Origin of the sequence: Arcanobacterium pinnipediorum (assembly GCF_023973165.1) — a bacterium.
Lineage (GTDB): Bacteria > Actinomycetota > Actinomycetes > Actinomycetales > Actinomycetaceae > Arcanobacterium > Arcanobacterium pinnipediorum.
The window spans coordinates 1268773-1499458 of record NZ_CP099547.1 but is presented as its reverse complement, the minus strand read 5'-3'; the positions used below and the strand labels follow the sequence as shown (position 1 = coordinate 1499458).

Annotated in this window: 200 protein-coding genes and 1 other RNA gene (2 of these 201 running past the window's edge); 140 read left to right on the top strand and 61 right to left on the bottom strand. The window is 50.1% G+C overall.

Annotated features, from left to right (window positions below; translation table 11 throughout):
- Positions 1-367, bottom strand: the 5' portion of a protein-coding gene (locus NG665_RS06650) for an ROK family protein (protein WP_252672942.1). 437 nt of this gene lie to the left of the window's left edge; the window shows 367 of its 804 coding nt (coding positions 1-367); it begins with the start codon at positions 365-367; its stop codon lies off the left edge, out of view.
- Between NG665_RS06650 and truA the strand changes: the two genes are divergently transcribed.
- The 4 genes from truA (at position 366) to glmM (ending at position 4116) form a co-directional block, all read left to right on the top strand.
- On the top strand, positions 366-1247 hold the full coding sequence (gene truA / locus NG665_RS06645) for a tRNA pseudouridine(38-40) synthase TruA (RefSeq protein ID WP_252672941.1): 882 nt from the start codon (positions 366-368) through the stop codon (positions 1245-1247). The genes NG665_RS06650 and truA overlap by 2 nt on opposite strands.
- Positions 1248-1622: 375 nt before the next feature.
- The gene (gene rplM / locus NG665_RS06640; protein ID WP_252672939.1) at positions 1623-2066 is read left to right on the top strand and encodes a 50S ribosomal protein L13; all 444 of its coding nucleotides are present in this window, start codon (positions 1623-1625) and stop codon (positions 2064-2066) included.
- Between the two features lie 32 nt (positions 2067-2098).
- On the top strand, positions 2099-2584 hold the full coding sequence (gene rpsI, locus NG665_RS06635) for a 30S ribosomal protein S9 (RefSeq protein ID WP_252672937.1): 486 nt from the start codon (positions 2099-2101) through the stop codon (positions 2582-2584).
- Between the two features lie 200 nt (positions 2585-2784).
- A complete protein-coding gene (glmM, locus tag NG665_RS06630) occupies positions 2785-4116 on the top strand; it encodes a phosphoglucosamine mutase (protein WP_252672935.1) in 1332 nt (443 codons plus the stop codon).
- 51 nt (positions 4117-4167) lie between these two features.
- Here the strand turns inward: glmM and coaA are convergent, their stop codons facing one another.
- Positions 4168-5109: a type I pantothenate kinase gene (gene coaA, locus NG665_RS06625; protein WP_252672934.1), complete on the bottom strand. Its 942-nt coding sequence runs from the start codon at positions 5107-5109 to the stop codon at positions 4168-4170.
- A 167-nt stretch (positions 5110-5276) separates the two neighbouring features.
- On the opposite strand from coaA, the gene NG665_RS06620 reads away from it, so the two are divergent.
- From NG665_RS06620 to tsaD, 10 genes are all read left to right on the top strand, one after another.
- Positions 5277-6116 carry an ADP-dependent NAD(P)H-hydrate dehydratase gene (locus NG665_RS06620; RefSeq protein WP_252672933.1) on the top strand — a complete coding sequence of 280 codons (840 nt, stop codon included), beginning with the start codon at positions 5277-5279 and terminating at the stop codon, positions 6114-6116.
- A gap of 4 nt (positions 6117-6120) precedes the next feature.
- Complete coding sequence (gene alr, locus NG665_RS06615) at positions 6121-7245, top strand: alanine racemase (protein ID WP_252672932.1); 1125 nt, start codon at positions 6121-6123, stop codon at positions 7243-7245.
- A 40-nt stretch (positions 7246-7285) separates the two neighbouring features.
- On the top strand, positions 7286-7819 hold the full coding sequence (gene tsaE / locus NG665_RS06610; RefSeq protein WP_252672930.1) for a tRNA (adenosine(37)-N6)-threonylcarbamoyltransferase complex ATPase subunit type 1 TsaE: 534 nt from the start codon (positions 7286-7288) through the stop codon (positions 7817-7819).
- A 44-nt stretch (positions 7820-7863) separates the two neighbouring features.
- Positions 7864-8733: a hypothetical protein gene (locus NG665_RS06605; RefSeq protein ID WP_252672929.1), complete on the top strand. Its 870-nt coding sequence runs from the start codon at positions 7864-7866 to the stop codon at positions 8731-8733.
- Complete coding sequence (gene tsaB / locus NG665_RS06600) at positions 8730-9440, top strand: tRNA (adenosine(37)-N6)-threonylcarbamoyltransferase complex dimerization subunit type 1 TsaB (protein ID WP_252672928.1); 711 nt, start codon at positions 8730-8732, stop codon at positions 9438-9440. The genes NG665_RS06605 and tsaB overlap by 4 nt, the downstream gene beginning before the upstream one ends.
- A 9-nt stretch (positions 9441-9449) precedes the next feature.
- Positions 9450-9950, top strand: a complete 501-nt coding sequence (gene rimI / locus NG665_RS06595; RefSeq protein WP_252672926.1) for a ribosomal protein S18-alanine N-acetyltransferase — start codon at positions 9450-9452, stop codon at positions 9948-9950.
- Positions 9951-10137: 187 nt separating this feature from the next.
- Positions 10138-10854 carry a succinate dehydrogenase cytochrome b subunit gene (locus NG665_RS06590; RefSeq protein ID WP_252672924.1) on the top strand — a complete coding sequence of 239 codons (717 nt, stop codon included), beginning with the start codon at positions 10138-10140 and terminating at the stop codon, positions 10852-10854.
- 13 nt (positions 10855-10867) lie between these two features.
- A complete protein-coding gene (locus NG665_RS06585) occupies positions 10868-12838 on the top strand; it encodes a fumarate reductase/succinate dehydrogenase flavoprotein subunit (RefSeq protein ID WP_252672923.1) in 1971 nt (656 codons plus the stop codon).
- Positions 12835-13578 (top strand): succinate dehydrogenase/fumarate reductase iron-sulfur subunit, encoded by a 744-nt coding sequence (locus tag NG665_RS06580; RefSeq protein WP_252672922.1) that lies wholly within the window; start codon positions 12835-12837, stop codon positions 13576-13578. Before NG665_RS06585 ends, NG665_RS06580 begins: the two co-directional genes overlap by 4 nt.
- Before the next feature lie 144 nt (positions 13579-13722).
- The gene (gene tsaD, locus NG665_RS06575) at positions 13723-14766 is read left to right on the top strand and encodes a tRNA (adenosine(37)-N6)-threonylcarbamoyltransferase complex transferase subunit TsaD (protein ID WP_252672921.1); all 1044 of its coding nucleotides are present in this window, start codon (positions 13723-13725) and stop codon (positions 14764-14766) included.
- Positions 14767-14791: 25 nt separating this feature from the next.
- Here the strand turns inward: tsaD and NG665_RS06570 are convergent, their stop codons facing one another.
- Positions 14792-15985: a class I SAM-dependent methyltransferase gene (locus tag NG665_RS06570; protein ID WP_252672920.1), complete on the bottom strand. Its 1194-nt coding sequence runs from the start codon at positions 15983-15985 to the stop codon at positions 14792-14794.
- On the opposite strand from NG665_RS06570, the gene NG665_RS06565 reads away from it, so the two are divergent.
- A complete protein-coding gene (locus NG665_RS06565; protein WP_252672919.1) occupies positions 15984-16202 on the top strand; it encodes a hypothetical protein in 219 nt (72 codons plus the stop codon). The two genes, NG665_RS06570 and NG665_RS06565, sit on opposite strands and share 2 nt — an antisense overlap.
- Positions 16177-16473, top strand: a complete 297-nt coding sequence (gene groES / locus NG665_RS06560; protein ID WP_252672918.1) for a co-chaperone GroES — start codon at positions 16177-16179, stop codon at positions 16471-16473. Before NG665_RS06565 ends, groES begins: the two co-directional genes overlap by 26 nt.
- Positions 16474-16579: 106 nt before the next feature.
- Here the strand turns inward: groES and NG665_RS06555 are convergent, their stop codons facing one another.
- Positions 16580-16876, bottom strand: a complete 297-nt coding sequence (locus NG665_RS06555; RefSeq protein ID WP_435366697.1) for a WhiB family transcriptional regulator — start codon at positions 16874-16876, stop codon at positions 16580-16582.
- Between the two features lie 238 nt (positions 16877-17114).
- Here NG665_RS06555 and guaB point away from each other — a divergent pair, with 238 nt between their 5' ends.
- The gene (gene guaB / locus NG665_RS06550; RefSeq protein ID WP_252672917.1) at positions 17115-18281 is read left to right on the top strand and encodes an IMP dehydrogenase; all 1167 of its coding nucleotides are present in this window, start codon (positions 17115-17117) and stop codon (positions 18279-18281) included.
- A 207-nt stretch (positions 18282-18488) separates the two neighbouring features.
- Here the strand turns inward: guaB and NG665_RS06545 are convergent, their stop codons facing one another.
- The gene (locus NG665_RS06545; RefSeq protein ID WP_252672916.1) at positions 18489-19175 is read right to left on the bottom strand and encodes an exonuclease domain-containing protein; all 687 of its coding nucleotides are present in this window, start codon (positions 19173-19175) and stop codon (positions 18489-18491) included.
- 125 nt (positions 19176-19300) lie between these two features.
- Between NG665_RS06545 and NG665_RS06540 the strand changes: the two genes are divergently transcribed.
- The 3 genes from NG665_RS06540 (at position 19301) to NG665_RS06530 (ending at position 25099) form a co-directional block, all read left to right on the top strand.
- Positions 19301-20410, top strand: coding sequence for a GuaB3 family IMP dehydrogenase-related protein (locus NG665_RS06540; protein WP_252672914.1), 1110 nt, complete (start codon positions 19301-19303; stop codon positions 20408-20410).
- Between the two features lie 118 nt (positions 20411-20528).
- Positions 20529-21920: a class II fumarate hydratase gene (locus NG665_RS06535; protein ID WP_252672913.1), complete on the top strand. Its 1392-nt coding sequence runs from the start codon at positions 20529-20531 to the stop codon at positions 21918-21920.
- Positions 21921-22288: 368 nt separating this feature from the next.
- Positions 22289-25099: a discoidin domain-containing protein gene (locus tag NG665_RS06530; protein WP_252672912.1), complete on the top strand. Its 2811-nt coding sequence runs from the start codon at positions 22289-22291 to the stop codon at positions 25097-25099.
- A 73-nt stretch (positions 25100-25172) separates the two neighbouring features.
- On the opposite strand, the gene NG665_RS06525 is transcribed toward NG665_RS06530, so the two are convergent.
- From NG665_RS06525 to pta, 3 genes are read right to left on the bottom strand one after another with little or no spacing between them, the layout of a single operon-like run.
- Entirely contained in the window at positions 25173-25622 is a 450-nt protein-coding gene (locus NG665_RS06525) for a GNAT family N-acetyltransferase (RefSeq protein WP_252672911.1), read from the bottom strand.
- Positions 25623-25624: 2 nt separating this feature from the next.
- A complete protein-coding gene (locus NG665_RS06520; protein ID WP_252672910.1) occupies positions 25625-26797 on the bottom strand; it encodes an acetate/propionate family kinase in 1173 nt (390 codons plus the stop codon).
- 59 nt (positions 26798-26856) lie between these two features.
- Positions 26857-28476, bottom strand: coding sequence for a phosphate acetyltransferase (pta, locus tag NG665_RS06515; RefSeq protein ID WP_252672909.1), 1620 nt, complete (start codon positions 28474-28476; stop codon positions 26857-26859).
- Between the two features lie 77 nt (positions 28477-28553).
- On the opposite strand from pta, the gene NG665_RS06510 reads away from it, so the two are divergent.
- Positions 28554-29486, top strand: coding sequence for a pseudouridine synthase (locus NG665_RS06510; protein WP_252672908.1), 933 nt, complete (start codon positions 28554-28556; stop codon positions 29484-29486).
- A 64-nt stretch (positions 29487-29550) separates the two neighbouring features.
- On the opposite strand, the gene NG665_RS06505 is transcribed toward NG665_RS06510, so the two are convergent.
- The gene (locus tag NG665_RS06505; protein WP_252672907.1) at positions 29551-29814 is read right to left on the bottom strand and encodes a hypothetical protein; all 264 of its coding nucleotides are present in this window, start codon (positions 29812-29814) and stop codon (positions 29551-29553) included.
- 193 nt (positions 29815-30007) lie between these two features.
- Between NG665_RS06505 and guaA the strand changes: the two genes are divergently transcribed.
- The 4 genes from guaA (at position 30008) to NG665_RS06485 (ending at position 37657) form a co-directional block, all read left to right on the top strand.
- On the top strand, positions 30008-31573 hold the full coding sequence (gene guaA / locus NG665_RS06500; protein ID WP_252672905.1) for a glutamine-hydrolyzing GMP synthase: 1566 nt from the start codon (positions 30008-30010) through the stop codon (positions 31571-31573).
- A 284-nt stretch (positions 31574-31857) separates the two neighbouring features.
- Complete coding sequence (locus tag NG665_RS06495; RefSeq protein WP_252672904.1) at positions 31858-33417, top strand: type I restriction-modification system subunit M; 1560 nt, start codon at positions 31858-31860, stop codon at positions 33415-33417.
- Positions 33418-33422: 5 nt separating this feature from the next.
- Positions 33423-34523: a restriction endonuclease subunit S gene (locus NG665_RS06490; RefSeq protein WP_252672903.1), complete on the top strand. Its 1101-nt coding sequence runs from the start codon at positions 33423-33425 to the stop codon at positions 34521-34523.
- Positions 34523-37657, top strand: a complete 3135-nt coding sequence (locus NG665_RS06485) for a type I restriction endonuclease subunit R (protein WP_252672902.1) — start codon at positions 34523-34525, stop codon at positions 37655-37657. The genes NG665_RS06490 and NG665_RS06485 overlap by 1 nt, the downstream gene beginning before the upstream one ends.
- A gap of 67 nt (positions 37658-37724) precedes the next feature.
- Here NG665_RS06485 and NG665_RS06480 read toward each other — a convergent pair whose 3' ends face one another.
- Genes NG665_RS06480 through NG665_RS06475 form a run of 3 tightly spaced genes read right to left on the bottom strand, consistent with a single transcriptional unit; the run spans position 37725 to position 38694 of the window.
- Positions 37725-38126 carry a DDE-type integrase/transposase/recombinase gene (locus tag NG665_RS06480; RefSeq protein ID WP_252672901.1) on the bottom strand — a complete coding sequence of 134 codons (402 nt, stop codon included), beginning with the start codon at positions 38124-38126 and terminating at the stop codon, positions 37725-37727.
- A gap of 15 nt (positions 38127-38141) precedes the next feature.
- Positions 38142-38411, bottom strand: coding sequence for an integrase core domain-containing protein (locus NG665_RS08805; RefSeq protein ID WP_435366670.1), 270 nt, complete (start codon positions 38409-38411; stop codon positions 38142-38144).
- Entirely contained in the window at positions 38359-38694 is a 336-nt protein-coding gene (locus NG665_RS06475) for a DDE-type integrase/transposase/recombinase (RefSeq protein ID WP_435366669.1), read from the bottom strand. The genes NG665_RS08805 and NG665_RS06475 overlap by 53 nt, the downstream gene beginning before the upstream one ends.
- Positions 38695-39017: 323 nt before the next feature.
- On the opposite strand from NG665_RS06475, the gene NG665_RS06470 reads away from it, so the two are divergent.
- Entirely contained in the window at positions 39018-40184 is a 1167-nt protein-coding gene (locus NG665_RS06470) for a DUF262 domain-containing protein (RefSeq protein WP_252672900.1), read from the top strand.
- Between the two features lies 1 nt (position 40185).
- Positions 40186-40821: a hypothetical protein gene (locus tag NG665_RS06465; protein WP_252672899.1), complete on the top strand. Its 636-nt coding sequence runs from the start codon at positions 40186-40188 to the stop codon at positions 40819-40821.
- Between the two features lie 142 nt (positions 40822-40963).
- Here NG665_RS06465 and NG665_RS06460 read toward each other — a convergent pair whose 3' ends face one another.
- The 4 genes from NG665_RS06460 to NG665_RS06450 all read right to left on the bottom strand — a co-directional run bounded on the left by NG665_RS06460 (position 40964) and on the right by NG665_RS06450 (position 44073).
- Positions 40964-41338: an integrase core domain-containing protein gene (locus NG665_RS06460; RefSeq protein ID WP_252672898.1), complete on the bottom strand. Its 375-nt coding sequence runs from the start codon at positions 41336-41338 to the stop codon at positions 40964-40966.
- On the bottom strand, positions 41328-41741 hold the full coding sequence (locus NG665_RS06455) for a hypothetical protein (protein ID WP_252672897.1): 414 nt from the start codon (positions 41739-41741) through the stop codon (positions 41328-41330). Before NG665_RS06455 ends, NG665_RS06460 begins: the two co-directional genes overlap by 11 nt.
- An 87-nt stretch (positions 41742-41828) precedes the next feature.
- Positions 41829-42053, bottom strand: a complete 225-nt coding sequence (locus NG665_RS08760) for a transposase (RefSeq protein ID WP_353888254.1) — start codon at positions 42051-42053, stop codon at positions 41829-41831.
- Positions 42054-42312: 259 nt separating this feature from the next.
- Positions 42313-44073 (bottom strand): RNA-directed DNA polymerase, encoded by a 1761-nt coding sequence (locus tag NG665_RS06450; RefSeq protein ID WP_252672896.1) that lies wholly within the window; start codon positions 44071-44073, stop codon positions 42313-42315.
- A gap of 537 nt (positions 44074-44610) precedes the next feature.
- Here NG665_RS06450 and NG665_RS06445 point away from each other — a divergent pair.
- Both NG665_RS06445 and NG665_RS06440 read left to right on the top strand, forming a co-directional pair.
- Positions 44611-44871 carry an IS3 family transposase gene (locus NG665_RS06445; protein WP_252672895.1) on the top strand — a complete coding sequence of 87 codons (261 nt, stop codon included), beginning with the start codon at positions 44611-44613 and terminating at the stop codon, positions 44869-44871.
- 449 nt (positions 44872-45320) lie between these two features.
- Entirely contained in the window at positions 45321-45899 is a 579-nt protein-coding gene (locus tag NG665_RS06440; protein ID WP_252672894.1) for a hypothetical protein, read from the top strand.
- 209 nt (positions 45900-46108) lie between these two features.
- Here the strand turns inward: NG665_RS06440 and NG665_RS06435 are convergent, their stop codons facing one another.
- From NG665_RS06435 to NG665_RS06425, 3 genes are all read right to left on the bottom strand, one after another.
- Positions 46109-47245 (bottom strand): IS1249 family transposase, encoded by a 1137-nt coding sequence (locus NG665_RS06435; RefSeq protein ID WP_289812913.1) that lies wholly within the window; start codon positions 47243-47245, stop codon positions 46109-46111.
- 174 nt (positions 47246-47419) lie between these two features.
- Complete coding sequence (locus tag NG665_RS06430) at positions 47420-47596, bottom strand: hypothetical protein (protein ID WP_252672893.1); 177 nt, start codon at positions 47594-47596, stop codon at positions 47420-47422.
- 35 nt (positions 47597-47631) lie between these two features.
- On the bottom strand, positions 47632-48741 hold the full coding sequence (locus tag NG665_RS06425) for an IS1249 family transposase (RefSeq protein WP_252672892.1): 1110 nt from the start codon (positions 48739-48741) through the stop codon (positions 47632-47634).
- Between the two features lie 395 nt (positions 48742-49136).
- Between NG665_RS06425 and NG665_RS06420 the strand changes: the two genes are divergently transcribed.
- Entirely contained in the window at positions 49137-52361 is a 3225-nt protein-coding gene (locus NG665_RS06420; RefSeq protein WP_252672891.1) for a DEAD/DEAH box helicase, read from the top strand.
- 208 nt (positions 52362-52569) lie between these two features.
- Positions 52570-53334 (top strand): class I SAM-dependent methyltransferase, encoded by a 765-nt coding sequence (locus NG665_RS06415; protein ID WP_252672890.1) that lies wholly within the window; start codon positions 52570-52572, stop codon positions 53332-53334.
- Between the two features lie 64 nt (positions 53335-53398).
- Here the strand turns inward: NG665_RS06415 and NG665_RS06410 are convergent, their stop codons facing one another.
- On the bottom strand, positions 53399-54442 hold the full coding sequence (locus NG665_RS06410) for an ROK family protein (protein WP_252672889.1): 1044 nt from the start codon (positions 54440-54442) through the stop codon (positions 53399-53401).
- A 327-nt stretch (positions 54443-54769) separates the two neighbouring features.
- Between NG665_RS06410 and xylB the strand changes: the two genes are divergently transcribed.
- The 6 genes from xylB to NG665_RS06380 all read left to right on the top strand — a co-directional run bounded on the left by xylB (position 54770) and on the right by NG665_RS06380 (position 62824).
- Positions 54770-56092: a xylulokinase gene (gene xylB / locus NG665_RS06405; protein ID WP_252672888.1), complete on the top strand. Its 1323-nt coding sequence runs from the start codon at positions 54770-54772 to the stop codon at positions 56090-56092.
- 85 nt (positions 56093-56177) lie between these two features.
- On the top strand, positions 56178-57344 hold the full coding sequence (xylA, locus tag NG665_RS06400; protein WP_252672887.1) for a xylose isomerase: 1167 nt from the start codon (positions 56178-56180) through the stop codon (positions 57342-57344).
- Between the two features lie 23 nt (positions 57345-57367).
- Positions 57368-59719: an alpha-xylosidase gene (yicI, locus tag NG665_RS06395; RefSeq protein WP_252672886.1), complete on the top strand. Its 2352-nt coding sequence runs from the start codon at positions 57368-57370 to the stop codon at positions 59717-59719.
- 34 nt (positions 59720-59753) lie between these two features.
- Positions 59754-61004, top strand: a complete 1251-nt coding sequence (locus NG665_RS06390; protein WP_091280409.1) for a sugar ABC transporter substrate-binding protein — start codon at positions 59754-59756, stop codon at positions 61002-61004.
- A gap of 24 nt (positions 61005-61028) precedes the next feature.
- Complete coding sequence (locus NG665_RS06385) at positions 61029-61949, top strand: carbohydrate ABC transporter permease (RefSeq protein WP_252672885.1); 921 nt, start codon at positions 61029-61031, stop codon at positions 61947-61949.
- A gap of 11 nt (positions 61950-61960) precedes the next feature.
- On the top strand, positions 61961-62824 hold the full coding sequence (locus NG665_RS06380) for a carbohydrate ABC transporter permease (RefSeq protein ID WP_252672884.1): 864 nt from the start codon (positions 61961-61963) through the stop codon (positions 62822-62824).
- A gap of 202 nt (positions 62825-63026) precedes the next feature.
- Here the strand turns inward: NG665_RS06380 and NG665_RS06375 are convergent, their stop codons facing one another.
- Entirely contained in the window at positions 63027-64079 is a 1053-nt protein-coding gene (locus NG665_RS06375; RefSeq protein WP_252672883.1) for an EcsC family protein, read from the bottom strand.
- Between the two features lie 205 nt (positions 64080-64284).
- On the opposite strand from NG665_RS06375, the gene NG665_RS06370 reads away from it, so the two are divergent.
- The 8 genes from NG665_RS06370 (at position 64285) to NG665_RS06340 (ending at position 71251) form a co-directional block, all read left to right on the top strand.
- On the top strand, positions 64285-65232 hold the full coding sequence (locus tag NG665_RS06370; protein WP_252672882.1) for a type IV toxin-antitoxin system AbiEi family antitoxin domain-containing protein: 948 nt from the start codon (positions 64285-64287) through the stop codon (positions 65230-65232).
- Entirely contained in the window at positions 65225-66148 is a 924-nt protein-coding gene (locus tag NG665_RS06365) for a nucleotidyl transferase AbiEii/AbiGii toxin family protein (protein WP_252672881.1), read from the top strand. Before NG665_RS06370 ends, NG665_RS06365 begins: the two co-directional genes overlap by 8 nt.
- Positions 66145-66915, top strand: coding sequence for a DpnI domain-containing protein (locus NG665_RS06360; RefSeq protein WP_252672880.1), 771 nt, complete (start codon positions 66145-66147; stop codon positions 66913-66915). Before NG665_RS06365 ends, NG665_RS06360 begins: the two co-directional genes overlap by 4 nt.
- Before the next feature lie 223 nt (positions 66916-67138).
- Positions 67139-67267, top strand: coding sequence for a hypothetical protein (locus NG665_RS08675; protein ID WP_289812912.1), 129 nt, complete (start codon positions 67139-67141; stop codon positions 67265-67267).
- 79 nt (positions 67268-67346) lie between these two features.
- On the top strand, positions 67347-68642 hold the full coding sequence (locus NG665_RS06355) for an ATP-binding protein (protein ID WP_252672879.1): 1296 nt from the start codon (positions 67347-67349) through the stop codon (positions 68640-68642).
- A gap of 18 nt (positions 68643-68660) precedes the next feature.
- Positions 68661-69368, top strand: a complete 708-nt coding sequence (locus NG665_RS06350; protein ID WP_252672878.1) for a hypothetical protein — start codon at positions 68661-68663, stop codon at positions 69366-69368.
- Between the two features lie 29 nt (positions 69369-69397).
- Positions 69398-69964, top strand: coding sequence for a type IV toxin-antitoxin system AbiEi family antitoxin domain-containing protein (locus tag NG665_RS06345; protein ID WP_252672877.1), 567 nt, complete (start codon positions 69398-69400; stop codon positions 69962-69964).
- A 1116-nt stretch (positions 69965-71080) separates the two neighbouring features.
- Positions 71081-71251 (top strand): hypothetical protein, encoded by a 171-nt coding sequence (locus NG665_RS06340; protein WP_252672876.1) that lies wholly within the window; start codon positions 71081-71083, stop codon positions 71249-71251.
- A 62-nt stretch (positions 71252-71313) separates the two neighbouring features.
- Here the strand turns inward: NG665_RS06340 and NG665_RS06335 are convergent, their stop codons facing one another.
- The gene (locus NG665_RS06335; RefSeq protein WP_252674096.1) at positions 71314-71934 is read right to left on the bottom strand and encodes a type IV toxin-antitoxin system AbiEi family antitoxin domain-containing protein; all 621 of its coding nucleotides are present in this window, start codon (positions 71932-71934) and stop codon (positions 71314-71316) included.
- Positions 71935-72294: 360 nt separating this feature from the next.
- Positions 72295-73767, bottom strand: a complete 1473-nt coding sequence (locus NG665_RS06330; protein ID WP_289812911.1) for a catalase — start codon at positions 73765-73767, stop codon at positions 72295-72297.
- 172 nt (positions 73768-73939) lie between these two features.
- Between NG665_RS06330 and NG665_RS06325 the strand changes: the two genes are divergently transcribed.
- The gene (locus NG665_RS06325; protein WP_252672875.1) at positions 73940-75304 is read left to right on the top strand and encodes an MFS transporter; all 1365 of its coding nucleotides are present in this window, start codon (positions 73940-73942) and stop codon (positions 75302-75304) included.
- A gap of 142 nt (positions 75305-75446) precedes the next feature.
- Here NG665_RS06325 and NG665_RS06320 read toward each other — a convergent pair whose 3' ends face one another.
- Positions 75447-76193, bottom strand: coding sequence for a MerR family transcriptional regulator (locus NG665_RS06320; RefSeq protein WP_252672874.1), 747 nt, complete (start codon positions 76191-76193; stop codon positions 75447-75449).
- Positions 76190-77467, bottom strand: coding sequence for an MFS transporter (locus tag NG665_RS06315; protein ID WP_252672873.1), 1278 nt, complete (start codon positions 77465-77467; stop codon positions 76190-76192). The genes NG665_RS06320 and NG665_RS06315 overlap by 4 nt, the downstream gene beginning before the upstream one ends.
- A 128-nt stretch (positions 77468-77595) precedes the next feature.
- Here NG665_RS06315 and pcrA point away from each other — a divergent pair, with 128 nt between their 5' ends.
- From pcrA to NG665_RS06280, 7 genes are all read left to right on the top strand, one after another.
- Positions 77596-80118: a DNA helicase PcrA gene (gene pcrA, locus NG665_RS06310; protein WP_252672872.1), complete on the top strand. Its 2523-nt coding sequence runs from the start codon at positions 77596-77598 to the stop codon at positions 80116-80118.
- A gap of 4 nt (positions 80119-80122) precedes the next feature.
- Positions 80123-82318 (top strand): acyltransferase family protein, encoded by a 2196-nt coding sequence (locus NG665_RS06305; protein WP_252672871.1) that lies wholly within the window; start codon positions 80123-80125, stop codon positions 82316-82318.
- A 154-nt stretch (positions 82319-82472) separates the two neighbouring features.
- A complete protein-coding gene (gene sucC / locus NG665_RS06300; protein WP_252672870.1) occupies positions 82473-83645 on the top strand; it encodes an ADP-forming succinate--CoA ligase subunit beta in 1173 nt (390 codons plus the stop codon).
- Positions 83646-83654: 9 nt separating this feature from the next.
- Positions 83655-84581 (top strand): succinate--CoA ligase subunit alpha, encoded by a 927-nt coding sequence (gene sucD, locus NG665_RS06295; protein ID WP_252672869.1) that lies wholly within the window; start codon positions 83655-83657, stop codon positions 84579-84581.
- Positions 84582-84681: 100 nt separating this feature from the next.
- Complete coding sequence (locus tag NG665_RS06290) at positions 84682-86103, top strand: MFS transporter (protein ID WP_252672868.1); 1422 nt, start codon at positions 84682-84684, stop codon at positions 86101-86103.
- 58 nt (positions 86104-86161) lie between these two features.
- On the top strand, positions 86162-87523 hold the full coding sequence (locus NG665_RS06285; protein WP_252672867.1) for a cell division protein PerM: 1362 nt from the start codon (positions 86162-86164) through the stop codon (positions 87521-87523).
- A complete protein-coding gene (locus tag NG665_RS06280; protein ID WP_252672866.1) occupies positions 87516-87788 on the top strand; it encodes a DUF3017 domain-containing protein in 273 nt (90 codons plus the stop codon). Before NG665_RS06285 ends, NG665_RS06280 begins: the two co-directional genes overlap by 8 nt.
- An 87-nt stretch (positions 87789-87875) precedes the next feature.
- On the opposite strand, the gene NG665_RS06275 is transcribed toward NG665_RS06280, so the two are convergent.
- Positions 87876-90167, bottom strand: coding sequence for a 6-phosphofructokinase (locus NG665_RS06275; RefSeq protein ID WP_252672864.1), 2292 nt, complete (start codon positions 90165-90167; stop codon positions 87876-87878).
- A gap of 146 nt (positions 90168-90313) precedes the next feature.
- Between NG665_RS06275 and NG665_RS06270 the strand changes: the two genes are divergently transcribed.
- The 4 genes from NG665_RS06270 to NG665_RS06255 all read left to right on the top strand — a co-directional run bounded on the left by NG665_RS06270 (position 90314) and on the right by NG665_RS06255 (position 95991).
- The gene (locus NG665_RS06270) at positions 90314-92557 is read left to right on the top strand and encodes an alpha-amylase family glycosyl hydrolase (RefSeq protein ID WP_252672862.1); all 2244 of its coding nucleotides are present in this window, start codon (positions 90314-90316) and stop codon (positions 92555-92557) included.
- Positions 92558-92675: 118 nt separating this feature from the next.
- The gene (pgi, locus tag NG665_RS06265) at positions 92676-94334 is read left to right on the top strand and encodes a glucose-6-phosphate isomerase (RefSeq protein ID WP_252672860.1); all 1659 of its coding nucleotides are present in this window, start codon (positions 92676-92678) and stop codon (positions 94332-94334) included.
- Positions 94335-94538: 204 nt separating this feature from the next.
- Positions 94539-95534, top strand: coding sequence for a malate dehydrogenase (locus NG665_RS06260; protein WP_252672858.1), 996 nt, complete (start codon positions 94539-94541; stop codon positions 95532-95534).
- A 91-nt stretch (positions 95535-95625) separates the two neighbouring features.
- Complete coding sequence (locus NG665_RS06255; protein ID WP_252672857.1) at positions 95626-95991, top strand: YchJ family protein; 366 nt, start codon at positions 95626-95628, stop codon at positions 95989-95991.
- Positions 95992-96204: 213 nt separating this feature from the next.
- Here NG665_RS06255 and NG665_RS06250 read toward each other — a convergent pair whose 3' ends face one another.
- On the bottom strand, positions 96205-97635 hold the full coding sequence (locus tag NG665_RS06250; RefSeq protein ID WP_252672855.1) for a PspC domain-containing protein: 1431 nt from the start codon (positions 97633-97635) through the stop codon (positions 96205-96207).
- 114 nt (positions 97636-97749) lie between these two features.
- Between NG665_RS06250 and NG665_RS06245 the strand changes: the two genes are divergently transcribed.
- The 17 genes from NG665_RS06245 to deoC all read left to right on the top strand — a co-directional run bounded on the left by NG665_RS06245 (position 97750) and on the right by deoC (position 116688).
- Positions 97750-98961 (top strand): ATP-binding protein, encoded by a 1212-nt coding sequence (locus NG665_RS06245; protein ID WP_252672854.1) that lies wholly within the window; start codon positions 97750-97752, stop codon positions 98959-98961.
- Positions 98958-99623 carry a response regulator gene (locus tag NG665_RS06240; protein ID WP_252672853.1) on the top strand — a complete coding sequence of 222 codons (666 nt, stop codon included), beginning with the start codon at positions 98958-98960 and terminating at the stop codon, positions 99621-99623. The genes NG665_RS06245 and NG665_RS06240 overlap by 4 nt, the downstream gene beginning before the upstream one ends.
- 144 nt (positions 99624-99767) lie before the next feature.
- Positions 99768-101348: a hypothetical protein gene (locus tag NG665_RS06235; RefSeq protein WP_252672852.1), complete on the top strand. Its 1581-nt coding sequence runs from the start codon at positions 99768-99770 to the stop codon at positions 101346-101348.
- 9 nt (positions 101349-101357) lie between these two features.
- Positions 101358-101969 carry a sugar O-acetyltransferase gene (locus NG665_RS06230; protein ID WP_252672851.1) on the top strand — a complete coding sequence of 204 codons (612 nt, stop codon included), beginning with the start codon at positions 101358-101360 and terminating at the stop codon, positions 101967-101969.
- 145 nt (positions 101970-102114) lie between these two features.
- A complete protein-coding gene (gene glyA, locus NG665_RS06225; RefSeq protein ID WP_435366668.1) occupies positions 102115-103398 on the top strand; it encodes a serine hydroxymethyltransferase in 1284 nt (427 codons plus the stop codon).
- A gap of 45 nt (positions 103399-103443) precedes the next feature.
- Positions 103444-104286, top strand: a complete 843-nt coding sequence (locus tag NG665_RS06220) for a bifunctional methylenetetrahydrofolate dehydrogenase/methenyltetrahydrofolate cyclohydrolase (protein WP_252674094.1) — start codon at positions 103444-103446, stop codon at positions 104284-104286.
- 43 nt (positions 104287-104329) lie between these two features.
- Positions 104330-105199 carry an exodeoxyribonuclease III gene (locus NG665_RS06215; RefSeq protein WP_252672849.1) on the top strand — a complete coding sequence of 290 codons (870 nt, stop codon included), beginning with the start codon at positions 104330-104332 and terminating at the stop codon, positions 105197-105199.
- A complete protein-coding gene (locus NG665_RS06210) occupies positions 105199-106494 on the top strand; it encodes a YihY/virulence factor BrkB family protein (protein WP_252672847.1) in 1296 nt (431 codons plus the stop codon). The genes NG665_RS06215 and NG665_RS06210 overlap by 1 nt, the downstream gene beginning before the upstream one ends.
- Before the next feature lie 109 nt (positions 106495-106603).
- Positions 106604-107731, top strand: a complete 1128-nt coding sequence (locus tag NG665_RS06205; protein WP_252672846.1) for a mannose-1-phosphate guanylyltransferase — start codon at positions 106604-106606, stop codon at positions 107729-107731.
- A gap of 260 nt (positions 107732-107991) precedes the next feature.
- Complete coding sequence (locus NG665_RS06200; RefSeq protein ID WP_435366696.1) at positions 107992-109083, top strand: BMP family lipoprotein; 1092 nt, start codon at positions 107992-107994, stop codon at positions 109081-109083.
- Positions 109084-109271: 188 nt separating this feature from the next.
- Positions 109272-110822, top strand: coding sequence for an ABC transporter ATP-binding protein (locus NG665_RS06195; RefSeq protein WP_252672844.1), 1551 nt, complete (start codon positions 109272-109274; stop codon positions 110820-110822).
- Positions 110822-112093: an ABC transporter permease gene (locus tag NG665_RS06190; protein WP_252672842.1), complete on the top strand. Its 1272-nt coding sequence runs from the start codon at positions 110822-110824 to the stop codon at positions 112091-112093. The genes NG665_RS06195 and NG665_RS06190 overlap by 1 nt, the downstream gene beginning before the upstream one ends.
- 17 nt (positions 112094-112110) lie before the next feature.
- A complete protein-coding gene (locus tag NG665_RS06185) occupies positions 112111-113409 on the top strand; it encodes an ABC transporter permease (RefSeq protein ID WP_435366695.1) in 1299 nt (432 codons plus the stop codon).
- A gap of 68 nt (positions 113410-113477) precedes the next feature.
- Positions 113478-113957 carry a cytidine deaminase gene (locus NG665_RS06180; protein WP_252672839.1) on the top strand — a complete coding sequence of 160 codons (480 nt, stop codon included), beginning with the start codon at positions 113478-113480 and terminating at the stop codon, positions 113955-113957.
- Positions 113957-115246: a thymidine phosphorylase gene (locus NG665_RS06175; RefSeq protein WP_252672837.1), complete on the top strand. Its 1290-nt coding sequence runs from the start codon at positions 113957-113959 to the stop codon at positions 115244-115246. Before NG665_RS06180 ends, NG665_RS06175 begins: the two co-directional genes overlap by 1 nt.
- Positions 115246-115959: a hypothetical protein gene (locus tag NG665_RS06170; RefSeq protein WP_252672836.1), complete on the top strand. Its 714-nt coding sequence runs from the start codon at positions 115246-115248 to the stop codon at positions 115957-115959. Before NG665_RS06175 ends, NG665_RS06170 begins: the two co-directional genes overlap by 1 nt.
- Positions 115960-116025: 66 nt before the next feature.
- Positions 116026-116688, top strand: a complete 663-nt coding sequence (gene deoC / locus NG665_RS06165; RefSeq protein ID WP_252672835.1) for a deoxyribose-phosphate aldolase — start codon at positions 116026-116028, stop codon at positions 116686-116688.
- Positions 116689-116809: 121 nt separating this feature from the next.
- Here the strand turns inward: deoC and NG665_RS06160 are convergent, their stop codons facing one another.
- Positions 116810-118498 (bottom strand): phospho-sugar mutase, encoded by a 1689-nt coding sequence (locus NG665_RS06160; RefSeq protein ID WP_252672834.1) that lies wholly within the window; start codon positions 118496-118498, stop codon positions 116810-116812.
- 37 nt (positions 118499-118535) lie between these two features.
- Positions 118536-119360 (bottom strand): purine-nucleoside phosphorylase, encoded by an 825-nt coding sequence (locus tag NG665_RS06155; RefSeq protein WP_252672833.1) that lies wholly within the window; start codon positions 119358-119360, stop codon positions 118536-118538.
- 187 nt (positions 119361-119547) lie between these two features.
- Here NG665_RS06155 and NG665_RS06150 point away from each other — a divergent pair, with 187 nt between their 5' ends.
- The gene (locus NG665_RS06150) at positions 119548-119724 is read left to right on the top strand and encodes a DUF3117 domain-containing protein (RefSeq protein WP_252672832.1); all 177 of its coding nucleotides are present in this window, start codon (positions 119548-119550) and stop codon (positions 119722-119724) included.
- Positions 119725-119777: 53 nt separating this feature from the next.
- Here NG665_RS06150 and NG665_RS06145 read toward each other — a convergent pair whose 3' ends face one another.
- The 5 genes from NG665_RS06145 to NG665_RS06125 all read right to left on the bottom strand — a co-directional run bounded on the left by NG665_RS06145 (position 119778) and on the right by NG665_RS06125 (position 125012).
- Entirely contained in the window at positions 119778-120410 is a 633-nt protein-coding gene (locus tag NG665_RS06145) for an O-methyltransferase (RefSeq protein WP_252672831.1), read from the bottom strand.
- Positions 120411-120430: 20 nt separating this feature from the next.
- Positions 120431-121555, bottom strand: a complete 1125-nt coding sequence (locus NG665_RS06140; RefSeq protein WP_252672830.1) for an Mrp/NBP35 family ATP-binding protein — start codon at positions 121553-121555, stop codon at positions 120431-120433.
- A 5-nt stretch (positions 121556-121560) separates the two neighbouring features.
- Positions 121561-122142 (bottom strand): DUF1003 domain-containing protein, encoded by a 582-nt coding sequence (locus NG665_RS06135; protein WP_252672829.1) that lies wholly within the window; start codon positions 122140-122142, stop codon positions 121561-121563.
- Positions 122142-123428: a magnesium transporter MgtE N-terminal domain-containing protein gene (locus NG665_RS06130; RefSeq protein WP_252672827.1), complete on the bottom strand. Its 1287-nt coding sequence runs from the start codon at positions 123426-123428 to the stop codon at positions 122142-122144. Before NG665_RS06130 ends, NG665_RS06135 begins: the two co-directional genes overlap by 1 nt.
- Before the next feature lie 75 nt (positions 123429-123503).
- Positions 123504-125012, bottom strand: coding sequence for an aminopeptidase P family protein (locus tag NG665_RS06125; protein ID WP_252672826.1), 1509 nt, complete (start codon positions 125010-125012; stop codon positions 123504-123506).
- A gap of 90 nt (positions 125013-125102) precedes the next feature.
- Between NG665_RS06125 and NG665_RS06120 the strand changes: the two genes are divergently transcribed.
- Positions 125103-125939, top strand: coding sequence for a PHP domain-containing protein (locus NG665_RS06120; RefSeq protein ID WP_252672825.1), 837 nt, complete (start codon positions 125103-125105; stop codon positions 125937-125939).
- Positions 125939-126565: a MarC family protein gene (locus tag NG665_RS06115; protein ID WP_252672824.1), complete on the top strand. Its 627-nt coding sequence runs from the start codon at positions 125939-125941 to the stop codon at positions 126563-126565. The genes NG665_RS06120 and NG665_RS06115 overlap by 1 nt, the downstream gene beginning before the upstream one ends.
- A 118-nt stretch (positions 126566-126683) precedes the next feature.
- Here the strand turns inward: NG665_RS06115 and NG665_RS06110 are convergent, their stop codons facing one another.
- From NG665_RS06110 to NG665_RS06100, 3 genes are read right to left on the bottom strand one after another with little or no spacing between them, the layout of a single operon-like run.
- Positions 126684-128225, bottom strand: coding sequence for a DEAD/DEAH box helicase (locus NG665_RS06110; RefSeq protein WP_252672823.1), 1542 nt, complete (start codon positions 128223-128225; stop codon positions 126684-126686).
- A 33-nt stretch (positions 128226-128258) separates the two neighbouring features.
- Positions 128259-128483: a DUF3107 domain-containing protein gene (locus tag NG665_RS06105; protein ID WP_252672822.1), complete on the bottom strand. Its 225-nt coding sequence runs from the start codon at positions 128481-128483 to the stop codon at positions 128259-128261.
- A gap of 49 nt (positions 128484-128532) precedes the next feature.
- Positions 128533-129468 carry a DUF808 domain-containing protein gene (locus NG665_RS06100; protein WP_252672821.1) on the bottom strand — a complete coding sequence of 312 codons (936 nt, stop codon included), beginning with the start codon at positions 129466-129468 and terminating at the stop codon, positions 128533-128535.
- Positions 129469-129592: 124 nt separating this feature from the next.
- On the opposite strand from NG665_RS06100, the gene NG665_RS06095 reads away from it, so the two are divergent.
- Positions 129593-132736 carry a UrvD/REP family ATP-dependent DNA helicase gene (locus tag NG665_RS06095; protein WP_252672819.1) on the top strand — a complete coding sequence of 1048 codons (3144 nt, stop codon included), beginning with the start codon at positions 129593-129595 and terminating at the stop codon, positions 132734-132736.
- Positions 132733-136275, top strand: coding sequence for an ATP-dependent helicase (locus tag NG665_RS06090; RefSeq protein ID WP_252672818.1), 3543 nt, complete (start codon positions 132733-132735; stop codon positions 136273-136275). Before NG665_RS06095 ends, NG665_RS06090 begins: the two co-directional genes overlap by 4 nt.
- A 167-nt stretch (positions 136276-136442) precedes the next feature.
- On the opposite strand, the gene NG665_RS06085 is transcribed toward NG665_RS06090, so the two are convergent.
- Positions 136443-137456 carry a phosphotransferase gene (locus NG665_RS06085; RefSeq protein ID WP_252672817.1) on the bottom strand — a complete coding sequence of 338 codons (1014 nt, stop codon included), beginning with the start codon at positions 137454-137456 and terminating at the stop codon, positions 136443-136445.
- 204 nt (positions 137457-137660) lie between these two features.
- Between NG665_RS06085 and NG665_RS06080 the strand changes: the two genes are divergently transcribed.
- The 17 genes from NG665_RS06080 to NG665_RS06000 all read left to right on the top strand — a co-directional run bounded on the left by NG665_RS06080 (position 137661) and on the right by NG665_RS06000 (position 152123).
- A complete protein-coding gene (locus NG665_RS06080; protein ID WP_252672816.1) occupies positions 137661-138905 on the top strand; it encodes a TadA family conjugal transfer-associated ATPase in 1245 nt (414 codons plus the stop codon).
- Positions 138893-139741, top strand: coding sequence for a type II secretion system F family protein (locus NG665_RS06075; protein ID WP_252672815.1), 849 nt, complete (start codon positions 138893-138895; stop codon positions 139739-139741). The genes NG665_RS06080 and NG665_RS06075 overlap by 13 nt, the downstream gene beginning before the upstream one ends.
- A complete protein-coding gene (locus NG665_RS06070) occupies positions 139738-140613 on the top strand; it encodes a type II secretion system F family protein (RefSeq protein WP_252672814.1) in 876 nt (291 codons plus the stop codon). Before NG665_RS06075 ends, NG665_RS06070 begins: the two co-directional genes overlap by 4 nt.
- Before the next feature lie 76 nt (positions 140614-140689).
- Positions 140690-140869 (top strand): hypothetical protein, encoded by a 180-nt coding sequence (locus tag NG665_RS06065; protein WP_435366694.1) that lies wholly within the window; start codon positions 140690-140692, stop codon positions 140867-140869.
- On the top strand, positions 140866-141228 hold the full coding sequence (locus tag NG665_RS06060; protein WP_252672811.1) for a hypothetical protein: 363 nt from the start codon (positions 140866-140868) through the stop codon (positions 141226-141228). Before NG665_RS06065 ends, NG665_RS06060 begins: the two co-directional genes overlap by 4 nt.
- A complete protein-coding gene (locus NG665_RS06055; protein WP_252672809.1) occupies positions 141212-141700 on the top strand; it encodes a hypothetical protein in 489 nt (162 codons plus the stop codon). Before NG665_RS06060 ends, NG665_RS06055 begins: the two co-directional genes overlap by 17 nt.
- The gene (locus tag NG665_RS06050) at positions 141697-142128 is read left to right on the top strand and encodes a hypothetical protein (protein ID WP_252672808.1); all 432 of its coding nucleotides are present in this window, start codon (positions 141697-141699) and stop codon (positions 142126-142128) included. The genes NG665_RS06055 and NG665_RS06050 overlap by 4 nt, the downstream gene beginning before the upstream one ends.
- Before the next feature lie 18 nt (positions 142129-142146).
- On the top strand, positions 142147-143280 hold the full coding sequence (gene prfB, locus NG665_RS06045; RefSeq protein WP_252672806.1) for a peptide chain release factor 2: 1134 nt from the start codon (positions 142147-142149) through the stop codon (positions 143278-143280).
- Between the two features lie 178 nt (positions 143281-143458).
- Positions 143459-144148 carry a cell division ATP-binding protein FtsE gene (ftsE, locus tag NG665_RS06040; RefSeq protein WP_252672805.1) on the top strand — a complete coding sequence of 230 codons (690 nt, stop codon included), beginning with the start codon at positions 143459-143461 and terminating at the stop codon, positions 144146-144148.
- Positions 144148-145062: a permease-like cell division protein FtsX gene (ftsX, locus tag NG665_RS06035; RefSeq protein ID WP_252672804.1), complete on the top strand. Its 915-nt coding sequence runs from the start codon at positions 144148-144150 to the stop codon at positions 145060-145062. Before ftsE ends, ftsX begins: the two co-directional genes overlap by 1 nt.
- A gap of 2 nt (positions 145063-145064) precedes the next feature.
- Positions 145065-146369 carry a M23 family metallopeptidase gene (locus NG665_RS06030; protein WP_252672802.1) on the top strand — a complete coding sequence of 435 codons (1305 nt, stop codon included), beginning with the start codon at positions 145065-145067 and terminating at the stop codon, positions 146367-146369.
- Positions 146370-146386: 17 nt separating this feature from the next.
- Positions 146387-146929 carry an SsrA-binding protein SmpB gene (smpB, locus tag NG665_RS06025; protein WP_252672801.1) on the top strand — a complete coding sequence of 181 codons (543 nt, stop codon included), beginning with the start codon at positions 146387-146389 and terminating at the stop codon, positions 146927-146929.
- 57 nt (positions 146930-146986) lie between these two features.
- Complete coding sequence (locus tag NG665_RS06020; protein ID WP_252672800.1) at positions 146987-147748, top strand: HAD-IIA family hydrolase; 762 nt, start codon at positions 146987-146989, stop codon at positions 147746-147748.
- Positions 147749-147870: 122 nt separating this feature from the next.
- Positions 147871-148250, top strand: a transfer-messenger RNA (tmRNA) gene (ssrA, locus tag NG665_RS06015).
- Positions 148251-148673: 423 nt separating this feature from the next.
- Positions 148674-149843 carry a DUF6688 domain-containing protein gene (locus tag NG665_RS06010; RefSeq protein WP_252672799.1) on the top strand — a complete coding sequence of 390 codons (1170 nt, stop codon included), beginning with the start codon at positions 148674-148676 and terminating at the stop codon, positions 149841-149843.
- A gap of 236 nt (positions 149844-150079) precedes the next feature.
- Positions 150080-151021 (top strand): DUF5996 family protein, encoded by a 942-nt coding sequence (locus tag NG665_RS06005; RefSeq protein ID WP_252672798.1) that lies wholly within the window; start codon positions 150080-150082, stop codon positions 151019-151021.
- 115 nt (positions 151022-151136) lie between these two features.
- The gene (locus NG665_RS06000) at positions 151137-152123 is read left to right on the top strand and encodes an ADP-ribosylglycohydrolase family protein (protein WP_252672797.1); all 987 of its coding nucleotides are present in this window, start codon (positions 151137-151139) and stop codon (positions 152121-152123) included.
- A 117-nt stretch (positions 152124-152240) separates the two neighbouring features.
- Here NG665_RS06000 and NG665_RS05995 read toward each other — a convergent pair whose 3' ends face one another.
- The 3 genes from NG665_RS05995 to NG665_RS05985 form a co-directional block, all read right to left on the bottom strand.
- The gene (locus NG665_RS05995; protein ID WP_252672796.1) at positions 152241-155204 is read right to left on the bottom strand and encodes an isopeptide-forming domain-containing fimbrial protein; all 2964 of its coding nucleotides are present in this window, start codon (positions 155202-155204) and stop codon (positions 152241-152243) included.
- A 175-nt stretch (positions 155205-155379) separates the two neighbouring features.
- Positions 155380-156312: a PfkB family carbohydrate kinase gene (locus NG665_RS05990; RefSeq protein WP_252672795.1), complete on the bottom strand. Its 933-nt coding sequence runs from the start codon at positions 156310-156312 to the stop codon at positions 155380-155382.
- Positions 156313-156366: 54 nt separating this feature from the next.
- Positions 156367-157392 (bottom strand): ADP-ribosylglycohydrolase family protein, encoded by a 1026-nt coding sequence (locus NG665_RS05985; protein ID WP_252672794.1) that lies wholly within the window; start codon positions 157390-157392, stop codon positions 156367-156369.
- 113 nt (positions 157393-157505) lie between these two features.
- Between NG665_RS05985 and NG665_RS05980 the strand changes: the two genes are divergently transcribed.
- The gene (locus NG665_RS05980) at positions 157506-157838 is read left to right on the top strand and encodes a VOC family protein (protein ID WP_252672793.1); all 333 of its coding nucleotides are present in this window, start codon (positions 157506-157508) and stop codon (positions 157836-157838) included.
- Positions 157839-157876: 38 nt separating this feature from the next.
- A complete protein-coding gene (locus tag NG665_RS05975; protein WP_252672791.1) occupies positions 157877-158281 on the top strand; it encodes an arsenate-mycothiol transferase ArsC in 405 nt (134 codons plus the stop codon).
- A 26-nt stretch (positions 158282-158307) separates the two neighbouring features.
- Here NG665_RS05975 and phoU read toward each other — a convergent pair whose 3' ends face one another.
- Positions 158308-158988, bottom strand: coding sequence for a phosphate signaling complex protein PhoU (gene phoU, locus NG665_RS05970; RefSeq protein ID WP_252672789.1), 681 nt, complete (start codon positions 158986-158988; stop codon positions 158308-158310).
- A gap of 147 nt (positions 158989-159135) precedes the next feature.
- On the opposite strand from phoU, the gene NG665_RS05965 reads away from it, so the two are divergent.
- The 13 genes from NG665_RS05965 (at position 159136) to NG665_RS05905 (ending at position 173847) form a co-directional block, all read left to right on the top strand.
- Positions 159136-160305, top strand: a complete 1170-nt coding sequence (locus NG665_RS05965) for a sensor histidine kinase (protein WP_252672788.1) — start codon at positions 159136-159138, stop codon at positions 160303-160305.
- Positions 160302-160994 carry a response regulator gene (locus NG665_RS05960; protein ID WP_252672787.1) on the top strand — a complete coding sequence of 231 codons (693 nt, stop codon included), beginning with the start codon at positions 160302-160304 and terminating at the stop codon, positions 160992-160994. Before NG665_RS05965 ends, NG665_RS05960 begins: the two co-directional genes overlap by 4 nt.
- A gap of 120 nt (positions 160995-161114) precedes the next feature.
- The gene (pstS, locus tag NG665_RS05955) at positions 161115-162200 is read left to right on the top strand and encodes a phosphate ABC transporter substrate-binding protein PstS (protein ID WP_252672786.1); all 1086 of its coding nucleotides are present in this window, start codon (positions 161115-161117) and stop codon (positions 162198-162200) included.
- A 78-nt stretch (positions 162201-162278) separates the two neighbouring features.
- Positions 162279-163415 carry a phosphate ABC transporter permease subunit PstC gene (pstC, locus tag NG665_RS05950; RefSeq protein ID WP_252672785.1) on the top strand — a complete coding sequence of 379 codons (1137 nt, stop codon included), beginning with the start codon at positions 162279-162281 and terminating at the stop codon, positions 163413-163415.
- Positions 163412-164494 (top strand): phosphate ABC transporter permease PstA, encoded by a 1083-nt coding sequence (gene pstA, locus NG665_RS05945; RefSeq protein ID WP_252672784.1) that lies wholly within the window; start codon positions 163412-163414, stop codon positions 164492-164494. Before pstC ends, pstA begins: the two co-directional genes overlap by 4 nt.
- 47 nt (positions 164495-164541) lie before the next feature.
- Positions 164542-165321 carry a phosphate ABC transporter ATP-binding protein PstB gene (gene pstB, locus NG665_RS05940; protein ID WP_252672783.1) on the top strand — a complete coding sequence of 260 codons (780 nt, stop codon included), beginning with the start codon at positions 164542-164544 and terminating at the stop codon, positions 165319-165321.
- A 172-nt stretch (positions 165322-165493) separates the two neighbouring features.
- Entirely contained in the window at positions 165494-166114 is a 621-nt protein-coding gene (locus NG665_RS05935; protein WP_252672782.1) for an MptD family putative ECF transporter S component, read from the top strand.
- 14 nt (positions 166115-166128) lie between these two features.
- Positions 166129-166938, top strand: a complete 810-nt coding sequence (locus NG665_RS05930; RefSeq protein WP_252672781.1) for an energy-coupling factor transporter transmembrane component T family protein — start codon at positions 166129-166131, stop codon at positions 166936-166938.
- Positions 166935-168404: an ABC transporter ATP-binding protein gene (locus NG665_RS05925; protein WP_252672780.1), complete on the top strand. Its 1470-nt coding sequence runs from the start codon at positions 166935-166937 to the stop codon at positions 168402-168404. Before NG665_RS05930 ends, NG665_RS05925 begins: the two co-directional genes overlap by 4 nt.
- An 11-nt stretch (positions 168405-168415) precedes the next feature.
- Positions 168416-170206 carry an ABC transporter ATP-binding protein gene (locus NG665_RS05920; protein WP_252672779.1) on the top strand — a complete coding sequence of 597 codons (1791 nt, stop codon included), beginning with the start codon at positions 168416-168418 and terminating at the stop codon, positions 170204-170206.
- A complete protein-coding gene (locus NG665_RS05915; RefSeq protein WP_252672777.1) occupies positions 170203-171957 on the top strand; it encodes an ABC transporter ATP-binding protein in 1755 nt (584 codons plus the stop codon). The genes NG665_RS05920 and NG665_RS05915 overlap by 4 nt, the downstream gene beginning before the upstream one ends.
- The gene (locus tag NG665_RS05910) at positions 171954-172637 is read left to right on the top strand and encodes a TetR/AcrR family transcriptional regulator (protein ID WP_252672776.1); all 684 of its coding nucleotides are present in this window, start codon (positions 171954-171956) and stop codon (positions 172635-172637) included. Before NG665_RS05915 ends, NG665_RS05910 begins: the two co-directional genes overlap by 4 nt.
- Before the next feature lie 73 nt (positions 172638-172710).
- The gene (locus NG665_RS05905; protein ID WP_252672774.1) at positions 172711-173847 is read left to right on the top strand and encodes an MFS transporter; all 1137 of its coding nucleotides are present in this window, start codon (positions 172711-172713) and stop codon (positions 173845-173847) included.
- Positions 173848-173892: 45 nt separating this feature from the next.
- On the opposite strand, the gene NG665_RS05900 is transcribed toward NG665_RS05905, so the two are convergent.
- Positions 173893-174684 carry a MerR family transcriptional regulator gene (locus NG665_RS05900; protein WP_252672772.1) on the bottom strand — a complete coding sequence of 264 codons (792 nt, stop codon included), beginning with the start codon at positions 174682-174684 and terminating at the stop codon, positions 173893-173895.
- Between the two features lie 59 nt (positions 174685-174743).
- The gene (locus NG665_RS05895) at positions 174744-175490 is read right to left on the bottom strand and encodes a DUF5067 domain-containing protein (RefSeq protein ID WP_252672771.1); all 747 of its coding nucleotides are present in this window, start codon (positions 175488-175490) and stop codon (positions 174744-174746) included.
- A gap of 165 nt (positions 175491-175655) precedes the next feature.
- Here NG665_RS05895 and NG665_RS05890 point away from each other — a divergent pair, with 165 nt between their 5' ends.
- The 9 genes from NG665_RS05890 to NG665_RS05850 all read left to right on the top strand — a co-directional run bounded on the left by NG665_RS05890 (position 175656) and on the right by NG665_RS05850 (position 188360).
- Positions 175656-176573: a cation diffusion facilitator family transporter gene (locus NG665_RS05890; RefSeq protein WP_252672770.1), complete on the top strand. Its 918-nt coding sequence runs from the start codon at positions 175656-175658 to the stop codon at positions 176571-176573.
- Positions 176574-176763: 190 nt separating this feature from the next.
- Positions 176764-177567: a methyltransferase domain-containing protein gene (locus tag NG665_RS05885; protein WP_252672768.1), complete on the top strand. Its 804-nt coding sequence runs from the start codon at positions 176764-176766 to the stop codon at positions 177565-177567.
- 102 nt (positions 177568-177669) lie between these two features.
- Positions 177670-178029: a cupin domain-containing protein gene (locus NG665_RS05880; RefSeq protein ID WP_252672767.1), complete on the top strand. Its 360-nt coding sequence runs from the start codon at positions 177670-177672 to the stop codon at positions 178027-178029.
- Between the two features lie 1032 nt (positions 178030-179061).
- Entirely contained in the window at positions 179062-180507 is a 1446-nt protein-coding gene (locus tag NG665_RS05875) for a GuaB1 family IMP dehydrogenase-related protein (RefSeq protein ID WP_252672766.1), read from the top strand.
- A gap of 22 nt (positions 180508-180529) precedes the next feature.
- Positions 180530-181822 (top strand): adenylosuccinate synthase, encoded by a 1293-nt coding sequence (locus NG665_RS05870; RefSeq protein ID WP_252672765.1) that lies wholly within the window; start codon positions 180530-180532, stop codon positions 181820-181822.
- 94 nt (positions 181823-181916) lie between these two features.
- On the top strand, positions 181917-183344 hold the full coding sequence (gene purB, locus NG665_RS05865) for an adenylosuccinate lyase (RefSeq protein WP_252672764.1): 1428 nt from the start codon (positions 181917-181919) through the stop codon (positions 183342-183344).
- A gap of 142 nt (positions 183345-183486) precedes the next feature.
- Complete coding sequence (locus NG665_RS05860) at positions 183487-185820, top strand: bifunctional metallophosphatase/5'-nucleotidase (RefSeq protein ID WP_252672763.1); 2334 nt, start codon at positions 183487-183489, stop codon at positions 185818-185820.
- 226 nt (positions 185821-186046) lie between these two features.
- Positions 186047-186808, top strand: coding sequence for a sulfite exporter TauE/SafE family protein (locus tag NG665_RS05855; RefSeq protein WP_252672762.1), 762 nt, complete (start codon positions 186047-186049; stop codon positions 186806-186808).
- A gap of 115 nt (positions 186809-186923) precedes the next feature.
- A complete protein-coding gene (locus tag NG665_RS05850) occupies positions 186924-188360 on the top strand; it encodes an NAD(P)/FAD-dependent oxidoreductase (protein ID WP_252672761.1) in 1437 nt (478 codons plus the stop codon).
- 150 nt (positions 188361-188510) lie between these two features.
- On the opposite strand, the gene galK is transcribed toward NG665_RS05850, so the two are convergent.
- A complete protein-coding gene (gene galK, locus NG665_RS05845) occupies positions 188511-189665 on the bottom strand; it encodes a galactokinase (protein ID WP_252672760.1) in 1155 nt (384 codons plus the stop codon).
- Positions 189666-189839: 174 nt separating this feature from the next.
- On the opposite strand from galK, the gene NG665_RS05840 reads away from it, so the two are divergent.
- The 7 genes from NG665_RS05840 (at position 189840) to NG665_RS05810 (ending at position 195813) form a co-directional block, all read left to right on the top strand.
- The gene (locus NG665_RS05840; RefSeq protein WP_252672759.1) at positions 189840-190718 is read left to right on the top strand and encodes an ABC transporter ATP-binding protein; all 879 of its coding nucleotides are present in this window, start codon (positions 189840-189842) and stop codon (positions 190716-190718) included.
- The gene (locus NG665_RS05835; RefSeq protein WP_252672758.1) at positions 190718-191494 is read left to right on the top strand and encodes an ABC-2 transporter permease; all 777 of its coding nucleotides are present in this window, start codon (positions 190718-190720) and stop codon (positions 191492-191494) included. Before NG665_RS05840 ends, NG665_RS05835 begins: the two co-directional genes overlap by 1 nt.
- 165 nt (positions 191495-191659) lie before the next feature.
- Entirely contained in the window at positions 191660-191845 is a 186-nt protein-coding gene (locus NG665_RS05830) for a hypothetical protein (protein ID WP_252672757.1), read from the top strand.
- An 81-nt stretch (positions 191846-191926) separates the two neighbouring features.
- A complete protein-coding gene (gene brnQ, locus NG665_RS05825; protein WP_252672756.1) occupies positions 191927-193237 on the top strand; it encodes a branched-chain amino acid transport system II carrier protein in 1311 nt (436 codons plus the stop codon).
- A gap of 337 nt (positions 193238-193574) precedes the next feature.
- Positions 193575-194402 (top strand): transporter substrate-binding domain-containing protein, encoded by an 828-nt coding sequence (locus NG665_RS05820; RefSeq protein WP_252672754.1) that lies wholly within the window; start codon positions 193575-193577, stop codon positions 194400-194402.
- Positions 194399-195067: an amino acid ABC transporter permease gene (locus tag NG665_RS05815; protein WP_252672752.1), complete on the top strand. Its 669-nt coding sequence runs from the start codon at positions 194399-194401 to the stop codon at positions 195065-195067. The genes NG665_RS05820 and NG665_RS05815 overlap by 4 nt, the downstream gene beginning before the upstream one ends.
- Complete coding sequence (locus NG665_RS05810; protein WP_252672750.1) at positions 195067-195813, top strand: amino acid ABC transporter ATP-binding protein; 747 nt, start codon at positions 195067-195069, stop codon at positions 195811-195813. Before NG665_RS05815 ends, NG665_RS05810 begins: the two co-directional genes overlap by 1 nt.
- A 107-nt stretch (positions 195814-195920) precedes the next feature.
- Here NG665_RS05810 and NG665_RS05805 read toward each other — a convergent pair whose 3' ends face one another.
- The 4 genes from NG665_RS05805 to NG665_RS05790 all read right to left on the bottom strand — a co-directional run bounded on the left by NG665_RS05805 (position 195921) and on the right by NG665_RS05790 (position 199220).
- Positions 195921-196733: a hypothetical protein gene (locus NG665_RS05805; RefSeq protein ID WP_252672748.1), complete on the bottom strand. Its 813-nt coding sequence runs from the start codon at positions 196731-196733 to the stop codon at positions 195921-195923.
- A complete protein-coding gene (locus NG665_RS05800) occupies positions 196733-197437 on the bottom strand; it encodes an ABC transporter ATP-binding protein (RefSeq protein WP_252672747.1) in 705 nt (234 codons plus the stop codon). The genes NG665_RS05805 and NG665_RS05800 overlap by 1 nt, the downstream gene beginning before the upstream one ends.
- A complete protein-coding gene (locus NG665_RS05795) occupies positions 197437-197814 on the bottom strand; it encodes a GntR family transcriptional regulator (RefSeq protein ID WP_252672746.1) in 378 nt (125 codons plus the stop codon). Before NG665_RS05795 ends, NG665_RS05800 begins: the two co-directional genes overlap by 1 nt.
- Before the next feature lie 95 nt (positions 197815-197909).
- Positions 197910-199220: an LssY C-terminal domain-containing protein gene (locus tag NG665_RS05790; protein ID WP_252672745.1), complete on the bottom strand. Its 1311-nt coding sequence runs from the start codon at positions 199218-199220 to the stop codon at positions 197910-197912.
- Between the two features lie 203 nt (positions 199221-199423).
- On the opposite strand from NG665_RS05790, the gene NG665_RS05785 reads away from it, so the two are divergent.
- The 3 genes from NG665_RS05785 (at position 199424) to NG665_RS05775 (ending at position 202250) form a co-directional block, all read left to right on the top strand.
- Positions 199424-200377, top strand: coding sequence for a metal ABC transporter substrate-binding protein (locus NG665_RS05785; protein ID WP_252672744.1), 954 nt, complete (start codon positions 199424-199426; stop codon positions 200375-200377).
- A 227-nt stretch (positions 200378-200604) separates the two neighbouring features.
- Entirely contained in the window at positions 200605-201357 is a 753-nt protein-coding gene (locus NG665_RS05780) for a metal ABC transporter ATP-binding protein (RefSeq protein WP_252672743.1), read from the top strand.
- Positions 201354-202250 carry a metal ABC transporter permease gene (locus tag NG665_RS05775; protein ID WP_252672742.1) on the top strand — a complete coding sequence of 299 codons (897 nt, stop codon included), beginning with the start codon at positions 201354-201356 and terminating at the stop codon, positions 202248-202250. Before NG665_RS05780 ends, NG665_RS05775 begins: the two co-directional genes overlap by 4 nt.
- Here NG665_RS05775 and NG665_RS05770 read toward each other — a convergent pair.
- Entirely contained in the window at positions 202225-202881 is a 657-nt protein-coding gene (locus NG665_RS05770; protein WP_252672741.1) for an HD domain-containing protein, read from the bottom strand. The genes NG665_RS05775 and NG665_RS05770 overlap by 26 nt on opposite strands.
- Before the next feature lie 335 nt (positions 202882-203216).
- Here NG665_RS05770 and pdxS point away from each other — a divergent pair, with 335 nt between their 5' ends.
- Complete coding sequence (gene pdxS / locus NG665_RS05765) at positions 203217-204095, top strand: pyridoxal 5'-phosphate synthase lyase subunit PdxS (RefSeq protein WP_252672739.1); 879 nt, start codon at positions 203217-203219, stop codon at positions 204093-204095.
- A 127-nt stretch (positions 204096-204222) separates the two neighbouring features.
- Positions 204223-204864, top strand: a complete 642-nt coding sequence (gene pdxT, locus NG665_RS05760) for a pyridoxal 5'-phosphate synthase glutaminase subunit PdxT (RefSeq protein WP_252672738.1) — start codon at positions 204223-204225, stop codon at positions 204862-204864.
- A gap of 72 nt (positions 204865-204936) precedes the next feature.
- Here the strand turns inward: pdxT and NG665_RS05755 are convergent, their stop codons facing one another.
- Together NG665_RS05755 and NG665_RS05750 are read right to left on the bottom strand one after the other, a co-directional pair.
- The gene (locus tag NG665_RS05755) at positions 204937-205131 is read right to left on the bottom strand and encodes a helix-turn-helix transcriptional regulator (RefSeq protein ID WP_252672737.1); all 195 of its coding nucleotides are present in this window, start codon (positions 205129-205131) and stop codon (positions 204937-204939) included.
- Complete coding sequence (locus NG665_RS05750) at positions 205128-205583, bottom strand: hypothetical protein (protein WP_252672736.1); 456 nt, start codon at positions 205581-205583, stop codon at positions 205128-205130. The genes NG665_RS05755 and NG665_RS05750 overlap by 4 nt, the downstream gene beginning before the upstream one ends.
- Before the next feature lie 973 nt (positions 205584-206556).
- Here NG665_RS05750 and NG665_RS05745 point away from each other — a divergent pair.
- Complete coding sequence (locus NG665_RS05745; RefSeq protein ID WP_252672734.1) at positions 206557-210846, top strand: family 20 glycosylhydrolase; 4290 nt, start codon at positions 206557-206559, stop codon at positions 210844-210846.
- 205 nt (positions 210847-211051) lie between these two features.
- Here the strand turns inward: NG665_RS05745 and NG665_RS05740 are convergent, their stop codons facing one another.
- Genes NG665_RS05740 through NG665_RS05730 form a run of 3 tightly spaced genes read right to left on the bottom strand, consistent with a single transcriptional unit; the run spans position 211052 to position 214103 of the window.
- Positions 211052-211768 carry an anti-sigma factor gene (locus NG665_RS05740; RefSeq protein WP_252672732.1) on the bottom strand — a complete coding sequence of 239 codons (717 nt, stop codon included), beginning with the start codon at positions 211766-211768 and terminating at the stop codon, positions 211052-211054.
- Complete coding sequence (locus NG665_RS05735; protein ID WP_252672731.1) at positions 211765-212319, bottom strand: sigma-70 family RNA polymerase sigma factor; 555 nt, start codon at positions 212317-212319, stop codon at positions 211765-211767. The genes NG665_RS05740 and NG665_RS05735 overlap by 4 nt, the downstream gene beginning before the upstream one ends.
- A gap of 41 nt (positions 212320-212360) precedes the next feature.
- Positions 212361-214103 (bottom strand): cytochrome c biogenesis protein CcdA, encoded by a 1743-nt coding sequence (locus tag NG665_RS05730; protein WP_252672730.1) that lies wholly within the window; start codon positions 214101-214103, stop codon positions 212361-212363.
- 183 nt (positions 214104-214286) lie between these two features.
- Between NG665_RS05730 and NG665_RS05725 the strand changes: the two genes are divergently transcribed.
- Positions 214287-214604 carry a DNA polymerase V family protein gene (locus NG665_RS05725; protein ID WP_252672728.1) on the top strand — a complete coding sequence of 106 codons (318 nt, stop codon included), beginning with the start codon at positions 214287-214289 and terminating at the stop codon, positions 214602-214604.
- Positions 214605-214733: 129 nt separating this feature from the next.
- Here the strand turns inward: NG665_RS05725 and NG665_RS05720 are convergent, their stop codons facing one another.
- Both NG665_RS05720 and NG665_RS05715 read right to left on the bottom strand, forming a co-directional pair.
- Positions 214734-215306, bottom strand: a complete 573-nt coding sequence (locus tag NG665_RS05720; protein WP_252672727.1) for a flavodoxin domain-containing protein — start codon at positions 215304-215306, stop codon at positions 214734-214736.
- A gap of 194 nt (positions 215307-215500) precedes the next feature.
- Positions 215501-216553 carry a S66 family peptidase gene (locus NG665_RS05715; protein ID WP_252672726.1) on the bottom strand — a complete coding sequence of 351 codons (1053 nt, stop codon included), beginning with the start codon at positions 216551-216553 and terminating at the stop codon, positions 215501-215503.
- 46 nt (positions 216554-216599) lie between these two features.
- Between NG665_RS05715 and NG665_RS05710 the strand changes: the two genes are divergently transcribed.
- Entirely contained in the window at positions 216600-217304 is a 705-nt protein-coding gene (locus tag NG665_RS05710) for a nitroreductase family protein (RefSeq protein ID WP_252672725.1), read from the top strand.
- Here the strand turns inward: NG665_RS05710 and NG665_RS05705 are convergent.
- The gene (locus tag NG665_RS05705) at positions 217267-217938 is read right to left on the bottom strand and encodes a queuosine precursor transporter (RefSeq protein ID WP_252672724.1); all 672 of its coding nucleotides are present in this window, start codon (positions 217936-217938) and stop codon (positions 217267-217269) included. The genes NG665_RS05710 and NG665_RS05705 overlap by 38 nt on opposite strands.
- Before the next feature lie 236 nt (positions 217939-218174).
- Complete coding sequence (spxB, locus tag NG665_RS05700; RefSeq protein ID WP_252672723.1) at positions 218175-219929, bottom strand: pyruvate oxidase; 1755 nt, start codon at positions 219927-219929, stop codon at positions 218175-218177.
- Positions 219930-220123: 194 nt separating this feature from the next.
- On the opposite strand from spxB, the gene hemH reads away from it, so the two are divergent.
- The 3 genes from hemH (at position 220124) to NG665_RS05685 (ending at position 222643) form a co-directional block, all read left to right on the top strand.
- Complete coding sequence (hemH, locus tag NG665_RS05695; RefSeq protein ID WP_252672722.1) at positions 220124-221080, top strand: ferrochelatase; 957 nt, start codon at positions 220124-220126, stop codon at positions 221078-221080.
- Positions 221081-221259: 179 nt separating this feature from the next.
- A complete protein-coding gene (locus NG665_RS05690; protein WP_252672721.1) occupies positions 221260-222267 on the top strand; it encodes a pirin family protein in 1008 nt (335 codons plus the stop codon).
- A 31-nt stretch (positions 222268-222298) separates the two neighbouring features.
- Positions 222299-222643: a GNAT family N-acetyltransferase gene (locus tag NG665_RS05685; RefSeq protein WP_252672720.1), complete on the top strand. Its 345-nt coding sequence runs from the start codon at positions 222299-222301 to the stop codon at positions 222641-222643.
- Between the two features lie 132 nt (positions 222644-222775).
- Here NG665_RS05685 and NG665_RS05680 read toward each other — a convergent pair whose 3' ends face one another.
- Positions 222776-227374 carry a TIGR03773 family transporter-associated surface protein gene (locus tag NG665_RS05680; RefSeq protein ID WP_252672718.1) on the bottom strand — a complete coding sequence of 1533 codons (4599 nt, stop codon included), beginning with the start codon at positions 227372-227374 and terminating at the stop codon, positions 222776-222778.
- Between the two features lie 157 nt (positions 227375-227531).
- Here NG665_RS05680 and nadE point away from each other — a divergent pair, with 157 nt between their 5' ends.
- Positions 227532-228374, top strand: coding sequence for an NAD(+) synthase (nadE, locus tag NG665_RS05675; protein ID WP_252672717.1), 843 nt, complete (start codon positions 227532-227534; stop codon positions 228372-228374).
- Here the strand turns inward: nadE and NG665_RS05670 are convergent.
- A complete protein-coding gene (locus NG665_RS05670; protein ID WP_252672716.1) occupies positions 228371-229540 on the bottom strand; it encodes an AI-2E family transporter in 1170 nt (389 codons plus the stop codon). The genes nadE and NG665_RS05670 overlap by 4 nt on opposite strands.
- Positions 229541-229698: 158 nt before the next feature.
- Between NG665_RS05670 and dhaK the strand changes: the two genes are divergently transcribed.
- On the top strand, positions 229699-230686 hold the 5' portion of the coding sequence (gene dhaK / locus NG665_RS05665; protein ID WP_252672715.1) for a dihydroxyacetone kinase subunit DhaK. The gene runs 740 nt beyond the window's last position; only the first 988 of its 1728 coding nucleotides appear in the window; it begins with the start codon at positions 229699-229701; the stop codon falls past the right edge of the window.

The following is a 230686-nucleotide window of genomic DNA, read 5'->3' as shown; positions in this document are numbered from 1 at the left end:
TTTCGATAGCGTCTTGTAACTGACAGTGATCCCATAATGCTTCGAGTTCGACGTCGACCTGTCCGCCAGGACCGGCAGGGCGAATATAGTGCGGGGTGTGGATCACGACGCCGTCGCGCACAATACCGGGGATACCTACCGTAATGCGCTCAATATCAACAATGTGATTACGTGCGTGGTTGCTGATAGTGGCAAGCATGTCGCTAGGAGCAAACGGGTAGGGGATTTCTTCAACAATAAATGGCGAAAGTGTGGTTCCTTGCGGGCAAAGAACCACTGATTTCACGCGCGAGCCACCAAAATCGAGACTGAGTATATTGCCACTCGAGTTGGGGTTTTGCGCTTGTATGTGGGATCCTGCAGTCATGACTTCGACGGTAGCGCAAAATCAACGTCTACGCCTAGATTTAGGCTACGACGGTAATCACTTTCACGGTTGGGCGGCACAACCCGGCTTACGAACAGTACAAGGTATGGTAGAAAACGTACTTTCTACCATATTCCGCCAAGATGTGGTTTTGAGTGTTGCCGGACGAACAGACGCCGGAGTCCATGCACGTCACCAAGTTGCCCATTGTGATGTGGCGGAAGAATTGTGGCGCAACCTCCCTGGACGCTCCCAGCGCACACCAGCGCAAGCATTGATACGGCGGGCAAATTCGTTGCTGGCGCGTGGGGCCGGTTCAGATATTTTGGGTGCTCCCAAAGGCTATTCCGACGTCGTTATCCACGCCGTTGCCCCAGTGCCAGATTCTTTTGATGCGCGCTTTTCGGCTTTGTGGCGCTCATACACGTATCGGATTGCCGACGCCGTCTCAGCATGGGATCCCCAACGTAAAGACGTGTTGTGGATAGCTGACCAATTGGATATCGAAGCAATGAATCGTGCTGGGCTAAGACTGCTAGGCGAACATGACTTTTTGTCATTTTGTAAACCACGCGAAGGCGCTTCGACTGTGCGTACGCTGTATGAACTAATCTTTACGCGCAGCGCGGGGATTATTTTGGGTAAGGCGCGTGCAGATGCGTTTTGTCATTCGCAAGTGCGTACCCTGATGGGTACCTTGATTGAGGTTGGGCGTGGGGTGCGCGATGAAGATTGGCCCTATCAGCGGCTGATCGAGCGCACGCGAGATGGGAACGTCGTTGTGGCAGCTCCGCATCCACTGACGTTGGAAGAAATCGGGTATCCGCCGCCGGAATTGTATGCCCACCAAGCGAACCAGGCGCGCCGGTTTCGGGGATAGATCAACGCCAAATAACCCGAAATACTACACGGTTTAACATGGCGTTGAACGGAACATTAACATGGCCTTGAACGGAACATTAAGATGGCGTTGAACGGAACATTAAGATGGCGTTGAACGGAATACGATAGCATAAAATCCGATGCGCGAGATGAACCGTACCACAACATATAGTTATCCTTTGACCATTGTCGTTAATCACAGTAGAGTTGTTTAATGCTGTGCAGGTTGTATGAAGATGCAATCCCACTCGTCCCATCACACTGCCAGCAACGTTAACTTGACCATTGGATAGGTCGATTGTTTCCCGGCAGTAAGCCATTGCCATAACAATTGATAACGCTATCCGCGATTAAAGAAACGAAGGCTACGCAAGTGCGCACGTATTCACCGAAGCCCGGAGACGTCGAAAAGAAGTGGTACGTCATTGACGCCACCGACGTCGTCCTTGGCCGTCTGGCATCTCAAGTTGCCATCCTGCTCCGTGGGAAGCACAAGCCCAATTTCGCTCCGCATGCTGATACCGGCGATTTCGTCATTATCATTAACGCTGAAAAGGTCGCATTGACCGGTTCAAAGCGCGAGCAGAAGTTTGCTTACCGTCATTCAGGTCAGCCAGGAGGCTTGACCGCTACGTCCTACACCGAACTCTTAGAAGAGAATCCGGAAAAGGCAGTTATGAAGGCTATTGCCGGCATGCTACCTAAGAACACATTAGGACGTCAGCAGCTTTCCAAGCTGAAGGTCTACCGTGGGGCTGAGCACCCACATGCTGCTCAGCATCCTGAAGCTCTTGAGCTTACCCAGGTTGCACAGTAAACCCCCTGTCCGGAAAAGATTTAAGGAGAACCGTGGCTGAGACCACCGAAACCGTTGAGCTTGAGGAAACCCCAAGCTCATACACCTCTGAGACCGAGGCTCCCAAGACCGGCCAGGGCGCATCCCTGACCGCACCAGGCGCAGGCCTGGGTCGTCGTAAGGAAGCAGTTGCTCGTGTCCGTCTCGTCCCAGGTACCGGCACGTGGAAGATCAACGGCCGTACTCTTGAGGACTACTTCCCAAACAAGTTGCATCAGCAACTCGTTAATTCCCCATTCGTTCTACTCGATATCGAAGGTCGCTTCGATGTTATCGCACGCATTAACGGCGGCGGCACCTCCGGTCAGGCTGGTGCGCTTCGTCTAGGCGTTTCTCGTGCATTGAATGAAATCGATCGTGATGCTAACCGTCCAGCTTTGAAGAAGGCTGGCTTCCTAGCCCGTGACGCTCGCGCTGTTGAGCGTAAGAAGGCTGGTTTGAAGAAGGCACGTAAGGCTTCGCAGTTCTCCAAGCGCTGATTTTCAGCATTTGGAAACATATACGTGTGTGGCTCTACCCTCGGGTGGAGCCACACACGTATTTTAGGTTGCGGATCTTTCACCTTCGCCTCGCGTGCAGGAGTTTTTACAAAAAATAAAAACTCCTGCCGATGTTCTCTGTAAAGCCTCGGGTATGTACTACGCTTTAATAATCATCAGTGCAATACGAGGAGACATCAATGGCACGTCTATTTGGTACCGACGGCGTTCGGGGTTTAGCTAATCGGGAGATCACTGCGCCGTTCGCACTACAGCTTGGTGAGGCAGCGGCTCGAGTTCTGGCGCGCAACGTCAAAGGCCATCGCCCCAAAGCTATCGTTGGGCGCGATACTCGGCAATCGTCAGGTATGTTGAGTCACGCTGTTGCTGCCGGACTATCATCGGCAGGTGTTGATGTCGAACACGTCCGCGAAATTCCCACTCCGGGCATTGCCTACCTCACCTCGGCGCGTGATTATGATTTGGGCGTGATGATCTCTGCTTCGCATAACGCCATGCCCGATAATGGAATTAAGTTTATTTCTGGAGATGGCTTCAAACTTGACGATGCGATCGAAGATGAAATTGAGGCAGTTCTCGGCCAGGAATGGGATCGTCCCATTGGCGCTGGTGTGGGGTATATGCGCGAAAACGCCATCGTGTCTGACCAAGTATATATCGACCACTTGATCCGATGCGGTGCAGATTTATCTGGGTTACGTATCATCCTTGACTGTGCGAACGGCGCAGCATCGAATGTGGCACCGGCGGCACTCCAAGAATTAGGCGCTGACGTTTCAGTTATTAATGCTTCTCCAGATGGAAAAAACATCAACCGCAATGCCGGGTCTACTCATCCCGAACAACTTCAAGCAATGGTTGTTGCATCGCAGGCAGATTTTGGGTTTGCATTCGACGGCGATGCAGATCGTTGTTTGGCTGTTAATGCTGCCGGCAAAATTGTTGACGGCGATCAGATTATGGGGCTATTAGCAGTTTCCCTCAAAGATCAGGGGCTCTTGGCTGGAAATACGCTGGTGGCTACCGTGATGTCTAACCTCGGTTTAACGTTGGCGATGCGCGAAGCGGGAATCGACGTCGTTGCAACAAAAGTGGGCGATCGCTACGTTCTTGAAGAAATGTTGGCTCACGGCTATATGCTCGGTGGTGAGCAGTCTGGCCACGTGATCAACCTCCACCATGCAACAACTGGTGACGGCACGCTCACTGCAATCATGGTGGCTTCTGAGATGGCGCACCGCGGGGGTACCCTTGAAGATGCTGTCTCGTTTATTTCACGCTTACCGCAAACGTTGATTAATGTGCCGAATGTAGATAAGGCGCGCACCGATCTTATTGCTGATGAGGTGGCGGTAGCTGAAGCTGAGTTGGGTGATACTGGCCGGGTATTGTTGCGTGCATCTGGTACTGAACCCTTGGTGCGAGTGATGGTTGAAGCCGCTAGCCAAGAACAAGCCGATGGAATAGCTGGGCGGTTGGCTGATATTGTTGCTCAACGCTTAGCGCTTTAGGCCTACTAGCTTAGCTGGGCCCTCAAGCCGGTCCAGCTCAGTTACGATGGTTTAGAGTTTGCGCACTTTGACTTGTTCGATATTGTGCTCTTCGCCTTTGGTTAGGACGACGGTGGCGCGGTTGCGAGTTGGCGCAATATTGTGCCTGAGGTTGGGCAAGTTGATCGCTCCCCAGATTTGACGTGCTGTTTCGCGTGCTTGATCATCAGTCAAGTTTGCATAGTTACGGAAATAGGAGGCGTCGTTTGTAAAAGCGGTGGAACGTAACTTTAAAAATCGTTCGATGTACCAGCGTTCGAGGGCGTCTTCGGGTGCGTCGACGTAGATGGTGAAGTCGAAGAAGTCTGATACGGCAGAAAATTCGTGGGCGGCGATTCCAGGCGCTGGTTGTAAGACGTTGAGTCCTTCGACGATTAAAATATCTGGACGATCGACGACGATGTATTCGTTGGGGACAATATCGTAGGTTACGTGGTCATAAACTGGGGCGGTGACGTGGCGGCGTCCTGATTTTACTGCGGCTAAGAAAGCTAGAATTGCTCGTCGGTCATAGGATTCGGGGAATCCTTTTCGGGTTAGTAGCCGACGCTGATCGAGGACTTTGTTGGGGAGTAGAAATCCGTCGGTGGTCACCAGATCAACTCGTGGTGTTTGCGGTGATCGGCTCAATAATTCGCGCAGGAGCCGGGCCACGGTTGATTTTCCGGCAGATACAGATCCAGCTATTCCTACGATCCAGGGAACGCGCAGCTCGTTAAATCCCAGAAAGTTCTTCGATTCGGAAAATAATCGTTCGGTATTGCGCGCGTACATGTGCATCAGCGCAGTTAGTGGCCGATAGATCGCATCGACTTCAGCCAGCGTGATGGGGTCTCCTAGGGCTGCTAAATGTTGGATATCTGCTGCCGTGAGGGGCAGTTCTGCGCTTTGGGCAAGATTTGCCCATTCTTCCCGGGAAAATGTGACGAAGGCCGAAAGATCAGAGCTATACATGTTTCGATTGTGGCAATAATTCGGCTCTAATGCCAGTTTCAGCAAAAATCGTTGTGTTTTTGATGTAGCGCGCTACCTGATCGCACGCAGTGCTGTAGTAGCCGGTAGGGTAGTGATAGTGGCGTGTTCGAACGTGTTCGTAGTTGTGATGTTGGTGAGGGGGAGCTGTGGCAGTATCGTCGGTAACAGATGATGATATTCGACGCTGGTGGCCGATACCGGGTGCTGATGACCATAAGTACACGCGCGGGGTATTGGGGGTTGTTACTGGTTCAGCGCAATATCCGGGTGCTGGCGTATTAAGTGTGGGGGCGGCTTTGAGTTGTGGGCCAGGCATGGTGCGCTACTTGGGGACAAGCCCGCTGGTGATTTCTCGGTATCCTGAGGTTGTGCCCATCTTCGGCCAAGTTCAAGCTTGGCTTATCGGATCGGGGATCAGCGCCGAAGAAGATATGACGGTTCCGATTGATACTGTAGTGGATTCGGGGCTACCGGCAGTATTTGATGCTGGTGGCCTTAACATGATCGGCCAGCGCCGCCTTAGTCCACACCACGTCTTAACCCCTCATCCGGGAGAATTGGCTGAATTATTGCGCGCTCGCGGGGAAGACGTTTCGCGGGCGCAGGTTGAAAACGATATGGTTTCCTATACGCGATTGGCTGCGAAGCTAACCGGTGCGGTTGTGGCGACGACGGCGAACAATGACGTTATTGCAGATCCGGTTGGGAAAGTGTTTATCCAGTCGGGTGCTACCTCGTGGCGGGCAACAGCAGGTGCTGGTGATGTTTATGCCGGGATTGTAGGGGCGTTACTGACGTTGTGGCAAGCACAACAACGTAGCGCTGTTGATGCGGCCTGGCTGGCGGCAGCAGGGGCTTATCTGCATGGGCGTGCCGCAAATCTCGCTGCTGGTGCTAACGCTGGAGTTGGATACCCGATTAAGGCGAGTAACATTAGTGATGCACTAGGTCCGATAATCTGCCAGATACTTAATCCATTAAGGTGAGACTATGATGAATCAAGCTCCGGCACGTGCGCTGATTTCGCGGCGTGCGTTTGAGCAAAACATCGACGTCCTACGTCAGCATACCGATGCTAAACTCATGGCCATTGTTAAGGCTAATGGCTATGGCCACGGCGTAGAACTCATTGCCCAATGGGCCTGGGAAGCTGGTATTGACTGGCTGGGGTTGGCTCAGTTAAATGAGGCGTTAGCGTTACGTCAAACTCATACTCATGGCCATATCCTTGCCTGGATTTATGCCCCGGGAGCTAATTTCCAACGAGCCATCGAACAAAACATTGATTTATCGGTGGGCTCACAGTGGGCGATTGATGAAATTTCGGCTGCGGCGCGCGCAAGTGGGCGTGCTGCTCGCATACATATCAAAGTCGATACGGGGATGACGCGTGGCGGTTTTGATCTTGGCGATCTTCCTGATGTGTTTGAACAGGTTAAGGCTTTGGCTCGCGATGGGATAGTCGAGGTTGTTGGGCTATGGTCGCATCTTTCGTGTGCCGATGATCGAAATGGGGACGCGGTAACAGATCAACAAGTGGCTCGTTTTGAGCAGGCTCGAGCTTATGCTCGCCAAGCTGGGGTTGATATTGAGTTGTGCCATTTGGCGGCCTCTGCGGGTATTTTGTGGCATCGAAAAACCCACTATGACATGGTTCGTCCAGGAATTGTGTTGTATGGTCTTAGCCCTAACCCGGCACGCGCTAGTGGGCACGATCTTGGACTTGAGGCGTTAATGACTTTAGAAGCCGATGTTATTCTCACCCGAGATGTCCCGCCAGGAGTGGGGGTGTCTTATGGGCATACGTTTGTCACTGATCATCACACCCGGTTAGCGGTGGTTCCGGTGGGCTACGCTGATGGTATTTTGCGGCACGCTTCGGATAAGTTATCAGTTACTGCTAATGATCAGCAAGCACCTATTCGTGGGGTGGTGTGTATGGATCAGTTTGTTATTGAAGCCCCGCAAGCTCAAGCCGGTGATACGATTGTGCTTTTCGGTCCGGCAAACAATGGTTATTTAACTGCCGATGATTGGGCGCAAAAGACCGATACAATCAATTATGAAATATTTTGTCATCTCGGACCGCGTATTGCGCGCATCCCGGTAGAGTAAAATACGCAACGTTATCGTAATTAGTGTGAAGGAAACGGTTATGATCTTGTCACTTGAAGCTCCCACAGTTGCTGATATTCAAAATATTGGTGCTGTGATTGCTCGCAACGCGCAACCGGGTGACCTTGTGATGCTTACTGGACCGTTAGGTGCGGGAAAGACGACGATGACTCAGGGGATTGCGCGAGGTTTGGGAGTCAAGGGCGCAGTTTCTTCTCCTACATTTGTTATCGCCCAGATTCACCACGGCACCCAGTTAGATTTGGTCCATGTTGATGCATATAGATTGACCTCCATTGAAGAGCTAGATGCGTTAGATCTTGATGCTTCGCTCGAAGAATCATTAACTGTAGTTGAATGGGGGGCAGGAAAAGTTGAGGTTCTTTCTGAAGATCGCTTAGAACTTTTTATCGAACGTCCCCAAGGTGCAGATCTCGGTTTGGAACCAGAAGATTTATTTGTTGATGCTCCGCGAGTGATTAAAGTTCATGCACACGGGCATCGTGGCCAAGAGTTACAACAGATCCTAGCAGCTGAGATTGCGGACGCTTCGTGGGAAAGCACAACGGAGTGATGATGGGCTTTAGTGTTTTGCCCAGGAGATGGCAGGCTCGGGCTGTGTTGGCGATGTTAATGTCATGTATGGTGATGTCATTCCCTGCGGTAGCCTATGGGCACACCTCCGAAGAAAATGACCCCGAAGCTAACCTAGCCTGGTTCGAAACCACAGGTTTGGAGATTGTTTTAGCTCAAGGCGAGGATGTTTTTGGTGAAGAGGTCGATCAAGATCTTAAACTTCTTAGTCTGGGTACCCCGATACGTGCGTTTACCTTTGTCAGTGACGAAAGTGAGTTGCTTAATCCGCAAACAGCTTTCGTAGAGTCTTCAATATGGATTGCGCCGGTGTTAAAAGATGGGCAGGCGATTGGGGTGTTGCACACCGAAGGGCAATTGGCTTCTCGGCGTACCAATACAGAACTTTTTGCCGATGTGCGGTTAGGAACTGAAGTTGGAGGTATTCGTCAGGGGGCAACTACCCTCATCTATGATCGTCAACTCCAGGCGTGGTTTGCCTACAGTGAAGGTTTAATCGAACCAGGTGATGCTAAAGGCGAGGAGTATGTGTTGGGTAATGTTCCCTTCGATATTTTTATGTCTCATCGCGCCGATCTGATTGCTAATGACGCTACCGTTAAACCCCGAACGGTAGATACGCAAAGTACCGCTACGCCAGAAACATATTTAACTGCGACGAGGTTTGCGGTGGTTATCGCCATTCTTGCCACGATAGCTCTGTTTTCTCTCGCATGGCTCAAATGGGCTGATGATAAACGTTTCAATCGCGACGAACAAGAGGAATCGGCGTCGACGGCGATTACTGATCAACATCCTCGTAACCGCTGGGATCCTTTCGCTAAAGCGCGGCTTTTGATTCACCCACATATCTCCCAACCACCACGTTTGGACGAAGAAAAGGACACACTATGACCATCTATCTCACTATCGATACCAGTGCGGCAATTACTGTTGGTCTTGCCCAATGGGACCTCGGCGTAGTACGAGAGTTGGCGGTAGAATCCTCACCCCATAAACGCCATCATGCGGAATTGTTGGCTCCGATGGTGCGCAGTGTTTTAGACATCGCCGGTATCTCAGCTCCTGATGCCGTTATTGTTGGAACTGGTCCGGGTGCTTTTACTGGTTTGCGCGCCGGGCTAGTAACTGCCCGCACGTTGGCGCGGGCCTGGAATGTTGAGCTGTATGGATTATCCTCACTAGATATTATGGCGCTAGGCGCACTTGACCAAGGGGCGCAAATTATCGTGCCGATGATTGATGCTCGGCGTAAGGAAGTCTTTGCTGCTCGGATGCATGCGCTGGGAGCAGACGACGTCGAGATCGTCCAAGGTCCAAGTATTTACAAGCCCGATGAGGTTGCCCAAATGATTGCCGCGCAACCTGGTGTGGTAGCCGTCAGTGAAGCCGATCTTTACCCGAGCGTTGGCGTCCACCGCGTTGAGGTTGGGTTTGCACCAGCGGTCATGGCCCGGTTGGTCCAGTCTCGAATTGCGCGAATTCAGGCCGGGGAAAACCTCACGTTAGATACCGAGCCGCAGTACCTACGTCGTCCTGACGTCCATGAAGCCGGGCATTCTCAACCAGCTGCCGAAGGTAACCCCTACGCAGCTAACTAACCTGATCCCATGAGCTCTTGCTTTATTCCGGATAGTTTCTTCCCCGCCGAGATCGCCGGGTTTGCCGCGCGCCGTGTGCCAGCTTCATGGGCGGGCCGCCTAGCCGACTTCGATCGCCGTGTTTTTGGTCCGGACGCCTGGCCGGAGGCGGTCTGGGCTCAAGAGCTGGCAGCCCAGTCGCGTACCTACATCGTGTTAGAGGCAGAGCCGGAACCGATGCGTTCTTTTGGTGAGATCGTTGGTGTGGGTGGCGTTTCCTATTTCGACGACGCCGAGATCTTAACCTTGGCGGTTGCGCCACAGTTCCAGCGCCAAGGCATAGGGCAACGGTTACTGGCAGCGCTCCTAGATATTGCCGAGACTCGCGGCGTGAACCGGGTTTTTCTTGAGGTGCGCTCCAAAGCAACACACGTGCAGAACATGTACCGAGCTGCGGGTTTTTCTCCAATAGCGGTGCGCAAACGATATTATTCGGACGACGACGCAGTCGTGATGCTTCGCGAAACCTAATTTCGCACCTAAATACTTACATAATTAGTTTCCGGTATCTCACCTAGCTCTACAGGCACGCAAACCATTGATATAGAGCCATAAACTCATATTCGATTCCGGCGATATTTTCTTCGATATTTACTTTTGAAGCGTCCATATTACTAAAGACCCGGATTTTCGCTATCTCATTTGCTATCTTCGACTCGTGGCTAATTCAACATCTGTAGAAATTCGCGGTCGCAAGACCACCGTAGCACTCAAAGTGCTCATGGCTGTGACCGGCTTGTTTATTGTTCTCTTCCTACTCTTCCATGCATTCGGAAACTTTAAGATGTTCCTGGGTGCAGATGAGTACAACCATTATGCAGACTGGCTCAAGCACGGTCTGCTCTACCCGATCCTGCCAAAGCTGTGGGCATTGTGGATCTTCCGTATTGTCTTGCTTTTATGTATCACTGGGCACATGTACGCAGCCATTAAGCTGTGGAAGCGTGGAAACCAAGCACGTGGCCGGGAAAAGTACAAGGTCAACTCCGGTTCTAAAGTTGGCGTGAAGTACTCCTACACTGCTGCAACCATGCGCTATGGTGGCATCATCATTGCACTGTTCGTGGTCTTCCACATCTTGCAGTACACGGTGTTAGCTCTCCAGCTCGGTGGCCCATACGATGTACACGATCCATACCACAATATGATCTACGGCTTCTCGCTGTGGTGGGTATGGCTAATCTACTTCATTTCCCTTGGTTCAATCGCTTTGCACGTCTCACACGGTGTATGGTCTGCGTTGGCAACGCTGGGCTTAAACACTCGCCGTCGGGAACGCGGATTTAAGATTGTCGCCGGGATTATAGGTTTGGCTGTGTTCTTGGGCTTCATGATCCCACCAACAGCTATCCTATTCGGATTGATCGTCGCGTAAGGAGGAGAAGATCATGACTGAAACTTTGATTGATGGCCTGTACCGCACAGGCGAACCAATTGCTGATACTAAAGCTCCTAGCGGCGATATCGCCCAAAAATGGGAACAGCGCAAGTTCAGCGCCCGTCTAGTTAACCCCGCAAACCGCCGTAAGCTCAACGTTATTGTTGTCGGTACCGGTCTTGCTGGTGGCGCCGGTGCGGCTTCACTGGGCGAGATGGGTTACAACGTCAAGGCGTTCTTCTACCAGGATTCGGCTCGTCGAGCACACTCTATTGCTGCTCAGGGCGGTATCAACGCTGCGAAGAATTACAAGAACGATAACGATTCAACCTACCGGTTGTTCTATGACACCATCAAGGGTGGGGACTACCGTTCCCGTGAAACCAATGTTTACCGCCTAGCAGAGGTATCTGCAAACATCATTGACCAGTGTGTGGCGCAAGGTGTTCCATTCGCTCGTGAATACGGTGGTTTGCTTGATAACCGTTCCTTTGGTGGTGTCCAGGTTTCGCGTACGTTCTATGCTCGCGGCCAAACCGGCCAGCAGCTTTTGATCGGCGCTTACCAAGCCTTGATGCGTCAAGTTAAAGCCGGTACCGTAACTGCTTACCCACGTCACGAAATGGTTGAACTCATCGTCGTTGATGGCCGCGCTCGCGGAATCATTGCCCGCGATATGGTCACTGGTGAAGTTGAAACTCACCTGGCTGATGCTGTTGTTTTGGGTACTGGTGGATACGGAAACGTCTTCTTCTTGTCCACTAACGCTATGGGCTGTAACGGCACTGCGATTTGGCGTGCACACCGCAAGGGTGCCTACTTCGGTAACCCGTGCTACACCCAGATCCACCCAACGTGTATTCCTCAACATGGATCTTCGCAATCGAAGCTGACCTTGATGTCAGAATCCTTGCGTAACGATGGTCGCATTTGGGTTCCGAAGAAAGCAGAAGATTGCAAGAAGGATCCACGCGATATCCCAGAACAAGATCGCGACTACTACCTAGAGCGTATCTATCCTGCATTCGGTAACTTGGTGCCACGCGATATTGCTTCACGTCAAGCAAAGAATATGTGTGATGATGGCCGTGGCGTTGGCCCGGAAATCGACGGTGTTGCACGCGGTGTCTACCTCGACTTCTCCGATGCTATTGCGCGTATGGGCAAAGACGTTGTCTCGGCCAAGTACGGCAACTTGTTCGATATGTACAAGCAAATCACCGGCGATGATCCATACGAAGTACCGATGCGTATCTACCCAGCAGTTCACTACACGATGGGTGGCTTGTGGGTTGATTACGATTTGCAGTCTTCAATCCCAGGTTTGTTTGTTACCGGTGAGGCAAACTTCTCCGATCATGGTGCAAACCGGCTTGGTGCTTCGGCACTGATGCAAGGACTTGCAGATGGTTACTTCGTTTTGCCTAACACCATTAACGACTACCTCGCTGATGGGCCATTTGACAAGATCACTGAAGATCATCCTGCTGTTGTTGAAGCTCGCGAAGGGATTGAAAAGCGCATCGAGTTCTTTGTTAACAACAAGGGCAACCGATCCGTTGATTCGTTCCATAAAGAACTTGGAAACATCATGTGGGAGTATTGCGGCATGGAACGTACCGAAGAAGGCTTGAAGAAGGCCATCGGTATGATTCGCGAATTGCGTAAGGACTTCTGGCAAAATGTTCGCGTTCCAGGCGATCCAGATGAGCTCAACCAATCCTTGGAGAAGGCTGGCCGTGTGGCTGACTTCTTAGAGCTTGGTGAGTTGATGTGTATCGATGCCCTCCACCGCCGTGAATCTTGTGGTGGACACTTCCGTGCTGAATCCCAAACTGAAGAAGGTGAAGCACTTCGTGATGACGAAAACTTCGCTTACGTAGCAGCTTGGGAATGGGGCGGCGATAATGACGCACCAATTCTCCACAAGGAAGACCTCAAGTACGAATTCGTCGAGATGAAGCAGCGGAGCTACAAGTGAAAATTAATCTTGAATTTTGGCGGCAAAATGGCCGCGGCGATAAGGGTCATTTCGATACCCACACGATCGCTGACGTTGATGAGACGGCATCCTTCTTGGAGATGCTTGACCAGCTAAACGAAGAACTCTTTGCCAAGGGTGAAGAGCCAGTCGCATTTGATTCTGACTGCCGTGAAGGTATTTGTGGTCAGTGTGGTATCGTCATCAACGGCGATCCGCATGGTCCGTTGGTTACCACCACCTGTCAGCTCCATATGCGTTCGTTTAAAGATGGTGACACCATTACGATTGAGCCATGGCGTTCAACCGCTTTCCCGGTCTTGAAGGACTTGGTTGTGGATCGTTCCGCTTTGGATCGTATCGTCCAAGCAGGTGGATACATTTCGGTAAACACCGGTGCGGCTCCAGACGCACACGCTGTGCCAGTTCCCAAAGATCATGCAGATCGCGCTTTCGAAGCAGCTGCATGTATTGGCTGTGGCGCGTGTGTTGCTGCCTGCCCGAACGGTTCAGCTATGTTGTTCACCTCCGCTAAGGTCATGCACCTAGGTTTGCTTCCGCAAGGTCAGCCAGAGCGTCTAGATCGCGTGGTTAGCATGCTTTCTCAACACGATTCCGAAGGCTTTGGTGGTTGCACCAATGTTGGTGCATGTGCAGCTGCGTGCCCGAAGGAAGTTCCGTTGGAGCTTATCTCAATGCTCAACCGTGACTTGATGAAGTCAATGGCACACGGACGGTAAAACAATTAGCCACATATCGAGGGCCACAACCATTCATGGTTGTGGCCCTCGTGTATCTGGGGGATGAGGTATAGATGCGCGATGTCCGGCATTTAACAACATGTGCGAGATACATAGAGGTAGGAATCTATTAAACTGGGGAGCGTGAATGAACTGATTTTAGGTGTTGAGACATCATGTGATGAGACCGGTATCGCTTTGGTGCGAGACGGAGAGTTGTTAGCCGATGTTACGGCAACCTCGATGGATGAATATGCCCGATATGGGGGCATCATTCCGGAGATTGCTTCACGTGCACATTTAGAACAGTTTCTTCCCACCCTTGATGCGGCTCTAGAAAAAGCTGGCGTTAGCCTTGATGAGGTTGATGCGATTGCAGCAACAGCTGGCCCTGGTCTGGTTGGCCCGCTAACTGTTGGTGTTTCGGCAGCGAAGTCCTTGGCTCTGGCACTCAATAAACCGTTTTATGGCGTAAACCATATCATCGGCCATATTGCAGTTGACCAACTCGTCCACGGAGAATTCCCCGAACACTTCATTGGTCTTGTTGTTTCTGGTGGTCACTCTCACTTACTTCACGTGCGCAACATTGCCACCGACGTCGTCGAACTTGGTGGAACACTTGACGATGCTGCCGGTGAAGCCTTTGATAAAGTGGGCCGGCTCTTAGGTTTGCCCTACCCGGGTGGTCCGCATATCGATCGCCTAGCCCAAGAAGGGGATCGCAACGCTATCCGTTTCCCGCGCGGACTAAGCCGGGTAAAAGATAAAGACGTGCACGCTTATGATTATTCCTTCTCGGGGCTAAAAACCGCGGTTGCTCGTCACATCGAAGGACTGCAGGCACGCGGTGCGGAAATCCCTAAAGCAGATATCGCTGCTGGTTTTTCAGAAGCGGTAACTGACGTTCTTTCTCGTAAAGCCTTTGAAGCATGTAAGCGCAATAACTGTGACACTCTCGTTATTGGTGGCGGCTTTTCAGCTAATTCTCGCTTGCGTGAACTTGCCCAGGAGCGCGGCGAAGAATACGGTGTGACGGTACGTATTCCACCGATTCGTTACTGTACCGATAATGGCGCCATGATCGCGGCTTTGGGTTGGGAGATGGTGCGCAACGGGGTAGAACCATCACCATTGAATATTACGGTTGATTCTGGCTTAGCGCGCGAAACAACCATCATCTACTAAGCCCGGCGCGCCCATCGAGGTCTGCTTAGGCGCGTTGGGCTACAACCACACGATGTTGGCCAGCTAGCGGGGTAACAATGAGCGTGGCTTGTGCGCTGTGCTTGGGGTTCAGCTTTAATTTTTTACGCCACGAGACTGGATCTAGCGTCGTTGCGCGTTTTTTAATTTCGACGACGCCGATCTGGTTCGCGACCAGATATGATCGCACCTTCTTCGTATCGAAGGCTAAGACGTCACGGACGGCAAAGCGAGTCAGCAACGGCGTATCGTGAGCCTGAGTGCCGGTGAGATAGGCGATATTGTGTGAGACCGGACTGAGCTGGAAATCCTGACATATCCGCCCAATTCCGCCGGCTCGAATAATGGCCGGATCTGGTTCGTAAAGATAAGCTCCCAGGGGTGCTGGCTCAACAAGTTCTGCATCGACGTTGGGTGCGCCGGTGTGGGCGGTGTAGTTTATGGTGTGCTCGGAGGTAATAACCAGTGCGCTTCGCCCCGGGTTTGGTGCGCAAGCTCCGAGCCAGATAACTGCTTCGAGGAGGTCTCCGGCGACGCTGATCCATTGCACATGGGCATCTTGTGGCAGATAAGCATAGTCAATACCGGGTGCAACTTTTATGCCAGCTGCCGGGAATTTGCGCGCTAAGTCGAGGGCTGTAGATAACGCTGGAGACCAGTTTTCGGGATCCTTAATCCGGTGCCCGTTGTGCCGGCGAGCAGGATCAAGCCACAGTGCATCAGCATCGAATTGGGCAAGATCGATATCGCGCCCATCTGCGTGTATGAGCTCAGCTTCTGGGAACGAGGCGAGATTAGCTTTGGCAGCTAGTGCGGTCTCTTCATCACGTTCTATCGCACTGACGCGCAATCCTAGGCCAGCAAAGGCCATTGAGTCAGCTCCGATTCCGCATCCCAGATCGATAATGTGCTGGGCGGATGCGAGGCGAAAACGTTGGGCGTGATGGACGCCAACCGATAATCGAGTGGCTTGTTCAACGCCGTCGGCGGTAAAGAACATTTCGGAGGCGAAAGGGCCAAACTTTGGTTCGGCTTTGGAGCGCAGGCGAGACTGGGTCAGAGCTGCAGAAATGAGTTCGGGGTCATATCCGGCTTGCCGTAGGCGTGCTGTGAGCGTGAAAACATCGTCAGGATTATAGAGCGGTAGCTGAGAAAGGAGCTGTTTGCCAGCTGGGGTGAGAAGGTCGCGGATTTTGGTCATGTCTCTATCGTCTCATGGTCTCGACATTCGCGCTCAGCGATTTACTGGCACTCCTTTTGACCGAGTGCTAGATTTCGCCTTACTCTTATACATGGACGCGGAAGATTTCCGCGGGGTGCTCGGTTTCGTACACCGCGACGGCGAAACCAGGCAGATAGCTAGTAATTTCGAGCAAAAGAAGGGGGAGTCGGATGTCCGTCTCCATCAAGCCGCTTGACGATCGTATCGTCATTAAGCAGGTTGAAGCTGAAGAAACCACCGCTTCTGGTCTGGTCCTGGTAGATTCTGCCAAGGAAAAGCCACAAGAGGGTGAAGTTGTAGCAGTAGGTCCAGGTCGAGTAGATGACAATGGCAACCGGGTTGCTATGGACGTCAAGGTTGGCGATCTGGTTATTTACTCCAAGTATGGTGGTACTGAGGTGAAGTATGGTGCTGAAGAGTACTTGATTCTTTCTCAGCGTGACGTACTTGCCATCGTTACTCACTAAGTGATGATGTCATAGCTACTGGCCCCGCAAACCTAGGTTTGCGGGGCCAGTACGTTATGTTATGTAGTTTGTGTTGTGTTTCGTATCCGAGAAGGTCGGCTACGTTCTAGGCGGTGCGGTTGTGGCGTTTTGCTGAGATGAGCCGGTTGCGTTCTTCTTCAGATAGGCCACCCCACACTCCGTAGGGCTCATGGTTTACCAGAGCATACTCGCGACATTCTTCGATTACCGGGCAGGTTTGGCAGATACGCTTGGCGCGTTCGATTCGCCGACGACGTGGGCCACCGCGTTCACCTTCGGGATGGAAGAAGAACTCGGGGTCCATTTCGTTACAGCTACCAAGAGCTTGCCAGTCCCAGAAATCTACGAGAGCTCCGGAAACATCCTTAATTCTGGCGACCACTAATGTCACGTCCTGTTCATTGGTGCAATTTCAACTCCGTCTACGTTACCAATGTGGTTAGCAGGAAAACAAGGGGGTTAGTGATATTGAACAGCAGTTTTACTGTGGTGTTGCTTGCATTGACAGATCGTGTTAAGCGTGATTGGGTTCGCAGGTGAAAATAGACAGGTGAAAATAGTGACGCGTTGCAAGCTCTGCGAATCTGTTGCTAATGGGAACAAGCACGTAAACTTAGAGAATGGTTGACAATCCTTTCGCCCTGACCGGGCTAACGTATGATGATGTGCTCTTGCTTCCTGAGGAAACGAATGTTGTCCCCTCTGAGGTGGATACTTCGACGTTCCTCACCCGGAAAATCAAGCTTCAGATGCCGATTATTTCTGCAGCAATGGATACTGTCACCGAGGCTCGGATGGCAATTGCTATGGCTCGGCTAGGCGGTATTGGTATTTTGCATCGCAATTCTTCGATCGAGGATCAAGCCGCGCAGGTTGCCGAGGTTAAGGCTGCACCGGTTGCTGGCGAATCGGATGGCGATTCGGCTAAAGCAACTGTCGATGAGTCTGGTCGGTTGCGTGTTGGTGCTGCGATCGGCTATTGGGGAGATGCTTGGGAGCGGGCTGTAGCCTTGGCTCAAGCTGGGGTAGACGTCCTCGTCGTCGATACTGCTAACGGTGGTGCGCAACTCGCACTTGAGCAGATTCGGCGGATCAAGGCTGATCCTCAGTTCGATCACGTTGAAATCATTGGTGGCAATATTGCCACCACCGAAGGAGCTCAAGCTTTAATTGATGCCGGAGTTGATGCAGTCAAGGTTGGCGTGGGTCCGGGGTCAATTTGTACCACGCGCGTGGTTGCCGGTGTGGGTGTTCCACAGCTTACTGCTATCCATTTGGCGGCTCAGGCGTGTGGTCCAGCAGGTATCCCGCTGATTGCCGATGGTGGTCTGCACTATTCGGGCGATATCGGTAAGGCAATTGTGGCCGGAGCATCCTCGGTTATGTTGGGTTCTTTACTTGCGGGATCAAATGAATCACCGGGCGAAGTTGTTGAGATCAGTGGCCAACGCATGAAGGCCTATCGTGGCATGGGCTCTTTGGGAGCAATGAGTTCTCGTGGTCGCGTATCGTATTCAAAAGATCGCTACTTCCAAGCAGATGTGAACTCTGATGAGAAGATCGTCCCAGAAGGAATTGAAGCTTCAGTTTCGGCTACCGGGCCTGTGGAATCAACTATCTACCAGCTTGTTGGTGGTTTACATCAAACCATGTTCTATATTGGAGCCCATTCAATTCCAGATATGAAACGTGGTCGCTTTATTCAAATCACCTCTGCTGGTTTGCGTGAGTCGCATCCACACGATGTGCAAAACGTGGTCGCGGCACCCAATTATCACACGAACTAAACAGCTAACTTATACTGGGCGAGGCAAACTACATTATTGCCTCGCCCAGTATGGGTTAAGGCTCGTTGAGCGAAGTTACCCAGAGAAAGCCGACGTTACCCAGAGAAAGCCGAAGTTACCCAGAGAAAGTCGAAGTTACTGAAGGGGAACTAGCATTAATAGTGCGGCGATCTAGCTAAGGTTGGCAGCGGGCTAGATGAATGGAATTTAGGCGGTGACTGGCCAGGGCAGTGGCCCGTGAAGCTGGCGTCCATTTCGACCTGCAATAAACTGCTGAAACTCGGTATAGGCTTGTTGTTGAATCTCCATCAAATGCGCTAAAGAATCATGAGCTAATTCAGGGTAGCGGCGTAGCATCGCACCTAAAACACGCAGGGTTGCCAATACATCTGCTTCGGCATTATGGAACGAATCATCATCAGCGACTCCATAATGTTCGGCAAGATTTTCTAACCGGCGCTTACCTTTACGATAACGATCAACGCTGCGATCAAGCATATATGGGTCAATCACTGGCCCAACCTCGTGGCCTAATCGTTCTTTAAGAGTTGGCAAACCATGACGTTCAAGTTCGCATTCGATCAGGGTGAGATCATAGGCGGCGTTGAATGCCACCACCGGATGGCCAGCAGCCATGTGCTGTGATAATAATTCAGCAACTTCGCTGAGTACTTTCCCGATAGGTTCACCTTCCCGGCGAGCTTGTTCGGTAGAAATACCGTGAACATTTTGTGCCTGCAACGGGATATCTACTTCAGGATCGGCTAACCAGTAATGCCGGGTAGCACCCTCATGATCAACAACAATAACTGAGGCAGTCACTAACCGTTCTTGGGTAGGATCAACGCCAGTAGTTTCAGTATCAAACCCTACAACGGGATGATTGGTCCACATATTTCTCTCCGCATCTATGGCTTATTGGTCATACCCATCATCATAGGCATAGCCTCCGACATAATTTTATGACAGTTATGAGCCAGTGACCTACTATAGCTAAAGATACTGGTAGTCTTAGGAATGTGGCAGAGATTGAGATTGGCCGCGGAAAACGCGCCCGTATAGGTTATTCGTTCGACGACATCACCATCGTTCCATCGCGGCGTACTCGTGATGCAACAGATGTGTCAGTATCGTGGCAGTTGGATGCGCATTTGCTCGATATTCCCGTTATGAGTGCGCCAATGGACTCAGTAACCTCCCCGCAAACCGCGATTGCGTTAGGCAAACACGGCGGCGTGGGAGTTCTTGACTTAGAGGGGCTATGGACGCGCTACGAAGATCCGCAGCCACACTTTGACGCTATCGCAAATGCGGAACCAGAATACGTAACACAACTTATGCAACGTATCTACCGCGAACCCATTAAACCTGAATTAATCGCAGCCCGGCTTGACGAAATTCGTAGTGCCGGCGTCGTCGTTGCTGGAGCGCTTTCTCCGCAACGAACCCAAGAACATTGGCGAACCGTCGTCGATGCTGGAGTTGATCTATTTATTATTCGGGGCACCGTCGTTTCGGCCGAACATGTATCGTCAAACCGCGAACCATTAAATCTCAAACGTTTCATCTATGAACTCGATGTTCCAGTTATCGTTGGCGGAGTCGCGTCCTACACGGCGGCGTTGCATTTAATGCGTACCGGCGCGGCTGGAGTTTTGGCTGGTTTTGGCGGCGGGGCAACGAGTGCAAACATACGAACCGCCGGGGCAACAGTTCCAATGGCGACGACGGTGGCCGACGTTGCGGCAGCGCGTCGCGAATATATGGACGAAAGTGGCGGGCGGTATGTACACGTGATCGCTGATGGGCAGATCTCCCACTCTGGTGATTTAGTTAAAGCGATCGCATGTGGTGCCGATGGAGTTATGCTTGGAACCGCATTGGCGCGTGCGCAAGAGGCTCCCGGCCAAGGATTCCATTGGGGCGGAGAGGCCTATCACGCTCGGTTGCCACGCGGAAAGCGAATGCATGTGGGCACCGCAGGACCGCTCGAAAAACTCTTGTTTGGGCCAGCAACAGATGCTCGTGGCACGACGAATATGATCGGTGCATTACGTCATTCGATGGCGATGACCGGATATTCAGATGTGAAAGAATTTCAGCGAGTGGAGATCACTGCCCGCGCCTAAGCGGGTGTGTGCTAAATACCGGCTCAATCATGGACGTATGCCCTACAACGGGGTGAATTTATCGAGATAATATGAAAAGTATCTGCGCCAACACCGGCGCTAATCAAGGAGGAATCATATGACCGAATACCGCATCGAACACGACACTATGGGTGAAGTGCGCGTGCCGGTTGACGCTCTATACCGAGCACAAACCCAGCGTGCAGTTGAGAACTTCCCAATTTCGGGAAAGACTCTCACTCCAGCGCACGTGCATGCGTTAGCCGAAATTAAGCGCGCTGCTGCTTTAGCAAATCTAGAACTTGGCACGCTCGACGAAGAGCGTTCGGCAGCCATTGTTGCTGCAGCCGACGAAGTCATTGCCGGCAAGCACGATGATCAGTATCCAATCGACGTCTTCCAGACCGGTTCGGGCACCTCGTCGAATATGAACACCAATGAAGTTCTTTCCACCATCGCCACCAAGGCATCGGGTATTGAGATTCATCCAAACGATCACGTGAACTGCTCGCAGTCCTCTAATGACGTGTTCCCATCCTCGATTCATATTGCTGCAGTCCAGGCTATCAACACCAATTTGTTGCCTAAGCTCGATATTTTGGCATCATCGCTGGAGGCTAAGGCAGTTGAATTTAAGAATATTGTCAAGTCTGGCCGTACCCATCTTATGGATGCTACCCCGATTACGCTAGGGCAAGAATTTTCTGGCTATGCTGCTCAGGTACGTTTGGGCATTGAGCGCGTGAAGGCTACCTTGCCACACTTGGCAGAACTGCCATTGGGCGGTACTGCAGTAGGTACCGGTATCAACACACCAGCTGGTTTCTCGGCACGCGTGATTGAGCTTATTGCCGAACACACCGGTCAGCCTTTCGTTGAAGCAGCAAACCACTTTGAAGCCCAAGCTGCCCAAGATTCCTTGGTCGAAACATCGGGCGCACTGCGCACCATCGCCGTATCCTTCGTCAAGATCGCCAACGATTTACGCTGGATGAGCTCTGGTCCACGCACTGGTTTAGGCGAAATTCATCTGCCAGATCTTCAGCCAGGTTCTTCGATCATGCCAGGTAAGGTAAACCCGGTTGTTCCAGAAGCTACCGTTCAGGTTGCAGCGCAAGTTATCGGTAACGATGCAGCTATTGCATTTGCTGGTGCGCAGGGCAACTTCGATTTGCTAGTGATGCTTCCAGTTATGGCACAAAACTTGCTTGAGTCTATCGAGATTTTGGGCAATGTTGCGCAAACTCTTGCTACTCGCACTGTCGATGGCATTGTCGCGAACGAAGATCGATGCTTGCAGTTGGCTGAGTCTTCGCCGTCGATCGTCACCCCATTAAACCGTCACATCGGATACGAAAATGCTGCCAAGATTGCTAAGCATTCTGTCAAGCACAATATGACCATCAAGGAAGCCGTTATCGATCTCGGCTTTGTTGAGCGTGGCGAGATTGACGAAGATACCTTAAACAAGGCACTCGATGTCACCACCATGGTCGGCGACTTTTCATAAGAGGTAACTTCCCATAAGAGGTAACTTCTCATAAGTTACGAGCGCTAAATACACCACCAATTGTGGGGTCTGAGGATAATCCTCGGACCCCACGTTTGGTTGCCCAGCCACAACATGCTCAGAACGTGAGTTTGGCGGGAAAATGGCCATTTTTGCTAGGTGATTCAATAGATAGTTCACTATCTTTCAACAGGTTGAAATTTAGTAGTGACGAAAAGCTGACGAATCTTTACCTAAAGTGCCATAATAAAAGACGTGATGTTATCCGTAGTGCCAATGGCGGCATGAAGTATCAGCACAACACGTCTCACTTTTTGAGGCACCCTTTATTTTACGTACAAACTCGACACGCAAGGGAGCGTAAGAGCATGAAACACCGCGCACGATGGGGAACAGCTTGCGCAATGTTCACAGCAACCCTAGTTTCAGTAGCTGGAATAACTCCAGCTTTTGCTGGGGATGTTTACTATGAATATACGCCGATGGATCAGTCGCAAATGCGAGCTGTCAAAGCCGATTCGGTAGCGAATAATGAAGGAAGTAACGGCCCTATCGGCCTAGTCCTTGATAACAATCGCGATACCTACTGGCACACCGCATACAGTGATACTGGAAAGGATCCATTGCCACATTATTTCGTGATCGATTTAGGCAAAAAGGTTGATAACCTGGGTCAAATCACATTAACGCCGCGCCAGTCCTCAAATGGTTCGGGCCGTATTGGGCAATACGTGGTTCAAACATCGGTCGATGATAGGTGTATGGTTTCAGATTCTTTAGATCAAGTTGAATTCACCGAAGCTGCAAGCGGTGAACGAGAATCTGGGGATGCATACGATTCGGCAAACCTCGTTGATTTCGCTATCAATTTCGCACCGCGCGAGGCTCGTTGTGTCAAAGTCATTTACAACTCTGCATGGGGCGGCAATGCAGGCGAGGAAGAAGTCGCAACACTTGCTGAGTTCAATGCGGCTACCGCTGTGGAAACTGATACACCACCAGCTCCCCAGCCACCAACACCAGATGATAAAAATAATGGCACTGGCATAATTACTGTTGAGTCTTATGATGGCAAGACGTGGAAGAACCCATCTGATACTCCAGCGTGGCCGTTCATCGATAAAGATGGACAGTTCCGCTACCTCCACGCGGCAGCGCTTTATGGACCTAACGATCCGCGCCACTGGCAGTTCTTCAAGGGCCCAGATATGGATCGCATGGTACCTGATCAAGAGCTCAATAATTCAGGAACGAACCCTAACACAACAGTTTTTTGTAATAACAGCCCAACCGGCGTGGAATCTTCTTATGCACCGGCGCTGAATTACCATGCACATAAGAACTATTGCGATCTGATTAATATCTGGGTAGATCCAGATACTGGTGACTGGTATGGCTTAGTCCACAACGAATTCACGCCACAGCCATTTGGTGATGGCCTGCACTATGATTCCATCGACTACGCCGTTTCCCATGATCAAGGTAAGAATTGGGAAATTCCTGGCCACGTTATCACCTCCCCATACTCCACACTTCGCGGCGATAACGAAGCTTTCCCTGGACGTACGTATTACTACGGCGACGGCGATCCACGCTTGTATGTTGATTACAGCTCCGGTTACTTCTACGCACTTTACGGTTCGCGTATCGTTAACAAGGGCGGTTCATGGGTTGCCTTCCATGAGCATGCTGCTCGCGCACCAATTTCAGGGAAGATGAAGACTGGAACGTGGCAAAAGTGGTACAACGGTAAGTGGGAAGAGCCTGGCATTGGTGGCAAGGAATCGAATATGGTTCCAGTAACTGAAGAAAATCCAACCGGTTACACGCCAATTGATAAGGAATACAATCCGAAGAATCTTGGAACTGCACAAGAGCAAATCCGAGATGGTTTGATGCCAGATACTTCGCCGTTGTTCGTTATGGACATCACCTACAATGCCTATTTAGGCTTGTACATCGGGCAACCACAGCACAAGGATCAGTCAGGTAACGCATCGCAAGAATACTATGCGACAGATAATCTGGCTACCCAAAAGTGGGTCAAGATTGGTGATACAGGTGATGCCTACCAGAGCGCATCATGGTATCGCTGGTTCCTTGACACCGCAAATAAGACCAACACCGCTATTGTAGGAAAGAACTTCCGGGCATACTGTTCATTTGGGTGCAAGGGCGGAAAGTATTCGGACTTGATTAACCTTTCGGTTACCACTGACGAACCGTACGAACCAATTGATGCTTCCAAGGTTTACACTATCGCTAACGGTAGCGATGCGAAGCTCATGATTGGCCCTGATGGTTCAACAGTTCAGGGCGGTAGCGAGGTAACGAGAGCTAATGGTGCTTGGACTTTCACTTTCCGCGACGATGGTTCCTATCTGATCCTTTCCCAAGATGGTAAGGCATTGGGTGTAGATTCTACGACTCAAGCGGGACGTGCATGGGATGCACCGTTGATGGTTAGCGACCTCGATGAAACAAATATCGGCCAGCAATGGTTCATTGTGCCTACTACTGATCCAGTTACTGGCGAAGTGGCAGATTCATTGCGTTTGATTAACCGTTACAGTGGCTTGACCCTGGCAATCAATGGGGAAGGCGCTGCTACGGCGCCGCAACGTTCCTGGGATGGGGAAGATGTTTCGGTGACGAATTATGCCGCTGTTGCCCACCAGGAGCTTGTGCTCACCGAGTTTGTCGATCCTAAGCCGGATCAGCCGGGAACCGAAATGACCCCAGCTGTGGCCCTATCTAAGGAAATTCTTACTCAAGGTGAAGATCAGATTATTACTGTCACTGGATTGAAGCCAGGAACAGAAGTAAACATCGTCGTCCACTCCGATCCATTGAAGATCGGAACCTTCACTGCAAATGAGAAGGGAATGATTGAGATAACCTGGACGCTTCCGCGCGACTTTGCCCTAGGTGATCACACTGTGGAGATTTCCGGAGCGACATTCACCACGATCAAGGCGAACTTCACAGTTACTGCTGCAACCATTGCCAAGCCAACCCAGCCACAGCCAGTGCCACAAGATTCTGGCCAGAATTCTGGCCATACATCTGGAAAGAACCTGGCAAAGACTGGTATTGCAGTGCCGGGATTGTTCCTGATAAGCACGTTGCTCGTCGGTTGTGGAATTGTGCTACAACGTCGAACCAACTCTCGGGCATAACAAGTAGTAAGCTCACCATGAAATAGTGAGGCCCGCGGATGATCCGCGGGCCTCACGTTTGTTTACTAATACCCTAGTTAGTCACTCGGTACACATTGGTTTCACGCAATTCGAATCCAGCTCGTTGATAGAGTCGATTTGCAGCTTCGCGCGATGGGCGAGAGGTAAGATCAACAGTTTTTGCACCGTGCTTCTTTGCTAATTCGATCGCGGCAGCCACCAAGGATGCCCCAACGCCCTTGCCGCGGGCTGATTCATCGACGACGACGTCTTCGATCCAAGCACGCCAACCAGTGGGGATCTCGAATGTGACAAGAGTCAGCATTCCAACAATCGGCGCTTGCCCAGTTGTGCCGGTAGCTTCCTCATCGCGAAAGACGAGCAGATCGATGCAATCTTGAGCTAAGAAACCTTCGATTTGTTCGGCGTCCATTGGGGTTGCAGAACGAGAAAGCTGGCCGATTAACCGCCCGAATGCTTCATGGAGTTCTGGCGTGACGTCAGTGACGAGATCTACTGCCATGATCAGATCACGTCCATTGCCTGCTGTGCGATGGAAAGTTCTTCGTTCGTTGGAATAACCAAAACCTTCACCGCCGAATCTGGTGTGGAGACCTCGCGTGGTTCCTTCGAACGTTCCATGTTCTTTTCCGCATCGTATTTAACACCGAATGGTGCTAGACGATCCAAGAGCATCTTGCGGGTTTGCCAGGAGTTTTCGCCAACACCAGCGGTGAAGGTCAATACATCTAAGCCCCCCATAACAGCGGTGTAGGAGCCGACGTACTTGAGTAGCCGGTGGGTGTAAATCTCTAGAGCTTCGATTGCTTGTGGATCGCCAGCATCAGCCATTTCCCACACGGTTCGCATATCGTTCGAACCGGTCAAGCCTTTCAGGCCGGACTGCTTGTTGAACAGGGTATCGAGTTCGTCGATGCTCATGTTCGCCTGGCGTGCCAAATGGAAAGCAGCAGCCGGATCGATATCGCCAGTTCGAGTACCCATCACGAGACCTTCGAGTGGAGTCAAACCCATCGAGGTGTCAACTGCTTGGCCGTTAACAACAGCAGAAACTGAAGCCCCGTTACCCAAATGCATCACGATCTGCTTGAGGTCATCGCGGCCGAGCATATCGCTGACCTTGCGGGAGATGAATTGGTGGGAGGTGCCGTGTGCTCCATAGCGGCGTACCTGATACTTTTCGGCTACCTCACGGTCGATGGCATAGGTAGCGGCTTCAGCCGGTAGATGCTGGAAGAAGGCAGTATCGAAAACGGCAACGTTGGGAACATCGAACAGTTCACGTGCTACCTTAATACCCTTCAAGTGGGCTGGGTTGTGGAGAGGACCGAGCGGGATGAGCTCTTCGATCAAACCTTCAACGCGATCGTCAATAACGGCCGCCTTATCGAAATGTTTTCCGCCTTGAACCACGCGGTGGCCAACTGCTTTGATTCCAGCTTCAGAAAGGTTGGGGCCAACTTCGTTAAAAAACCGGATTACTTCACGCAAGCCAACACCGTGGTCTGGAACAGGTTCGTTAATATCGGTAGTAGTGCCGTTATAGTTGTGTTCGATGTGGCCTTCGGCTTCACCGATTTTCTCAACCAAGCCCGAGGCGATGGATTGCCCAGTTTCGGGATTGACGAGCTGGTACTTAATCGACGATGAACCAGAATTGATCACTAGAACTGTCATTGTTCGTTTCACGCTTTCTTAAATCGTTGCGCAAGAACCGCCACCGGCGGAATCTCACTTTAGTTTTGGGCTTGGATTGCGGTAATTGCAACAGTGTTGACGATGTCTTCAACGAGTGCGCCACGCGATAAATCATTCACGGGCTTGTTCAGGCCTTGCAAGACTGGGCCAACAGCGACTGCGCCAGCCGAACGCTGGACCGCCTTGTAGCCGATGTTTCCGGCGTTGAGCGATGGGAAGACGAAGACGTTCGCTTTTCCAGCAACCGGCGAATCAGGGAGCTTGGTTTGAGCCACGTGAGCATCTACTGCGGCGTCGTACTGGATGGGGCCTTCGAGAGCGAGATCGGGAGCCATTTCGCGGGCAATCGCGGTTGCTTCGACGACGGCGTCCACATCTGGTCCTTTGCCGGAAGTCCCGGTGGAGTAAGAGAGCATAGCAACTCGAGGATCTACCCCGAATGCGCGAGCGGTTTCGGCAGAGGAGATAGCAATCCCAGCCAATTCTTGTGGAGTTGGGTTGGTATTAACTGCACAATCGCCGTAAACATAGACGCGGTCTTCCATGAGCATAAGGAAGCAGGAAGAAACAAGGGTAGCGCCGGGCTTGGTTTTAATGATTTGGAAGGAGGGAACGATAGTGTGGGCGGTGGTGTGGATCGCGCCGGAAACCATGCCATCGGCGTCGTCCATATGCACCATCATGGTGCCAAAGTAGGACAAGTCCTTGACCTTTTCGCGGGCCTGTTCGATCGTGACGCCCTTCTTGGCGCGCAGGCGAGCAAACTCTTGAGCATACTTTTCGTTCAGCTCCGGATCATCGACGGAAACGATTCGTGCTTGAGACACATCGACGCCGAGCTCAGCGGCGTGGGCGTGGATCTGATCGGCGTCGCCAATCAAAATAATGTCGGCAACTTCGCGAGCTAAGAGCTCGTCAGCGGCCTGCAAGATGCGCGGATCGGTGGCTTCTGGCAAAACGATCCGCTTGCGGTCCGCACGAGCCCGGGAGATAAGCGAGGATTGGAAAGATAGTGGGGTGACGACGTCGGAGCCGTGCTCCATCGCCGAAACGAGTAGCGAACGACCTGTTTCAGATAGCTCGACGGATTCGCCGTCGGCAAAGATGATGGCGTTGTCGATACCGGCTTCAGCCACGATTGCAGCGTCAGCGTTGGAAACAACTACACCAGAAATCGGGGCATGTTCGTGAGTGAATTCGTTTGCTGATAGGGAGACGAGTGTGGCGAGTTGATCTGCAGAGCGTAGCGCACCCGAAACTGCAAACATGATTGTGGTAGAGAGGTTAGCGGCCGCACGGCCGATACGGGCCAAGACGCCCGGGTTGAGCGGATCGCCGTCGAGCAAACCAAGGATGAGGACGGCATCGAACTGGTGAGCATAATCGGTGTAGCGTTTAACCACATCGGCCATAGCTGCTTCTTCGTCAGCTACGTATGCTTGGCGGGTGGTACCCCAAGCGAGGTCAAGGTCGCTTGGGCGGCCGAGGATATTTAGCGCTTCTTTGAGCTGAAGGTCCTGATCGATGGGGCCATTAGTGAAAGCACGGAATACGCCAACGGATGTGTAGTGTTGGGTTAGCCCTTCGATAAGGGAGCGTACGAGTGCTTGAGTTCCAACATTTCCTTCTGCTGCGGTGAAGTACAGACTGTGAGTCACGTCGGGTCCTTTCAACGTCTGTGGTGTAACGTTTATATTTTGTCACGGTTTTAGGACTTTCGGGTAAGGAGAATAAGTTGCGTACCCCTCGTTCTGTGCGTCGCTCACGTCACCGTACCGAAGTTCGGCCGGCATTACGTGGCGGGATTAACGCTACTCCAGTAACGTTAGAGCCCGGTTCGTGGCGAAATGTCGGGGAATGGATCGGTACGCGTTTCGGTGAGCTGGGGTTAGAGTTGCTGGAGGCCGGTGATGTTTTGGCCGACGGGGGACGTGAGATATCTCGCGCCGAACCATACGTGCCTGGGATGCGGATATGGATTTTCCGTCCGGTACCCGATGAGCCAGATTCACCGATTGAGCTGAGTGTGGTTGCTGACGAAGAACGATTCATTGTGGTAGACAAGCCCCATGGCATGGCGACGATTCCGCGCGGTTCACATGTAGCACACACGGTCACGGTGGCAGCCCGCCGGCAATTTAACGACGACGACCTGGTGTGCGCCCATCGGTTGGATGCGGAAACCGCTGGGCTGGTGTTGCTTACTCGGAAACCGCAGTGGCGCAAACCCTACCAGACCTTGTTCGAACGCCGAGTAGTGGGGAAGAAGTACTGTGCGATCACCCGCGATATTCCGGGGTTTGATACCTGGGAAACCGTGGAACTGCGCCTCGAGCGCGGATATCGGCCGCTGGCTACCGACGTCGTCGATGGTGAACCGAACTCGGTGACGCAGATGCGAATCGTGGCGCGCGCCGACGGGCTAGCGCAATGGGAGCTTATTCCGCACACCGGGAAAACCCATCAGTTGCGGGTGACGCTTGAGCATGTGGGCGCGCCGATCTTGGGCGATCCGCTTTATCCGCGGCTGTTCACAAAAGAAGAGGAAGCCGCGCGGGACTATCCGCTCCAGCTTCACGCTCGGGAACTGAGTTTCGTAGATCCGGTGGATGGGATAGAGCGGGTGTTTACTAGCTCGGCGCGGTTGGCGCAGGCGATTGTAGGATGAGCTTTAAGTTGTTCGGAAATGCCGAACAACTGCCGCCGACGGCAAACAATGTTCTGTACGTTCACTAATCTGTTTTGTGGATCGAGTATTTGACTCCGAGACCAATCGTCAAAAGCAAGATTCCGATAATGGGATTGGTGAATGCTTGAAATTGGGTGCCGAGGAATTGCATTATCACACCGATCAGCATTCCGGATTGATCTGCCTCTAAGCCCCATAAAAAGAGATAAGGGCCCAGTATCGAAAAGAGAAGGTAAGCAATCAGGAAAGCGAAGCCTGCTCGTACAAGGTATTGGCCAAACCGTTGAGCATTAAAAGTGTTATTCATGGTTCCTCCCTTTTCTTATATCTTAATCATGTTTGACGGGGGGGCAAGCAGTTTATCCCAAGGTTCGACCAACACCGCTCCGCCATTGATCTACGGCTGCGAACCGCCAGCCGTATCACCAAGAGAGATATCACAGGCTCGATATGTGGGAGAACATAGCGTGGGTGGGTGTTGATTCGCTAGTCTAGAGGGTATGAATACAACTGATCTTCGCCCAGTGATCGTCGTCGACAACGGCGCCCAATACGCTCAACTGATCGCTCGCCGCGTGCGAGAAGCCGGATACTTCTCCCAGCTCGTCCCGCACTCAATGCCTACCGCCGATCTGTTCGCAAAACAGCCTGCAGCCATCGTGCTGTCTGGTGGACCATCGAGCGTCTACGAGCCAGGTTCGCCGAGTCTTGATCCAGCTATCTTGGAAGCTGGCGTACCAGTGTTCGGCATTTGCTACGGCTTCCAGCAGATGGCACAAGCATTGGGCGGAAAAGTTGATAAAACCGGCTTGCGCGAATACGGTGCAACCCAGGCCGACGTCGTCGAGAACGGCGTTATTCTTGGCGAAAACGCAACCGAAAACGTGTGGATGAGCCACGGAGACTCAGTTACCCAAGCCCCGGAAGGTTTCGTTGTGACCGCGACGACGCCGGGTGCGCCAGTTGCTGCGTTCGAAAACCGCGAGGCGAAGATGTTCGGCGTGCAGTGGCATCCAGAAGTCAAGCACTCCGAGCACGGCCAGGACATGCTCGTGCGCTTCTTGCGCGACGGTGCCGGCTTGGAGCCAAACTGGGATTCGGGATCGATTATTGAAGATCAGATCGAAAAGATCCGTGCCCAGGTTGGCGATAAGCATGCGATTTGTGCGCTGTCTGGTGGCGTGGATTCTTCGGTTGCCGCAGCTCTCGTACACCGCGCAATCGGCGATCAGCTCACCTGTGTGTTCGTCGACCACGGTTTGCTACGCAAGGGTGAAGCCGAGCAGGTTATTGAAGATTACGCTGAAGCTCGCGGCATGAAGATCATGGCTGTGGACGAATCAGAGCGATTCTTGAACGCGCTCGCGGGTGTGCGCGATCCAGAAGAAAAGCGCAAGATTATTGGCCGGGAGTTTATTCGGTCTTTTGAGGCTGCCCAGATCAAGTTGATGGAAGAAGCACCTGAAGGTGTGGAGTTCGCATTCTTGGTTCAGGGAACCTTGTATCCAGACGTCGTGGAGTCTGGTGGGGGAGACGGTACTGCGAATATTAAGTCGCACCACAATGTTGGCGGTCTGCCAGAGGATATCGAGTTTTCGTTGGTAGAGCCATTGCGTGACTTGTTCAAGGACGAAGTTCGGGCAATCGGCTTGGAGCTGGGCTTGTCTGAAAAGCTAGTGTGGCGTCAGCCGTTCCCAGGCCCGGGCCTCGGTATTCGTATCGTTGGCGACGTGACCTTTGATCGCTTGGAGACCTTGCGGGCAGCGGATGCGATTGTGCGTGAAGAGCTCAGCGCGGCCGGTATGGATCGCGAGATCTGGCAATGCCCAGTTGTGTTGCTAGCTGACGTTCGTTCTGTTGGTGTGCAGGGTGACGGCCGTACCTACGGTCACCCGATCGTGTTGCGTCCGGTTTCGTCTGAAGATGCGATGACGGCGGACTGGACCCGCGTGCCATACGACGTGCTGGCCAAGATCTCTAACCGCATCACCAACGAGGTAGCTGATGTCAATCGAGTGATGCTCGATTGCACCTCGAAGCCGCCGGCGACGATTGAGTGGGAGTAAGTAACTTCTAGTTTTAGTTTCGCCCCGCAGAGTTTTTCTGCGGGGCGAAACCGGTTATTGTAAGCCGATTTAGTTCTAGTAGTTTCTAACTTTAGTGGGACAAAGCTGGGAGCCAGTGTTTTGAAAATGCAGTTTTGGCATGACAAAAGGGAATGTGTGGAGGAACTTTTAACGTTTCTAAAATATGGGTAAATAAGACAAAGAAGTGGTTGGTGCGCATCTGGACAATAGACTAAAATCTTGAGAAGGTTTGCCTGTCAATAGTTAAATCAAAGGAGCTTCGTGTGGTTGCCAAAAAGAAAACAAAGTCGCTTGAGCAGACGTTATGGGAGGCGGCTGATACGTTACGTGGCAATCAGGAACCTTCAGAGTATAAGCACGTTGTGCTGGGACTTGTTTTTCTTAAATACGTTTCTGATCGATTCGAAGATCGCCGCAAAGTACTCAAAGAAGAGTTAGCTAGTGATGGCATAAGCGAGGAACAATACAATAGCTTTCTCGAAGACCGTGATGAGTATACTGGCCATAACGTTTTCTGGGTACCAGAAGGAGCTCGTTGGAGTAGCCTCCAGGCGCAAGCAAAGCAACCTCAAATTGGGCAGCTGATCGATCAGGCGATGCAGTTTATTGAACAGGAAAACCCCACGTTACGCGGTGTTTTACCGCGTAACTATGGGCGTGAGGGTTTGGATAAGAAACGTTTAGGTGACCTAGTCGACCTTATCGGAACTATCGGTTTCGGCACCGGTAGTGATCATGGTTCTGATGATGTACTCGGATCAGTGTATGAGTATTTCCTTGGGCAGTTTGCTGGTAAGGAAACTGGTAAAGAGGGTGGAGCATTCTATACTCCGCGTAGTGTTGTGCAAACCCTCGTTGAAATGCTTCAGCCCTTTGAAGGCCGGGTACTGGACCCGTGTTGTGGCAGTGGCGGCATGTTCGTTCAGTCTGCAAAGTTTGTTGAAGCACATGGCGGGAACAGGGATCGGCTATCCATTTATGGTCAAGAGTTCACCAATACTACTTGGAAGCTGGCCAAGATGAACCTTGCGTTGCGCGGGATTGATGCCGATTTGGGAACTAAATCTGCAGATTCGTTCACTGAGGATTTGCATCCGGATTTACGCGCCGATTTCATCATTGCCAACCCGCCATTCAATATTTCTGATTATTGGGATGAGTCGTTAGCAGATGATCCGCGTTGGGAATATGGAACTCCTCGAGATGGCAACGCGAACTATGCTTGGATTCAGCACTTTCTCTATCATTTAGCGCCTTCTGGCACTGCAGGGTTTGTCATGGCAAATGGTGCTCTATCATCTTCTGACGAATCGGATCCTTTAATCCGAAAGAAATTGGTCGATGCCGATCTTGTTGATTGCATTGTTGCCCTTCCCGATAGACTATTTCTTAATACTGGAATTCCAGCAAGCTTGTGGTTTCTTTCGAAAGGCCGGCATGGCAACGGGCATCGGGAGCGCCTCGGTGAAGTGCTCTTCATAGATGCTCGTGAACTTGGCACGATGATTACGCGTGCACGACGTGAGCTTTCTGAAGATGATGTGGGAAGGATTGCCGGAACGTATAACGCATGGCGGTCAAAGTCTGATTATGGTTCTTACTCCGACGAGCTCGGCTTCTGCAAGGCAGCCACAGCCAAAGAAATTGAGGCTAACAATTATATTCTTACGCCAGGACGATACGTTGGTGTCGCTGAAGCAGAGAGCGATGGAGAGCCTATCGATGAGAAGATTGAGAGGCTAAAAATAGAGCTACTGGCAGAATTTGCCCGTGGAAAAGAGATTGAGCGACGAGTTCGAGAAATTTTGGATCAACTGAGATGAGTATTATGTTGCGTAAATTGGGAGATATTGCACCGATGATATACGGTAAGTCTCTTCCAAGCAGAAAGCGGAACACTGGGACGATTCCTGTTGTTAGCTCAGGTGGTCTTACTGGTGTACATGATCAAGCTTTAATCTATGATCCATGTGTCGTTATTGGACGCAAAGGGACGATTGGCTCAGTGTATTATCTCGATAGCCCTTGCTTCCCTATCGATACAGTATTTTATACTCGTGGGAGTGAACACGTTTACCTAAAGTATTTATACTATTTTTTGCTCACTCTGCCTTTGGAGGACATGAATAATGATAGTGCTGTTCCAGGCCTAAATAGAACTGAGCTGGAGAGCCTTGATGTGCGAATCCCTTCAATGGAAGAGCAACATGCAATCGCGGCAACACTCGGCGCTCTTGACGAAAAGATTGAATCAAATCGCAATGCGAGAACGAAATTTTCCGATCTAATTGAAGCTCTTTCCGAGAAATTCGAAGAAAGGTTGCCATTAGTATCTTTAGGAAGCATAGGGACTTTTTCTAAAGCTACTGTTAATCCCAAGAAAATGGGTGACAGTCTAGTAAATCACTTCAGCCTTCCTGCATTTGATGCTGGAGTGGGCCCTGAAGAAGTCCAAGCCTTTGTAATTAAGAGCAACAAGTTGCTTTTACCTGATAAGTCAGTTCTTATTTCACGTCTAAACCCGCGTATTGAGCGCATGTGGTGGGCCATTTCCCAGCAAGGATTACCATCTTTAGCGTCAACAGAATTTCTTGTCTTAACAGCGAAGAATGAACTTGAGCTTGCCGCGCTTTGGCTTGCTGTTCGTTCGCCTTCCTTTCGGCGGGAATTGCCTCAGCGAGTTACGGGGACGTCAGGTAGTCATCAGAGAGTCCGGCCTGCTGATGTGCTCTCGATTGTGGTGCCAGACTTTACCGAGGCCGGTCACGAGTTGAAACAGCAAACGCTGGCATTACTGCATATGGATGCGGCTCTCTGTGTGGAATCTAGAAGGTTAGCTGCCCTCCGAGACGCGTTACTTCCTGAACTGATGTCTGGCCGTATTCGTGTTCCAGAAGCGCGTGAAGCAATTGAGAAGGAGATTGGCTGATGAACCGTTTCAATGAGTCAGTTGTAGAGCAGGCAACACTCGACTGGTTGCGTGAAATCGGATATCGCACTGGGTATGGGCCAATAGACGCGGAAATCGGTACAGTCCGTGAGCAACCTTCAGATGTAGTTTTATGGAGTCGGGTTGAAGATGCACTTCGGCGCCTGAACCCTGAAGCGAGCACTCAGATGGTTCGTGCAGCTCTCGCACGTATACGGCGTGCTGACTCTCAGGACATAGCCTTAGAAAACCAACGAATGCACGATTTGATGGTCAAAGGTGTACCAGTAGAAGCAAAAGCAGCTGATGGAGAAACAACAACGGTGTTGTTACGAATCATCGATTTTGAAAGACCTGAGCAGAACGACTGGTACGCAATCAACCAGTTCACAGTTGTCGAAAACGGACACAATCGGCGCCCTGATATCGTAGTTTTCCTTAACGGAGTACCTGTCGGTTTATTCGAGCTCAAGAACCCTGCAGACGAACACGCAACAATGCGCAATGCGTGGAATCAGATCCAAACATACCGCTCCGAAATTTCAGCCGTTTTCGTGCCGAATGTGGTGACAGTAATCTCCGATGGAACAGCTGCTGCCATGAGCTCCTTTATGGGAGGTTTCGAGCACTACGCACCCTGGAAGACAATTGATGGGCGTGATGTTATAACAAACAAGTCCGCCCTGGAAGTGTTGGTTAAAGGTGTTTTTGCGCCAGAGCGATTCCTTGACATCTTAAAGAACTTCGTTGTTTTTTCTGATGAGGCAATAACAGACCCGACTACCGGTCAGCGCCGGCGAGCTCTTGTTAAGCGAGTTGCGAAATATCACCAGTATTGGGCTGTGAATGCTGCAGTTGAATCAACTGTTCGGGCTTCAAGGCCAAACGGTGACAGGCGAGGTGGCGTGGTCTGGCATACCCAAGGATCAGGGAAAAGCTTCGAGATGGTATTCTACGCCGCGAAACTTATCCGCGATCCTCGGATGAGCAACCCCACGCTTGTCTTTATTACTGATCGTAACGATCTCGACGACCAACTCTACAGAGAAGTGTTCGCACCAGCTCACATTCTTCCTGGAATTCCGGTACAAGCAGAAGGCCGAGATAATCTTCGTTCCCTATTATCGCGGGTGGCTGGCGGTATTATTTTTACAACGCTACATAAGTTTGCTCCCGGTGAAGATGGTGATACTAATCCTGTTCTTACCGACCGGAGAAATGTTGTTGTAGTTGCAGATGAAGCACACCGCTCCCAGTACGGATTTGAAGAAACTCTAGATACGAATGGAAGACTCAAAGCTGGGTTAGCAAAGCACATGCGTGACGCATTGCCAAATGCAACATTTCTCGGATTCACTGGAACACCAATCGAATCGAATGATCGATCAACTAAAGCAGTATTCGGAGATTACATCGATATTTATGACCTCACGAGAGCTGTTGAAGACGGAGCTACAGTCAAGATTTTTTACGAGTCAAGGCTAGCGAAGATTAATTTAGATGACGTTACCATGGAGAAAGTTGATTCCGTCATCGAAGAAGCACTCCAACAGGCTCTCTATGATTCTCCGGAACGTGCCAAAACAAAATGGTCGAGGCTTGAAGCACTCGTGGGTGCCGATTCCAGACTCGATGCTGTTGCGGCTGATATTGTCGAACACTGGGAAACACGTCGTGCAACGATGCATGGCAAGGCAATGATTGTGACGATGAGCCGGCGGATCGCCGTCGACCTCTATAACAAAATAACTGCTCTGAGGCCCGAGTGGCATTCCGACGATATTACAAAAGGAAAAATCAAAGTAGTGATGACCGGGTCAGCTGCAGACCCCGCTGAATTCCAGCCACACATATACTCAAAAGATGAACGCCGAGACCTCAAATTGCGGGCGAAGAACCCGGAAGACGAACTCGAGATCGTCATCGTGCGAGACATGTGGCTAACGGGTTTTGACGCTCCTTCAATGCATACGATGTATGTCGATAAACCAATGCAAGGCGCAGGCCTCATGCAAGCAATAGCGCGTGTCAACCGCAGGTTTAAAGACAAACCCGGTGGTTTGATCGTTGACTATATTGGGTTGTTTACATCGCTACAAGAAGCACTTAGCGTCTATTCGCCATCAGATCGCGAACAAGCTGGTGTGCCGATAGAAAAGCTAATCTACGTCATGCAAGAAAAATATGACATTGTCAAAGGCATCTTGCATAACATCACGTATGACTCATCACCCGACCTGTCGCCCTCCGACCGGCTTTCGCAGTATGCGACAGTTCTTGATTACGTGTTATCCGATCAAGAAATTACCAAGCGGTACACCGATCAAGTGTTAGCCTTGGCGAAAGCGTACGCCCTGGTAGCGTCACGTCCGGAAGCTGTAGCTATCCGAGACGATGTACGCTTATTTACTGATGTTCGCACTGCAGCGTTAAAGATGATCAGCCCGGAATCTGGCGGGGCACAGCAGGGGAGCAGCAATCTTGACTCAGTGCTTGCACAGCTCGTTAATGAATCAGTAACTGCTGACAAAGTCATCGATGTTTACCAATTTGCCGGTATGGAAAATCCAGAACTCTCACTCCTCTCTGAAGAATTTTTGGAATCCATTGCGAAGATAGATAAGCCAAACCTGCAAATGAATTTATTGCGGAGGCTGCTTAACGACGAGATCCGTACACTACGGCGCACAAACCTCGTACAATCGAGGAAGTTCTCGGAGCTTCTTGACGACGCTGTCAAGCGATACACAAACCGCTCCTTGACAACCGCTGAGATCATTGCTGAACTCGTCTCTCTTGCAAAGGATATGCGAGCAAACCAGAAACGAGCGAAAGAGCTCGGGCTGTCTGACGCTGAAGTAGCACTCTATGACGCGGTTATACAAAACGACTCCGCAATCCTAGAAATGGGGGACGAGACCCTCAAAACCATTGCACAGGAATTAGTGCGCACAATTCAAAGCTCAGCAACTATCGACTGGACAGTAAAAGAAACTGTTCGAGCCCGTATGCGATCTCGAATAAAACGGCTCCTTGCCAAATTTAAGTATCCGCCTGACAAGCAAGAAGAAGCAGTCAAGCTAATTATCGAGCAGGCAGAGCACCTGGCTGGTGGGGATAATTTCGATGGGTGACAAAGGCATGCTCTTCAGCGTACTTGAATAGATGCCTTTAGTAGTGAAGTGGTATGAACCCTGTTTGTTAGACAGCGAGTTCGTATTCTTGTCTATATTTTAGTGGACTGGTGTGCAGCCGATTCACGGTTTGTTGGGTGTTCCACCAGTGGATATATTCACTGATGATTCGTTGAAGACTTGCATGTCCGCTACGTGCGCCCTTGGAGAGGTCGAGTTCAGTTTTTAGTCGGGCAAAGAAGGATTCTGCTGGCGAGTTGTCCAGACAGTTTCCTTTCCTCGACATGGATTGTCGTACTCCCAAAGCTCTCAGGAGCTTGCGGTAGTCTTCTGAGAAGTATTGACTTCCCTGATCACTATGAATAATAACGTCTTGCAAGCTGTGCTTTTGACTATAGTCGCGCACCATCCCTGTGACAAGGGTTGAATCTGGGGAGGTTGAAGTGCCCCAGGTTTTGTTCCTAGTCATGTGCCTTGATTTCTATTATTTTCTTGGGCCGGTGTTGCTGGTCCAAAACTCTTGTTCAACCTCGACCGGTGTACGGTAGCCTAGGCTCTGGTCAAGCCGTGACTCGTTCCACCACGATACCCATTCAAACGTCGCAATTTCAACGTCAACCACGTCCGCCCATGACCGCCTAAGAATCAACTCATTCTTGTAAGAACCGTTGACATTTTCAGCCAAAGCATTGTCATAGGAATCACCAACCGTCCCTGTCGAGGCAAGTAATTCCGTGCTCAGCAAGACGCTCATTATAAACAATGGACACATACTGCGAGCCATGGTCTAAATGATGAATCAGCCCAGTTGTTTTCTTCGCGCATACAATCGCCTGATTCAATGCCTGCAACGGCAACGCTTCAGTACGCATCGAATCAGATAACGCCCACCCGACAATCCGTCGGGAGAACACATCGGTCACAAAAGCGGTATAGACCAACCCCTTACGAGTACGGACATAAGTAATGTCAGCTACCCACAATTGATTCGGCCCAGGGGATCGAAATTCACGCTGTACCAGTCCGGATGAGTACATCCCGCAACTGCCAGCTTCAGGGCTTATCAAAACAGTAACGGGGACTGCATTGAGAATATTAGGCACTCCCGCGCGCTCGTGGAACAGTGGCGGGCAGACGGTAGCGTGTCCTACCGGGTACGCGCACTCCCGCACGCTCGTGGAACAGTGCCCAAAGCACTAGAATAACCTTCATACGTATTCTTCGCTGGTCCACCTTAACTCCGCGAAAATGCGCAGAACAATGCAGACACGAAAACACGCTCAATGCTCAAGACAACCAAATCTAAATCTTAAATCGCTCAAGACTGATATTATATTGGCTATCGCAGGAAAGGGTAATCATGGAAATTCAGACAACTTCACAAGAAGAAAATCACACCTTAGAAAGTATCGAAACTCAGAGTGATGAGTCCCTACAGCTCGCGGAGAATTCCTCTATAGAACAAAATCAAAAGGAACGCATTGAAAACGAGTTCGAAGAGAAACGGCGCCTGCTCGATAAAACTAAGATCGTTAGGCAGACATGGTCAATATCCGAAATATATCAGAAGATTAAAGATGGAAGGCTCATCCTTGACCCGGATTACCAAAGGCGTGCCATCTGGAATAACGATAAAAAGACGGCGTTCATCGAATCTTTATATATGGAAATAATGATTCCCCCTATCTACGTAGTAGAGGTTCCAAGCGCAGATCCCCTAGAGGAGACAAAATACGAAGTGGTTGATGGAAAACAGCGACTAACAGCAATCACAGAGTTCATCAGAGAGCAACTCAAACTAACTGAGCGCATTCTGGAATATTATGGAGATATTTTCGGTGGAAAAAAATTTGGCGAAATCTATAAAATTGCGCCAGAACTAACATCTAAAATGTTATCATCTATCCTTGATATATATGTCATTACTGCTAATTCGCCTCAATTTACAAAATACGATATTTTTGCGCGACTAAATCGTGGTGCAGAAAAGCTGAAGGTTAATGAAATACGGAGAGCGATTTACAAATCACAAATTACCGACCAGATCACGGAGTTCGTAGATCGATCCCGATCGGAACGCAAAGTTGAATACGAAACGATATTCTCAGCAAACGACATTAAGCGATTTGACGATTATGGTCGATTCTATCGGTCTATAGCTTTCTACATTCGATCGAACATAGAAGATGGGGCTGTTGTTGGGTACAATTCAAGGCCCCGTGAAATGATTAATAACGTCCTACAAGAACTACAGAGTAATAGTGTAGAGCTTGAAGAACAAACTCTACGCCTTCTACTAGAAAGAACTCTCGAATTCAAAAGAAACTTTCTGTCCTATGCAAATGCAGACTATATAATCGATGCGATTGTTCCGTTTGTATCTGCAGATTTGAACGCTGATCTTGAACTTTCACAAGCGGTTTTCTCTGATGCTCGTATTCAAGCTACTCTCGAGAAATCTCCTGCAACGACAAGTAATGTGAATGCGCGGCTCGAACTTGTGAAGAGAATAGCGCAGGGAAAATGAGATGGGTGGAATATGGGGGAGTAATCCTAAAGCGGAAATATTGCTAAATAGATCACTTTTCGTATACGAGTTTCTGAAAAACTACCACGAGCTCGAGGTAACGATCCGGAAGATTTTTACAGACAACTTACCTGAATTTAAGCAACAATTAAAGGAACAACTATATCTTTATCTAGGTGGGAGATTAAGACCCAATATAGACGTCCAGTCATGTTCGATTAATTTTAGCCCTGTAAAATATGACGAAAATGAGAAGTTTAAATCATTTCCACTTATAACATTAATAAGAATTTTTGAAAAGAATCATGATGTTATTGACACCTTCGACTTCGCGGTGGAATCTGTTCAAAATACGAATGTCGAGTTTCCGTTCTATGACTGCCTAGTTCGGTTAAATAGGATGCGTAACAAGTTGGCTCACAATCTTGCGGACATCAAGTTTCAAAATGGGGATACAATTGAACTACTCGGAACAAAACAGATTCAAGCCGCTTTAGAAGGGCAACTGCCATACAATAATCTCGAAAACATCGATGATGAAACGAAATGCATTGCTAGCAATGTTGTTTTTATTAAAAAGCTATTGCAAAAATTGGAAGATCACGTAAAAGGACTTGAGAAGTCAAGTTCATATTAAGTAGTTTTTCCTCATTTATTACAATTGCAACAACCAGATATAAGCATACTCTTTCTCGGCTGAGAAGGACAGAGGCTATTTTCCCGCTTTTCTATCATTGGAGTTGGAGTGTGGTGTGGCCTAGTTTTTCGGGCCAGTTGACTTAAGAGTTGACCGTGTTTTGCTGTTTCCATTGTTCCGCATATTGTCGTGGGCTGAGGTAACCCAGTGAGGAATGTGGATGGAAGTTATTGTAGCGTTGTGACCAGTGAGCTACCAACGTGTGGGCGTGTTCTAGGTTCTCGATGCTGTTATCTTCAAGAAGCTCGTCTCGCATTCGGTTGTGGAAAGATTCAACAAACCCGTTATGCCAAGGCTGGCCCGGTGGAATAAACGCCTGAATCGTCTCATCCTCACCAGCCCATTCATGTAAGGCTTGAGAGATGAATTCAGGTCCGTTATCCAGCCGGATAACCCGTGGCCTGCCACTATGATCGAGCGAGGTCAGATCGAGTAACTCGATGACTTCAAGCCGCATCAAGTCTGTCATCGATAGCGAAGGCAACATGTTCACGGGTATATTCATCGATGATGTTACAAATCTTGATCATCTTCCCATGCCAAGTCGAATCAAACTGAAAATCTAAAGACCACACGTCTTTAGAGTATTGACCAGGGGCAACCTTACGGTGATCTTTACCAGTTAAACGCTTACGTTTCTTACCTAGCAGCACACGCAGACCTTCCCCACGCCAGATCCTGCGAAATGTTTCCCGACATACCCCATATCCTTGCGCTAGGGCTGTAACCCAGGCGCGCCGGTGTCCCCACCGGCAGTAATCCTTTGCGAACTGGTGCATCCACTGGCGCAAAGACGCATACTTATCCGGCTTGAGATCTCCTGCTCGAGCTCGCTGGTAAGCACTACGAGAGAGCCCCACAAACGAACAAGCAAGCCTTTGCCAATAGCCCAACTCGATCAGATGCCATACTGCATCGTGGCGACGAGCTGGGCTTAAAAGTTTCCCTTACGACAGTTCCTTCCACGCTGCTTTTTCCAACTCGGCCTGGCCTAAAAGGCGCTTCAAGCGTGAGTTCTCTTCACGTAGACGCTGGAGTTCTTTAGCCTCGCTCCTCGTCATTGACCCGTAGGTAGCCTGCCACCGATGTAGCGTCGCTTCGCTGATTCCTAGCTCGCTCAGAATCTGAGCCGTACTCGCCCCATCATCTTTAAGTTCCCGAGCCTTTTCCAGCTTACGAACAATTTGTTTAAGGAGGTGTGTTTACTAAACTTTTTCACCATTGATCCATTCTCCCCACCCATAGGCAGGGTATCAATAGACAACACTCAAGTCACCTGGCCCTAAAAACTTAGGGCACTCCAGAAAGCTCTAGGAGTGAGATTTGATCCTACCGGAGCTTTCTGCTGTAGTATACCCCTTTTCTTTTATGATGTATCGGGGTGTGGTGCTAATTGATTTTCGGAATAAATCTCATCGCAAAGAGATAGCGTTAGCTGCCGTACTTTGAGAATGGACTGTACTCGTGATCCGACATGATGTCTGATAGTTCTTGAACAACACATTCGTCCACTAGAGGTATTTTCGTAAACTTGTCGCTCTCGGAATTTATGTCGTCTGTAGATAAAAATGATGTTCCCCAAAGCGGACCATTAGTCGGGGATTCAACTAAGGCGCACAGTTTGCTATCCCAGCTGGTGTTTAAGTGTAACCCTAGTGCAATACGTTGGAGCCATATCCTAACGTACTCAACATTTGGAATCGTTTGAAAGTAATCTAGAATTTGCTGTACGGTCTCAGATTTCAGTTCTGTAGGCATTTTTTCAAGAAATAAGCTAAAGATAGCAATGCCGTTGACAAGACATCGAGGGTTTGAAGAAACGATATCTAGGATAATCGCGATATGTAGGCGGACATCTTTCACTAGGGTTGGCTTCGATTTTATAGTTTTTTTATATAGTTCTAGAGCTATTTGCAAACTACCTGAATTTGGAAAAGACTTCGCGAATTCACGAATGTAAAATAAAAAGTCCCGGAGGTTGGTTTCGGTAATCGATTTACTGAGTATTTCGCTGATCTGCGGTAAGAAATCGGGGGATTGGGTAATATTTTCAAGTGATTCTTGAAAATAGTATGTTTCTTGTAGAACGCTATTTTCCGTGATGGCTTTATCAATAGCTTCACCGACGGTTCGAGCATTGTCACTGCTCATAGCACGAACTGGTCGACCAATTAAAAATGATCTACGAAAGTCGAGCTTTTCTGGTTTTACTGCGGAGGAGATTACGTCGTCTGAAAGCCAAGTTTTTTGCGAGTTCAGAGACAGGTTGTATACGGCTAGAATATCTACAAGAAGTTGTAGAATTATCTCAGCGTCCGCGCGTGTTTTTGTCATGATGCGGTAGTCATCTCGATATCTAAGTATTTTAAAGTCTTTTATTCCTTTCTCGTTGTTAGCGGCTTGAATCACTTGAGAGTCGATATTGGCGAGAATGATTTCGGCGATAATGTCGGAACAGGCGTTTCCTTGTGGGATGCCAATGGTTTCACCGGCGTTGAGCGCTTGAAATAATGCGTCAATACGATTCCCCAGCAATATGAGACTGTGATTGGCCTTGGCATTATCGCGTCCTTCTATCGCCCAAGCGATTGAATGTGTATAAATGGATGAATAGAAGTTAGCTATATCCGTTCCCGCCAGAAATGGGTAGATGATAGATTGGCGAACGGTTTCTTGTTCAAAATGATCCCACCAATTGCTAATGTTTTCCTTTGTGCTGGTCTTATATAAGAGGTCTTCACTATCGGAATCTTTTGAAAGAGCCACTCGGGGCTTCGAGGCGACTATAACGTGATTTTGAGTCTCAGAATAGAGTGTATTGAAGCGTGTTTTGAGTTTTTCCCAATTGTTATGTTCGGTTAATTCTATAACGAGAGTTGCGTATGCATATGGGTGTACCAGTGTCAGTGGTCTCCAAGCGTATCGCCCATCTTTGTTCATGCGGATGAGGTAATTTAGGTCGGGGCACCTTCCTATTGTTTGGTAGAACTTCTTCTTCTGTTTTGGGGTCAGAGAACTGTAGTATGAAGAGTCAAACACTGGAGTTTCGGTTATCCACTCTTGGCCAGCTTGTAAAAATCCTTTCAGATTGATGTAGGGAGGCATGCTGAAATTACAGTATGAGCTTGGATGTAATAGAAAAGTTCGAGCCTCTTCATTTCCTAAATCTGTGAGTTCTTTTGTTTCCACCATTTTGGCATGCTCCTTCTTTCGTGACGTTATGGGTCACTTCCTAGAAAATGTCTAGCAGGGGTTTCATTTGACACTTTCAAAGCTAGAATCTTGTCGCTTAAATGAATAGTATATTCTTTTATCGCTTTATGTAGCGGTTTTCGTTCTTCACATGGTGTCTATTGTCGAACTGCACCGTACTGGTTTTTGTTCTGTTTGAGTAGATGGTCATGGTCTGGGTAGGCGCAAGGAGTTTGATGAGGATGGCAAGGACTTTGTCGCCCGTTTGGTAGAAGACCGTATTGTGGCGGAGATTGTTTCCACGTAAGAAGCGTGCACGATTGTGGCGCTGAAACTAGGTGTTTCTTGGCGCACTGCTCGGCAATGGATGCAGGTAGCTTGCCGTGGAAGGGGCGCGTTCTTGAACGCTTGCCGCAGGACGTGGAAGTCGAAAATGCGCGGCTACGTTAGTGAAAACCCCGAGCTTCGCGATACTAATGAGTTCAGATAAGCAACGTCGGCTTTTTTCGCGTCGGAACTCGACCCGAAACGTCGGAAATGATTCGGTTCATTGATGAGTATCGAAATCGTTTCTCTACTCAGTTCATCTGCAAGACGTTAAACACTCACCGTGTTGGTGGTTTCATCACTTCTCGTGGCTATCGTCAATCAAAATCTCGTGGTGTGAGTGCTCGTAGCCTGCGTGATGCTGCTCTGATAGAGCATATCGTTGAGGTTCATGAAAGTAACTACAATGTCTACGGGATTCGTAAGATGTGGCACGCGTTGCGCCGTGAGGGGAAAAGATATTGGTCGTGAGCAAACCGCTCGTTTGATGCGCCGGGGCTACCGTACGTGGCTGAGGATGGGGGGAGGGGTTTCGGATCGGCAGCGCGGACCAAGAAATAATAGAAATCAAGGCGCATGCCTGGGAGTGAAACCCGGGGCACGCTAGTCTGTGGTTGGGGTGGGGCATGTCCTAATATCATGTTTTGTGATAGTGGCATTTGAGCTTCTGTTGGGGAGGATTTCTTGAGTTTTGTTGGTAATTTATGTATTTCTGAACATAATTCTGATGGGTAATTTAGTTACTAGTGTTTCAGGTTGTCTGAGGTGCTAGCTCTATTATTGGAAATCGCAAAGTGTATGAGGTAGCTTGGGGCCGCTGAATGGTCTGTTTGGCGCTTTTGTATGTTTGAAAACTTCGTGATGCGTCAATATACTCAGATCGATATTGTGGGACATGTTTATGGAAAATGGATTAAGCAATGGGGAAAACTAATAGTCAGTCGGCAAAACAGACACTTCTTGGTCTAATTCTTTTGCTTGTGCTTATAGCTGGTGTTGGCAAGGTTCTTTTTATGGTACTTGAGAAAGTGCCGGAACTTTTGTCTAAATTTTCTGCTCTGGATACGGCTATTATAGTAGCGCTAATAACGGGAACAATCTCGACTATCACTTATGTGGTGGGCAATATAGTCAATAATGTTATGGAGAAAAATTCGTATCTTCGGGAAAAGCGGAAGGAGCCATATTACCGGTTGATTTCTATGTTTTATGATGTACAAGCTGCGCATAAAGAGGAAAGGGATATGACCCAGAAAGAGCTTGTCGAAATATTAAATACGTTTAGTAAAGAGCTTACACTTTGGGGGTCTTCTAAAGCGATAAACTTATGGGGAAAATGGCGAGTTCAGGTAGGAGAAGGGGAAGCGAGCCCGGAACAGACCCTATTTGGCATGGAAGAAGTAATGATTCAGCTTAGGCGGGACATGGGGATGAGACGAGGGGTGAAGCGCGGTGATTTACTGCGTTTATTCATCAATAATATTGACGAATTTATCTAGTGACGATTAAGCGGAAAACACCTTGTGTTGTTGCAGTAATTAAAGATCGGGCAGAGCGGCGTCTCGATTATTTACAGTGTCACTCACGTTCGATGTAAAGCCGTCCGAATATGGTCTTGCGTGCATTATTTCGCTCAGCTGGCTTCGATGTACATGCCGCGTTCGCGCAATAAATTGAGGGTTATAGGACAAAAGTTATTGATTTTGGGTTAGTAGTCGTTGCGGTAGGGTGTGTGGGTGTGGAGTTCGTTCCAGTCAAGGCCGTTGCCCCAGCGATGGTTGTTGTGGTGGGCTCGGTGTCGGGCTGCGGCTTGCTGGTAAGCGCGCATGATGTCCGTGTTGGTGGGCATGATACGCAGGATTTCGGCTGGGTTGGCAGGGTTCTCGGTGTGTAGGTAGCACCACCATGACACTGCACGGATCCGGTGATCGATACTCATACCCCGATGACGGCGCAGCAGTTCACGTAAAGGCGAGTTGATACCTCCCTCGATCTGGTTATTCATCGCTGGTAGAGAACCGATTATTTCTCCGTCATCGTAAAGATCGGGATTGAGAAACGTGAACAAATGGCCACTATCGACCAGCCTAGACAGACTATTGCCAGCCTTGACGAGCCGCTCGTGTTTATCGACTAGTTTTCCTTTCTCGTTACGGGTTTTCTCGGCCAGGAACCCAGCCCAACGGTGACGCCAAGCATAGAAGCTATCGATCCATGCGTGCGCGTGTGCGGGAGTTTTCACATGCAATAGATCAACACCGATCCGGTAGAGCTGTCTGCCACATTCAGTTCGTGAGCGTGTGGTCGTGTAGCGTTTGACCTGTTGATAGGCGTGGAACGTGCAGCGTTGGACACGCGTGGAGGGCCACAATCGTGCCCGAGCTGTTGTGAAACCTGTGCCCCCGTCAGCCACGACCATACCGGGTGGTGGGATTTTCGCGAGCAGGTCCAGCCAGGCTTGGGTCGATTCACGTCTGGCCACATGCCAGGCAATCACATATTCGGGGCTGCAGGCGATCAGAATGACAGCATCGCGGCCTAAATGGATACCATCAACATGGATCACGCGGTGGTCTTGCCCATCGGGTTCGCATATCGGCCAGATCTCCCACAACACAGCGCTCCTGCGTCGGAAGGTCCGGCCCTGTCCAGGAAGTTCTCGCTGCGTGGTTTTCCCAGTCAGAACGTCTAAGAACGCGCGCAAATCCCGCGAAGTGACGTCGTTATGCCAACGCGAGGTTACCTTGCATGAGCAGCAGATCCAGCGTTGGTGGCCGCATTTGTCTTTACCGTTTTTGACCATGCCTTCACCACAAGTAGGGCAGTGTTTCTTGTTCGATCTCATACCCACTAGTATGCAACCGACTTTCACCACAATTTTTCCCTGCTATCACGCGGATAACTGGCAACAAAATCAATAACTATTGTCCAACCAAAAACTCGAGTCGAAACGAGTTTCTTTCCAGAAAACCCCACCCTAGCAACGAAAAACAGCAAAACCATCAATAACAATTGTCCGCTAGCCCCGGTTTTCAGATGAGGGCGCACGCAGTGGGTACCAGTAGCCAGATAGTCGGTAGTAGTTGACGCGTTCGAGAGTGCGCTGGGCAAGATCGTTATCTTCTATGTACATGCCGCGTTCGCGCAATAAATTGACCTGCGCAGCGTAGCATTTGAATGGTTTCGTATCTGCCATATCTAGGGCTATAGGACAAAATGTGTTGCTGGGGGTTAGTCCCAGGTGTTGTGGTAGGGGGTTGTGTAGTGTAGCTCGCTCCAGACTATAGCGTCTCCCCATTGGGGTATTTGGTTTGTTTGGTGTTCGAGGCGAGCAGCGTGCCAAGCATTGTTGATCTGACGGTCTGTTGGCATGGTCTGGAGGATTTGCGCTGGGGATAAAGGGTGCTCCGTATGCATGTAACACCACCAGAAAATTGCTTTAATTCTCCTCGTTAAACACATTCCTCGATGCTGGTAGAGCATATAGCGCAAGGAAGCGTTAACCCCTCCTTCAATACGATTATTCATTGAGGGGATCGATACTTGCCATACCGGGTCACAAAAGGTGAACAGTAGTCCTTGTTTGATGAGTTTGTTCAGCATTTTACGTGCTTTGACCAGACGTTGATGAGTGTAGCACCAGCCAGTTGGAGTGAGAGTTTTCTCGTTAAGGAAATCTTCCCAGTCACTAGCCCATTGAACATATTTCGTTATCCAGGTAATAGCTTGTTCTTTGTTAACAACACGGATAAGTTCTTTTCCTAAATCGTATAGTTCGATAGAAGCTTGAAGCTTAGGCCGAGTAGTTGTTGCTTGCTTGATTTGGGTAAACACATGGAAAGTACAGCGTTGATGCCGTGTTGTTGGCCAGGTAAGTCGTAACGCTTTAGCAAAACCACTACCCCCATCACTGACCACAACCCGTGCAGGAGCGATACGTTGCAATAAAGCGCTCCAGGCCCGGGTAGTTTCCCGTCGGGCTACATACCATCCCAGGACATAATTTTGACTACAAGCAATTAACACCACCGCTTGACGCCCTAAATAAATCCCGTCAACAAAAACAACATCATGAACCTCGTCAACCACAGGACTAAGCGGCCAGATAGACCATAAATCTTTACAGCGTCGACGAAATGATCTGCCGTGCCCAGGCATGTCTCGTTGCCTTTGACCGCTTAACAGCCATCGAAGGAACTCTTGTAAATGCTTAGCAGTCGAATCAATACTGTTTAAAGATCTCACCCCACACGCTTTACACCGCCAACGCTGCCGTCCCCGGCTCGTACGACCATGACGAATCATTTTACTGCTACATATAGGACATAAAGAAGTGTTCATACAATGAACACAACACCAACAAACTAAAACACGCATTTTCACGCGCTACAACAACGAAAACCCGCCCGTCCAGCAACACATTTTGTCCAACCACTTAGTTGACCCCAACAAACTAAAACACGCACTTTCACGCGCTACAACAACGAAAACCAAACACAACAACAACACTCAATGTCCTATAGCCCCGATTCTGTTAAGTATGCCAGTATAAATGAAGACCGGCCCTGGACCCAAAAGGGCGGAACCGGTCGTGATGCCAGTAAGTTTAACGGCAAAAGAACTTGGTTTCAAGCAAGAATCCAGAAGCCTAGCGAGCGAGTTTCACAAGTCGGATGTAAAGCCCATTCGATAAAATCGTCCTAACACACAGTTTGTAGCAGTAAAGGACGAAACTCGTGGCAAAGCGCAGTGATGTCAAATCGAAACGACCAACCGACACTCCAGCACGGCTGATTACCCGTTATTTCCATGATGTGCAAAAGCAAGCGTGCCTGCCCGAGCAAACGTTTAACTCGCGCACGCCTTTCGTTGAGATTCCTTTGGCGCAGCTGCGAGAGGGTGTTCTTTCGCCAAATATAACTGCAGAAATTTTCAAAAAAGAAAAGAACAACAAAACCAGTAGCGTTAGTGTTATCGTCTCGCTTGTCACCGCGGAGTCGGAAGGTAAAAAGTGGGGGCTGCTACTTGTGCCGTGCAGTGTGGATAGGGCAGGTACGTTATCTGGTAGCCCGAGCGATGGTGAGCCGTGGATTCCAGCGGCATGGCTGGATTACCCAGGAAATACTAATCTCACTATCGGCAAGCTTGTTGATTTGTGGAATTTTCGTACCAATTTCGGGGTATCTCAAGCATCTCGGGTAGATAGTTGGTCAGATTTTCTTTCTTATGCAATTTCGCTGTTCGAAAGCGTCGTTGGGAAGAAACTACATGATTGGACGACGTCGTTCGGCGTCGATTCGGACCAAACAATCAATACTGAGACGTGTTACCTGGTTGCGGGAGAGAATATTATTGCGAATAAGGCAATTGTTGAGTTGTATTCTGTTCTCGAAGAATCATTAGCAACTAACCCGGTTCCGTTGTATGAAAAGTTTGTTTCGGTACAAGATTTTGAGCAGAGGCTTGATGCTGATTTATCCGATCACGATACGCAGGTTGAAAGTATGGTGAAATCGTGCGGACATATGGGCGGTAAGTTCCCGCTCACACCATCCCAACGTACCGCGCTTCATGCGTTTTTATCTGATGACGACGGCGATATTACTGCAGTCAGTGGTCCGCCGGGTACTGGGAAGACGACGATGCTTCAAGCAGTTGTTGCCAATCTTGTTACCCGGCATGCGCTAGAAGGCGTTGATGCGCCACTGATTTTGTGTACCTCAACGAATAATCAAGCAGTGACGAATATTATTGATTCGTTTAGCTCGGTGGGGGCGCAAGCTCAAGGTGGTTTTGATGTGCGCTGGATACCAGCCGCGTCTGGTGCCAAGGCTGATGCTACAACCGAAGAGCCGTTACATAGCTTAGCTACCTACTGCCCGGCCGTTTCTAAGTATGATAGAGCGAAATCTCGTGGCTATCTCGTTGATACTTCAAAGAAGAATGGTGCATACTCCGATTATTCGGATCCGGGCTATATCAAGTCGGCTACTGATTATTTTCAAGCACAAGCAACGACATATCTTCAACCCAGTGCACAAGGAACAGCAGTCAGTATCGCGAGTATTCAACGGGTGCTCAAACAACAACTGGAGGAGGTCGATCGTCGTCGTCGCCAACTCATCATCAGCTTCAGTGACTATAGTGAAAGCCCACGTCCGTCCCAAACGATAGCCCAAGAATACGAACACGAAGCCCATCAGCACACCGAGCATGGCAGGCATGCGGTAACGAATCGTGGCCAGAGCTTGATGAAGAAACTCTTTCGCCGCTCCCGTTCCAAAGCAAGGAACACATCTGACACAGTACAACCGAACATAACGCGCGCAGAGATAGCTGGCCAAGAGCTGGAGAAGATCTTGGCAGAATTGCGCGTCACCGGCATCATTAGCACCGAACAGAGTCAGAAGATCCGCAACTCAAGGTCCCTTGGTGAACTCGATGAGATCCTTGACGTCACATTGCGATATCACGAGTTTTGGCTGGCTGTGCACTATTACGAAGCATCCTGGTTGCTCACGGCAGAAAATAACGAGTTTGTGCCAGAAGAAGACCGATACCAAACTATCGCGAAGGTGATGGAGAAGTATTGGCCGCAGGCATGTGCACTAACTCCGTGCTTCGTGATGACTACCTACCAAGTGCCCAAATATTTTTCGTTGTGGACTGGCAATAGGTTATATCCCCTATATAGCCTCTCCCGTGCAGATCTGCTCATAGTCGATGAAGCCGGACAAATAGATACCTCGATTGGGGCATCTGCTTTCGCGTTCGCCAAGCGCGCGATTGTTGTGGGCGACGAACGCCAGCTCGCACCGATCTGGAACATTGATCCAGTCACTGACGAAGATCTAGCTACCGGTGGCGAATCGTCGTCGAACAACGCAGGGGCATACTGGGACGTTATGAAAAAGCGCGGTTTAACGGCGTCACAGCCGTCGTCGGTGATGAAAGCGGCTAGTCATGCAGGTAACTGGGCGTATTCAGATCCGTCTAAGCAGCCGCGCCCGGGCTTGCTCCTATCCGAACACTTTCGGTGCCATTCGCGGATCATCGGATTTTGCAACGAACTCATATACGACGGGCAACTTCAACCGCGTCGCTCAGAACAAAACTATCGCCTCGCAGATACCGTAACTAACCCGTTCATGTTCTATCGTGTTCCGGGCACGCAGGACCAAACTGTCGGTTCGAGCCGGGTCAATCGAGAAGAAGCCGACGCTATCGCTCACTGGATCGGGGATAACTACGAATTTTTCGAGACGCGGTATTGCGGTGGGGATGACGACGGCGAAGCGCGGTTAGGTAAGAACGGTATCATCGGCGTCGTTACTCCGTTTGCTGCGCAAGCTACCCACATTAAACGTGCGTTGCATAAGCACTGTCCAGATATCGCCCATCACATTACGGTTGGCACTGCACATAGCCTGCAAGGTGCAGAACGGCCAGTTATCATCTTTTCGTCGGTTTATGGGGAAACGAGTGAACGGGCAGCGTTTATCGATAATACGTTAGAGCTGATGAATGTGGCGGTTTCGCGGGCAAAGGATCTGTTTATCGTCGTTGGGTGCCAAGCGCGCTGGAAAGATCAGGGTAGCGTGTTTAGCTTGGTGCGTAAATATGCTCAAACGCCTGTTGATTCGCCGTTTGTCATGGGTGCTGCGCAAGAATCTTTCGACGAGGAAGTGCTTTATGAAAAATCCTATTGGGAAGAACAGGGCTATCTGGTTGCGAGCGATATGTTGCGTGGTTGGGGCAGTGCTGTGAATCCCCAAGAGCTCAACAAAGTATTGATCCGAGATGGTTATCTGGTGCGCGATGACGATTTGCTACGGCCAACGAGCCGGGGAGCTAAAGAAGGTATCGTGGCGTATCGCGGTGAAAAGTCCAATGGCAAATCTTTTGTTAATGTTTGCTATTCGCCGCAGGCTCAAGAGCTGATTCGAGAGTTATACGGCTGAGACGGGGCCAGTTGTTGGGAATTAACCGATAAGTAAAACTCGTAATACGAAGCATGCGAAATCAGTTATGTAGCGTGAAATCTGAAGGTGCTTTACTTCCATTTAATCTAAACGATAGGTGATCGCTCGCGATGCATTATATGATGTTCCCAGTAAATTGAGTTGAAACAGTCATGCATGGTGGATATTGAATGTGAAAGAGTATGAGATGCCTAGTGATGAGCTTTACTTGCAGTGGAAGCGAGAAGAGGATATAGCACATATTGAGGGTTGGGATTTTTCGCATATCGAAGGACGGTATACGGAAGATACTGATTTGCCTTGGGATTTTTCTCAGGTTATCGGAAAGTATCTTGATGATTCCATGATGCTCCTAGACATGGAGACTGGTGGCGGTGAGTTTTTACTTTCGTTACAGCATCCCCATGAGAGGACTGCTGCGATTGAGGGATATGAGCCCAATGTGGAGTATTGTCGCAAAGTTTTATCGCCGTTAGGCATTGATTTTAGGCAAGCAGATGGTAGTGATACTTTACCGTTCGGTAATAACGTGTTCGACGTCGTTACTAATCGACATGGTGACTATAGTGTTTCTGAGATCAAGCGGGTTTTGAAATCTGGGGGCTATTTTATTACCCAGCAAGTTGGCGCGGAAAATGATCGCGAGCTGATTGAATTATTGTTGCCGGAGAACAAGGAGTTGCCGTTCCCGCAGCAGTATCTTGGTATGCGGGAAACTGAGTTGCAGGATAATGGCTTTGAGATTGTCGAGAGCGCACAAGCGTTTAGTCCGATACGGTTTTACGACGTCGGTGCGCTGGTGTGGTTTGCCAAGATTATTGAGTGGGAGTTTGCGGGTTTTTCTGTTGATCGGTGTCTCGATGGCTTGCGGAAAGCTCAGGAAATGATCGCCAGGGATGGGTTTGTTGCGGCACGAACCCATAGGTATTACATGGTTGCGCGCAAGAAGTAGAGTGCCTATTTGAGCGTGTATTGCACGCGGCGTTCATGGTTATCGTTAGTTATCGAATCTTACGTTAGATATCTAAATACTTTGCCGGGTTATTTAAAAGGTCATGGAAAGCTAGGTAGGCTCCACCTGTGACAGCCGCTAGGCGTCCTTCTTTAGATTTTTCTATGACGGGTAATGACCAACGCGCTGAGAGTAATCGATTCTTTATCTCATCCAATGCGTAGTATCGTAAATCATCGATCAACTCCGCCAGTGTTCCTCCCACGATGACGTGATCCACATCAGTGATGTTTATGATGGTTGTCAGGGCTTTGCCAAGGGCACGCCCGGCAGTTTCGATTGCGGCACGGGCTGTAGGATCAGTAGCACTAGCTTCACGTATAGTCTGCATCGTGACTGTTTGAGAAAAACCTGCTAGTCGGGAAAGTGCACCCCGTCCTAAGTATTGTTCGAGGCATCCAGTTGATCCGCATGGGCATTTTGGCCCAGCGGGGTCCACACACACGTGACCGAATTCTCCGGCCCAGCCATGTAATCCAGATACCTGCTTGTGGTCGAGCATTAAAGCGCCACCTACGCCAAATTCGCCGGAGATGTAGAGAAAGTTCTTGTTTTCAGAAGGTTTTCCAGGGCGAGAATAGGTACTGGCTACTGCGGCGGTGTTGGCTTCATTGAGTATCTGGAAATTATCCATTCCTTGGCAGAATTGCATCTGGTTACAAAGTGATATTTCCGCCCAATTAAGGTTAGGTGCGCGCAGAATCAGCTTACGATTCGTATCGACTAAACCAGGAACTGCAATCGTGGCTCCTACCAGTTGAGTGTGTGCGTTGCAGTAGCTATCGGCAAGTTGAATAAGTCGCTGGTCTAGTTTCTTTAGAACCGTTTGAGGATCGATAGCTGCTAGATTCTTTTCTTCGATGATTTCCGTTAACGTTTCACCATTGAGATCTACCATGCGAATGGCTACGTACCTCACGTTGATTTCGATTCCGATCCCTACGAATCGGCGCGCTACCAAACGCAGTGGCACAGCAGGGCGACCTGGAGTTGAGGCTGTCGAGGCCGGCATTTCTTCGATAACACGGCCAGAAATTAATTGATCCACGAGTTTTGAGGCAGTCGAACGTGTACAGCCTACGGACGTGGCGACTTCAGCCCGGGATAGTGGCTTTGGAGATTGCAAAATAGCGAGTAATGCTGAGTGTAGATTGGATTCTCGAGCACTTCGAGGGCCAGCTGCTAGCGGTGGCTGTGAAGAATTGATGTATGGGGACAACTCCAATCTGGTGAACCTCCTGACTCAATTTTGCCATATTAAATGATTTACTATAGCAGACATTTGTTGACAACATAGCACATTAGTGGTTGACAACATAGTGTTGCTGATTTAGTTTATCTTCTAAACTAACAGTTTATTAAGGAGTAAGTCGCCATGAATTTTCCATATGTTGCTGGAGTTGATTCCTCCACGCAGTCATGCAAGGTAATAGTGTGGGATCCGAAAACGCAATCCATTATTCGGCAGGGTTCAGCGCCACATCCCCAAGGGACTGAAGTTGACCCGGAAGCCTGGTGGCAGGCGTTTTTGCAAGCCTCAAAAGAGGCCGGCGGCTTGTCAGATGTTGCCGCGTTGGCAGTTGGTGCTCAGCAGCACGGTATGGTCACTTTAGATGCTTCGGGTGGGGTAATTCGCCCAGCGTTGTTGTGGAACGATACTCGCAGTGCATCTGCAGCTAAACAGTTGATCGATGAGCTTGGTAAAAAGCGTTGGATCGAAACGACAGGGTCAATGCCGGTAGCGTCGTTAACTGTAACAAAATTGCGCTGGCTAGCCGATGAAGAGCCGGAAGCGGTGGAAAAACTGGCTGCAGTTTGCTTACCCCATGATTATCTGAGTTGGCGTATTATGGGCAGTCGCGATATTGCAGATATTTTTACAGACCGCTCAGATGCCTCAGGTACTGGATATTTCGATCTTCATGATGGCGGTTATTGCCGTGACCTGCTAGCTCACGCGCTTAGGGTAGAAAATGACCGCGTGCAAAGCTTAGTTTTGCCCAAAGTGATTGCGCCGTTCGAAGCTGCTGCGACGGTAAGGCGAGATATTCCTGAGATCGGTTTGCTCGCTGGGACTCTTCTTGGCCCAGGTTGTGGCGATAATGCCGGTGCAGCTTTAGGGATTGGTTTAGGGCCTCGAGAAGCAGCGTTGTCCATCGGGACTTCAGGAGTCGTTTCTGTCGTAAGTGATCATCCGGTAGTTGACCTAGAAGGTGGCGTAAACGGTTTTATGGATGCGAGTGGAAATTGGTTATCTCTTGTCTCTACATTAAATGGAGCTCGGATTTTATCATCAACTGCTGAACTACTGGGAGTAGATTTTGCTGATTTTGATGCACTCGCATTATCGGTGACTGATTCACTAGGGTTGACAATGACTCCCTATTTTGAAGGCGAACGCACTCCGAATTTACCAGAGGCTAAAGCGTGTTTGACCTCCATGACTTTGGACAACTGGAAGCCGCAATACTTAGCTCGGGCGGCGGTTGAAAGTTTGTGTCTACTAATGGCTAACGCCTTAGCGACGATAACGCGTTGTGGGATTGGAGTTGACCGTATTTATCTCATCGGTGGCGGAGCTAAGTCGAAAGCGGTTCGAGAAATTATAGGCGAGTACATGGATGTGGAAGTGGCGGTTCCCAAGCCGGCTGAATACGTTGCCCTGGGTGCTGCGCGTCAAGCAAGTGTAATCTTGTAACTTTTAAAATTCGCTTGACAGAGATTTATAAACATATTAGTTTAGAGTCTAAACAAAAGTTTCTCAAAGGGGAGGAATGATTTTTATGCGACAGCCAACTAAAGAAGATAAGTTTTCATTTGGATTATGGACAGTGGGTTGGACAGCAGTCGATCCGTTTGGTTCAGCTACACGACCTGCCCTAGATCCTTGGGAGTACGCAACCAAACTTGCTGAACTCGGGGCGTGGGGGATTACTTTCCATGACAACGACGTATTTGACTTTGAAGCTAGCCAATCAGAGCGTGCCAAACGCATCCAAAATCTTAAAGCAGCCGCAGATCAGGCTGATCTGGTCATTGAAATGGTCACCACGAACACTTTCACACATCCCATTTTTAAAGACGGGGCACTGACGAACAATGATCGTGATATTCGCCGGTTCGGACTGCGCAAGATCCTGCGCAACGTGGATTTAGCAGCTCACATGGGTGCAAGTACATTCGTTATGTGGGGAGGGCGTGAAGGCGCAGAATATGACTCATCTAAGGATTTATATTCAGCACTCGAACGGTACAAAGAGGGTATCGACACTATTGCTGAATACATAAAGCAACAAGGATATGACCTGAAAATCGGCTTGGAACCGAAGCCAAATGAGCCGCGAGGCGACATTTTCCTACCAACAATAGGTCACGCTTTAGCGCTGATTGCTCAGTTAGACAACGGCGAAATAGTGGGTCTGAACCCCGAAACCGGACACGAGCAGATGGCCAACCTGAATTACACGCATGGTTTAGCGCAAGCTTTACATGCCAACAAACTTTTCCATATTGACCTCAATGGGCAGTCGGGAATCAAATATGACCAAGATAAAGCCTTTGGGCACGGAGATTTAGCTTCGGCATTCTTCACAGTAGACCTCCTGGTAAACGGTTTCCCCAATGGTGGTCCGCGTTATGAAGGTGCACGACATTTCGATTATAAACCCTCGCGAACTGAAGGGATGGAAGGAGTATGGGAAAGCGCTCGTGCCAATATGGAAATGTTTTTGATGTTAGAAGAAAAAGCCAAAGCATTTCGTGCCGATCCTAAAGTTCAGGAATTACTCAAAGCTGCCTCGATCGACCAGCTTGGCGAGCCAACTAGAGCGCCAGGAGAGACCATAGCTGATCTATTGGCGGAACCAGATCGGGATCTCAATGAACTAGCTGGCCGTGAATACCATTTTGTTGAACTATATCAGCAGGCTATGCGGCACTTAGTTGGATAACCAGATTTGAGAGAAGGCAAGCCATGAAATTCACTGATGGATATTGGCGTAAACTACCTGGCCTAGAGGTTCACCACCCACGCGAAATTCAAAGCATAGTCGCAATTCCTGATGGATTTAGAGCTTATGCTCCAACGCGTCACCTAAACTTTACCGGGGCAGAACTAGATCTAGTAATGCTTACCGTAAGTGTGCGCGGAGTTAGTGAAGGAATTATCAAAGTTACTCTCGAATACCATCAAGGTGACAAAGAGCAAAATCCAAACTTCGACTATATACCTACCACCGCAAAGACGGACGTAACCATTGGAGAATGTAATGCTGAGCTGAAAATAGGTTCTCTGAGCGCCCGAATCCAGGGTAAAGATAATTATAAATTATCGTTTTTACACGATGGAGAAGAAATAACATCAGCTATTGTAAAATCCACGGGTATCGTATTTGCTCCAGATGGTAAAAGGTACATCCATGAACAGCTAACGCTGCAACCTGGGGAAACAATCTATGGATTAGGTGAACGATTCGGGGCCTTTGTTAAAAATGGCCAAAAAGTAGAAATGTGGAATGAAGATGGAGGTACGGCTAGCGAACTTGCATACAAGAATATCCCGTTCTATCTTTCCTCTGCAGGATATGGAGTAATCGTTAATCATCCGGAAAAAGTATCGTATGAGATCGCATCCGAAGTCAATTCACGAGTGCAATTCTCGGTTCCCGGAAATAAATTAGAGTATTTCATTATTGCTGGGCCTACGCCCAAGGAAGCGTTGAGCCGTTATACGCACTTTGTTGGGTTGCCACCGCGAGTTCCGCAGTGGTCATACGGGTTGTGGATGTCGACGTCGTTCAAAACCGATTATTCCGAGACGTCGGTGAATCAACTTCTGGACGAATTCGAAGAAAATGATATTCCAGTTTCAGTTTTACACTTCGATTGCTATTGGATGCGTCCTTCGCATTGGTGTGACTTCATTTGGGATCCGGAAAAATTCCCGGATCCTGCACGAATGCTTGAGAGACTACATCAGCGCGGCATAAAAGTTTGTGTTTGGATAAATCCCTATATCGCGCAACAATCCTATCTATTTGCTGAAGGGAAAGAAAAAGGTTATTTACTAAAGGACCTTCATGGAAATGTGCGGCAATGGGACCATTGGCAATCTGGTATGGCGTGGGTAGATTTCACCAATTCACAAGCGTGCGATTGGTGGAAATCTAAACTTCGAGACTTATTAAAGCAGGGCGTAGATGCTTTCAAAACTGACTTTGGAGAGCGCGTCCCCACCGACGTCGTCTGGCATGATGGATCCGATCCGGAAAAGATGCATAACTACTATGCAAAACTCTACAACCAAAATGTCTATGAGGTAATTGCCGAAGAAAAAGGCGAAGAAGAAGCTCTAGTGTTTGCGCGCTCTGCCACTTTGGGATCGCAGAGCTATCCCGTGCATTGGGGAGGCGATAGCGAGCCAACATTTGTGTCTATGGCTGAAACTCTGCGGGGCGGACTTTCACTTGCTATGAGTGGTTTCGGGTATTGGAGTCACGATATGGGAGGTTTCGAGGGCCGGCCAGATAGCGATGTTTTCACCCGTTGGTATCCCTTTGGAATGTTTTCGAGCCACTCCCGCCTCCACGGCTCTGACTCATATCGCACTCCGTGGCTCTATGGAGAAACCGCTACTAAAGTCGCCCGACGGTTTACGCATCTAAAGAACCGGCTTTTACCCTACATACTCAATACGCAACAACAAGTCGTGGAAAACGGTATACCTTTTATGCGACCTATGATTTTAGAGTACCCCGAAGATATGGGCTCACGATACGTTGATACCCAATACTTCTTTGGCGACAAAATATTGGTAGCTCCGGTATTTTCACGAAAAGGGGAAGTTAATGTTTATTTACCTGTTGGAGGGTGGACAAACATACTCGACGGCCAACGGATTCCACAAGCTGGCTGGGTGAAGCAGATTCACTCCGAGGAGAGCTTACCTCTGTTGGTAAAAGATGGCGGCGTAATCCCTCTCGGGAAAACCTCACGGACTATTAACTACGATCCCGCTGACGATCCTATTTTACTGGTCGTAGGAGCATCGCAGAGCGAGGATCAGAAGTATTCGGTTTCTATCGCTGGTGAAGAAAAAGTTTCATTTGATATTGAACTTGATTCCGGATCAGTGTCCATAAAAAATCGCGGGGAGAAGGTTCCGTTCCGGGTTTTAATTATGGATAAGCAGCCAATTCGACGTATTTCACAAGGAAGTGTCATCGACGAGACCTGGGTCCCTGAGTTAGGAGCCGCTGTTGCAGTATTGCCAGATAAAGACGCACAAAAGATAGAGATTCATTTTGATCGGCTGTCTTCACTTTGATAACAGAACTAACAACATCTTTAGGAGAAAAATTATGAGAGCGAAAAAGTTTCTCAACAGAAGTATAGCTATTGCTACGCTGGGTGCATTACCACTACTAGGATTAAGCTCTTGCTCAGCTGATACCGCTAGCGAAAATAGCAGTGATACGGCAGGTGAGCAGACAATTTTACTGTGGGACTATCTAGGGCAAGATACTCCCAATGACGCTATGACGGCAGCTATCGAAAAATTCGAACAAACTCATGCCGGGGTTAAAGTCGAACGTAAGTCTTTCGCTTATGGAGATCTGTCGAAGTCTATTGTGCAGGCTGGTATTAGTGGGGAAGTCCCTGATATTGCAATTTTTGACAATGTTGATACCCAAAACTTCGCGTCCTTAGGTTTGCTGGAAGATATTACTGAAGAAACAAAGGATATGAAAGCGGACTTTTTTGAAGGGCCGTGGTCTTCTGGACAGCAAGAGGGGAAGACGTATTCCCTGCCACTGAACTCCAATAACCTAGCGCTTTTCTACAATAAAGATCTGCTCGATAAAGCTGGAGTATCAGTTCCAACTACTTGGGAAGAACTCGCGGATAGTGCCCGCGCAACTGCAACTGATGGCAACTTCGGCCTCGCTATTTCCGCAGTGAAAAATGAACAGGGCACTTTCCAAGTCCTACCGTTTGTTTGGCAAACTGGCGGTGACTTGGATAATTATGCGCAATCTGGTGCTGAAGCATTAGGCTATCTCGCTGATTTAATTGATACCGGGGCAATGTCAGCCGCAGTAGCTAATTACTCACAAGAAGATGCACGTACCCAGTTCATTACAGGTAAGACTGCCATGATGTTTAACGGTCCGTGGGAGATTCCCAACGTGAGTAAAGATGCTGATTTTAACTGGGGAATCGCTCCACTACCGGCAGGAAAAGTTGCTGCTACTGGTTTAGGTGGCGAAAATATTGGTGTATTTGCAGGAGCTAAAAATAAGTCTGGCGCAACAGAACTATTGAAGTTCCTCTCCGGTTCGGAAGGCTCAAAGATATATTGCGATATATCCGGGCAGCTCTCTTCTCGGAAAGATTTGGCTGGCAAACTTCAATTGTCTTCTGATGAAAAAATGCAAGTGTTCGAAAAGCAATTAGAAGTGGCGAAAGCTCGAGCTTATGGCGGTAAATACAACGAAATTTCTACTGCTGTTCAGCTCTCGATTCAAGAAGCTCTCACGGGTGCTAAGACACCGGAACAAGCCGCTAAAACAGCTGCCGATACTCTAGCCCCACTCTTGCCAAAGAAGTGATAACCCATGGCAGATACCACGAGTATGGCTGCTAAAAAACTACGCTCCCAGCGCCGAGTGTACTCGCGAGAGCGGGCAACTCGGCGCTTGGGACTAGCAATGGCGGCACCGGCGATAACATACATTCTCGTTTTTTTGGCTTTTCCGCTACTTTATAATGTGTTTTTGAGTCTGGTGGATGCCAATGGAGCGAAGCTAGTATCGGGTGATCTGAGTTTTAATTCCTTTGCAAACTACTCATACACGTTGTCTGATCCAGGTTTTTGGAACAGTCTAATTTTGTCACTGATTTTCACGAGTGTTTGCCTTGTCCTGCAATACATTGCAGGATTTGCGCTCGCGTTATATTTTCAACGACCTTTCCCTGGAAACGGAATTATTCGCGCGATTTTGTTAGTGGGATGGATTCTTCCCCCAGTCGTTACTGGAACAATTTTTAAGTGGTTATTCGATTCTGATTATGGTCTACTCAACTATATTTTGGAGTCCCTACATCTCATTTCAGAACCAGTACAGTGGCTAACTACCGGGCCGACAGCCATGGCTGCAGTCATTATTGCTAACCTCTGGGTCGGGATTCCCTTCAACATGCTTTTGCTTCTCTCGGGACTACATACAATTGACCAAACCCTCTATGAAGCAGCTCAAGTTGATGGTGCTAATTCCTGGCAACAATTTTGGAAAATAACTTTTCCAATAATGAAACCAGTGACTATATCTGTCCTACTCCTTGGAGTTATCAACACCTATAAAGTTTTCGATTTGATCTACACCATGACTAAAGGTGGGCCGGTGGACTCCACTACAACCTTGCCGGTCTACACGTATTTGAAAACATTCCAAGTATTCCAATTTGGTTATGGTGCGGCGGCTTCGGTTTTGACTTTGCTCTTGCCGTTGGGATTGTCATGGTTCTACGTGCGAAGTCTTCGGAAGGAACAATAAAGATGCCTGGTATGACGAAAAGTAAGAATACAAATAGCCTCACTCAACGCCGTCAGCGGCGGCTCTATGTGAAATCGGTGGTTGCTTGGGTAATTGCTATTGTCTATCTATTTCCCGTCTACTGGATGATCAATACTTCCTTAAAGACGTCGAAAGACATGTTTAGTGATCCTCCACAACTTATTCCAAGTAATCTGTATACAGGATCCTATACGGCAATGTTTACTGATAGCTTTGGTATTTTCCAAGCGTTGCTCAATTCGTTATTCATCGCATTGTCGGTGCTAGTGCTGACGTTGTTTATTGCGATTCCTGCTTCGTACGCGGTTGCACGTATGCGCGATAAAGTCACTACCACGATGATGGTTATGCTCACCGTGGTTCAATTACTCCCGGCGATCGCAATATCGGTACCCATGTTCGTGATGTTCCGCCAAGTGTCCTTAACAAATACTTTCATTTCCATCATTTTGGCAGATATCGCAGTCACTTTACCTTTTGCAGTTATTTTATTGCGTCCCTACTTTGCGCAATTTCCTTATGATGTCGAAGAAGCTGCGAAACTTGACGGATTATCAACCCTGCAAACTATTGTGCGGATTGTGATTCCAACAATACGCCCGGGGGTCATTATGATTGGTTCGTTTGCTTTCCTCATGGCATGGGGAGAATTCACGTTTGCCCTGACGTTACTGACAGACCAAAACATCCAACCTCTTACGGTGGCATTGAATAGGTTGATTGGACAGTATGGAACGAATTGGAATGACCTTATGGCGGTGGCGACTTTGATTGCATTGCCAGTTTTGCTGGTATTCATAGCCCTGCAGCGCTACATAGTGGGAGGTCTGGCTGGAGGAGCCACCAAAGGCTGAGTGTTAAGAATTAATATCTGGCTGACTTCTGTTCTGTTTCTGGAGCTATTTGTTCGTAGCGTTTAGGGCCGGCTTGTCACGCTTTACTTCCCAACTGAGAGTAGCGACATCTACTGCGTGTTAATGGTTGTAGTTTTGCCTGGCAGTAAAGACGGCGGTTTCCATGAAATATTGGTGGAAAATGCTTATGTTGGTCAATTGTTTATAGAGTTTCTTCAGTTGCATTGACGTCGGTAGAGCTATCCTCGTGGGATTGCAGCAATTGATTGATTCGCATTTCTTTCTCGACTATAAACCTTTTATTGTAAAAGACGTCTGCGAACTCTAAAACAGTATTCATTTGAGCGGTGTCGTACAAAGAACCAAACACGCTGCCAATGACAGGGATAGATTTTCCGATTGTTTTTTGCGTAAGGCTCCTGCCGATTTGTTCGAATACGCCTTTGAATAAGCTATTTTCTAAACCCTTTTTACCAGCATTTTCTAAGGCTTTTTTAGCTGCCGTATTGGCCAATGCGCGCATTTGCGTGGCTAGTAGACTAGCTCCACCTCGTGCTGCCATTTCTGTCCAGGTCTTTTTCGCTGTTTGTTTCACGGCTGACAATTCTGCGAAAACCATGAACTTGCTAATTGTGCTCGTCAGCCCATCTGTCCCTTGTTGGTTAGGGTTGAGTGCATTCATAAATACTTCACTGGCGATGACGAGTTCTGTTGCGTCATTTTTAACGTCATAGCCGTAATGCATGGCAATCGATTGGACGCCGCGATAATAAATGAAGGTGCTTAGTGCAAGGTTGAATGGTAATCCAACGAAGCCGAAATAGCCTGTTACACCACCTTCGATGAGAGCTAATGCTAAACCGCTGGTTTTATATGAAGAAACTACTTCCGCTATATCGTAAGAGCGTGCTAGACAGATTTCCTTCAGATCTGTTATCTCATTATCTGCTATCTTTTCGTTGACGTTATTGATAATACTAGTTTCACTTATGGAGTATTTTGCAACTGTTTTTGTGACAACATCGAAGCCGTTCGTTATTACTTCGAGAGCAGAAGCGAAAAGATCTTGCTCGGAGATGGTCGCTTTTACGGAGGATCCGAAATCCAATAGTTGCTGCGGTGTGTATTCGTAAATTAGGTCGCCGAGCTGATTTAACGTGGAGGGCGCAACTAGCTTTTCGTAGCGCTCAGATAGTAGTTCTAGTGAACGTGTTTCCTTCGCATCGATTATTAGAGTAGGAACTTTATACGCCATATTCTCTAGTGTGGGTTGTTGTTAGTGTTTCCCTGATGTTTCCATATGTAAACATCAGGACGGGCGGTAGGCGCAAGGGACGGATAGTGTGGCCGTGGTCTTGAGTTAAAATCGATGGATTCGTGGCGAAAAGGCACAAGGCTATTGTTTTGCTATACTTAAATCGTTTACGATATGTAAACGAAAGCAGTATTAGGTGGTGTGTGTGGTAGAGCTTGAAAATCTAGCAATGTCGCAGTGGGGTATGTTCACTACCGCACAAGCTCAACAAATGGGAGTGCGGCGTAATCAAATCTCTCGACTCCGCGATGCAGGTCGTGTAGAAGAGCTGACCTATGGCGTGTACCAGTATGTGTCTGGTAACCAAACCTCGCATGCTGATGTCAAGGCTGCGTGGCTATCGGTCTTTCCAAAAGAAACAGTTTACGATCGGCTCAACAAACCGTACTTTGATGCGGTTATTTCTGGCAGAACTGCGGCCTATATGCATGGTGTTGGGGATTTTCATGCTTCTCCGTATACGTTCACGCTGTCTGTGCGTAAACAAACCACACGTGATGATATCCGTTATTTTCGTCAAGAGATTGACCCAAAAGATATTATTCTGGTCGAGCAGGTGCCAGTGACCACTATGGAACGAACTATTTATGATCTTATCCGGCTCGGTGAAGATCCTGACCTGATCGCAAACATTATCGCTGATGCCGCCCGCAATGAATATAGATTCGATCAAGAACGTCTTGCCTATCTGCTTAAACCGCTGGCAAAGAAGCATGGATATTCAACAGGAGATGGGGAAGCGTTTGCCCGTGACTTGTTCGCGCGTAATGCTGCTTTGCTGCAGTTGAACGCCGGTGTTGCAACTCTAGCGCAGTCTTTTGAAATGATAACAGAAGCCGGAAAGGCTATGCGTGCTCAACATAATATGTTGAAAGACTCTGCAGAGGCAATAGCGAAAACTACCGGGTTGTATTCTGAAAGCTACCGATCACTCATGCGTACTCTTTCGATGGCATCAGAGATCCAGGGATGGTTTAAAAGTCTAGAATTGAGGAAAGAGTCTATGAAAGCTCTAAACGACTCACTGCGTCAAAGTATGCCGGATTTTAGCGAGCTTGATTTGATCTTGGGGAAGGCCGACGACGATGACTGAACGTCGTTATCGCACTGCTCGTGCGCTTGAGCTCGCTGTTAAAGAGAGCGCGAAAAAATCTTCCCAGAATACGAACCACGCCCTAGAAGGATACTATACGGGGAGGTTTCTAGAAAGAATCTTTAGTGAAGACCCGCCAGCGTTTATTCTCAAAGGTGGACGAGGCATGCTCGCTCGAACGATTGATGCGAGATATACGCGCGATACCGACGTCGTCTACAACGGCCACGATCTTGAAGAGGCTGTTGACGAGCTCAAGCGTATCGCAAGAATTGACCTTGGCGATTATCTTGAATATACGGTTGAGCCCGATCCGCAACTGATCGCCAGTAATCAAGAATATCGCGATGGTTATCGAGTAAAGATATCGGTGCTTTTCGGTAAAACGAAGAAACTCAATGCAATAACGCTTGACCTCGTTGTTGATCGTATTGCGATTGAAGAAACAGATGCTATTGAACCGGCAAATCGATTGAGTGTCGAGGGGATTCCGGTATTCACCTATCGTGTTTATCCAGTAGTGAATGCTATAGCGGATAAAGTATGTGCAACTATGCAACGCTATGAAGGAGGCCGAGCCTCCAGTCGGGTTAGAGACCTCGTGGACCTCATTATTTACATGCGAAATGAAGACATTGATGGAGATGCGCTTTCAAAACAACTAGCGTCAGAAGCACGGATTCGACGGCTAGGGACGCTGGATTCATTCCATGTTCCAGAGGATTGGCTGAGCAAGTACTCAGATGGTTTCCGAAGGATAGCTAAAGAAGCAAAACTTCCGGTAGAGCTACAAGATATCATGAGTGCTGAAGAGCTAGTAAAGACTTGTATTGACCCGGCTCTAGCGGGAGAAACCGGCGGGGCTGTATGGGATTCTCGTAATTTGCGTTGGGAGAAGAGACGGCAAGAACAATGAATCTGAAATTAGATATGAGTCTCGTTCAAGGGTATCGGAGTAGCTCCCAACAGATCCGTGTTGCTAGTGAAGCTTGGGTTGCTCAGCATGTTTATTGCCCGTATTGCGGGAACTTGAAGCTGAATCATTTTGAAAATAACCGCCCAGTTGCCGATTTGTTTTGTGGCCAATGTGCGGCGCAATATGAGCTGAAAAGTAAGTCTGGAAAAATAGGCAGCAAGATCACTGATGGTGCGTATTCGACAATGATTGAGCGGATATCAAGCAATCAGAATCCTGATTTATTCGTGATGTCTTACGATAAGGGATCTTATGCCGTCAACAGTTTATTGATGGTTCCGAAGTACTTTTTCGCGCCGAAAGATATTGAAAAGAGAAAACCGCTGGCAGATACGGCAAGACGTGCTGGTTGGGTGGGATGCAATATCTTATTTAGTGAAATTCCGCGGCAAGCGTTGGTCTATTTGATCAAAGATGGGCAGTTCACTGATTTTGAAAAAGTGCGTAAACAAGTATCTGCTAATAGCAGTTTGCGTCTTGAAAACCCTAATTTACGCGGGTGGTTACTAGACACTTTGATCTGTATCGAGCAGCTTGATAGAGCAGAATTTTCACTCCGAGATCTCTACAATTTTGAGCATGTCCTTAGCCAGAAGCATCCCCAAAATAAGAATGTGAAAGCAAAGATACGTCAGCAACTGCAACTCCTACGTGATAGAGGTTTTATCGAGTTCTTAGGTAATGGATACTATAGGAGAGCAATATGATTCAGCACCGTTCTATGTTCCCCGCTATCACCGGTTAACTTTTTTATGTCCACCATGCGGACAGTTTTCCTGTAGTTCTATTCTCTGCGCTCAAACGTCACCGATATCGATGGTCGCCAGTAGCATCGCAGCGTTTAAGTGAAAAGCCCAGCAAGAGTTTGATCCGAGATGGTTATCTGTGCGCGACGACGGTGTGCTACGGCCAACGAGCCGGGGAGCTGAAGTGGGTATCGTGAGGTACCAGGGTGAATCTCGCGATGGTAAAACTTTTGTTAATGTTTGCTATTCGCCGCTGGCCCAAGAGCTGATTCGAGAGTTATTGGCTGAGACGGGGGCAGTTGTTGGAAATTAACCGACAAGCAAAACATATTTACAGGAATTAATTATCGCCAAATACAGGAATATTAATTCGATATTTACAGGAATTTGATATGATTCTTATAGATAGGGGGGGAAGCATGGAATATTTACCAAGAATAGTAGACAAACTTTTAACTGATAGATTACATGCCAAGGGAGCTGTCTTAATAGAAGGACCTAAATGGTGTGGGAAAACTACAACAGCCAAAGAGCTTTCCAACAGTATGATTTCTATGGATCAGCCTAATATGTCAAAACAATATAAAGAAATGGCATCGATCGATCCACAAATCCTATTAGATGGCGAAACGCCAAGATTAATTGATGAATGGCAAATTGCACCGAATTTATGGAATGCAGTTCGATATGAAGTCGACCAGCGTAATGAGATGGGACAATTTATTCTCACTGGTTCAGCTATTCCTGCAGATTTAGATGATTCCTTTCATACGGGTACCGGCAGAATATCGCGTCTAAAAATGAGAACAATGAGTTTGTCTGAATCGCAAGAATCCAATGGGCAAGTCTCTCTTAACGCGTTATTTGCAGGAGTTACCCCAAGTGGTCAAAGTCAAACGGCGATTGACGAATTGGCGTTTTGGATATGCAGAGGAGGGTGGCCAAAATCAATTGCGTTAGCAGAAAAGCCGGCTTTATTTCAAGCGATTGACTATCATGAAGCCCTGATAAATCAAGATATAAGTAGGGTGGATAAGGTTTCTAGAAACAAAGAAAAAGCCAGGAGACTCCTACGGTCTTATGCGAGACATGTTGGTAGTCAAGCATCATATGCGGTAATGAGAAAAGATATGTTGTCCAATGATGTAAAAACCTTTGATGAAAAGACATTATATTCTTATCTGGATGCTCTAACAAAAATTTTTGTCATTGAGGATTCGCCAGCTTGGAATCCGAACCTAAGATCTAAAGCAGCTATACGCACTACAGATACTCGGTATTTTGTAGACCCGTCAATAGCGGCCGCATCCTTAGGAGTTGGGCCTCGAGATCTGATAAATGATTTAAATACTATGGGTTTTTTGTTTGAGAATCTGGCTATGAGAGATTTAAGAATTTATTCTGACAGTTTATATGGAAATGTCTACCATTATCGGGATAGTTCAGGTTTGGAATGTGATGCTGTTGTTCATTTACGAAATGGCAACTACGGACTAATTGAAATTAAATTAGGCGGCGATTCACATATAGAAGCAGGCGCAAGAACGTTATTAGATTTAGCAGCGAAACTTGATTTCGATAGAATGAAGCCACCTTCATTTTTGATGGTCTTATGCGGAGTGGCACCCTTTGCGTATAAACGAAAAGACGGGGTTTTAGTAGTGCCGATTTCGTGTTTAAGGGATTAGGAAGAGTAGGAGGCAAGCGTGACTGACTTCCAAGAAGATGTTAATGAACTCGTCGAAGGGTTATCCCCTTTCCCTGAGGGCGTGTTTGTTCCGGACCAGCCTTGGCTTGCCAACTATTTTCTGCCTTTAATCTCTATCGATTTAGGTCTGCTGCAAGAGGAGTTACGCGGGACTGTTGTGCACATGTTGAATCCGTTTGAACCCTATGACGGTTTGATTGGGGAGGGGACTGAGGAGTTTCATACCGAGTTTTGCGGGGAGAACTGGCTGGCTTTTGAGTTGACCCCAGATAACAAGTACCGATTCTTAGCTAGCGAAGACTATTTTCTCTCCTCACCTACTCATGGGGACGAGGATGAAGACATGGCTGAGGTCATCGAAGAAATGAAGGCGATCTATCAGCGTAGTCGGGACCGTTTCCACACGACGGGGAAACTGTTGCCCTGGCAGGAGAGTAATCCGCAGGCTTTCATGGACGTACTGGGTGGCGAGATTTCGTACGGAAACTGGTCTGAGACATCACCTGTCCCGCCTGCTTTTGAGATGACGATTGATCCAGCGGACGGTCTGCCCAACGATGGGATTTCACTGTCCTATCAGGGCAGAGAGTTCTTATTTGTGGGCGAGGTTGCCGGCTACAACTATTGCGGTAGCGGGGCGGATGCTATCGTGCTGTTCTTCGAGCCTAAGAGTCGCATCGCGTTGTTCACCTACGACTGGTCTTAGTGCTTCAGCTGCTCTGAAACAGGACGAGTATGGCAGAACTATACCAAAAGTGGTATAGTTCTGCCATGGCTGTGTATGGCGAGTTATACGAAATTGCAGTGGATAAGCACTATTTGGTGACCACTGAGGATGCTGCTGATCTAGGCATTCCGGTTGTGGAGTTAGCGAAGCTTGCACATCGCGGAAAGCTAGAGCATATTAGTCGCGGACTCTATCGGTTATCTCAGTACGTGCCCAGTGAAACGGATTCCTATGCGATAGCGGTAGCAAGGTTCGGGCGGGGTGCCTACTTGTACGGTGAGTCCGTCATCGCAATGTTGGGGCTGGCACCCACTAACCCGGACTATATTTGTGTTGCTGTGCCTAAGCGGACGCGGAGATCTTTGCCTGACAGCATCCGTGTGTATAGGGTGCAAGCTGATGATGAGGTGACTGTTTACGAGGGTGTGCCCGCACAAACAGTTGTGGCCGCAATAAAGAGCGCCCGAACCACAATGATGGATGAAAGGCTGCAAGAAGCAGCTGAAACGGCTCACCAACAGGGCTACATTACAACCTCGGCTTTTCAAGTCTTGAAAGGTGAAATGGGATGGTGAGAAAACGACCCGTCACTAAGCGGCACTTAGATATGGCTTTACGGAGTTTTGGCGATGGGGAAGAGGACTTCATCCGTATTAGGACACTTTTAGCGAACTGAAGTGCCCCAGGTTTTGTTCCGTTTAAGTAGATGGGCATAGTTTGGGTAGGCAGATGAAATTTGATCAGGACGGCAAGGATCTTGTCGTCCGCTTGGTAGAAGACCGTATTGTGGCGGAGAATGTTTCCTTGTAAGAAGCGTGCAAGATTGTGGCATCGAAACTAGGTGTTTCTTGGCGCACTGCTCGGCAATGGATGCAGGTAGCTCGCCGTGGAAGGGGCGCGTTCTTGAGCGTATGCCGGTGGACGTGGGAGTCGAAAATGCATACCTTCGCTGTGAAAACCAAGAGTTTCGCGATGCTAATGAGTTCAGATAAGCCGCGTCGGCTTTTTCGCGTCGGAACTCGACCCGAAACATTGGTAAATGATTCGGTTCATTGATGAGTATCGGAATCGTTTTGTCAGTTCATCTGCACGATGTTAAACACTGACCGTGTTGGTGGTTCGTGACTATCGTCAATCACAATCCCGTGGCGTGATTACTCGTAGCCTCCGTAATACTGCTGCCGTGAGCACACCGCTCGTTTGATATGCCTTGCTGGAGTTAGTGGTAAAGGTAAGGGCCGCTTGCCTGTAACAACTCGCAAACCTCAAGGGGTGAGATACTCGCCCGAACTTAGTGCAACGTGAATTTCGAGCCCCTGGACCGAATCGGTTGTGGGTGGGGTGACATTTCCTATGTCCGTACCCGTAAGGAGTATTCTCTGCACCGCTCTTATAACCGATGTGTTCACCCGGACCGATTTATCGGGTGGGCGCTAGTCGGTTCAATGCGAACGTAAAGCGTTGCCGTTGCAGGCGCTCAATCAGGCGATCGTATGCGCGAAGAAAACAACTGGGCTGATTCACCATTGCGACCACGGCTCACAACATGTAGGCATTTTCTATAATGAGCGTCTTGCCGAGCATGGGATTACTTACCTCGACAGGGACGGTTGGCGATTCCTATGACAATGCTTTGGCTGAGAACGTCAACGGTTCATTTCAAGAATGAGCTGATTCATTCATAGGTGGCCGTGGGCGGGGCGTGGTTGGATGTTGAAATCGCGACGTTTGAATGGGTCTCGTGGCCGAACGAGTCACGGCTTGACCAGAGCTTGGGCTACCGTACACCGGCTGAGGTTGAACAGGAGTTTTGGAACGGCAACACCGGCCATGAAACAATAGAAATCAAGGAACATGCCTAGGAACAAAACCCGGGGCACTTCAGTTTTGACCGCTTGTTCGAGTGTGTTTGCTGTTTTATATCTCATCTTGTACTACTTTCGGCTGAGATCCGCGCATCGAACAATAGTTGCTGATATATTTCTTGAGCTCGTTCTTCGCCATAGAAATCTTCTAAGAAGCCCAGTAGTCTTGCGTAGTTGAATTCTGGAAACTTATGCGAAGCATCCCGTAGTACATCTGCGATCAGCGAGAGATCTTCGTCGTCAATTACGAGATCGGAAACGGTGCGCTCAGGTCGCGTTACCAGTAAGCCGTGAATAAAGACGACCTCATCGCGCTGAATGATTCGCAGAGCGAAACTAGCACTCGGGTTTCGTGAATTTATCCTTTTAGGTGCGTAGAGTCGATACGGTGATAGGTGAAAGTCGCTAATCTCGAGCAAAGACGCAGCGGTAGCTCCGCCCGCAGTAACGCCATCCCAGTTACCGGGCTGAATATGTTCGTGAGTAAACTGCTTTGGGGCGGTGAGTTTCCACAATGCGACTAGCTCATCAGTATAGGAAGCGCCAGAGCCAACTAAGCGATACGCACCATGCATGATTCTTTCTACGCGGCCAGACGAAAACGCATCATGTAAAGCATCGCGGGGGATTCCTAAACGCCTAGCTTGGGCGGTAGTAAATACGCCTTCTGATTCTGCCAGATGAGCGATGGATTCAGCATGGCCATTCCTTTTCGTGTTTCAATTGTAGGTTATAAACCTACAATTGACTATCGCTAATTGCCGTATCAGAGTGAACGGGTGAATAAGAGTTCTTTGCGTCAATACAGCTTTTCCGGTGTTTACTTGAATCGAGGTTGGTCAATGATGTTGCCGAGTCGATGGCATAAATGCTCATTGGCTCTATACGAGCACGATAGAGAATTTTGTTCTTAGTACAGAACTAACCAAGAACGGGGCTCCTCAAGGTGAGGAGCCCCGCATGAGATTCACCAGTATAAAACAGCGCTAGATAGAAATACCATTAACGAGCAATCGCACCTAGCGGGCAGTCATACCAGTTTACCGGTTAGCCCGTTCCCGCAGCTTAGCGCCAACCTCTTCATCCACGTTCGTCCAATACCAAATCACACGTTCGAAAACTTCGTCGTTCGTGCCTTCGGTCGCGCTCACCAACGTATCAACGAGATCCTCGCGTTCTTGCTCAGTGTAGACGTTTCGGACCAAGTCATGAGCTTGGCTGAAGTCGTCGTCGTCTTCGCGAAGCTCGTATGCTGCGCGAATCATCTCTCCGTCAGCTTCCCAGCCGTCTTCAACTCGTCCTTCATAATCAGAGAACGGCTTACCCATGGAGTTCGGGGCATAGGTTGGAGCCGAACCCACATGATGGTAAGTCATCGGGCCGTCATGTTTATACGTTGTGACCTCGGGAATTGGCTGGTTAACCGGTAGTTGGTCGTAGTTTGGTCCGATCCGGTAGCGTTGTGCATCAGCGTAGGCGAAAACGCGACCCAGCAACATCTTGTCTGGTGAGAAGCCAGTTCCGGGCACATAGTTCGACGGCGCGAATGCGGCCTGCTCGATCTGAGCGAAGTAGTTCTCCGGATTTTCGTTCAACGTCAACACACCCACCTCATGCAACGGGTAATCTGCGTGCGGCCACACCTTGGTCAAATCGAAGGGGTTGATGCGATAGGTCTTGGCTTCCTCGTAAGGCATGACTTGAACGGAGAGCTTCCAGGATGGGAAATTGCCTTCTGCGATTGCATTCCATAGATCCCGACGATGATATTCGGCGTCCTTGCCAGCCAAAATTTCAGCCTCGGCGTTGGTTAAGTTTTCCACACCTTGTTCGGAAATGAAATGGTACTTGACCCAGAAACGTTCCCCGGAAGCATTGATCCACATGTAGGTGTGTGAGGAGTAGCCGTTCATGGTACGCCACGACTTCGGTAGACCGCGCGGGCCCATAAGATAGGAAACCTGGTGTGCGGTTTCTGGGTTGAGCGTCCAGAAATCCCACTGCATATTGTTGTCGCGCAGCCCGTTAGAGGCGAGGCGCTTTTGGGAATGAATAAAGTGTGGGAACTTCATCGGGTCACGGATAAAGAATACTGGAGTGTTGTTACCTACCAGGTCGAAGTTGCCTTCTTCGGTGTAGAAGCGGGTGGAGAAGCCGCGAACGTCACGCCAGGTATCGGGCGAACCCATTTCACCGGCGACGGTGGAAAAGCGAGTTAGAGTTCGAGTGGTTTTACCAGGTTGAAGAAAATCAGCTTTGGTCCACTTGGACACGTCCTGCGTAACGGTGAACGTGCCGAACGCACCTGCGCCCTTGGCGTGTGGGCGACGCTCAGGTACCGATTCGCGATTGAAATGTGCAAGCGTATCGACGAGGTGAACATCGTGGAGTAAGAGCGGGCCAAGATTTCCTTGCGAGAGCGAGTTGCGATCGGAATCGGCAGGAGCTCCGTTATACATTGTTGAGCCGGTTGGCTCAGCCGAGGATGCCGGTGGAGTAGGACGACGAGTCATAACGATTACCTCCGATAAAAATAGTTGAAACCTGCATTATTTAGTCTAGTAGGCTTTCGGAGATATTGTCTTAGATTTCGCTGACAACGAGTTTATCAGTCGTGAATTCGTCAACGGTGAGTTGATAGCCACTGACTCCATAACCGAATCTCTGCCTTGATACCCTATAGCCATGACGCCCTCACAATCTCTCCAAACCGCCCTCCAGCAAATCGATTCGCGCCCGCTTACCCGCCACCAAAAGTCGCTCATTGCCTTAGTGATCTCCGGCAACATCGCAGAGTTCTTCGACATGTTCCTCATTGGCTTCGTTGTTTCTCTCCTGACCGACCCTTGGCAACTGTCCGGCTTGCAAGCAGGAAGCATCCTCGCCTGCTCGGGGCTCGGCACTGTGTTGGGTGCGATTATCTGGGGCAGGCTGGCAGATAGCATCGGTCGCAAACGCGCCTTCTTCTGGTGCGTCCTCATGTTCTCCGTTTTCACCCTAGCCTCGGTTTTCACTCCCGAGCGTGGCTGGATCATGCTCGCGATGTTGCGAATACTGGTGGGAATTGGTGTGGGCGGGCTCAACATCGTCTCGATTCCGTATGTCCAAGAGTTCGTCCCGGCCAAGCATCGCGGGTTCCTCTCCGGGCTGGCCTCAGTTTTCATCCCGCTCGGCCTATTTTTAGGTGCGCTTGCGCAGTGGGGGTTTGGTGACAACTGGCGTGGGCTGATTGCCTTGGGTGCTCTGCCCATCCTCCTACTTTTCTGGCTAAACACCGTTCCAGAGTCCCCGCGATTCCTCCTGGTTCGCGGCCGGCCCGACCAGGCGCGACAATCCTTAGCCTGGGCGCTCGAACTCTCCGTCGACGACGTAGGTGCGCTTCCGTCGTCGTCGAACGAAACGCCATCCGCCTCGTATCGCACGGTTGTTCGCCACCACTGGCGCTCGCTCCTCATCGTCGCTACCGGCACATTCAGTTTCGTCCTGGGCTCAGCGACGATTCAGTCCTGGGGCCAGACCTTACTTCACGAAGGCTATCTGTTATCGACGACGACGGTCGCCGCGCTGTTCATGTTCGTTTCCCTTGCGGACTTGCTGGGTCGGTTAGGGGTAGCTTGGCTCGCCGATAAAATCGGGCGGCGCCCGACGCTACTGATGTGCGGTGTATTCGGGGCTGGTGGCTCATTCCTAATGGCGTTCTCGGCAGCATTAGGTGCCGGTGGTTCCTGGGTGATGTTCTTCGCCGGGGTGGTAATAGCGATGGCGTTCGGCGACGGTGCGTTCGGCATCCTCAACGCTTTTGGTGCCGAACAGTTCCCGAACCATGTGCGGGCCACCGGCCTGGGCCTGGGGTACGGTATCGGCGCGTCAGCAAAGATTTTCGGCCCGCTAGTGATGGGGCTTTTGATCGGCGGGAGTGTGGTCAAACAAGAGGTGACGTTAAACGCCGTCGTACCGGCATTTATCCTGTTTGCTGCCTTGCTGTTTGCAGCTGGTCTTATCTATATGTTCGCAAAGGAAACGAACGGGACATCGTTGGATGCGCTATAAAAGCTCGTTTGCTTAACCTGCGTGCATACAGTTTGCATTTTTGCTCAAAAACCTGTGTTTCTTCGGCTAAATGCACGAATATGCAAATCGTATGCACAGCCACTGTCTTATTCATACAAAGGGCAAAGCATTTTCCTAAGATTTAGTCAAATATTGCGCTCGCACGAAGTTGTGCCGGGGAGAGCCCATTAGTCCATAAGCTATCAAGAACAGTGCTTATCTTTTGTTCTATTCCTAGGGACTTAAAACCTGTGTGTACGGTATCTGGATGTGTTTGTTCATAAGAAAGTGCTTTATCGCGCCACTCATCTATCCGAGGCGAATCGGCAGGCACATGTGCTAAATCAACAAATTCTCGGGCTAACGAGATTATCTCGTCGTTAATATTGGTCACTTCTTTCCTTCCTAAACGGAGGATTGCCTGCCATTTTTCTGCAGCTAGTGTTAGTTCCAAGAATTGTAAGATTTGACCACTGCGGTAGGCCATTTCTGCTGGGTAGCCACGTTTGATGAGGATATTGAGAAGGTCGCTGATATCGGGTGAATAGAGTGGCAGATCTGCGTCATGGGTACGCATGTTTTTCAGCTGTTGTAAGACGGCCAATTTTTCTTGGGCCTCGGCAATACGCGCCTTGAGGCGTTGTTCGGCGAGGTCCCATGGTTGCGATGTTTGGCTATCGGCTAAGACGGCACCAATGTCATCCAAGGTCAGTCCAGATTCTTGCAGGAATTTGATGGTTGCTACTCGCAGTAGGTGTTCTGCGGTATAGATTCGCCAGCCGTTGGCGTCGCGGCCGATTGCGGTTAGCAGTCCACGATCTTCATAGAGTCGCAAGGCTTTGCGGGATGCGCCGGTTAATTCGGTCAGTTGCTGGGAGTAGAGGATCATCTTGAGCTACTTAGGGTGGTCTCGGATGTTGGCTGGGAAGTGTGCGGTGCAGTATTGAGTGCATGGCTTTGTTGAGATAGGAGCGCCCACGCGGTAGCGACGGCGAATCCGCCTGCGAGCACTAGTCTAACTGCGCCTAGCCCACTGTATGTGTATAGCAAGGTGGCAAGTCCGAACCCGAGTGGGTAAACCGCAAGGATAAGAGTGAGGATAATTCCCATGACTGAACCGCGTTTTCCTTCGGGCAGTAACCCCATAATGGCGATTGTGACACTGGCGTTGATGATCGCAAAGGCAATGCCGAGGAAAAATGCGCCATTTATAACTGCTGACAAGTCCCATAAACTCAGCATCATCAGTGCGCCGATGAAACTGAGGAAAGTAGCACTCAGAAATAGCGTGGAGTGGGTGATTTTTTTGGCTAGCAGCCCGTAGACGATTCCGCCGACCATCATGCCTCCTCCCATGGCTGTGAGAATCCAGGCGATGTAGTGTCGCTGATTAAGCAGTGTGAAATGTGTGGGCAGGACGAAGCTTTGGGTGACCGTGTAAAGGACGTTGATTCCAATCGCAAACGTGATGGCGAAACGCAAGAGCGGAGTTTTGCGGATTAAGGTGACGGCAGTTGTTATGTGGCCGATGAAGTTATGTGTTTGTGTTGTGCTTTGGTATTCGCCGATATCGTAGGGGATAAGTGCAGTAGTGAAAGCGGCTAGGAGGGAACAGATTCCGGTGGCTAGGAGTGCCCAGGATGGGTCGGGCATTATGAGGAATACTCCGGCGAGTGCGGGGCCGATGATGAGCGCGCCTCCTTGTAATGTTTGGAAGTATCCGGTGATAGTTTCATATTTTATCGACGACGACGTTGCCACCTGCGGGCCAAGGGCTTGCCGGGCAGTTTGCCCGGGGACATCGGCGAATGCTCCGATAATTCCGAGGGTGATAAACCACAGTGCACTGGTTAGGCCGATCCAGTCGATAATGAAAAGGCTGAAGACAGAGAGTGCGGATAGGAGATCGGCGGCGAGGCAGAGGTTTCTGCGGTTGACTCGGTCGGCTAGTGCTCCGCCTAATAATCCGGCGCATACGTGTGCGCTGGTGGTGGCTACGGCGACGATGCCAGCCCAGGTTGGTGAGCCGAGTCGCACGATGATAAGCACGGGCAAAACTACTGTGATCAGGGAGTTGCCGAGGACAGATAGAGCATTTGAGGCAAGGTAAGCGGTGGCATACCAAGCTTTTGGAGTTCCTTGTGGGGCAGGTTGTTGTGTCATAAAGTCAGTGTAAAAGGTGGCCCTTGGGGGCAAGTCAATGGGAAATGTGCTGATTTTACCCACAAATCTGGGGTAGTTCCGTGTGTACAGCAAAAAGTGTGGGAGGTGTCCTTTAGGCTAGGGGTGTTATGAGTAAAGATGATGCATTTGTTTCCGCAATGGATAGATTAAAGGCTCGAATTGCCCAAGCTCAGGCCACGGCAAGTCGGCCCGAATCGGCGTCGGCGTATGCGCCAGCTAGTGGTTCGTCGGCGCGCGAGATCGCCGATGAGCGGGTAGCGCAGCTCGTTGAGGGGCTGAACCCGCAGCAGCGCCAAGCGGTGATGCATACCGGCGGGCACATGTTAGTTGTTGCCGGGGCAGGTTCTGGAAAAACCCGTGTGCTTACTACTCGTATCGCTTATCTTATTGCGACCGGGCATGTGCGCCCCAGTGAAGTTCTTGCGATTACCTTTACGAATAAGGCTGCCAAAGAAATGCGCGAGCGCCTTGAAACGTTATTGGGATCGACGGCGAACCGCATGTGGATTTCTACTTTCCATTCTGCATGTGTGCGGATTTTGCGTACCGAGCATCAGGCTCTGGGGATGCGGTCGTCGTTTACCATATATGATGCTACAGATTCGGCACGGCTGATGAAGATCGTTGCCCAAGAAGAAAACATTGATATTAAAGCCTTCCCGCCAAAAACGTTGAGCCGAAAAGTATCGGATCTGAAAAACGCGATGGTGACGGTTAGCCAAGCTAAAGCTCAAGCTGCAGATCGTGATGATCAGATGATTGCCGATGCCTATAGTGGATATCAACGCCGGTTGCGGGCGGCCAATGCGGTTGATTTTGACGATTTGATTATGCTCACTGTGGGATTATTGCGAGATAATCCGGCGATCGCCGAACATTATCGACGTCGATTCCGGCACGTCTTGGTAGACGAATACCAAGATACTAATACGGCGCAATACCAGCTCGTGCGGGAACTGATTGGCGACGAAAACGATCCACTCCACGGCGAACTCACCGTTGTGGGTGATGCAGATCAGTCCATCTATGCCTTCCGTGGCGCAACAATTCGAAATATTGAAGATTTTGAACAAGACTTCCCCAACGCAACTACTGTGATGCTGGAACAAAACTATCGTTCCACGCAAAATATTTTGACTGCAGCTAACTCTTTGATCGCCAACAACCAAGGGCGGCGGCCAAAGAAATTGTGGACGGCTAGTGGAGATGGGGCAAAACTCGTCGGGTATGTTGCGGATGCCGAATCAGATGAATCGGCCTTCGTCGTCGAAGAAATTGATAATGTGCGTACCAAGCATGGCTACAAATACGGCGATATTGCGGTGTTCTATCGAGCAAACGCGCAGTCGCGCGCAATCGAAGAAATGTTTGTGCGCTCGGGAATCCCGTATAAAGTCGTGGGCGGCACTCGATTCTATGAACGTAAAGAAATCAAGGACGCGTTAGCCTATCTCCATGCCGTCGCTAACCCGGACGATACGGTTTCCATACGCCGCGTGCTCAACGAACCCAAGCGAGGTCTGGGCGCGAAAGCTGAAGGTGCAGTAGCGTTACATGCCGAAAAATATCAGATCTCATTCGGCCAAGCACTCACCGATGTTGCCTACCCGCAACTAGCTGTTGAACAAGGGCGCAGCGAGGTAGCTGGAATCCAAGGCCGGGCGCGCAACGCCATGGCTGCCTTTGTTCAGATGCTCGAAAAAGCCCGCGAACAAGCCGATAGTGGGGAAAGTCCTGCCGATATTCTCGATTCAGTTATGGAGGCTTCGGGATATTTAGAGGCGCTACAGACCTCGAAAGATCCACAAGATGAGGTGCGGGTAGAAAACCTTGCCGAACTGCACGCGGTCGCCTCGGATTTCCGGGTGCGTAACGAAGAAGGAACACTGGCTGACTTCCTTGATCAGATCTCACTGGTGGCCGATTCAGATCAAATCCCAGACGAAGATGAGAATAATGAGGGCGAAGTCGTCCTCATGACGATCCATACTGCAAAGGGCTTGGAATTCCCAGTCGTTTTTGCTACTGGTTTTGAAGACGGCACCTTCCCGCATATCCGTTCACTCTCTTCACCAACAGAACTCGCAGAAGAACGACGCCTCGCCTACGTTGCACTGACGCGCGCTCGCGAACGGCTTTACATCACTCGCGCCGCCACCCGCTCCCAATGGGGTGCGCCGCAAGAACTCCCGCGCTCGCGCTTCTTAGACGAGATACCGGCAGAAATCATCGAGTGGCGCCGCGAAGAATCAGCGATGGATACGGTACGTCATGCGTCGTGGGGTAGTGCTCGCAACAGTTGGGGCGCCAAGCGCAATAGTTGGAGTAATAGTGACGACGACGATTTCGCGCCGGCTATTGGAAGCGGAAGCGGGAAGTTTAGACCAGGAAAGATTCTTGGCCAAGAGGCCGCACCGGCTACAGAAGAAGAAACTGGCGGCCAGCCTGCTTCAGGTGAACTTGCCACCGGCGGAATCGCAGTCGGTGATCGAGTACGTCATGGAAAATTTGGCACTGGAAAAGTGTTGTCTTTCGAAGGAACTGGGAAATCTACGGTGGCTAAAGTTCGTTTTGATAGCGGCGCTGAAAAACGCCTCATGCTCCGATTCGCACCATTAGAAAAGATCTGAAACGATGAAAGATCCGTCTTATTCACTGCGTTCCCCGCACACTGCACGTGATGGGGGTAGTATAGGTCAGCGCCCGCGCACATCTACCACCGCGCGGCGTCGGCGGGCGTGGCCCCATAGCCAGATGAACGGAGCACGTCCAACCTCATTTTCTGACCAGGGCGGATATATAGCTGGATTAGATGGGCTTCGAGCAATTGCGGTGCTAGCAGTTATTGCATATCACCTCTGGCCGCAGGTATTTCGCGGTGGCTTCCTTGGCGTCGATATTTTCTTCGTTCTCTCCGGATTCCTCATCACCACACTCTTGCTACGTGAAGACCGAGAACATAACTTCATCAACCTTGCACAGTTTTGGGTACGCCGTGCTCGGCGCCTCGTCCCGGCATTACTTGTGCTGATCATTACCGTTGTCCCAGCAGCGTGGGCAATCAATTCAGATCTTATCGTTGGGATCGGCCGTCAGATTCTCGGTGCCCTGACGTTTTCAACAAACTGGCTCGAAATCGCTCACGGAACGAGCTATTTCGATACCACTGCGCCCATGCTCTTCAAAAACTTTTGGTCTCTAGCCATCGAAGAACAATTCTATCTACTCTGGCCACTCATCATGCTCGTCGTTGTAGCACTCCTTGACTCGCTACGCATTCGAATAGCTTTGTCGCTATCGATGATGTTTGCCTCCGCCATTTTGATGCTCGTGCTCTATTCCGGCGATAACACGACGCGGTTGTACTACGGTACAGATACCCACATCTTCGGATTATGTGCCGGGATCACACTCGCATTTTTCTGGGCCAGTGATCGGCCGCGAATTTTTGCCACCCAGCATTGGCGTTCCTTCCACGCACTCTACGGGTGGAGCGCGGCCGTCACGCTCGGGATTTTCATCCTCATCATGCCTGACAATGGCCCGTGGGCATACATGGGTGGCATGCTGGTAGCCTCAATCGCAACGGTGTTTGTTATCGCCGATATGCTTTTCCCGCATTCGGTTATCGCTCAACTCGGCGAACTATCGCTACTTCGGTGGGTTGGTTCGCGCTCCTATGGTCTATATCTGTGGCATTGGCCCGTCTTAGTGCTAGCTGCTGCGCTATATCCAGTGGCCGTAGGAAGCTGGGCACAAAGTCTGCGCTCCCTTATAGCTATAGTATTAACAGCCATTATCGTAGAGTTTTCCTATCGCTTCATCGAAACTCCGGTGCGACGATACGGCTATCGAAACTGTTTGTATGCGATCCGATCCAATATCCCGAAACATGCAGTCATCACAACTTCGGTCGCTTTAGCGAGCGTTTTAAGCATCGCAACGGCGGCGGCCGTGATTTTCGCGCCCGATAAAACCAGCACCCAAGAACTGATTGAAGCTAGCCAAAGCGATTCGGCGAAACTTTCAATCTCTGGAAACGACCAAGGAAAGCAGTCGGAGTCGGGCACGCAAAAGAGCGATGATTCCTCTGATTTACCGCGCAAAAACCGGCCCACAACCTTGTCTGCGAAACTCGACACCACGATTCCCAATACCTATGAAGTAACAGTGATCGGTGATTCGATGGTTTCTGCCTCGCGCACCGGATTGGTGCATGCGATGCCGGGCGTCAACGCTTTCGGAGAGCCTTCCACCCAATGGGTTCACGCCAAGGACATGATCGCGCAAGCCGAAACCGAAGGAAAACTCGGCCGAGTGGTTGTGCTCGATTTCGGTACGAACGGGGGTGTAGATGATGCTGATCTTATCCGTGACGCCATCGAGCAGCTCGGTGTGGAGCGAATGATTTTTATTGCCAACATCTACTCTCCATCGACGTTCGTAGAGCGCAGTAACCAATTAATCACCCAAGTCGTCAACGAATACCCTAACGTAGAACTCATTGACTGGTATGCCCTCGCTGCGCAACAGCCACACTTGTTGCAAGTCGATTCCACTCATACGTCGATCGAAGGCGCCAACGCATACGGCCAACTTGTTAAAGATACCATCACGGCAAGCGCTAAAAAGTTCTCTGCCCAACGCAACCTTGAGCCTGGAACCGGGTGGGAAACTGAGCCACCAGCACAAGACAGCGCGCCAGATAAGGATGGCACTGGCACCGCCGATGAGCAATCACCGTCGGGCACCCAGACGCGCACTGGTGGCGATACTTCGACGAACGATGCGAACGATGCGAACGATACGGACGGCTCAGGAAGTAACTAGTGGATCTGGGCGCTAGTTCATAGAAAAACTTTCGCAACACACCGAAAAACTTTCCAAATAGCTACCACAAAATTCGGAAAACGGGTAGGCTACTATATATGTCTCGATGTTGAGACATTGGCACGAGGATATGACCATAACGGAAGGACAGTCCGTGGATCTCTACGAATACCAAGCCCGAGAGCTCTTCGCTGCGCACGATGTGCCAGTTTTGCCCGGCATAGTGGCGAGCACTCCAGAAGAAGCTGAACAAGCAGCCCAAAAACTCCTTCAAACAAGCGATCTCGTTGTTGTTAAAGCCCAAGTCAAAACCGGTGGGCGTGGCAAAGCCGGTGGCGTGAAACTTGCTCGTACAGTTGATCAAGCACGCGAAAAAGCCGAAGCTATCTTAGGTATGGATATCAAAGGCCACACTGTAAACCATGTGCTTATTGCTGCCGGCTCAGATATAGCTGAAGAATACTACTTTTCCATTCTCCTAGACCGCTCCCGGCGGCAATACCTGGCTATGTGTTCCAAGGAAGGCGGAGTCGATATTGAACAGCTCGCTGCAGAACGCCCCGAAGCACTGGCGAAAGTTTCGATCGATCCCAACGAAGGCATCACCGAAGAGGTCGCGCGTGAGATCCTAACCCAGGCAGGATTCGATCCAGCAGAACACGATGCACTAGTGTCAGTTCTGATTAAACTCTGGAATACCTACACTGAAGAAGATGCCACACTCGTTGAAGTCAATCCGTTAGTCAAAACTCCGCACGGAGAGATCATCGCACTCGATGGCAAAGTCTCCCTAGATGATAACGCTCGCTTCCGCCACCCCCACCACGCTGAACTGGTCGATAAGCGCGCCGAGAACCCACTTGAAGCCCGCGCGAAGTCCCTCGGCTTGAACTACGTCAAACTCGACGGCGGGCAAGTCGGCATCATCGGCAACGGTGCCGGACTCGTCATGTCCACACTCGACGTCGTCGCCTACGCCGGTGAAGAATTCGGCGTCGGCCCAGCAAACTTCCTCGACATTGGCGGTGGCGCAAACGCCGAAGTGATGTCGAACGGTTTGGATGTTATTCTCAACGATCCAGATGTGAAGTCCGTTTTCGTTAATGTTTTCGGCGGAATTACTGCATGCGATGAAGTTGCTAAGGGGATCGTTGCAGCCCTAGATATCCTTGGTGACGCAGCGAATAAACCAATTGTGGTGCGATTGGACGGAAACAAGGTTGCCGAAGGGCGGCAAATCTTAGCCCAAGCCAACCATCGCCTTGTCAGGCTGGAAAAAACAATGGACGGAGCTGCCGCACAAGCTGCCCAGCTCGCTAGAAAGTGAGACCCGATCATGGCAATCTTCCTCAATAAAGACTCCAAAGTTATCGTCCAAGGTATGACCGGATCCGAAGGCCAGAAACACACTCGCCGCATGCTTGGAGCTGGCACCCAGATTGTTGCTGGAACCAACCCGCGCAAAGCCGGTACCAGTATTGACTTCGACGTCGAACCTATTGGTATCGGTGCAGCCCAACGTACCGGTGGAACAGTCTCAGTGCCCGTCTATGGCACAGTGGCGCAAGCAAAAGAAGCAACTGGAGCAAATGTTTCAGTTATTTTCGTCCCGCCTGCTTTTACCAAGGCAGCAGTTGTTGAAGCAGTCGATGCTGGCCTTGACCTCGTCGTTGTTATTACTGAAGGGGTTCCGGTAAAAGACAGCGCTGAATTCGTTAGCTACGCACAGGAAAAAGGCGTGCGCCTAATTGGGCCTAACTGCCCAGGTATTATTACCCCCGGTCAGTCAAACGTTGGTATTACCCCGCCAGATATTACTGGTCCAGGAAAGATCGGGCTAGTATCAAAATCTGGAACATTGACCTATCAAATGATGTTTGAACTGGCCGATATCGGTTTCACCACCTGTATTGGTATCGGCGGCGATCCGGTTATTGGCACCACTCATATTGATGCACTCAAAGCCTTCGAAGCCGATCCCGAAACTGAGCTGATCGTGATGATTGGTGAGATCGGTGGTGATGCTGAAGAGCGCGCCGCAGCCTTCATTAAGGACCACGTTACTAAGCCGGTTGTCGGGTACGTTGCCGGGTTTACTGCGCCGGAAGGAAAGACGATGGGGCATGCGGGGGCAATCGTCTCAGGCTCAGCTGGGACTGCGGCGGCGAAGAAGGATGCGCTCGAAGCGGTTGGCGTACGAGTTGGCAAAACCCCAACCGAGGCAGCCAATATTGCTCGCGAGATTCTTCACGGCAAGCAGTAGCGTCCTTAATTTCTGTTTTATCCTAGACGTCAGCTTTATCCTAGACGTCAGATGCTGTGGATCCGAAGTCATACCACACTTCGGATCCACAGTTGTCTAAGTGTTCGAAAATCAGATAGCGTTGAGGAACTTGCGCAGATCAAATGTGCAAGGCCGTGCAGATCGTATGCGCAAGCTCGGGAAGCTCACACAAAGATCTCGCACGCCGATCGCACACGCAGATCTAGCACCCACACGATTGCCGGAAGGAACACTGTTGGCTCGTCTACGCAAATACTTTGCCGATACTCGCCCGCTGCAAAGTCCACACTTTCGCCGATTGTGGATAGCTAACATCATCACCATTATCGGCGCCCAGCTCACCGTGGTTGCGGTCCCGGCACAGATCTATGATCTGACGAAATCCTCAGCAATGGTTGGCCTGACCGGTATTTTCGGGCTTGTGCCATTGATTATTTTCGGGTTGTGGGGTGGCACTTTAGCTGACCACATGGACCGGCGTAAACTCCTAACCTATACCACAAGCGGCTTGATTTTGACCTCGCTCCTGTTTTGGATTCAGGCAGCTTTAGCGCTGGACAACGTCTGGTTACTGCTCACTATTTTCTCCGTCCAACAAGCTTGTTTCGCACTCAATCAGCCGGCACGAACCGCAATTTTGCCCAAAATCGTTCCAGCAGAACATATTCCAGCTGCCTCCGCACTCAATATGACTGTTTTCGCTGGCGGGGCGATTGCCGGACCGCTTATCGCCGGAGCGCTTATACCGCTACTGGGATACAGCTATTTGTATGCCATCGATGCAGTAACCTTGCTAGCTACCTATTACGCGGTTTACCGGCTTCCGGCGCTTGCAGTCGATAAGCCGCAAGGTTCACCAGGGTTGCGCTCTGTGATCGACGGGCTGCAGTATCTTGCCCGCCACCCCATCATTTTGGGCAGTTTCGTGATCGACCTTATCGCAATGATTTTCGGTATGCCACGCGCGCTCTTTCCTGAGATTGCGCATATCAACTTCGGTGGCCCAGCCCAAGGAGGCTATGAGTTTGCCTTCCTCTTCGCCGCGATGCCGGTAGGGGTACTCCTTGGCGGGCTTTTCTCGGGCTGGATTAGTCGAGTGAAAAAATATGGTCAGGCAGTTATTGGTGCGGTGCTTGTGTGGGGGATTGCCATCACTGGACTCGGGCTGGCTAGCAGCGCGGCGCAGGGGGCCTCGGCTACGATGCTTCTTCTGGCTTGTATCTCCTTGGCGATCGGCGGAATAGCGGACATGGCTTCGTCGGCTTTCCGTCAAGGAATTTTGCTCGTTGGCGCTGATGACCGGGTGCGTGGGCGGCTACAAGGTGTATTCATCGTCGTCGTTGCTGGTGGGCCACGCCTAGCCGACGTCTTCCACGGACTCGTTGCCCAGTCACTGGGGGCGGCGACGACGGTGTGGGCTGGCGGTCTAGCCGTCATCATCGCAGCACTGATCTTTGCCGTCTTTTCACCTACGTTCCGCAACTACAGCATAAATTCGTAAGCAACACACCGAGATATTACCGTGCGTTTGGTCCCAATACGCGCGACGATGAGAAGTAATGAATACGCACATTGATCTTTCGAGATACTGGTACATCTTCCGCGGAGGAATTGCCGCACCATTTTTCGCATGGTTCGGGCTCTTTCTCCTCGTCATGGTGTTTTATACGCTAAACGCCTCGGCACAAATGCTCGGAGATATCGTTTGGCAAGACGCAGCCTTCTTCGCTACCGGCTGGTGGACGAGCGTGTTTGGCGGTTCAGTCACCATCGGCGAAACTCCGGTGACGCTCATGCCAACTTTGCTCACTACTCTCGTCGTCTACGCCTCATATCAAACATGGCGTAGCCGAGAGATCTCGACCTGGCTTGAGGCTCTTGCTGGCGCGCTGAGCTGGCCGGCAGTCGTGATCGTTCTTGGACTAGTTGGCCGCGCGCCCGGAGACTGGTGGTTCGCCATTATCGGTTCGGTTTTGTTGGCGGGCTTGACTGCCGTGTGGAGTGGGCGCGAGAAGTTGCTTTTCACTGTGCCGTTGTGGCGATACCTCGCTGCGGCTGCGCCATATATTCGGTGGTTTGGTATAGGAATGATCGTTCTCGCTGGTACGACGACGATCGCCATGCTCCTTACCCATTTTTCCACAATCGCTGACGTCCACAGCTATTATCGAACCGGAGTGATGGGCAGTATCGGGCTAGTGATACTCCAATTACTCTACCTGCCCTCACTTGCGGTCTGGTTTTATTCCTGGCTCATCGGTTCTGGCTTCGCTATTGGTGCGGGCACGAATTTTTCTACACTCGGGGTTGACGCCGGCCCGTTGCCCGCTATCCCGGTTTTCGGGGCACTACCGCAGCCAGGTACGTCGATGATCTGGCTATTCGTGGCAGTGATAGTAGTTTCGCTTCTCTTTGGCGTTGTGCTGGGACGATATGTTTTCCGTACCGAGATTGCGCTCCGTGACCACATGATTCGTAGCGCGAGTGCGCTGGCCGTATGTGCTCTGGGCGTCTCAATCATCTCCTTTATCGCCTCCGGTGCTCTTGGCCCAGGACGAATGGCAACCACCGGCCCGGTGCCGGCACTGACTGCTGGATTCACCATCGTGGTTATCGGGATCCCAGTGATAACAGGTTTATTCCTGATCCATCCAGTGGTTGTGCGTCGCATGCGCGTTGCGCTGGGCCGTGACCTCGTTCCATCAGCGGAAAACAAAGAGGCTAGCACCCACCCAGCAGATCAACTCAACGATGTTTTGCCATCACATGAAACTAGCCGTGCATCTGCAGATGGCACTCCTGGCGCGCCCGATCCTACTCCTGGCGCGCCCGATCCTACTCCTGGCGCGCCCGATTCTGCTTCTGACATGCCCGATCCTGCTCCCACCCAGTTAAGTACGAAAGAGGCACATAATGACTGAACATCGCGTCCCCTCGATATTCTTCTTCGGCATCCTTCTTGCCTGGATAGGAGTAGTGATCCTGCTTTCGTTCACATGGGGAGTCCAGCCAGCGATGTACACCTTTGCTGGCAGCCTCATCGGTTTAGCTCTTGCCCGGCTGATCCTACCTGCGGGGATGGTTCCCCAAGTGCGTTCGCGCTGGTTTGATGTTCTTACTCTCCTAGGGCTGGCCATGGTCTTAGGCTACTTTGCTAATTGGGGAGATACGCTAGCTGTGGTCTAAATGCTTATCGCTATACACTTGGCCCGGAAGGCGCACATCGCCATCCGGGCCAAGTATTTTATCGGCATGAATCACACCGATCAGATTTTATGAAACGATTGCGAGATCTTCTAGCGGTCCAGAATACGTTGGATCTGAAACAACATAAACCACATGCTTTAGCGGCAACCACCACGGATCAATCTGAGTGCGTGCATCCATATCCATCATGTCATCGATATGAGTAAGTGGCATTGCTTCAAGCACGCCATTGACCATGCCAACATGGAAGGAGCGAGCCGTTTTTGTTTGTGCACGCAGTTCGCCGTCGAGAATGTTGATTGCCGTATTGACGATACGTGCCGCCATCGTACGATCGAACGGAGAAGGATTACCGCCTTGTTGCGCATGTCCGATAACCGAGGTGCGCACATCGAACAGGTTGTGCCCTTCTTCTTCAAAGATACGGCTTAAGAAATCGGTTGTGTAATACGATGAAGCATCCTCGTTGCGAACCACCAGATACAAGTGCCGACCTTGTTTAAAAGCATTGACCATGCGCTGGGTATCTTGAGCAAGCTGTGGCAATGTGATACCAGTTTCGGCTAGATACACTTGCTCGGCGCCAGAAGATAGGGCGGAAAATAGCGCCAGATAGCCAGTCTTTCGACCCATCGTTTCAGCAACGAAACAACGCTGCGAGGCAGAAGCCGAGGTGCGAATCTTATCGAGTATTTCCACATTTGTATTCAACGCAGTATCTGCGCCAATCGAATGTTCTGAGCCAGGCAAATTGTTATCAATCGACGCCGGGACGCACACGATAGGAATATTGAAGCCCGGGTAACGATCCTTAGACTGGATCATATCGAATGCCATCTTATAGCCCTTGAAGCCACCAATGACGATCAGTGCATCCAGCTCCGCATTTTCGATAGCACGAGACAGCGCATAGTATTGGTCGACGGAAGGGATTGTGCGCCGAGTACCAAGTTCGGCACCGCCGTCTTCTGCCCAGCCTTCCACATCGCCCCACTCTAAAACTCGGGTTTTACCTTCAAGTAAGCCCGGGAAGCCACCTTCAATGCCGACCATAGTATAGCCACGATCAATACCGAGCTTTACTGCCGCGCGCGCCGCCGGATTCATCCCGGGAGCCAACCCACCGGCATGAATAATGCCAACTCGTGCAGCCCCAGACTGCTCAGAATGAGTCTTTGCTGCAGGAGAAGAAATGGCTTCGAAAATATTGATCATTTCGCGGAAACCAGCACCGCGTGAATCAATGGCGGCCTCCCAGTTCCCCTCTTTCAAGTAAGCCTTGACTTTTCGAGTATTGGCCACCGCTTCCATCATCGGCATACGTACAATCCGGTTGCGTTGGGTACCAATAATTGTGGGTTGGGTTTCAGGTCCGGCATTGACCATATCCAGTGCTGCGGTGTAGCCCAAGAGCGTTGGCATCCAGCGATCGTATGCGGTTGGTTGGCCGCCGCGTTGGACGTGACCGAGAGAGGTAATGCGTGCATCTTCACCCAAACGTTGGCGAATAACATCCGCTACTTGAGTTGCTGTGATTGGATTTCCTGCTCGATCTAAGGCTCCTTCGGCGAGAATAATCAGCGAATCGCGTCTGCCGCGCTCGCGGCCGGTACGCAGCTTATTCGTCATTTCTTCTTCCCAGCCATCTTCTGGCGGAAGCTCAGGAATAAACACATAGTCACAGCCGCCAGCAATAGCAGACATGAGGGCTAAATAGCCACATGCTCGGCCCATGACTTCAATAATGAATGTGCGTTGATGTGAGGCTGCGGTTGCTGCGATAGCGTCGATAGCTTCGATAATGCGATGGAGGGCTGAATCAGTTCCGATGGTCATATCGGTTCCCACGAGGTCGTTATCGATTGATCCGACGACGCCGGCGATACGCAGATGCTTATGGCGTTCGCCAGCTTCGGGACTAACGCTTCCTTCGGCGACGAGTTCTTCAAGCAACTCTGGCCACATTTCCCGCAGTTCGTCTGCACCGGTCAAGGTTCCATCTCCGCCGACGGCGATGAGACGGTCGATCCCGCGCTCGACGAGGTTGTGCACGACCTTTTTTAGCCCGGAGCGTTCCCGGAACTCTGCCGAGCGCGCGGTTCCGATCGCGGTGCCGCCTTTGGATAAAATATTAGATACCGAGGACCACGACAGTTCTTGGATCAGGTCGCCACCTTCGATTGCTCCCTTCCAGCCTTCGTGGAGGGCAAACGGAATTGCTCCCGCGTGGAGGGCAGTTCGAACGACGGCGCGAACGACGGCGTTCATGCCTTGAGCGTCACCGCCAGAGGTGAGGACGCCAATTTTTGGTCGTTCGGCACGCTCAGTTTCACTCAGTGGCTTAGACATGTCCAACATGTATTTCTCCTTAACGCAGGATACCTTGTAATCTACGTATCTTATCTTGCCATATCTGAGGCGAAAATCTTGAGGAATTCTTCTCGTGTGCGGTTTTTCGTGCCTACCAGCCAGTAGAATAAAAGAACAGAAGGGTGGAGGTTCGTGTGTTTCGACGTCGTCGTCAATTGACGGTTCTAACTAGTCTCAGTGTGGTGATGATTCTAGGTGGCCTAGCCAGTTGTTCCAATGGTCAACCAGCAGGCTACACGCATTTCGACGCCGGCAGTCACACCATCACGATTAACGGTGCACCTTACCCACTCCAACTGCCGGGGCGCGCTGACTTAAAAGTGGACGGTAGCGCTATTGTGCCAGCTGATCTCGGGGTAGATGCAGCTATTCGCGGCTCGGATGCTTCCCGGGAAGGGATTTACCGCTCTGCAGATGGCAACGAACAATTCTATTATGTTTTAACTGACCGATTCGCCAACGGCAGCAAAAAGAACGATAACGGCGGATACGGGGCAGATCCGCGCGTTTCAGGTTTTGATCCGAGCAAAGAGAATTTCTATCTTGGCGGCGATATTGCTGGGCTGATCGAGCACCTTGACTATATCCAAGGATTGGGAACTACGGCGTTGTGGATCAGTGCGCCGTTAAAGAATAAGCCAGTCCAGGGCCAATCCGATGCACAGTCAGCGGCATATCTTGGCCGGTGGATTTTAGATTTTACCGAAATTGATCCGCATCTAGGTACGATGGATGATTTTCGTGAGCTCGTATCCCAGGTCCACAAGCGAGGCATGAAAATCTATATTGACGTGGTAACCAACAACACTGCTGATGAAATCACCTACGCAGCAGAAGATACTTCCTTTGTTCCGCTGGCCGATAAGCCCTACCGCGATGTTGACGGTAAACTAATCGATGTTGTACAACTAGCTGGAACACACGACTTTCCTGAGATTGATCCAGCCTCTTTTCCGTATGCGCCAATATCTGGCACGGCCAAAAAAGTACCGCAGTGGCTCAATGACACCTCCTTGTACCACAATCGCGGCGAGTCGGCGTCGGCTGGGCCAGCATTGACGTTTGGCGACGTCGATGGTCTCGACGATCTGATGACGGAAAACCCGCAAGTAGTTCGCGGCATGGAAGATATCTACCAAAAATGGCTCGAGACTGGAATTGATGGTTTCGGTATTTCTGGTTTGACTCAGGTCAATCAAGAGTTTTGGACGCACTGGACGCAAGCTATTAAACGCAAAGCCGATCGTGAATTCTTCATGTTTGGCGAAGTGACAGAGCCAGACGTTGCGCTTTTGTCTAGTTATGTCCACACCACTGATATGGATGCGGTATTAGATTCGGCGTTCCACCAAACAATTATCGATTATGTAAACGGAGGCTCAGCACAGGGCCTGGCAAATCTGTTCTATCAAGATCCGCGCTATGCTTCAGGTAAAACGACCGTCTTGGATCTGCCGACGTATCTTGGCAACCCTGATATGGCGCGGATTGGCAGTGAATTAGACGGGGATAAGGTAGTTAATTCTCTCTTTGCCCATGCGTTGATGTTTACTATGCGCGGCCAACCAGTTGTCTATTATGGCGATGAGCAAGGAATGATTGGCCAAGGGGTGGGCAGCAGTTCTCATCAGCCGTTGTTTGCCACCCAGGTACCTAGTTACCAGCAGCAAACTTTAGCTGACGGCACCTTGTTTGGGACCGGTGAGCACATGTCCCGTGATACTCCGCTGTATCAAGGAATCGCCCAGTTGTCAGCGGTGCGGAAAAAATATCCCGGGCTATCGAACGGCTCCCAGATCGAACTGTTCCACGAGGGGCAAACCTATGCGTTTTCACGTATTGACCCAGAGGAAAACGTCGAGTACGTCGTCGTTACTCATTCTGGTTCAGAACCAGTCGAGGTGACCATTCCGGTCCTATCGACGACGAAGAACTGGAGGTCGGTGATGAACGTAACCGACGGTAAGGTCAGGGATGTTGCGCCCGGGCAACTTCACGCCAATAGCGTCAATGGAGTTACTGAGCTCAAAATTGAGGTTCCTGCACGAAGTGTTAGCGTTTACCGCGCAGGCGATAGCCTAGAGCGCGGAAGTGGTATTACCACGTTGCGGGGCACGAAAACAGAGGAATCGTTCCTGGAACTGAGCGCCGATACCCAAGACCACCGCTACGCAAACACTGCGTTCTTCTATCGGATTGTTGGTAGTGGCAAATGGTTTGCGATGGGGTCAATCGCTGGTCCTGATCCGCGGGTTTACCACGATCTGAGCGAGTTTGATGACGGTACATTAATTGAATATCGCGCCATTACTGATGGGGGCCGCGGCCAGTCATTCACCTATCTTGTTGGCGGCCCGCAGATACAGCTCAAAAATTAGTCACTACAGTGACGGAAGTTTGTAAAATTAGTACGAAAAGCTAAACTAAAAGATTGCTAGAGCCGGTAGCGATATCGGCTGATCATGAACGTCATGGCGATCATATTGGAGGAAACTCATGCCTACCCCTGTAGACGCAACCCAAACCACCGCGTGGGGTAAACTCGCGGACCTGAAGAATTCACTTCAGATCGATTTCCGTTCTTGGTTCGCCCAAGATCCCGAGCGTACCGAAAAATTCAGCTTCAGTGCCGGAGATCTTTTTGTTGATTTGTCTAAGTCGGTGCTTACCGATGAGCTCAAAGAAGCCCTCGAAGAGCTAGCGATGGAAGTCAACCTCGACGAGCGTCGGGACGCAATGTTTGACGGTGAACGGATCAATATCACCGAAAACCGCTCAGTTCTCCATACCGCCTTGCGCCGGCCGGTCACAGATTCGTTGACGGTTGAAGGCCGCGACGTCGTCGTCGATGTTCACGAAGTACTTCAGCGCGTCTACGCCTTCGCAAACAAGATTCGCTCGGGTGAATGGAAGGGCATTACCGGCAAGCCAATCGAAACAGTTGTCAATATTGGTATTGGCGGTTCTGATCTTGGCCCAGTGATGGCATACGAAGCCCTCAAGCCATTCACGGCAGATAACCTCGAATGCCGATTCATCTCTAACATTGATCCAACCGATGCCGGGCAAAAGCTTTCTGGCCTAGATCCGCAAACTACCCTCTTCATCGTCGCCTCCAAGACGTTTACCACCTTGGAAACCTTGACAAATGCTCGCATTGCGCGCGCTTGGCTACTAAAGTCCCTCCAAGAGCAAGGAGTGGCAACTGAAGGGGCAGTAGCGAAACATTTCGTTGCGGTATCTACTGCGCTAGATAAGGTTGCCGAATTTGGAATCGATCCGCAAAACGCTTTCGGTTTCTGGGATTGGGTAGGCGGGCGCTACTCGGTCGATTCTGCTGTTGGTACCGCCCTAGCAATTGCTATCGGCCCAGAGAACTTCGCCGAGTTCTTAGCTGGATTCCACAAGATGGATCAGCACTTTTGCAATACTCCCGCCGCACGCAACGTCCCGGTATTGATGGGCATGCTCAACGTGTTCTACGTCAATTTCATGGAGGCAGCTACCCACGCTGTTTTGCCATACTCCCAGTTCTTACACCGTTTCCCGGCCTATCTACAACAGCTCACCATGGAATCTAACGGTAAGCGGGTTCGCTGGGACGGCAGCCCGGTAACCTCTAAGACTGGCGAAGTATTTTGGGGTGAACCAGGCACGAACGGCCAACATGCGTTCTATCAGCTTATCCATCAAGGAACTCAGCTCATCCCTGCTGATTTTATTGCTTTCGCCAATCCAACATATGCGTTTAAGGATGGAGATGCGGACCAGCACGAGCTTTTCCTTGGTAACTTCTTCGGTCAAACCAAGGCACTCGCGTTTGGTAAAACCGCTGACGAAGTTCGCGCTGAAGGCACTGCCGAAGAGATCGTTTCGGCCCGCGTTTTCGAAGGAAACAAGCCAACTGCCTCAATTATGGCTCCCGAATTAACGCCATCAGTGCTCGGCCAACTCATTGCGCTTTATGAACACATCACCTTTGTTCAAGGAATCGTGTGGGGAATTGACTCCTTCGATCAATGGGGTGTTGAGCTCGGCAAGCAAATGGCTAAGGCACTAACGAAGGCAGTGAGCGGAGATAAGGCAGCGCTGGCTAGTGAAGATCAATCAACACGCGCATTGATCGAATACTATCGCGCACATCGGACAAAGTGACTTCTTGCTCAGTGGGCACGGTTTTTTAAGATGGCATGAACCAAAATCACAGTAGTTCCGTGGAGTCAGGACTAAATGCCACCCAGAAACACCACTGAGCAAGGTAGTCTTAGAAGTGGTGCGAGAATACGTCTCGCTCAAGAACAAACTGGCGATGTTCCGCAAAATCATGGAACAGCGCCTGAGATTATAGGAGTTGACTACATGGCTGAGCTTCGTACTCCGGTTACCGTCACCGTTACTGGCGCTGCAGGAAACATCGGATATGCACTCTTGTTCCGTATCGCATCAGGTGCGCTACTTGGACCTGATGTTCCAGTACGCTTAAACCTCCTTGAGATCCCACAAGGACTCAAGGCAGCTGAAGGAACCGCAATGGAATTGAACGACGCAGCATTCCCATTGCTCGATTCAGTAAACATTTTTGATGACGCAAACAAGGCGTTTGAAGGAACCAACGTCGGTCTCCTCGTCGGTGCACGTCCGCGTACCAAGGGTATGGAGCGCGCAGATCTGCTTGCTGCTAACGGTGGTATCTTCGGCCCACAAGGTAAGGCAATCAACGATCACGCAGCTGATGATGTTCGCATTCTTGTTGTTGGAAACCCAGCTAACACCAATGCACTTATCGCTGCTCACAATGCGCCAGATGTGCCAAACGAGCGTTTCACCGCGATGATGCGCCTCGATCACAACCGGGCTATCTCGCAGTTGGCGGAAAAGACCGGCGCGAAGGTGACCGATATTAAGAAGATGACTGTTTGGGGTAACCACTCCGCAGATCAGCATCCAGATGTCTCATGGGCAACCGTTGCTGGTAAGCCAGCAACAGAGCTCGTTGATGAAGCATGGCTCGCAGACTATTTCGTGCCAACTGTTGCCAAGCGCGGTGCAGCAATTATTGAAGCTCGCGGTGCTTCTTCGGCTGCTTCGGCAGCATCCGCAGCAATCGATCACGTCTACAACTGGGTTAATGGAACCCCTGAAGGTGACTGGGTTACCCCAGGTATCTGGTCTGATGGTTCACACTACGGTGTGCCAGAAGGTATCATCTTCGGCTTCCCGGCTGTCTCCGAAGGTGGAGAGTGGAAGGTTGTGGAAGGTTTGGAGCTTTCTGAAACCACCAAGGCTGGTATTGAGCGCAACGTCAAGGCTCTTCAAGAAGAAGCCGATGCAGTGCGTGAACTTGGTTTGATCTGAGTTTAGTCCATACGTTAAAGGCGGAGGCGAACGTCTCCGCCTTTAACGTATCACCTGTAGGATGATGAATTACGGCAAAGAGTAAAACTATATGAGATGTCCATGCCAATCAGGGAAGTCATATAAGGATTGTTGCGAGCAGCTACACGATGGACTACGTCTAGCTAAATCCCCAGAAGAGCTCATGCGAGCACGCTATGCTGCCTATGCGCTGGGGCGCGAGGACTTCGTTTTCTCATCATGGCATCCAAAAACCCGCCCGGTAGATGTTTCTACGAAAGGTATCTATTGGACGGGCTTGGATATTATTGATGTTGCAGATGATCAGGTTGAATTTATTGCCTCCTATATTGATCAGTCAACGAAGGAACCTGGTCGCCTGCATGAACGGTCATTATTCGTGACTCGAGTGGGGCGTTGGTTCTACCTCAAACCCCTCAGGTTGAGTGAACAATAGCGGATCGTGTGGCTGTTGTGGTTTGCCCATAGTTTGTGGTTGGCGTTGGGGCATGAGTGCCGCAACAGTACAAGCCAGGGCAAAGATAAGAAGAACAGCAACAGCTAGGGTAGAGCCATCGAAGTGCGTACCTAGACCTCGTATAATGGCTAAACTGCCACATAGGGTGATAAAAATACCCCACAAAAACGTTCCGATTTTCATTACTTTCTCCTACTGGTTTGATTGCGACGACGACGGTGGCAGTGCGTCAGTTTTCACCGGGATCGCACGCTGGTTGGCAACGAAAATTATTGCTTGCCTGCCGTGGACTGGTTCGGAAAAGTTCACGTTACCCGCACCATAATCGATTCTGATGTGGCGGGCTTTGTCAGGGGCTTGACGAGCCGCCGGGCTGACAATTGTGATGTGCTTTTTTGGTAAGACTGAGGCATGGAGGTCTGTTTCGTATGGGGCTACGAACCATTCATCAGGATCGATTGGACCAAATGACTTCGATTCGGCATAACTGAGATTGGTTGCATTTGAGTACAGTTCTGGAATCTCAGTAATGAAGCTACCTTCCTCAGGGTTGCGAATTTCCCATCCGCCTAAGTCGGCGATGGTAGCCGTTCCTAAAATGGTCAGGTCAAGGATGACTGGATCATTACGGTCGAGTATGAAGCGGGAGTCAGAAAAGATAGAGGTAATGGTAGCGTTATCGGTCAAATCTTTGACGACGTGTTCCCGGTTATCGATGATGGCAGCTGATCCGGTTCGATGTGATTGGGCAAAAAACTGTTCTTGAGGAGCATTCATCAAGCTGGTTGGAATGATGAATGAGAGTCCAATAAGGGTTGCGACTGGAAAAGCCAGTAGCGTTGCAACGAAACTTAGCCAGCTACTGCGTTTTCCGCGTATTCCTGCCCAAACAATTCCAAGGCCAAGGATTGACAGTGCGATGCCGAGCGTTAGAAGCGCAGCAGCAATGGTATTTGGCGTAGCAAGAAGCGTTACTGCGGCGCCAGTTGCGCTCAGTGCGAGAGTAAGTAGGATGAACCTACCAGAAAGTGCCGGGGTGCGTGGCGCACGTGGCGTTGAATGTACCGGTTTTTGCGGCGTGGTGGTTTGAGATACTGGCTCCTCAAATGCTCTGGGAGTAGTAGGTACTGGCTGTGAGGCAGGCGAGGCAGACGAGGCGGCAACGTCGGCACTCTCACCAGGCAGAATTGCTGGGGCATCATCCGCTTTCGAGCTGCTTTGTTTTCGCAACACGACGATCAACAAAGTGATTCCACCAGCAACAGCGAGGAAAGCGAAGGGCAGACCCGAAAAGAAGAACCAGTGTGTGCGTGTAGCCTGATCAAAGAAGTACCACACTCCAATCACGAGCATGCCAACACTGGCTGCAAATCCGCCTGAGAATCTACCTTCTACTATTTCGCGTAGTTCTATCCGGCCGTCGTCGTCGTGAGGCAAAAGAAGCCAAGCAAGACCGTAGGCGATAACACCGATACCGCCCAAGAAAGCTGCGAGAATAACTGCGAGTCGCAGGAGAAAGGGAGAGATATCCCAGCGGTGGCCAAGGCCAGCGCAGATACCGCCAAGGTAACCGTCACTGGTTCGGCGCAGCGGCTGGGCAGTTAAGCGTTCAAAAATGTTCATAACTTTATCGTTGCAGATACTCATGTCTGCCAGCTATAGGGTGATACCCTGATTTGACCCTGATCTTGTTCTTCAGGGACATAACCGTCCATTACATATGTGATGATAAAAGGTATGAAGACGGATAATGATTATTCACATCTGCGCGCGCCAGGGTTAGCGAAGCGTCCCGAGCTGTTGCGACGCTCGCCGCGCAAACTGGCCGGCGTCGCGCGCGGATTAAGTGTGCATCTTGGTGGATCGGTTACGGCATGGCGTTGGGCCTTCGTCGTCGCCACACCATTTTTTGGTGCCGGAATAATTATTTATGTCATCTTAGCCGTCACCATACCTAAAGACGAGGGTCTGCCTGGTCGCCGTCGTCGGTTAATGAACGAACTGACCCCAGATACCGGGCGAGCCAACCCAGCATGCAAGCCACTTGTTATTACCGCCCTCGTTTTGGCGGCTAGTGCGATAGGCATTGTGGTTATTCAACACGGATACGGCTCTGGTCTGATCTCCTTCCTCATTATTTTGGCCGGTGCTGGCATCGCATGGTCGCATCCGGTTGGTAACGATTCTGCGCCGATCGGATGGACGATTGTTGGAAGTCTTATCGCAACACTCGGCGCACTGACCTACGCATCGCGAAACTACGGGATCTATCAAACCATGGCGAGCCTGGGTGTGGGCTTGGCCGTCATTAGCGCAATCGGATTCGTGATAGTGCCGGTATTGCTGCAAAATCGTACCCAGTTGCGCGATGAGTATGCGCAACGTATCCGAGAAGCAGAGCGGGCCGATATCGCAGCCCATTTACATGATTCAGTGTTACAAACCCTGGCGTTGATCCGCTCGCGCGCCGATTCTGCAGAAGAAGTAGCTACACTGGCCCGAGCCCAAGAACGGGATTTACGCCGCTATTTGTATTCAGATCGGGCAGTGGAAGGAACATCTGTGGCCGATAATATTTCCCAGATCGCAGCCGAAATTGATAAAAAATTCCATACTGAGATCGATACAGTCATCACCGGAGATGCCCAGCCGAATATGGCAACCCATGCCTTGCTGGGTGCTACCCGGGAGGCGTTGACGAATGCGGCCAAACACGCGCCTGGGAAAATATCGTTATACGCCCAACTTGGGGAGAGTGCGTGCGAGGTTTTTGTCCGTGATCGCGGGTCTGGCTTTGATCCGGAAGCGATTGCCCGCGACCGCGCCGGGATTAGAGATTCGATTCGCGGCCGGCTTGCTAAAGTTGGGGGAGAAGTAGTGATTCGTTCCCCGCTACCTAGTGGTGGTTCGGAGGTTCACATGCGGATCAGTTCGGGAGGTAACCAGTGAGTCTAAAAGTATTTATCGTAGACGATCACGCTTTGGTACGCGCCGGTGTGCGCTCCCAACTCGAAAGTTACGCCGATATTGTGTGCGTTGGTGAAGCCGATTCGGTTGATAGTGCAGTTAGCGCGCTCAGTTCGCTGCGCGATAACCCGCCCGACGTCGTATTGCTCGACGTTCACCTGCCCGGCGGTCACGGTGGCGGTGGGGCAGAAGTTGCCCGCCGTGTGTTAGCTGGCGGAGTATCCACCCGGTTTCTTGCACTATCAGTGTCAGATTCTGCCGACGACGTCGTTGCCGTTATTCGCGCAGGCGCTCGCGGATACGTCACCAAAGCAGTTAGTGCGAACGAATTGGTGGAAGCAATTGAGCGGGTGGCTGGCGGGGATGCGGCTTTTTCTCCGCGGCTAGCTGGTTTTGTACTCGATGCGTTCGGTGCACATGCTGCCGATGTGGCGCAGCGCGATGAGGAACTTGACCGTTTATCGCAGCGTGAACAAGAAGTGATGCGGCTGATCGCGCGTGGCTACACCTATCGAGAGACTGCTTCTGAGTTGTTTATTTCGATTAAAACGGTTGAGACGCATGTTTCGGCAGTGTTGCGCAAGCTCCAGCTCTCTAATCGTCATGAGCTCTCACGATGGGCGGCAGCGCGCGGCCTGGATTAAACAATTCTTGCTCGTTGCGAGGCAGATTTGAGGTTCTCAGACCCGCGGAATATGCCTGCGATCGCGACCATTTTTCCTACTTTTCGGGTTTTATGCTTTATCATGTGAATGTTCAATGATCGAGTAATTCTAGGCGGAGAGCTCATGGGGAATGATAAAGATGTAGCTGAGAAGAAGCCGCAACGCTCCGGGCGTTTTAATTTCTCGAAGAAGGATGCGAAGCGAGAAAAGACGGTGGTTAAAGCGCGACAAGAATCTTTGGCAGGGATGGTTTTCGTCGATATCGTTCTAGTGATTTTTTTCGCACCACTTGTAGGCTTTATCCTCTTTGTTATTATTAAGTATTTCTCAGATATGATCGGCGGCAGTGGCCCTAGCTTGGGATATCTTCTGGCAGAAGAGCTTGAAAACTTAAAGATCTCCGTCGTTCCTCGAGCAGCTCCCGATCCTGTAGTTTGGGGCTATGTCCGCGATTTCTTTCGTGGTGTTTTTAGAGAACTTAGTGATGCTGAGCTATCTACAGTTTTTACTATCTTAGCTGCAGTGGGTATTGCGGCGACGGTTGCTCTCTCAGACGCTGAAGAGAAATTGCACAAGATTAATTTCAAGGTTGATCCGGAGCTAAATGGTGCTGGAGATGCTGATAACCATGTGAGTGTTCTGACGTACTACCGTAGTATCTCTATGTTTTTGTTTCTCTTTCGCCCTTTTCTTCTTATCTTGCTTCCGATAGCCTTCGGTAGGTTACAATTCACTCTTGGTATTGCCACTCTATTTTTCTACATTTACCTTTTTATTCAGTCTCAAGCGCTTGACCGGTATATTATCGCGGCGATTAAGACGTTATATGACCAAAACAAATGGGAACGTGCTCAGAAGAGTGTTGAACTGGTAACTGGCCAGAGTCAACCAGCAGATTCTCACTGGAAGAATATTCAGATAAGATATAGAAATAATTCTATAGGTAGTGCTCAGTTTGGTTTAGTAGTACTTCTGAATATATTGACAATTTTTGCGATCCCAATTTTTTTATGGAACATATCGAATGCTTCTGTGTGGAAACAAATCCTGGTACTGGGGATATATCTGCTGGTTGTTGTGTTAGTTTCCCTGATTCGTCATAAAATTCTACTGGTAAGATTTTATCCTGCAGTCAAGCTGTCCATTGAGAGTATTTTTCCCTATGTCGGGTATCTTATTTTTGTTATCTTATATGAGTCGTTTTTCTTCTTGCTGATAGTGCTCTCATATAAAGAAAACCTACCTGGATATTTTCAAGCGCTCTTAATCGGGATTTTTAGTTCTGCTCTTGCCGCTACAATCTTAGATATCTGGATTGTGTGCAAGAATATCGGGGGTAAAAAGCCGTCCTATTACTTAGGTAGATCCCTTATCCGCGCACATCAGATTCAAGTTGCGCGCAGAGAATCTGCATCCGCAACTGATGTGCAGAAGAATTTCGTCCAACGCCTGTGCTCGTGGATAAAACGTAAGTGGAAAGAGTTTAGTAATCCGTCAGAGTTTAAGATTGATAACCCGCAGGGGTATTTCCCGTTAAAAGAATCTATCGACGAAGAAACGAGACAGATACAGTATTCTCTGCCCGATATGGGAACCTTTGAGTCAGAACGTCTCCCGGGCTATTTCATCCCGGATGTCTGGGACTACTTTTGGACTAAAGAAGAAAGAACTGCGGAAGAATCTCCGGAAGGAAAAGAGAATTAGAATAAGAAGATGAAACGCGACGAAGAACTCTATGACCGCATGATCAACGGTCAGCTCTACACACCGCAAGGTCCCAAATTTCAAGAGATCCATGCGCGTGCCATGAAATATCAAGACGAATTCAATTCCTTGCCTGCAGCCGATTGGGATGCCCACTACGCTGTGCTCACCCACTGGCTTGGGGAGGTTGGCGAGGGAGTTATCGTACGTGCTCCACTGCGAGTAGATTACGGTATCCACACCTCAATCGGAGCCGGAACATTCGTCAACTACGACTGTATTTTTCTCGACGTCGCCCCCATCACCATCGGCAAAAACTGTCAGATCGCACCGCGCGTCCAGCTCTTAACCGCCTGGCATCCGCTCGAGCCCACACTGCGTAGCCAAGGCTGGGAAGGCGGTAGCCCGATTCACATCGGCGATAACGTATGGTTAGGTGCCGGTGTGATCGTGTTGCCCGGCGTCACCATCGGGGACAACACCGTCATCGGTGCGGGATCGGTGGTGACAAAAGACATTCCCGCCAACGTCGTCGCCCTAGGTAGCCCTGCGCAAGTAGTCAAAAAACTCCCGGCAGATCAGTGTGCCACCGACGTCATCCCACCTCACCTATTGAACTAAGTGTGAGTGAAACACACAACCAGCTTCACCGCTGTTCACGACGTGGATGGCGATATCCCACAATATAGACGTGTTAAAGTTCTGTGGGAGACTATGCGTAAACTAGATGTGTAACCGTTAATGGATGTCCTTAAGGAGGGCCGACGTGGTCGATTCTTTCGATCTTTCACTTGCTGAGCTAGATCCACAAATTGCTCAGGTGCTAGAAGATGAATTAGGGCGTCAACGCGCCACATTAGAAATGATTGCGTCGGAAAACTTTGTGCCGCGCGCAGTGCTCCAAGCACAAGGCTCGGTACTAACCAATAAATATGCTGAAGGATATCCCGGCCGGCGTTACTATGGCGGCTGTGAATTTGTTGATGTTGCAGAGAATCTAGCTATTGAGCGTGCCAAAGAACTATTCGGGGCCGCCTACGCTAACGTCCAACCACATGCTGGAGCACAAGCCAACGCTGCCATTTATCATGCACTACTTCAGCACGGCGATACCGTTATGGGATTGTCGCTGGCTCATGGTGGGCATTTAACTCACGGCATGAAGATCAATTTCTCGGGCAAGAACTTCAACATTGTCTCTTACGGTGTAGATCCACAAACATACCTCATCGATATGGATGAGGTTCGCAAACTAGCCCTAGAGCATAAGCCGAAGATGATTATTGCCGGTTGGTCTGCCTACCCACGGCACTTAGATTTTGCGGCCTTTCGCGAGATTGCGGATGAAGTTGGCGCATACTTATGGGTGGATATGGCTCATTTTGCGGGGTTGGTTGCCGCTGGGTTACACCCCAGCCCAGTCCCATACGCCGACGTCGTCACCACCACTATTCATAAGACCATCGGTGGTCCACGTTCGGGCATGATTTTGTCTCGTGATGAATCACTCGGCAAGAAACTCAACTCCGCAGTCTTCCCCGGCCAACAAGGTGGCCCGCTTATGCACGTGATTGCTGCGAAAGCTATTGCGTTAAAGCTCGCTGGCACACCGGAGTTTAAGGATCGGCAAGAGCGGACCTTGCGCGGAGCAAAGATTCTTGCGGAGCGTCTTATCGCTGCCGATGTTGCTGATAAGGGCGTCTCAGTGCTCACTGGCGGAACTGATGTTCACCTCGTTTTAGTAGATTTACGCAACCACGAACTCAACGGTCAAGAAGCAGAAGATCTGCTCCACGAGATCGGCATTACCGTCAATCGTAACGCGATCCCGTTCGATCCACGTCCACCGGCAGTAACGTCTGGATTGCGAATCGGAACTCCAGCATTGGCTACGCGCGGATTTGGGGACGAAGAATTTAGCGAAGTCGCCGATATTATTGCCGTTGCATTGCGTGATGGTAACTCGGCTGATATTCCTGCCTTGCGTGCTCGGGTCGCTGCCCTGACTGATCGCTTCCCGTTATATCCGGGTCTGGATCAAACGCACTGATTGCATGGCTTGAGAGGAGGAGTGTAGGTGAGCACTGCGGTGAAGATGGATGGGCGGGCAACTCTGGCCCAGATCAAAGAAGAACTAAAAGAAAAAATTGCTAACCTAGGCTACACGCCAGGGCTAGCTACCGTGTTAGTTGGAGAAAATCCCGGATCTCAGATGTATGTCAATATGAAGCATCGGGACTGCGCTGAGGTAGGGATTAACTCGATACGAGTAGATATGCCCGAAGAATCAACTACCGAAGAAGTACTTGCCCAGGTACATAAGCTCAACGAAGATCCGCAATGCTCGGGCTTCATCGTGCAGCTGCCATTACCTCGGCATATCGATACCCAAAAAGTGTTGGAAGCAATTGAGCCCACCAAGGATGTTGATGGGCTACATCCGGTCAATATCGGCCGGCTCGCTAACGAAATTCCTGCTCCGATTGCGTGTACCCCGATGGGTATCGTGGAACTTGGCCGGCGATATGGAGTCCAATGGTCTGGCGCTAATGTGTGCATTGTTGGGCGCGGAACAACCGTTGGCAAACCCCTAGCAATCCTACTTACCTCGCGCTCGATTAATGCCACCGTCGATGCGTGCCATTCCGCAACCAAAGACTTAGCCGAGCACACCTTGCGTGCCGATATCATCGTAGCCGCAGCCGGGGTAGCTCAGATGATCACCCCAGATATGGTTCGCCCAGGTGCGGTTGTGTTCGACGTCGGCGTTTCGCGTGTAACCGATCCACAAACCGGAAAATCCGCAATGCTCGGCGATGTCGATCCAGCAGTATTCGATAAAGCGGGATTCTATTCACCAAATCCGGGTGGGGTAGGGCCAATGACTCGAGCGATGCTGTTGTCCAACGTCGTCGAAGCAAGTGAACAAAACTCATAAACCCCGTACAATTAATTAAGAATAATTAATTGGAAAGGCACCTATGCTAGTAGCTACCTGTAACGTCAACGGAATTCGCGCCGCGGTGCGTAAGGGAATGCAAGAATGGATCGCGAGTGTTCGTCCGGATGTGCTGTTACTGCAAGAGATGCGCGCGCCAGAAGAATTGGTTCCTGGGCTAGTTGGTAGCGATTACCAGATCCTCCAGCAAGCCTGCGAGATTAAAGGACGTGCTGGGGTTGCTATTGCGGTAAAGCAAGGACTCGATATTGGCCGAGTTAGTATAGGTTTAGGTGCAGACCTACCAGATGCAGATCCCGATGCAGATGCTACAACTGCCTGGGATCGCCCCGCCGAGCCAGCGGTAGATACCGGCCGGTGGGTCGAAGTTGATATCCCGCAGCTGCACACCACGTTTATCAGTGCATACCTACATTCGGGTAATGCGAGCGATGAGCCGAAAATGGCTGCGAAGTACTCCCACCTGGATCGAGTTTCTACCCGCTTAGTCCAGCTACAGCGCCATCGCCATCCTGATATGCCACATATCGTGATGGCAGGTGATTTTAATATCGTTCACACCGAGCGTGATATCACCAATTGGCGTTCTAACCATAATAAGACCGCAGGTGTGCTAGATCCGGAGATCGCTTATTTGGATAAATGGATGGGCGAATTCGGGTATGTAGACGTCCAACGTTCGCTGATTGGCGATGAGCAAGCTGAATATACCTGGTGGTCGCAGCGCGGTAAGGCCTTTGAAAACAACGTAGGGTGGCGTATCGACTACCATTTAGCCACTCCTGCTTTAGCCCAGCGTGCCCAATCGGTTCGGATTGACCGGGCGGATTCGTATGATATGCGCTGGTCAGATCATGCTCCGTTGCTCGTTACTTATGATGTGGAGAACTGATGGAAGATGTGACGGTGGCTCCAAAGCCAACGCTGATGGAACGAATTACTGGCCTTATTGAATGGGTGTTCCAACTCCGGCCAGTGCGCGCATTTAGCCGCTATAGTTGGGCGCGTGGTTACCTACTTGCCGGTGGAATAGCCTATTCGGCTCTTTTCGCTATCGGTGGTGCGCTCACACTTGCTCTAACCGTGTTCTCCTATACGCTAGGCGGCAATGATGAACTGCGCCAAACATTGTTTGAAACAGTTAACTCCTCACTGCCAGGGATTTTGAAAACCGAAGAATCCCCGTCGGGACTTTTGGATCCTCATGCGTTGATTATTGAAAACCCGATTAATGTCGCGTCGATTATTTCGATAGTGGTGTTGTTGTGGTCGGCTGCATCATTGATGACGGCGTTGCGCATCGCTATTTTGGGGATGTTTGGTATCACTTATCTTTCACGCCCATTCGTTAAAGCTAAATTGATGGATCTTTCCGGGTTTTTAATGATTGGTATCGGGGCGTTAGCAACCGTCACGTTGGTAACTATCTCAACGCAGTTTTCAGAAACAATTTTGCAATGGTTGAATATTCCGGGCGCAGTGGGCTCCTTCTTCATTGAAGTAGGCACCATCTTGATTGCCTTGGTAGTTGACACCGTTATTTTCATGTTTTTGTTCAGTGTTATGTCTGGTGCGCATCCGCCATTGAAGGATTTAGTAAAAGGATCTCTCCTAGCAGGTATTGCATCGTCGGTTTTGCGTTTCTTAGGTACGACGGTGGTCTCATCAGTTTCTGACAATCCGTTATTGGCGCCGTTTGCCGCTATTGCTACATTGTTGATCTGGGTGAATTTGCTTGCCCAAGTAACTTTGGTAGCGGCAGCGTTTGTGGCCAATCCACCGGCTCCTGGCGAGCCGACGAAGTCTCAGCTCGAGCATGCTGATGAGTACCCAAATTATGTTACTGAAACTGTTCGCGAAACTCTTGACTGGAATTACGATCCGATGACTGGTGTTGTTGCACCGCATCCAGAAAACGATCAGGAAGCAGAATTGGTTCCGCCGTGGTCTGGCCCTCGGGCGGCGTGGAAGCAGAAGCGTATCGCGCGAGCAGAAGATAATCTTCAACGAGCGCAAGAACGAGTCGATGCGGCGCGCAAAGATTATGCGCAGTCGGCGTGGGAGGCGTATATGAACAAAACTGTCCCCACAACTTCTGCGACGCGAGCTCAGGCTGATCCGAAAATAATTGGGGAGAAGGTGGCTCGCCAGCTGCAAGATGAGCGAACTCGGGAAAACGACAAATAGTTTCTAGCCGCGAAGAGTGTTGTGCGCGAGCACAATCTCAAGAGTTATCTGGTTGTATGTTTTGAATACACAGATCGGGTAGGCAGTGCGAGTTTGGAGGCAGTAGGAAGTGAAGGTTGGGTTGAAGGATTTTCATGCGATTATTCCAGCTGGTGGTGCAGGCACTCGATTGTGGCCGGTATCGCGCGCCAGTTCACCGAAGTTTCTCAAGGATGTGACCGGTGCTGGGTCGAGTTTGTTGCAACAGACCGTCGCGCGGCTAACACCTTTAACGGGTGAAAACATTATGGTGGTCAGCGGAGTTGCACATATGCCAGCTGTAGTGCGCCAACTTCCTCAGTTAGGCGAACAGCAGTTCGTTGCTGAGCCTTCGCCGCGTGATTCCATGGCTGCGATTGGATTGGCGACGGCGATTATTCGCCAACGTCACGGTGATGTTGTGGTTGGCTCGTTTGCAGCAGACCATCTCATTGGTGCGCCTGAAGCATTTCGTTCCGTGGTGGTCCGTGCCGTTGATGCTGCGCGCGAAGGCTATGTATCAACGATTGGTATTGAGCCGAACTCGCCAGCTACCGGATTTGGCTATATTCGGGCAACCGATCCGCTTTCGGCTGTGCCAGGTGCTTATGGGGTTAGCGAGTTTTTAGAAAAGCCCGATCTAGATACGGCTGCGAAGTATGTGGCTAGTGGCACGTATTTTTGGAATGCGGGGATGTTTGTAGCGCGTGCCGATGTGTTGTTGGGTGCGCTGGCTAAATACCAACCAGAGCTATATGCGGGGATTATGGCTATTGCGCGAGAGTGGGATACGCCTAATCGCGCTTCGATCCTTGATTCGGTGTGGCCCACGGTCCACAAGATCGCCATCGATCATGCTATTGCCGAACCACTTGCTGCAGATGGTGGTATTGCAGTGGTGCCGGCATCTATGGGCTGGACCGATGTCGGTGATTTCGCTGCGGTTAATGAGATACTGCATGGAAACCGTGAAAGCTCTGATGGTTCTGGGATTGTATCTCATCGCAGTGAAGGGGGCGCTCAGCAGCCGGTATTTAGCGTTGATTCAGATAATTGCACAGTGTTTACCTATGACCGGCCGATTGCTCTTGTGGGTATGAAAGACGTGGTTGTTGTTGATACTGCAGATGTTGTGTTGGTGACCTCAGTCGCCGGTGCGCAAAAAGTCAAGGATATTGTCGATCAGGTGCACGCAGCTGATTTAGACCATCTGCTATAGCTGACGCCATGTTAGCAGGTGGACAATTTGTTTCATATAGTGGGATAAAATCCTGTTAGATGGGTCATTATATGGTCACATAATGGCGTTTTATCAAGGAAAAGTCGCGATTTTATATCGGTTCGATAACGAAATGCCGAGAAACGACTCCCATCTATCAAATCGGGTGGCACGGACTTAAGAACATGCCTATTCTTAAGTATTGTACGGTTTTGGTTGCTACCTATCGCCAAACTGGAAAACTCGATCAGGAGATACTAGTGAAGAAATTCAAGTCTTTCGTCGCAATTCTTGCGGCATCCACAATGGCTTTGTCAGCTTGTTCTGGCACCGATGAAAAGAAGTCGTCAGATGACGCAATGTCATCAGGTTCCAGCGACTTCAAGGCATGCCTTGTTTCCGATGCTGGCGGCTGGGACGATAAGTCCTTCAACGAATCCGCATTCAACGGTCTCAAGGAAGCTGAGAAAGAATTCAACGTTGCAGTCAACACTGCAGAGTCAAAGGGCGATTCCGATTTCGGCCCAAATACCCAAACCATGATTGATGATGGCTGTTCTCTCATCATCGGTGTTGGCTTCTTGCTCGCACCATCAATTAAGAAGGCAGCAGAAGAAAACACTGACCTCCACTTCGGCCTTATCGACTCCGGCTTTACTGATAAAGACGGAAAGCCAGTCGAGCTTGAAAACGGCCGCGCACTATTGTTCAACACCCAAGAGGCTGCTTACCTTGCTGGATACGTAGCCGCTGGCGCTACCAAGACCGGTACCGTTGCTACCTTCGGTGGAATTCAGATTCCTTCCGTTACGATCTTCATGGACGGTTTTGTTGATGGTGTTAAGGCCTACAACGAGGCTAAGGGAACCGATGTGAAGGTTCTTGGTTGGGATAAAGAAACCCAGAACGGTTCGTTCACCAATTCCTTCGACGATCAAGCATTGGGCAAGTCGCAGGCTCAGCAGTTCATCGTTCAAGGTGCAGACATCATCATGCCAGTAGCTGGCCCAGTTGGTCTAGGTGCAGCTGCTGCAGCTCAGGAAGCTGAAAACGTATTCATCATCGGTGTTGACTCCGATTGGTATGAATCGGCAGCTGATTACAAGAGCATTGTTATCACCTCCGTCATGAAGGACATCGGCGAATCTGTTAAGGCAGCTATCAAGGATGCTATGAACGGTAAATTCGAATCGAAGCCATACGTTGGCACCATCGAGAACAAGGGCGTTTCCATCGCTCCATTCCACGATTTCGATTCCAAGCTCTCTGACGAACTCAAGTCTGAAGTCAAGGATCTCGAAGCTAAGATTGCTTCAGGTGACCTCAAGATTGAATCGCCAGCAGCAAACTGATCATGCTCGTAATCTAGTGTGACATGCTCGAGAGTGAGGATTTTACGGATAATCTCCTAAGATCCTCACTCTCGTTTTATATAGGTATTGATTGACGCTCCCGGTCAGATTTTATTCGCTAAAGAGAGTATGATAGATCTACATAAATCTCAGGGGAACCCGGGACTGCGGAACGAAAGGGGTTCAGCGTGAAGCTGGAACTAAGAGGCATTACCAAGAGGTTTGGACCGCTTATTGCCAATGATCATATTGACCTCGTCGTCGAAGAAGGGCATATCCATGCTCTGCTTGGAGAAAATGGCGCTGGTAAATCGACCCTCATGAACGTCTTGTATGGACTTTATGAACCCGATGAGGGAGAAATCCTTCTCGATGGCAAGAAAGTAACCTTTAACGGTCCTGGAGATGCGGTTGCCGCAGGTATTGGAATGGTCCACCAGCATTTCATGCTCATCCCAGTCTTTACTGTTGCTGAATCTGTTGCCCTGGGATATGAGCCAGTTGGAACAGCAGGCATCATTGATATTAAGAAGGCGCGCCAAACTGTTATCGATGTTTCGCAACGATTTGGCTTCGATCTAGATCCAGATGCCTATATTGAAGACCTTCCAGTTGGCGCCCAGCAGCGAGTCGAAATTGTCAAGGCATTATCCCGAGACGCAAAAATCCTTATCCTTGACGAACCCACTGCAGTTCTTACTCCCAAGGAAACTGATGAGCTTATGCAAATTATGAAGCAGTTGGCTGCATCAGGAACATCAATCGTCTTTATTACCCACAAACTACGTGAAGTACGAGCCGTTGCTGACGATATCACCGTTATTCGGCGCGGAGCAGTTGTCGGAACCGCCAGCCCGACGTCGTCTGAAACTGAACTTGCAACTAAGATGGTTGGCCGGCCAGTGATGCTGCAGCTAGAGAAGAACCCACCGCAACTGGGTGAAGTTGGGCTAGCGTTTAACGATGTCAGCCTTGTGCATTCAAACGGAACCAAATTACTTGATCATGTCTCATTCGAACTTCAGCGAGGCGAAGTTTTAGCGATTGCCGGCGTGCAAGGCAATGGACAAACTGAACTAGCAGAAGCGATCTTGGGATTGGTCCAGCCCGATCGTGGCACAATCACCCTAGATGGACACGAGATTCAAGGCCGTCAGGTTCGCAAGAACATTGATGCTGGTATCGGGTTTATTCCAGAAGATCGATCAAAAGATGGCATGATTGCATCGTTCTCAATCGCGGAAAACCTCGTACTCGATCAATATCTCAATAAACCCTTTGCTAGCGGACTTGCGATGCATCCGGCAGCGGTAGCGAAGAACGCAGAAGAAAAAGTAGCTGAGTTCGATATCCGTATTACCCGAATTACTGATCCTATTTCCACGCTCTCGGGTGGAAATGCGCAAAAAGTTGTGGTGGCGCGCGAACTTTCGCGTGAGCTACGCTTGCTTGTTGCTAGCCAACCAACTCGTGGCGTGGACGTTGGGTCGATCGAGTTTATTCATAAACGTATCGTCGAAGCGCGCGATGCTAGCACGCCAGTGCTTCTCGTATCTTCAGAACTCGATGAGGTTGTAACACTTGCAGATCGTATTGCCGTTATGTACCGCGGGAAGATCGTAGGCATTGTCCCTGCAGATACTTCTCGAGACGTTCTAGGGTTGATGATGGCCGGTGTGCCACAAGATGAAGCATTTGCCCAAGTTGGTAATGCTACGCCAATGAAGGGAGCTAAGTGATGCAGACAAACAAAACAAGCTCATTGAGTGCTGGTGCGTGGGCTAAGGCAATCGGCCACGCGATACCACGTTCGGGATGGCTAGTGGGCATTATTGCGATCGTCTTAGCATTCCTTATCGGAGCATTACTGATTATGGTAACCGGAGCATCAGTTTTTGATGCCTATGGCGCAATGTTTAAAGGTTCGATCTTTAATGCCAGTGCGCTCAACCGTGGATTTACTTATGCTATCCGCCCGTTTATGGATTCTCTCTTCTACGCAACGCCGCTGATCTTGGCCGGGCTAGGCTTAGGATTTGGTTTCCGTGCCGGATTGTTCAATATCGGTGGTGCCGGCCAGATGATTTTTGGATCGCTGGCCGCTATCTGGGTGTCATTTAGCTATGACCTGCCCTACGGCATTCACCTGCTCGTTGCCCTCCTCGCAGCGGCACTTGCAGGCGGCTTGTATGCCGGTATTGCAGGATATCTGAAGGCAAAAACCGGGGCTAACGAAGTTATTGTTACCATTATGCTGAATTCGATTGCAGCCCTGTTGCTCTCTTATCTGCTATCTCTAGATTCTTGGCATTCGCCAGGGCAAAACAATCCGATCACTCCTGTTGCCCAAGATACCGCCGCGCTGCCGGCTCTCCTTCCGCCACCATTCAAGATCCATCTAGGTTTCATCCTTGCCCTCATTGCAGTATTTGCATTCTGGTGGATCTTGGAGCGCTCTACCTTTGGTTTCGAAGTGCGCGCAGTAGGAGCAAATCCGCACGCCGGGCGAACTGCAGGTATGTCAATCGCGAAAGTCACCACCCTAACAATGGTTGTCTCCGGCGTTTTTCTCGGACTTGCCGGGGCGAATGAAGCATTGGGTACCATGTACCAGGGCCAACAAGGAGTTACCGCTGGTGTTGCAGGCACCATTGGCTTCGACGCGATCACGGTTGCCCTACTAGGGCGCAATCGTCCGTTAGGTGTTTTCTTCTCCGGTTTACTCTTCGGCGCATTTAAAGCAGGCGGCTACGCGATGCAAGCCCAAGGCGTACCAGTAGATATGGTCTTGATTCTAGAGTCTGTTATCGTCTTATTCATCGCAGCGCCCGCACTGATTCGTTGGATGTTCCATCTGCCTAAACCCGATGGAAAAGGCTTGCGCGAATATGCGGCCTCGATCGGTGCAACCAAGACTGATCGCACGGATTCCGATTCACACAGTGAAGAAAAAACAGAGGTAACTGCCGTAGATGCGCAGGCATCTACCGGAAAGGGGGAGTCAGCATGAGTGCAACTCATCATGTCATGGACAAAACCACGTCAGCTACTGGCGCACAGCAACCAGAAGTCATCGGCAAACTCTCTTGGAAGATGCCAGTAACGTATGGCTTAGCAGCGCTTCTGGCATTGTTCTTTGCGCTAAACGCAACTGGTGATGCGCGTATCCGTCTCAACGATCGTGCCTCCTCAATCGATATCCCAGATTTTTCCGTCCCCGCAGTAGCAACCCTCTGGATCTTTAGCGCGATCATCCTCATCGCTACGATATGGTCAGTCCTGTCTACTCTTGGGCGAGGAAAATATGGCAAAACAGGACGTATCCTCGATACACTTGCCACCATCTTAGTAGCCGTATTAACCGTCTTTGGATTTTTAGTCTTTGCCGGTGGTGGTTCGGCTGGAGCTGTCACCTTGACCTCCACGCTGGGCATCACGGTTGCCATTTCCACGCCACTGATCTTCGGAGCGCTCTCTGGTGTGGTCAGTGAGCATGTGGGTGTTGTTAACATCGCTATCGAAGGCCAGCTCCTTGTGGGTGCATTCTTCGGCGTGATGGCAGCATCATATTTTAAGAGCCCCTACCTCGGATTGATCGCCGCCCCAATTGCAGGTGGCCTCGTAGGATCCTTACTCGCGCTATTTGCAGTTAAGTACGGGGTAGATCAGATTATCGTCGGCGTGGTACTCAACGTCTTGTGTCTTGGACTAACAACCTTCTTCTACGGCACAGTGATGTCAGCTAACGCAGATATCTTCAATACGAACCAATACTCGCTATCAAAGGTACGGATTCCGTTACTCGCAGATATCCCAGTGTTTGGTCCAATGCTTTTCGACCAAACCATTTTGGTCTACATCATGTACGTAGCAGTTGTACTACTGACGATCTTCTTATACCGTTCGCGGTGGGGTTTGCGGATGCGTGCATGCGGCGAACATCCACGCGCTGCAGATACTGTGGGCATCAACGTTAATCGCACTCGTATCCGCAACACAATCTTCGGTTCGGCAATTGCCGGTCTTGGTGGCGCATACTTCACCATCGATCAAGGTTTGGCGTTTACCGATAACATGTCTGCTGGCAACGGATACATCGCACTAGCTGCGATGATCCTCGGCAAGTGGCATCCAGTTGGAGCTCTTGGTGCTGCCGGAATGTTCGGCTTCGCTAAAGCAGTAGCGTTGCTCATGCCAAATCTCCACGGCGGGATCCCATCCCAACTTGTCAACATGATCCCCTACATTATCACCGTGATAGCGGTTGCTGGATTCGTTGGTAAGTCTCGACCACCAGCTGCAGAAAACATTCCATACATCAAGTAACAATTTGTGGATCGGTGGGCCGGCTATGCCGGCCCACCCGCGTTCCACGATAAAAGAAAGAAGTTAATATGCCTGAAATAAACTGGGATGAGCTTAAAGAATTAGCAATTGAAGCTATGAAAACCGCATACGCCCCATACTCTGGGTATCCGGTAGGAGCAGCCGCATTAGTAGATGATGGCCGGCTGGTATCGGGGTGTAACGTTGAAAATGCCTCTACTGGTTTGGGCACATGTGCTGAAAATGGTTTAGTGTCAATGCTCCACCGCACCGGCGGTGGCAAGCTCGTCGCTTTCTATTGCGTCAACGGTAACGGTGATGTGATCGTTCCTTGTGGCCGTTGCCGCCAACTCCTCTATGAGCACGGCGGGCCCAATCTCTTAGTCACCATGCCTACCGGCATTATGACCATGGATGAAGTATTGCCACAGGGTTTTACTCCAGCAGACCTGGCATTAGTTGAAACAAGCCAAATCACTATTGAAACGCCGTATGCGTTACGTGATAGCGTCAAAGAAACACACAAGGTACAGAAGAAGGAGAAATAATGGCGGAAAAATTTGATGTTGTTGATGTTATTCGCAATAAGCGCGATCGTCGCAAGCTATCTAAAGACGAGATAGATTGGACGATTGATGCTTATACTCGCGGCGTCGTCGGCGATGAACAGATGGCAGCGCTTGCGATGGCAATTTTCCTCAACGGTATGGATCGTGAAGAAATCTCCCAATGGACAAATGCCATGATCGATTCCGGTGAACGGATGGATTTCTCCAGACTGGGCCGAGTCACGGCAGATAAACACTCCACCGGTGGCGTGGGGGACAAGATCACCTTGCCACTTGCCCCGTTAGTGGCCGTTTACGGAGTAGCCGTGCCCCAACTTTCTGGCCGCGGCTTGGGCCATACCGGAGGTACCTTGGACAAACTCGAAGCGATCCCCGGCTGGCGAGCGTTCTTATCCAACGATGAAATCATGGACCAACTCGGGCTCTCCGGCCCAGGGGCAGTTATTTGTGCCGCCGGATCTGGCCTGGCACCTGCAGATAAGAAACTCTACGCACTGCGCGATGTCACCTCAACAGTTGATTGCATTCCACTGATCGCATCATCGATTATGTCTAAGAAGATTGCTGAAGGAACTGACTCTCTCGTCCTCGACGTCAAAGTCGGTTCCGGTGCCTTTATGAAGGATTTGCACAAGGCACAAGAATTAGCGCGCACAATGGTTGATTTAGGAACCGATGCCGGCGTGAAAACTACAGCCTTGCTCACCGATATGTCAACGCCTTTGGGTATGAAGATCGGTAATGGTCTCGAGGTTGAAGAATCTGTTGAAGTATTGGCTGGTGGCGGGCCCTCCGACGTCGTCGAACTAACCCTCGCCCTAGCACGCGAAATGCTCACTGCGGCCGGCCAGCCCGATGCCGATATTGACCAAGCCCTCAAAGATGGCCGAGCGATGGACGTGTGGCGCAAGATGATTCAAGCCCAAGGCGGAGATCCAGACGCGCCGATGCCAGTTTCGAAGCATACCCATGATGTTGTTGCCCAGTCTGATGGCGTACTTTCTACGTTGGATGCGTTGGCTGTCGGCGTAGCCTCATGGCGATTGGGTGCTGGGCGAGCATTCAAGGAAGAGCCGATCCAGGCAGCTGCTGGAATTGAGCTGTATGCCAAACCGGGCGATACAGTGAAGAAGGGACAAAAGCTCATGACGTTACATACCGACGATGAGTCACGTATCGAGCGTGCCCTGGAATCCCTCGAGGGTGGAGTTGTGATTGGCGGCGAACTTAATGCTCCGCAGTCAGTTATTTTGGACCGGATTTCTTAATGCTCATCAACGTCTCGTCGCTTGCTAGTTTGGCGACGTCGATCGACACGGCAGTCAGTTTTCCGTATACGGGGCTGTCAGCTAACGATTTTGAGGTGTTAGAATCCTATGCTTCACACGGCTATGGTTCTGGAGACTTTTCCCAGACCACGCCCTATACGTGTGGAGCGATGGTGGCCCTAGCTGTTGACCGCGTTCGTGGCGGTCACGATCCGCGTGACCTGGTAGCGGCGCACTATGATAAGGCGTCGCTAGCTAAGCACGAGGCACAAATGTTTGATCGCATGCATCGTGGTTCGCATTGGCCGCGCATGTGGGGGACAACTCCATGGATGCTGGCTCGAGAATTTTCTACCAGCCAGATAACCTATCAAACGTTTGCATTAAACGACCGGCGTGAATCGACGTGGAACGCCCTGCAGTGGGCGTTCCACGCGGCTTGCGCTGGGCAAGCCTCAGCTTTATATACCGGAGGTTCGCTAAACTCTCACCGCTCATTAAGCGCCGCGGTACCGCGTCATATTATTGGTGTGCTACCAGGGGAGAACTATACTGCGAACGGACTTCCACAACTACAGATTTATGAGCCGGCGGCGGGGAAGATCTTCCATGTTCCGCTCCATATTATGATGGAACGACGAACTAGACTCCGAGCCCTTGGGCGATGGTCACACGTAGTTTGGGCAGTTCTTCCGGGCAAGAACAATTTTTAAGACGATACAATAGAGACAAGAAACTAAGCACACTAGTGATGTGTACTTTTTGAAAAAGGAGATATTATGGCAACCCCACAAGAAGTTGCAGGAATTGTAGATCACACCCTGTTAAAGCCAGAAGCAACCATCGATGATGTCAAGGCATTGATCGAAGATGCTAAGCGGCTGGGCACTTACTCAGTGTGTGTATCTCCATCCATGCTTCCACTGCCCGAAGATATTGATCTAGGCGATATCAAACTTGCAGTTGTTTGTGGCTTCCCATCGGGTGCAGTTGCATCAGAAATCAAAGCAGCAGAAGCTGCTCGTGCAGTAGCTGCCGGCGCCCAAGAGGTTGATATGGTTATCAACCTCGGCCTTGCTAAGGAAGGTGCTTGGGAAGAACTTGAATACGATATTGCTGTTGTGCGCGACGCTATTCCATACGCTGTGCTCAAAGTGATTATCGAATCGGCTGCATTAACCGATGAAGAAATCGTTCAGGCATGTCAAGCCTCGATGAATGCTGGGGCTGATTTCGTCAAGACCTCCACTGGTTTCCATCCTGCCGGAGGTGCTTCGGTTCATGCGGTTGAAGTGATGAAGGCTACCGTCGGTGATGAACTTGAGATTAAGGCATCGGGTGGTATTCACGATGGCACCTTTGCTCTTGAGCTCATGAAAGCTGGCGCAACCCGCCTCGGGCTATCCGGTACACAGAAGGTTATTGATTCCTTGCCTGAGTGATGGGCGCGGATATTCCTTGTAAACGCTAAAACGTCAGGTCCTAACTCCTATCATAGGAGTTAGGACCTGACGTTTGTACTTTTCTAGGTTGAGATTCTAGAAAAGTCTTGTGGGGTTAGGGTTATGAAAGCGAGAGCACCTGGCCCATATCTGCCTTCAATTGTTCAAGCCGCATACTTGCTTGCTGGCGAGCATCGTCAATGCTGATGCCATCGAGGCGAATAATAACTTCCAGATAGCATTTGACCTTGGGTTCAGTACCCGAGGGGCGTACGATGGCGCGATCACCGGCATCGGTGCGCAAAATCATCGCATTCGTGGGTGGGAGATCAGCGGTGCCGATGGATAGATCTACGATGGATGACACGTCAGATCCCACAAGGACCGATGGCGGATTAGTGCGTACTTTATCCATTGTTGCCGGAATAATTGAGAGATCTTCAACGCGGATGGTCACAGGAGCAGTCGCATATAAGGCTCCGACCTGTTGCGCGATACGGTCTAGTTCATCGCGTAGGCTTTGGCCGTCAGCTTTGAGGCGGGCTGCGGTTTGAGCGATAAGTAGGCCAGCAGAAATGCCGTCTTTATCTTTGACACTTTGTGGATCTACACAAAAACCGATTGCCTCTTCATACCCAAATGCGATGTTTCGTGCTCGCGAGATCCACTTAAAACCGGTGAGGGTTGCTTCATAATCTTGGCCGTGTACTCGGGCAATGTGTTCTAGTAGCTGGGAGGAGACGATGGAGTTCGCCAACGTGCCGCGCTCGCCAGCTTCTTCAAGCCGCTTTGCGACCTGTTCGCCAAGAATTGACCCGATTTCATCACCAGAGAGCTGAATCCAGGTTCCGTTGACTGGGATTGCGGCCGAAGCGCGGTCTGCATCGGGATCGGAGGCGATAACGATATCTGCGTTTTCGCGTTGTGCGTGTGCAATCGCAATATCGAGTGCGCCAGCTTCTTCCGGATTAGGGAACGCAACGGTTGGGAAATCAGGATCTGGTGTGTTTTGCTCGGGAACATCGACGACGTCGGTAAAACCAGCTCCGGTGAGCACGCGACGCATTGTTTGGGCTCCCACACCATGCATGGCAGTATAGACGATCTTGAGGTCGCGTGGAGTTTGCTCGGGGATGGTTTGAATTGCTGTTTGGATGTAGGTGTCAATCACATCTTCGCTGATTGTTTCCCACCCTGATTGGGCTAGTGGGATTTCGTCAGCAAAAGGTGCGCGTGCAATATGTGCAGCAATTTGACTATCGGTAGGTGGAACGATTTGTGCTCCGCGCCCTAAATCATCGGTGGCACGGGCACCGGTGTAGACCTTGTAGCCGTTATCTTTGGCAGGATTGTGCGAGGCGGTGACCATAACACCGGCGTCTGCACCAAAATATCGTACCGAGAAGGCTAAAACTGGGGTGGGCAGTGCACGTGGCATGATCTTGGCGCGCAAACCCGCGGCGGTAACGATAGCTGCGGTATCGGCAGCAAAATCTGCTGAGTTGTATCGGGCATCATATCCGATAACAACAAGTGCATCGTCTCCGACTTTTTCCTTTAACCACTCAGTTAAACCGTAAGCTGTACGGCGTACAACAGCGCGGTTCATTCGGTTGGGTCCGCCTGCCATTTCACCGCGTAAACCGGCAGTGCCAAATTCAAGGCTACCGTGGAACCGATCTGTTAGTTCTTGTTGGGCTGCGCAGTCCCCTTCTTCAGCGAGCTCAAGGAGCTGGCGAACTTCGGCAGCGGTTTTCTCGTCAGGATCGTGAGCGATCCATTGGCTAACTTCTTCGATGTTATATGACATATTCTTCCTCTCATCAAAATCTATCTATAAGCGCGATTTATCCCAATGTGGTGGTGATACGTTCGATGATGTCTGCTAAGAGACGGGAGATGCGTGGCCCAGCTGCTTGGCCTGCTTCAAGAACTTCTTTGTGGTCGAGCTTATCGGGGCCAAAACCAGCAGCATGGTTGGTAACGAGGGAAATCCCGAGGACTTCAACGCCAGCTTCAGCAGCCGCAATAGTTTCAAGCGCGGTAGACATGCCAACAAGATCGCCACCCATGATTCGTGCCATTTTTACTTCCGCGGGGGTTTCGTAGTGCGGGCCAGGAAATTGGGTGTAGACGCCTTCTGGCAAGTTAGGATCGACCTCGTGGGCGATCGCACGTAGGCGAGCTGAGTAGGCATCGGATAAATCAACGAAGTGTGCACCTTCAATGGGGGAGGTGGCTGTGAGATTGAGGTGGTCTTTAATCAAAACGGCTGTGCCTGGACCCCATTGTTGAACCGTAGAGCCACATCCGTTAGTGAGGATGCAAACCTTTGCACCTCCAGCAGCAGCTGTGCGCACCCCGTGTGCCACGGCCCGTACGCCTTTGCCTTCATAGAAGTGGGTACGAGCACCGAGAACTAGTGCATGATGGCCAGATTTGAGTTTAATCGACGTAATCTTTCCGCCGTGTCCAACAACTGATGAAGCATGGAAACCAGGAATCTCGGCAGCGTCTATTTCTGCAACGACGTCACCAATGAGTTGGGCGGCACCGCCCCAACCAGAGCCGAGAGTCAACGCTATTTCGTGGCGTGCTACACCGGTGCGTTCGGCGATTACTCGAGCTGCTTCGTTAGCAAGTTCGTGTGGTGAAAGTTCAGTAGTATTCATAGGTAAATACTACCAAAAACACATAGGTTATAGGGCAGTTAGATATCGATGGGATGGGCTATGTGCGATTAAAAATTAGCAACAGGAGTTGTTTACCAAGAGAGCAAAAAATAATTTTTGGACTCAAAGCCATGAAAATAGACTAGACTTGAGGTGATAGCCAAAATGGCTTATGAGAGGAGGTCTCATGGCAGCGATGAAACCCCGCACTGGAGATGGCCCGTTGGAAACAGAGCGCTCAAATCACGGAACTGTGTTACGCATTCCGCTTGAAGGTGGAGGCCGCATGGTTCTAGAACTGCGTGACGATGAACTACAGACGTTGCTCGACGTCGTCGAACAAGCAGTTATGGAACGCAACTAACGCATTGAATTGAACGGTGTGCCCGAGTAGGTCTACTCAGGCACACTATTCGTCTAAGACAGTTTCGTTGCAACAAGCAAGCCATCGCCAAGTGGTAGTAGCGAAGCCGTAACCTGATCACTTTCGAGAAGCATCTTGCCGATATTTCGCATGGCAACCGTGTTGTCATCACGGCGTGCCGGATCAGCAACGCGGTCGTGGTAAAGACCATGAGCGACGATGAGCATTCCGCCAGTGCGAAGCATACGTAACGCTTCGACCACATCACCTTCAGCTTCTAAAATATCGCCATCGATAAAGACGATATCGTAAGAGTTAGCTGCTAGGCGCGGTAAAATATCTGCACTGCGGCCATTGATTAATCGATAGCGCCCAGATCGAATCCCAGTCGCAGCAAAGTTTTGCCGAGCAAAATTTTGCGCCTCGGAATCAATATCAATACTGGTTAGATGCGATTGACTCGATCCGCTCAACAAATACAGACCCGAAACGCCCGTACCGGTCCCAATATCGGCAATTGTTTTGATCTGACTACCTGTTGCCAGCAAAGACAAGAATTGTCCAGTTGCCGGGCTAATGGATTCGATGCCCAGTTCTGTGGCTTGATACCGTGCCTGCGCGATAGATTCATTTTCGGTGACAAAAGATTCAGCGTACAGCCACGATTGTGCTTTTTCGGTGCTCATGCTCGTTACTTTCCCTCCCGCTAGAGTGGAGAAACCCCAAGAGATTTACCGGCCAGACCGCGTGCGCGACGCCCCAACACACTAGCTATCTCATCAAGAGCATCATGAGCTGGTGAAGAACTATCTTGGCTGGCAAGTGGAACACCGGCGTCTCCGCCTTCACGCAGCGGTTGTTCGAGGGGCACTTGACCCAAGAGCGGCACATCGTAACCGAGAATGTAGGAAAGTTCGTCAGCTACTTTCTTGCCGCCACCAGAGCCAAAGATTTCCATCTTTGAACCATCTGGCATGGCAAGGAATGACATATTCTCAATCACGCCAACCACGCGTTGTTCGGTTTGTTTTGCCATCATGCCTGCACGTTCGGCAACATCGGCGGCCGCCACCTGCGGGGTAGTAACCAAAACAACTTCTGATTGCGGAATGAGCTGGGCAACCGACAGCGCAATATCACCGGTACCAGGTGGCAGATCGATGAGAAGAACATCAAGATCGCCCCAGTAAACATCGGAGAAGAACTGTTCGAGAGCACGGTGAAGCATAGGCCCACGCCATACAACAGGAATATTTTCTTCCATAAACATGCCAATAGAAATGGTCTTCACATCGTGTGCTATCGGCGGAATGATCATCTTATCAACAACCTGTGGCGGCGACGTGACTCCCATCATCTGCGGGATTGAAAAGCCATAAATATCGGCATCAACAATGCCCACCTTCAGTCCTTGGCGTTGCATAGCCGTAGCTAAATTGACAGTCATTGACGACTTCCCAACGCCACCTTTGCCCGAAGAGATAGCATAGACGCGGGTCAATGACCCAGCTTCTTGGAACGGGTTGTGCCGCTCGGGATTGCCCCCACGCAACGTCTTTCGTAACTGTGCTTTTTCTTCGTCGTTCATAACCCCCATGACGACCTCGACTCCCGTCACCCCGGCAACAGCTGACACGGCTTGAGTAGCATCCTCGGTGAGTTTATTGCGTAACGGGCAACCGGCAGTGGTGAGGTTGATACCAACGGTAACCAGACCCTCGTCGTTAACTTCCACCGAACGAACCATACCGATATCGGTGATCGGTCGCTTGATTTCTGGGTCGTAGACGGTGGCTAGGGCTTGATTGATCTTTTCGATAGAAATAGTCATGACAGTCAGTCTACCTTCTTTTCGCCATGTTCTTCATGCGCCTTTAGTCGCGCAATTTCACGCTCGAGTTTAGCGATATGTTCATCTTTTTCCGATAGTTGCGACACGAGTTCCGTATTCGTCTCGCGATATATCTCCAACTGATCGCGGATCTCGGAGCGAACAAAGTCACGGGTGGCAATCTCATTCATTGCCAACCGCAGCGAGGCGATCTCGCGGGTAATATATTCGGTGTCAGCAAGGTTGCGCTCTGCGGTAAAACGATCTTGCTGTGCTGTCACGCGATCGCGATCATCCTGACGATTTTGTGCAAGCAAAATAAGCGGCGCAGCATAAGAGGCCTGGAGCGAGAGCATCAACGTCAAGGCAGTAAAGCCGAGCTCAGCTGAGTCGAATCGTAACGCATTTGGTCCCCACGTATTCCAGGCCAGCCACACGGCAACGAATATCGATAGATAGACGAGGAACTGCGGCGTTCCAGAAAACCGCGCGATGCGCTCAGAAATAACTCCGACCGCGTCAGAGTTCCACCGCGCTTTGCGGATCCGGCGTGAGCGCTTATCTGATGGTTCATCAAAGTTTGCCATTATTCTTCACCCTCCTCGTCATAGTTGTGCTGAGCATCAACAGCTTCATCGAGTTCATCTTCGTCAGCTTCGCGCCAGTCTTCAGGTAGCAAGTGATCGAGTACGTCATCAACTGAGACCGCACCGACGAGTGTTTCTTCGGCAACTACCGGAAGAACAGTCAAATTGTAGGTTGCCAACAGTCGAGTAATGGTACCAATGCCGTCGTCAGGTGATAAGGCTTCAACTTGTTCGATGATCCCGCCGATCATATTCGACGGCGGTTCGCGCAGCGCACGTTGTAAATGAACGACGCCGATATACCGACCGGTTGGAGATTCGTGCGGGGGACGGGTCACAAAAATCATTGACGCTAATGCTGGCGGTAGTTCGGGCCGGCGGGCTTGCGCCAAGGCCATCGCAACGGAGGCGTCTGGGGATAAGATAATGGGATCGGTGGTCATCAAACCACCGGCGGAGCGTTCCGAGTAGCTCATCAGGCGGCGCACGTCGCGAGCATCTTCGGGTTCCATACGTTCGAGCAATGCTTCAGCTTGGGCTTCGGGCAGCTCGTTGACCAAGTCGGCCGCATCGTCTGGTTGCATGACTTCCAAAACGTCAGCTGCGCGATCGACGTCGAGAGACTCCATAATGGTCACGCGATCATCATCACCGAGTTCTTCCAAGACATCTGCTAGACGTTCATCTGAAAGTTCACGGGCGACGGCGAGCAAGCGATCTTCGGGAAGGTCACGCAACACATCAGCAACATCGGGTGCTTTTAACCCCGAGATTTGCGCCAGCAAAGCGGTTGCGCCTTGCGAGGTTTCTTTAATTCCTAGCCCGCGAACGCCAGAGGCGGGAATTAGGAGGGTATTTCCAGCATCTTTGGCAGTGGAGGCCATTCGCACATAGAGTGTGGTGACCCGCCATTCTCTACCGCGAGTTTGTTCGATAGCGAGGTCTTCGACTTCGGCACGTTCGCCAGAGTCGATGATTGTGACTTGCCGATCGAGAAGTTCGCCTACTGCCATCGCTTCAACTGGGCGTTGGTTAAACCGGCGCATATTTAACACCCCAGTAGTGATCACTTGCCCGTTGGCCATTGAGGTAACTCGGGTTAGCGGTAGAAATACTCGGCGCTTGCCGGCTACGTCAACGGTTAGCCCCACTGCTAGTGGGGCGCCGCGTAATCGAAAAACCACGACGACGTCGTTCACCTTGCCAACGCGATCACCAATCGGATCGAAAACGTCGGCTCCAGCTAGGCGTCCAACAAAGACGCGAGACGGGTTACGAGTGCTCATAATTCACTCTCCTATTCGTCGTGGCGGGAGTTCCCGCGATAGTGGTTACATTGGTAGTTCGCCTTGCTAGGTTGGTTATTGTGCGAGGCGAGCCATCCAGTTTTCGATGTCTTCAACGGTGCGCGGGATGTTTTCTGACATGCGTACTGCGCCGTTTTTGGTGATGACGATGTCATCTTCGATGCGCACACCGATTCCGCGGAACTCTTGTGGAACCTTCAGATCATCTTCTCTAAAGTACAAACCTGGCTCAATAGTAAAGACCATGCCTTCTTCCAAGAGTGCATCTTGGTAGAGTTCGCGCTTAGCTTGGGCGCAATCGTGAACATCGAGACCGAGATGGTGTGATGTTCCATGTGGCATCCAGCGGCGATGGTATTGGTTTTCCGGAAGTAACGACTCTTCTGCCGATACGGGCAAGATTCCCCATTGATGAAGGTGGCGAGCAATGACGGTCATGGCAGCTGCGTGCACGTCGCGGAAGCGCACTCCTGGCTGGGAGGCGACCTCGAGTGCATAATCACATGCTTCGAGGACTGCTTCGTAAACGAGACGCTGAGTATCGCTGAATTTTCCTGAGACTGGCAGAGTGCGAGTGATATCAGCGGTATAGAGCGAATCTACTTCGGCTCCAGCATCAATGAGCATCAGTGTGCCATCTTCTAACGGTCCATCGTTTTTAATCCAGTGCAAGGTATTGGCGTGATTACCAGCAGCTGCGATCGTGTCATATCCGAGTCCGTTACCTTCTTCGCGAGCTTTAGCAAAGAATGCTCCTTCGATAACTCGTTCCCCACGCCAGTGGGTGCGAGCGCGTGGGAATGAGGCAACGATCTCATCAAAGCCGGCGGCAGTAACATCAACAGCCTTTTGCATTTCAGCGATCTCGTACTCGTCTTTAATAAGGCGCAGTTCTGAGGCTGCTTCTGCAAGCTGAGCGTTGAGCTCACTTGCGCTAGAAGTTAAGCCATTTTCTTGGCGCAATTCTTCAACAAGAGATTCAATAGCGGCATCAGATTGGGGAATAACTCGGATCTGAATTTCGCCAAGATCCTTAGCTAGAGCATCGCGCAAGGTATCTATATGTGCCACATTCAACCCGGTCAAAGTAGACATTTCTGGGGCGGAAAGGCGAGCTCCCACCCAAAACTCACCATGGCGTGAATCTGCATAGAATTCTTCAGACGATCGAGATGCTCGCGGATGGAAGTAGAGAACTGCTTCGTGGGTTGCAGTTTCGGTGATCTCGGCCTGCGGTAGTGGATGGAGAACGAGGACTGCACCTGGTTCATCTTCACCGCCTAAACCAGTCAAGTGAGCAAATGCGGAGTGGGCACGGAACCGGTAGTCACTATCGTTAGAACGGACTTGAAGATCGCCAGCGGGGAAGACGAGGCGTTCTCCGCGGAATTGAGATCCCAACTTAACGTGGCGCTCCGGTAGATAATCGGCTGCAGCACTTCGTTGTGGACCGCTAGGACGCTCACCCCAATCTTGACCGATGAAAGAACGGAATGCGTCGCTTTGTGGACGTTGCGTGCGGTTATGTGCGCGCTCTTCGAGGGATTGTTTTTTTTCATTCATAACTCTATTATCCCATTATTTTCTGCCGATTCTAAAAGATAACTCAAGGTGTGAGTAGGTCGTGGTGGAGGCGTTGAGTACTATGAAGATATGAACATTGATCTCCATACACATTCGTCGTATTCCGATGGCACTGATTCTCCTCAGGCCTTAATACAACGTGCCCGCCACGAGCGAATCGATGTTATTGGATTAACTGATCACGATACGGTTGCCGGCTGGAGCGAGGCCAGCCAAGCTAGCGCCCACGCCGGCATTAAACTCGTGCGCGGAATGGAGATAACTGCGCGCTACCGGGAAGTTCCCGTACACATCTTGGGCTATCTATTCGATCCACAACACCCCAGCATCACCGCGCACATAGCCAAGCTACACGATTCGCGTATCGGGCGTGCACGCGAGATAATCCAACGCTTAGCAGTTGACTACCCGATTACATTTGACGACGTCGTCGCCCACGGTGCGCCTGGTGCGGTTCTTGGACGTCCGCACATAGCTGACGCTCTGGTTAGTCTTGGTGCGGTTGAATCGCGTTCGCAAGCGTTCGAAGAACTGCTTGCCCCATCCTCGCCCTACTATGTAAGCCACTATTCTTCCGAAGCGATCGACGTCGTAACCTTTATCCGCCAAGCCGGTGGAAAGTCGGTGTGGGCTCACCCGTGGGCCGCCTCGCGTGGCCAGATTGCAGCCGAAAGTGCGTTCGAGGAATTAGCCGATGCAGGCCTGTTTGGAGTTGAAGTAGATCACCGTGACAATCCTGCCGATACACGGCCGGCGTTGGCTGATATTGTTAAGTCGTATGGACTTGCACGGTTCGGATCTTCGGATTATCACGGAACTGGCAAACCCAATCAGCTCGGCGAATTCACCACGTCAGCTGATGTGTATTTTTCGTTAATTGACGGGACTTTTGCGGAGGTTATTTAGTGGCATTTGATACAGCATTGTTTGTCTCGGCATTCGCAACACTATTTGTAATTATCGATCCTCCGGGAAATCTGCCAATTTTCCTTGCGCTGACCTCGAAAGCCTCAGAACGTAATCGCAGACGCATCGCATTCCAAGCCAACTTCATCGCCCTAATCTTGCTGATGTTATTTGGCTTCTTTGGTTTTGCGATGTTCAATGCGCTGGGAATTTCTGCCGCTGCATTGCAAATCTCGGGCGGTTTGCTACTGTTACTTATCGCATTGCAGTTACTAACCGGGCAAGAAGAAGATCCCGGTGAATCCGATGGTGATTTGCACGTGGCGATGGTTCCATTAGGAATGCCGTTGTTGGCTGGACCAGGATCTATCGTGGCCTTCATGCTACTCGTAGACGAAGCAGGACACGATTGGACACGAATCATCACCACAGTTTTGGGGTTGGTCACGGTTTTAACCATCTCTTGGCTAACGATGCGCTTCGCCAACCCCATCTTCAAGCTTTTGGGTGAGTCAGGCATTATGCTCTTGACCCGGCTTTCTGGAATGCTACTTGCGGCCATTGCCGCGCAGTTGATTATCAACGGCATCGTCACGGTGGTAAATACGAGTTTCTTAGGTGGATAGTCGGTGTAATTTCGCCACCCAGTTTAATCACTTTGGTCAAGATACGTTTTGGGGTCCCATCTCTTGATGGGACCCCAAAACGTATCAGCTATCGCGCTAAATTATTTAGATCTGAGCGTTACGACTGACTATTCGTTTTACGAATTCGACGACGCTGGCGCGGAGTGCGTTCTGGTTGTTGATCGCTGTGCCGTGACTGCTGTGCGGAACGATCCGAGCGCCGCGGCGTGTTGCCCCGAGAGCGGCTACTTGTTCGATTCCGACCGCGACCAGCACTCTTTCCGGTTTCGCCCAAATCCTCGATCTTTTCGGCAGTTAAGCCTTCGCGAGTACGTTGAGATTGAGGAAGATATCCGGTCACATCAGTGGGAATATCGAGGTCAGTGTAGAGATGATCAGAGGTGTGGTAGGTTTCAACTGGCTCAGGCATCCCCAACGAAAGTAGCTTATTGATAACCGACCAGCGTGGAGTATCTTCCCAATCAACAAAAGTGATTGCGGTACCAGAATGACCCGCGCGCCCGGTTCGACCAATCCGATGAATGTAGGTCTTTTCGTCTTCGGGGGCTTGGTAGTTGATGACTTGGGTGACGTTATCGACGTCGATACCACGCGCAGCTACGTCGGTTGCAACGAGCACGTCAATTTTGCCGTTCCGAAACGCGCGCAGGGCTTGTTCGCGTGCGCCTTGGCCGAGATCGCCATGCATTTCTCCGGTGGCGAATCCACGTTCTGTAAGATCTTGAGCTACTCGTGATGCGGTTCGTTTGGTGCGGGTGAAAATAATCGATAGGCCGCGGTTCTTTGCTTGTAAAATACGAGCGAGGACCTCAATTTTGTTCATCGCGTGGGTACGGTAGACCACTTGGCGAACCGACTTAACTGTGGTCGAATCATCATCATGGGCTTGAGCTCGAATGTGCGTGGCGTGGGACATGTATCGCCGTGCCATCGCCACGACCGGCCCGGGCATCGTTGCAGAGAACAACATCGTATGCCGGGTTGGCGGGGTAGCGCTAAGAATCTTCTCTACGTCTTCTAAAAAGCCCAGATCAAGCATTTCATCGGCTTCATCCAGAACAACTGTTTTAACCGCATGTAAATTCAGCGTGTGATGTTTAAGTAAATCGATCAAGCGCCCCGGGGTGCCTACGACGATCTCAGCGCCTTTCTCCAGATCTTTGACCTGAGGTTCATAGGCGCGACCACCGTAGACTTCGACCACTCGCACACTGCGGTTCTTCGCAGCGTTGCGCAGATCTTGGGCTACCTGCTTGGCAAGTTCTCGAGTAGGGACGACGACGAGACCTTGCGCAGCACCTGGATGGTCGAGATTCTCAAATCCATCTTCACCAGGGCCAATGCAACGCTCGATCATCGGAATGCCAAACCCTAGGGTTTTCCCGGTACCGGTTTTGGCTTGCCCGATAATATCGGAGCCTTTGAGTGCAACGGGCAGTGTGAGTGCCTGAATAGGGAAGGGGTGGGTGATTCCTTGAGCTTGAAGGGCAGCAACGATAGGAGCAGAGACTCCATAATCGGCAAATGTTTTTTCTTCGAGGTTGAGTTCTGAGGCAGTAGCTTCGATATCTGCCATCGGCTCAGTAGTAGTTGGTACGGATGCACCTGATGTATCCGCAATTCCTGACGTTTGGGTCATACTTATGCTTTCTATGTTCGGCTTTCGGTACTTTTAGGCGAAACCGAAACCTACACGCCGTTGCGGCGTTCCAGATATTTGAACATAGCCAAGAGCATGAGCTGGTACAAAAACTGTTTCATTATCTGAGCTGGTGAGCACCAGAGGTTTTTGTGATGCTAACGCATCGGAGATAAGGGCATTGATCTCTTCACTAGACATATCGACGCTCAAGCTTACTGCTCCAGCAACGTCACGAATTCCAATTGTAATATCCAAGGCTAGTCCTTTCTTTTCCCTATGAGTCTACCGCTCTGGTCAGATACTGTCAGCTTCCATCGCGCTCGGCGTAGTTTTTGTGGAGTTTGCCGTATGCGAGGAAAATTCCGACCAGGATTAGTCCCCAGCCAAAACCTACCGTAGCTGAGCTAAGAGTCTCGATGCTCCAGCCGATAACGCTACCTGCACTGCTCACTACTGGATCAACGAGACTGCTCAGAAGATGATGCGGGCCAGCAAACCCGATTTCATCTAGCTGGATGATGAGCATATGCCCGCCAACCCAGAGCATGGCGAGAGTGCCAACCACAGTCAATAAACGCAAGACCCAGGGCATCGCTTTGAGTAAAAACTTTCCAGTTATCTGCAACAAACGCTGGTTTTTAAGCGAAAGCGCAAGTCCGACGTCGTCGGCTTTAACAATCAACGCAACAACGCCGTAGACGAAAATCGTGATCAAGAACGCAACAAAAATGAGAATCATGGCTTGTTGCCAAATAGATGAATCGGAAACTTCGTTGAGCGCGATAACCATGATTTCAGATGACAAAATAAAATCAGTTCGCACCGCTTGGCGCACGATGGAATCTTCTGATTGCGTCACGATAGCAGGGGTTTGCGGTGAGTGCCCAGCTAGTCGTTCGACGATTTTGTGGGCTCCTTCAAAACACAGATAGGATCCGCCGACGATGAGCAAATAGGGCAAGGACCACGGCGCAAAAATCGATAAGAGCAAGACGGCAGGCAGAATAAAAAATATCTTGTTGCGGATCGATCCGCGAGTAATTCGCCAAATAATTGGGAGTTCGCGTTTCGGACTTAGCCCTTTGACGTACTGCGGTGTAACGGCAGTATCGTCGATAATAACGCCCAGAGTTTTCGATCCGGCTTTTGCTGCACCGGCCGCTACGTCATCTAAAGAAGCGGCAGCGATTTTGGCAAGTGCGGCAACGTCGTCGAGTAGTGCAATAAGTCCACCAGCCATAAAACCTCCATGTGTATTGATTCTAGTTTCGATCGTACGGTAAGTGAAACGAGAATGTGTGGGAGGTGGTAGATATTATGGATTTAACCCCACCAGATAGTATGCGAACTCAAAGGGATAAGATATGTGTGACCACGTTCTCGATCAATCACAACAAGCCGTTGTCAGTGCGTGCGAAGATATCGCTCGATCGCACATTGGTGGGCGCGCACTATCTGTTATCGGTGCGGCAAGCACCGGTAAAACCACACTATTGCGCAGGTGCCTTCAAGCCGTATTGAGGCACAGTCCCAACGCTTCGATAGCGGTTCTATCCCCAGATCGCCGGGCCGCAGATGAGACGAGAAATACGATTGTTGGTGAACTCAAAGTCCTTGGTGAACATGTCCGGGTGCGATCTATTTCAGCTTTCGCCTTCGCAATCGTCTCGCGCTACGCCCAAGCAGTAGGAAGGAAAGAACCAGAGCTCCTTTCTGGTCCGGAGCAAGATGCGTTGATCAAAGAACTTTTTGATGTCGCAACCAAATACTATCCACACGCCAACGCATTGGGATCTGTAGATCCTGAAGTAGCTCACATGGAGGCATTTCGCCAAGAGTACCGAGATTTGCTTACGCGCAGTGCCGAACTTGGGATAACGGCACAAGAACTGCGCGAGCTGGCAGAAGCGGAAAATAATCCCTCATGGTTCATCGGTGCAGAGCTCATGGAGGAGTATGAAAAAGCGTTGGCGGTCCAAGCTGGTACCGGCTACGCACAGCCTGATCGCACTGACCATGCGCGAATCGTTCAGCAAGCCGCAGCGTTTCTCCAGCAGTGGGATAGGGCGCAAGTTGGCCAGATTGGTGCCCAGCGGCCACAGTGGGATTGGATATTTGTCGACGACGTGTCTAATTCCACCCTAGCGCTACGGTCATTACTGCGCGAATTGCATAATCTTGGTGCCAACATCGTTGTTTTCGGGGATCCAGATAGTGCCGTGCAAGGCTATCGTGGCGGGATTGCTCACCTTCAATCTCTGCTTTCGCGCCCGGTAGCCGCCGGTGGGATAGATGCCCAAACCTTTGTTTTAGCTCATCGCTATCGAGGTGGTGGGCAGATTGAGCCGATCATTACTATGCTTGAAACTGGTATTCATGTTGCTGGTTCTGCACTGGGAAGGAAAGCAGATACGCAGTATGCAGATCCGGTCACAGCTAGTGCACATATTCTTCTTAGTGACCATGATGAAAACTCATACTTAGCGAGCCGAATCCGCCAACTGCATCTTGAAGAAAAAGTGGCTTATTCTCAGATCGCAGTTGTGACGCGCTCGCGTTCGCATCATCATAGTTTACGCCAGGCCTTGCTCGATAGAGGAGTGCCGGTTCAGCCGCTGAAATCAGTGAGTCCATTGCGATTCCAGCCAGTTGTAGCAGATCTGATTCTCGCTATCAAAATTGCTCTTGGTCTTAGCGAACCCGCACAGCTTGCCGGCCAGCTTCGCCAACTCTTAACTGGGCCGTTGTTTGGTTTAACGCCAGTGGAGCTTTCGTCGTTGATCAAGCGCTTGCATGGTTGGGAGTTATTGGGCGGCGGAAGGAAAATTGGCGATGAATTGCTTGCCACTATTGCTGATCAAGATCCAGATTCTCCAGCTGCTAAAATACCGCAATTTAGCCATATCCGGCTCGTCTTCGATGCAGTGCGTAGCGCAGTTTCGCATGATCCGCTAGCGGAAAATGTTTTGTGGGTAGCGTGGGAAAAAATTGGTAAGGCTCAGCAGTGGCGCGAACAAGTTCTCGCCGGAAGTGAAGGGAGCGATGAAGCGGATCGCAATCTCGATGCTGTGATTCAACTGTTTCGGATAGCCCAGCGCTTATCTGACCGTGATCCACAAACAGCCCAGATTACAGATTTGTTGCGAGTTCTTGACGAACAAGAAATACCAGAGGATTCCATTGCTCGCACCTCGGCTATGGAAGATGGAATTGTGTTGACCTCCCCTTCGGCAGCTATCGGGCAAACGTGGGAGTGGGTATTCATTGCAAAAATCAATGAAGGTATCTGGCCCAATCTGCAACTTCGCAACCCGTTAACGCAAGTACCGCAGTTAGTCTCGCGTGTGGTTGGCAGTGAGCTCGCCGGTCAAGAAGTCCGTGGCGAACAGCGCCTCGCCGACGTCGTCGACGACGAACTGCGGATGCTACTTTATAGTGTTTCGCGAGCCAAATCCGGCGTTGAGTTTACATGTGTACATTCTGAAGATGTTTTGCCCTCGCGCTTTATGGATTGGTTATTTCCGTCAGAATCACAGCTTTTGACCGTGCATCAACAAGAGTCGCTAAGCCTTGATTTTCCAACGTTTGTTGGCCAATTACGTCAAGCGCAACGGTTGGCAGATCCTAAGCTACAAGCTCGTGCAAGTGATTATCTTGCTCAGCTTCAAGCAGGCAATATCGGTGGCATGGAAGCGAAAATATGGGCAGATTCGATTGAGTACACACAAGGTGATTTCCCTGACGTGCCCGTCCGGATTTCACCATCGACGGTGGAGAAGATGCTCACCTGCCCGCTACGCGGAACTCTTGATAGCATTCATGGCCAGGAAATTGGCGATAGTGCGCTGGCAGATCTTGGCACGCTTATCCACCAGATTGCCGAAGAAACCCAAACACCTGATCGAGATAGGATGCTAGAGCGACTAGATCAGTTGTGGGAAGGTGCAGAATTTGGAACTGATATGCACGCCCAGCAACTGAGGTATCGAGCCGAAGCGATGGTGGAGAAGCTATATAGCTATTTGGTTGAACACCCCGGGGACGCGCACAAGGAAATTTATGCGCGAGTAGATCGTGGCGATGTTATCGTTTCGGGAAAACTTGATCGGGTTGAATATGATCCAGCTAGCCCCGATGAAGTACGCGTAGTTGATTTCAAGACTGGAAAGGTAGCTCCCGCAAAATCTCTAAGCGAGACGGTACCTCAGCTGTTGATATATCAGTGGCTGGTTGAAGAAGGTGGACTCGTTGTCGAACCTGGCCAATCCAAACCCACCACAAGTTTGGGAGCACGATTAGTCCATGTTGGTACCGATAGGAAAGACTATTCTTTAACTGAGCAAAGTCCGTTGGATCAAGAACGTAGAGCGCTCGTTGAGAATATGATTGATTCGGTTGCAAATCTTCGCCAAGCACATTCCGTTCCAGCAATCGTCAATGATGGATGTAGAACGTGCTCCTATCGTGTTTTATGTCCTGCATATGAAGGGAAGCGCATTTTCTCATGATCACTTATGACGACTTTATTGCTCACGATAAATTTCCCCCAACCGAAGAACAGCGAGCGGTTATAACGTCTGAGCATCAAGCTACTTTGGTTATTGCTGGTGCGGGATCGGGGAAAACAGCAACTATGGCTAATCGAATAGCTTGGATGTTGGCCGCCGAGGTAGCCCAACCGCAAGAAATCTTAGGGTTAACTTTCACCCGTAAAGCAGCCGGCGAGCTAGCTGATCGCGTGACGAAGAAGATACGGGAAATAACTCAGCACGGCCTGATTTCACCGCAAACGCTCACGTCGAATACAGATGAACTAGATCAATGCCCCGAAAATCAAGCAGCATCATTGATTCACGCTGGCTTAAATCGGCCAACTATGACCACCTATAACTCCTTTGCATCGCAAATTGCAACATCGTATGCCATGCTCATCGGGGAAGATCCTGATGCGCGTTTAATGAATGAGGCAGAGCGGTATCAGCTTATGAACGATATCGTCTCAGGTAGTCAACTCCACGAATCGCTAGTGAAGTTATCGGTAGATGGAGTAACTCGTGCCGCGCTGAACACCGCCGCGGGTCTCATCGACAACGACGTCACTATCGTCCAAGCCCGAGATAGCCTCCAACACGAAGCTAGCGCCGTCGATTCCGTCCTCCAGGTGCGACTTTCAGCCAAGACTACCCCGGAGAAAAATAGTGTTGAATACGAACTTTATCAGCGAGCATCGAAAGTATTTACGCGCAAGCCAGTGCTAGAAAATCTCGAAGGGCGATTGCAGATCCTTGAGTTTGTTGAGCGATACTTTGAGGCGAAAAAACAACGAGGGCTTATCGAGTTCTCGGATCAGGTTGCGTGGGCTACGCGGATACTGCGATCCGTTCCGGCAGTACGTGATTCAATCCGCGCTGCATTTCCGGTGGTGTTACTCGATGAGTTCCAAGATACGTCAGTAAACCAAGCTACTTTGTTACGTGAAGCGTTTAAGGATGCGCGTTCCGTAACCGCTGTAGGTGATCCGAACCAAGCCATATATGGTTGGCGAGGGGCATCGGCTAATGCATTTGCTGATTTCGTTGAACAATACGAGGTCAGTGATGATGCGCAGCTATCCTTAACTCAAGCTTTTCGCAATTCTACAGAAATTTTGAACGCCGCTAATCAGCTTACGTTTCAGAAACTGTCTTATGATGGACTAGATGTCAAGAAACTCCGGCCTGGTCCAAGTGCTAGTGCCGGTGAGGTCGTGCGCATTCACCGGCACTATGCGCGTGATACATATACCGCCTTGGCTCAGCGTTTAGCCCACGAAATACGTCATCCCGACCAAGGCAAAACCCCTAGCATTGCTGTGCTGGTTCGCAACCACAGTTTCGAAGACTTTGTAGCACAAGCACTTGATGAGGTCGGTGTGCCATACGAAGTTATAGGTGGCAGGTCGATTATCGTCCGGCCTGAAATCCGTGCTGTTCGTGCATTATTAGCGGTTGTGGATAACCCACAACGCAACGATCAGCTACTGTATTTGATGAACTTTTTTGGTATCGGGGTTAGCGATCTGCAACAGTTTTCCGCTGTTGCAGAAAAGTATGCACGCAACGAACAAAGCCAGTTCGTTAGCGAAGTGCGCGAAGGAAAAGACGCCGAGCGCGCCCAACTTCTGGAAAAAGAGCTTGGCCGGCCAGAGGTGAGTTTGATCCATGCCTTGTTGGCTGAAGAGGACTTCAGTCAGATGAGTACGGCAGGCCAGCAACGAATCAGCTATCTTGCAGATGTAGTACGTCAAGTCCAAGGCCAACGGCACAAGCCGTTGAGCGTCCTCGTCTCTAGTGCGATAGATGCCTTAGATCTCCATATTTATGCCACCACGCGATTCAAAGGGGGAGCAGCACTCAAAGCGGCTCTTTCAGAATTTATTAAACTCTCTGGAACATTCCAGGCACAGGAGCAAACTGGGCAGCTATCAAGATTCTTAGAGTGGATCGATTTGATGGAGATTCACGAACATGCCGGAGAAATAACCCCGGCATCTGATCTTTCATTGGGGGAAGATATAGCTCCCCAAGCTGGCCTGGTCCAAATCTTAACCGTCAATGCTGCAAAAGGTTTGGAATGGGATATTGTAGCTGTTCCTGAGCTGGTGGAGAAGCGGTTTGATTATCGCAAACGGCGCTACCCATTTTGGCACAAGAATATTGACGTATTTCCAGAGCTGTTGCGTGCAGACGCGCAACATATCCCAACATTCAGCGCACAAGACTACGTCCACTACGATGAGCCACGAGTCGCAAAATGTGAAGCTCTAGTCGACTATGGCAGATACGAGCAGGCAGTTCAACAACACTCTGGGGATGAAGAACGCAGATTAGCGTATGTTGCCTTCACTCGTCCGCGACGTCTCCTGCTGCTTTTGACATACGAATTTGGCGATGAAGAAAAGGCATCGAAGAATTTCCGGGAGGCAATAGAAGCACTCGAGGAAAATACCCAAAACTCTATCCACAATGATCACGATGAGCAAATAGCTAGTCCTGAACTTTCAGATAGAAGTATGAGCCAGGCGCAAGGCGCACACTCTCCGCTATTTTTCACCAACGTATTTATCGAAGATCTAGCAGGTTATGTCACTCCAGATGAGAACTTCGAAGTACCGTTTAGTAACGAGGAGTCCTTCATCGAATGGGGACGCGAACAAGGATTATCCGCCCAAGAGCCTTCCCCTAGCAGCCCTCAAACACACGGCTTCGATGTTCTTTGGCCATCAAGCGTAGACCGGGCCATTGAACCGGTTATGGGTGGAATCCCAGTATCGCAGATCGATGTTGAACACGTTGAACGTGTTTGGCACGAAACGTTTAAGCGATTATGCGACGATCATTTTCTGCCAGAAAACAAAAATCAGGCGGTGCAACGAGATTACCTGACAGCTTCCGATATTGTTTCGCTGATGGGTGATGCACAGCAATTCTATGCAGACCAACGCCGGCCGATCCCGCAACAAATTTCGCATGCCGTACGAGTAGGAACTAGCGTCCACAAAGCTATTGCCCAACATTTCGATACTATCCTCACCCTCGATATTGATTCGGTGATGGGATCTGGTGAAATGCCGATCGCGCGTGATGCTGCTTTGGAAGATAAGACGGTAGAAAAGTATATCGATCGATTTAAACATTCACCTTTCGCTGACTTACCACACCTCGCCATCGAACAGGCGCTCGAAATCCAGATCGCCAACTATCCGGTGCGATGTGTTATTGACGCAGTATTCGATACCTCTGACATTCCAGGTGGGCAACCAATCACTATCGTGGATTGGAAAACAGGAAAACGCCCCACTATGGAAAAGATACGCGAACGCGAATTACAACTTGGTCTCTACCGGTTGGCGTGGGCACAAGCACACGGAGTAGAACTAGAGACTATCGATGCGTGTTTTTACTATCTTGGAGAAGACGATCCGCAAAACAGGGCAGTATATGCCGGGGCGTTAAGTCGCGAACAGATAACTGCAGCTATCCTCGAATCGCTTTCATCCATTGGATAGTTTTAGACGATGTTCGTTATACGGCGGGGTTATTTCCACATCCCGGAAATAACCCCGATCATGCACAAGAATCGTTCGTGAAATGTAGTGTGGTGCAGTGGCCTACACTAGGTAACAATAACGGCTTTCGTGTGTGTAAAAGCCCATTTCCTTGCGGTATGACGCGATTAATCTGCCTGCTCCCCAGGGCGGATTTCGTAGTCAGTTGCATCTTCAGGAATAAGGTCGTCACTTATTGTGTCCACATTCCATACCGGCCCTGGAGCTAAATCTGGATCGGCGGCAACGTCTTGGGCAAGCTCATCCATCATTGTTTCTGCTTCGTCGATAATGGTTTTGTCATGATTGCGGATTCCGAACATCATCCAGCGTGCCAAAGCAATCTCACTGAGTAGGACGATGCGGGTAAAGAAATGTTCATCAATAGTCTCACGCAGCGAATTTCGATACGATTCAACGATTGCGTCAAAGAGAGACTCATCTATGCCAGACATAAGTGAAGCGAAATCTTGGGCAGGATCTCCCACGTGGGCTTCACCGAATCCAAGGACGCAACTAACCTGGCCTTCTGACCACAAAATATTATCTGAAGCAATATCGCCATGAACAACCGCTGGGCGGAAGTTCCACAACTGCGGATTCTCAATTGTGTTTTCCCACCGACGCAACAAAATTGCAGGAATCGATCCGGAAGCATCTGCGTCATGAAGTTCAGTAAGTAAACGCCTGCGAACCGTTTCCGAATCGTATCCAGGCATCCCAGCATCTGTGATAGTTGCAGGCTGGAGTTGGTGAATAGTAGCCAATGTTCGCCCTAGTTCGTGGGCTTGAGCGACGGAAAGATGATCGAAGTCTATAGATTTTCCTAAAGGGCGTGGATAGACGATTGCGCGTCCGTGATCAACTGTGGCAAAACCCGCAGGGCGCATAACGTCGAAGGGCAGGTGACCTTGGCGTAACTGCTCTACAAGAATCGGTGCCAACCCGGCCTCTGCCTCAATCGCGGTCGAGGCGTGAGTATTGCGTGGAACTTTGATAATCCAGTGCTTGCCTTGAGAATCGAGGACGCCACCATAGGCGTAATCCGGGGAGGATGAGTATGGCCCACGGATCGATACAGCGTTGAGCCCGTTAATGGCGACGACGGCGAGTGCGGCTAAATGGTATGGCGACATCTTCATGCCTTTACGGTATCTATTTTTTGGTGCGTTATGCTCCCACACACGCCCCGTAGCACAAATCTCTTCTCTGGAAAGTTGGTTATCCACAGCTGTGGAAAAAATAAACGGTGGTCAAAAACAACGCGATATGCTGGGCGCAACTTGGCAATTCGCCAACGAGTTGGCGGAGAAGATTAGTGGAATTAAACAGTCCAGGAGCACGATATGAAAAGTGATGACGCACACGAGAGGCTAGAAGATCGAGTGCGTGAACTGGTGCGTTCTTCAGGCATTGATCCGCAAACTGACAGTGCCGGGCTCGATCAGCTAATTGATATTGCGCTGCGTGAATATGAAAAAATGACTATCAACGGGGCAGTTATCGCCTTGGACGATAGCGCGGAGGCTATTCGTCGTATCCGGCATAACGTTGGCGGGTTTGGCCCGATCCAACCGCTGATAGATGATCCTGAAATTGAAGAAATCTGGATTAATGAGCCAAGTAAAATTTTTGTTGCTCGCGGTGGGAAAAGCGAACTGACAACGGTGACGTTATCAGAGCAGCAAGTTCGCGATCTTGTGGAACGGATGTTGCGCGCATCGGGACGACGTCTTGATTTATCAAGCCCATTTGTTGATGCCGCACTGCATACCGGTGAACGTTTGCATGTTGTTATTCCAGATATTACTCGCCGGCATTGGTCGGTTAATATTCGAAAATATATTATTCGTCCCCGGCGCCTTGCTGACTTAGTTGAACAAAATGTTTTGAGCACTAGTGCGGCTCGATTTTTAGACGCTAGCGTTGATTCAGGCTTAAACATTGTGGTTTCTGGAGCCACCCAGGCGGGTAAAACCACATTTTTAGGTGCGTTGCTAGGTGCAGTTCCGGCAGGGGAGCGAATTGTGACGGCAGAAGAGGTCTTCGAACTCAATCTCGCGCACCGCGATGTGGTAGCTATGCAAACCAGGCCGCCAAATCTTGAAGACCGAGGTGAAATTACCTTGCGTCGCCTTGTCAAAGAAGCACTTCGTATGCGCCCAGAACGCATCGTTATTGGTGAGGTCCGGCAAGCCGAAGCCTTCGACATGCTCATCGCGTTTAATTCTGGAATTCCTGGAGCCTGTACGATTCATGCGAACTCGGCGCGAGAAGCAGTGAGTAAATTGTGTGCATTGCCGCTGCTAGCTGGAGATAACGTTTCGGGCGGATTCGTGGTGCCAACCGTAGCTCGCTCTATCGACCTCATCGTCCATCTGGATCGCGAGCGCACCGGCCGGCGTCGGGTTCGAGAAATACTTGGCGTCACCGGGCGCGTGGAAGCCGATATTGTCGAAACTGTACCGATTTTTGTTGACGACGGCGCTGGCTTGCGTCAACGCAGTGCAGATGTTCCAGCACGCGAACGTTTTGAACGTGCCGGATACGATATCGCCGAACTATGTGGAGAACCATCATGGGCTTTCTAGCAGGTGCAACAGTTGGGCTAGGTATCCTCTTTGTGCTGCGAGCATGGAATAATCCGCAGCCACTAAGAATTCCACCACTCTTCTATCCCTTCACCGGATCAGCTCTTATCGGAGCATTGGTTGGGTTTTTCCTACTTGATTCGATAGCTGTCGCACTCTGTGGGGCCTTCATGGGTGGGGCAATATATTCCCAGATACGCTCAACGTCTATTCAACGTCGAGTGCGCGCTCAGCGTGAGACCTGGCCAGATGTACTTGACGACATCGTTGCATCCTTGCGGGCCGGGCTTTCAGTATCCCAAGCACTGGCAAAAATCGGTGAACGAGGCCCACAACTCATGCAAGATCCTTTTGCGCGCTGTGCTCAAGCAGTTCGCGCTCACGGACGCATAGATCTCGCAATTGATTTCCTTAAAGACGAATTCCGTGATCCTCTCGCAGACAGAGTGTTAGAAGCAATGCGGCTATCTCACGAACTCGGGGGACGTGACTTAGCATCGATGCTCTCGCGCCTAGCAAGCGTTGTCCGGCAAGATAATCGGGCTCGTGGAGAACTTCTGGCGCGCCAGTCATGGACGGTTAACGGCGCGCGTCTGGCCGCAGTTGCACCCTGGGCGCTCTTGGCGCTGTTTGCAACCCGGCCAGGAACAATCGAAGCTTTTTCAACAACGGGCGGGATAGCAGTGCTCATCGTAGGAGCAGTCGTCACGGTATTGGCCTACCTGGCAATGATGAAACTAGGAGAACTTCCGCCCGATAAACGTATCTTTACCACCGAACCTGTGGGGGACCTAGCTCGCAATCGCGCAGTGATTGAATCCAAGGACGTGCCATGATCAGTACTGTTATTCTCGGCATGGTGTGTGGGTGTGGAGTATTCCTTATCCTCATCGGCCTATTTACTGCCCGTAAATCCTTATCGGTTCGCATCCTAAGCCACGTCGCTACCCGTACACATCGCCCGCGCTCGCGAAGTAGTTTTGAGCGCTTCACGGCGTTGATAATGGGTGTGATTGAGAAGTTAGGCTCAACGCGAGCATCAGTTGCTAAACGGCTCATGGTTCTGGGCAATGAAAGCGTTGAAGATTTTCGGCTCACCCAACTCCAATGGGGCGGTGGTGGGCTCATTGTGGGTGTTTTAGTGGGATTATCCCTAGTTTCACGAGGATATCCGCCAGTAATAGTCATTGTTGTAGCGTTGCTGTGTGCGCTAGGTGGGGCGCTATGGTTAGACTCACGATTAAGTGCCCAAGTCAAGAAAACCTCACAACTTTACACCCGCCAATTGCCTGATGTTATCGAGCTTATTGCGTTAGCGGTCAGTTCGGGTGAACCAGTTCGCCCAGCGATCGAACGCGTTGTGCGGCTAGGCAGTGGCCCGTTGATCGATCAATTCGCTACCACGCTATCGCATGTTCATGCTGGGCTTTCGCTAAGCGAAGCTTTGGGGGAACTCGCGATTCGAACTGATAACCGAAATATTGCTCGGTTTACAGATTCGTTGATTTCTGCGATGGAACAAGGCGGAGGTTTAGCTCAAACTTTGCATCATCAAGCCCGCGATGCTCGCGATGCCTCGCGCCGAGAATTGCTCGAAGCCGGTGGCAAAGCTGAAATCTCGATGATGGTTCCGGTTGTGTTTCTTATTTTGCCCATCACTGTGCTATTCACAATTTTCCCTGCGCTTCATCAACTGAAGTTTACGTAGCTGGCCTACCTCGGCCAGGAAATGTTTACATACGAAAGGTATAATAATGTCATCTATATCTACATGGTTTCTTCGGATCTATCGTCGAACGGTGCAATCGCAGAACCTTGAGCGCCGGGAACGCGGAGATGTTCCCGGTTGGGTCATGATTACACTCATGACAGCTGCGTTGGTCGTCTTGTTGTGGACGACTGTGGGGCCAGCGTTGACCTCGCTCTTCGAAGACGCTATCAGCAGAGTGACCAATATTTCGTGAAAAGGATAGGAAGCGAACCAGGAAACGCGGTGGTGGGCTTTACGGCAACCGTAGGGTTACTTCTGCTCGTTTCGCTAACGCTGGTTAGTCTGGGTTTGACGTGGTTTGCGCGCGAAGTCATGAGTGATTCGGTTGCGTTGGGGGCACGTACTGCTGGCCTTGTGGGCGCCAATGAGGCTATTGCACGCCATCGAACAGCTGAGATGATTACCGCAACCTTGCCGCAACATTTCGCTGCCGATATTGAGGTGAGCTATGGAAATGGTTGGGTCGAAGTTTCTGCCTCAGCTCCAGCTCCGGTGTTGGGCCTGATATTGCCGGTGACGATAGAGGTGCGTTCGCGTGCGCCGGTTGAATAACCACCTGAGCATCACCGCTAAGAGCTACCTCCATACTCCCCGTTACCAACGCCGGGGATCGTATTGTGGCGCAGCAACTAGAGCCGAACCAGGAAATGCTGTTGTGGAATTCGTTGGCATTATGGTTGTTATTATTAGTCCAGCCTTAATCTTGCTGATTTGCCTGAGCACGATTCTGGGGGCTCAATTTGGTGTTGAAGCGGCAGCGCGCGACGTGGCACGAGACATCGTGCGCGCTGAGCGTGTTGATCGTGAGGCGCAGGTGGCGCTGGCTACTGAGATTTGGGAACAGCGCGGATATGATGAGCCTCTCGAGGTGGCAATAACATGTTCTACTGTGCCATGCCTAACCCCAGGAAATGAGGTAAGCGTGAGTGTGTCAGCCCTCATCGAACTACCTGTGATCGGAGTTAGCGTTTTAGTTGATGCAACTCAATCAATGCCAGTAGATCTCTTTAGGCAACGACGATGAACAGCGCTAACCGGCATACCGAAGAAGGCAATCTTTTGATCCTTGGATTAGGAATCTGGATTTTCCTCATTAGCCTCATCCTTGTTGTAGGCGCAGCAGTCAATATTCACAACCTTCGTAAAGATCTACTCGCAGACACTGATGCCCACGCATTGCGGATTGCACAATATATTTCAGATAGCCATTACTATTTGAGCGGAGAAGTTGGTTACGATCACAGCCATCTTGCTGAGTATGTGGCGGCTCACTCCCAGATGTTTACTCAAGGTGATCGAGTAGTTGATATCGGTTTGCTTGAAGATAACACGGTCTCGATTCAACTATGCCGAGACGTCGATGTTGTGCTCGGCCCACAGTTCTTAAATCTGCACAAAACAATTGAAATGTGTGCAACTTCGTCTGCTCGATTGGAGTTTGTAGCTCGGTAATAGCGTAGACTAGGACGCGTGGCAACTGATTATTTAGCTGAAATTGAAGAACTCCGCCAATCTTTTTCACAGATTGAGGCGGTAACGGACGTGACTGCGCTCGAAGCGCAGATCGCTGATCTGACGGAGAAATCAGGTGCGCCTGATTTGTGGGATAACCCAGAACAAGCCCAGGCGGTAACATCTAAACTTTCTCATGCTCAATCAGAAATTGAGCAGGTGGCGAAGATGCGCCAGCGTATCGCAGATCTTGATACGCTCTATCAGATGGCGGTTGAAGAGACGCAAACAGACCCGCAGATGGGTGCAGAGCTCCTCGCAGAAGTCGATGGTGAGCTGGAGCGAGTTCGAGCAGATCTATCAGAACTTGAAATCAAGACCTTGCTCTCTGGAGAATACGACGAGCGCGATGCAGTTGTTACTATTCGTTCCGGTGCCGGAGGAGTCGATGCAGCTGATTGGGCTCAGATGCTCCAACGAATGTATCTGCGTTGGGCAGAGCGACGCGGATATGCCACCAAAGTTTTGGATACCTCCTATGCTGAAGAAGCCGGAATAAAATCCACGACCTTTGAAGTTTCAGCTCCGTATGCCTACGGGACGTTAACAGTTGAAGCTGGAACACATCGTCTTGTGCGTATTTCACCATTCGATAACCAAGGTCGGCGCCAAACCTCCTTCGCCGCAGTGGAAGTTATTCCGTTGATTGAAACAACCGATCATATCGATATTCCAGATAGCGAGCTGAAAATTGATGTTTTCCGCTCCTCAGGACCTGGTGGCCAGTCGGTTAACACCACCGATTCTGCCGTGCGGATGACCCACATTCCAACTGGCATTGTCGTATCTATGCAAGATGAAAAGTCTCAGATTCAAAACCGGGCAGCAGCCTTGCGTGTTTTGCAATCGCGCTTGTTGCTACGTCGTCGTGAAGAAGAAGCAGCGATGAAGAAAGAACTTGCCGGCGATGTCAAGGGTGCGTGGGGAGACCAGATGCGCTCCTACGTGTTACACCCTTACCAAATGGTCAAAGATCTGCGCACAGGTCACGAGGTAGGCAATGCCGATGCGGTCTTCGACGGCGATATTGACGGCTTCATTGCTGCAGGTATTCGGTGGCGTCACGGCCAAATGCATGATGATGCGCAATAACGTGTGCTAGTGCGCCTCACTTTGGTTTAGTAGCAAGTTTGCTCGCGTAGCGGTTACGTCATTAGTGTGAACAACACCTAGCTGTCAAAGCGGTCGCCTCGGCGCGTCGCACTGCTCGGAGATAGATAGCGCACTAGGGTGTATGGAGAATGTACCCGAAGTAGATTGAGCCTCATTCATGATTACGTTTGACAACGTTACAAAAATCTATGCCCGTGGCGCAGCCCCGGCGTTAGACCAAGTCAGCCTCAATATTGAGCGCGGTGACTTCGTCTTCCTTGTTGGCGCCTCCGGCTCAGGTAAATCCACTATGTTGAGCCTGATCTTGGCCGAAGAACGGCAAACCTCTGGTCGAGTACATGTGTTAGGTAAAGACCTCTCCACTGTCTCATCTCGCCGCGTGCCGTTCCTGCGCCGTAAAATCGGTACGGTTTTCCAAGATTTCCGCCTCCTAACAGATAAAAACGTCTTTGACAACGTTGCGTTGGCGATGAAAGTCATCGGCCGGCCGCGCCACGCGATCATGAAAGAGGTGCCACAAGTTTTGGAGCTTGTGGGATTAGACGGCAAAGAAAAGCGTGGAATGCATGAACTGTCTGGTGGTGAAAAGCAACGAGTAGCCATCGCACGCGCGATGGTCAATCGCCCAGAAATTCTCCTTGCCGATGAGCCAACTGGAAACCTCGATCACAATACTGCCTTAGGTATTATGCGCTTGCTCGATCGCATTAATCGCCAGGGTACAACCGTCGTGATGGCAACTCACGATCAAGAAATTGTTAATCAGCTACGCAAACGTGTTGTAGAGCTAGTTAATGGTCAAATGACGCGTGATCAAGAGCGCGGTCAATATGGAGGTGCCCGGTAATGCGTATCGGTTTTATTTTTTCTCAAGTCTGGAAAGGCTTGCGGAAGAACACGTCCATGATGGCCTCAGTAGTTCTCGTAACCTTTGTCTCCCTGCTCTTTGTCGGTGCAGCGATCTTGTTCCAAGAACAAATCGAGTCAGCTAAAAACGACTGGTATGACAAGGTCGAAGTCTCAGTGTTCATGTGTCCGCCGCAGTCAACGAGTGCCGCATGTGCCGGCGGTGAAGCCAGCCAAACCCAGATCGATGAACTACGTAGCTTCCTTGAAAAAGGGGAAGTTGCCCAGCATATCGAACAGATATACTTCGAAACTAAAGAAGATGCGTATGAATCCTTCCGCAAGCAGCTAGCAGACACCGCTTGGGCTGACACTATCGATGCAGAGCTGATGCAGTCGTCCTTCCGGTTAAAGCTTTCTGATCCAAGCGAAGACGATATCGCGGTTGTTTCGGAGATGCTTTCGGGTCGCCAAGGAGTTGAATCGGTTGTCGATCAACGCCAACAGCTCAAACCGTTGTTCAACATGTTAAACCGGTTCACCCTCATCGCCACGATCCTTGCCGCGATTATGATTGTTGTTTCGCTACTACTGATTCCGGCAACTATTCGCTTATCAGCAATGTTTCGGCGTAACGAAACTGAGATCATGCGCTACGTGGGTGCATCGAATTCATTTATTCAAGCTCCGTTCATTCTCGAAGGTGTCATTTCTTCGCTAATCGGTGCGCTACTCGCAATCAGCGGATTGTACGTGGTTGTAGAGTTCTTTGTTCACAAATGGTTTGCCGATTCGTGGCTGAAAATCGTTTCTGCACACGACGTCTTACTCTTAGCTCCGTGGCTGTTAAGCGCAGCTATTCTGATTTCAGCTTTTGCTTCGTTCCTCGCGCTACGCCGTTACACAAGGGTTTAATCATGGGTTTGCGACGCCGATCAATTGCGTTTACGTGTGCACTAACAGTCATTACTGGTGGCTTAGTTTTTCCAGCAATGGCTGATGAGCGTGATGATTTAGTTCATCAACAAGAACAAAATGCGCAACGACAACGCGAAATTACCTCCACCTTGGAAGGCCTAGATGTCAATCTCCAAGATGCTTTCCTCGAATTAGAAAAGACTCGTTCGCAAATCCCGCAGGCTGAAGCTGAGTTGGCCAGTGCAGAAAACGATTTAGCGATCGCCCAACGCCAGGCTCAAGCAAATGCTGCCTTGCTTTTATCTGCGCAAGAAGAATTAACGAGTATTTCTGGTGAGCTGTCGTCGTCGTCGCAACAAGCCGTTCAAACAAAACAAACGCTCGCCGAGATCGCCCGGGCAACTTACCGTGGTGAAACGATGCCTAATGCGCTGGATTTGGTGTTGGGATCGGCGTCGGCAAAAGAATTCACTGACGCATACCGGGTCAACGCTACCTTGACGCGCACGCAAAGTGCTGCCTTTACCGAGGCAACCCAGTCGGTTGCGCGTTCTAAGAACCGCAAGTCGCGCCAGGAAGCTGTTGAAGATCGAATTTCGGAACTCAAAGCCCAATCCGATGCGCTAGTTGTTGCCCAAAACAAAGCGCGCAGCGCCGCCCAACAACACAAAGATACACTACTAGGTTTAGCTGATTCGATCACTGAGCAGACGAAGAACTTGGAGCAACGAAAGTCAGAATTCGAAGCCTCCTTAGCTCAAGTCGAGCAAGCCCAAGCAGCTGCAAGTGCTCGCATTGCGGCAATCGACGAAGAAAACCGCCGTCGAGAAGCCGAACGCTTAGAAGCAGAACGCCAGGCCGCGAACCGAGCATCAGCCCAACATGCTACAACTGGCGGCGGGTGGTTAAATCCGCCAATTCCTGGGCCGCTCGTTGTGACCTCGCCGTTTGGTATGCGAGTCTATCCGTTAGGTAACTATCAGCGGATGCACTTAGGTGTTGATTTGGCTTCAGCGTGTGGCGATCCGCAGTATGCGGCGGCAGACGGCGTGGTGGCCAGTACCGAATTTGATATTGGTGGCGGAAATATTGTCTATGTCAACCACGGGATCCATAATGGAAGTTCCTATGTCACTGCACATATGCATCTTTCTGCGATCAAAGTAGTTCCAGGTCAACAGGTCTCACAAGGGGACTTGATCGGGCTTTCGGGTGCAACCGGTCGCGTTACCGGTTGCCATGTTCACTTCGAAGTATGGCAGAATGGTACGGCTATCAACCCAATGGGTCTGCCAGGCTTTTAACGACAAGGAGATAACGCATGGCGAAGAAGAATAACGCTGCGAAGAACTCCGGCAAACTCACGCAAGCTCAAAAATCGAAGGTGGCTGCGGACGCTAAACAGGTTATTGCCCGCAACAAGAAAGCACGGCACGATTATTTTATCGACGACGTTTTCGAAGCTGGCCTTGTGCTTTCCGGCACTGAAGTCAAGGCTCTGCGGCTTGGTCGCGCCTCGCTAACTGAAGCCTGGATTGAGATTGATCGCTCTGGCGAAGCCTGGGTTGTGGGGATGAACATTCCGGTCTATGCGATGGGTTCGTGGACTAACCACAAGCCAACTGCTAAACGTAAGTTGCTTTTGCATGCCAATGAGTTACGCGAGCTGGGTGTGAAGGTCAAAGCCAAAGGCACAACGATTGTGCCCCTGGAACTGTATTTCGTGCGCGGCCGGGCAAAATTGGAAATTGCGCTGGCTCACGGTAAACAGGAGTGGGATAAGCGCGAGACGTTACGCCGTCGTCAAGATGAGCGCGAGGCACAGCGCGCGATGAGCATTGCTCGGCGCAACCAGCGTCAGTAATTTTTTCGATAGCGAAACTGCACACATTGATCGCTCAAAGATGATAGACCTAGACATATGAAGTCATGGTTAATTGATATGGACGGCGTGCTCGTGCACGAAGGCAAAGCGTTAAACGGAGCTGCGGAGTTCCTTGCAAGATTGCAAGAAAAGGAGATTCCGCATCTGATTTTGACGAACAACTCGATCTTTACCGAACGTGATTTGGCGGAGCGGCTGAAAACCTCCGGGCTCGATGTCCCAGAAGACCATATTTGGACCTCTGCCTTGGCCACCGCAGGTTTCTTAGCCAAGCAGTCAGATTCGCGTCGCGCCTACGTGGTGGGCGAAGCCGGTTTGACTACTGCGCTGTATGAAGAAGGCTTCGTCATGACCGACGTCAAGCCGGAATTCGTCGTGTTGGGTGAGACGCGCACCTATTCGTTCGATGCGATCACCAAGGCGATTCGCCTTATCCAAGACGGTGCTCGCTTCATTGCAACCAACCCGGATAATACTGGTCCGTCAGCTGATGGAGATATTCCGGCAACTGGGGCAGTAGCTGCGTTGATTGAGAAGGCAACTGGACGTTCACCGTTCTTCGTTGGCAAGCCCAATCCGGTGATGTTGCGCAATGGTTTGAATAAGATCGGTGCGCATTCGGAGTCGACCGCTATCGTGGGTGACCGGATGGATACCGATGTGTTGGCCGGCGTCGAAACTGGTTTGCGCACCCATTTGGTACTCACTGGTTCGACGAAGAAGGCAGATATCGAGAAGTTCCCGTTCCGGCCAGATTTTGTTCACGATTCTATTGCCGACGTCGTCGAGTTAGTGTGAGAATTGGCGAGCGTCGTTCCTACTTGACGACGCAGGTATTGTGCGTTAATCTGGCGTAACAGTGTGTTTCGTGGTTTCGTTTAGTGAAGAGATGAACGTAGCCATGAGGTGATAACTGAATAGGGGATGATCGGTTTCGACGGTAGTGATTACCGAAGGGAAGCGGGTAGAGGATGCACAGTTATCTCTTTAACGATCTGTGCGAAAAAATAACTGCCAACAAGCAGAACTCTGATTTCGCCCTCGCCGCCTGAGCGAGCGCATTTACTATGAAATCCGTCAGACTCACGTTGCTTTCGCGTGAGAACTCTGGCGTCGTTTTTGAAAGCCACTGGCACTAGCGGTTCGCTATTAACCGTTAGGCGACTCCCAAGTAGCTAGGTTCGTCAGCAACACGTCTGTTAGAGTGCTGGAGCCAAAAACAACGATGAACAGACTGCACCCGGAGAAGCCTTGGGTTCCCCATTATCGGACGGGAGTTCAATTCTCCCCATCTCCACCATGAAGAAGCGCGAGCCACACTGGCTCGCGCTTCTTTTACTTTTCGGGTTTCCTAGATATTGCATATTTGTGTAACGTTAAATCTTCTCGAATTTCTTGTGTATCGAAAACTTCGGCGTCTTGGCCAGATCAGCTTGTTTTGAAATGATCCCTGTTGTTGTGACTGAACCTAGTTGTTAGACAGTGAGCTCGTAGTCTTGTCTGCAGGTTAGCAGGCAGGGGATCGTGAGCTGATATCGCTAACGTATATGCCTCGCGAACAGCATTACCACCTGCTGAAAACAAGACGATGTATGATTAGCCCATGTGGAGATTTGCGAAAGCGTACCCCTACCTATTTCAATTTGTGCTTTCATTTGCTCTCACCCTCGTCGTGCTCATCGTATTTATGGTGTATGCCCTCGCGCATTCGTCGTGGGGAGAAGTGACTGAAGGAACAGTCCTCAGCCTACTACTTTTCAGTTTTGGGTTTTTAGTTGCGTTTTCATTACTGTGTGTTTATCCGGTGGTGCTGCTGGGATATCAGCTGATGTTGGTTGTGCGAGCCTTACGGTGGAAAACCGCGCAGTCGCATCGTCCTGGATATGACACGTGGGCGCTCTGTTTCCTTCTGGCGTGCGATGTTTTATACCTCCTCTTCTATAAAGACGTGGTGTTTTCAGCTGGTTGGCAAGAGCAATTGCTGAACTCTCAGCGTCATTCGCCAATTTCTCCCAATTACTATCTATGGGTTGTCATTCTTTTTGGACTTTGTTTTGTGGCATTTTATGCACTATGGCTAAAACCAGTTGATAAGCTACCGCCACTCATTCCGGTTCTAGCGATTGGGATGCTCTATATCGCCACTGCCTATGTTGTTATATGGACAATACAAATTTATGAATACCGCCAGCTTACAGATCTCTATCTATTTATTCCCGCCGTTGCTTTTGTGCTGATTGTCGCTAGAACAATCGCCATTACCGTGCGGGCGCATGTGTTCGATGCAGATCGATCCGTGAAGTTTGAAACTCATCCTATGCTCGCTCGCCTAAACTATTATTTCACGCAAGCGAAAACCTGGCCCATGTGGGCTTTCTTTATCACTTTGCCAGTGCTGGGAGTAGTGTATGCGATATTGGTGTTACTGGGGCAAGGCCCCCATGCACTTATCAGAGCGTTTACAGACACCAGTGGCTGGACTTTTTCACAGCAGATCTCGCCGCCAAATGTGTTTTTTGATGAGCACTACCTTTGCACAGTAGCCGCTGGTGGGCACAAAGAACTTGTTAAGCCAATTCGGGGTGGGATCCGCCACGGACACCCCGTTATAGTGAATCGGCAATTGCTGATAGCTAATGCTTTTGAACAAGTAATCTCTGACCAGCTACCTCGCACACATCGAACGATTCGCGGCTTTTATGATCGGTATGGTTTTGATTTAGCGAAACGTATTAGAACGAAATGGGCAGCTGATACGGTTTGGGTATTGATGAAGCCTTTAGAATGGAGTTTTCTAGCTGTTATTTACCTGTGTGTGCGCCATCCTGAAGATCTTATCGCCATGCAATACACAGGCATCCACTATCGCGAACTGAATGATATAGATGTATAACTTATTAAGCTCCACTCATCGCTATACCGCTAATGTCCACTTCTCGCTGCAAATCCACAAAACTGCTGACTGACTTTTTACCTTATTGGTACAGATTCCGATAGCTAGTCATCTGTTAAAGCTTATGGTAATTCTGCTGAGAGCTACTTTGGGCTAAAGTCTGGGTTTGATGGTGGTGGAAGTTGGTATCATGGTCGGTATATTCTGCAACATGGATTCAACGGAGAAGAAATATTATGACCACCTCACAGACCCCTTCATCTTGGCCAGAGCTACGGATTGAGGATTGGACCGATTCGCGCGACACCTTACATATGTGGACGCAGATCGTTGGCAAGATTCGTATGCAGTATGCCCCGCTTATCAATCACTGGTGGCAGGTTACGTTGTATGTATCTCCGGTTGGTTTGACGACGTCGTCAATCCCGTTCGACGGCGATGTGTTCGATATCGAGTTCGACTTCATTAACCATGAGCTTCGGTTCCGTCGCAGTAACGGACTACACGCAAAGTTTGCTTTAGAAGCTATGACGGTAGCTGACTTCTATGCGAAAGTGCAACAGTCCATGGCCGAAATCGAAGTTCCTATGAATATTAGTGTTTTCCCTAATGAGGTTGACCCGGCGATTCCGTTCCCAGAAGATACTGTTCACAAGAGTTACGATAAGGATGCCGTTCACCGGTTCTGGTTACAGTTATCGAAAGTCCATATTGCGTTAGATAGTTTCCGTGCCGGATTCTTAGGCAAAGTAAGCCCGGTACATTTCTTCTGGGGATCTTTCGATATGGCGTGTACACGATTCGTCGATGAGATTGCTCCCCAGCATCCTGGTGGTGTTCCAAACTGTGCCGACTGGGTGATGGCGGAAGGTTACTCACACCATCTAACGAGCGCTGGTTTTTGGCCGGGAGGCGAAGGAGAAGGCATGTTCTATTCCTACGCATACCCTGCTCCAGATGGCTACGCCCGCCAAAAGATCGAACCGGCCGAAGCTTATTACAGTGAAGAACTGTATGAGTATCTGCTGCCTTATGAGGCAGTGCGTAAGTCAGATAATCCGGAAGAGATGGTTCGCCAGTTCTTCGAAAGCACATATGCTTTAGCTGCTGATTTAGATGGTTGGGATCGGGAAAAGTTAGACGCTGCCACTGATCGGCTCGCCTCATACCTGAAGTAGTAGTTTTTCCGCTCGCCGGAGTCTTTTTCATGTGGCGGAGCTTGCGCGCATGAACACGGGGAAGCGTGCATGCAGAGATTCTTCTTGCCGTAGTTAAGATACGTGTAGGAGGTTTGTGTTGAGTAGCCACGTTTCGAATTCTTCGATTGTCAGTGCGATGAGTGTGAACTCTGATCGTGCGCTCGGTTGCGTTCTTGGTCTTGCTGCTGGGGATGCGTTAGGCGTGGGATATGAGTTCAACAAGCCGTTGCCGCCGACCTTACCGATTGAGATGATTGGGCGCGAAGGATTCGAACCGGGTGAGTGGTCTGATGACACCGCGATGTCAATCCCGATCATCGATGCTGGCATTGCTAGTCAGGGTTACTTTGGGGATCATGAACGTGATCTGATTGCCGAAGCCTGGTTCACGTGGTTTGAGGCGCAACCCAAAGGGATTGGTCAGCAGATATTTTCTGTCATTAGTGCCTCTCACTGTGAGCGTACAGCACAGGCGCTAGCGAAAGCGTCAGCTATGCGTTACCGGCAGATACCTAACCGCTCAGCCGGTAATGGTTCCCTGATGCGCACCGCCCCGGTCGTCCTCCCTAATCTGGACCGAGAGACGGTTGCAGATGCTGCTAGGCAGATCTCATTGCTTACTCATGGTGATCCGATAGCTTCAGAGGCGTGCGTGATCTGGTCTGTTGCGATTGCCTACGCTATCGAATACGGTTCCTTTGACGGAATTGATGAAGGCGTCGGGTTACTTCCAGTAAACAGACGCTCGTTTTGGAACAAGGCTTTAAGAGAAGCCCAGCAGCGCACTCCCAACACTTTTCGTAGCAACGGTTGGGTAGTTCAAGCTCTCCAAGGAGCATGGTCGGCAATTACGACGACGAAGATTCCTTTCGATGATCCGTCACGTCACCTACAACTCGCTATGGAAGCAGCAGTTCGTGGGGGAGGAGACACTGACACGGTTGCTGCGATAGCCGGAAGTCTCCTGGGCGCTCGATGGGGTTTATCTGCCATACCTGAAAGTTGGATCGGGAAGATTCACGGCTATCCTGGACTGTCAGGATTTGAGCTGATTGAACGCATACGATCTGGTTATGCTTAACTTTTAGCGACCCGGCTATATTGGACAGACATATTGTGGTAAATGAAGGTCTGCCCCGCACACGGCTTGTGTGCGGGGCAGACCCATTACTTTTGGCAACTAGTGCTGATTATTAGATTAGCTCACTCGGTTGCGTTGCCGAAGTAGACCTGCTCCTAAAAGCAGCAGGAGAGAACTGAGAGCCAGCAACGTTACGCTATCGCTACCTGTTTTAGCTAGCTTCGTATTCGGAGAATCCGTTGGTGGCTTGGGTTGATCAGGAGTTGGCGATGCAGGAACTGGCGGTTCTGGCTGTGGGGTGGGTTCTGGATCTGGATCTGGGGTGGGTTCTGGATCTGGATCTGGAGTGGGTTTGGTGTATTGCATGAGCGCAGACGACCGCATCCGTAACCGTGTATTTTCTGCACGGCCTACAGCGACATTGACAAACGTCGTCGTTTCCTCTAACCCAGAATACTTAACTTCCAGAATAATTTTCTGAACACCAAGAGGAACTAACGGTCCACCAATGACGCGCACAGCTGTGGCATTAGGAGAAAAGTCTTCACTCCAAATATCGGAGGGCTGCCCGAGACTGCCGTTGCTAGGATGGGCCGGATCCTCATTAAGCATAGCTCGGGGCACAGTGGTGTAATAGACTTTGCTCCCCGGCAGAGAAGCCGTTACTTTAACCAGCTGTGGCATGGTTTTTCCTGTAGTACCAGCTCCATCTTCAGGAGTCGGCAGAAGATCAATCACGTCAGTGATATTCGAGGTGCGCGGATCTGCGGAGTGTAATTCCACCATCCACTTACCTGTGGCGGTTGCGTCCTTATCGGGCTTTAGTTCAGACTCAACTGCTGATTTGCGTAAGTTAGTTAACCCCGAGGTCGGAACAGTAAACGTGGCTTGCGCAGTGCGGCTAATTCCTTGGCTTTCAATTATTACCGAACTGGCAAAGCTTTGTCCTGGCTGGGCATCTGCTGGCACTGTAGCCCGGTAAGTCAACTTCCCGGCTGGATCATTAGGAACAACATCGTTAAAGTTCCACACCAGTTGGGTATGTGCAGGTGTGGTATTCGTGGCAGCAACATTCGTCACTGTTGGTTCTGGAGCAGGAGAACCATCAGCATATTGAGTGCTTCCAGCTACATACGTTAGACCTTGGGGAAGAATATCGGTCAGGGTGAGACTATCGGGGAATGGTTGAGCCAGATTAGATTCTAGGCCGTAGGTGAGGCTAAATTCGGCTTCTTCATTAGGAAGGTATTGAGTTCGTGCGACTTGCTTATCTACGTAAGGTTCGGAACCTACAACACGTAGCACGTCGCGCCCAGGACCGACGAACGGATATTTGAGATCCGGGGTGAGTGTTCCATAGGGTTTGACATCCTTGGGGTCCAAGCTGCGGTCGAAGTAGGAGACTTTATCAGCACTATGATTCCAATTAGTAGCTCCGTCTGACAAAACGTAGCCCCAGGTCCAAATCGGAGTACCGATTTTCACGGTGTCTTTAATTTTAAGTTCCATAGCAACATATACTTGCCCTCTTCTTCCCGCAGAGCTCACCACATTTTTAGACAGGCGCGCTTTGACAGCTTTGACGTGAGATAAGTCGGCAGGTGTGCGAGTCCATTCAGGTTGATTACCAGCCTCGGGATCAGTTGTGCTAGTTTCGCCTCCACATGCAAAGTCATTGGGATCTACAGGCTGGTCGCTACCAGGGTTGTGCAAAGTTTCGCCCACGTAATACCAAATGTCACGAGTACCGTCTGGGTTTGTTGGGAAGGAATCATCATAGAAGAAATGCGGTTTCACGCTACCATCAACAGCTACCCGTACCTTTTGTAGCTCCACCTTTTCATGATCGATAATGCCGCAGACCCAGTGGTCAGTTGATTCACTGGCACGCGTTGGGGTGTGGCCAACGAAAGACATGACGGTTGCTCCAACTGGAGCGCGGTAGGTATCTGTCCACGGTATTCCCGGGTAGGACTTCGGGCGCATATAGGATAATGCCCATCCGCCCGTATAGTAGCCCAACACTACCGGTACAGAGTTGGTGTTATTGCTAGGATCATCAGTGAAACTACTTCCGTCAACTGCCTGGAACTGCGGGGCAGAGGCAGTGAGATTTACCGTATTGCCGTTAGCAGTGTAGCGAAGTTTGAATCGGAGCTTTCCGGCAGCAATTACATCCATTCCTCTAGGCAATGGCTCGGCATTGGAATCTAGCTGCGGAGCAGGCTGGTCATATTTTAGCCCAGATAGGGTCAACCGGAACGTATCAGTGCCAGTCTTTTCTAACGTACACGTAGGGAAGGCCGTTTGCTGGTCAGCTGAATGTTGACCATCAGAAAACGGATACCCCGGTTGTTGACGATCATTGGGCTGGCAGGCGCCCTCATCCATAACCACTAAATCGGCCTCGTGACCGGAAGGGTCTACTTCGACCCGACGGGTAGTCGTAATATCAAATGTGACGGTATCTGGTCCCGCAGGGCTATTGTGAGCATGGCTAATAGAGAAAGGGAATTCGAGTAAATATTGCTCTGGCTTAACTAAAGGCAACAACTGCGAGTAGGGGGTTCCACCATCAAACTTCGCGTCCATAGCAAATTGAGTGTAGATCGGGATTGGCGCTAGGTTATCAACGATCTTACCGCGGAACTGACCACTTAACTTTACGTGGGAACCAGGTGAGCCTGTAACAAGTAAGCTACTCGTAAAATTCAGTGCACTACCTTCGGTGAGCGTGCCTAAGTCACAAGTCAATACGGATCCATCTGTGCTAATGCTTGAGGTTTCTGTATTAGCGCAGATCGTAGGAATCCGGTTAAAAACTGCATTTTCAGCACTAAGAGTCACAACGTTGTTTTCTTCAACCTCGTCATTGGCTGGGGCGGAAGCATCATCGTTAATATCTAGCCGCCAACGAGAAGTCAGAACATCGAATCCCGATAGTGTGCGTTCAGGCGCATCGACCCATTCGCCTTCGAACTCATAAGCTACCGGCTCAGCTTGTGCCAGTGGAACAAACCCGCTCATAGCTAGAACGGTTGTTAAAAGAATGGCTGCAACCGAACCAGTAAAACGTTTCATAGTTCCCATTGTTCGAGCTGAAGTTTTATCGCGCATAAACACCGCAGTGCCCCCAAGCAAGTTGAAGAAAATCAAAAAGATAATTGTGCTAAGTCTACCACCCTTCATGCGAGCAAAGCGGCAATTCTATCAGTCTTAGAAGAACGCGATTATCGAACACGTCACCGCAAGAACACTATCGGTGCTCAGCTAAAAACTCATCGACCTCATCGGCAGTTGGGGCGCTCGCAGGCCCGGAGCGAGTTACGGATATAGCGGCAGCGGCATTGGCGCGGCGTACGCTTTGTTCAAGGGATAAACCTTGAGCAATACTGGAGAGCACAACCCCAGCATGGGTATCACCGGCCCCGTTGGTGTCCACGGCATCAACCGGGAATGTGGGCACCGAGATCACTGAGTGCGGATCATCTGCTGAAGATATTAGGGTCGGTTCTTTTCCTGCTCGAACAATAGCGTGAGCGCGTGGTCGAAGTAGCTCGGCGAGCCTGCTAGCACAGTCTTTAGCCCGAGTTTGACCAGTGATATGCTGGGCTTCACGCAAATTGCAGGACACGATTGAGGCTCTTGCGATCAGTGGCTGGAAAACCTTTTCCGGCAACTGGCAAACTAACGGCGAAGGATCAAAGAAAACGACCGTAGAGTCTGGAACAGTTCCAAGCCAACGCACCAGACCTTCCGCATTTGTCGTGGCGGCCAAACTATAGCCGGAAACGTAAACAAGATCGCCGTCGTTGATCGTTATCTGCGATAGGTGCTTAAAACTTACGTCACTTTCTGCACCCACTTGGGTAATAAATGTTCGTTCTCCGCCCTTATCTACCAGCGCAACACAAAAACCCGAATCTTTGCTGGCCACCCGCGGGTAGATAGATGCCAGCTCGTTCTCGGTAAGAGCTTGAACGATAATATCGCCAAACGGCCCGGTGCCCACCAGTCCGGCAAATTTCACTGGCAGACCGCCCCGTTGCGCGGCGAGCATTGAATTCAGGCCACCGCCGGCAACTAGGTGCGTTGTTGTTGCTAGCACCTCATTTCCTGGGGTGGGAACAGTATCGATAGTCATCACCATATCGACGACGATGCTTCCAGTATGGATTAACTCTGGCATGATGAGTCCTCAGATCGGTTGGGAGCAAGACGGTTAGGCCACTACAAGTACGTGTTACGTTGTGTGGCGCCGAGCTACAAGCTTGGTGGCAGTGTTTGTGAGGTTCAGGTTGTTTACTGCCTCAATTGTGTCGATAGCCTCGTGTGGAAATGCTTCTAACCCGTAGATTGCGCCATAAATACTGCCAGCGATTGCGCCAATAGTATCCGTATCTCCACCACAGTTAGCAGCAAGGCACAGTCCTTCCCACGGGTCAGAAACAACTGCGATCAGCGTCAGTGCAGCCACCACAGATTCTTGAGAGGCAAGGGTAGTGCCGACGACGTTGTAGAGCAGATCGGCCAGATCAGATGATTTTTTAGCTAACTCGATAGCATAGGGTAGACGTCCGGCGATACTAGGGCCAGGAACCTGGTGGCCATATCGTTGTCCAAGCCGAGCAGCATCGAGTGCTAGCGCGATTGCTTCGGTGCGGCTCGCCCCATCAATCCCGGCACTGATAGCTGCGGCAACTGCGGCGGCTGCCGAAACTCCTAACGAGGTGTTGTGGGTTAGTGAGCTGGCGTGATGTACGCGCTCGACGAGGGTCTCAAGGTTGGTTGCTGGGTAACAAATCCCAATCGGAGCTATTCGCATCGCAGCGCCGTTGGTCGTCCCATTCTTCCCAGACTCTGCAGTGCTTTTCCCGGCAGCGATCGCCGCGATCGCTGCTTTTGTGGATGGGCCGAGCAGGTCGAGTGAGCCTTTGGCTATCATGTCTTCTTCCCACTGCGTTAACGCGTGGGCAAAGTCCCGTGGCGGGATTTGACCGTGTTGAATAAGGAGATCGGCGACGATGAGCATCTGCTCAGTATCGTCAGTAATCGTTCCAGCTCGCATCCCTGCCGCAATGTATTGGTGCGGGCCGGCGTCCACGAATCCCCGGATTTCGCCGTAATCGGCGCGGATTTGATCGGGCGTCATATCTTGGGTGGGCATGCCGAGCGCATCGCCGATAGCAGTTCCATACAGCGTCGCGGTTGCCTTATCGGCCTCGTTATCGAAGCTAGTTGATGTATCTAAATTTTTCATAGTAGTCATGCGGCAAGTATCGAGGCGATACATCTAGGTAGTGGTGATAATCTTAGGAGTGTAGCGCCAACAAGCGTTCCAACTCCACTGACCATTATAATCACGCACCGTAAGGAGATACTGTGAAGCTGTTAGTTATTAATTATGCACGCGATCATGAAGCTAGTATCCGGTTCTATCAAGCCCTTGGACTAGATCTCAGCGGTGCTATCGATCCGGTGTGGACTGAGATGGAACCGCAAGGTGCAACGCTGGCGGTACATAGCCACGAGTCCGCAAATGTTCCCAAAGCTGGGTATGAGGTGTGCATGGTTGCGCAAAAGCCACTTGAAGACGTCCAGGCTGATCTTGTTGCAGCTGGTTTCGACGGCGGTCACATCGTTATCGAAGATTTTGGACGTTCGCTTCGGGTTACAGATCCAGATGGTAACGAGTTGCAAATTAACGACCGCTGAGCTTAGCTAGCAACTGAGTTTGGGTGGGAGACCTTATAGTGAATGACCAGGTTGTGACGGTGATGTTTGCGTGCCGAAAAAATGCCGGACGTTCGCAGATTGCGGCTGCACTGTTGGCAGCGAAAACAGATGATCGAGTACGTGTGCTTTCTGCCGGGACAACCCCAGCTAGCGAACTTCATCCCCAAACGTATCAGACCCTAGCTGAAATCGGATTAGAACCGCTCGATACTACGCCTACCAAGCTCACCGCTGAAAAAGTTTCCCACAGCGACTGGGTCATCACGATGGGGTGTGGCGAGACCTGTCCAATTTTTCCAGGCACCCACTACGAAGACTGGGACGTGGCAGATCCAGCAAACCAGCCGATCGACGTCGTTCGAGAAATACGCGAGGATATCGCGCACCGAGTCGATGAACTTATTGCGCGCCTAGGTATCTAACAAACCGCTGGCAACGAAACTCGTTCTCAGATCTCAGTGAGATCGACTTCGGCAAACGGATCGCCAACATTGCGCATGCCGTTGACCATGAACTGCACCCGTTGAGCTATCGAAACTGCGTGATCGCCAAACCGTTCCAGATACCGGCCAAGCAAGATAATGTCGATGATTTCTTGGCGGGTCAGATCAAGGTCATTATCTAGAACGTAACTAAATGTTTTCTCGTGCAACTCATCGAGAAAATCGTCTTCTTCTTCGATGGCAGTAGCAAACGTCAAGTCACGAGTTTCAATAAGGAGCGCCACGTTTGCTGCCATCGAGCTGGCGTGCTCGGCCATTTTCACTAGGACGCCAAGCGCAGTATCTGGCAGCACTGCATGTGGATAGCGGCTACGCGCGACGTAGGCAATATGGCGCGCCAGATCGCCCATCTGCTCTAAAATCGATGAGACGCGCAACGCAGAAACAACCACCCGCAGGTCAGAAGCAACTGGCGCTTGGCGAGCCAAGATCGATACCCCCATCTCGTCGATGGAACGTTCAAGGAAATCAATCTTACGATCTGAGTCGATAACCTTTTCGGCCTTGGCTAAGTTGGCGTCGCGCATCGCTATACTTGCGCGATTCATCGCCTTATTCACGGCCTTGGCTTCAAGCACGATGGTATCTGATAAGCGGTTCATCTGTTGATGGAAAAGTTCGCGCACAAGGTCTCCTCAATTGTGGGTATAACAGGGCTGTCTCCATAGAAGTAAAACACATTTGTGTTAATTTTTACCCTTCTGAAGGTTAACAGCAGGTGTCAAAATTATATACAACTCGTTTCTAGGCCGTATCACCGATAGGGTGGAGGTATGCAAGATGCACTGACGTTTGGGCTCGGGCTTATCCTTGGAGCTGCCATAATCGGCGGTATCTGGTTAACTGAGTTGCGCCTACGCCGATATCGCGAGCGCCAAGAACTCACCGATTTGAAAAATACCACCGAAGAGCACGTCATGCTCATTCTCGATACGTTGCCTGAATCATTTATCCTACTGGACTCAGATAACAACATTATTCGAGCTTCACAGCTAGCAACTAACTTCGGAATGATCCAGGAGGGGGTATTGCGCCCAAATCTGGCAACCATTGTTTCTGATGTTTTCCATACCGGGCAGGCCAAGGACGTTGAATTCGATATGGTCAGTGTGCGAAACCGCCATAGACGGCCACGGCGAATATGGGTTCGGGTAGCTAAAGCGTCCTCGGATCGCGTTGTGGTGTTGTTTGAAGACCATACCGAAAAACTGCGCCTCGAAGAAACCCGGCGCGATTTTGTTTCCAATATTTCCCACGAACTTAAAACACCTATCGGCGGGATAAAGTTACTTGCGGAAACAATTGGAACTGTGAGTGATGATGCCCAACAAGTGCGACATTTCGCCACGTCGCTCGAAGCAGAATCAGATCGTTTGTCTCAGCTTGTCCAAGAGATCATCCAGCTCTCGCGCCTCCAAGAGTCCGACGCCCTAACCGATCCGCAACTCGTTTCGGTTGACGCCGTCGTCGCCGAAGCTTTGCGACGAACTGAGGTTGAGGCCCAAGCGCGCCACATCGAACTGATTTCTGGCGGGCAGTCGGGCTTAGAAATTGTTGGCGATGAACTGTTGCTCATCACCGCGGTGCGCAACTTAGTCGATAACGCCGTGCGCTATTCCCATCCCTATTCTCGGGTTTCAGTTGTTGTCTCAGCGCAGAATAACCAGGTATCTATCGCCGTCATTGACACCGGGCTGGGGATACCAGATCATGCGCAGGAACGTGTTTTTGAACGGTTCTATCGCGGTGATGAGGCGCGCTCGCGCGAAACTGGTGGAACCGGATTGGGCTTGAGTATCGTCAAACATATCGTTCACGATCATGGCGGTGAAGTGAAACTGTGGAGCCAAGTTCGCCAAGGATCTACGTTTACCATTATTTTGCCGCGTGCCTACCACGGTGTGCCCGAAGTACAGTCCGACGTCGAAGGAGAAAACGAATGACGACGATTTTGGTTGTTGACGATGAACTTACGTTACGCGAAACTTTGGCATTTAATCTACGCCGAGATGAATTCACTGTTCTCACGGCAGCTGACGGCATTGAGGCGCTTGAAGTTTTCAACGCCAATTCTCCAGATCTTGTGTTACTCGACGTTATGTTGCCAAAACTGTCGGGAACTGAAGTGTGCCGGAAGATCCGATCAACATCGAATGTGCCGATCATTATGGTCAGCGCGAAAGATTCTGAGATTGACAAAGTTGTGGGGTTAGAAATCGGTGCTGACGACTACATTACTAAGCCGTATTCGTATCGCGAATTATTGGCACGAGTGCGCGCTTTGTTGCGACGTAGCGCCCCGATTTTGACTGATCTCGACGGCGAGGGGGCAGCAATCACGGTAGGTTCGGTTGTTCTTGATCCGCAATCACATGTGGTGCGTGTAGCTGGCCAGGAAGTTTCGATGCCGTTGCGTGAGTTTGAGCTTCTTGAATTCTTGATGGAAAACGCGGGACGAGTTTTGACTCGGACCCAGATCTTTGATCGGATTTGGGGAGCCGGATATATTGGCGATTCGAAAACACTCGATGTGCATATCAAGCGATTGCGGTCAAAAATTGAGCCGGAACCCAGCCAGCCGCGCATGCTTATTACGGTGCGTGGTTTGGGATACAAGTTTGTTGCCAAATAATAGCTACGTAATGTTCACCCGCTGTTAACCTATCGTGAATACTACGGTTACATTCACCTACTAGATTGAGTTTTAGGTGAGGGAAAATGATCCTCACATGTCAATCGAAGGAAACGAATCTTGACTAAGAAAACTGGTTCTCAAACCGTTGCGTTACTATCAGTGTTGGCTTTGGGTCTAGGCGCATGTGCTGGGCCTTCGGAAAATGCTACTGAGGATTCCCCATCTCCATCTTCAAGCTCGTCGTTAAATGGTTCTGGTGCCTCATCGCAGGTTAATGCACAGCAAGCGTGGCGCGATAATTTCACAACCGATTCTGGCATCGTGGTTAATTATGATCCAACTGGTTCAGGCACTGGCCGCAAGCAGTTTATTTCCGGGCAAGTAGCCTACGCGGGTACCGATTCGATACTCAAGGCCGACGAGGTGGAAAAAGCCACGCAACGTTGTGGCACAGAGCCTTTGGAGTTGCCGCTCTATATTTCACCTATTGCGGTAGCTTTCAACCTAGAAGGTATTGACTCGTTGAAGCTTTCAGCACAGGTTATCGCCCATATTTTCGATGGGAAAATTACTTCGTGGAACGACGAGGAGATCGCTAAGCTCAATCCAGGGGTCAAGCTTCCAGATTTAGCAGTTATTCCGGTTAATCGTGCTGACGATTCGGGAACGACGGAGAACTTCCAGCAGTATCTGAGTGAGGCTGCTGGCGGTCAGTGGTCTTATGAACCATCTGATACCTGGCCGCGCACTGGAACCCAGTCGGCAGAAAAGACCTCTGGCGTGGTTAACCTCGTTAAGTCCACTCCGGGTGCGATTACGTATGCGGATGCGTCCCAGATTGGCGATTTGGGTTCGGCTGAAGTTGAGGTAGCCGGAGAGTTCTTGCCTTATTCACCGCAAGCTGCAGCGAAGATTGTTGATGGTTCAACCCCTAGCGCTGACGCTACCGAACGTCGGTTGACCGTAGATCTCAAGCGTGACGGTTCGATTGCTGGAGCCTATCCGATTGTGATGGTTTCCTACTTGGTAGCGTGTACCGACTACGATCAGGCAGAAACTGCGAAGAACGTTAAGAGCTTCCTTACCTATGTTGCTTCGGCGCAGGGGCAGGACGTCGCGGCGCAATCAAGTGGTGGTAACGCTCCGATTTCGGATGAGTTACGCACCAAGGTTATGCAGGCTATCGAGCTTATCAACGGCTAATATCATCGATGATGGACCGGTTAGGCAACCGACCGGTCCATCACGCCCGTGTGCGGGCACACAGAAAATGAGGATCTAGTGGACAAACATACAGTAGCTGATACTGACATCTCTACCGTCTATACCACGGCGGGCAGAGATCGCGACGCGCGGCCGCACGCGATCTGGTCACCGGTGGCGCGCGGATCACAAGTGGATAAGATCTTTCGATGGATGTCTAGTGGCGCAGGTGCCATGATTCTCGTTTTATTGGCGGCAGTTGCGATCTTTTTACTGTTGTCTTCAAAGAACGCGCTGTTTGCTTCGTCGTCGACGATAATCGAAAACATTGAATTTACCCGCGGCAAGAATTTTTGGGAATTTGCCCTAGCTGCCCTGTTTGGCACGATGCTCGCTTCGATCATCGCACTCATTATTGCGGTGCCGTTCGCGGTAAGTATCGCCCTGTTTATTTCTCACTACGCCCCACGTCGGTTAGCTGTTTTCTTCGGTTCAATCATTGACTTGTTGGCAGCCATCCCGTCCGTGGTGTTTGGGTTGTGGGGAATGTGGACCTTAGAACCCCTATTGCGACCTATTTTTACCTCGATAGCGACGTCGTTGACCCCAGTTTTTGAATTCATCTCCGGTACGAAACAGATCGTTGACGGCCAAGAAGTCTGGAGCGGGGGACTACCTGGTTTTTCTACACTGGCGCAAAACTTTTCGTGGTGGCCGTTGCAGCCCGACGCCTTAGTTTTTGTACCACCAGCACGTAACATCATGATGGGTGGAGTGATCTTAGCAGTGATGATTTTGCCAATCATCACCTCGCTGTGCCGTGAAGTATTCCTTCAATCTCCGCGATTGTTAGAAGAAGCATCCCTCGCCTTGGGAGCTACCCGATATGAAATGATCAAAATGGTTGTTCTTCCGCACGGCCGCTCCGGTATCGTTTCGGCCACCATGCTTGGCTTTGGTCGTGCGCTGGGCGAAACAATGGCATTGCTCATGGTTCTTTCCCCGGGTTTGATGATCAACTTCAAGATCTTCCAACCAGGCCAACACTCCACAATTGCCTCACAGATCGCCTTGCGGTTCCCAGAATCGTCTGGACTCTCATCTGACTTCCTTGTCGCTCTCGGCTTTATCTTGTTTATTATTACTTTCCTCGTCAATTTCGTGGCTCGTGCCATTGTCAGCCGCTACGCAGAGTTTTCAGGAGCTAACGCATGAGTACCTTTTCATCAACCGATCTCATGCCCGAGACATTCGCATCGCGTCAACAGCGCTATCTGCCAAAGTGGTTCAACATCGCCGCTGGCGGCGCGGCCCTAGTTATATCCTTATTCGTCTTTGTCATTGGCAAAGAGCAGCCAGATATCGTAGTAGCTGGACTGATTGCTGCGCTGATCTTCTTGATTTTATCAGCCATCTTTGGTTTCGCAGTTGAAGGGCGGCGTTATGGTAAAAACCGCCTAGCTACCAACGTTATTGTGGGCGCGTTCGTGATGGCTGTTATCCCGCTGATCTCGTTGCTCTACACTGTGACCTCACATGGCTGGAGCCGCATGGTTCAAAGTGGATTCTTCACCCACACCACGTTCGGCTCGTCCAATGCCGAGACGGTGGTTGGCGCTGGGCATGCGATTATTGGTACTTTGCTAATAACTGGCATGGCTGCATTAATATCCATACCCTTCGGTGTGCTCACTGCAGTGTATTTAGTGGAATATGGCCGAGGCACGTTCGCAAAAATCATCACTTTTTTGGTTGACGTCATGACCGGTATTCCATCCATTGTTGCCGGTCTGTTTGCCGCAGCACTCATTCCGATTCTCAATCAGCACTTGTTTGGTCAAGCTCAGTTTAAGTCTGGTTTCATGGGGGCAATAGCGTTAGTTGTTTTAATGACTCCGCTCGTAGTTCGCAATACTCAAGAAATGTTGCAACTCGTTCCCAATGAGCTACGCGAAGCATCATATGCTCTGGGAGTTTCTAAAGCGGCAACGATTGTTCGGGTGGTGCTACGCACTGCGGTATCGGGTATTGTTTCAGGAATCGTGATCGCGATTGCGCGCATCATCGGCGAATCAGCTCCGTTGTTAATCACTGCCGGAACCACAGATTCCTACAACCTCAACATGTTCGAAGGCCAGATGCTCACCTTGCCAGTTTATGTCTATAACGAGTACACCAAAGGCCACCAAGTTACGGCCTGGGCTGGCGCACTAATTTTGATCGGCATCGTATTACTCCTTAATCTCTTTGCGCGCTGGATCGCCAAACGGTTCGCGCCTAAAGGAATCGCTTAATTATTTTTCTATGACGAGTGGCATTGCCATGAATGAAGGGACTAGCCGTGCAAGACGGAATTAAAGTATCAGACCTCAACATCTACTACGGGAATTTTCTCGCCGTCCAAGATGTCAACGTCGAAATCGAGCCGCGTTCAATCACGGCGCTCATTGGCCCATCTGGTTGCGGTAAATCGACGTTCTTGCGTTCTTTGAACCGGATGCACGAAGTTATCGCCGGCGCCTATTCGAAAGGGTCAGTCATTATTGACGGGGCAGATATCTATGCTCCAGGAGTTGATCCGGTTCGGGTTCGCGAGCACGTAGGCATGGTTTTTCAGCGTCCTAATCCGTTTCCAACCATGTCGATTCAAGACAACGTCTTAGCTGGATTACGGTTAAATAATCGACGCATCTCAAAGAGCGACGCGGAAGAAATCGTCGAAACTTCACTACGCGGTGCAAACTTGTGGGAAGAGGTTAAGGATCGCCTAGATCGGCCAGGCTCATCTCTTTCCGGTGGTCAGCAACAGCGACTATGTATTGCTCGTGCAATTGCAGTTAAACCAAATGTGTTATTGATGGACGAACCATGTTCTGCACTTGATCCGATCTCCACTCTTGCCATTGAAGATTTGATGCAGGAGCTGCAAAAGGATTACACGATCGTCATCGTGACGCACAATATGCAGCAAGCTGCTCGTGTTTCTCAAAAAACAGGATTCTTCAATATCGAAGGCACAGGCAAGCCGGGGCATCTGGTGGAGTATGACGATACAGAACGAATTTTCTCTAACCCGGCTAACAAGCAGACCGAAGACTATGTTTCGGGCCGCTTCGGGTGAGGTTTGGGTTTTGAGCGCAGCGGCTGGGCGAGGTGGTAACTAGGTAGTTATCACCTCGCCCACTTAACAAGGCGCAGCGAATATAAATGACCTGATTGGATATAGCTAATAGCGTTCATGGTTAGGGTATGCTAACCTAATTGTGAATGTTGTTCAGTGTGAAAGGTTTGCTATGTCCAACCAAGAAATACCCAAGCTACGCACTCGTTCCGCATCGGGTACAACTGCGCAAAAAATCGTCTACATCGGAGTATTTACTGCTATCTACTTCGTTATTTTCTTCGCCCTAGGCATGCTGGGATTATTCGGCCCACAATTTATGTTTGTTTCTGCGCCACTGTCTTTCTTAATAGAAGGCGCAGTGATTATTTTGATGCTGAATAAAATTCGCTCATTTGGCGCGCTCACCATCTTGGGTATCATCGTTGGTTTGTTAATGATGCTCACCGGACATGCATGGACCACGCTAATTTTCACAATACTAACCTCATTCCTAGCTGATCTAGTTGCCAAGTCAGGTAGCTACACTAATGAAACGAAGAACATCTTCGCCTATGCGATCTTGCAACAGTGGTATATCGGTGCATGGTTGCCAATCTTCTATAGTTCAGATGCCTACTTTGCTGATGTCGCGCTACAAATGGGGCAACAATACGCGAACCAGATGCAAACACTCTTCACGCCGAAAATTATCGTCGTCTTTTGCATCATTAATTTCTTCGTCTCGCTGCTCGGTGGCTGGATAGGGACGATAATCCTGCGGAAAAACTTTGCTAAAGCCGGTATGGCCTAGATGAGGATAAGACGGTGCAGACCACGATTTCACACTTACCTCCTCAGTGCCAACGAGCCCAGATCAGCACTTCGTGGAAACCGGTTCGTTATGCAAAAAATGATCCCCGCACAACTCTGGCAGTCGTTTTAGCTATTAACGTCACCGTTTTTGGCGGCGCCAGTGCTCCGGTGTTGGTGGTAGCAACTGCCATAGTCGGGGTGTTGTTTGCAAGTGTAGGAACCCTCACCGGCGTTATCCGATTCCTAGTCCTAGAGAGCGGATTTCTTCTTTTTACTTACTACGGTGGTTTTCTCGGTGCTCACACAGTTATAGCTTTTTTGGTAGGGCTAAGCTTTTGGATGTCACGTTTCGTGCTGACAGCAACGATAGGCATTTATGCAATCTACTCCATAAGTACCTCTGAGCTGGGGGCAGCGCTGCGCGCGCTACATATCCCAGCCAGCTTCGTTTCGGCAATGTTAGTAATGATACGTTTCATCCCAACAATTTTGACCGAGTTCAAAGCGATCCAAGAAGCAATGAAACTGCGCGGAATAAACCTCATGGGGATAGACGTCATTGGCCACCCAACACGAACAGTCCAATACCTCATCGTTCCCTTGCTAGCCGGCGTCGTGCGGATCGCAGACGATCTTACTGCCTCCGCAGTGATCCGAGGTCTAGGCTCTAACGAGCGCCCAATGCCGCTCTACCCAACCCGATTTCGGCTCCCAGACGCACTCATCATAGCTGTGACCCTAAGCTATATTGCGTTGCGGCTTTGGAACCCAACTGGCGAGGACCTACTAAATGTTGCACATCTGCTAGGACCAGCGCGATGACTAGGCACGTCTTAGGTGAAATACGGTTTGACGAGGTCTGCTTTGCCTACCCAGCCCCACCCGGCCAGCGCCCCTCCTTCGTCTTTCAACATCTGAATCTGCAAATACCAGCGGGAAGTTGCACATTATTTTGCGGGCCATCGGGGAGTGGGAAATCCACCGCGCTAAAAATGATCAACGGCTTGATCCCGCAACTCCAACCCGGGCACATGGGCGGAAGCGTAACGGTTAGTGGGCACGACGTCGATGACCTCGATTTAACACAGATCGGCAAAACGAGTGCGACCGTGTTCCAAAATCCGCGCTCGCAGTTTTTCACTGGGCACGTTCTATCCGAAATTGCCTATGCCGGTGAAAACTATCAAGTACCGGCACACCTGCTGTGGGGCAGATGTATCGATGCTGCCAAAGAAACCGGCACACACCACTTACTGGAACGAAATCTGCATACGCTTTCAGGTGGGCAACTACAGTCAGTAGCCCAGGCATGTGGCCTGGCAGCCGCAGTGCCAGTTTTACTCTTCGACGAGCCCACCTCAAACCTCAGCCCGCAAGCCATTGATAGTTTTTCGAAAGTGTTACAGCGGCAAAAAGCTGCTGGAAAAACGATTGTTATCGCCGAACATCGGCTGTATTTCTTGCGTGACCTCGTAGACCAAGTAGTGTATTTTCACCCCGGTTGCGACCCAGAAATCATCGATGGGCGAACCTTCTTTTCCTTCGACGACGACGAACGCCGCCGTCGTGGACTACGTGTTTTAGATCTACCCCAAAGCGATGGCAGTGCCAGTGTTGAAAGCGTAAGTGCGGTAAGAAACCAACCCCCACTCGACTCTGGTATTTCGTTACGAAATCTCAACTTTTCCTATCCCGGACATGAAGTCTTTACCGATTTTAGTGCCGATTTGCACGCCGGAAAAATAACGGCGTTAACCGGTGCTAACGGCGCTGGGAAAACAACATTAGCACGCTTGCTGTGTGGTCTACTAAAACCACAATCGGGCGATATATATCTCGATGGGCACGCCCGTTCCGCGCATGCATTATCTGCCAATAGCTCGATTGTCATGCAAGACGTCCATCGCCAACTCTTTGCAGACAGCGTCATTAAAGAAGTTACGTTAGGTAGTAGCGGCGAGGTCGAAGCTGAAAGTTTACTGGCACAGCTCGACTTGTTGCCCTTCGAACACCGCCATCCGCTGAGCCTATCTGGTGGACAAAAGCAACGCCTGGTTATCGCAGCCGCGTTAGCAACCCAACGTCGACTCGTTATCTTCGATGAACCGACATCGGGTGTGGATTACCGGCAGTTACATGCAATTAGCGCACTGGTTAGCCAACTCGCACAAAGTGGACACATCGTCGTCGTTATCACCCACGACGAAGAACTACTCGATTCGTGCGCCGATCAGATTCTTCATCTTAACCCCAGCGGCACACCCCGCTACGCCACAACTCAACCATAGGGAAGAATGATATGAACGAAAATCCTGACATGAGTAACAAAGAAAAAGACAAAGCTGGAAAGTTAGCGTTTAACGATCTACTCAAACCGATCAGTGCACGGATCATGGTGGCGCGGATTTTGGCGGTTGCTTCAGCACTACTCTCAGTTGGACCCTATATTGTGCTGGTCGAACTCTCTGGAATTTTATTGCACGCTTGGCGTGAAGATCTCACCCCAGATCCGGTAGAAGTACGAAACGCTCTAACGGTGCTGATCTGGTTGTTTCTAGCGAAGCTAGCGCTGTATTTCCTCGCACTTACCGTGACTCATTTTGCTGATATCCGCCTGCGCACAATACTCCAAGAACGCATCGCACAACGAATTTCGCGCGCCCCGCTGTCGTGGTTTTCTAAAACAAATTCTGGTTTGGTGCGCAAAGCCATCCAAGATGATCCCGCAGATATCCACACCGTAGTTGCCCACGCTCCAGTCGATAATACGATTGCAATTCTTAGCCCCGTGGCGCTGCTCGGCTACGCATTTTATCTCAACTGGTTATTGGGACTTATCGCCATCGCAACGATCCCGTTCTATCTAGGCGCGATGGCGTACATGGTGCGAGACATGGGCGAAAAAACTGCAGAGATGGATACCCGCCTCGGATATGTCTCTGCCACTATGGTTGAGTTTATTACCGGCATCGCCGTCGTCAAAGCGTTCGGGAAAACCGGTCAAGCCCACGAACGATATCGATGCGCAACCGAAGAATTCCATAAATTCTATCTGGCTTGGTGTGGGCCGATGCTACGGATGTCTGCCATAGCTAATGCCACGATTTCACCGTCGATTCTGCTCTTGACCAACCTCGGATTAGGCACGCTAGCAGTACATTATGGCTATGCTCAGCCAACCGACGTTATCCCCACTGCCATTATTGCGCTCATGATCCCCCAATCGATTGAAGTCTTAGCGAATATGACGTGGTCGATCCAGATGGCCGGAGCAGCATCGTTGCGAATCCAAAAAATATTGAATATTGCGCAAATCAGCCAAGCAACCCAAGACCATGCCCACACAATTGACGTTTCCGTACCACAACCAGTCGTCTTTGACCATGTTTCCTTCAGCTACGGTGACACTCAAGCAGTTGATGATGTTTCCTTGACACTTCAACCCGGAAGCGTCACTGCTTTGATAGGTCCTTCTGGTGGCGGGAAATCAACATTGGCTACACTCTTAGCCCGCTTTTCTGATCCTGACGGTGGCACAATCTCCATCGGCGGAACAGATATTCGCACCTTGCCAGATGACCAGCTTTACCGGTGTGTGAGCTTTGTGTTGCAAGATCCGCAAATCCTTCGCATGTCGATTCGAGAAAATGTAGGTTTGGGAAACCCACATGCTAGCGATGAGGCGATTTGGCAAGCATTGCGAGATGCCCAAATTGCTGATGAGATCGCTGCATTGCCGCGCAGCCTAGACACCATATATGGAGTTGATACCCATTTATCTGGCGGGCAATGCCAGCGGCTATCTATTGCGCGCGCACTTTTGATCGATGCGCCAATCCTTATCTTAGATGAGGCAACTGCTTTTACAGACCCAGAGTCAGAGGCCTTGATTCAAACGGCTCTTACTAGCTTAATAAAATCGCGCAACGGGCAACGAACAGTCCTTGTTATCGCTCATCGCCCGGCATCAGTACATGGAGTTGACCAGATTGCGATTTTAGAAAACGGGAAGCTAAGTGCGATAGGTAGCCCTAGTGAAGTTAGCGACCACCCGTTGTATGTAGCTTTGTGGGAAGGGACAAACGCATGAAAATCACATCTCGAGGGATTACCCAACATATTTTCCAGTTATCTAGCGCTCAAGGGCGAAAATGGCTTCGGACTACCATCATCCTTTCGGTTGTTTCGGGCGTTATTCGCGGCTTAGCACTAGCTGCCTTTTTGCCCGCCATAACTGCATTGGTCAAACACGAACACGTGTGGGGTCTAGGTATTGGAGGCTGGCTTGATGTTTTACTCTTCTTCGCGGTGATATCGGCCGGTGTGGAATATGTTTTGGCAATGATGAATTATTCGGTTGCCTTAGACGCTATGGCGAGTCTGCATAAAAAGATTGGTGACCAGGCGGCTCGGCTACCGCTAGGTTATTTCACTTCCGAAACTGCCGGAAAGTTTTCACGACTAGTATCAAAGCAGATGATTATGCTCGGTGAATCTTTCGCACATATGTTGGCGCCAATGATCACAAATACCTTTACCATGCTGGTTTTGCTCATAGGATGTTGGATATGGTCACCTGCGATGGGAATCCTTCTAACCATAAGCGTTCCGGTCATGTTTTTAGCGGTGTGGATAGCCCAACGCTGTAAAGAACAAGATGAGAAGATAAATACTGGGCCGTCCCAAGAATTATCTGCGCGACTGGTGGAATTTGCACAAAATCAGGCCATCTTGCGCGCATGCGGTCAGGCAAGTTCATTCCAGCCACTTTTAGGAGCTACGAAAGCTGCTGAAAAAGCGAGCATCAAAGGCTTATGGTGGGGACTGCTCGGAAACGCCATTATTGGTACCACAATCCAGTCCATCGCAGTGTTTTCGATGATTATTGCTGTTAGTGCAACGTTCGGATTTAGTGATCCAATAGCGAGCATTGTTTTCATTGGCATTATGCTTCGTTTCACCACGATGCTTGCGGATATTGGAACGCTGGGCATGGGACTAGAAAGTTCGCGTCCCTTACTCGCACAAGTCAACGACATCCTCAACGAACCAGTATTGGTTGATCCGATATCACCGAAGCCGATCCAAGAGCCGGGAGCTGTTGAACTGCGCGACGTCTATTTTGGCTATAGCCCTAACACGCTTGTTCTTAATGGCGTTAGCATACGATTTGCGCCGCAATCCTTTACCGCGATCGTGGGTCCTTCTGGCTCAGGAAAGACGACGTTAGCGCGCCTTATTGCCCGATTCTATGAAGTTGATCGTGGAAGCGTTTTAGTAGGTGGCGTTGCTGTTAAAGACCAACGTGTTGGCGACGTTATGAAGCAAATCGCGTGGATTTTCCAAGATGTTTATCTCTATGACGATACTCTTGAAGCCAATATTCGGGTAGGTAATCCCGATGCGAGCGATGAACAGATCCGCAAGGCTGCAGACTTAGCTGGAGTTACCGAGATTGTAAGACGGCTTCCTGATGGATGGAATACGAAAGTGGGTGAAGGCGGGCGAGCGCTTTCAGGCGGAGAACGCCAACGTGTTTCGATCGCGCGAGCAATCGTTAAGCAAGCTTCCATCGTTCTTATCGATGAGGCCACGAGTGCGCTAGATCCAGCTAACGAAAAACATATTGTTGAGTCACTGAATTATTTACGGCAACGCTCTACACTTATTGTGATTGCCCATAAGCTATCAACAATCCAATCAGCCGATCATATCGTTGTCCTAGATTCACACGGCCAGGTTGTTCAAGAAGGAACCCATGAGGAACTACTTGAATCCGGCGGAAAATATCGTGAATTTTGGCAACTTCGCAACGCCGCCAAAGGATGGTCTTTGACATGATGCATATGCGCCTGGGACGTAAAACTGGTCCGAAACCTAAGTTCACTGCACAACAAGTTATTGACGCAGTATTGCATATTGGGTTAGACACCTTCACTATGTCCCAGGTGGCCAAAGCTGTTGGGGTAGGAGCTCCGAGCCTATACCGGCTCTATAACTCGCGTGACGATTTAGTCGCAGCATGTTTGGAAGACATTGCTCGTCGTCGGCCATGGGTCTCGCCTCAAACCTCGTGGCCAGATATGTTGCGTGCGTGGGCGCATTACTGCTGGGAATTATGCGAAACATTTCCCGGATTTGCGCTCACGCTCTACACCTATCCGTTCCCGCAAGTAAATTTCATGAAATCAGCAGCAACCATAGTCGAGGATTTCACTGGTGCCGGCCTTGCCAAAAACAGCGTTCTTTTCGCGCTAGATTTTATTGGTGATACTGTTATCGCAACCCATTTAGGCATAGGCACTTACCGGGTTGAATCCACCAATCAGGAACGAAAAGAACTCATCGAACGCAACCTCGAACTTTCTAACGAGCAGCTAGGTACAGATCTGTCACCCATTTTGTATAGCCGCGACCCATATCGAGACTTGGTTGAGCCGAAAATTGAATTCATCATCGCAGCTCTAGAAGCTGGAATACAACCTCCTGGGCATGGCTTGGGTCATGTAGCGCAGGCCTAAAGTAGTTAGTGGTGATATAACAGTGGCAAAAAGTGAATTACGAATACTTCTTCTTACAGTTTTGTTGGCCTTTATGGGCCAGATGATTCTCAACCCGATTCTTGCTCCCTTATCCCGCGAGCTCGATTTAGCTGAATGGCATATTGGTGCGGCGATCTCTACGGCAGCAGTCATGTTCGCATTGTTTGCCCGAGTATGGGGTAAAGCATCCCTACAATGGGGCACCCGCCGCGTCTTGCTTATCTCGATGGTGATGGGCTTTATAGCTTTAGCGTCCTTCGCATACGTATCGTATGCTGGCCTTGCCGGCTATCTCACCACCGGTATGTTGCTGGCACTAATCTTACTTACCCGAGGCGTCATTTATGGTGGTGCGATAGCTGCCGTAGCGCCGTCGTCGCAAACATATATTGCCACGCACACCGTTACCGAAAGCGAACGCATCAAAGGAGTTGGTGCGTTAGGTGCAGCCCAAGGTATCGCATCAATTTTAGGTGCTATCATCGGCGGGGCTCTAGCAGCTTTCGGCGGTATCATGCTGCCGTTAGTAGTTATGCCTGCCATGATGTTAGGCGGAATTGGTGTGCTACTGCTATTTTTCAAACCCGCTAGCGACTCATACCGCGTTGCTAAACCGGCAACAGTTCGCTACCGCGATCCACGAGTTTTCCCTTTTCTTTGCGTAGGGCTCCTCAATTACATTTCGTTTGCCAGCATTGGCACTATTTTCGGATTCATTTTACAAGATGGGCTTCGCCGCGGGCCAGGGCACTCAGCCGGTCTCATTGCACTATGCATGGTGATCATGGGAGTTGCGATGATCATCTCGCAAGGAGTTTTGGCACCGAAGTCTAACTGGAAACCAACAGTGCTGTTACGCCGCGGTACTCTCATACTAGGTTGCGGACTTGCCTGCCTGCTCCTGCCAGCACATCTCGGGATCTATATGGTGGCGTGTGTCGGGGTTGGGCTTGGAATGGGGCTGGCTTTAACTGGCTACAACGCTGGCCCAACCGCGTTAGTTGAGCATCACGAACAAGGCGGTTTAGCAGGAATTCTTAACTCTAACGGTGGAATAGCCTATGCGATTGCGCCGATCGGTTCCACTGCGTTATATAGTTGGAATCATACAAGTCCGCTCATTGTATGTATCGCTTTGTGCCTCATCTCTGCTGCTTGGACCTACCTGCATCCGCTACTGCGCCACTAGCGTGACTTGCCCCACGTGAGTTAGCGCTAACTAAATGATCTCACCTTAGGCCCATTGCGCGCTGTGTGGATCAACTCCGTGGTGTGAAGCATTTGCGTTGATAGCTGCCACCAGCCAAGTAGGAAGATCAGGGTGCCGTTTAGTGTAGTATTCTCTAAACCTTTCATCGGCCACATACCCACGTCCGATAATAACCTGTTTGGCGTGTGTGACATCAAAAAACGTATTCAACAATAGTCGATGTTTTTCGGCCAGCTCCCTCCCTTGCACACTTACCGGATCAATTCCAGCGTCAATAGCGCGAACCATGTCAGATTCCAGTTGAGCCATCGAGTTTTTGAACGCTTGCCAATCCTGGGCAGACATGGTGGCTTGTCGTTGATAAGAAACTCTCCAGTCCTCAGTATCTCCCCAGCGTTCTTCGGCCTCAGCCTCCCATTCTGGATTCCACTCTTTTCCTAAGATCTTGGCTTTTTCGTCAATTGATAATGGTGTATCGGTCATAATGTTCTCCAAGAGTTTTTCGACTGCAGATAGTTTTTGCGCCGTCTGATTCTGCTGGGCAAGGAGAAGGTCACGTTGTGCTACGAGATGTTCTCGTGATGAGCGTTCAGCGTTGAGAACTTCTTTAATAGCAGTCAGTGCCATCCCTGTTTCGCGGTAGATCAGTGCTTGCTGTAACCGTTCGAGGTCCGCACCGTCATACATCCGATAACCAGCAGATGAGCGATGAGATGCGGGCGCTAGACCAAGACCGTCCCAGTGGTGAAGTTGGCGGATACTGATTCCGAGAAGATCTGCTACTTCTCCGACTGTATAACGACGTTCATTGTTCATAGTTTTAACTATCGCGCCTCACATCGCGTCAGGCTCAAGCGAGAATCGTGTGATCTAAACTACTTATTGAGCGTGAAATCTTGCTTGAGCACCGTGATACTAACCAGGGCATTGTTCGCACCTGTTTCGATTTGTACGGGTGTTTCGTCGTCGATCAGTGCATAGCCATAGGTGAGGGTATGGGTTTGTCCGGGTGCGATTTCGGTAAATAACGAGCTGGGATCATATCCGCTGCTCTCTTCGTTAACGAAGGCAGTGCGGGTCAACGCAGTTTCGCCTTGCCGGGCGTTAAGGTCGGCAAATAACGGATTTTGGCTACGTTCAGAGTGGTTGGTTACCGTGAGCGAGACTACAACGGCCGAATTACCTTCGGCGTCTAAGAGTATTGGGGAGAGGTCAAGTGATTCGATTATGAGATCTGGTTGGTCGACGACGTCGGGGGTAGGTTGAGGTGGAATCGGCGATTTTTCTGGTGCTTGCGTTATGGTATCGGGTGGCGTATCTGGTTGTGTATGGACCGGTGGGGTTAAGAACAGTGCGCTGATAACTGCTAAGAGAGCGAAAAAGCTTCCTAAAAGCGCTAACTCAAATCCACGTTGTGTAGCGTCTTTCGTGCGTGTGCTAACCATCCCAATAATCGAGCTGACTGCCGCGATGAACGCCCAGAGTAAGCCGAGGTAACGCAGATAGCTAACTAGGGCAAACCCGGTAGCGAGAATACCAGCTGCAAGACCACCGAGGGCAAAGCCATTATAAGGAAATTGGTCGCGAGGCGAGGCTGGCTCTGGCTTGCGGGAGTGATCCATTGGGAGCTCTTTTCCTGTCTTTCACACTAGAAGTATCGGGGTAATCTGTTGTTAATTGAAGAAGCAGACATGTTCGGGGAACTGCTCATCGGTGCCTGCCATCACTGGTAGAGGATTCCTATTTTAGCTATTGTGTATAAGAATTGCAGGAGAGGTTGAAGATCCATGAACCACGTTCATTCTCACGAGCAAGGCAAACATGGCCAGCAATCAAGCACGAGATTGGTGGTAGCTCTCAGCGTGACGCTCGTCGTGCTGATAGTTGAGATCATCGGCGGGATCATTTCTGGATCTGTTGGCCTGCTAGCTGATGCCGGACACATGTTTATTGATTCTTCTGGTCTCATTGTTGCCCTCATCGCCAGTCGTATTATGCTCCGGCCGCGCAATGATATCTATACTTGGGGATGGGGAAGGATCGAAATTATCGCCGCTGGTGTGCAAGCGGGTATGCTGTTCCTTATCTGTTTATGGGTGGCCTATCATGCTATCGGACGCTTGTTTTCTCCGGTATCGCTGGAATTTACGCCGATGATTATTGCGGCATCGGTGGGCCTGCTTGCTAACCTGATCTCTCTAAGTGTGCTCTTCGGTGGGCGCGCTTCGTCGTTAAATATGAAAGCGGCCTTTTTGGAAGTTCTCAACGACGCGTTGGGTTCTGTGGCTGTTATCGTTGCGGCGCTTGGCTATTATTTCTTCGACTGGCAGCGAGCTGACGGCATTGCGGCCTTACTGGTAGCAGGCTTGATGGCGCCGCGGGCGATTCTCTTACTGCGCAGTGCTGTGCGGATTTTGCTTGAGGCCAGCCCGCACGACGTCGACGTTGCAGATATTCGAAAACACTTTGCCACACTGCCGTATGTGGCCAATGTTCACGATGTACACGTTTCAACGATTCGAACTGGAGTGCTCTCTTTGACTGCACATATCGCAATTGTTCCGCAAACCACCGATGATCAACGCGGGCAATTGCTTCATCGCCTTGAAGCGTGTGCCCAACAGCATTTTCAGGTGCCGATTTTACATTCGACGTTCCAGCTCGAACAGGAAATCCACGGTAGTCACGAAAACTCGCAGCATTGAAGCGGATAACGCGATTACGGTAGTCACGAAAACTTGCAGTGTTGAAGCGGATAACGCGATTACGGTAGTCACGAAAACTTGCAGTGTTGAAGCAGATAACGCGTTTTTCGAACTAACGTTATTTTCTTCTTAAACAAGGTAACTTAGGTTTACCTTAGTTAGAAGCCGTTTCTACTGGTAGGGTGGCAATATGAAAAATGATTCGTCACTGCCGCAAGCAAACCGTTCTACTCAGGCTGCAGCTGGACATTGGGTCCTGGCTCGAGCCGGTAAGAAAGTCTTACGCCCTGGTGGCCTGAAACTCACTCAGCGAATGTTGGAAAAGGCGCGATTAGTGGGTAAAGATGTTGTCGAGTTTGCTCCCGGGCTGGGACGGACAGCTGAAATTATCGTGAGTCAAGCAATTACGTCCTATCGCGGTGTTGATCAAGATCCGGCGGCAGCCAAGCGCGTGGAAAGTATCGTTAGCCCCCGCGCGGGAGTGGTGATTAATGCCAACGCCCAAGATACTGGTCTAGCTGAGAGCAGTGCCGATATTGTTGTTGGCGAAGCGATGCTGACTATGCAAGGCGAGAAGGCCAAGACGGATATTATCAGTGAAGCGTATCGGTTGTTGCGCCCTGGTGGCCGGTATGCGATTCACGAGCTTGGCTTAGTTCCTGATGATATCGAGCCAGAAGTTGCAGATACCTTGTGCAAGAAACTTGCCCAGGCAATCCGAGTTAACGCGCGTCCCTTAACTGAAAAGGAATGGACCGAAGTGCTCCAGGCGTGCGGTTTTGAGATTGAGTGGGTAGGTAAAGAGCCGATGGCGCTGCTATCTCTCAAACGCAACTTTGCCGATGAAGGTTTTGTTGGTGTGTTGAAGATTCTTAAGAATGTCATCTTAGACAAAGAGTTGCGCGGGCGTATGATGCAGATGCGTGCTGTTTTTCAAGAGTATAACGAGCAGTTAACTGGTATAGCGATTGTGGCACGCAAGCCTCAAGCCTAAAGTTTGCGATACGCCAAACCTGCCTCGTGGCAAGGTAGCTTGGCTCTAAGAACAAGCCGATCAATAACTTTGAGAACGCAGAAGAACAATGAAGGAAACGTAATGAGTGAAGTACGCGAAGAATCCAGTGGAGTTCCAGGCCAACTGGGATACTTGCCGTCGTTAGTGGATCAGATAGAGTATGCCGAAAAGAGCACGGTGTCCAAAACTGTGATGCGTGCTGAGGGAGTAAATCTCGTCTTGTTTTCATTCGATGAGGGAGAAGAGCTTTCGGAGCACACTGCGGCAATGCCGGTTCTCGTCCAGACTCTCGAAGGTGAACTTGAGATCACGGCAGATGGTCAAACTGTGCGGCTACTGCCAGGCGGCGTCGTTCATTTCACGACCCGGCTTCCGCATGCAGTCAAAGCGATTCGCCCGTCAAAGATGGCGTTATATATGCTCGCGCCTATGCGTGCGTGAAAAGCTGACATTCTTCTGTACCGCTATCCAAAACCTGGGTTGTGGATAGCGGTACTTTTTAATTATGTGATTTTGCCTGAGTTGTTGTCATAGAAACTCCTAGTCTTGTTTTGCTGCTATCTAAAACCTTCGGTCTTGTATGCGTCGGTATCTATAATCTCTAGTCTTGTTTGTAGGATCTCCACATGGGGAACTGGGTGGTGAATGGTTGCTCGATCGGCTCGCGGTGTAAAGCAGAGTGTGGTTGTGTTGTTTTTGGTTTAGGGGTTACGTTATTTTCGAGCCGAGAATCAGTGGTGTTAGGCCGGGATTGTAGTAATTGTGCCGCGCGGTGTGTTTGAGCTGTTTTTCTTGCCCGCTCTGCAACTATTCATCTAGCCCGACGGTCAGTTTCCTTCCCGGCCACCTCTGACTAATCTGCCTAAACAAACCTGTTTCGTGCCGGTTTGCTACTGTTTATCCCGCCTGTATTACTGAACCACCATAGCCCGCGTCTTTTATAAGATCGCCTACTAGTTTATCCCGCCTGTATTACTGAATCACTGCGTTTATATCTAAATGTCGGGTTTCTAAGGTGGGTATCGAGACTTGCCTGTCGTAAAACCGGGGTATATGGGGCGATGTCCTCATATACGGGCCTATCGCCCCATATACCCCGGTTTCGCAACACGTTACGGTCTTAATAGAGTGTGGTGAGGTGTTTGAATGGACTAACTGCAGTGCGGAAGGGGGTGCTTGGTGGTTGGAGCGAGGTTTGGTTGAACTGGCCGGTGATTAGGGTACAGTGGGGCCGGAGTGCTTGACAGTTGGAGTGAGGTTTGGTTGAACTGGCCGGCGGTTGGAGAGAGCGGGACAAGCGGAGTAAGCAGAGCAAGTAGAGTCTGCATGCTGCGTTAGTTTCGCCTGCATTAGTGCGTTTTACGCACCGACTATCACGCGGACGTATCATATTGCGAACGATATCTCGTCCAGCATGTGAGAGGAATGTGGTAGCGGTAGAATTCCAAGCGCGTGCATAGATAGAGTTTTTTAGTGAAATTCTTAAACAACACTGTGCCCAGTTTCGATCTAACTTATGACGATGTCTTCATGGTTCCGTCACGATCCAACGTCGGTTCGCGAAGCAATGTCGATTTAACGACAGCCGATGGCTCTGGAACAACCATCCCGCTTGTCGTAGCAAATATGACCGCTATTGCCGGTAAGCGCATGGCAGAGACTGTTGCCCGCCGCGGCGGCCTAGTTATTATTCCGCAAGATATTCCCACAGATATTGTTGTCTCGACTATCGAAGAAGTAAAGTCACGGCATCTGGTTTACGATACACCAGTCGTAGTTAAGCCACATCACACCTGCGGGTACGCACTTGGCCTGCTAACTAAGCGTTCTCATCGAGCAGCGATTGTTGTTGATCCAGAAACAAACGTGCCGGTTGGGATCGTGGTGGAAAAAGACGTAACCGGAGTTGACCGGTTCACTCAAGTTCGAGACGTCATGTCTAACGAGCTCTTTACCTTGCCAGAAGGAATCGATCCACGTGAAGCATTCGATATCCTCAAAGCTAAGCATCGCCAACTTGCTCCAGTAGTCAACGACGCCGGCGCCCTTGTTGGCCTACTTACCCGCGATGGTGCTGTGCGTGCCACGATGTACCAGCCCGCGGTTGATGCCAATGGCAAGCTCAGAATCGGTGCAGCAATCGGAATGAACGGTGACCCTGCTTCGAAAGCACTCAAGCTCGTTAACGCCGGAGCTGACGTTATAGTTGTTGATACCGCACACGGTCATCAAGAAAAAATGATCGAAGCAGTGCGTGCTGTGCGCGCAGTTTTGCCAGCTGATTTCCCTATCGTGGCCGGAAACGTTGTAGCAGCCGATGGTGTTCGTGACCTGGTTGAAGCTGGCGCTTCGATTATCAAAGTTGGTGTTGGCCCAGGTGCAATGTGTACTACCCGTATGCAAACCGGGGTCGGACGCCCACAATTTTCTGCCGTACTCGAATGCGCAGCCGAAGCTGCAAAGTATGGCGCACACGTGTGGGCTGATGGGGGAGTTCGTCACCCACGAGATGTCGCTCTAGCTCTAGCAGCCGGTGCCTCCAATGTTATGATTGGCTCCTGGTTTGCTGGAACCTATGAATCCCCAGGCGATGTACAGTATGATGCCAATGGACGCCCATACAAAGAATCTTTCGGAATGGCATCAAAGCGTGCGGTGCGTAACCGCACCGTCGCAGATGACGCTTTCGATAGAGCACGTAAGGCACTATTTGAAGAAGGTATTTCGATGGCACGTATGTTCCTTGACCCAGAGCGTCCCGGCGTTGAAGATCTAATCGATCAGATCGTCTCCGGTGTCCGATCCTCGTTTACCTACGCCGGATCGCGTACCATCTCCGAATTTGCCCAACGAGCTATCGTGGGTATCCAATCATCCTCCGGATATCGTGAGGGTGCTCCCGTTCCTACATCGTGGTGAAAACCAAGGAAAAGAGGAAATAATGTTAGAAAAACCTGTTGATACCTGCGCCGCCATCGTTGGAGCGAACTGGGGTGACGAAGGTAAAGGTCGCATGGTTGATCTTCTCGCTGCGCACTACGACGTCGTTGTGCGTTATCAAGGAGGCGGCAACGCTGGACATACCGTCGTCAACGATTACGGTACGTTTGCACTCCATCTTCTACCGTCAGGTATTTTCAACGACGGCGTGATCAACGTTCTAGGAAACGGTGTGGCACTCAATGCCGAGCAGCTCTTCGGCGAAATCGACACGCTCAAAGATCAAGGGGTAGATGTGACCCCAGATAACCTCGTCATCTCTGAGCGCGCCTCGCTTCTCTTGCCATGGCACCGCGACCTTGACAATCTCGAAGAAGCTCGACTGGCAGACAAACAGTATGGCTCAACCCGTCAAGGCATTGCTCCATTTTATTCCGATAAGTTCCAAAAGAAGACTATTCTTGCTGGCGAATTGCGTGACCCGCAGCGCCTAGAGGCACATGTGGCCGATATTTTGGAATGGAAGAATCTCACGCTCACTCAGGTGTATGGCGCTGAGCCGGCCACGTTAAGCGAAGTCATGGAATGGATTAACACCTGGGCAATGCGCCTTGTGCCGTATTTGGCTAACACCGCGCATGTACTTGCTCAAGCCAAGCAGGCAGGTAAGCGTATCTTGTTTGAAGCTCAGCTAGGTGCGTTGCGCGATATTGATTTCGGCATTCATCCGTTTACGACGTCGTCGAACACTATTGCGGCCTACGCCCCAGTAGGTAGTGGTTTGCCGAGTTTGAATATTGATCGCGTGATAGCTGTAGTTAAAGCCTATTCAACGTGCGTTGGTGCGGGGCCGTTTACTTGTGAATGGTTTGGTGAAAAAGCTGATCGGTTGCGGGATGCCGGTGGCGAGTACGGGGCAACTACTGGACGACCACGCCGAGTTGGTCCCCTTGATTTAGTTGCGACTCGGTATGGAATTCAGATGCAAGGCGCATCTGAAATTGCCTTGACGAAGATGGATGTCCTTTCCGATATGGATGAGATTCCAGTGTGTGTAGCATACGATCTGCCCAGCGGGAAGACTGAAAATTTCCCATTCCCAGCTGATCTTGAGGCGGCAAAGCCAGTTGAGATTATGTTGCCAGGGTGGAAGAGTGATATCAGCGGTTGCCGGACTTGGGAAGAGCTTCCGCAACAGGCTCGTGACTATGTTGAATATGTGGAAAAGCAGCTCGATTGCCATATTCGATACGTCAGTGTTGGCCCTGAACGCGAAGCCTACATTGTTCGCTAAATGATGCGAAGGTGGCCGTGAGAAGTTTTTCTCGCGGCCCATTCGCCACAGGCATCGTTATAACAGTATTCATCCCAGAAAAGAGTATTCATCCGTGGAGCATTCAGGAAAAAATCGCTACGTCAATCCGCTCACAACTCGGTATGCCTCAGATTTTATGGTCGAGCAGTTCTCCCAGCGAACTCGTATTGAAACGTGGCGAAAGTTGTGGGTATCCCTGGCTCGCGCCCAGCATGAACTGGGATTGCCGATCGCGAGTGAACAAGTGGCTGAGTTGGAGGCGCATGTTCACGATATTGATTGGGACGTAGTGGCAGCGCGCGAAGCAGAAGTTCGTCACGACGTGATGGCGCACGTGTACGCGTTTGGCCAGGTAGCCCCACAAGCTGCCGGTATTATTCATCTGGGTGCCACGAGTTGTTATGTTACTGATAATGGGGATTTAGTTATCTATCGAGATGCGTTGATTCATGTGCGACGCTCACTGTGCACTGTGATTGCTAACTTAGCGCAGTTTGCTCAGCAGTATCGCGCCATGCCGACGTTAGGCTATACGCATTATCAGCCGGCGCAGCTAGTGACGGTTGGCAAGCGGGCTACCTTGTGGATGCAAGACTTCATGTCTGACCTTGAAGAACTTGATTTTGTTATTGATTCGATTCGTTTCTTAGGCAGCCGCGGAACTACTGGTACTGAGGCGAGCTTTATGGAGCTTTTCGACGGCGATGAGGCGCGTATCGATGAGATGAATACTCGTATCGCCCAAGATTTTGGGTTTGATCGACTCTTCGATGTTGCGGGGCAAACCTATCCGCGCAAATTCGATTCGCGGATTATGAACTGTTTATCGTCGATTGCACAAAGCGCATACCGTATGGCTCAAGATATTCGTCTCCTCCAACATGATCGTCAGGTAGAAGAACCGTTCGAGACGCACCAAATTGGATCAAGTGCGATGCCGTATAAGCGCAATCCGATGCGCACCGAACGGATCTGTTCCCTGGCGCGTTACGTGATGTCCGACGTCGCCAATCCAACGATGACGGCGGCTACCCAATGGTTGGAGCGAACTCTTGACGATTCAGCAAATCGTCGTATCTCTATGCCAGAAGGCTTCCTGGCAACAGATGCGATCTTGCGGTTGTGCATGAATGTCACCTTTAACCTACACGTCAACGATCAAATTATTGCCAAGTCGGTGCGTGATTATTTGCCGTTTATTGCCACGGAAAATATTTTGATGGAAGCAGTTAAACGTGGCGGTGATCGTCAAGAACTTCACGAACTGATTCGTGAAGAATCACATCGTGCTACAGCGTTAATGAAGGCCGGCGAACCTTTTGATTTACTCGGTGCGCTTGCGGGCCATCCAGAATTCAATATGAGTGAAGACGAATTGAAGTCAGTCCTTGATCCGGCTGCGTATATTGGTCGTAGCTCTCAACAAGTCGATAACTATGTGGCTGTTGTGCGCGCTGCGATCGGGGAATGTCAGCCCAGCGATCAACTTTTGGCGGTTTAATCATAGAAACCGAGTAGCCAATAATGACTGTGATGCGGCTGAAACATGCCGTGCCAGGATATGGACATCAATTTGAGATAAGCCGTTGTTGAACAACGTAAGGCTTGTTATTCTAAATATGCTCATGTACGACTCTCGTGTTATGGAGACTGTCTTGAAGAAGAAGACGTTTATGCGCCCGATGGTAGGTGCAACCATTGCTTTTACCCTAGCTACTGTTCCGCATATGGCGTGGGCAGTCGATGATGTTGCGCCAGCTGATGATGCGCAGGCAGCCGATATCGTCGAACTGGACCTATATAATTTGACGGATATACACGGACATATTGAACGTGTAGAAAAGACGAACAAAGAAACTCAAGCTGTGAGCGTTCGTGAAGCAGGTCTAGCTGCTGTTCAATGTTATCTCGATGGCGTCAATACCCAAGGAAAGAATTTCACGTTCACCCTTCTGGGAGATAATATTGGCGCATCGCCATTTACCTCCGGTTCGCAAAAAGATAACCCTACGATTGAGGCGCTCAATGAACTGCCAGTAGTTGGCTCTACCATTGGCAACCATGAACTCGATCTCGGGCAAGAAGTCTTCAAAAAGCGTATTGATGGCTCTGCACCAGATGAATTTGTTAAGCTCAATTTCCCCTATCTTGGAGCCAACGTTAAGGGGATGGGCTCCTACACCGAAAATGGTGTCGATACCCCATACTTGAAGAACTACATTATTGCAGAACGCGCTGGTGTCAAGATCGCCTTTATCGGCGCGATCGCGCAAGATGTGCCATTCAAACTCAGCCCAGATACCACCAAGGGGCTAACTTTCGAAGATCCTATTGCTGAGATTTCCACCTTGGCAAAATCCCTCAAAGCTAACGGTCAAGCCGACGTCGTCGTTGCAATGCTTGACGATGATGTGAAGAACAACTATCCGAAGATGCCGGCTGAAGTCGATGTGTTGATGGGTGGAGATACCCACGTACCATACGAATTCGATCACGTGGATTCTGCAGTAACCCTCACATCAGCAAACCCACGTTTAGCTGGTATCGCATCGGGTTCCTACACCGATAATCTCGGTCTCGTTCGTTTGCAGTTTGATAAGACTGCAAAGAAGGTACTCAGCGCTGATTCCATTCTTATCCCTGCCGGCGACGTCGTTGGCGGTTCGGCGGCTGATTGTTTAACCAATTCAACCGCTGGGGCAGTCGTTGCCAAAGCCAAGGAAGCTGCAAAGGCGGCAGGTAACGTCGAGGTCGTTTCCGGTGTCACCGCCCAGTGGCGCCGCGGCGTGTTCTTAAAGCCTGGTGAAGATACGCCAGGTCCAGGATCCAACCGTGGCGTTGAATCAACACTCGGCAATCTTGTTGCTGATGCCATCCACGATCAAGTAACCGTTGATGGAAAGACTCCAGTTGATTTCGGTGTGGTGAACGCTGGTGGCTTGCGTGCCGATCTTATTCCAGATAACGGTGTATTGACCTACGCCGATACTTTCAAGGCACTGCCATTTTCTAATGAGCTTGGTTACTCGCCAATGACTGGCGCACAGTTCAAGCAGGCGTTAGAAAATCAGTGGAAAGAGAACCTCAACTCTCAGAATTCTCGCCCGATGTTGCGCTTGGGTACCTCGTCGAATTTGACTTACACCTATGATCCATCTCGTCCGATGAATGAGCGTATTACCTCGATTTTGCTCAACGGTGAGCCGATGGATATGGCCAAGACATACAACGTTGGCTCAATGACCTTCGTTCTTCAAGGTGGCGATGGCTACTTTGAGAAGGGTCTACCGGTAACTACCTTTGGTCAGCTAGACCGCGATGGTTTCAATGCTTATCTGAAGAAGGTCACTGGACCTGAGCTGAAGTCTGCTACCCTCAAGCGCGGTGTGGGCATTACTCTCCCAGATGCCGAGATTTTAAACAACGACTTCTCCATTGCGTTGCGTGGTCTATCGTTTACCGAAGGTGAGGGTATCTCACCGAAGGTGACAGTCAACCTTGGATCTGCAAGCCAGACGGTTGATGTTGATAACAACCTGCTTGAAGCCAATGCAGAAAACGCACAGTCGGTTATTACTACAGATGGTGCCGGTCAAGCCACTGCAATGTTCACAATAGTTGAGGTTTGTGGCGATAAAACTGGCATGCAAGCGTTCCCGGTGACTGCTGCTAACGAATTTGGTCAGCTGATCAAGGCAGAATCGAACTTAACCGTCAACGTAGATTGCGGTATGCCAATTATTGGTGGCGAAGATACCAACACCGATGATGATCACGCTAACACACCAGGCAATAGCCACGGTACGTCAGCAGATGATAACAAGGCCAACGATGAGATGAAGACCAAGCCTAGCCAGCCACAGGTTGTCGATACTCTCGCTAAGACTGGTGTCTCGCTCGATATCGTTGCACTTGCACTGCTAGCTATGCTTGCTGGTGTTGCGGGAGTAGCTATTTCTCGCCGTCAAGCACGCTAAGTGACGATGTAGTTTTACTATCTGTCTTAATCACCCACAGACCGCCCATGCATCGTGCATGGGCGGTCTTAGGTTCTTGACAAGGTAGATTATTGGGCCATGGCAAGATGGGAATGGGAGCAAAGATGATACGTTATCTAACGCACGTATATAGTTTTTAGAGTGTCGTTTTGCACGTGTTCAATCCCCTGCACGAGGTTTAAGTAGATAAAGTGAGTATCTTGTGGTGATTTTAGCTGGAATTATTGGCGTCGGCGTCGGAATTGTTGTTGGCGCTTTAGGTGCTGGTGGCGGTATTTTGGCTGTGCCGATTTTAGTGTATTTACTCCATCAACCGGCACACACTGCTACTGCAGAGTCGCTTGTGATTGTCGGTTTAACTGCCGCTATTGCGATGGTCACTCGGTGGCGTTATGTCCAATTTACTGCCGGTATCACCTTCGGTGCGGTCGCAATCGTAGGGGCGATACTAGGCTCGCGGCTGGCTCCGTTTGTTTCAGATACCGTCTTAATTGTCATGTTCGCCTTGATGCTGTTCGTGGTGGGGGTTGTGATGTTGCGCAACGGGATTCGTGCATTGCACCGAGAAAAGAAGGGGGTATCGCACGACGATACTGTTAAGCGCCAACCATTGTGGGCAGTTGTGATATCTGCGTTGGGCACTGGCATCTTGACTGGCTTCTTTGGTGTTGGTGGTGGATTTGTCGTTGTTCCGGTGTTGATTTTAGTTCTTGGTATTCCCATTCAATATGCGTCTTCGACGTCGTTACTTATTATGGTTATGACCTCGATCAGCGGGCTGGTTGCACGGATCGGAACGGGAATAGATATTGATTGGGCTATAACCTTGATATTTGGGGTATCGTCAATGCTGGGTGGTATGCTCGGTGGTCCGATTGCTCAACGCATGCGTTCGCAGTATCTGACGATTATTTTCGGGTGTTTACTTCTTGGTGTAGCTGGTTTCTCCCTAGTAATGAGTCTTTAGCGTCTACAACGCACAAAGTAAAGAGTTAGAACACTAACAATTTACGCAACGCATTTGTTGCTTAATTGCCGGTAAGCTGTAGACCTAGTTAGTCCTACGTTTAAGAGGAGTATTCGTGTCTAAGCATCGCGTCGTCGTAATTGGATCAGGGTTCGGTGGCTTATTTGCTACCAAAGAACTACGAAAAGCAGACGTATCGGTGACGATGATTTCACGAACCAGCCATCACCTGTTCCAGCCGTTACTCTACCAAGTAGCAACCGGTATTCTTTCTCCCGGTGAGATTGCGCCGACGACGCGCGAAATTCTTTCCCGCCAAGACAACGCTGAAATTTTGCTCGGGTTGGTTGAAGATATCGACGTCGAAGCTAAGGAAGTCATTTGGCGTTACCATCAGCGTCAAATGCGCACCTCCTACGATTCGTTAATTGTGGCTGCTGGTGCTGACCAATCCTATTTTGGAAACGATCAGTTTTCGCGGTTTGCACCGGGGCTTAAAACTATTGACGACGCTCTTGAAATCCGGGCACGTATCCTTGGTGCATTTGAACTCGCCGAGCTAGAAACAGACCCAGAAAAACGCAAAGACATTTTAACGTTCGTCGTTATTGGAGCCGGGCCTACTGGCGTTGAAGTGGCTGGGCAAATTCGGGAATTGGCATCCAAAACATTGCGCCGAGAATTCCGCAATTTTGACCCGCGCGAGGCACGAGTGATTTTGGTGGATGGTGCTGATTACCCGTTGCCGCCCTTTGGTGAAAGTCTTGGCAAACGCGCCCAGAAGGCGTTAGAAAAGCTCGATATCGACGTTATGATGGGGCAGATGGTTGTTGGCATGACCGATAATACTGTCACCTTGCGTGATCGATCCGGTAACGAGCAGACAATCTCTAGTATTTGTAAAGTGTGGTCTGCTGGTGTCCAAGGCTCACCGTTGGGCAAGAAACTAGCTGAGCGCACCGGCGTCGAACTTGACCGTGCTGGTCGCGTTCGCGTCAATCCCGATCTAACGATTCCTGGGTATCCAGAGATTTTCGTTGTCGGTGACATGATGAGTATTGACGGTGTTCCCGGTGTTGCCCAAGGCGCAATTCAGCCCGGCCGGTTTGCAGCGCGTACCATCAAGAATCGACTTGCCGGTAAGCCTACTGATGAGGTCTTTGTTTATAACGACAAAGGTTCGATGGCGACGATTGCGAAGTCAAAAGCTGTGGTGAAAATCGGGAAGCTAGAATTTGACGGTTTTATTGCATGGCTTGCGTGGTGTTTGCTCCACTTGTTGACGCTTTCGGGTTTCAAGACGCGCATTTCGACGTTAATGCGATGGACAATTAGCTATCTGTCTGCACACCGTTCGGCACGTTCGACGACGAATCAGCAGCTCGTTGGCCGTCTTGCATTAAAGGCGCTCGGCGAACATGCTTCAGGGCATTTAATTATGGGCGATGTAGATCCAGAGCCGTTGGCAAAAATTGCGCAACGGGCAGCTCAAGACCAGTTAGATGAGCAAGCGAAGAACGACGATGATCAACCAGATCACGTTGCACAATAGTTGCGGAAGAAAACTCTAGTTGTAACGATAGCACTGTGGCGGGTGAGCCTATGCGCTCACCCGCCACAGTCGGTTATGCAACGATAGGTGTTCTGGTGTTAGCGCAAGGCTAACTGGTTTCCGCGATATGCATTAAGCTGCGCTCAGATCCTAGTCGTTGATAAGATGAGCGCCACTGCTGGCGTGGGCAACGATAAATACCGGTTCGGGGAATCCGGCATCAAGATGGGCTTGGGCAATAGCGTGTGCAATGCTATCCCTATCGCTTTCCTTAATTAGTGCGATGGCAGATCCGCCAAAGCCACCACCGGTCATGCGTGCACCCAAGGCGCCGTGAGCTAGTGCGGTTTCGACTGCACAATCTAACTCAGGTGAAGAAACCTCATAGTCATCACGTAATGATTCATGAGATTGGATGAAGAGTTGGCCTAAGGTGGTGAAATCGCGTGCGCGTAATGCAGCGATAGCATCGCTTACCCGCATATTTTCTGAAACAACATGGCGCAACCGTTGTGCGATGACGCCATCGAGTCGGTTGACATCAGAAAGTTCAGCGCTGCGCAGCGAAGCCAAACCTAGTTCTTCTTTTGCTTGTTCGCACTGTGCGCGACGCTTTCCATACTGACCATCGGAAAGCGAATGTTTAGCGCGGGTATCAATAACGAGAAGGCACAGCCCAGCGTGAGTGAAATCTGCTGGAACATGCGTTTTGGTGTGTGCAAAGAAATCAATACACACAGCCTCGCCGCGGTTGGCGAATACGGAAACGGTTTGATCCATACCGCCAGTAGGTGCGTTAGCAACCTCATTTTCTGCTCGAATACAAGCGTCAACAAGATCCTGACGCTCGCCAGCATTTGTGGGTGGCTGAAGTGCAAATGCCATCGCGGCCTCGATAGCTGCTGAGGATGATAGTCCAGCACCCAGCGGAACGCACGAGACCACGGCTGCATCAAAGCCGCGCTCAATTCCTAACGACCATGCCGGACCACCCGCATAATTCACCCAAGATTGAGCCATACCTGGAACAATATCGCTAATCTTCCCACTCCATAACGCGCCCTGATCGGAGATCAGCCGAACAACGTCGTCGTCGCGATAAGACAAGGCGACAAAAGTTTTGTGGGGTAGGGCAATGGGTAAGCAGAGCCCGTCGTTATAATCGGTGTGTTCACCGATGAGATTGACTCGCCCAGGGGCACAACTAAAAACCTCGGCGTCCTTGGCAAAGGTGTCAGTAAACAGTTGGCTGACGCGAGCTTTGCCATCTGCTTCAGTCCACGGCTCGATAAAAATTTGCGACATCTTCGTCTCCCATAATGCTGTTGGTAGTGGCAGGTTTGGATGTGGTGCCACTTTCACGTAGAACACCCATATGTTACCAGCCAATGTAACAAAGGTGTTCACACTTAATGAACATTCGAAACTAAAATGAGCTGCTGATCGTTTGTTGGCTGTAAACCCGATACAGTGATAGTTATGATCACAGTTTCGAACCTCACTAAAGATTACGGTTCCCAAAAAGGTGTTTTTGATGTTTCCTTAGCGGTGCAGCCAGGTTCGGTATACGGATACCTTGGCCCTAACGGTGCCGGAAAGTCGACGACGATTCGCCATTTGATGGGGTTTATCAAGGCTGATTCGGGTACAGTGCGTATCGCGCAGCACGATTGTTGGACTGAGCAAAAGAAGATCCAGCAACTAACCGGTTATCTACCTGGTGAAATAGCATTCCCGCAGGCGATGAGCGGTTTAGCCTATCTCAAACTCACTGCACGCTTGCGCGCTATGAAAGATACCACGCGTATGAATGAGCTTTTGGAGATGTTTGAGCTCAATCCACGTGCGCCGCTCAAACGTATGTCTAAAGGTATGAAACAAAAGATCGCGATCGTTGCCGCTTTCATGCATCAGCCGGACTATTATTTACTTGACGAACCAACCTCGGGTCTCGATCCGTTGATGCAAGACCGTTTCGTTGAACTTATTGCCCAAGAAAAACAGCGCGGTGCGACCATCTTGCTTTCTTCGCATATTTTTGCCGAAGTGGAAAAGACGTGCGATTTTGTAGGTCTAGTTCGTGGTGGGCGGTTGATCACGGAGGTTCCTATTGAGGATTTCCGTGGAAATAAGCAATCTACGTATTCGATTGTATTTGCTACCAGAGGGGATTGCGCCCGTTTCCGCCAGGATTTTCCGGAGGCTCAAACCCAAGCGAGGAAAGCTACCGTGACGCTGAGCAGTGGGCGCCTCAATGAGCTGATGCATTCTCTTGCTCAACTTGATGTTGTTGGATTGCATGAAAATGAGCAAAGTCTAGAAGAGTACTTTATGGGTTTTTATGGAGAAGAGGCGTGATGTCAGTATCGTATGGCCGCTATGTTGTGCGCGAGAATATCAAGATTTTTACGATCATCACCCTTATCGTTATCGCGTTACTGTTGATGATGCTGTCAGTATTTACCCCGGAGACGATTAAATCCTTAGAGGCAATGGGAGATTCTCGTGCAGTGGGAGAGCTGCCTCAATCCTTGACCTTAACTGGTTTTCTGGGCAGTTTTTACAAGGTGTATGCAATTTTCATTCCTACCATCTACAGCATTGTGGTTGGAAATCGCCTCCTAGCCGATAAGATTGACCGCGGAACGATGGCTGGTTTCTTATCAACTCCTATTACTCGCCGTGAGATTACCATAACGAGCGCGCTGTATTTCATTATCTCGCATGTAGCCATGTGGACGATTATTGGTGGGGTAGGGGTGTTATCTGCTCATATCATGCAACCAGGAGAGCTTGACGTTGCAGCATTTATTGGGCTCAACATCGGCATTTTTACCTACCATATATTGCTCGCCGGGATTTGTTTTGCGGCCTCAGGAATCTTTAACTTCTCGCGTTATTCTTTGCTTGTTGGAGCTGGACTGGGTGTGGCTTTCTTTATTCTGAGCTTATTTGCCCAGTTATCCGAATCATTTGCGTGGATGCGTAAACTAACTCCGGTAACGTTATTTGATACCGATGCAATCATTGCGGGTTCGACGCCGGTTGCCAACCTTGTGGGGCTGGGTTTAGGTGGCGTTGTGTTATTTATTCTCGGCATCTTATGGTTCGATAGGAAAGATCTGCCGCTATAGCAAGTTGTTTTGTGAGCTAATTCCTCCCGTGTGTCTCAGATATTGAACGATCTCGAAGAATTATTCACTACCAGTTTGCTATTCCTTTAACAAACTCTATTCTTAGAGTAAGGAAATACTAGGACAGGCATCCACTGCCACCGAGACGAAAGGAAGTGCTTGTAGATGAACAACTCAGTTCTCTCACGCAATGTAGCACTTGTTACAGCGCTCAGCGGAGCATGTAACGTCCTCGTCTCAGTAATGGTTGGCGTTGCAAATAGCCTGCGAGTATCGGTTCCAGTCGCTCTTGGTGTAGTTGTCGATCAAGAGTCCACCTTGGTTCCGGAACGACTTATCAAGGGGTGCTAAACCCCGTCCTCAATTTTTATTGGACACCTTTTTTGGCACGAGTGTGCCAGTTCATTTCCTATTATGTAAAGGGATACCCTCATGTTCTCCAAGTCAACGAGATCTATTTTCTTAACCGGTTTTGCTCTGTTTGCCATGTTCTTTGGTGCAGGCAACTTAATTTTCCCACCGATGATCGGCGTCAATGCAGGTTCATCTGCCAACACCGCAATGGCTGGATTCCTTGTCACAGGTGTGGCGCTAACCGTCTTAGGTATGATCGCTGCTGGAACACTGCGCAACGGAGAAATCCGGATTGCCGATCGTGTTGGAACCAAATTCGGTATTGTCTTCACTACCGTTTTAGTTCTCATCATCGCAATGCTCTATGCCACTCCGCGCGTGGCAACTGTGAGCTTTGAAATGGGGGTAGTTCCATTTGCTGGCGACCATCAGCTCACACTCTTAATCTACACCGGCGCATTCTTCGCCATCTGTTACGCCTTGATCTTACAGCCCGCTAAAATCATTGACCGGATCGGCGTCTATCTCACCCCGGCACTCCTTATTTTGCTCGTTATCGTAGCTGTTGCTTCTTTCACGTTGCCTGACATGGACCACACTACTACCGAGGCATACGCACAATCGCCATTCACAACCGGTTTGGTTGAAGGCTATTTCACTATGGATTCACTAGCTGCCCTCATCTTTGCTCCAGTGATACTAAGTGCATTGGCAAATGCTGGTTTTAAGGGCAAGAATCTATATGGCGGGATGATCAAAGCCTCTATTATTGCCGGTATCTTGCTCGCTATCATCTATCTGGGCTTGCTCCACATTGGAGTGGTGGGCGAAGGAGATAATGGTGCTGCGGTTTTGACCAATGTTTCCAATGCGCTTTTTGGTCGTCCTGGGCAAATCATTTTCGGTCTTATCGTTTTTCTTGCCTGTTTAACGACTGCACTAGGATTGATGACTGCGTCAGTTTCCTATTTCCACAAGCTCGTTCCCCAACTATCTGAGCACACTTGGCTCGTTATCCACATTGTTGTTGCATTCGCACTGTCTAACTTGGGCTTGGATCTGATTTTGAAGTTGGTTGGACCTCTGACCCAGCTACTATACCCAATTACTATCGCCGTGATTGTGGTGGCTTTGATCGAGAGTTTCGTGGTTCACTCACGCTTGACCTGGACTTACCGCTTAGCAGCCTACACTGCCACTGTGTTCGCGATTCCAGAAGCTTTGCACACCACAGGTTTGAGTGCCTTCGGTTTCTTCCGCCCGATCTTGGATTTCTTCCCGCTAGGGAGTTTGCAAATGGCATGGCTGCTACCTGCACTGCTGGCTTTGGGAATTGGCTTTGCAATCGATAAGAGCCGCCCAATGGTAGCACTGTCGTTAGATTCCTAGGCACTAACGGACTACCACTGTTTAGAGTCCATATCGATCCGGTGGTTGGCAGCTCATGCCAACCACCGGACTTTTATCTTCGCAACGTTTTCTATCTCTCAATGTGATATGTGAAATAGACAGTTTTCAGGTTCAAACCGCAAGATAAAGCTATGTTTATTTTCGAGCCAGCACATATTGCGTCTTACCTGATCCCAGGCGAGACCTGTTGGTGTATGGCTCGTTTCTTGTGTTGCGCTGCTTGATTCCATAGTCGTAGCTTTTTATACACATTTCTCACGCCACCTCTGAGTTAAAGCGAGTGGTATCTCTTTTCCCTGATTACGGAAGGCTATTTATGTCTATCATCAAACAGATAAGTGCAGTTGCTGGAATCTCTTTGCTTTTGGCCGCATGTGCCAGCACGCCAAGCGCGACTCAAGATTCAGCCAGTGCAACGATGAATCTCTTAGAAAGCACTGAGCAAACAAAAACGATTTCTGTCGGCACGGAAGGTACGTATCGTCCATATTCATATACGGATAAAGACGGTAACCTTGTGGGTATCGAAGTCGACATTATGAAGTTGCTTGCAAAAGACCTTGGTGCCGACGTCAAATTTACAGTTGCGCCCTGGGATGGATTAATTGCTGGGGTAGACGCGGGTAAATACCCCGTCGTCATCAATAATCTTGCAGTTACCGATGAACGCATGAAGAAGTATGACTTCACTATTCCCTACACTCGTGATGTTGCAAAGTTTGCGGTGCGAGAAGATTCGCCACTGAAGTCAATTGATGATCTGAGCCCACAGATCAAAGCTGCCCAAAGCTCGACGTCGAATCTGGGGATGCTTGCAAAGGATACGTACGGGTTAAATATCGTTGCGGTTGACGGCTTCGTGCAAGCAGTGGATTTGGTGAGTTCTGGACGAGCCGATGTAACCCTCAATTCACTTGTTACTTTTAAGCTTTACCAGGAAGAAAACGGTGCGTCCCAGATTCGACTTCTTGACGGAGAGGTTGCAACGCCGAATTGCTGCTCAATTTTGGTGGAAAAAGGTCAAGATGAGTTTGTTGCGGCACTTAACGAGGCTATTGAGCGTCGGCTTGCAGATGGATCTATTGCTGAGATAACTCGTAAATATGTTGGCGAGGATATGTCGGCAAAGGTGAGCGTGCCGTGATACATGCTCTGGAATTGTGGGCGCAGTCTTTGCCCACTTTATTAGCAGCAACGATTTCGGTGACCTTGCCGTTAGCTGTTATTGCCTTCATTTTAGCTGTGATTATTGGCGCAATAATAGCAATTGTTCGTTTTGAACGTGTGCCGGTTTTAGCACAACTCGGTGCAGTCTATGTCTGGATTTTCCGTGGAACACCGCTTTTAGTGCAACTGTTCATCGTCTTTTACGGTTTGCCGCGTGCCGGGATTGTGCTTGATGCGTGGCCGGTGGCCATTATGACGTTATCGCTCAATGCCGGCGCTTATACTGCTGAAGCCTTGCGTGCTGGACTCAAAGCGGTACCGCACGGGCAGTGGGAAGCAGGTCAGTCGCTCAATTTAACGCATCGAAAAATCTTATGGTTTATCGTTGCCCCTCAAGCTTTCCGTATTTCAATCCCGCCGCTGTCTTCAGATTTTATTGATCTGGTTAAGGGAACTTCGCTTGTGTCTTCGATTACCTTGGTTGACGTCTTTTTGCGTAGCCAACAGTTGGCGGCGATTACGTTTGAACCGTTGCTGTTGTATGTTGAAGTGGCGATGATCTATCTGGTGATTAATTCGGTACTTACTGCTGGGCAACATGCGTTGGAGAAACGAACATCGAAATATGTGGAGGGGCGTTAATGTTGCATATAACTGATCTGTATAAGACCTACACCAGTAAAGACGGTGGGGAAGTAACCGCACTTGGCGGAGTGTCCATTGATTTCGATCCCCACCAAACGACAGCGATCGTTGGCCCATCGGGTTCGGGAAAATCGACGCTTTTGCGTACGTTAAATCTCTTAGAGATCCCCGAACGTGGCACGCTTTCGGTTACAGATCGTACGATCGATTTTTCCAACCGGATCACTAGTGACGATAAACATCTCATCCGCGCCCATTCGGCAATGGTTTTTCAAGATTTCCAACTCTTTGCGCATGTCAGTGTTCTCGACAACGTTACCCTTGGTCCTATTCAGGCGTTGGGCATTGCGCGCACTGAAGCTGTGGCGCGAGCCCGCGAGCTTTTAGCGAATGTGGGCTTGGCTGGGCGCGAAGATGCTTATCCATACCAGCTTTCTGGTGGTCAAAAGCAACGTGTGGCAATCGCGCGTGCACTTGCGATGCAGCCAGAATATTTGTTGTGTGATGAACCAACGTCTGCGTTGGATCCAGAGTTGGCTGCGGAAGTGCGCACCACTCTCCAAGATGTTGCCCGCCAGCAAACCGCGCTGATACTTGTCACTCACGATATGGGCTTTGCGCGCTCAATTGCTGATCGCATTATTTTCCTTCAGGATGGGAAAATAGAGTTCGACGGCGATACTCAGGCTTTCTTCGCAGCTCCTACTGAACGCATTGAACGGTTCTTGGATCTATTTGCCTAATTAGCATCGAATGTGACGGTGGCTCAAGACCACTACGTGGACTTGAGCCACCGTTGTATTTGGTAGCAACTAGAGCATCTTGTTTGATAGGTGCCAGAGATAATGGCCTACCGCAGCGAGGTATGTTTAATGGCGCGAATCCCCAACCATACGAGTGCGATGGTGAGAATGAGAAATGTTATGAGTGCGCCTAAACCAAATACTTCTGGTTGGCTATCTGTTTGAAGTGAATGAATTACGCTCGGTAGCATCGGCGTCCAGGTGAAAGTCAAATCAGAGATTCGTACCGATAGTGGCAACAACAATGTGCCAACAGCGCCCGCTATTTGACCAACGAGGTAGAGTCCAATAAAGCCTTTGGCGAGGTTGGTTGCAGTTGAGCCGGTGAACCGTCCTAACGAGCTTATACTCATGACGGCTGCGCTTTGGAGAATAATGCTCGCGAGTGTAAACAGAACATAAAATATCCCAATGATAACGAGCCACGTAGGAGTGCGTTCGATGAGCTCGGTGTAGGGCTGGAGGAATTGGCTCAGTGACATCTCGTTTTCCCATGCATTACTCAGCGCGAGTCCCAAAAACGCGAGCATTGAAAAACCCAGTGCACAAAGCTCAACGAGGAATGCAAAGACGGTTTTTGCCCAGAATAGTTCGTGTGGTTTTGCTGGGATCGTGTGTGTGAAATACCCGCGTTCACCAGACATCGTTTGCCAGTATTGGGCTGCCAAACCGATCAACAAGACCGCAGGCAGACCAAAGATGGTAGCTATCAACGTAAAATATGTTAAATGTGTGATGCCTGGAATATGTGGTAACGATAGCCCGAAAGAAACAACGGCGATAAGGCCAGCAGTGAGAAAAGTCGACGTTAGCCAGCCTTTTTGTGAGGTGAGCTCTTGGCGGAGAAGAAGTGCAAACATTAGAACAATCCTTTCCTGCAGATGCTATCGAGAGACATTGCGTATTCATCGCGTAAATCATCGACGTTGGCGTAACGAGCCACTTTGCCTTGGTTAATGAGGATGACGTCGTCAAGAATCGCCTCGACGTCGGCAACCAGGTGGGTGGACAGTATCATGAGTGCTTCTGGATTAAAATCGCGCAATATCCCCTGCAAAATAATACTTCTCGTTGCCGGATCTACTCCTGAGATAGGTTCATCGAGTAGGTAGATGCTTGCTTGGCGAGACATAACCAGCGAAACCTGAACTTTTTCAACCATCCCCTTCGACATTTCTTTGAGTTTTTTATCTAAGGGGAGTTCAAAATAGCGCAACAGGTCATGTGCTTTACTAACGTCAAAATCGCTAAAGAAACGTGCGTAGAGATTGCACGCATCACCAGCAGTGATAGTTTTGTCGAGGAATTGTGCTGTGGGGAGAAAAGCAAGAAGTTTCTTTGTTTGTGGGCCAGGTTCGTGCCCGCAAATACGAACTGTCCCTTCCCAATCGTTGAGCACTCCGGCTAAAATCTTCAGTAGCGTCGTTTTACCAGAGCCGTTATTGCCGATCAGTCCGATAACTTTTCCGGGATATAAGTCTAGGGTGAGGTTATCTAGTGCGGTAGTTGATGAGTAACGTTTGGTCAAGCCCTCAAGATGAATGAGGGGTGAGGTTTTCTCCATTATGATCCTTTATGCGTTGAAAGATTCTTCCAGCCCTCACGAATGAGTTCGATGGCTTCATCGGGGCCGATGCCAAGCGAAACCATCGTCGCAATATGGCTACTCGTGGCACGGGCTGCCAGTTCGGATCGTTTGCGGGCAATCTTTTGCAGATCGCTGGTTACGAATCGACCTTGGGTGCGTTCGGTGACGGTTAAACCCGCGGTATCGAGCTGGGACAGTGAGCGTTGGATAGTATTGGGATTGACTCCAGCATCTATCGCTAGCTCGCGGACGCTGGGTATTTGTGATCCAGCTGGCCATTTTCCAGTCACAATATTGTGACTGAAGGTATCAACTAGTTGAATCCAGATGGGGCGAGAGTCGTCGACAGACATGATCACCTCTGTGTCGCTGTATTAATACACTAATATAATCGCATATTGCGCTAACTGTGTCAATCGAATAATACACGCAGTGAAAATGCGTGGCGCTAGGTGCGACGACGACGTCTTTCTCTAACCCACCCCAAGATCTTCTCATCGGCAATCGTTACCAAAACCAATACCGTCAGTCCTACAACCGAGTAAGTAGTTTCATTGAAAAGGTCGGTCCAAGAAAGCGCAGTAAGAAGCAAAATGGACAGTGCGGCGGAATAGCTCATAATCGCAAACCACGCCCAGCGTCGTCGTCGAAACGTCAAAAACAACAAGACCCCAAAGACTGCAGTTAGTGTAAGGAGGGGCCATCCGTGTGGTTGAAAAGCTATGAGACGTGAGGAAGCGATCGATGCCAATAAGATAAGGAAAACCGCAGTGAACCACAGCGGAACTGGTGGCAACGCATGCGAGTGTGGAAGAGTTTTTGGCTCAGTGTAGGGCGAGCGGTGGCTAGCTTCGCGAACGTCGAGGATGGGAAGATGACCGTCGGTGATGATGAGGTCACCACCGCCATTGCGCGAATAGTATGAGGTGGAAAAATGTTCAATGATGTCTACATCGCACTTGGGATCGGCGTAGCGGATAGTGTCGATAACAAAATTACGTTCGGCGTCGATATCGGCATCGATGCGGTGAGTTGCTTGCAAGGTAAAGAAGTTTAATCCAACTGTGCGGTCAAAAGAAGCGGCGGCGACCCAATCAACTTTATGTCCACCAGGTAGCTGCCAGCCAGCAGGCACTCGCCAAAAGCGAATGTGGTGGCGCCGGTAGGTTGTTCCATCAACATCGCGCTGGAAACTGAAATTTTGTTTGCGTCCGAAAAGGTTAAGGTCAGAAACTGGAGCTTTTGGGTAAGATCTGCGACGAAGAGTCGATACGACGATCTCCGTCCCAGAGCGGATGTTGAGCGCATCTGCTTCAACCCAGCCCGCATGGGTGAGAGCGGCTTTAATATCGGATTCGCTGCCGGTAAACGCCAGATTGACCGGATCGCCTAAAACACCATCATTTGTTCGCGTTCTGCCAATGAAATAATCCGGAACATAAAGGTAGGTAAAAATTTGGTGCAGGCGCGGTAAGACGAAGTACGTCATCGCCGTCCAGAAAATAAGTAAGTTAATGATCCACGAGCCGTGCGTTGGGTGGAGGATGATAAGAACTATCAGCCAGCTAGCACTAAACAGTGCGATAGTAACGAAGGTGAAAATAGCAATACGGCTACCAGAGCGCCATCGTCGATGGGGGGAATCGATATTTCGAGAGATGTAGGCAGGGGGAACATCTGGGATGGGATAGTGCTCATGTGGATGGTAATCGTTTCCCGGTATGGCATCAGAATGTAGTGAATCGTTGATGTATTCCATCTGAACCATCCTCTGAATTTAGTGAGGTAAATAAATAATGTAATAAAGCAACTAAGTTACACGGCTAGTTTAGCAAACCGTGTAACTATCGTGCTTTCGTTTCGACGGGCCGACGGCGTTGGACGGAGTTTGGTGTGTGGTAAAGCTAATGTTTGAACATCTCGAACATATATATTGTTCAGTGGCGTACTACGATGGAGAGTATGAATATCAAGAAATTATCGCGCGTAATTCCAGCACTAGTTGCGAGCTGCGCACTCGCGTTGACGGGGTGCTCTTCTTCCGATTCAGCTGCCGAGAAAATGGATTCGGGCGCTCAAATGGACCAGCACAGTGACAAACCGGTTGTTTTGACGACGTTTACGGTTATTGCGGATATGGCTAGCCAAGTTACTGGCGATAAGATGACCGTCCTTTCGATCACTGAGCCAGATGCAGAGATCCATGATTACCAGCCAACACCGAACGATATTAAGAAAGCTGAAAAAGCTGATCTGATCTTGAATAATGGCTTGGGCTTGGAGCGTTGGTTCGAGCGGTTTGTTGCCGACGTCGATGCCCCACACTACGACCTTTCCGAAGGCGTGGAACCGATTGCCATTGCCGAAGGTGAATATGAAGGAAAACCAAATCCACACGCCTGGATGTCGCCCGATTCAGCATTGATTTACGTTGATAACATCGTCCGGGCAGTTTCTTCTATCGATAAAGATAATGCTGACTATTACAAAGATAATGGTGAAAAATACAAGAAGGAACTTGCCAGCGTCAAAGAGAATATGGAAAAGGAGCTCGCTTCAATCCCAACCGATCAGCGTGCTCTTGTCACCTGTGAAGGCGCATTTTCCTACCTGGCACGCGATATGAAACTTACAGAAAAGTACCTCTGGGGTGTCAATGCTGAAGGTGCCCTAACGCCTCAGCGCATGGCAGACGTGGAAAACTTCGTTAAGTCTTCTAAGGTTCCAGCCGTATTTTGTGAATCAACCGTAGATAACAAGATGCAGCCGGTTGTCGAAGCAACTGGAACACCGTTTGGGGGCGTGCTCTACGTCGATTCGCTCACCGATGCTGATGGCGATGTGCCAACATATCTTGATCTTCTGCGTTATGACGCAGAAACCATCACCAAGGGTTTGACTGGCAAAGCTAAGTAATTCCATTCGATGGTGAACCTCCGATAATACTTATGGTCGAGATGTCATGTTCGTTTGAGCAGACATTTCGGCCATAAGTATTACTAAAGCGGCACCAGAATGTGACCGCCAATCCCAATGTTCGTGACCTCGAACATTGAACTTCTTCCCAGATATACCTCATTTCTTGCATACGGTAGAGTAAAAGCCAGCATGAGGGATGCTAGTATCGCACATAAGGACGAATCGTGGATAAAGAGAATCTAGTATTGGACGTGCAAAACGTGCATGTCTCCTATGGTGAGGTTCGTGCATTAACCGGTATTAACTTTGCGATCGGCAGTGGCAAAATATGTGCCATAGTTGGCATGAACGGTTCGGGAAAATCCACATTCTTCAAGTCCATTATGGGCTTAGTTCGCTTCCAAGAAGGTGAAATAAAAATAGGCGGCCAGCGCACACTCCAAGCCCGGCGCGCAGGCAAAGTAGGCTACGTCCCACAAAACGAAGAAATCGATTCTCGGTTCCCGCTATCAATCTACGATGTAGTGATGATGGGACGCTACGGACTCATGGGACCACTTCGCCGCCCACGCGATATCGACCGCGAAGCAGTAGCCAACGCACTCGACGTCGTCGGCCTGACCGAACTTGCACAACGCCCCATCGGTGCACTATCAGGAGGCCAACGCAAGCGCGCATTCGTAGCCCGCGCAGTAGCCCAAGGCGCAGAACTAATGCTCCTCGATGAACCATTCGCTGGCGTGGATTACACCTCAGCAGGGGTTATCACTGACCTATTGCAAGATTTAGCAAAGTCTGGCACAACCATGTTAGTTTCTACCCACGACCTGACCACGATCCCGGATTTTGCTGACGAGGTAGCATTGCTCAATCGACGCATCGTGGGGCGCGGTGAACCGCGAGCAACTCTCAACGCAGACAACCTAAAAGCTGCGTTTACCCAACCCAGCATTTTGGCCCAGGAGGCACGTCCATGAGCGCAACTTGGTTTTATACCACCTTCATTGAGATGTGGACTCACACGTTTATGGTCCGCGGTTTTGCAGTCACCGTTCTAGCCGCATCAGTATGTGCCCTGCTCTCGTGCTGGCTCGTCCTAGTAGGCTGGTCGCTGATGGGAGATGCGCTCTCACATGCCGTAGTTCCCGGCATCGTCATTGCCTATATTTTGGGTTTCCCATTCTCCATCGGCGCCTTTGTTGCTGCACTGATTTGTGTGGCACTGATTGCGATGATCCGCAACGGCTCCGGGCTCAAAGAAGACACAGTGATGGGAGTCGTCTTTACTTCAATGCTCGCCCTAGGGTTAGTGTTAATTTCACTCTTCCCCAGCCAGATCCATCTCCAACACGTTATCTTCGGAGATCTGCTAGGTATTACCCAAGCTGATCTCTTGCAAGTAGTTATTCTTGCGCCTCTTGCCGCACTGATCGTAATCATAAAACGCCGCGACCTAACGTTATTCGCCTTCGATCCTATCCATGCCAGTGCCATCGGATTATCAACCAAGCGGCTATCTGCCCTACTATTGACCTGCCTTGCAATGACGGTTGTGGTAGCGATGCAAGCAGTTGGTGCCATCTTGATTGTGGCCTTATTAATCACCCCAGGCGCCATCGCATTTTTAATGACACACTCATTTAAGCGCATGCTCTGGATTGCCCCGTTAATGTCAACATTGAGCGTGACAATTGGAATCTATATTTCCTACTGGTACAACATGGCATCTGGCGCGGCAGTAGTTTTAGTACACGGGATCGTGTTCACCATCGTCTATATATTCTCCCCGCGCGGCATGAACATCATGCGCCAGATCGCTATTGTTACGCGCCGGCCCAAGAAAGTTACGCCTGCCCGTTCCACTCGTTAATAAAGTTGTCGACGAAGGAGCGCATGCGCTCATTTCGCAACTCCCCAATACGTTTTGCCGCATCGGTATTCAAGGCATCAGTGAGCGTAAAGAGCTTTTCATAGAAATGATTAATGACGCTAGTATGCTCACGATACGATGATTCATCGCCGAGAGTGCGCACTGGCAGGTCCGGATCATAGAGCACGTCCCCGTGCTTGCCGCCATAGTAGAAGGCGCGGGCAATCCCGATAGCACCAATAGCATCGAGGCGATCAGCATCTTGAACAATTTGCCCATTCCTGCTTAGCTCATGGCGAGCGCCGATGTTCTTAGAAAAAGATATATGGTCAATAATGTCGAAAATTTCCGCAATATCGTTATCAGAGATTGAAATAGAAGCCAAGAATGCTCTAAGATTCGCGCGCGCAATTACAGTGTCGTCCACAACCTTCGGATCGATCACATCATGAACATAGGCGGCGGTGAGAATAATATCCGGATCAATATCTGCCCGATCTTCTTGGGCAATAATCAACTTACACAACCCGACCACGCGATGAATATGATCCATCCCGTGACCGGTGCGATCAGCGTCGTAAATCCGCTTGACGTATTCGCTCACCTTAGCGATATCGATACGAGACATCATTTTCCTAACCTAGAAAACACCCCAGAGCCCAAGACGGCCCGATACTCTAGCGGCTTCATTGGCGTCCGAAACCTTGCTGCTTACTCCTACGATAACAAGTACGCTCGTCGAAGCGGACAGTTACACGGCTCATTTCGATTTCGTGAGCATAGTCTGCTAAGTGCGACGATACGACGACGTATCTGCGTTTCGTACACAAAATCCACGCGGTGCTCAGGCTCACAAGTTCACTGATAATGGACTATCTTCGTTTTGCGTGGTGCGCTCGCGTATAGTAGATGGTGAATTGTTACGGCTTTGCGCCGTCCTACCAGCACTACGTTAAAGGTATAACTATGACTGAAAATTCTCGCTTTGAGTTAAATAAGCAACTTGCTCAAATGCTTAAAGGCGGCGTTATCATGGACGTCACCAATGCCGAACAGGCTCGGATTGCCGAACAAGCAGGTGCGAGTGCAGTTATGGCTTTGGAGCGTATCCCAGCAGATATTCGCGCAGCCGGTGGCGTTTCGCGAATGAGCGATCCACGGTTGATTAAAGAAATCCAGAACGCGGTATCGATCCCAGTAATGGCGAAAGTGCGTATCGGTCATTTTGTTGAAGCACAGATTTTGCAGGCATTAGAAATCGATTACATTGACGAATCAGAAGTCTTGTCGCCAGCCGATAATGTTTTCCACATTAACAAAACTGATTTCGACGTCCCATTCGTATGTGGCGCGAAGGATTTGGGCGAAGCATTACGTCGCATCGCTGAGGGTGCTTCGATGATCCGGACCAAAGGCGAGCCCGGAACCGGTGATGTGGTTCAGGCTGTTACCCACATGCGTTTGATCCAATCTCAGATGCGTAAGGTTCAAGGTTTGCGCGCTGACGAACTTTTTGAAGAAGCAAAGCAGCTAGCTGTTCCCGTTGAATTGCTCCGGTACGTACACGAGAACGGAAAATTGCCAGTAGTTAACTTTGCTGCTGGTGGCGTGGCCACACCCGCTGATGCTGCATTAATGATGCAGCTTGGTGCTGAAGGCGTCTTCGTCGGTTCTGGAATTTTCAAGTCTGGCGACCCAGAAAAGCGTGCCCAAGCAATCGTTAAGTCGGTGACTAATTTCAATGACGCGAAACTAATTGCAGAGCTTTCCGAAGATTTGGGTGAAGCCATGGTTGGTATCAACGAATCTGAAATTGATCTACTTATGGCCGAGCGCGGTAAGTAAAAGCTGCGCGCAACACGGCGGTAAGTAAAAGCTGCGCGCAACACATAAGTGGCAATCTTTAGATCATCCAGGTATCGGCACACATGCCGATACCTGTGATCATTGCGAAAAGGAAACAACGATAACTATGGTGAAAACTGTTGGGGTGCTAGCCGTACAAGGGGCATTCATCGAGCATCGCCGTCGACTAGAACAGCTCGGGTTCGAAGCTGTGGAACTGCGAAACGGCGATGATGCTCGCCGTGATTTCGACGGCCTGGTTTTGCCCGGTGGCGAGAGCACAGTTCAAAGCAAACTTTTGCGCGAACTCGACATGTTTGAACCCCTCGCACACAAACTAGCCGATGGATTACCCGTGTTTGGCACCTGTGCTGGTCTGATTCTCTTAGCTCAGCAGGTCGCCAACGGACCGGTGGCTGGAGTCGAACATGCCGCACCGACGTCGTCCCATGTTGCAGTTGCTGGTTTTTCTACTATGCCGGTGACTGTTGTTCGCAATGCCTACGGCCGTCAACTCGGGAGCTTCCATATTGCCGATGGGAAGTTTTATGGGGGAGAAGCTGGAGCTACGGGCAAGGAAACGCAGATTCCTATGACGTTTATTCGCGCGCCTCATATTGCTGAGCTAGGTGAGGGAGTTAAGGTGTTAGCCGCCTTGCCAGACGGAACTGCGGTAGCAGTGACGTATCGGAACCAGCTTGGGGCTACCTTCCACCCAGAACTCGATGAGGATATGAGCATCTACACTACGTTTGCCCAGATGCTCTAGGAGCTATTGGACTTAGGGATGCTTGAGGTTGCTTTTTGGATTCCTTGAGGTTGCTTATCGGGTTGCTTGAGGTCACTTCTCGGGGAAGAAGACGTCTTCGATTCGTTGGTTAAAGACGCGTGCGATATCAAAAGCAAGCGGAAGTGACGGATCGAAATGTCCCTTCTCAATAGAGATGATAGTTTGGCGACTAACTCCGAGTTGCTGTGCCAGATATTCTTGAGACCAGCCGTTTTCTTTACGTAACTTCGCCACCGTATTCTTCATTTCAGTGCTCGCATACGTTGGATAGCATAGCAGGCTATGAGAGCGAGAATGCCTAAGGAAAAGATTATTGCTAAGTAGAGGGTAGCGGTGTGATGCTTATAAAGACTCGAAATGGCAATACCCCAACTACTAGCGATCATCACGGTGAAGAATCCTACTGATGTGGCCTTAGAATGCCAGGTGTTTTCGATGCTTGCTTCGGGCTTGGCGATAGCGCCAGCAATAGTTGTACGATCCACGATGCTAACCCAGATAAGTCCGGCAAATACAAATCCAGTTGTTGTTGAGAAGACGGCAACATATAGCCAGATGTTGTCTGTATCCGATCTCAAGTAGGCCCATAATGCTCCGAAAAGAGCACCCATTGACAGGCCAATCGGTACCGCGATTCCCAGCGCAGGTAATCGTTTATGTTTCGTGTATCCCCATGTAGATTTATCTGGTTGGGACATACTGGATCCTTCCTCCTAGATGTAAAATAAACTTTACATTCGGGTATGTAATGGTGTCAAGTATATTTGACATGTGAGTAGAAAGGGGCGGCGGTGAGTGCATTAGCGTGCTCCGGGTCTGCCTAAGGCGTGGGGTGCTTGGGCTTCTTGTTCGGTCGGTCGATAAATTCTGGGTCATTGCTAGATGGACTGCGTACCGTCAATCACTCCGGCCCCGCTACACCCTAACCGTCAGCCGGTTCACCTTGCCCTAACCGTCAGCCAGTTCAACCAAACCTTACCCCAACCTTCAGCCAGCCCATCCATACTGCAGTTAGTCCATCCAAACACCTCGCCACTCTCCATTAAGGCCGTAACGTGTTGCGAAACCGGGGTATATGGGGCGATAGACCCGTATATGAGGACATCACCCCATATACCCCGGTTTTACGACAGGCGAGCCTCGACACCCACCTCAGAAACCCGACATTTGGGTATAAACGTAGCGGTTCAGTAAGGTAGGCGAGATAAACAGTAGCAAACCGGCATGAAACAGAGTTTGTCTAGGCAGATTGGTGAGGGATGACCGGGAAGGAACTACTTGAGATCGTGTTTTTGGCCCAGCGTTACAATTTTCCAGAGGAGACTGGGAAGGAAAGTGATCGTGGGCTAGATAGGCGGTTGCAGAACGGATAAGAAAAACAGCTAAAACGCAGCGCGCGGCATAATTACTACAATCCCGGCTGAACACCACAAATTCTCAGCTCGAAAATCACGTAAGCCCTAAGCCAAAAAATAACACAACCACACTCTGCTTTACTCCACGAGCCGAACGAGCAACCGTCCACCATCCGCCTCGTGCTCCATCCGTATGCGAGGAGTGAGAAAATTTCGGGATTTATGAACTTCGTGCTGACGGAGAAGAAAATCCATAGTACATTAGTAACGATATGTGCATTAAGCATATCTTTCTCAACAATGACGTGGAGAACTTATGACTACCTTTTTACTTAAAAGTACGCTAAATACCCGACTAATGCGATGGGTTGCAATGACCGGTGCAGGTGCTCTAGTGTTCGCTGGAGCAATGACTACTGCTCCGCTTGCATTTGCCGATGAACCCGAACCTACTGTCACTAACTGGGCCGCAGCAGCCAATGGTGGAACCGTTGCAGTTTCTGGCCTTGAAGTTAGTGACGGACGATGGGCGAGTGAGAAGTTGATCGACGGTGTTGTCAACCCCGATGCAGCCAAAGCACAACAATCGCGATGGTCTTCCAATACTAGTGATGATGCTTGGGCGACAATTACTTTTGCCGAGCCTCACACTTTAGATCACATTAATTTGTGGATGGAAGCCGCCTGTCCAAAGAAATGGGATCTTCTAGTATCGCAAGACGGACAAGCGTTTACGAAGATTGCTGGATCTGAAGCTCAGGTATGTCCTGCTGACCCGCCAGCAAGCAAAGAAACCTTTGCTATTCCAGAAGAACTTAAAGATACTGCTATTGCAGCGATCAAGCTCCAGGTTCGGGAACGGACCCCATTTAATGGAGTTAAGTACGGTGCTTCTTTGTGGGAAATTGAAGCATTCGATGGGCCAGAACCGGTAGCTCCGCCAGTAGAGCAAACTCAAGACCCAGGTTCTTCCTTGGTGCCAAAGCCAGTGAATTTAACGGTTGCCGAGGGGCAGCCAGGATTTACTATCACTCCTGATGTGCAGATTGTAGCGGGCGCAGATCTAGCTTCCGAAGCTAATATCCTTGCCACCGCTTTGCGCGGATCTACCGGCTTTGAGGTTCCAGTAGTTGCACAGTCTTCTGCTACGTCCCACATTATCCGGCTAGCTATTGGCGCAGTTGAAGGATCTGAAAAAGATGAAGCGTATTCGTTGGTGTCGAATGAAAACGAAGTGACAATCACTGGTGTTGGAGCACATGGAGTCTTCAACGGCTCGATGACTTTGCTCCAGCTTTTGCCTGGCTTTGTTCACATGGACACTCCGGTGATTAAAGATTGGGTTGTTCCTGCTGTCAGCGTCACCGACTGGCCACGCTATGCATACCGTGGCATGATGCTCGATATTGCGCGATCATTTGTGCCAAAGGAAGATATCAAGAAGCTTATAGATACCTTGTCACAATACAAGATCTCGGCATTACACTTGCATCTTTCCGATGATCAGGGCTGGCGTATTGAGATTACCAACGATGGCAAAGCCCAGGGCGATCCGATCGATTACACTAAGCTCACTGAGATCTCCGGAAAGACGGCGATGCTACCGCATAACCAGCAAGCCTCTGATGAAATGGGACGCACTGGATTCTTAACTCAAGCAGACTATGTTGAGCTACAGGAATACGCAGCTGCCCACCACGTGATGATCATTCCAGAAATAGACTTGCCAGGGCACACGAATGCGGCTTTGCATGCTATTCCAGAATTGAATATTCCTGGATCTTCACACGAAGCAACCGAAGCTGAACCAACTGCACCAGCCAATGGTACCGGGGCAGTCGGCTACTCATACTTGCATCCTGAGGCTGAGATTTCGATGACGTTCGTCAAGCATGTACTTGGCCAGATTGCAGAGATGACCACCGGACCATACATTCATATCGGTGGCGACGAACCACATGCTTTAACCGTTCGTTATTCAGATGCAATTTACAATCGCTTCCTGGGACGAGTAATGGATTTTGTTCGTGAATCAGGCAAGACGCCTATTGGATGGAACGAAATCGCCCGTGCTGATGGCATTACGACTGGTGATGTGATGCATTACTGGGTTGGCGACGCAACGGCTACTCGAGCAGCTGTCAACGATCACGGAGCTAAGGTTTTGCTCTCCCGTGGAGCGAATTCGTATTTGGACCAAAAGTACAATAGCAAGACCCCATTGGCTTTGACCTGGGCATGTAATGGAAACTGTGACTTTAAGTCCTACTACAACTGGGATCCACGTGAATTCATTGGCCTAACCTCCGATGACGCCATCACCGGAAACGAAGCTCCGTTGTGGTCTGAAACAGTTCGTGGAATTGACCAAGTTGAATTCTTGACGTTCAACCGTGTGCTGTCACACGCCGAAATCGGCTGGACTCCACAAAATCAGCGTGATGTTACTGATTTTGCGTCGCGCATTTCGCAAATCGGCGTCGATTTGAATGCTAACGGAGCTAACTTCTACGACGGTTCGGACGCTGAATGGGGTTACGACGTCGCTGGCGTTCGTTCCTCGTCGCCAACTTCCGAAGGCGTATTCCAACTTGGATACCTATCTGCGCCTGGAACGAAAGTTTCTGCTGATGGGCTCAAGGTACAAACCGATTCAGTTAACGACGAAGATGGCACCTCACGTTCGTTAGTGGGTGCCGATGGTCTTGAGGTTATGGTTGATTGGGGTGATGGTTCAACTCCACAGGCTGCAACTATCACATCTACTTTGGATCGTTCGGCATACAATGCTTCCGGAATGTATGTGCTCACGGCACGTCACAATTTTGCAACTCCGGGGCAACACGAAGTGACCTTGACTGCAGGTGATCGATCTGCAACGGCAGTGATCACTATCGATCCAGCAGCTACAGCGACTTCGCCATTGTTCACCCCATGGTCTGCATCTGGTGATGCTGGACTCGAACTTGGTCAAGATTTTGCGCAACCACTAGATCGGGTTGAATTCAGCATCTCCGAATTCGAGCCTAATACCTTAGTTGAGGTTTACCTTGGGGAAACGAAGCTAGGCGAAGTTCGCCCAGACGCTACTGGTGCTCGTTCACTTCACATCTTGATTCCGGCAAATACTGCCCCGGGTGTTTATCAGATGCGTGCAGTGTACGGTGAGCGTAGCGCGAGTGCTTCGATTGCTATTTGGTCTTCGCCAAATCCAGGCGGTGAGCTTAGATTCCCAGTGGAGGGCTTGACTGTCCATGACTATGATTCTGAGGAAACCACTGGCGAGCGTGCTCCTAATGGATTTGCGCAGGCCGCAATTGATGGTCGAGCCGATACGTTCTGGCATACGAAGTGGGCGGGTGGATCAGATCCATTCCCACATCATATTTCCCTCAATCTCAACAAGACGTGTACCGTATCGGGCTTGGAGTACACTCCACGCCAAGATATCCAAAATACCCGCATTAAAGACTACGAGATTTATGTCTCTACTGATGGCCAAAACTGGGCACAGCCAGTAGCTACTGGCCAGTTTGTCTCTTCGACGGCGCCACAGTATGTCTCCTTCGATGAGGTATCGGCACAATACGTGAAACTTGTTGGGCTAAACTCTCACAATAACGACGCTTTCGCAGGTGCAGCAGAGATCCGTATCGATGGCGAATGCGGGGATATGGCAGAATTTGTCGCAACCGTTGGTGAGGGTGAAAAAGCAGTGGCACTGGCAGAACCGGGCACTGAGCCTGTGGTTGTTGAAGTTAATGCCGGTTCGGAAGTTAGTGTGCATATTGCGGGTATAGTGGCTGATGGTCAAGCAACATTGTGGGCAGGGGATGATCATAGTCTCGTTGCACACACTAATGTGGCTGCTGGCCAAGATGCGACTTTAACTTTCACGGCAAATGCTGATTGGGACAAGAAGCTGTTCGAGCTTGTTACTCCGAAGAATCGGCGGTACTTCCAACTAAGTATTGTCACTCCGGCAGACCCGTCCGATCCAGCAGATCCGAAGCCGGACCCGTCTGATCCGGTAGATCCGAAGCCGGACCCGTCTGATCCAGCAGATCCTAAGCCGAACCCGTCTGATCCAGCAGATCCGAAGCCGAACCCGGCAGATCCAGTACCAGGTGATATTCAATCTGGCCCGGTCTTTGCAGACTCTAAGGCTATCGAGGACGCATTAGCATCTGGAAAACTGACGCTCGGTGGAAGCTACAGTGTTGCCCGTGGTGAATCTGTAGCTGTTGATTTCACAGGTTTGGCACCTAATGCGGCAGCCCGCGCCTACCTCTACTCACTACCAATGGCACTGCCAGCGATGCTGGCCGATGCCAATGGTGTTGTAAAGAGCTACGTCGTCAACATCGATAAGGAAATTGAGCTTGGCACCCACTACGTTGTTGCTATTTCCAGCGTTGAAGGTACCCAACCAATGTCCGTTATCAAGCTCAACGTGGTAGATAAGCCAAGTGCTGGCACGTCACAGACCGGCTCGACATCTGGAAATGTGCTAGCCAAGACTGGTGCTAGTGTAGTGGGCTTTGGTCTACTCGCTCTATCATTACTCGGTCTTGGTGCAGGAATGGTCCGGCTACGCCGAAACTAGCATAGTTTCGCCTCCGGGCTACGAAACCTGAGAGATATGAAAAGGTCTGGCTCCACATCGATGATGTGGAGCCAGACCTATTTCGGTTTTGAGCGGTGAAGTGTTCGAGTGAGGATTTAGCCGTCGCACGCTGTCGCTGGAACCCTTGTAAGTAGTAGCTGACGTTTAACGGCGCCGTCCCAAGCAGATGCCGTTAAATAGTTGCTTAGACTGACGAGTTAGACTGTGTGCTCGCTCGTTCCGAAGGAGCGTGTCTAATGTCAATCTTCCAGGTAATGATCGCCTCGCTGGAAGGTTGCTGAGATTGCCCCTCGGGTTCGATTGTTACGAAGAGTTCATCGCCGTCTTCTGGCATGACATCGATAAACGAGAACGGTCCGGTATTACTTGGCTCGTATGTTCCAGCATTGCGTATCTGGTTGCCGTGGCGAAGCCACACTTCAAGGCTGTGCCCTGGAGGAGCCTGTAATTCAGGTGGCATGGTTACCGCTGCCATCTTCATTTCCTCTGACCACATTAAGGTCACCACATGCCCGTCGGGCATTTTATCCGAAATGCGTACCACATCTTGTGCCTGGTTTAGTTCGGCAAAGTTACTGGTGTGCTCCATGGAATCGAGCGTGCTCCAACGACCGATTCCAACGCCCGCTCCAATTAAAACTACTGCTGCAGCTACTTGCGAAAGGTTGCGGATCAGGCGTGTACGCCGAGATCTAAGTGGCACGAGGTTGTCAGGATGGGCAGAGCCATCGGCTGCCAAGTTAGGGACGCTTCGTAGCCCAGTGCTGCGCTCCTGGGGTAGGGAGCTGATCGTGCTCAAAATTCGTTGCCGGACGTCAGCCGATGGAGTGATAGGCGCCAAGCTGGTGCCTAACGCCCCAGCTACGTCATCTGGGAACGCTATATCGTTGTCGATATTCATCGTTCCTCCTCCATAAATCGTTTCATTTTTGCTAATCCATCTCGGATTCGAGTTTTTACTGTTCCTAGTGGAACATTTTGTTTGTCGGCAATTTCGCGGTGAGTTAATCCCGTGAAGAATGCCAGTTTGATAGTTGATGAGTGAGGTTCGCCGACGTCGGCCAGCATGCGGCGCACTGCCTGCGATTCCATTCGCTGGTCGACGGTTTCTAGCGTCTGATCATAGTCCACCGTTGTGGTGACATAGGCGGTGTCGCGTTCGCGTGCTGACTGTGATGATCGAACCCGGTCAATCGCACGCCGGCGCGCAATTGTTACTAGCCAACTGCGCGCATGGCCGCGAGTGTTCTGGAAAGCCGGAGCTTTTTGCCAGACTTCAAGAAAGACTTCTTGGAGGACTTCCTCTGATTGTGAATGATCAATCAGGATCTGGCGGATCAACGCCAAGACTTTTCCAGACCATCGGTCGAAGAAGATAGCGAAGGCATGTTGATCTCCGTTAGCTATACGGGATAGTAAGACATCGTCTGGATCAGAAAGCTGAGATACCACGTTTCCATCGTACGGCTTTCTGCCAGACTTGTCACAATGTCTCACCCAAAGGTGAATGAGTAGAGTTCAACTCCTGGGGAAACGTTGAGTTCGATGACCCCTGCAGAACCGTGCGGAGCGCTGACGATCTCATGTGCATTTGGTACACCAGAAATGGTCAAGGTTCGCTCGGTGCCGTCTTCGGTCCAGGTGATATCACCTTCACCCGAGGCGACGAGGTAGACGTGGGCGCCACGCCAGGACAGTCGTAGCCGTCCGGCCTCATCAACAGGGGTAATGGACTGGGCGCTGACTTGCCAGGTGCCATCTAGTGCGAAGGTATCTGAGGCAAGTTTTTCCGGGAACGTTGCAGATAGCTTACCTGCTACAAGTTTTCCTTGCGCGTAGTATTGCGCACGAGCCGCGCCTAAATAGGTTTCCGGGCTGCGCTCGGAAAGCGTCGAAGAATTATCAGCTTCGCTAAAAATTGGTTCTGGCAATTCAATACCGGGGTTGGCATCGCGAAGAAGTTCACGGACGAGCTTTTCTGTAGTTGCTTCGCCACCCTCACCGTACTTGATTGCGCGCAGTTGCCCCTTAGCGTCAGACAGGTAGTGAGCGGGCCAGTAATGGTTGTCGAAGTTTTGCCACGTAACGAGGTTAGAGTCGACGGCGATCGGGTAGGTGATGCCTAGGCTATCGCCACCGGCTTTCACATTTTCCGCTACCTTTTCAAAGGCGTATTCAGGGGAGTGGACGCCGATAACCTTCAGGCCAGAATCCTTATAGGTTTTGTAGAGCTTTTCCACACCTGGGATCGAACGCTGACAGTTAATGCACGAGTAGGCCCAGAAATCGACGAGAGTGACGTTGTTGGTCCACTCAGCTTTGTCCAGTGGCTCGTTTCCAGGGGTGTTAAACCATGCGATTGCTCCGGAAATTTCAGGTAGCGGACCGCAGTCTGCTAGATGATCTGCGCCGTCAACACAAGGGCCATCGTTATCCGAAGCGTAAAGTGATTCGGTGCTTTGTTGTAATGATGCAGTCCAGTCTGGCAATGCGCGTTGCACCTTAGCTGGCAGATCGAATATGATACCGAAGGCTAGGCCGATCATTGCTAGACCAGCAATAACACGGATGAGTTGTTGACGGGTACGGAATGCACTGATACGTTCGGTAAGCTTTTGGCCAGACAAGGCAAAGAACAATAGCGGAATAGAAGTACCAATTCCGAAGGAAACAGCGAGCATCACAGTATCGACGCCGATTTGTCCGGTGGTTCCAGCAACAGATACTGCTGCAAGTACCGGACCGGCACAAGGCACGTATGCTGCACCTAGTACAACCCCGAGCCAGAATCCATTAGAAGAATTCGAGGAGTTGGTGTTAGCAAAGCGAGCAAATGGTTTTTCTAAGAGTTCCATCAGGCGTGGAATCAGCATTGCGATTCCAATGAGCATGAGCATGATTACTCCTGCCCAGCGGATGAAATCTTGTGGGAGGTTCAGCAGCGTTAGCAAAGCTGAACCAAAGAGCGTAAACGCAGTAAAACTTAGGACCAGGCCACCGACGACGGCGTAGGGGTGCCATTTGGAGACGGGCTTGTTCGCAGTGGTTACTGTTGGGGTGGCCGACGGGGTTGAGTCGCCTAGGGAGATGAAATTCCCGCCCATAGATTGCGCTGGTTTATTTGAGGTTTGAGCGCCTTGGGCGCCGGAGAGAAATATGACTGGAAGAACGGGGAGAATACACGGCGATATTCCGGTAATGAAACCGCCGAGCAGTCCGATGAGTATCAAAGACATAAGATTTTTTCCTTTCGCAAAGTCTATGGGTAGTTCGGATCAATTCGGGTATTGGATTGGAATAACGCCAAAATTATGATGTGCCATAGCTCACTCAAACTAATCCAATCCGATTCGCTACCGGCTCCGAACTACCTGTGAATGATCGTTGAGGCAAACCGCCTCACTATATAAGGAGACTTTATGAATATTCGTCGAATCACTGCTGGTACCGCTGCTGCTCTTATTTCCATTGTGGGTCTTGCTGCATGCAATTCTGATGACGGCAAGATGGATGACGGCAAGATGGACGACAAGCAAATGTCAGACACCAAGATGTCGGACGACGAGATGAAGGAAGACGACAAGATGTCGGATTCTGACAAGATGTCGGATGACAAGATGAAGGAAGACGACAAGATGTCGGATGACAAGATGAAGGAAGACGACAAGATGTCAGACGACAAAATGAAGGATGACAAGATGTCGGACGACAAAATGAAGGACGAAGAGAAGAAGTAAGACGATAAGTAGTTCTTACGTGTGAGCTCTTCACGTTTCATACTTAACTTAAAAAGGGACCGGAGTTATCCGGTCCCTTTTTAGTGCCCGCAAGCACCAGCATGCCGCTCTAAAACGGCATCTTCGCAGTTATTGGTGCTGGAGTATTTCTTTGCCACGCGCAACGAGCGGGGCAATAGCGTTGCGATCAGTGTGGTCATAACCGTTAGCAATATGATCGGCAACAGCTCGCGCCCATTCGCCTCGATCCCGATATCTTTGGACTCGTTTTGCAAACGTCTTCAACAATGCGGTTTCAACAATATTTAATCCTTCATAACGTACTCCGCCTTCTAAATAAAAATAGGAGTAGTCTTCGCGAGCAAGCTCGACTCGGGTAAAGGTACGCGACGCACTGCGATAGTCACGATCTGGATGTTGTGGAGTGCCGCCATTGGCCCAGACAATAATCTTTTTCGACGTCGATAATCCGGCCTGTTTGATAAGCTTGCGGAAGGTAGCAAACTTACGAATGATGCCCATACGCACCCCGGCACCATAGACGATCAAATCATAATCACTTAGTGCACGGCTCCCGTTTTTCAGCACCGGAATCAGATGGTCGAGCTCGAAAAGGTCAGCGTCTAAATCTTGGGCAATCCACTGCGCATAGGTGCGGGCGAAGCCGGTAACAGATGAGTAGATAACGATTGTTCGTTTCATTTTGCGACACTTCCGTGTGAAATATGTGATAGCGAAGAAACTCCCCGTTAGATAGCGGTGATTCTCCGGTAGATAACTCTTTTATCAACGCTCAAAGCATAATCCCATTATAGCGACACCGATAGTTAGGGTTGGGTAATAAACGTCGATGGGCCATCGATGATGGACCTGTGGTGGTAGCTGGTTAGTGGAGCTTAGCGTGAAAAATGTGCAGTTATCTTACCTGCAATGGGATCTATCGAAACCTGGCCGCCGTAGGGAAGAATCGCTTGTGGTCGGGTGTGGCCAAACGCAACGCCCATAACAACAAGTAGATCGTTGCGATATAGACTCACATTGGTTAAGAGATAATCCAGATAGGCCATGCGTCGAGCCTCTTTGACCGCATCGGGTGCTGGTGCATCTCGATCATCAACAACTGGTTGAGCGAACATCAACCCGGCGCTAGCCTCTAAATATCCACGTTCGCCCAAAGCACGAACCCAACGACCAACATAGTCTGGTGGCGGAAGGATCTCCGATGTTTCAAAAATGAGGATGGCTCCTTCTAAATCGTCAGCATCTGGCAATCGGCCAGCCATTCCAATCTGATCTAAAACTTCCAAACATCCACCCCACGTCGGGCCACGCACCAGGCTATCGCTGCCAATGAACTCAACCTCCATGGCTGGCTCACGTGCTACGTCTTGACTCAATGCTCGCCGATCAGACCAATCAAAGCCGTAGTCCTCAGATGCAGTGACCGTAGGTAAAACAATGTCATCGCCGAACAATGCACCGCGTAGCGACAACAGGTGGATAGGGTCGATTTTCGTACCCGTTCCCCAGTGAACCTGCGTGGCACCGCCGTGGAAACTTCCAAATCCGTTAGTCCACAACCAATTCAAAATATTGGTGTTATCGGAATATCCGAAGAACGGTTTCGGATCTGCAGCCACTAAGTCCCGGTTAAGCAAAGGCGTTAGCCGGATCAAATCATCGCCACCAACTGTAGTAAAGATAGCGCGGATGTCGGGGTCAGCAAAAGCCGCGTTGAGATCTGCGGCGCGTTGTTCAAGGAAAGCTCCCATCATCGTCGTCGTCGCAAACTCAACCGGTTCAACGTCTAACTCATGTTTTAGGCGGCGCATAGCCTGGGCGTGAATCTCTGGGAAGTATGCCGGTGCTGCCCACGCTGGTGACAAGACGGCGACTTTGTCACCGCGATGAACCAAACCAGGAGATATTATGCTCTGAGAAGTAGTCATAAAACTACTCTAGCCCTACGCGATACCAAACCGTAGGATAACCACTATGAATCAATTCTCCCAGCTCAACCGCACTCGCCAAACTACGCGGGATTTCAACGAAACAGAGATTCCAGCTGAAATTCTCGCCGCTATTTTCGAAGACGCCCGATGGGCACCCAGCTGGTCGAATACGCGCCCCTACCAAATAGCATTGGCCAGTGGTGACCAAGCGCAACAATTACGCGCCGCCTACCTGCGTGAGTTTGATGCTTTTTCAGCTGCGCAAGCGACGAATACAGAACCAGATATCGACGGCGATTACGATATTTTCGCGCCTTATCCAGATGATCTTCGCCCGCGCCAAGTCCAGGTAGGTCTAGAGCTCTACCGGCATTTGAACATCGAACGCGAAGACAAACTCGCTCGCGGAATGCACATGCGACGTAACTTTGAAGCATTTGGCGCACCCGTTATAGGTCTGGTCTTTATTCACCGTGACTTCTTGCCCTATTCGGCACTGGATGCTGGGCTGATGCTGCAAACACTATTCTTATCAGCCAAAGCTCACGGTGTAGATTCTTGCCCACTCGGCCTGCTTGCTGGATGGAGGCGTCCGGCAGATGAGCTATTCGATATCCCTAACCAATATGCCCTCGTCACCGGGTTCGCGTTAGGGTATGGGACGGATGCGCCAGTAAATCAATTCCGTGCAGCCCATCCGCCACTAGAATTTATTGCTCAACGCCATACTCCGGTTCGGCGCGCTTAACGATGTTCATAACCCCCATAGTGATCGGGGAGAAGATGAGCTCAACAGCAGTTTTGTAGGTGAAGCCAACAAAGAGATAGTTTAGGAACGAAGAGAAATCTGGAAATTCTAGAACTTGAGCGGCGATGGAACAAAAGACGAGGGTATCAACAAATTCGCCAACGATTGTTGAGGCGGCCATGCGGCCGAACAGCATTTTCTCACCCGAACGCTTCTTTAGTTGAACCATGGTGAAAGCATTAGATAGCTGACCGGCTAGGAATCCTAAGAGCGAAGCGAGAACAATTTGCCAGACTGGACCAAGGGTGCGCACTAAAGAGTCTTGGCCGTCATAAAAATCTGCGCCAGGGAGTGCGATGATTATCCAGTAGCACAGTGCGGCAAAGATGGATAGCGCAAATGTCACGATAACTGCCCGGCGCGAGGCTTTCCATCCATAAACTTCCGAGACAACATCGCCGATGATATAGGCGAAGGGGAAGAGGAAGAAACCCCCGTCAGTTAGAATCGGGCCAAAGGTGACGGGTTTAGATGCGCCGATGTTTGACAAAATCAAAACAACAGCCATTACTGCAACAAAAATAGGGTAGAGGCCAGTTCCGGTAGGGGCAAATTTTGCCTTATGGGCAGACATGAGTACTCCTTGAGCGTCAAAACGGTAGGTGAGTTTAAGTACAGCGACGCTCTCACTGCCTCTACGGCGCGTATCTCACCTGCTGCCCCAGGTGGTGTACCGAGTAGTATTTTGCCAGAACCGTATCTTTTGTGCACCCATAACGGCGTGGCAAGGGATGTGAATTATCTTGCCTCTGGGCTCGTGTGGTGCGGCGACCGCTCAGTTTCCGCACCACACGAAGTTTTTCCAGCTAGTTATGCCTGATGACGAGCTAAAATCTCAGCGAACGGTTCGAGATCTTGAGCGCGGTAGGAAGCGCGGAACTCATCGAAGTCTGCGCGTTCATCGCGTGATTGCGGGAACTGTTCTACTGGGAGCATGCGATCGTTTGTCACCTTGACATCAATAAGAATCGGCTCGGTGGTGTGTTGTGCTTTGGCTAAGGCTGCACGCAGTTCATCTGCGGTGCGAACCGTTAGACCTTGCACACCAAAGCCTTCGGCAATCTTGGCGAAATCAAGATCTGAGAGCGCAATACCAGAGTGTGGCTGGTTTGTGTCATCTTGTTCGGCTTCGATATATCCCAAAGATTCGTTAGTCAAGACTACTGAAATGATGGGAAGATGATGTTCGGCTGCAGTTGTCAATCCTTGGATAACCATGGTTATTCCGCCATCTCCTGCGAGATTCCAGACTTGGCGCTGTGGATATTCTAAGGATCCGGCAACTGCTGCCGGAAGGCCGTAGCCCATGGTGGCAAAGAGTGGGGAGGTGGTGAACTGTTGGCCTGGATTGACTTTGAGGAAACGAGCCGAGGCGATATTGACGTTGCCGACATCGATACCGAAGAGCGCGTCAGGGGCGGCAACCTTGTTAATTTCGTGGAATACAGTTTCGAGACGAATAGGGGATTCGTCAGTGGTTTGCTTGCTGATCCAGGTCTCCCACTGGGCGCGATTTTCTTTGGCAGCTGCTAACCACGGTGACTGTGTGCCATCTAAGCCACGCTTGGTAGCGGCGTCGTTGAGCGCGCTCAGGAACTGGCGTGCGTCTGCCTGGAAGCCGAGTTCGGCGGCGTGCCGGGCTCCGAGGACCATCGGGTTGATGTTGACGTCGATGAACTTTGCCTGTGGGTGGAAGAAGAATTCGCCAAATTCGTAGTTGGTACCAATGAATAAGACTGCATCTGCGGATCGTCCAGCATCTACTGATGGTTTGGTTGCAACGCGGCCGGTGGAGATCATGTAGGACTCGGTATCGTGGTCGATGATTCCTTTAGCTAGATAGGTCGACATTAAGGGGGCACCGAGTAATTGGGAGGCTTTCAAGAGTTCTTCGCCAGCTTGGCGTGCGCCTTGTCCGAAGTAGATTACTGGACGTTTGGCGGCGCTTAGAAGGTCGAGCGCCTCGTTAATCTTTTGTTCTGAGATGGGGTAGGTTGCGTTTTGTTCGGAGCGAACATTGGCTGATACCGGGTAGGCGCCTTGTTCGATTTCCTTCCAGCCTAAGTCTTTTGGTAAGACGACGACGGCGGGTCCGCGCTTGGCGTAGGCGGTGCGGATCGCGGTATCGATAACGAGCGGGAGTTGTTCGGCTGTCATCACGGTACGGTTGTAGACGGTGGCGTCAGCGAACATGGGATTTTCGGGTAGCTCTTGGAAGAAGTCGAGGTTCATACGCGAACTGGGGACTTGACCGACGATGGCTAGGACTGGAATGTTGTCCATTTTGGCATCGTAGAGTCCATTGACGAGGTGTGCTGCGCCTGGGCCGGCTGAGCCTAACATTACGCCAATACGTCCGGTTATCTTTGCTTCGGCAACTGCTGCCAGTGCGCCGAATTCTTCATGGCGCACACCGATGTAATCGATGCGGTCACGGTAGGTGTGGATTGAGTTCATTGTTGAATCAAGTGATCCACCTGGAAGACCGTAGATACGCTTGACTCCCCATTCGTATAGGACGCGCATCATTTCATCTGCTGCTGGAACCATTGTTGAGGTAGTCATTTCTTTCTCCTGACACTTGTTGTATGTCGTTATGCCTCTACCATACTCCTATTTTATTGAAAAATAAACTATTAAATTTTTAAGGGTGGTAATTTACGGAACATGTTGGCTGATGTGCACCGCTAGAATAGCTGGTAACCGCGAATTATCAACATAATGCGAAATATGGTCTTAGAGACGATATGCTAGGAGTTATGAAACGTGGATGCTTGATTGTAGCTCTAGGAACGCCAGCGTCACCCAATCCGGAGGATATTCGCACCTTCTTGCGCTCCTTTTTGTCTGACCCAGCAGTGGTGGATATGCCTCGATGGCTCTGGAAACCTATTTTGAATCAGATTGTTTTGCGGGTTCGTCCAAAGAAGATAGCACCGACCTATCAGTCTATTTGGACTAGCGAAGGTTCCCCGCTTTTGATTCACACCAGAGCCCAAGCCCACCATCTCGCTGCGCAACTCGAGGGCGTTAAAGTTGGCTTTGCCACCACCTACACTCAGCCCTCAATCGCAGCTGCGATTGACGAACTTGACGTCGATGAATTAGTGATTATCCCGCTTTACCCACAGTATGCTCCTTCAACCGTTGCTGACATCTGGCGGCAAGTAGATATCATCGAATCCCAACCAGGTAGTCCACGGATCATCCGAGCGCAGGCATGGTATGGCAACTCTCGGTATATATCGTGGTATGCCCGCAAGGTTCGTGACTATGTGAAAAGCGCATCGACGTCGATCGACAAACTGGTCTTGTCCTATCACGGCGTTCCGCAACGCAAAGTCCATCAACCCCAACTTTACCAAGCCCAATGTGAAGCAACTACTGCCAGCATCATTGCCGCATTGAATGATCACGGCATTGATATCGCATGGGAGACAACCTATCAATCGAAGTTCGGTCCCGGAAAATGGTTACAACCAGCTACGATCGAGCGCATGGCCGAACTTCCTGGCGAAGGAGTGCACAACATCTTAGTGCTAACTCCAGGCTTCTTCGCATCATGTATCGAGACCCTCGATGAAATTTTAGTATTGAACCGGGAGGCCTTTGTCAATGCCGGTGGCAAAGATTTCCATCTGATCTCGCCACCAGATTCGGACCCCGAAGCTGGAAAGATCTTAGCCGATATTTATCGTCAATCTCGAGAAGACTAAAGGCTGTGCACACCTCGCCCTGGCCCGAAAGATAGAGGAAAGGTAGGCCACTACGTGCGGTTGCCGTTCAGTCATTTTAGCTAATGCGGCTACACGCTACGTTCGCTAATACTGAACGATCCTCACACCTTCACTCTTTTAGGATCCAAACGTGACACAATGAGGTTATGTCAAACACCATGAATGAGCCTCCAATCTTAACCGAGCAACAAACTCCGCACTGCGTTGATGGGGCTGATATCGAAATTATTACCTCCCGTGAAGTGCCTTTGGGTGGGTTGCGCGCGATGAGCGTTTATCGCACACTCCCGCAACGTCAGCGTTCTCTTATTGGAGCGTGGTGTTTCGTGGATCATTATGGTCCAGATAATGTTGCAGATACCGGCGGCATGGACGTAGCACCACATCCGCACTCTGGTCTCCAAACTGTTTCATGGCTCTTCGAAGGCAACATCACCCACCATGATTCTGGGGGCAACCACGCGGTTGTCAAGCCCGGTGAAGCAAATTTTATGACTGCTGGCAATGGCATTTGCCATTCGGAAGTCTCCACACAAGACACCACCATTTTGCATGGAGTCCAGTTGTGGGTAGCCTTGCCCGATAGTGCCCGGCACGGGCAACGACGCTTTGACCATTATGTTCCGCCGGTCATCGAGGTCGACGGCGGTCAGATACGTACGTTTGTTGGTGAGCTTGCTGGTTCGGTTTCACCCGTTCCAACATTTACACCTTTACTAGGTGCCGAGATCCGTATCAATCCCCATTCCACGGTTGTTCTCGATATTAACCCTGATTATGAGCATGGATTACTCGTTGATTCAGGAAATGTTGATGTTGAAGGAACCAAGGTTGAGCGTACCGAGCTTGCCTATAGTGGTATCGGACAAAACAGATTACGTATTCGTAATTCAAGCGATGAGATAGCGCGCACGGTACTCATCGGTGGTCAACCCTTTACCGAACAGATCGTTATGTGGTGGAATTTCATAGCGCGAGATTCTGCAGAGTTGAATCAGATGCGCCAAGCGTGGGAAGAACATAGCGAGCGGTATGGTAAAACCGAAGGCTATATTGGGCATGATCCGCAAGGATTATCACGTATCCCAGCACCAGTTTTGCCCGATGTCACCATTCGGCCACGCAAGAATCCACAACCAGTAGCACGTCCTGATGTGCGCTTTTAACTCATAGTAATAAACTTGTGAAAGGAAAATAATGACAGAACAACTCACAGACAAAAATGGCCAGGCCGTAGAGGTTATTGAAGGAAATAGCTTATACGCAATTCGTTATACGGATTCCGAGGTTGCCGGTTTTGCACAATACGTTGATAACGGCGATGAGCGAATCTTCTTCCATACCGAAGTCCGTCCAGAACTTGAAGGTCGCGGACTTGCGGGAACTCTCGTTAAAGTTGCACTGAATGAGACTCAGGCGGCCAATAAAACCATCGTCGCTATGTGCCCAATGGTACGTCGCTGGCTAGGCAAGCATGGTGAGGGCCTTAATTGGCGTCCAGCAACTATGGAAGATCAACAGGCTGTTATGCAAAGTATGTGACAGGCTAAATCCAGATCTAGTAGCTAGCTACCTACTACGTAGCGGCTAGAGCTAGAGATGGTCAATGTAGTAAGCAGTGTGGGCCCGGAAAATCCGGGCCCACACTGCTATGTGCTTATCTCAAGCGTTGTGTTAACCGCGCTTGACCTTGCGACGGTAGATGAGAGCTGCAATTCCACCGAGCATTAGGGCGCCCGAGAGAAGAGTGGCAGTGACGGTGCTTGATACACCAGTTTTTGCCAGACCCGCTGCAGCTAAATCGTTGGCATCTGGAGTACAAGGATTACCATCTGCGTCCAGCCAGACGGTGGTGGAACCAGCTGCACCAACAGTTGGGCCGAGGTCAAAGTGGCCGCCGGTGATTCCGGAGCCTTGGCCGACATTGAAGGTGAGCGTTGTGGAACCAGAAAGTTTCTTGCCATCCTTAGCTTCTGCTTCCATCGTAATACCAACCTTGTAGGTTCCGGGTTTATCGAATACCCAGTTGGGATGGACGTGGCTATTTGGCTTGAGCGTAACTGAGCCAGAACCAGAGTTACCGTTTCCGGTAAACCACTTTTGACCAACGACTTTGCCGAAATTACCCGAGGTGTAGACTTCCATCTTTCCAGGTCCAGAGAAGGAGGTGAGCGTCAATGTCGCGCTGCCCTTTGTCTTTTCGAGGAAGCTTGGGTTTTGAGTGTTTGCTCCTACCCATGGAACATTTTCGACTTGAGTAGCAGAGATCATCCAAACTTCGCTACCTGAGCCAATTGAACCGATCGCTTGGTTAGTTGTTGCCTGACCGGCACCACCTACAGCGAAGGCAAGCGTTGCAGGATCAACCCATTTACCTGGAGCGCTCCGATCATCCTTGATTTGCGGAATAATCGTTTGAGCGCCATTCCCACCTTGTTGCTTGGGGAAACACTTTGCTAACGGCTTGTCGGCACCTGTTCCAGATCCGCCTTGAGTAGAGGCAGTTCCATCTGAGTTTGCTAAGTTAGCGTTAGCTGTGCCCCCGTTGGTGGAGTCGTTGTTGCCTTCGGAGCCATTTTGCCCCTCGGTGCCGGGGTTTTGCTTTGGCTGTTGCTTCGTTACTTTAGTTAAAGGCTGTGTTTCATCTCCAACAAGCCACGTGTATGTCACTGGTGCGGACTCAACTTGAGGACCTCCATTAACTGGTGTAGCCACAGCTTTGACTTCCATCTCGTAGATACCAGGCTTAGAAAATACCCAATTGGTATGAACGTGAGCTGGTTTTTCTTGGTGGATGATTGAACCGGTATTGAGCTCAAATGAATTCGAGGTCAATGTTGGTGTGATTCCACCAGTGCGACCATTGGAGAAGAGGAATACCTGCCCGTCCTTTGGCGTAACAATCTTGGTAAAGATCAAATCTGTAGGGCCGAAGTCTGGCTTGACCCCATTTGTGTCCCAGCCTGGGAAAAGCTGAGTATCTTGATCCTTGCCAGCCTGATCAAGGAAGTAGCCGGAGGACGGTAACCCATCTGACAACGTATCTGGCAGTTGTGTAAAAGCATTGTTCTTTACTCGCCAGTAGACGTCATGCGGGTTGTGATGGGTGAGCCCGCCATGTGAATCATCTTTGGCAACAACCACGAGTTTGCCTTGTTTAGCCAGAACAGTAAACAAGTCGATGTGTCCATTACTGATCTCGATGCGTGGCTTATCATCGCCGGTGATGGGTTTAAGTGCTCCAGCATTAGGAATAACACCATGTGGGTAGCGCGCTTTGATCTCAAACATCATCACTGCAAGTTCGTTACCGTCCTTACCTGTGACAATGATTTCGTGCAATCCGGGTGCTTGAGGAATAGTAACTCGAGCCGAGGCGACGCCGTGTATATCAGCGATTGCGTTTTGGGCAAGTAACTGTGGTTGTGAGTGAAGATAGAAATCAACAGCTGTTCCCGGAGTTAGCCCGTGTGCTTGAACTGTAATAATTTCACCTTCGGTTCCCACAAGCTTTCCAGATGCCAAAGATAGTCGTGGCTTTGCTTCGTGTGGCTTTGGCTGATCTGGCTGCGAATCAGGTGGGGTAGTGCCAGAAGAATCTGGTGACGGAGTATCTGTGGAGTCATCAGGGAGTTTATCGGTGTCTCCAACAAACCACCGATATGTTGCTACATTCGACAACACCGGCTCCCCGCCATCGGTTGGGATGGCTCGAGCTTGGACTTCCATAGTGTATTGACCAGGCTCAGTAAAGACCCAGTTGGTGTGGACGTGACTTGGGCTTTCTTGACGAATGGTTGAGCCATTTTCCATTTCATACTTTTGTGAAGTAAATGCTGGCTCAATGCCACCTTGGCGCTTGAAATTAAAGAGATATACCTTACCTGGCCCGTCAACCTTATTGATAATGATATCTGTTGTGCCAAATGTTGGCGCAACGCCATAGGTATCCCATCCTGGGAAGAGAATCTCTTGCTGGCTCAGGCCAGCAGCATCTAAGTAGTAGCCACGCGAAGGTAACGTCTTATCAATACCTTTAGGTAAATCACCGAGGGCATTATTATGTATACGAAGTGTTATATCTGCCGGATCGCGCAAAATACCTTCGTTGGTAGAGTCATCCTTCGCGAGTAGAAGGAGTTTACCTTCGTGAGCAACGGCTGTGAACAGATCGAGATGGCCATGATCGAGCACAACCTTTTCATGTGTTTTCACAAAGTTACGAACTGTCTGATCTGTTTGTGGTGCCGAGTCATCCTCGTTACCTGAGCCAATCTCATCGCCAGGTAAAAGTGGACGGGTGGTATCTTCTACAACCGTCAGATTAGCATTGGCGAGTTGCTCTTCGCTCCCCGTCTTGCTGAGGGCCAAGAAATACTTACCTGGCTTGAGTGAGGCAGGCAATGTTAGCGTTGTACTTATCTGGCCTTGATCATCGGAGGTGAGATCGTCAGCTATGGGGGTGATAGCAAATGTTGATTTCGACATCGCAAAGATCCGGAAGCTGTTGTTCTTTGGTAAATGTGAGGCTTTAATGGTGATCTCATCGCCTGGATGAATAGCCGGCGCGGAGGTCAGGATCTTCAAATCGGCAAAATCCTCATCTGAATCGTCAGAATCGCTAGAATCTTCAGAACCATCTAGATCCCCGGAATTGTTTGGCTCATCGGTTTGAGAATCATCTGGTTCGGCAGAGTCGGTTCCCTGAGATGATCCAGTGTCATCTGGATGAGCATCAATTTGCCAGTGATAGTTAACTGGATCAGAGGTAACGGTTTCGCCATCGAGAGTCGTTGCGATAACTTGAGCAGTAAACTCGTAGTTTCCAGCCTTCGTGAAGATCCATAAACCGTGAGTGTGCCCATAAACTGGAAGCTCAGCGCCTTCGGTAAGGTAAGGGCTACCCGTACTCAAGACTGGATTAAGGGAATAATCCAGCTTTGGGGTTCCACTCAAAACAACTTTTCCAGGGCCTTTAACCGACAGGAACTTCACGGCAATATTCTTGTAGCCGTGGCTGGAGAAATTATCCACTGACCATCCGGGTGAGAACTGGTCGAGGCCGCGCATCTTACGATTGGTATGGTAGCCGGCACCTTCTTTGAACGTGCCGTTCATATCAATCTTTTCGTAGAATTCTTTACGCAAATGGAACGTCACACTATCTGGAGAACGCAATGTTCCTTCATATGAGGTGAGATTTTCGCGAACAACCAGACGTGGCTTAGCTCCATCTGTTAAAACAAAGAAGCCATCAGTGTGACCTGCTCCAAGTGTGATCGGGTCCTTAAAAATGTATTTGTCGCTGATCTTTTCGGTGCGGTCAATAGCGGTGTCGTCTTCGTCGTCCGCAGAATCTTCGGAGTCATCGGAATCGGCTGGGTTATCTTCGCTATCAGGTTGTGTGTCTTGAGAATCAGCTGAATTAGAACTATCGTCAGGTGTTTGTTGTGATGTTGAATCGGTATCGTCAGCCGGTGCGCCATCAGTGGCGTCTGGAGTAGTTGGTGCTACACCGTCTTTCTCACTCTTGATGATATTGAACGTTGAAGTGAATGGCTCAGATGTAACAGTCTGGCCATCTTGGGTCACGCCTACTGCATGGCCAGTAAGTTTGTATGTTCCAGCAGCTGTAAAGAACCAGTGTGCGTGAGTATGGCCAAAGATAGGAAGGCTCACACCGGGTTCAATATAGTACGTACCTCCAGGAAAACCTTTAACCGCATACAGATTTCGGGCTGCCTTCGCAGTTTCTTCATTATCGAGCTGAGCGATAAAGTCGTCAACTTTCGACAACTCTGAGGATGGCACTAAGAAAGTTCCAAGCGGGTCGTCTTCAGAAAAGCTATTGCCCAAGAGTGCCACTGAGCCGGGACCTTCAACGTTAGTGAAGTCAATACGCATAGAATGGAAACCATTTTCGCGATAGCCCGGAGCGGTCCAGCCAGGCTCAAAATATTTTTCCAAATCCCAGTTACTTGTGTAATACCCGATAGCTCCACGAGTAAGGAACGGCATTTGATCGGAGTAGTCACCGTATGCAAGAGGTGCAATATTAAACTGCACGTTGTTGGGATCGTACTTATCGTTGGATAATCCGTGGTTTACGAGAACATTAAGTTCTCCATTTGTTGAGTCAATATAAAAGGCATCAGTATGCCCATCATCAAAAACGATGGCAGGATCTGAGGCGTATGCGGGAAGAGAGATCATGCTCAGCAACAGCGCGGAAACTGCTGAGTAGATCGCTACGCGTATTTTTGCCAATTTCATGGAGCGTATTCCTGTCTAAATTGTTCAGCCCATGCGGATTTTGATATGTCGATGGCTGACTAGTGAGTACACTCCAACCTTATTGCGAATGATAACTATTCTCAACTGGATGATTTTCGTTTTCATCACATCTACACCATGCAGGTAGACTCATACTATGACTACACAACTCCAACAACACATCATTTCAACACTAGGTGTTCAGCCAGAAATAGACCCTGCGGAAGAGGTAGAACGGCGGATCGAGTTCTTATGCGATTATGCCAAAGCTACCCATACCTCAGGCTTCGTCTTAGGGATATCAGGAGGGGTTGACTCCACGCTAGGGGGCCGGCTCGCCCAACTAGCTGCGCAACGTCTGCGCGAAGAAGGCTATGACGCTTCTTTTACCGCAGTACGCTTGCCCTATGGTATCCAAGCCGACGAAGCCGATGCCACCCAAGCAATGCAATGGATCGAGCCAGATCAAGGAGTTACGATCAACATTGAGCAGGCCACTGATGCGATGCGCGCAGCGTATGAGACGGGTCTAGGCGAATCAATTACTGATTTCAATAACGGCAACGTTAAAGCTCGGATGCGTATGATCGCCCAGTTCGCTATCGCAGGAGATCACAATCTACTTGTTATCGGTACCGATCATGCAGCAGAGAACATTACTGGATTCTTCACCAAATTCGGTGATGGCGCTGCCGATATTCTTCCATTGGCTGGACTCAACAAACGCCAGGTACGCCAACTAGCTCGCTATCTGGGCGCCCCACAACACCTATGGGAAAAAATGCCAACCGCGGATCTGTTAGACGAAACTCCAGGACGCGCCGACGAAGACGAGTTGGGGATAAGTTATGACCAGATAGACGACTACCTAGAGGGCAAAAAGATCCCCAACGACGTCGTCGTCAAACTAGAACAACGCTGGGCACGCGCCGAACACAAACGCCACACCCCGGTTCAACCACAAGATACTTGGTGGCGGCCAGCTCGAGAAGGACGCTAATCAGTTAACGTTGCGCTTTCCAACTCCGGGACGCGCAACGTTTTAAATACCGACCAGAAAATAGCAACCAGCGGGATAGCGATAACCGCTCCAATCAGGCCGGCCGAAAAACCACCAGCGGCCACTCCAATGGCAACAACAACTGGATGGACGGAGACTTTCTTTCCCATAATCAGCGGTTGCAAGAGATGGCCTTCAATCTGACCGATTCCCGCGATGCCCAGGCCAACTATAATAAACATTGTTAAACCGTCTGAGGCCAAGCCAACAAACATGGCAACGAGCATCGCAGTTGGAGCACCAACGAGGGGAATAAAGGTACCTAACATCACCAAAACCGCCAGTGGTGCAGCCAGCGGTAAGTCGAGGAACCACAAGAAAATAAAGGACAAGCCGCCGTTGGTTACCGCAATAATAACTGTTCCAGCAGCATAACCAGAGAAAGCTAACCAGCCAGCTTGTGCCCCTTTATCGATGCGATCTTGCTTGGTCTCGGGCACCAGATCAAGGAACCACTGCCACATAGCTGAACCTTGAGCTAGCAGGAAAATAGTGACGAATATAGCCAGGGCGATGACGGTGAAAATGACGGCAACCTGGCTTGCATTAGACAACACAGTTTGCGCAATATCACCTACGTGATCCTGAGCGTAGCGCGAGCCTTGACGCAACGCATTAGTCACGACGTCGAGAACCTCCGAACGATGTACCTTAAACGGCAAGGAACCATCGGTAAGCATCTGCATAATGTTATTGACACCGTTAGAAAACTGGCGAGCCAGACCATTCCATTCGTTGACAACTGAAGAAACCACATAGGTTATTAAGCCGCCGAAAACACCGAAACCACCGATGATAGCCAGCGCAGTAGCTAGAGCGCGGGGCATAAACCGATCGAGCCAGTTCACGATGGGTAACAATACAGCGGTGAGGACGAATGCTAAGAAGATGCCGAGGAAGACTTGGTAGATTGAGCTCAGCAGGTAGACAACAGTGGCTATCACAATCCCCACGCCGATCAAAGACCAGGCGCCAATACCGTATTTGACCAGTGAATGCGGGATACCTGAGTTGCGTGAACCGGGTTGAGCCACAATCGATTCCCAACCTCGATCTGTGGGAGGGGTGGAATCAGGTAGGTGTTTGGCACCGATTAGCTTAGCCATGTCCACTCCTTTAGCGGCTCAAAGAATTATCCGATAACTATAGCCTATCTTGACTTTTACGCTGATGTAGATAAGCGCCACGAGATACTTGCTTTTCATCTGCAACTAGTGGAGTATGAAAAGTACAGCACATAGACTCAAAGAGGAGTAGGTACTCGATGAAAAAGTTCATTAACGATCCAGCAACCGTAGTTGACGAAGCGCTTGCCGGGATGGCGTTAGCCCATCCAGAACTGCGCGTTGATAAGGAATCGCGTGTAATCTTCCGGGCGGGGCAACCAACTGAAAAAGTTGCGTTGATTTCTGGTGGCGGATCTGGGCATGAGCCACTCCACGGTGGATTTGTTGGGCCGGGCATGCTTGATGCGGCAGTGGCCGGCGAAGTCTTCACCTCGCCAACTCCAGACCAAGTGTATGCAGCTATCAAAGGTTCTAACGGCGGCAAAGGCACACTGCTGATTATTAAGAACTATACTGGCGACGTCTTGAACTTCCAGATGGCCGCTGAGCTTGCTCACGCCGAAGGAATCGAGGTCGAATACGTCGTCGTTAATGACGACGTCGCCGTCGAAGATTCTTCCTTTACCGCAGGCCGACGCGGGGTTGGACTCACCGTACTTTTAGAAAAAATCGTTGGTGCCGCAGCCGAAGAAGGTCAAACGCTTAGTAGCGTTAAGGAGTTGGCGAACAAGGTTATAGCGCAGGGACGCTCGATGGGGGTAGCCTTGACGTCGGTAACTTTGCCTGCAGTAGGCAAACCCTCCTTCGATCTGCCCGAAACCGATATCGAAATGGGGGTCGGGATTCACGGTGAGCCTGGCCGTCGTCGTACCCCTATGATGAACGCACATGAGATTGCTAGCGAACTGGTCGAAGCGATCACTGCAGATCTCGACTTCACCGATTCACCAGCAATTGTTATGGTCAATGGCATGGGCGCCACACCACTTATCGAGCTCTACCTTATGTACAACGAAGTTGAACAACTCCTTGCCCAACGTGGCGTGAAAGTTGTGCGTAACCTCGTTGGTAACTACATTACGTCGATCGATATGGCTGGTTGCTCACTAACCGTACTTAAAGCCGACGAAGAAATCTTGCGCCTGTGGGACGCGCCGGTAGCAACGCCCGGCCTTACTCGCGGGG

Bases quoted from the DNA above. Each gene is read 5' to 3' on its own strand.
- truA (WP_252672941.1), top strand. From the start codon at position 366: ATGACTTCGACGGTAGCGCAAAATCAACGTCTACGCCTAGATTTAGGC.
- glmM (WP_252672935.1), top strand. From the start codon at position 2,785: ATGGCACGTCTATTTGGTACCGACGGCGTTCGGGGTTTAGCTAATCGG.
- coaA (WP_252672934.1), bottom strand. From the start codon at position 5,109: ATGTATAGCTCTGATCTTTCGGCCTTCGTCACATTTTCCCGGGAAGAA.
- alr (WP_252672932.1), top strand. From the start codon at position 6,121: ATGATGAATCAAGCTCCGGCACGTGCGCTGATTTCGCGGCGTGCGTTT.
- tsaE (WP_252672930.1), top strand. From the start codon at position 7,286: ATGATCTTGTCACTTGAAGCTCCCACAGTTGCTGATATTCAAAATATT.
- tsaB (WP_252672928.1), top strand. From the start codon at position 8,730: ATGACCATCTATCTCACTATCGATACCAGTGCGGCAATTACTGTTGGT.
- rimI (WP_252672926.1), top strand. From the start codon at position 9,450: ATGAGCTCTTGCTTTATTCCGGATAGTTTCTTCCCCGCCGAGATCGCC.
- NG665_RS06585 (WP_252672923.1), top strand. From the start codon at position 10,868: ATGACTGAAACTTTGATTGATGGCCTGTACCGCACAGGCGAACCAATT.
- NG665_RS06565 (WP_252672919.1), top strand. From the start codon at position 15,984: ATGTCTCTATCGTCTCATGGTCTCGACATTCGCGCTCAGCGATTTACT.
- NG665_RS06570 (WP_252672920.1), bottom strand. From the start codon at position 15,985: ATGACCAAAATCCGCGACCTTCTCACCCCAGCTGGCAAACAGCTCCTT.
- groES (WP_252672918.1), top strand. From the start codon at position 16,177: ATGTCCGTCTCCATCAAGCCGCTTGACGATCGTATCGTCATTAAGCAG.
- guaB (WP_252672917.1), top strand. From the start codon at position 17,115: ATGGTTGACAATCCTTTCGCCCTGACCGGGCTAACGTATGATGATGTG.
- NG665_RS06545 (WP_252672916.1), bottom strand. From the start codon at position 19,175: ATGTGGACCAATCATCCCGTTGTAGGGTTTGATACTGAAACTACTGGC.
- NG665_RS06535 (WP_252672913.1), top strand. From the start codon at position 20,529: ATGACCGAATACCGCATCGAACACGACACTATGGGTGAAGTGCGCGTG.
- NG665_RS06530 (WP_252672912.1), top strand. From the start codon at position 22,289: ATGAAACACCGCGCACGATGGGGAACAGCTTGCGCAATGTTCACAGCA.
- NG665_RS06525 (WP_252672911.1), bottom strand. From the start codon at position 25,622: ATGGCAGTAGATCTCGTCACTGACGTCACGCCAGAACTCCATGAAGCA.
- NG665_RS06520 (WP_252672910.1), bottom strand. From the start codon at position 26,797: ATGACAGTTCTAGTGATCAATTCTGGTTCATCGTCGATTAAGTACCAG.
- NG665_RS06505 (WP_252672907.1), bottom strand. From the start codon at position 29,814: ATGAATAACACTTTTAATGCTCAACGGTTTGGCCAATACCTTGTACGA.
- guaA (WP_252672905.1), top strand. From the start codon at position 30,008: ATGAATACAACTGATCTTCGCCCAGTGATCGTCGTCGACAACGGCGCC.
- NG665_RS06490 (WP_252672903.1), top strand. From the start codon at position 33,423: ATGTTGCGTAAATTGGGAGATATTGCACCGATGATATACGGTAAGTCT.
- NG665_RS06485 (WP_252672902.1), top strand. From the start codon at position 34,523: ATGAACCGTTTCAATGAGTCAGTTGTAGAGCAGGCAACACTCGACTGG.
- NG665_RS06480 (WP_252672901.1), bottom strand. From the start codon at position 38,126: ATGACTAGGAACAAAACCTGGGGCACTTCAACCTCCCCAGATTCAACC.
- NG665_RS08805 (WP_435366670.1), bottom strand. From the start codon at position 38,411: ATGAGCGTCTTGCTGAGCACGGAATTACTTGCCTCGACAGGGACGGTT.
- NG665_RS06475 (WP_435366669.1), bottom strand. From the start codon at position 38,694: ATGTACTCATCCGGACTGGTACAGCGTGAATTTCGATCCCCTGGGCCG.
- NG665_RS06470 (WP_252672900.1), top strand. From the start codon at position 39,018: ATGGAAATTCAGACAACTTCACAAGAAGAAAATCACACCTTAGAAAGT.
- NG665_RS06465 (WP_252672899.1), top strand. From the start codon at position 40,186: ATGGGTGGAATATGGGGGAGTAATCCTAAAGCGGAAATATTGCTAAAT.
- NG665_RS06460 (WP_252672898.1), bottom strand. From the start codon at position 41,338: ATGCGGCTTGAAGTCATCGAGTTACTCGATCTGACCTCGCTCGATCAT.
- NG665_RS06450 (WP_252672896.1), bottom strand. From the start codon at position 44,073: ATGGTGGAAACAAAAGAACTCACAGATTTAGGAAATGAAGAGGCTCGA.
- NG665_RS06445 (WP_252672895.1), top strand. From the start codon at position 44,611: ATGATTCGGTTCATTGATGAGTATCGAAATCGTTTCTCTACTCAGTTC.
- NG665_RS06440 (WP_252672894.1), top strand. From the start codon at position 45,321: ATGGGGAAAACTAATAGTCAGTCGGCAAAACAGACACTTCTTGGTCTA.
- NG665_RS06435 (WP_289812913.1), bottom strand. From the start codon at position 47,245: ATGAGATCGAACAAGAAACACTGCCCTACTTGTGGTGAAGGCATGGTC.
- NG665_RS06430 (WP_252672893.1), bottom strand. From the start codon at position 47,596: ATGGCAGATACGAAACCATTCAAATGCTACGCTGCGCAGGTCAATTTA.
- NG665_RS06425 (WP_252672892.1), bottom strand. From the start codon at position 48,741: ATGAACACTTCTTTATGTCCTATATGTAGCAGTAAAATGATTCGTCAT.
- NG665_RS06415 (WP_252672890.1), top strand. From the start codon at position 52,570: ATGCCTAGTGATGAGCTTTACTTGCAGTGGAAGCGAGAAGAGGATATA.
- xylB (WP_252672888.1), top strand. From the start codon at position 54,770: ATGAATTTTCCATATGTTGCTGGAGTTGATTCCTCCACGCAGTCATGC.
- xylA (WP_252672887.1), top strand. From the start codon at position 56,178: ATGCGACAGCCAACTAAAGAAGATAAGTTTTCATTTGGATTATGGACA.
- yicI (WP_252672886.1), top strand. From the start codon at position 57,368: ATGAAATTCACTGATGGATATTGGCGTAAACTACCTGGCCTAGAGGTT.
- NG665_RS06390 (WP_091280409.1), top strand. From the start codon at position 59,754: ATGAGAGCGAAAAAGTTTCTCAACAGAAGTATAGCTATTGCTACGCTG.
- NG665_RS06385 (WP_252672885.1), top strand. From the start codon at position 61,029: ATGGCTGCTAAAAAACTACGCTCCCAGCGCCGAGTGTACTCGCGAGAG.
- NG665_RS06380 (WP_252672884.1), top strand. From the start codon at position 61,961: ATGACGAAAAGTAAGAATACAAATAGCCTCACTCAACGCCGTCAGCGG.
- NG665_RS06375 (WP_252672883.1), bottom strand. From the start codon at position 64,079: ATGGCGTATAAAGTTCCTACTCTAATAATCGATGCGAAGGAAACACGT.
- NG665_RS06365 (WP_252672881.1), top strand. From the start codon at position 65,225: ATGACTGAACGTCGTTATCGCACTGCTCGTGCGCTTGAGCTCGCTGTT.
- NG665_RS06360 (WP_252672880.1), top strand. From the start codon at position 66,145: ATGAATCTGAAATTAGATATGAGTCTCGTTCAAGGGTATCGGAGTAGC.
- NG665_RS06355 (WP_252672879.1), top strand. From the start codon at position 67,347: ATGATTCTTATAGATAGGGGGGGAAGCATGGAATATTTACCAAGAATA.
- NG665_RS06345 (WP_252672877.1), top strand. From the start codon at position 69,398: ATGGCAGAACTATACCAAAAGTGGTATAGTTCTGCCATGGCTGTGTAT.
- NG665_RS06330 (WP_289812911.1), bottom strand. From the start codon at position 73,767: ATGACTCGTCGTCCTACTCCACCGGCATCCTCGGCTGAGCCAACCGGC.
- NG665_RS06325 (WP_252672875.1), top strand. From the start codon at position 73,940: ATGACGCCCTCACAATCTCTCCAAACCGCCCTCCAGCAAATCGATTCG.
- NG665_RS06320 (WP_252672874.1), bottom strand. From the start codon at position 76,193: ATGATCCTCTACTCCCAGCAACTGACCGAATTAACCGGCGCATCCCGC.
- NG665_RS06315 (WP_252672873.1), bottom strand. From the start codon at position 77,467: ATGACACAACAACCTGCCCCACAAGGAACTCCAAAAGCTTGGTATGCC.
- pcrA (WP_252672872.1), top strand. From the start codon at position 77,596: ATGAGTAAAGATGATGCATTTGTTTCCGCAATGGATAGATTAAAGGCT.
- NG665_RS06305 (WP_252672871.1), top strand. From the start codon at position 80,123: ATGAAAGATCCGTCTTATTCACTGCGTTCCCCGCACACTGCACGTGAT.
- sucD (WP_252672869.1), top strand. From the start codon at position 83,655: ATGGCAATCTTCCTCAATAAAGACTCCAAAGTTATCGTCCAAGGTATG.
- NG665_RS06285 (WP_252672867.1), top strand. From the start codon at position 86,162: ATGAATACGCACATTGATCTTTCGAGATACTGGTACATCTTCCGCGGA.
- NG665_RS06280 (WP_252672866.1), top strand. From the start codon at position 87,516: ATGACTGAACATCGCGTCCCCTCGATATTCTTCTTCGGCATCCTTCTT.
- NG665_RS06275 (WP_252672864.1), bottom strand. From the start codon at position 90,167: ATGTTGGACATGTCTAAGCCACTGAGTGAAACTGAGCGTGCCGAACGA.
- pgi (WP_252672860.1), top strand. From the start codon at position 92,676: ATGCCTACCCCTGTAGACGCAACCCAAACCACCGCGTGGGGTAAACTC.
- NG665_RS06260 (WP_252672858.1), top strand. From the start codon at position 94,539: ATGGCTGAGCTTCGTACTCCGGTTACCGTCACCGTTACTGGCGCTGCA.
- NG665_RS06255 (WP_252672857.1), top strand. From the start codon at position 95,626: ATGAGATGTCCATGCCAATCAGGGAAGTCATATAAGGATTGTTGCGAG.
- NG665_RS06250 (WP_252672855.1), bottom strand. From the start codon at position 97,635: ATGAACATTTTTGAACGCTTAACTGCCCAGCCGCTGCGCCGAACCAGT.
- NG665_RS06245 (WP_252672854.1), top strand. From the start codon at position 97,750: ATGAAGACGGATAATGATTATTCACATCTGCGCGCGCCAGGGTTAGCG.
- NG665_RS06235 (WP_252672852.1), top strand. From the start codon at position 99,768: ATGGGGAATGATAAAGATGTAGCTGAGAAGAAGCCGCAACGCTCCGGG.
- NG665_RS06230 (WP_252672851.1), top strand. From the start codon at position 101,358: ATGAAACGCGACGAAGAACTCTATGACCGCATGATCAACGGTCAGCTC.
- NG665_RS06220 (WP_252674094.1), top strand. From the start codon at position 103,444: ATGGATGGGCGGGCAACTCTGGCCCAGATCAAAGAAGAACTAAAAGAA.
- NG665_RS06215 (WP_252672849.1), top strand. From the start codon at position 104,330: ATGCTAGTAGCTACCTGTAACGTCAACGGAATTCGCGCCGCGGTGCGT.
- NG665_RS06210 (WP_252672847.1), top strand. From the start codon at position 105,199: ATGGAAGATGTGACGGTGGCTCCAAAGCCAACGCTGATGGAACGAATT.
- NG665_RS06190 (WP_252672842.1), top strand. From the start codon at position 110,822: ATGCAGACAAACAAAACAAGCTCATTGAGTGCTGGTGCGTGGGCTAAG.
- NG665_RS06185 (WP_435366695.1), top strand. From the start codon at position 112,111: ATGGACAAAACCACGTCAGCTACTGGCGCACAGCAACCAGAAGTCATC.
- NG665_RS06180 (WP_252672839.1), top strand. From the start codon at position 113,478: ATGCCTGAAATAAACTGGGATGAGCTTAAAGAATTAGCAATTGAAGCT.
- NG665_RS06175 (WP_252672837.1), top strand. From the start codon at position 113,957: ATGGCGGAAAAATTTGATGTTGTTGATGTTATTCGCAATAAGCGCGAT.
- NG665_RS06170 (WP_252672836.1), top strand. From the start codon at position 115,246: ATGCTCATCAACGTCTCGTCGCTTGCTAGTTTGGCGACGTCGATCGAC.
- deoC (WP_252672835.1), top strand. From the start codon at position 116,026: ATGGCAACCCCACAAGAAGTTGCAGGAATTGTAGATCACACCCTGTTA.
- NG665_RS06160 (WP_252672834.1), bottom strand. From the start codon at position 118,498: ATGTCATATAACATCGAAGAAGTTAGCCAATGGATCGCTCACGATCCT.
- NG665_RS06155 (WP_252672833.1), bottom strand. From the start codon at position 119,360: ATGAATACTACTGAACTTTCACCACACGAACTTGCTAACGAAGCAGCT.
- NG665_RS06150 (WP_252672832.1), top strand. From the start codon at position 119,548: ATGGCAGCGATGAAACCCCGCACTGGAGATGGCCCGTTGGAAACAGAG.
- NG665_RS06145 (WP_252672831.1), bottom strand. From the start codon at position 120,410: ATGAGCACCGAAAAAGCACAATCGTGGCTGTACGCTGAATCTTTTGTC.
- NG665_RS06140 (WP_252672830.1), bottom strand. From the start codon at position 121,555: ATGACTATTTCTATCGAAAAGATCAATCAAGCCCTAGCCACCGTCTAC.
- NG665_RS06135 (WP_252672829.1), bottom strand. From the start codon at position 122,142: ATGGCAAACTTTGATGAACCATCAGATAAGCGCTCACGCCGGATCCGC.
- NG665_RS06130 (WP_252672827.1), bottom strand. From the start codon at position 123,428: ATGAGCACTCGTAACCCGTCTCGCGTCTTTGTTGGACGCCTAGCTGGA.
- NG665_RS06125 (WP_252672826.1), bottom strand. From the start codon at position 125,012: ATGAATGAAAAAAAACAATCCCTCGAAGAGCGCGCACATAACCGCACG.
- NG665_RS06120 (WP_252672825.1), top strand. From the start codon at position 125,103: ATGAACATTGATCTCCATACACATTCGTCGTATTCCGATGGCACTGAT.
- NG665_RS06110 (WP_252672823.1), bottom strand. From the start codon at position 128,225: ATGACCCAAACGTCAGGAATTGCGGATACATCAGGTGCATCCGTACCA.
- NG665_RS06100 (WP_252672821.1), bottom strand. From the start codon at position 129,468: ATGGCTGGTGGACTTATTGCACTACTCGACGACGTTGCCGCACTTGCC.
- NG665_RS06095 (WP_252672819.1), top strand. From the start codon at position 129,593: ATGTGTGACCACGTTCTCGATCAATCACAACAAGCCGTTGTCAGTGCG.
- NG665_RS06090 (WP_252672818.1), top strand. From the start codon at position 132,733: ATGATCACTTATGACGACTTTATTGCTCACGATAAATTTCCCCCAACC.
- NG665_RS06085 (WP_252672817.1), bottom strand. From the start codon at position 137,456: ATGAAGATGTCGCCATACCATTTAGCCGCACTCGCCGTCGTCGCCATT.
- NG665_RS06080 (WP_252672816.1), top strand. From the start codon at position 137,661: ATGAAAAGTGATGACGCACACGAGAGGCTAGAAGATCGAGTGCGTGAA.
- NG665_RS06075 (WP_252672815.1), top strand. From the start codon at position 138,893: ATGGGCTTTCTAGCAGGTGCAACAGTTGGGCTAGGTATCCTCTTTGTG.
- NG665_RS06070 (WP_252672814.1), top strand. From the start codon at position 139,738: ATGATCAGTACTGTTATTCTCGGCATGGTGTGTGGGTGTGGAGTATTC.
- NG665_RS06050 (WP_252672808.1), top strand. From the start codon at position 141,697: ATGAACAGCGCTAACCGGCATACCGAAGAAGGCAATCTTTTGATCCTT.
- ftsE (WP_252672805.1), top strand. From the start codon at position 143,459: ATGATTACGTTTGACAACGTTACAAAAATCTATGCCCGTGGCGCAGCC.
- ftsX (WP_252672804.1), top strand. From the start codon at position 144,148: ATGCGTATCGGTTTTATTTTTTCTCAAGTCTGGAAAGGCTTGCGGAAG.
- NG665_RS06030 (WP_252672802.1), top strand. From the start codon at position 145,065: ATGGGTTTGCGACGCCGATCAATTGCGTTTACGTGTGCACTAACAGTC.
- smpB (WP_252672801.1), top strand. From the start codon at position 146,387: ATGGCGAAGAAGAATAACGCTGCGAAGAACTCCGGCAAACTCACGCAA.
- NG665_RS06020 (WP_252672800.1), top strand. From the start codon at position 146,987: ATGAAGTCATGGTTAATTGATATGGACGGCGTGCTCGTGCACGAAGGC.
- NG665_RS06005 (WP_252672798.1), top strand. From the start codon at position 150,080: ATGACCACCTCACAGACCCCTTCATCTTGGCCAGAGCTACGGATTGAG.
- NG665_RS05995 (WP_252672796.1), bottom strand. From the start codon at position 155,204: ATGAAACGTTTTACTGGTTCGGTTGCAGCCATTCTTTTAACAACCGTT.
- NG665_RS05990 (WP_252672795.1), bottom strand. From the start codon at position 156,312: ATGCCAGAGTTAATCCATACTGGAAGCATCGTCGTCGATATGGTGATG.
- NG665_RS05985 (WP_252672794.1), bottom strand. From the start codon at position 157,392: ATGACTACTATGAAAAATTTAGATACATCAACTAGCTTCGATAACGAG.
- NG665_RS05965 (WP_252672788.1), top strand. From the start codon at position 159,136: ATGCAAGATGCACTGACGTTTGGGCTCGGGCTTATCCTTGGAGCTGCC.
- NG665_RS05960 (WP_252672787.1), top strand. From the start codon at position 160,302: ATGACGACGATTTTGGTTGTTGACGATGAACTTACGTTACGCGAAACT.
- pstA (WP_252672784.1), top strand. From the start codon at position 163,412: ATGAGTACCTTTTCATCAACCGATCTCATGCCCGAGACATTCGCATCG.
- NG665_RS05935 (WP_252672782.1), top strand. From the start codon at position 165,494: ATGTCCAACCAAGAAATACCCAAGCTACGCACTCGTTCCGCATCGGGT.
- NG665_RS05925 (WP_252672780.1), top strand. From the start codon at position 166,935: ATGACTAGGCACGTCTTAGGTGAAATACGGTTTGACGAGGTCTGCTTT.
- NG665_RS05920 (WP_252672779.1), top strand. From the start codon at position 168,416: ATGAACGAAAATCCTGACATGAGTAACAAAGAAAAAGACAAAGCTGGA.
- NG665_RS05915 (WP_252672777.1), top strand. From the start codon at position 170,203: ATGAAAATCACATCTCGAGGGATTACCCAACATATTTTCCAGTTATCT.
- NG665_RS05910 (WP_252672776.1), top strand. From the start codon at position 171,954: ATGATGCATATGCGCCTGGGACGTAAAACTGGTCCGAAACCTAAGTTC.
- NG665_RS05905 (WP_252672774.1), top strand. From the start codon at position 172,711: ATGGGCCAGATGATTCTCAACCCGATTCTTGCTCCCTTATCCCGCGAG.
- NG665_RS05900 (WP_252672772.1), bottom strand. From the start codon at position 174,684: ATGAACAATGAACGTCGTTATACAGTCGGAGAAGTAGCAGATCTTCTC.
- NG665_RS05895 (WP_252672771.1), bottom strand. From the start codon at position 175,490: ATGGATCACTCCCGCAAGCCAGAGCCAGCCTCGCCTCGCGACCAATTT.
- NG665_RS05890 (WP_252672770.1), top strand. From the start codon at position 175,656: ATGAACCACGTTCATTCTCACGAGCAAGGCAAACATGGCCAGCAATCA.
- NG665_RS05885 (WP_252672768.1), top strand. From the start codon at position 176,764: ATGAAAAATGATTCGTCACTGCCGCAAGCAAACCGTTCTACTCAGGCT.
- NG665_RS05880 (WP_252672767.1), top strand. From the start codon at position 177,670: ATGAGTGAAGTACGCGAAGAATCCAGTGGAGTTCCAGGCCAACTGGGA.
- NG665_RS05870 (WP_252672765.1), top strand. From the start codon at position 180,530: ATGTTAGAAAAACCTGTTGATACCTGCGCCGCCATCGTTGGAGCGAAC.
- NG665_RS05860 (WP_252672763.1), top strand. From the start codon at position 183,487: ATGGAGACTGTCTTGAAGAAGAAGACGTTTATGCGCCCGATGGTAGGT.
- galK (WP_252672760.1), bottom strand. From the start codon at position 189,665: ATGTCGCAAATTTTTATCGAGCCGTGGACTGAAGCAGATGGCAAAGCT.
- NG665_RS05840 (WP_252672759.1), top strand. From the start codon at position 189,840: ATGATCACAGTTTCGAACCTCACTAAAGATTACGGTTCCCAAAAAGGT.
- NG665_RS05835 (WP_252672758.1), top strand. From the start codon at position 190,718: ATGTCAGTATCGTATGGCCGCTATGTTGTGCGCGAGAATATCAAGATT.
- NG665_RS05830 (WP_252672757.1), top strand. From the start codon at position 191,660: ATGAACAACTCAGTTCTCTCACGCAATGTAGCACTTGTTACAGCGCTC.
- brnQ (WP_252672756.1), top strand. From the start codon at position 191,927: ATGTTCTCCAAGTCAACGAGATCTATTTTCTTAACCGGTTTTGCTCTG.
- NG665_RS05820 (WP_252672754.1), top strand. From the start codon at position 193,575: ATGTCTATCATCAAACAGATAAGTGCAGTTGCTGGAATCTCTTTGCTT.
- NG665_RS05810 (WP_252672750.1), top strand. From the start codon at position 195,067: ATGTTGCATATAACTGATCTGTATAAGACCTACACCAGTAAAGACGGT.
- NG665_RS05805 (WP_252672748.1), bottom strand. From the start codon at position 196,733: ATGTTTGCACTTCTTCTCCGCCAAGAGCTCACCTCACAAAAAGGCTGG.
- NG665_RS05800 (WP_252672747.1), bottom strand. From the start codon at position 197,437: ATGGAGAAAACCTCACCCCTCATTCATCTTGAGGGCTTGACCAAACGT.
- NG665_RS05795 (WP_252672746.1), bottom strand. From the start codon at position 197,814: ATGTCTGTCGACGACTCTCGCCCCATCTGGATTCAACTAGTTGATACC.
- NG665_RS05790 (WP_252672745.1), bottom strand. From the start codon at position 199,220: ATGGAATACATCAACGATTCACTACATTCTGATGCCATACCGGGAAAC.
- NG665_RS05785 (WP_252672744.1), top strand. From the start codon at position 199,424: ATGAATATCAAGAAATTATCGCGCGTAATTCCAGCACTAGTTGCGAGC.
- NG665_RS05775 (WP_252672742.1), top strand. From the start codon at position 201,354: ATGAGCGCAACTTGGTTTTATACCACCTTCATTGAGATGTGGACTCAC.
- NG665_RS05770 (WP_252672741.1), bottom strand. From the start codon at position 202,881: ATGATGTCTCGTATCGATATCGCTAAGGTGAGCGAATACGTCAAGCGG.
- pdxS (WP_252672739.1), top strand. From the start codon at position 203,217: ATGACTGAAAATTCTCGCTTTGAGTTAAATAAGCAACTTGCTCAAATG.
- pdxT (WP_252672738.1), top strand. From the start codon at position 204,223: ATGGTGAAAACTGTTGGGGTGCTAGCCGTACAAGGGGCATTCATCGAG.
- NG665_RS05755 (WP_252672737.1), bottom strand. From the start codon at position 205,131: ATGAAGAATACGGTGGCGAAGTTACGTAAAGAAAACGGCTGGTCTCAA.
- NG665_RS05750 (WP_252672736.1), bottom strand. From the start codon at position 205,583: ATGTCCCAACCAGATAAATCTACATGGGGATACACGAAACATAAACGA.
- NG665_RS05745 (WP_252672734.1), top strand. From the start codon at position 206,557: ATGACTACCTTTTTACTTAAAAGTACGCTAAATACCCGACTAATGCGA.
- NG665_RS05740 (WP_252672732.1), bottom strand. From the start codon at position 211,768: ATGAATATCGACAACGATATAGCGTTCCCAGATGACGTAGCTGGGGCG.
- NG665_RS05730 (WP_252672730.1), bottom strand. From the start codon at position 214,103: ATGTCTTTGATACTCATCGGACTGCTCGGCGGTTTCATTACCGGAATA.
- NG665_RS05725 (WP_252672728.1), top strand. From the start codon at position 214,287: ATGAATATTCGTCGAATCACTGCTGGTACCGCTGCTGCTCTTATTTCC.
- NG665_RS05720 (WP_252672727.1), bottom strand. From the start codon at position 215,306: ATGAAACGAACAATCGTTATCTACTCATCTGTTACCGGCTTCGCCCGC.
- NG665_RS05715 (WP_252672726.1), bottom strand. From the start codon at position 216,553: ATGACTACTTCTCAGAGCATAATATCTCCTGGTTTGGTTCATCGCGGT.
- NG665_RS05710 (WP_252672725.1), top strand. From the start codon at position 216,600: ATGAATCAATTCTCCCAGCTCAACCGCACTCGCCAAACTACGCGGGAT.
- NG665_RS05705 (WP_252672724.1), bottom strand. From the start codon at position 217,938: ATGTCTGCCCATAAGGCAAAATTTGCCCCTACCGGAACTGGCCTCTAC.
- spxB (WP_252672723.1), bottom strand. From the start codon at position 219,929: ATGACTACCTCAACAATGGTTCCAGCAGCAGATGAAATGATGCGCGTC.
- hemH (WP_252672722.1), top strand. From the start codon at position 220,124: ATGAAACGTGGATGCTTGATTGTAGCTCTAGGAACGCCAGCGTCACCC.
- NG665_RS05690 (WP_252672721.1), top strand. From the start codon at position 221,260: ATGAATGAGCCTCCAATCTTAACCGAGCAACAAACTCCGCACTGCGTT.
- NG665_RS05685 (WP_252672720.1), top strand. From the start codon at position 222,299: ATGACAGAACAACTCACAGACAAAAATGGCCAGGCCGTAGAGGTTATT.
- NG665_RS05680 (WP_252672718.1), bottom strand. From the start codon at position 227,374: ATGAAATTGGCAAAAATACGCGTAGCGATCTACTCAGCAGTTTCCGCG.
- nadE (WP_252672717.1), top strand. From the start codon at position 227,532: ATGACTACACAACTCCAACAACACATCATTTCAACACTAGGTGTTCAG.
- NG665_RS05670 (WP_252672716.1), bottom strand. From the start codon at position 229,540: ATGGCTAAGCTAATCGGTGCCAAACACCTACCTGATTCCACCCCTCCC.